Source organism: Brevundimonas sp. 01N35 (assembly GCF_056399785.1).
Genome location: NZ_JBFTRZ010000001.1, coordinates 111,076 through 332,775, shown reverse-complemented (window position 1 = coordinate 332,775; position 221,700 = coordinate 111,076). Strand labels below are relative to the sequence as shown.

The 221,700-nt window shown below is 68.8% G+C and carries 215 protein-coding genes and 1 other RNA gene (2 of these 216 cut by a window edge); 124 read left to right on the top strand and 92 right to left on the bottom strand.

The window, feature by feature from the left end; genetic code table 11:
* Positions 1–31 carry the final stretch of a Dps family protein gene (locus tag AC1DJ5_RS01615; RefSeq protein WP_441454109.1) on the top strand. Its footprint begins 449 nt before the window's first position, so 31 of the gene's 480 nt are visible here — the last part of the coding sequence; its start codon lies off the left edge, out of view; it ends in the stop codon at positions 29–31.
* A gap of 148 nt (positions 32–179) precedes the next feature.
* Positions 180–1,313: a cell wall hydrolase gene (locus AC1DJ5_RS01610; RefSeq protein WP_477019461.1), complete on the top strand. Its 1,134-nt coding sequence runs from the start codon at positions 180–182 to the stop codon at positions 1,311–1,313.
* A gap of 27 nt (positions 1,314–1,340) precedes the next feature.
* On the opposite strand, the gene AC1DJ5_RS01605 is transcribed toward AC1DJ5_RS01610, so the two are convergent.
* Positions 1,341–2,384 carry an AraC family transcriptional regulator gene (locus AC1DJ5_RS01605; RefSeq protein WP_477019460.1) on the bottom strand — a complete coding sequence of 348 codons (1,044 nt, stop codon included), beginning with the start codon at positions 2,382–2,384 and terminating at the stop codon, positions 1,341–1,343.
* A gap of 288 nt (positions 2,385–2,672) precedes the next feature.
* Here AC1DJ5_RS01605 and AC1DJ5_RS01600 point away from each other — a divergent pair, with 288 nt between their 5' ends.
* Positions 2,673–3,320: a hypothetical protein gene (locus AC1DJ5_RS01600; RefSeq protein WP_477019459.1), complete on the top strand. Its 648-nt coding sequence runs from the start codon at positions 2,673–2,675 to the stop codon at positions 3,318–3,320.
* A gap of 102 nt (positions 3,321–3,422) precedes the next feature.
* Here the strand turns inward: AC1DJ5_RS01600 and trxB are convergent, their stop codons facing one another.
* From trxB to AC1DJ5_RS01540, 12 genes are all read right to left on the bottom strand, one after another.
* Positions 3,423–4,430: a thioredoxin-disulfide reductase gene (trxB, locus tag AC1DJ5_RS01595; protein ID WP_477019458.1), complete on the bottom strand. Its 1,008-nt coding sequence runs from the start codon at positions 4,428–4,430 to the stop codon at positions 3,423–3,425.
* A 246-nt stretch (positions 4,431–4,676) separates the two neighbouring features.
* The gene (locus AC1DJ5_RS01590) at positions 4,677–5,021 is read right to left on the bottom strand and encodes a hypothetical protein (RefSeq protein ID WP_441454104.1); all 345 of its coding nucleotides are present in this window, start codon (positions 5,019–5,021) and stop codon (positions 4,677–4,679) included.
* Positions 5,022–5,238: 217 nt separating this feature from the next.
* On the bottom strand, positions 5,239–6,228 hold the full coding sequence (locus AC1DJ5_RS01585; RefSeq protein WP_477019457.1) for a mitochondrial fission ELM1 family protein: 990 nt from the start codon (positions 6,226–6,228) through the stop codon (positions 5,239–5,241).
* Positions 6,225–6,644 carry a VOC family protein gene (locus AC1DJ5_RS01580; RefSeq protein WP_441454101.1) on the bottom strand — a complete coding sequence of 140 codons (420 nt, stop codon included), beginning with the start codon at positions 6,642–6,644 and terminating at the stop codon, positions 6,225–6,227. Before AC1DJ5_RS01580 ends, AC1DJ5_RS01585 begins: the two co-directional genes overlap by 4 nt.
* Positions 6,645–6,648: 4 nt before the next feature.
* Positions 6,649–7,122, bottom strand: coding sequence for a transcription elongation factor GreA (greA, locus tag AC1DJ5_RS01575; RefSeq protein ID WP_441454099.1), 474 nt, complete (start codon positions 7,120–7,122; stop codon positions 6,649–6,651).
* A 162-nt stretch (positions 7,123–7,284) separates the two neighbouring features.
* Positions 7,285–7,497 carry a hypothetical protein gene (locus tag AC1DJ5_RS01570; RefSeq protein ID WP_441454097.1) on the bottom strand — a complete coding sequence of 71 codons (213 nt, stop codon included), beginning with the start codon at positions 7,495–7,497 and terminating at the stop codon, positions 7,285–7,287.
* Positions 7,498–7,565: 68 nt separating this feature from the next.
* On the bottom strand, positions 7,566–8,234 hold the full coding sequence (locus tag AC1DJ5_RS01565) for a glutathione S-transferase (protein ID WP_477019456.1): 669 nt from the start codon (positions 8,232–8,234) through the stop codon (positions 7,566–7,568).
* A gap of 22 nt (positions 8,235–8,256) precedes the next feature.
* On the bottom strand, positions 8,257–9,585 hold the full coding sequence (locus AC1DJ5_RS01560; RefSeq protein WP_477019455.1) for an amidohydrolase: 1,329 nt from the start codon (positions 9,583–9,585) through the stop codon (positions 8,257–8,259).
* A 69-nt stretch (positions 9,586–9,654) separates the two neighbouring features.
* Complete coding sequence (locus AC1DJ5_RS01555) at positions 9,655–9,939, bottom strand: DUF1294 domain-containing protein (RefSeq protein WP_477019454.1); 285 nt, start codon at positions 9,937–9,939, stop codon at positions 9,655–9,657.
* A 238-nt stretch (positions 9,940–10,177) separates the two neighbouring features.
* Positions 10,178–13,477, bottom strand: a complete 3,300-nt coding sequence (carB, locus tag AC1DJ5_RS01550; RefSeq protein ID WP_477019453.1) for a carbamoyl-phosphate synthase large subunit — start codon at positions 13,475–13,477, stop codon at positions 10,178–10,180.
* Positions 13,478–13,487: 10 nt separating this feature from the next.
* Complete coding sequence (locus tag AC1DJ5_RS01545) at positions 13,488–13,763, bottom strand: hypothetical protein (protein WP_477019452.1); 276 nt, start codon at positions 13,761–13,763, stop codon at positions 13,488–13,490.
* Between the two features lie 146 nt (positions 13,764–13,909).
* On the bottom strand, positions 13,910–14,614 hold the full coding sequence (locus tag AC1DJ5_RS01540) for an HAD family hydrolase (protein WP_441454087.1): 705 nt from the start codon (positions 14,612–14,614) through the stop codon (positions 13,910–13,912).
* Between the two features lie 233 nt (positions 14,615–14,847).
* Here AC1DJ5_RS01540 and AC1DJ5_RS01535 point away from each other — a divergent pair, with 233 nt between their 5' ends.
* Genes AC1DJ5_RS01535 through AC1DJ5_RS01525 form a run of 3 tightly spaced genes read left to right on the top strand, consistent with a single transcriptional unit; the run spans position 14,848 to position 18,337 of the window.
* The gene (locus tag AC1DJ5_RS01535) at positions 14,848–16,170 is read left to right on the top strand and encodes an amino acid permease (protein ID WP_477019451.1); all 1,323 of its coding nucleotides are present in this window, start codon (positions 14,848–14,850) and stop codon (positions 16,168–16,170) included.
* 47 nt (positions 16,171–16,217) lie between these two features.
* Positions 16,218–17,378, top strand: coding sequence for a glutamine-hydrolyzing carbamoyl-phosphate synthase small subunit (gene carA, locus AC1DJ5_RS01530; RefSeq protein ID WP_441454083.1), 1,161 nt, complete (start codon positions 16,218–16,220; stop codon positions 17,376–17,378).
* Positions 17,378–18,337, top strand: coding sequence for a hypothetical protein (locus tag AC1DJ5_RS01525; protein ID WP_477019450.1), 960 nt, complete (start codon positions 17,378–17,380; stop codon positions 18,335–18,337). The genes carA and AC1DJ5_RS01525 overlap by 1 nt, the downstream gene beginning before the upstream one ends.
* A 13-nt stretch (positions 18,338–18,350) precedes the next feature.
* Here the strand turns inward: AC1DJ5_RS01525 and AC1DJ5_RS01520 are convergent, their stop codons facing one another.
* The 3 genes from AC1DJ5_RS01520 to AC1DJ5_RS01510 all read right to left on the bottom strand — a co-directional run bounded on the left by AC1DJ5_RS01520 (position 18,351) and on the right by AC1DJ5_RS01510 (position 19,704).
* On the bottom strand, positions 18,351–18,617 hold the full coding sequence (locus AC1DJ5_RS01520) for a hypothetical protein (RefSeq protein ID WP_441454079.1): 267 nt from the start codon (positions 18,615–18,617) through the stop codon (positions 18,351–18,353).
* Between the two features lie 152 nt (positions 18,618–18,769).
* Positions 18,770–19,003 carry a transcriptional regulator gene (locus tag AC1DJ5_RS01515; protein ID WP_441454078.1) on the bottom strand — a complete coding sequence of 78 codons (234 nt, stop codon included), beginning with the start codon at positions 19,001–19,003 and terminating at the stop codon, positions 18,770–18,772.
* 59 nt (positions 19,004–19,062) lie between these two features.
* On the bottom strand, positions 19,063–19,704 hold the full coding sequence (locus tag AC1DJ5_RS01510) for a hypothetical protein (RefSeq protein WP_441454076.1): 642 nt from the start codon (positions 19,702–19,704) through the stop codon (positions 19,063–19,065).
* A 105-nt stretch (positions 19,705–19,809) separates the two neighbouring features.
* On the opposite strand from AC1DJ5_RS01510, the gene dnaG reads away from it, so the two are divergent.
* Together dnaG and rpoD are read left to right on the top strand one after the other, a co-directional pair.
* On the top strand, positions 19,810–21,693 hold the full coding sequence (dnaG, locus tag AC1DJ5_RS01505) for a DNA primase (RefSeq protein ID WP_477019449.1): 1,884 nt from the start codon (positions 19,810–19,812) through the stop codon (positions 21,691–21,693).
* Positions 21,694–21,764: 71 nt separating this feature from the next.
* Positions 21,765–23,699 carry an RNA polymerase sigma factor RpoD gene (gene rpoD / locus AC1DJ5_RS01500; protein ID WP_477019448.1) on the top strand — a complete coding sequence of 645 codons (1,935 nt, stop codon included), beginning with the start codon at positions 21,765–21,767 and terminating at the stop codon, positions 23,697–23,699.
* Between the two features lie 243 nt (positions 23,700–23,942).
* Here the strand turns inward: rpoD and AC1DJ5_RS01495 are convergent, their stop codons facing one another.
* The 5 genes from AC1DJ5_RS01495 to AC1DJ5_RS01475 all read right to left on the bottom strand — a co-directional run bounded on the left by AC1DJ5_RS01495 (position 23,943) and on the right by AC1DJ5_RS01475 (position 26,549).
* Positions 23,943–24,290, bottom strand: a complete 348-nt coding sequence (locus AC1DJ5_RS01495; RefSeq protein ID WP_441454072.1) for a DUF1428 domain-containing protein — start codon at positions 24,288–24,290, stop codon at positions 23,943–23,945.
* Between the two features lie 161 nt (positions 24,291–24,451).
* A complete protein-coding gene (locus AC1DJ5_RS01490; protein WP_477019447.1) occupies positions 24,452–24,955 on the bottom strand; it encodes a VOC family protein in 504 nt (167 codons plus the stop codon).
* Between the two features lie 3 nt (positions 24,956–24,958).
* Positions 24,959–25,399 carry a VOC family protein gene (locus AC1DJ5_RS01485; protein WP_441454069.1) on the bottom strand — a complete coding sequence of 147 codons (441 nt, stop codon included), beginning with the start codon at positions 25,397–25,399 and terminating at the stop codon, positions 24,959–24,961.
* A 105-nt stretch (positions 25,400–25,504) separates the two neighbouring features.
* Entirely contained in the window at positions 25,505–26,254 is a 750-nt protein-coding gene (locus AC1DJ5_RS01480; protein WP_477019446.1) for a YbhB/YbcL family Raf kinase inhibitor-like protein, read from the bottom strand.
* 79 nt (positions 26,255–26,333) lie between these two features.
* Positions 26,334–26,549, bottom strand: coding sequence for a flagellar hook protein FlgE (locus AC1DJ5_RS01475; protein WP_477019445.1), 216 nt, complete (start codon positions 26,547–26,549; stop codon positions 26,334–26,336).
* 234 nt (positions 26,550–26,783) lie between these two features.
* Here AC1DJ5_RS01475 and AC1DJ5_RS01470 point away from each other — a divergent pair, with 234 nt between their 5' ends.
* Both AC1DJ5_RS01470 and AC1DJ5_RS01465 read left to right on the top strand, forming a co-directional pair.
* Positions 26,784–28,739 carry a DEAD/DEAH box helicase gene (locus tag AC1DJ5_RS01470; RefSeq protein ID WP_477019444.1) on the top strand — a complete coding sequence of 652 codons (1,956 nt, stop codon included), beginning with the start codon at positions 26,784–26,786 and terminating at the stop codon, positions 28,737–28,739.
* A 50-nt stretch (positions 28,740–28,789) separates the two neighbouring features.
* Positions 28,790–29,143: an Mpo1-like protein gene (locus AC1DJ5_RS01465; protein ID WP_477019443.1), complete on the top strand. Its 354-nt coding sequence runs from the start codon at positions 28,790–28,792 to the stop codon at positions 29,141–29,143.
* Between the two features lie 193 nt (positions 29,144–29,336).
* Here the strand turns inward: AC1DJ5_RS01465 and AC1DJ5_RS01460 are convergent, their stop codons facing one another.
* Positions 29,337–29,891, bottom strand: a complete 555-nt coding sequence (locus tag AC1DJ5_RS01460; protein ID WP_477019442.1) for a 3D domain-containing protein — start codon at positions 29,889–29,891, stop codon at positions 29,337–29,339.
* Between the two features lie 408 nt (positions 29,892–30,299).
* Between AC1DJ5_RS01460 and AC1DJ5_RS01455 the strand changes: the two genes are divergently transcribed.
* From AC1DJ5_RS01455 to AC1DJ5_RS01445, 3 genes are all read left to right on the top strand, one after another.
* Positions 30,300–31,307: a phospholipase C/P1 nuclease family protein gene (locus AC1DJ5_RS01455; protein WP_477019441.1), complete on the top strand. Its 1,008-nt coding sequence runs from the start codon at positions 30,300–30,302 to the stop codon at positions 31,305–31,307.
* Positions 31,308–31,592: 285 nt separating this feature from the next.
* Positions 31,593–32,378, top strand: coding sequence for an RNA methyltransferase (locus tag AC1DJ5_RS01450; RefSeq protein WP_477019440.1), 786 nt, complete (start codon positions 31,593–31,595; stop codon positions 32,376–32,378).
* A 153-nt stretch (positions 32,379–32,531) separates the two neighbouring features.
* Positions 32,532–32,855 (top strand): YnfA family protein, encoded by a 324-nt coding sequence (locus tag AC1DJ5_RS01445; protein WP_477019439.1) that lies wholly within the window; start codon positions 32,532–32,534, stop codon positions 32,853–32,855.
* 63 nt (positions 32,856–32,918) lie between these two features.
* Here AC1DJ5_RS01445 and AC1DJ5_RS01440 read toward each other — a convergent pair whose 3' ends face one another.
* A complete protein-coding gene (locus AC1DJ5_RS01440; protein WP_477019438.1) occupies positions 32,919–33,629 on the bottom strand; it encodes an NAD-dependent deacylase in 711 nt (236 codons plus the stop codon).
* Between the two features lie 256 nt (positions 33,630–33,885).
* Here AC1DJ5_RS01440 and AC1DJ5_RS01435 point away from each other — a divergent pair, with 256 nt between their 5' ends.
* From AC1DJ5_RS01435 to AC1DJ5_RS01405, 7 genes are all read left to right on the top strand, one after another.
* Positions 33,886–34,992, top strand: coding sequence for an S-(hydroxymethyl)glutathione dehydrogenase/class III alcohol dehydrogenase (locus AC1DJ5_RS01435; protein WP_441454048.1), 1,107 nt, complete (start codon positions 33,886–33,888; stop codon positions 34,990–34,992).
* A gap of 81 nt (positions 34,993–35,073) precedes the next feature.
* Positions 35,074–35,454 carry a VOC family protein gene (locus AC1DJ5_RS01430; RefSeq protein WP_477019437.1) on the top strand — a complete coding sequence of 127 codons (381 nt, stop codon included), beginning with the start codon at positions 35,074–35,076 and terminating at the stop codon, positions 35,452–35,454.
* An 11-nt stretch (positions 35,455–35,465) separates the two neighbouring features.
* Positions 35,466–36,017, top strand: coding sequence for a hypothetical protein (locus AC1DJ5_RS01425; RefSeq protein ID WP_477019436.1), 552 nt, complete (start codon positions 35,466–35,468; stop codon positions 36,015–36,017).
* The gene (gene fghA / locus AC1DJ5_RS01420) at positions 36,017–36,850 is read left to right on the top strand and encodes an S-formylglutathione hydrolase (RefSeq protein ID WP_477019479.1); all 834 of its coding nucleotides are present in this window, start codon (positions 36,017–36,019) and stop codon (positions 36,848–36,850) included. The genes AC1DJ5_RS01425 and fghA overlap by 1 nt, the downstream gene beginning before the upstream one ends.
* A 6-nt stretch (positions 36,851–36,856) precedes the next feature.
* The gene (locus AC1DJ5_RS01415; RefSeq protein ID WP_477019435.1) at positions 36,857–37,102 is read left to right on the top strand and encodes a hypothetical protein; all 246 of its coding nucleotides are present in this window, start codon (positions 36,857–36,859) and stop codon (positions 37,100–37,102) included.
* Positions 37,103–37,215: 113 nt separating this feature from the next.
* Complete coding sequence (locus AC1DJ5_RS01410; protein ID WP_477019434.1) at positions 37,216–39,054, top strand: DUF885 domain-containing protein; 1,839 nt, start codon at positions 37,216–37,218, stop codon at positions 39,052–39,054.
* Positions 39,055–39,145: 91 nt separating this feature from the next.
* Entirely contained in the window at positions 39,146–40,936 is a 1,791-nt protein-coding gene (locus tag AC1DJ5_RS01405; protein WP_477019433.1) for a DUF885 domain-containing protein, read from the top strand.
* A 57-nt stretch (positions 40,937–40,993) separates the two neighbouring features.
* Here AC1DJ5_RS01405 and AC1DJ5_RS01400 read toward each other — a convergent pair whose 3' ends face one another.
* On the bottom strand, positions 40,994–42,085 hold the full coding sequence (locus AC1DJ5_RS01400; protein ID WP_477019432.1) for a DUF1176 domain-containing protein: 1,092 nt from the start codon (positions 42,083–42,085) through the stop codon (positions 40,994–40,996).
* Between the two features lie 185 nt (positions 42,086–42,270).
* On the opposite strand from AC1DJ5_RS01400, the gene AC1DJ5_RS01395 reads away from it, so the two are divergent.
* Both AC1DJ5_RS01395 and AC1DJ5_RS01390 read left to right on the top strand, forming a co-directional pair.
* Positions 42,271–43,491, top strand: coding sequence for an NADP-dependent isocitrate dehydrogenase (locus AC1DJ5_RS01395; RefSeq protein ID WP_477019431.1), 1,221 nt, complete (start codon positions 42,271–42,273; stop codon positions 43,489–43,491).
* A gap of 487 nt (positions 43,492–43,978) precedes the next feature.
* Positions 43,979–44,524: a DUF2939 domain-containing protein gene (locus AC1DJ5_RS01390; RefSeq protein WP_441454036.1), complete on the top strand. Its 546-nt coding sequence runs from the start codon at positions 43,979–43,981 to the stop codon at positions 44,522–44,524.
* A 186-nt stretch (positions 44,525–44,710) separates the two neighbouring features.
* Here the strand turns inward: AC1DJ5_RS01390 and alaS are convergent, their stop codons facing one another.
* From alaS to AC1DJ5_RS01370, 4 genes are all read right to left on the bottom strand, one after another.
* Positions 44,711–47,368, bottom strand: a complete 2,658-nt coding sequence (gene alaS / locus AC1DJ5_RS01385) for an alanine--tRNA ligase (protein ID WP_477019430.1) — start codon at positions 47,366–47,368, stop codon at positions 44,711–44,713.
* A gap of 261 nt (positions 47,369–47,629) precedes the next feature.
* Positions 47,630–48,112 carry a ribonuclease E activity regulator RraA gene (gene rraA, locus AC1DJ5_RS01380; RefSeq protein ID WP_477019429.1) on the bottom strand — a complete coding sequence of 161 codons (483 nt, stop codon included), beginning with the start codon at positions 48,110–48,112 and terminating at the stop codon, positions 47,630–47,632.
* A 478-nt stretch (positions 48,113–48,590) separates the two neighbouring features.
* Positions 48,591–49,670, bottom strand: a complete 1,080-nt coding sequence (gene recA / locus AC1DJ5_RS01375; protein WP_441454031.1) for a recombinase RecA — start codon at positions 49,668–49,670, stop codon at positions 48,591–48,593.
* A 145-nt stretch (positions 49,671–49,815) separates the two neighbouring features.
* Positions 49,816–51,327, bottom strand: a complete 1,512-nt coding sequence (locus AC1DJ5_RS01370) for a CYTH and CHAD domain-containing protein (protein WP_477019428.1) — start codon at positions 51,325–51,327, stop codon at positions 49,816–49,818.
* 134 nt (positions 51,328–51,461) lie between these two features.
* Here AC1DJ5_RS01370 and AC1DJ5_RS01365 point away from each other — a divergent pair, with 134 nt between their 5' ends.
* On the top strand, positions 51,462–53,018 hold the full coding sequence (locus AC1DJ5_RS01365; RefSeq protein ID WP_477019427.1) for a GNAT family N-acetyltransferase: 1,557 nt from the start codon (positions 51,462–51,464) through the stop codon (positions 53,016–53,018).
* A gap of 121 nt (positions 53,019–53,139) precedes the next feature.
* Here AC1DJ5_RS01365 and AC1DJ5_RS01360 read toward each other — a convergent pair whose 3' ends face one another.
* Together AC1DJ5_RS01360 and acs are read right to left on the bottom strand one after the other, a co-directional pair.
* The gene (locus AC1DJ5_RS01360; protein ID WP_477019426.1) at positions 53,140–54,198 is read right to left on the bottom strand and encodes a CaiB/BaiF CoA transferase family protein; all 1,059 of its coding nucleotides are present in this window, start codon (positions 54,196–54,198) and stop codon (positions 53,140–53,142) included.
* A 234-nt stretch (positions 54,199–54,432) separates the two neighbouring features.
* Positions 54,433–56,370, bottom strand: a complete 1,938-nt coding sequence (gene acs, locus AC1DJ5_RS01355; protein WP_477019425.1) for an acetate--CoA ligase — start codon at positions 56,368–56,370, stop codon at positions 54,433–54,435.
* A gap of 366 nt (positions 56,371–56,736) precedes the next feature.
* Here acs and AC1DJ5_RS01350 point away from each other — a divergent pair, with 366 nt between their 5' ends.
* Entirely contained in the window at positions 56,737–57,351 is a 615-nt protein-coding gene (locus AC1DJ5_RS01350; protein WP_477019424.1) for a response regulator, read from the top strand.
* 179 nt (positions 57,352–57,530) lie between these two features.
* On the opposite strand, the gene AC1DJ5_RS01345 is transcribed toward AC1DJ5_RS01350, so the two are convergent.
* From AC1DJ5_RS01345 to AC1DJ5_RS01330, 4 genes are all read right to left on the bottom strand, one after another.
* Positions 57,531–60,917 carry a hybrid sensor histidine kinase/response regulator gene (locus tag AC1DJ5_RS01345; protein ID WP_477019423.1) on the bottom strand — a complete coding sequence of 1,129 codons (3,387 nt, stop codon included), beginning with the start codon at positions 60,915–60,917 and terminating at the stop codon, positions 57,531–57,533.
* A gap of 255 nt (positions 60,918–61,172) precedes the next feature.
* A complete protein-coding gene (locus tag AC1DJ5_RS01340) occupies positions 61,173–62,846 on the bottom strand; it encodes an MFS transporter (protein WP_477019422.1) in 1,674 nt (557 codons plus the stop codon).
* 128 nt (positions 62,847–62,974) lie between these two features.
* Positions 62,975–63,367 (bottom strand): Cu(I)-responsive transcriptional regulator, encoded by a 393-nt coding sequence (gene cueR / locus AC1DJ5_RS01335; protein WP_477019421.1) that lies wholly within the window; start codon positions 63,365–63,367, stop codon positions 62,975–62,977.
* Entirely contained in the window at positions 63,364–65,859 is a 2,496-nt protein-coding gene (locus tag AC1DJ5_RS01330; RefSeq protein ID WP_477019420.1) for a heavy metal translocating P-type ATPase, read from the bottom strand. The genes cueR and AC1DJ5_RS01330 overlap by 4 nt, the downstream gene beginning before the upstream one ends.
* 173 nt (positions 65,860–66,032) lie before the next feature.
* Between AC1DJ5_RS01330 and AC1DJ5_RS01325 the strand changes: the two genes are divergently transcribed.
* Positions 66,033–66,194 carry a hypothetical protein gene (locus AC1DJ5_RS01325; protein ID WP_441454010.1) on the top strand — a complete coding sequence of 54 codons (162 nt, stop codon included), beginning with the start codon at positions 66,033–66,035 and terminating at the stop codon, positions 66,192–66,194.
* Positions 66,195–66,217: 23 nt separating this feature from the next.
* Here AC1DJ5_RS01325 and AC1DJ5_RS01320 read toward each other — a convergent pair whose 3' ends face one another.
* The 3 genes from AC1DJ5_RS01320 to AC1DJ5_RS01310 all read right to left on the bottom strand — a co-directional run bounded on the left by AC1DJ5_RS01320 (position 66,218) and on the right by AC1DJ5_RS01310 (position 69,819).
* Positions 66,218–67,669 carry an NAD-dependent succinate-semialdehyde dehydrogenase gene (locus AC1DJ5_RS01320; protein ID WP_477019419.1) on the bottom strand — a complete coding sequence of 484 codons (1,452 nt, stop codon included), beginning with the start codon at positions 67,667–67,669 and terminating at the stop codon, positions 66,218–66,220.
* A gap of 93 nt (positions 67,670–67,762) precedes the next feature.
* Positions 67,763–68,368 (bottom strand): response regulator transcription factor, encoded by a 606-nt coding sequence (locus AC1DJ5_RS01315; RefSeq protein ID WP_441454006.1) that lies wholly within the window; start codon positions 68,366–68,368, stop codon positions 67,763–67,765.
* A complete protein-coding gene (locus tag AC1DJ5_RS01310; protein ID WP_477019418.1) occupies positions 68,365–69,819 on the bottom strand; it encodes a two-component system sensor histidine kinase NtrB in 1,455 nt (484 codons plus the stop codon). The genes AC1DJ5_RS01315 and AC1DJ5_RS01310 overlap by 4 nt, the downstream gene beginning before the upstream one ends.
* A 375-nt stretch (positions 69,820–70,194) precedes the next feature.
* Here AC1DJ5_RS01310 and AC1DJ5_RS01305 point away from each other — a divergent pair, with 375 nt between their 5' ends.
* The 13 genes from AC1DJ5_RS01305 to AC1DJ5_RS01245 are packed head-to-tail and all read left to right on the top strand — an operon-like array spanning position 70,195 to position 80,548.
* Positions 70,195–70,905, top strand: coding sequence for a TorF family putative porin (locus AC1DJ5_RS01305; protein ID WP_441454002.1), 711 nt, complete (start codon positions 70,195–70,197; stop codon positions 70,903–70,905).
* 36 nt (positions 70,906–70,941) lie between these two features.
* Positions 70,942–72,891, top strand: coding sequence for a methyl-accepting chemotaxis protein (locus AC1DJ5_RS01300; RefSeq protein WP_477019417.1), 1,950 nt, complete (start codon positions 70,942–70,944; stop codon positions 72,889–72,891).
* The gene (locus AC1DJ5_RS01295) at positions 72,891–73,172 is read left to right on the top strand and encodes an STAS domain-containing protein (RefSeq protein ID WP_441453998.1); all 282 of its coding nucleotides are present in this window, start codon (positions 72,891–72,893) and stop codon (positions 73,170–73,172) included. The genes AC1DJ5_RS01300 and AC1DJ5_RS01295 overlap by 1 nt, the downstream gene beginning before the upstream one ends.
* A complete protein-coding gene (locus tag AC1DJ5_RS01290; RefSeq protein ID WP_477019416.1) occupies positions 73,169–73,534 on the top strand; it encodes a response regulator in 366 nt (121 codons plus the stop codon). The genes AC1DJ5_RS01295 and AC1DJ5_RS01290 overlap by 4 nt, the downstream gene beginning before the upstream one ends.
* 11 nt (positions 73,535–73,545) lie before the next feature.
* Entirely contained in the window at positions 73,546–75,795 is a 2,250-nt protein-coding gene (locus AC1DJ5_RS01285) for a chemotaxis protein CheA (protein WP_477019415.1), read from the top strand.
* A gap of 2 nt (positions 75,796–75,797) precedes the next feature.
* Complete coding sequence (locus tag AC1DJ5_RS01280; protein WP_441453992.1) at positions 75,798–76,271, top strand: chemotaxis protein CheW; 474 nt, start codon at positions 75,798–75,800, stop codon at positions 76,269–76,271.
* Entirely contained in the window at positions 76,268–77,149 is an 882-nt protein-coding gene (locus tag AC1DJ5_RS01275; protein WP_477019414.1) for a CheR family methyltransferase, read from the top strand. Before AC1DJ5_RS01280 ends, AC1DJ5_RS01275 begins: the two co-directional genes overlap by 4 nt.
* Positions 77,146–78,186, top strand: coding sequence for a protein-glutamate methylesterase/protein-glutamine glutaminase (locus AC1DJ5_RS01270; protein ID WP_477019413.1), 1,041 nt, complete (start codon positions 77,146–77,148; stop codon positions 78,184–78,186). The genes AC1DJ5_RS01275 and AC1DJ5_RS01270 overlap by 4 nt, the downstream gene beginning before the upstream one ends.
* A 9-nt stretch (positions 78,187–78,195) precedes the next feature.
* Complete coding sequence (locus AC1DJ5_RS01265) at positions 78,196–78,585, top strand: response regulator (RefSeq protein WP_441453986.1); 390 nt, start codon at positions 78,196–78,198, stop codon at positions 78,583–78,585.
* Entirely contained in the window at positions 78,582–79,124 is a 543-nt protein-coding gene (locus AC1DJ5_RS01260) for a chemotaxis protein CheD (RefSeq protein ID WP_477019412.1), read from the top strand. Before AC1DJ5_RS01265 ends, AC1DJ5_RS01260 begins: the two co-directional genes overlap by 4 nt.
* Positions 79,124–79,501: a hypothetical protein gene (locus tag AC1DJ5_RS01255; protein WP_441453982.1), complete on the top strand. Its 378-nt coding sequence runs from the start codon at positions 79,124–79,126 to the stop codon at positions 79,499–79,501. The genes AC1DJ5_RS01260 and AC1DJ5_RS01255 overlap by 1 nt, the downstream gene beginning before the upstream one ends.
* A gap of 1 nt (position 79,502) precedes the next feature.
* A complete protein-coding gene (locus tag AC1DJ5_RS01250; protein WP_477019411.1) occupies positions 79,503–80,093 on the top strand; it encodes a response regulator in 591 nt (196 codons plus the stop codon).
* Positions 80,090–80,548, top strand: a complete 459-nt coding sequence (locus AC1DJ5_RS01245) for a chemotaxis protein CheE (protein WP_441453979.1) — start codon at positions 80,090–80,092, stop codon at positions 80,546–80,548. The genes AC1DJ5_RS01250 and AC1DJ5_RS01245 overlap by 4 nt, the downstream gene beginning before the upstream one ends.
* 146 nt (positions 80,549–80,694) lie before the next feature.
* Here the strand turns inward: AC1DJ5_RS01245 and AC1DJ5_RS01240 are convergent, their stop codons facing one another.
* From AC1DJ5_RS01240 to AC1DJ5_RS01230, 3 genes are all read right to left on the bottom strand, one after another.
* Positions 80,695–81,948 (bottom strand): D-amino acid dehydrogenase, encoded by a 1,254-nt coding sequence (locus tag AC1DJ5_RS01240; RefSeq protein ID WP_477019410.1) that lies wholly within the window; start codon positions 81,946–81,948, stop codon positions 80,695–80,697.
* A 146-nt stretch (positions 81,949–82,094) separates the two neighbouring features.
* On the bottom strand, positions 82,095–83,717 hold the full coding sequence (locus AC1DJ5_RS01235) for an alpha-amylase family glycosyl hydrolase (RefSeq protein ID WP_477019409.1): 1,623 nt from the start codon (positions 83,715–83,717) through the stop codon (positions 82,095–82,097).
* A gap of 2 nt (positions 83,718–83,719) precedes the next feature.
* A complete protein-coding gene (locus AC1DJ5_RS01230) occupies positions 83,720–85,387 on the bottom strand; it encodes an MFS transporter (RefSeq protein ID WP_477019408.1) in 1,668 nt (555 codons plus the stop codon).
* Positions 85,388–85,606: 219 nt separating this feature from the next.
* On the opposite strand from AC1DJ5_RS01230, the gene trhO reads away from it, so the two are divergent.
* Both trhO and AC1DJ5_RS01220 read left to right on the top strand, forming a co-directional pair.
* Positions 85,607–86,560 (top strand): oxygen-dependent tRNA uridine(34) hydroxylase TrhO, encoded by a 954-nt coding sequence (trhO, locus tag AC1DJ5_RS01225; protein WP_441453972.1) that lies wholly within the window; start codon positions 85,607–85,609, stop codon positions 86,558–86,560.
* 103 nt (positions 86,561–86,663) lie between these two features.
* Positions 86,664–88,283, top strand: a complete 1,620-nt coding sequence (locus AC1DJ5_RS01220) for an acyl-CoA dehydrogenase family protein (protein WP_477019407.1) — start codon at positions 86,664–86,666, stop codon at positions 88,281–88,283.
* A gap of 42 nt (positions 88,284–88,325) precedes the next feature.
* Here the strand turns inward: AC1DJ5_RS01220 and AC1DJ5_RS01215 are convergent, their stop codons facing one another.
* On the bottom strand, positions 88,326–88,898 hold the full coding sequence (locus AC1DJ5_RS01215; protein ID WP_441453969.1) for an OmpA family protein: 573 nt from the start codon (positions 88,896–88,898) through the stop codon (positions 88,326–88,328).
* 299 nt (positions 88,899–89,197) lie between these two features.
* Between AC1DJ5_RS01215 and AC1DJ5_RS01210 the strand changes: the two genes are divergently transcribed.
* On the top strand, positions 89,198–90,067 hold the full coding sequence (locus AC1DJ5_RS01210) for a hypothetical protein (RefSeq protein ID WP_441453967.1): 870 nt from the start codon (positions 89,198–89,200) through the stop codon (positions 90,065–90,067).
* 13 nt (positions 90,068–90,080) lie between these two features.
* On the opposite strand, the gene AC1DJ5_RS01205 is transcribed toward AC1DJ5_RS01210, so the two are convergent.
* Positions 90,081–90,854, bottom strand: a complete 774-nt coding sequence (locus AC1DJ5_RS01205) for a prepilin peptidase (RefSeq protein ID WP_477019406.1) — start codon at positions 90,852–90,854, stop codon at positions 90,081–90,083.
* Between the two features lie 301 nt (positions 90,855–91,155).
* Between AC1DJ5_RS01205 and AC1DJ5_RS01200 the strand changes: the two genes are divergently transcribed.
* From AC1DJ5_RS01200 to AC1DJ5_RS01120, 17 genes are all read left to right on the top strand, one after another.
* Complete coding sequence (locus AC1DJ5_RS01200) at positions 91,156–92,646, top strand: hypothetical protein (protein WP_477019405.1); 1,491 nt, start codon at positions 91,156–91,158, stop codon at positions 92,644–92,646.
* Positions 92,647–92,745: 99 nt separating this feature from the next.
* A complete protein-coding gene (locus AC1DJ5_RS01195; RefSeq protein ID WP_477019404.1) occupies positions 92,746–95,424 on the top strand; it encodes a TonB-dependent receptor domain-containing protein in 2,679 nt (892 codons plus the stop codon).
* Positions 95,425–95,548: 124 nt separating this feature from the next.
* The gene (locus AC1DJ5_RS01190; RefSeq protein ID WP_441453959.1) at positions 95,549–96,418 is read left to right on the top strand and encodes a type II secretion system protein N; all 870 of its coding nucleotides are present in this window, start codon (positions 95,549–95,551) and stop codon (positions 96,416–96,418) included.
* On the top strand, positions 96,418–98,526 hold the full coding sequence (gene gspD / locus AC1DJ5_RS01185) for a type II secretion system secretin GspD (protein ID WP_477019403.1): 2,109 nt from the start codon (positions 96,418–96,420) through the stop codon (positions 98,524–98,526). Before AC1DJ5_RS01190 ends, gspD begins: the two co-directional genes overlap by 1 nt.
* A gap of 5 nt (positions 98,527–98,531) precedes the next feature.
* Positions 98,532–100,046: a type II secretion system ATPase GspE gene (gene gspE / locus AC1DJ5_RS01180; RefSeq protein ID WP_477019402.1), complete on the top strand. Its 1,515-nt coding sequence runs from the start codon at positions 98,532–98,534 to the stop codon at positions 100,044–100,046.
* The gene (gene gspF, locus AC1DJ5_RS01175) at positions 100,046–101,260 is read left to right on the top strand and encodes a type II secretion system inner membrane protein GspF (protein ID WP_477019401.1); all 1,215 of its coding nucleotides are present in this window, start codon (positions 100,046–100,048) and stop codon (positions 101,258–101,260) included. The genes gspE and gspF overlap by 1 nt, the downstream gene beginning before the upstream one ends.
* Positions 101,261–101,271: 11 nt before the next feature.
* Entirely contained in the window at positions 101,272–101,928 is a 657-nt protein-coding gene (gspG, locus tag AC1DJ5_RS01170) for a type II secretion system major pseudopilin GspG (RefSeq protein ID WP_477019400.1), read from the top strand.
* A gap of 160 nt (positions 101,929–102,088) precedes the next feature.
* Entirely contained in the window at positions 102,089–102,547 is a 459-nt protein-coding gene (locus AC1DJ5_RS01165; protein ID WP_441453949.1) for a GspH/FimT family pseudopilin, read from the top strand.
* A complete protein-coding gene (gspI, locus tag AC1DJ5_RS01160) occupies positions 102,540–102,899 on the top strand; it encodes a type II secretion system minor pseudopilin GspI (RefSeq protein WP_477019399.1) in 360 nt (119 codons plus the stop codon). Before AC1DJ5_RS01165 ends, gspI begins: the two co-directional genes overlap by 8 nt.
* Positions 102,896–103,486, top strand: coding sequence for a type II secretion system minor pseudopilin GspJ (gene gspJ, locus AC1DJ5_RS01155; RefSeq protein WP_477019398.1), 591 nt, complete (start codon positions 102,896–102,898; stop codon positions 103,484–103,486). The genes gspI and gspJ overlap by 4 nt, the downstream gene beginning before the upstream one ends.
* Before the next feature lie 26 nt (positions 103,487–103,512).
* On the top strand, positions 103,513–104,463 hold the full coding sequence (gspK, locus tag AC1DJ5_RS01150; RefSeq protein WP_477019397.1) for a type II secretion system minor pseudopilin GspK: 951 nt from the start codon (positions 103,513–103,515) through the stop codon (positions 104,461–104,463).
* Positions 104,460–105,560 (top strand): type II secretion system protein GspL, encoded by a 1,101-nt coding sequence (gene gspL / locus AC1DJ5_RS01145; RefSeq protein ID WP_477019396.1) that lies wholly within the window; start codon positions 104,460–104,462, stop codon positions 105,558–105,560. Before gspK ends, gspL begins: the two co-directional genes overlap by 4 nt.
* Entirely contained in the window at positions 105,560–106,045 is a 486-nt protein-coding gene (gspM, locus tag AC1DJ5_RS01140; protein WP_477019395.1) for a type II secretion system protein GspM, read from the top strand. Before gspL ends, gspM begins: the two co-directional genes overlap by 1 nt.
* A 138-nt stretch (positions 106,046–106,183) precedes the next feature.
* On the top strand, positions 106,184–106,597 hold the full coding sequence (locus AC1DJ5_RS01135) for a helix-turn-helix domain-containing protein (protein ID WP_477019394.1): 414 nt from the start codon (positions 106,184–106,186) through the stop codon (positions 106,595–106,597).
* A gap of 113 nt (positions 106,598–106,710) precedes the next feature.
* Positions 106,711–107,187, top strand: a complete 477-nt coding sequence (locus tag AC1DJ5_RS01130) for a hypothetical protein (RefSeq protein ID WP_477019393.1) — start codon at positions 106,711–106,713, stop codon at positions 107,185–107,187.
* Positions 107,132–107,458, top strand: a complete 327-nt coding sequence (locus AC1DJ5_RS01125) for a hypothetical protein (RefSeq protein ID WP_477019392.1) — start codon at positions 107,132–107,134, stop codon at positions 107,456–107,458. Before AC1DJ5_RS01130 ends, AC1DJ5_RS01125 begins: the two co-directional genes overlap by 56 nt.
* 165 nt (positions 107,459–107,623) lie before the next feature.
* A complete protein-coding gene (locus AC1DJ5_RS01120) occupies positions 107,624–109,966 on the top strand; it encodes a TonB-dependent receptor (RefSeq protein ID WP_477019478.1) in 2,343 nt (780 codons plus the stop codon).
* 166 nt (positions 109,967–110,132) lie between these two features.
* Here the strand turns inward: AC1DJ5_RS01120 and AC1DJ5_RS01115 are convergent, their stop codons facing one another.
* On the bottom strand, positions 110,133–110,585 hold the full coding sequence (locus tag AC1DJ5_RS01115; protein ID WP_441453931.1) for a DUF983 domain-containing protein: 453 nt from the start codon (positions 110,583–110,585) through the stop codon (positions 110,133–110,135).
* 171 nt (positions 110,586–110,756) lie between these two features.
* Between AC1DJ5_RS01115 and AC1DJ5_RS01110 the strand changes: the two genes are divergently transcribed.
* The gene (locus AC1DJ5_RS01110) at positions 110,757–113,654 is read left to right on the top strand and encodes a tetratricopeptide repeat protein (RefSeq protein ID WP_477019391.1); all 2,898 of its coding nucleotides are present in this window, start codon (positions 110,757–110,759) and stop codon (positions 113,652–113,654) included.
* Between the two features lie 133 nt (positions 113,655–113,787).
* Here the strand turns inward: AC1DJ5_RS01110 and AC1DJ5_RS01105 are convergent, their stop codons facing one another.
* The 3 genes from AC1DJ5_RS01105 to AC1DJ5_RS01095 all read right to left on the bottom strand — a co-directional run bounded on the left by AC1DJ5_RS01105 (position 113,788) and on the right by AC1DJ5_RS01095 (position 115,432).
* Positions 113,788–114,066 carry an HU family DNA-binding protein gene (locus AC1DJ5_RS01105; protein ID WP_441453928.1) on the bottom strand — a complete coding sequence of 93 codons (279 nt, stop codon included), beginning with the start codon at positions 114,064–114,066 and terminating at the stop codon, positions 113,788–113,790.
* A gap of 113 nt (positions 114,067–114,179) precedes the next feature.
* Positions 114,180–114,980 carry a flagellar type III secretion system pore protein FliP gene (gene fliP, locus AC1DJ5_RS01100; RefSeq protein ID WP_441453926.1) on the bottom strand — a complete coding sequence of 267 codons (801 nt, stop codon included), beginning with the start codon at positions 114,978–114,980 and terminating at the stop codon, positions 114,180–114,182.
* 164 nt (positions 114,981–115,144) lie between these two features.
* Positions 115,145–115,432 (bottom strand): FliO/MopB family protein, encoded by a 288-nt coding sequence (locus AC1DJ5_RS01095; RefSeq protein WP_441453924.1) that lies wholly within the window; start codon positions 115,430–115,432, stop codon positions 115,145–115,147.
* Positions 115,433–115,585: 153 nt separating this feature from the next.
* Here AC1DJ5_RS01095 and flgB point away from each other — a divergent pair, with 153 nt between their 5' ends.
* The 4 genes from flgB (at position 115,586) to AC1DJ5_RS01075 (ending at position 117,356) form a co-directional block, all read left to right on the top strand.
* Positions 115,586–115,990: a flagellar basal body rod protein FlgB gene (gene flgB / locus AC1DJ5_RS01090; protein ID WP_477019390.1), complete on the top strand. Its 405-nt coding sequence runs from the start codon at positions 115,586–115,588 to the stop codon at positions 115,988–115,990.
* Positions 115,991–116,006: 16 nt separating this feature from the next.
* Positions 116,007–116,441, top strand: coding sequence for a flagellar basal body rod protein FlgC (gene flgC, locus AC1DJ5_RS01085; protein WP_477019389.1), 435 nt, complete (start codon positions 116,007–116,009; stop codon positions 116,439–116,441).
* 13 nt (positions 116,442–116,454) lie between these two features.
* The gene (gene fliE, locus AC1DJ5_RS01080) at positions 116,455–116,760 is read left to right on the top strand and encodes a flagellar hook-basal body complex protein FliE (RefSeq protein ID WP_441453918.1); all 306 of its coding nucleotides are present in this window, start codon (positions 116,455–116,457) and stop codon (positions 116,758–116,760) included.
* Positions 116,761–116,978: 218 nt separating this feature from the next.
* Complete coding sequence (locus AC1DJ5_RS01075) at positions 116,979–117,356, top strand: VOC family protein (protein WP_441453916.1); 378 nt, start codon at positions 116,979–116,981, stop codon at positions 117,354–117,356.
* A gap of 63 nt (positions 117,357–117,419) precedes the next feature.
* On the opposite strand, the gene AC1DJ5_RS01070 is transcribed toward AC1DJ5_RS01075, so the two are convergent.
* Positions 117,420–118,523, bottom strand: coding sequence for an acyltransferase family protein (locus tag AC1DJ5_RS01070; RefSeq protein ID WP_477019388.1), 1,104 nt, complete (start codon positions 118,521–118,523; stop codon positions 117,420–117,422).
* A 188-nt stretch (positions 118,524–118,711) separates the two neighbouring features.
* Between AC1DJ5_RS01070 and AC1DJ5_RS01065 the strand changes: the two genes are divergently transcribed.
* Entirely contained in the window at positions 118,712–119,902 is a 1,191-nt protein-coding gene (locus AC1DJ5_RS01065) for a S41 family peptidase (RefSeq protein ID WP_477019387.1), read from the top strand.
* Between the two features lie 3 nt (positions 119,903–119,905).
* Here the strand turns inward: AC1DJ5_RS01065 and folE are convergent, their stop codons facing one another.
* Positions 119,906–120,493: a GTP cyclohydrolase I FolE gene (gene folE / locus AC1DJ5_RS01060; protein WP_441453912.1), complete on the bottom strand. Its 588-nt coding sequence runs from the start codon at positions 120,491–120,493 to the stop codon at positions 119,906–119,908.
* Between the two features lie 197 nt (positions 120,494–120,690).
* On the opposite strand from folE, the gene fliQ reads away from it, so the two are divergent.
* The 4 genes from fliQ (at position 120,691) to cckA (ending at position 125,112) form a co-directional block, all read left to right on the top strand.
* Positions 120,691–120,957, top strand: coding sequence for a flagellar biosynthesis protein FliQ (gene fliQ / locus AC1DJ5_RS01055; protein WP_441453911.1), 267 nt, complete (start codon positions 120,691–120,693; stop codon positions 120,955–120,957).
* A gap of 22 nt (positions 120,958–120,979) precedes the next feature.
* Positions 120,980–121,750 (top strand): flagellar biosynthetic protein FliR, encoded by a 771-nt coding sequence (gene fliR, locus AC1DJ5_RS01050; RefSeq protein ID WP_477019386.1) that lies wholly within the window; start codon positions 120,980–120,982, stop codon positions 121,748–121,750.
* Complete coding sequence (gene flhB / locus AC1DJ5_RS01045; RefSeq protein WP_477019385.1) at positions 121,743–122,819, top strand: flagellar biosynthesis protein FlhB; 1,077 nt, start codon at positions 121,743–121,745, stop codon at positions 122,817–122,819. The genes fliR and flhB overlap by 8 nt, the downstream gene beginning before the upstream one ends.
* A 199-nt stretch (positions 122,820–123,018) precedes the next feature.
* Positions 123,019–125,112: a cell cycle histidine kinase CckA gene (cckA, locus tag AC1DJ5_RS01040; protein ID WP_477019384.1), complete on the top strand. Its 2,094-nt coding sequence runs from the start codon at positions 123,019–123,021 to the stop codon at positions 125,110–125,112.
* A 145-nt stretch (positions 125,113–125,257) separates the two neighbouring features.
* On the opposite strand, the gene AC1DJ5_RS01035 is transcribed toward cckA, so the two are convergent.
* Positions 125,258–125,446, bottom strand: a complete 189-nt coding sequence (locus AC1DJ5_RS01035; RefSeq protein WP_477019383.1) for a hypothetical protein — start codon at positions 125,444–125,446, stop codon at positions 125,258–125,260.
* 164 nt (positions 125,447–125,610) lie between these two features.
* Here AC1DJ5_RS01035 and AC1DJ5_RS01030 point away from each other — a divergent pair, with 164 nt between their 5' ends.
* The 5 genes from AC1DJ5_RS01030 (at position 125,611) to AC1DJ5_RS01010 (ending at position 131,110) form a co-directional block, all read left to right on the top strand.
* Positions 125,611–126,222: a superoxide dismutase gene (locus tag AC1DJ5_RS01030; RefSeq protein ID WP_477019382.1), complete on the top strand. Its 612-nt coding sequence runs from the start codon at positions 125,611–125,613 to the stop codon at positions 126,220–126,222.
* A gap of 152 nt (positions 126,223–126,374) precedes the next feature.
* Entirely contained in the window at positions 126,375–127,301 is a 927-nt protein-coding gene (locus AC1DJ5_RS01025; protein WP_477019381.1) for an MBL fold metallo-hydrolase, read from the top strand.
* A gap of 161 nt (positions 127,302–127,462) precedes the next feature.
* A complete protein-coding gene (gene rpsD / locus AC1DJ5_RS01020) occupies positions 127,463–128,080 on the top strand; it encodes a 30S ribosomal protein S4 (protein ID WP_441453897.1) in 618 nt (205 codons plus the stop codon).
* 139 nt (positions 128,081–128,219) lie between these two features.
* The gene (locus AC1DJ5_RS01015) at positions 128,220–128,615 is read left to right on the top strand and encodes a hypothetical protein (protein WP_441453896.1); all 396 of its coding nucleotides are present in this window, start codon (positions 128,220–128,222) and stop codon (positions 128,613–128,615) included.
* Between the two features lie 110 nt (positions 128,616–128,725).
* Positions 128,726–131,110: a bifunctional diguanylate cyclase/phosphodiesterase gene (locus AC1DJ5_RS01010; protein ID WP_477019380.1), complete on the top strand. Its 2,385-nt coding sequence runs from the start codon at positions 128,726–128,728 to the stop codon at positions 131,108–131,110.
* Here AC1DJ5_RS01010 and AC1DJ5_RS01005 read toward each other — a convergent pair.
* Positions 131,080–132,195 (bottom strand): NADH:flavin oxidoreductase/NADH oxidase, encoded by a 1,116-nt coding sequence (locus AC1DJ5_RS01005; RefSeq protein WP_477019379.1) that lies wholly within the window; start codon positions 132,193–132,195, stop codon positions 131,080–131,082. The genes AC1DJ5_RS01010 and AC1DJ5_RS01005 overlap by 31 nt on opposite strands.
* Before the next feature lie 148 nt (positions 132,196–132,343).
* On the opposite strand from AC1DJ5_RS01005, the gene AC1DJ5_RS01000 reads away from it, so the two are divergent.
* Positions 132,344–132,475 carry a hypothetical protein gene (locus AC1DJ5_RS01000; protein WP_441453890.1) on the top strand — a complete coding sequence of 44 codons (132 nt, stop codon included), beginning with the start codon at positions 132,344–132,346 and terminating at the stop codon, positions 132,473–132,475.
* Positions 132,475–132,861 carry a hypothetical protein gene (locus tag AC1DJ5_RS00995; RefSeq protein WP_441453888.1) on the top strand — a complete coding sequence of 129 codons (387 nt, stop codon included), beginning with the start codon at positions 132,475–132,477 and terminating at the stop codon, positions 132,859–132,861. The genes AC1DJ5_RS01000 and AC1DJ5_RS00995 overlap by 1 nt, the downstream gene beginning before the upstream one ends.
* A gap of 68 nt (positions 132,862–132,929) precedes the next feature.
* Here the strand turns inward: AC1DJ5_RS00995 and AC1DJ5_RS00990 are convergent, their stop codons facing one another.
* From AC1DJ5_RS00990 to AC1DJ5_RS00965, 6 genes are all read right to left on the bottom strand, one after another.
* Positions 132,930–133,286 carry an endonuclease domain-containing protein gene (locus AC1DJ5_RS00990; protein ID WP_441453886.1) on the bottom strand — a complete coding sequence of 119 codons (357 nt, stop codon included), beginning with the start codon at positions 133,284–133,286 and terminating at the stop codon, positions 132,930–132,932.
* Positions 133,287–133,357: 71 nt separating this feature from the next.
* Complete coding sequence (locus tag AC1DJ5_RS00985; RefSeq protein WP_441453884.1) at positions 133,358–133,783, bottom strand: acyl-CoA thioesterase; 426 nt, start codon at positions 133,781–133,783, stop codon at positions 133,358–133,360.
* A gap of 6 nt (positions 133,784–133,789) precedes the next feature.
* Positions 133,790–134,149, bottom strand: coding sequence for a Grx4 family monothiol glutaredoxin (gene grxD, locus AC1DJ5_RS00980; protein ID WP_477019378.1), 360 nt, complete (start codon positions 134,147–134,149; stop codon positions 133,790–133,792).
* A gap of 92 nt (positions 134,150–134,241) precedes the next feature.
* Complete coding sequence (locus tag AC1DJ5_RS00975) at positions 134,242–135,492, bottom strand: hypothetical protein (protein WP_477019377.1); 1,251 nt, start codon at positions 135,490–135,492, stop codon at positions 134,242–134,244.
* Between the two features lie 282 nt (positions 135,493–135,774).
* The gene (locus tag AC1DJ5_RS00970) at positions 135,775–136,116 is read right to left on the bottom strand and encodes a hypothetical protein (RefSeq protein WP_441453879.1); all 342 of its coding nucleotides are present in this window, start codon (positions 136,114–136,116) and stop codon (positions 135,775–135,777) included.
* 96 nt (positions 136,117–136,212) lie between these two features.
* On the bottom strand, positions 136,213–137,115 hold the full coding sequence (locus AC1DJ5_RS00965; RefSeq protein ID WP_477019376.1) for a LysR family transcriptional regulator: 903 nt from the start codon (positions 137,113–137,115) through the stop codon (positions 136,213–136,215).
* A 53-nt stretch (positions 137,116–137,168) separates the two neighbouring features.
* On the opposite strand from AC1DJ5_RS00965, the gene AC1DJ5_RS00960 reads away from it, so the two are divergent.
* Positions 137,169–138,320: an MFS transporter gene (locus AC1DJ5_RS00960; RefSeq protein WP_441453875.1), complete on the top strand. Its 1,152-nt coding sequence runs from the start codon at positions 137,169–137,171 to the stop codon at positions 138,318–138,320.
* An 88-nt stretch (positions 138,321–138,408) separates the two neighbouring features.
* Positions 138,409–139,017: a membrane protein YczE gene (yczE, locus tag AC1DJ5_RS00955; RefSeq protein ID WP_477019375.1), complete on the top strand. Its 609-nt coding sequence runs from the start codon at positions 138,409–138,411 to the stop codon at positions 139,015–139,017.
* A 161-nt stretch (positions 139,018–139,178) separates the two neighbouring features.
* Here yczE and AC1DJ5_RS00950 read toward each other — a convergent pair whose 3' ends face one another.
* Entirely contained in the window at positions 139,179–140,825 is a 1,647-nt protein-coding gene (locus AC1DJ5_RS00950) for a peptide chain release factor 3 (RefSeq protein ID WP_441453871.1), read from the bottom strand.
* A 145-nt stretch (positions 140,826–140,970) separates the two neighbouring features.
* On the opposite strand from AC1DJ5_RS00950, the gene AC1DJ5_RS00945 reads away from it, so the two are divergent.
* Positions 140,971–141,108 (top strand): hypothetical protein, encoded by a 138-nt coding sequence (locus AC1DJ5_RS00945; RefSeq protein WP_441453869.1) that lies wholly within the window; start codon positions 140,971–140,973, stop codon positions 141,106–141,108.
* An 82-nt stretch (positions 141,109–141,190) separates the two neighbouring features.
* Here the strand turns inward: AC1DJ5_RS00945 and AC1DJ5_RS00940 are convergent, their stop codons facing one another.
* From AC1DJ5_RS00940 to AC1DJ5_RS00930, 3 genes are all read right to left on the bottom strand, one after another.
* Positions 141,191–142,753 carry a tetratricopeptide repeat protein gene (locus AC1DJ5_RS00940; RefSeq protein WP_477019374.1) on the bottom strand — a complete coding sequence of 521 codons (1,563 nt, stop codon included), beginning with the start codon at positions 142,751–142,753 and terminating at the stop codon, positions 141,191–141,193.
* A 69-nt stretch (positions 142,754–142,822) separates the two neighbouring features.
* A complete protein-coding gene (locus AC1DJ5_RS00935) occupies positions 142,823–143,203 on the bottom strand; it encodes a hypothetical protein (RefSeq protein ID WP_477019373.1) in 381 nt (126 codons plus the stop codon).
* Positions 143,204–143,574: 371 nt separating this feature from the next.
* Entirely contained in the window at positions 143,575–143,907 is a 333-nt protein-coding gene (locus tag AC1DJ5_RS00930; protein WP_441453863.1) for a DUF1491 family protein, read from the bottom strand.
* A 92-nt stretch (positions 143,908–143,999) separates the two neighbouring features.
* Here AC1DJ5_RS00930 and AC1DJ5_RS00925 point away from each other — a divergent pair, with 92 nt between their 5' ends.
* Positions 144,000–144,839, top strand: coding sequence for a hypothetical protein (locus AC1DJ5_RS00925; protein ID WP_477019477.1), 840 nt, complete (start codon positions 144,000–144,002; stop codon positions 144,837–144,839).
* Between the two features lie 58 nt (positions 144,840–144,897).
* Positions 144,898–145,149: a hypothetical protein gene (locus AC1DJ5_RS00920; RefSeq protein ID WP_477019372.1), complete on the top strand. Its 252-nt coding sequence runs from the start codon at positions 144,898–144,900 to the stop codon at positions 145,147–145,149.
* 17 nt (positions 145,150–145,166) lie between these two features.
* On the opposite strand, the gene AC1DJ5_RS00915 is transcribed toward AC1DJ5_RS00920, so the two are convergent.
* The gene (locus tag AC1DJ5_RS00915) at positions 145,167–145,751 is read right to left on the bottom strand and encodes a methyltransferase domain-containing protein (RefSeq protein ID WP_441453859.1); all 585 of its coding nucleotides are present in this window, start codon (positions 145,749–145,751) and stop codon (positions 145,167–145,169) included.
* Between the two features lie 199 nt (positions 145,752–145,950).
* Between AC1DJ5_RS00915 and AC1DJ5_RS00910 the strand changes: the two genes are divergently transcribed.
* The 3 genes from AC1DJ5_RS00910 (at position 145,951) to AC1DJ5_RS00900 (ending at position 150,056) form a co-directional block, all read left to right on the top strand.
* Entirely contained in the window at positions 145,951–146,133 is a 183-nt protein-coding gene (locus AC1DJ5_RS00910) for a DUF5808 domain-containing protein (protein ID WP_477019371.1), read from the top strand.
* A 465-nt stretch (positions 146,134–146,598) separates the two neighbouring features.
* Positions 146,599–148,830 carry a choline BCCT transporter BetT gene (betT, locus tag AC1DJ5_RS00905; RefSeq protein WP_441453855.1) on the top strand — a complete coding sequence of 744 codons (2,232 nt, stop codon included), beginning with the start codon at positions 146,599–146,601 and terminating at the stop codon, positions 148,828–148,830.
* A gap of 176 nt (positions 148,831–149,006) precedes the next feature.
* A complete protein-coding gene (locus AC1DJ5_RS00900; protein WP_477019370.1) occupies positions 149,007–150,056 on the top strand; it encodes a proline iminopeptidase-family hydrolase in 1,050 nt (349 codons plus the stop codon).
* Positions 150,057–150,224: 168 nt separating this feature from the next.
* Here AC1DJ5_RS00900 and AC1DJ5_RS00895 read toward each other — a convergent pair whose 3' ends face one another.
* Positions 150,225–151,937, bottom strand: a complete 1,713-nt coding sequence (locus AC1DJ5_RS00895) for a sensor histidine kinase (RefSeq protein WP_477019369.1) — start codon at positions 151,935–151,937, stop codon at positions 150,225–150,227.
* Between the two features lie 166 nt (positions 151,938–152,103).
* Here AC1DJ5_RS00895 and AC1DJ5_RS00890 point away from each other — a divergent pair, with 166 nt between their 5' ends.
* Positions 152,104–152,550: a SufE family protein gene (locus AC1DJ5_RS00890; protein WP_477019368.1), complete on the top strand. Its 447-nt coding sequence runs from the start codon at positions 152,104–152,106 to the stop codon at positions 152,548–152,550.
* A gap of 10 nt (positions 152,551–152,560) precedes the next feature.
* On the opposite strand, the gene AC1DJ5_RS00885 is transcribed toward AC1DJ5_RS00890, so the two are convergent.
* From AC1DJ5_RS00885 to AC1DJ5_RS00875, 3 genes are all read right to left on the bottom strand, one after another.
* Positions 152,561–154,558: a serine hydrolase domain-containing protein gene (locus AC1DJ5_RS00885; protein ID WP_477019367.1), complete on the bottom strand. Its 1,998-nt coding sequence runs from the start codon at positions 154,556–154,558 to the stop codon at positions 152,561–152,563.
* A gap of 105 nt (positions 154,559–154,663) precedes the next feature.
* Complete coding sequence (locus AC1DJ5_RS00880) at positions 154,664–155,386, bottom strand: DUF6456 domain-containing protein (RefSeq protein ID WP_477019366.1); 723 nt, start codon at positions 155,384–155,386, stop codon at positions 154,664–154,666.
* Positions 155,383–155,784 carry a chromosomal replication initiator DnaA gene (locus tag AC1DJ5_RS00875; RefSeq protein WP_477019365.1) on the bottom strand — a complete coding sequence of 134 codons (402 nt, stop codon included), beginning with the start codon at positions 155,782–155,784 and terminating at the stop codon, positions 155,383–155,385. The genes AC1DJ5_RS00880 and AC1DJ5_RS00875 overlap by 4 nt, the downstream gene beginning before the upstream one ends.
* A 372-nt stretch (positions 155,785–156,156) precedes the next feature.
* On the opposite strand from AC1DJ5_RS00875, the gene ctrA reads away from it, so the two are divergent.
* On the top strand, positions 156,157–156,858 hold the full coding sequence (gene ctrA, locus AC1DJ5_RS00870) for a response regulator transcription factor CtrA (protein WP_422676790.1): 702 nt from the start codon (positions 156,157–156,159) through the stop codon (positions 156,856–156,858).
* Positions 156,859–157,096: 238 nt separating this feature from the next.
* On the opposite strand, the gene AC1DJ5_RS00865 is transcribed toward ctrA, so the two are convergent.
* From AC1DJ5_RS00865 to AC1DJ5_RS00850, 4 genes are all read right to left on the bottom strand, one after another.
* Positions 157,097–158,167, bottom strand: coding sequence for an endo-1,4-beta-xylanase (locus AC1DJ5_RS00865; RefSeq protein WP_477019364.1), 1,071 nt, complete (start codon positions 158,165–158,167; stop codon positions 157,097–157,099).
* A 172-nt stretch (positions 158,168–158,339) separates the two neighbouring features.
* Positions 158,340–158,753, bottom strand: coding sequence for a flagellar export protein FliJ (locus tag AC1DJ5_RS00860; protein ID WP_477019363.1), 414 nt, complete (start codon positions 158,751–158,753; stop codon positions 158,340–158,342).
* A 19-nt stretch (positions 158,754–158,772) separates the two neighbouring features.
* A complete protein-coding gene (fliI, locus tag AC1DJ5_RS00855) occupies positions 158,773–160,110 on the bottom strand; it encodes a flagellar protein export ATPase FliI (protein ID WP_477019362.1) in 1,338 nt (445 codons plus the stop codon).
* 303 nt (positions 160,111–160,413) lie between these two features.
* Positions 160,414–161,325, bottom strand: a complete 912-nt coding sequence (locus tag AC1DJ5_RS00850) for an EamA family transporter (protein WP_477019361.1) — start codon at positions 161,323–161,325, stop codon at positions 160,414–160,416.
* 194 nt (positions 161,326–161,519) lie between these two features.
* Between AC1DJ5_RS00850 and cysK the strand changes: the two genes are divergently transcribed.
* From cysK to AC1DJ5_RS00835, 3 genes are all read left to right on the top strand, one after another.
* Positions 161,520–162,500 carry a cysteine synthase A gene (gene cysK, locus AC1DJ5_RS00845; RefSeq protein ID WP_441453831.1) on the top strand — a complete coding sequence of 327 codons (981 nt, stop codon included), beginning with the start codon at positions 161,520–161,522 and terminating at the stop codon, positions 162,498–162,500.
* Positions 162,501–162,686: 186 nt separating this feature from the next.
* Positions 162,687–163,901, top strand: a complete 1,215-nt coding sequence (locus AC1DJ5_RS00840) for a DUF2336 domain-containing protein (RefSeq protein WP_477019360.1) — start codon at positions 162,687–162,689, stop codon at positions 163,899–163,901.
* 165 nt (positions 163,902–164,066) lie between these two features.
* Positions 164,067–164,504 (top strand): Ros/MucR family transcriptional regulator, encoded by a 438-nt coding sequence (locus tag AC1DJ5_RS00835; RefSeq protein WP_477019359.1) that lies wholly within the window; start codon positions 164,067–164,069, stop codon positions 164,502–164,504.
* A 449-nt stretch (positions 164,505–164,953) separates the two neighbouring features.
* Here the strand turns inward: AC1DJ5_RS00835 and AC1DJ5_RS00830 are convergent, their stop codons facing one another.
* The 3 genes from AC1DJ5_RS00830 to AC1DJ5_RS00820 form a co-directional block, all read right to left on the bottom strand.
* Positions 164,954–166,084, bottom strand: a complete 1,131-nt coding sequence (locus tag AC1DJ5_RS00830; protein ID WP_477019358.1) for a DUF2336 domain-containing protein — start codon at positions 166,082–166,084, stop codon at positions 164,954–164,956.
* On the bottom strand, positions 166,081–167,019 hold the full coding sequence (locus AC1DJ5_RS00825; RefSeq protein WP_477019357.1) for a hypothetical protein: 939 nt from the start codon (positions 167,017–167,019) through the stop codon (positions 166,081–166,083). The genes AC1DJ5_RS00830 and AC1DJ5_RS00825 overlap by 4 nt, the downstream gene beginning before the upstream one ends.
* Before the next feature lie 81 nt (positions 167,020–167,100).
* Positions 167,101–168,093: an ABC transporter substrate-binding protein gene (locus AC1DJ5_RS00820; RefSeq protein WP_477019356.1), complete on the bottom strand. Its 993-nt coding sequence runs from the start codon at positions 168,091–168,093 to the stop codon at positions 167,101–167,103.
* 1,123 nt (positions 168,094–169,216) lie between these two features.
* Here AC1DJ5_RS00820 and AC1DJ5_RS00815 point away from each other — a divergent pair.
* Positions 169,217–169,786, top strand: coding sequence for a hypothetical protein (locus AC1DJ5_RS00815; protein WP_441455857.1), 570 nt, complete (start codon positions 169,217–169,219; stop codon positions 169,784–169,786).
* A 194-nt stretch (positions 169,787–169,980) separates the two neighbouring features.
* On the opposite strand, the gene AC1DJ5_RS00810 is transcribed toward AC1DJ5_RS00815, so the two are convergent.
* Entirely contained in the window at positions 169,981–171,801 is a 1,821-nt protein-coding gene (locus AC1DJ5_RS00810) for an ABC-F family ATP-binding cassette domain-containing protein (protein ID WP_477019355.1), read from the bottom strand.
* Positions 171,802–171,909: 108 nt separating this feature from the next.
* On the opposite strand from AC1DJ5_RS00810, the gene AC1DJ5_RS00805 reads away from it, so the two are divergent.
* From AC1DJ5_RS00805 to AC1DJ5_RS00765, 9 genes are all read left to right on the top strand, one after another.
* Positions 171,910–172,497, top strand: coding sequence for a TetR/AcrR family transcriptional regulator (locus tag AC1DJ5_RS00805; protein ID WP_441455854.1), 588 nt, complete (start codon positions 171,910–171,912; stop codon positions 172,495–172,497).
* The gene (locus AC1DJ5_RS00800; protein WP_441455853.1) at positions 172,494–172,832 is read left to right on the top strand and encodes a DMT family transporter; all 339 of its coding nucleotides are present in this window, start codon (positions 172,494–172,496) and stop codon (positions 172,830–172,832) included. The genes AC1DJ5_RS00805 and AC1DJ5_RS00800 overlap by 4 nt, the downstream gene beginning before the upstream one ends.
* 43 nt (positions 172,833–172,875) lie before the next feature.
* Positions 172,876–173,361 carry a YcgN family cysteine cluster protein gene (locus AC1DJ5_RS00795; RefSeq protein ID WP_441455852.1) on the top strand — a complete coding sequence of 162 codons (486 nt, stop codon included), beginning with the start codon at positions 172,876–172,878 and terminating at the stop codon, positions 173,359–173,361.
* 43 nt (positions 173,362–173,404) lie between these two features.
* A complete protein-coding gene (locus AC1DJ5_RS00790) occupies positions 173,405–175,819 on the top strand; it encodes an ATP-binding protein (RefSeq protein WP_477019354.1) in 2,415 nt (804 codons plus the stop codon).
* A 257-nt stretch (positions 175,820–176,076) separates the two neighbouring features.
* Complete coding sequence (locus AC1DJ5_RS00785; protein ID WP_477019353.1) at positions 176,077–176,526, top strand: hypothetical protein; 450 nt, start codon at positions 176,077–176,079, stop codon at positions 176,524–176,526.
* Complete coding sequence (locus AC1DJ5_RS00780) at positions 176,480–177,670, top strand: DNA-packaging protein (RefSeq protein WP_477019352.1); 1,191 nt, start codon at positions 176,480–176,482, stop codon at positions 177,668–177,670. Before AC1DJ5_RS00785 ends, AC1DJ5_RS00780 begins: the two co-directional genes overlap by 47 nt.
* Positions 177,671–177,838: 168 nt before the next feature.
* Positions 177,839–179,005 (top strand): phage portal protein, encoded by a 1,167-nt coding sequence (locus tag AC1DJ5_RS00775; protein ID WP_477019351.1) that lies wholly within the window; start codon positions 177,839–177,841, stop codon positions 179,003–179,005.
* 141 nt (positions 179,006–179,146) lie between these two features.
* Positions 179,147–179,371 (top strand): hypothetical protein, encoded by a 225-nt coding sequence (locus tag AC1DJ5_RS00770; RefSeq protein ID WP_441455846.1) that lies wholly within the window; start codon positions 179,147–179,149, stop codon positions 179,369–179,371.
* 170 nt (positions 179,372–179,541) lie between these two features.
* Positions 179,542–179,946, top strand: a complete 405-nt coding sequence (locus tag AC1DJ5_RS00765; RefSeq protein ID WP_441455844.1) for an HK97 family phage prohead protease — start codon at positions 179,542–179,544, stop codon at positions 179,944–179,946.
* Here the strand turns inward: AC1DJ5_RS00765 and AC1DJ5_RS00760 are convergent.
* Together AC1DJ5_RS00760 and AC1DJ5_RS00755 are read right to left on the bottom strand one after the other, a co-directional pair.
* The gene (locus AC1DJ5_RS00760; protein WP_441455843.1) at positions 179,928–180,407 is read right to left on the bottom strand and encodes a hypothetical protein; all 480 of its coding nucleotides are present in this window, start codon (positions 180,405–180,407) and stop codon (positions 179,928–179,930) included. The genes AC1DJ5_RS00765 and AC1DJ5_RS00760 overlap by 19 nt on opposite strands.
* A 40-nt stretch (positions 180,408–180,447) precedes the next feature.
* Positions 180,448–181,254: a hypothetical protein gene (locus AC1DJ5_RS00755; RefSeq protein WP_441455841.1), complete on the bottom strand. Its 807-nt coding sequence runs from the start codon at positions 181,252–181,254 to the stop codon at positions 180,448–180,450.
* A gap of 107 nt (positions 181,255–181,361) precedes the next feature.
* Here AC1DJ5_RS00755 and AC1DJ5_RS00750 point away from each other — a divergent pair, with 107 nt between their 5' ends.
* The 8 genes from AC1DJ5_RS00750 (at position 181,362) to AC1DJ5_RS00715 (ending at position 185,461) form a co-directional block, all read left to right on the top strand.
* Positions 181,362–182,588 carry a phage major capsid protein gene (locus tag AC1DJ5_RS00750; protein WP_477019350.1) on the top strand — a complete coding sequence of 409 codons (1,227 nt, stop codon included), beginning with the start codon at positions 181,362–181,364 and terminating at the stop codon, positions 182,586–182,588.
* A gap of 160 nt (positions 182,589–182,748) precedes the next feature.
* Entirely contained in the window at positions 182,749–183,015 is a 267-nt protein-coding gene (locus AC1DJ5_RS00745) for a head-tail connector protein (protein ID WP_441455838.1), read from the top strand.
* Complete coding sequence (locus tag AC1DJ5_RS00740; protein ID WP_477019349.1) at positions 183,012–183,359, top strand: phage head completion protein; 348 nt, start codon at positions 183,012–183,014, stop codon at positions 183,357–183,359. The genes AC1DJ5_RS00745 and AC1DJ5_RS00740 overlap by 4 nt, the downstream gene beginning before the upstream one ends.
* Positions 183,356–183,763 carry a DUF3168 domain-containing protein gene (locus tag AC1DJ5_RS00735; RefSeq protein WP_441455836.1) on the top strand — a complete coding sequence of 136 codons (408 nt, stop codon included), beginning with the start codon at positions 183,356–183,358 and terminating at the stop codon, positions 183,761–183,763. Before AC1DJ5_RS00740 ends, AC1DJ5_RS00735 begins: the two co-directional genes overlap by 4 nt.
* A gap of 156 nt (positions 183,764–183,919) precedes the next feature.
* Positions 183,920–184,330, top strand: a complete 411-nt coding sequence (locus AC1DJ5_RS00730; protein WP_441455834.1) for a phage major tail protein, TP901-1 family — start codon at positions 183,920–183,922, stop codon at positions 184,328–184,330.
* On the top strand, positions 184,330–184,620 hold the full coding sequence (locus AC1DJ5_RS00725; protein ID WP_477019348.1) for a GTA-gp10 family protein: 291 nt from the start codon (positions 184,330–184,332) through the stop codon (positions 184,618–184,620). The genes AC1DJ5_RS00730 and AC1DJ5_RS00725 overlap by 1 nt, the downstream gene beginning before the upstream one ends.
* Positions 184,617–184,787: a phage tail assembly chaperone gene (locus tag AC1DJ5_RS00720; protein WP_441455832.1), complete on the top strand. Its 171-nt coding sequence runs from the start codon at positions 184,617–184,619 to the stop codon at positions 184,785–184,787. The genes AC1DJ5_RS00725 and AC1DJ5_RS00720 overlap by 4 nt, the downstream gene beginning before the upstream one ends.
* Positions 184,788–184,930: 143 nt before the next feature.
* On the top strand, positions 184,931–185,461 hold the full coding sequence (locus AC1DJ5_RS00715) for a phage tail tape measure protein (protein ID WP_477019347.1): 531 nt from the start codon (positions 184,931–184,933) through the stop codon (positions 185,459–185,461).
* Between the two features lie 213 nt (positions 185,462–185,674).
* Here the strand turns inward: AC1DJ5_RS00715 and AC1DJ5_RS00710 are convergent, their stop codons facing one another.
* The gene (locus AC1DJ5_RS00710) at positions 185,675–186,376 is read right to left on the bottom strand and encodes a DUF805 domain-containing protein (RefSeq protein ID WP_477019346.1); all 702 of its coding nucleotides are present in this window, start codon (positions 186,374–186,376) and stop codon (positions 185,675–185,677) included.
* A gap of 161 nt (positions 186,377–186,537) precedes the next feature.
* On the opposite strand from AC1DJ5_RS00710, the gene AC1DJ5_RS00705 reads away from it, so the two are divergent.
* The 10 genes from AC1DJ5_RS00705 (at position 186,538) to AC1DJ5_RS00660 (ending at position 197,550) form a co-directional block, all read left to right on the top strand.
* Positions 186,538–187,149, top strand: a complete 612-nt coding sequence (locus AC1DJ5_RS00705; protein WP_441455826.1) for a phage distal tail protein, Rcc01695 family — start codon at positions 186,538–186,540, stop codon at positions 187,147–187,149.
* Between the two features lie 2 nt (positions 187,150–187,151).
* Positions 187,152–187,805, top strand: coding sequence for a baseplate hub domain-containing protein (locus AC1DJ5_RS00700; protein WP_477019345.1), 654 nt, complete (start codon positions 187,152–187,154; stop codon positions 187,803–187,805).
* The gene (locus AC1DJ5_RS00695; protein WP_477019344.1) at positions 187,802–188,245 is read left to right on the top strand and encodes a C40 family peptidase; all 444 of its coding nucleotides are present in this window, start codon (positions 187,802–187,804) and stop codon (positions 188,243–188,245) included. The genes AC1DJ5_RS00700 and AC1DJ5_RS00695 overlap by 4 nt, the downstream gene beginning before the upstream one ends.
* On the top strand, positions 188,246–191,971 hold the full coding sequence (locus AC1DJ5_RS00690; protein ID WP_477019343.1) for a baseplate multidomain protein megatron: 3,726 nt from the start codon (positions 188,246–188,248) through the stop codon (positions 191,969–191,971).
* Positions 191,972–192,222: 251 nt separating this feature from the next.
* Positions 192,223–193,125, top strand: coding sequence for a DnaJ C-terminal domain-containing protein (locus tag AC1DJ5_RS00685; protein WP_477019342.1), 903 nt, complete (start codon positions 192,223–192,225; stop codon positions 193,123–193,125).
* Between the two features lie 43 nt (positions 193,126–193,168).
* Positions 193,169–194,326 (top strand): phosphoserine transaminase, encoded by a 1,158-nt coding sequence (locus tag AC1DJ5_RS00680; RefSeq protein ID WP_477019341.1) that lies wholly within the window; start codon positions 193,169–193,171, stop codon positions 194,324–194,326.
* A gap of 125 nt (positions 194,327–194,451) precedes the next feature.
* A complete protein-coding gene (locus tag AC1DJ5_RS00675; RefSeq protein WP_477019340.1) occupies positions 194,452–194,643 on the top strand; it encodes a hypothetical protein in 192 nt (63 codons plus the stop codon).
* A 12-nt stretch (positions 194,644–194,655) separates the two neighbouring features.
* Positions 194,656–195,267, top strand: coding sequence for a Fic family protein (locus AC1DJ5_RS00670; RefSeq protein ID WP_477019339.1), 612 nt, complete (start codon positions 194,656–194,658; stop codon positions 195,265–195,267).
* A 66-nt stretch (positions 195,268–195,333) separates the two neighbouring features.
* A complete protein-coding gene (locus tag AC1DJ5_RS00665; protein ID WP_477019338.1) occupies positions 195,334–196,629 on the top strand; it encodes an adenylosuccinate synthase in 1,296 nt (431 codons plus the stop codon).
* A gap of 114 nt (positions 196,630–196,743) precedes the next feature.
* Positions 196,744–197,550, top strand: a complete 807-nt coding sequence (locus tag AC1DJ5_RS00660) for a response regulator (protein WP_477019337.1) — start codon at positions 196,744–196,746, stop codon at positions 197,548–197,550.
* Positions 197,551–197,729: 179 nt separating this feature from the next.
* Here the strand turns inward: AC1DJ5_RS00660 and rpoH are convergent, their stop codons facing one another.
* Together rpoH and AC1DJ5_RS00650 are read right to left on the bottom strand one after the other, a co-directional pair.
* On the bottom strand, positions 197,730–198,614 hold the full coding sequence (gene rpoH / locus AC1DJ5_RS00655) for an RNA polymerase sigma factor RpoH (RefSeq protein ID WP_477019336.1): 885 nt from the start codon (positions 198,612–198,614) through the stop codon (positions 197,730–197,732).
* A 228-nt stretch (positions 198,615–198,842) separates the two neighbouring features.
* On the bottom strand, positions 198,843–199,844 hold the full coding sequence (locus AC1DJ5_RS00650) for an RluA family pseudouridine synthase (RefSeq protein WP_441455812.1): 1,002 nt from the start codon (positions 199,842–199,844) through the stop codon (positions 198,843–198,845).
* Between the two features lie 75 nt (positions 199,845–199,919).
* Between AC1DJ5_RS00650 and AC1DJ5_RS00645 the strand changes: the two genes are divergently transcribed.
* Positions 199,920–200,558: a DUF2799 domain-containing protein gene (locus tag AC1DJ5_RS00645; protein WP_441455811.1), complete on the top strand. Its 639-nt coding sequence runs from the start codon at positions 199,920–199,922 to the stop codon at positions 200,556–200,558.
* 188 nt (positions 200,559–200,746) lie between these two features.
* Here the strand turns inward: AC1DJ5_RS00645 and fba are convergent, their stop codons facing one another.
* The 8 genes from fba to tkt all read right to left on the bottom strand — a co-directional run bounded on the left by fba (position 200,747) and on the right by tkt (position 210,964).
* Positions 200,747–201,832 (bottom strand): class II fructose-bisphosphate aldolase, encoded by a 1,086-nt coding sequence (gene fba / locus AC1DJ5_RS00640; RefSeq protein ID WP_477019335.1) that lies wholly within the window; start codon positions 201,830–201,832, stop codon positions 200,747–200,749.
* 250 nt (positions 201,833–202,082) lie between these two features.
* Complete coding sequence (locus AC1DJ5_RS00635; RefSeq protein WP_477019334.1) at positions 202,083–203,276, bottom strand: phosphoglycerate kinase; 1,194 nt, start codon at positions 203,274–203,276, stop codon at positions 202,083–202,085.
* 92 nt (positions 203,277–203,368) lie between these two features.
* Positions 203,369–203,629: an endonuclease domain-containing protein gene (locus tag AC1DJ5_RS00630; RefSeq protein ID WP_441455867.1), complete on the bottom strand. Its 261-nt coding sequence runs from the start codon at positions 203,627–203,629 to the stop codon at positions 203,369–203,371.
* Between the two features lie 188 nt (positions 203,630–203,817).
* Entirely contained in the window at positions 203,818–204,825 is a 1,008-nt protein-coding gene (gene gap / locus AC1DJ5_RS00625) for a type I glyceraldehyde-3-phosphate dehydrogenase (protein ID WP_477019333.1), read from the bottom strand.
* 125 nt (positions 204,826–204,950) lie between these two features.
* On the bottom strand, positions 204,951–205,196 hold the full coding sequence (locus AC1DJ5_RS00620) for a YbdD/YjiX family protein (protein WP_477019332.1): 246 nt from the start codon (positions 205,194–205,196) through the stop codon (positions 204,951–204,953).
* Positions 205,189–207,276, bottom strand: coding sequence for a carbon starvation CstA family protein (locus AC1DJ5_RS00615; protein WP_477019331.1), 2,088 nt, complete (start codon positions 207,274–207,276; stop codon positions 205,189–205,191). Before AC1DJ5_RS00615 ends, AC1DJ5_RS00620 begins: the two co-directional genes overlap by 8 nt.
* 247 nt (positions 207,277–207,523) lie before the next feature.
* Positions 207,524–208,720, bottom strand: a complete 1,197-nt coding sequence (gene purT / locus AC1DJ5_RS00610; protein ID WP_477019330.1) for a formate-dependent phosphoribosylglycinamide formyltransferase — start codon at positions 208,718–208,720, stop codon at positions 207,524–207,526.
* Positions 208,721–208,969: 249 nt separating this feature from the next.
* Positions 208,970–210,964, bottom strand: a complete 1,995-nt coding sequence (gene tkt / locus AC1DJ5_RS00605; protein ID WP_477019329.1) for a transketolase — start codon at positions 210,962–210,964, stop codon at positions 208,970–208,972.
* A gap of 99 nt (positions 210,965–211,063) precedes the next feature.
* Here tkt and AC1DJ5_RS00600 point away from each other — a divergent pair, with 99 nt between their 5' ends.
* From AC1DJ5_RS00600 to AC1DJ5_RS00580, 5 genes are all read left to right on the top strand, one after another.
* A complete protein-coding gene (locus tag AC1DJ5_RS00600) occupies positions 211,064–211,321 on the top strand; it encodes a hypothetical protein (protein WP_477019328.1) in 258 nt (85 codons plus the stop codon).
* Positions 211,321–211,659 (top strand): cell division protein ZapA, encoded by a 339-nt coding sequence (locus tag AC1DJ5_RS00595; RefSeq protein WP_441455796.1) that lies wholly within the window; start codon positions 211,321–211,323, stop codon positions 211,657–211,659. Before AC1DJ5_RS00600 ends, AC1DJ5_RS00595 begins: the two co-directional genes overlap by 1 nt.
* A gap of 164 nt (positions 211,660–211,823) precedes the next feature.
* Positions 211,824–211,984: non-coding RNA, 6S RNA (ssrS, locus tag AC1DJ5_RS00590), on the top strand.
* Between the two features lie 205 nt (positions 211,985–212,189).
* Positions 212,190–212,735: a 5-formyltetrahydrofolate cyclo-ligase gene (locus tag AC1DJ5_RS00585; RefSeq protein WP_477019476.1), complete on the top strand. Its 546-nt coding sequence runs from the start codon at positions 212,190–212,192 to the stop codon at positions 212,733–212,735.
* Complete coding sequence (locus AC1DJ5_RS00580) at positions 212,732–213,553, top strand: TIGR00282 family metallophosphoesterase (RefSeq protein WP_477019327.1); 822 nt, start codon at positions 212,732–212,734, stop codon at positions 213,551–213,553. The genes AC1DJ5_RS00585 and AC1DJ5_RS00580 overlap by 4 nt, the downstream gene beginning before the upstream one ends.
* Before the next feature lie 127 nt (positions 213,554–213,680).
* Here the strand turns inward: AC1DJ5_RS00580 and AC1DJ5_RS00575 are convergent, their stop codons facing one another.
* From AC1DJ5_RS00575 to AC1DJ5_RS00560, 4 genes are all read right to left on the bottom strand, one after another.
* Positions 213,681–215,066, bottom strand: a complete 1,386-nt coding sequence (locus AC1DJ5_RS00575; RefSeq protein WP_477019326.1) for a cytochrome P450 — start codon at positions 215,064–215,066, stop codon at positions 213,681–213,683.
* 66 nt (positions 215,067–215,132) lie between these two features.
* Entirely contained in the window at positions 215,133–215,507 is a 375-nt protein-coding gene (locus AC1DJ5_RS00570) for an indole-3-glycerol-phosphate synthase (protein WP_477019325.1), read from the bottom strand.
* Entirely contained in the window at positions 215,507–217,717 is a 2,211-nt protein-coding gene (gene purL / locus AC1DJ5_RS00565; RefSeq protein ID WP_477019324.1) for a phosphoribosylformylglycinamidine synthase subunit PurL, read from the bottom strand. Before purL ends, AC1DJ5_RS00570 begins: the two co-directional genes overlap by 1 nt.
* Before the next feature lie 57 nt (positions 217,718–217,774).
* Positions 217,775–218,572 carry a hypothetical protein gene (locus tag AC1DJ5_RS00560; protein WP_477019323.1) on the bottom strand — a complete coding sequence of 266 codons (798 nt, stop codon included), beginning with the start codon at positions 218,570–218,572 and terminating at the stop codon, positions 217,775–217,777.
* A gap of 121 nt (positions 218,573–218,693) precedes the next feature.
* Here AC1DJ5_RS00560 and AC1DJ5_RS00555 point away from each other — a divergent pair, with 121 nt between their 5' ends.
* Together AC1DJ5_RS00555 and AC1DJ5_RS00550 are read left to right on the top strand one after the other, a co-directional pair.
* On the top strand, positions 218,694–218,981 hold the full coding sequence (locus tag AC1DJ5_RS00555; protein ID WP_477019322.1) for a hypothetical protein: 288 nt from the start codon (positions 218,694–218,696) through the stop codon (positions 218,979–218,981).
* Between the two features lie 60 nt (positions 218,982–219,041).
* Entirely contained in the window at positions 219,042–220,115 is a 1,074-nt protein-coding gene (locus tag AC1DJ5_RS00550; RefSeq protein WP_477019321.1) for an aspartyl/asparaginyl beta-hydroxylase domain-containing protein, read from the top strand.
* Here AC1DJ5_RS00550 and purQ read toward each other — a convergent pair.
* Both purQ and AC1DJ5_RS00540 read right to left on the bottom strand, forming a co-directional pair.
* Complete coding sequence (purQ, locus tag AC1DJ5_RS00545) at positions 220,112–220,774, bottom strand: phosphoribosylformylglycinamidine synthase subunit PurQ (RefSeq protein WP_477019320.1); 663 nt, start codon at positions 220,772–220,774, stop codon at positions 220,112–220,114. The genes AC1DJ5_RS00550 and purQ overlap by 4 nt on opposite strands.
* A 33-nt stretch (positions 220,775–220,807) precedes the next feature.
* A protein-coding gene (locus AC1DJ5_RS00540; RefSeq protein ID WP_477019319.1) for an MFS transporter crosses the window boundary here: on the bottom strand, positions 220,808–221,700 show its 3' portion. Its footprint extends 355 nt past the window's final position; 893 of the gene's 1,248 nt are visible here — the last part of the coding sequence; the start codon falls outside the window, past its right edge; it ends in the stop codon at positions 220,808–220,810.

The window sequence follows — 221,700 nt, the reverse complement described above, 5'->3', positions numbered from 1 at the left end:
GATGCTGCGCTCCAGCCTGGGCGACCGTTAGGTCCTCACGGAACAGTAATCTGCGGGCCTGAAAAGCGCCGGATTGGTGGATCACTCAGATCGCCGTGCGGCGCTCGACGGCGCCGGCTGAAGGACACTGGATGCTGAAAGGCCGACTGCCACAGCTCAAAGCGACCGGACGCCGGGCCATGGCCGCGGCGCCCATGGCTGTGGCTGCGACCCTGGCGGTCATGGGCGTGGCCATGTCGGCCAGCTCCAGTCCCCGGCCCGACATCGACCGCACCGCCGAGGCCGTGGCCCGCGCCACCGGGGGCGATCTGACCCCGCGCGGCCTGCAGGCCGTCCTGGCGCGCCTGGACGCCGCGCAGTTGTTCGTGGCGCGTCGCCATGATCCGGCGCTGAACCTGCCCGAGCTTTATGATCTGACGCCGGGGTGGGAGAGCCTGACCCTGGGCGGCAAGCCGTCGCTGGATCAGGGGATGTCGGGCATCGCCGCCCAGCAGTTGAACGCGGCCACGCCCGTCGCTTTCGGGGCGCTTCAGCCCGCCGTCCCCTTCGACCTGCGTCCCGCCACCGAGGCCGACCGCCGGCGCGCCCTGCGCTGCCTGACCCAGGCGGTCTATTACGAGGCCGCGCTGGAGCCGACCGACGGACAGGAGGGCGTGGCCCAGGTGGTGCTGAACCGGGTGCGCGATCCCAACTATCCCCGCACGGTCTGCGGCGTCGTCTATCAGGGTGCGGAGCGGACTACGGGTTGCCAGTTCAGCTTCACCTGCGACGGGTCGCTGAGCCGCGCGCCGATCGGCTGGGCCTGGGACCGCGCCGCGCGGGTGGCCGAGCGGGCTCTGTCCGGCCAGGTGGCCAAGCGCGTGGGCACGGCGACGCACTATCACGCCGACTACGTCCACCCCTGGTGGTCGCCGACCCTGGCCAAGATCACCCAGGTCGGGGCGCACATCTTCTATCGCTGGAAGGGCTCTCCGGGAGAAAGCGCCGCCTTCACCGACAGGTCCTCGGGCCGCGAGCCGGTCATCGACGAGGCCCGCTTCGCCCAGCCGCGCGTGCTGCTGGCCGCCGTCGACAGCGTCGAGGCGGCCATGGCCACCGGCGCGACGGGGATGAAGACGGTCGAGATCGACGGCCACACCCGCGTCGTCGGCGTCGCCAGCCTGGGCGGCCGCCGCCAGGCCAGCCGCGAAGAGATCGCCGCCATCAACGAACGTCTGAAGGCCTATGAAGCGGCCCCGGCCGCCGCCGCCGGGCCGACCCCGCCGGGCGTCACGGCCATGGCCGTCGAGGAAGTCGGCAAGCCGGCGGCCTGATTGGAGGCGACGAGGCGGCTGACCGGGCTAGATCGGGCGCCGGTCCCCGATTTCGGTCAGCCAGGCGCTGAGGAGATCGTGCCGGATCGGGCCGTCCGACATCACGATGTCACGCTCCACCTCGGGGGCGCAGACGTCCGAGGGCGGATACCCGTAGCGTTCGCGAAACAGGCGGTTGAAATGGCTCTGTGACATGAAGCCGTAGGTCCAGGCGATGTCGGCGATCGTCGGCTTCAGGCCCTGGCGGCGTCGCAGCGCGGCTCTGGCATGATGCAGGCGCCGGTCCTGGATATAGCGCTTCACCCCGCCTGCGCCGTCGAACGACCTGTAGAGGGTCGCTCGCGATACGCCCGCCGCGGCGGCGACAGCGTCGACGTCGATGCCGATTTCCGGGGTGGTCAGGCGAAATTCAATATAGTCGACGGCGGCGCGGCGCACCGTGCCTTGAAGGGCCGCCAGTTCTGGCCCGCCGATGGGCGTCTCTATGCCGGCGATCCGCCCCGCGATCAGGAGCAGGGCCTGGATGGCCGTATCCAGCGCCGCGTCCGGCAGGTGTTCGGCCTCGTCGGCCAGGACGCGCATGTGGCGGCCTACCAGCCGGACCCCAGGCGAATTCGGCGGCAGGGCCAGGCCGTGCAGGTCCGGCGCCAGCAGCGGCGGCGGGGCCAGGTTGCGCGGAATCATGAGGGTAATCACATCAACTGAATCGAGCCGCGAGGACGAGACCCGACCCATGTCGCGAAACTGCAAGGCGCCGGGTTCGGCCCTGACGCTGCGGCCGTCACAGTCGCCGACGGTGGCCGAGCGGTTGAGGAGCAGGTTCAGGCCGTCAAGATTTGAGCGCCTCAGCATGGCGCCGCTGCGGCTCAGGGTCTGACGCACCGAGCGTCCCTCGCCGATCCCGCCTACGGCGCTCAGCGTGGTTCGGGTGCGGTTGAAGAAATGGGCGCGGTCGTGCGCGCTGATCCCCGAGACCTCATAGAGGTCGGCCATCCCGATCAGATAGCGCTCCAGGGCGTCGGGCAGTGTCGACGTTGAAACGTCCCAGGCGATGGTGCGGGATTGGGTCAACAGAACTCCTGAAGGCGGCGGCCCCCTTGTTCGGGCGATATCCTCATTGGCCGTCAAATCGTCGCTTGTGAACCGTCAGGCGCGGGCCAGTCCGGAGGGAAGTCGCCGTGCAACCAAGGGCGCGGCCAAGGTCTGTGCGTTAGCCTGTGCATCTCACACATTGAGATGGCCGGGCGTTCCGTGTCGAGCGACGGGCTGGCACCGGAAGGCGGGGCCTGTCGGGAGGTCCTGCCTGGGTGAGGCCAAATGCGAAACGTCTTTATTTCGGCGCTGGGATGGGCCGCCATCATGGGGTTGGCGCTGCCGGCGGCGGCTCAAAACCTTGTAACGAACCCGAGCTTCGAGAGTCCCGTCCTGTCGGCGGCTCAGATACAGCAGGACAGTATTCCTGCATGGACGGGCGCCGTCGCCGACGGCAATAATTACGGCGCGTTCAACAACCCCGCGCATATCGCCGCGAAAGACGGCGCCAATGTCGCTTTCGTCAACCTGGTCGCGGGCGCCACTGAAGGCCTTGTTCAGAGGGTGGCGACTGTAGCGGTCGGAGAGACCTATGACGCCAGCGCCTGGTTCGGCAGGCGCAATGGCAGCCCGCAGAGCGCCGTGGTCCTGGAATTATGGATTGGCGGCCTGGTCGTCGGGGGCAATGTCGTGGGCGGGACCAGGGTGGCTTCTGTCGCCCCCACGACGATAGAAGGCGGCTGGGTCCGGGGCGCGGTCAGCTATGCGGCCTTGCCGGGGGACGCCGGACAAGAACTGCGGGTCCGACTGGCCGCCACGAGCGCGCCCGGCGCACAGGCCAATTTCGATCATGTCAGCGTTACAAGACGGTTCGCAGCCCCGGTCCCCGCCTTGTCCCAGTCGACGATGCTCCTGTTGGGGGTGATGCTCGCAGCCGGGACCGCGCTGATCATCCATAGGCGCCGGGCAGGGTGATTAGCGGAACCTGAGCCCTGCCCGCACCGGGCGCAGGCAGGCCTCCGTCCGGGCAGGGGGATCATCTCCCTCCCCTTGGCGGGGAGGGAGTGTTCTAGAGGCCTACCAGGCGCCGATCTTCTCGGCTTCGGCGTGGCTGATGGGGTGGTGGGCGGCCTTGTGGTCTTCCTCGGCGAGGAAGCGGGCGGCTTCCAGCGCGGCCATGCAGCCCATGCCGGCGGCGGTGACGGCCTGGCGATAGACGTCGTCGGTGACGTCGCCGGCGGCGTAGACGCCTTCGATATGGGTCGAGGCCGTGCCCGGCTTGACCCGCAGGTAGCCGCCCGCGCTGATCTCCAGCTGACCGGCGAACAGTTCCGACGAGGGGGCGTGGCCGATGGCGATGAAGACGCCGTCGGCGGGGATTTCGCTCAGGTCGCCGGTCTTGACGTTCTTCAGGCGCACGCCCGTGACGTTGCGGGCCACGCCGTCGACGACGCCGAGGATTTCATCGACGGCCACGTCCCAGACGACCTCGATCTTGGGATGGGCGAACAGGCGGTCCTGCAGGATTTTCTCGGCGCGGAACTCGGCCTTGCGGTGGATGACCGTGACCTTGTCGGCGAAATTGGTCAGGAACAGCGCCTCCTCGACGGCGGTGTTGCCGCCGCCGACGACCACGACCTGCTTGCCGCGATAGAAGAAGCCGTCGCAGGTGGCGCAGGCCGAGACGCCGAAGCCCTGGTATTGGGCCTCACTGTCCAGACCCAGCCACTTGGCCTGGGCGCCGGTCGAGATGATGACGGTTTCGGCCAGAAGTTCCGCGCCTGAGTCCAGCGTCAGGCGGAAGGGCCTCTGCGACAGGTCGGCCTTGACCACGATGTCGTGGATGACCTCGGTGCCGACGTGTTCGGCCTGCTTCTGCATCTGCTCCATCAGCCAGGGACCCTGGATGACGTCGGCGAAGCCGGGATAGTTCTCGACATCGGTGGTGATGGTCAGCTGGCCGCCGGGCTGCAGACCGGCGATGACCACCGGATTCAGCGAGGCGCGGGCGGCATAGATGGCGGCGGTCCAGCCGGCGGGACCGGAACCGATGACGGCGAGGCGGACAGTACGGGGCGTGCTCATGCCCCTATCTAAGGGCTGATTCCCTCGAGCGCGATGCTCGCTTGCCGTTTCAGGCGAGGGATTTGACGGCGATAGCGGACAGCAGCGCGGTCCTGATGTCGATCGGCATCGGCGCAATCCCGCATCCGAGGCGGACGGCGACGACGGCGTCTAGCGCCGCGAAGCCGCCCGATGGTCTGCACGAACCGCGCAGCGGGCGGATGGCTGCGGTCTAGACGGCCGCGCCGGCGTGGGCGGAGGGCTCGATCAGGCAAGGGCCTTGTTGTCGGCCTCCGACGAACGCGTCGACCGCAGACGTTCCAGGGTATCAGCGACGTTCGCTAGAAAGGATCGACGACGCTCCGCCGCCTCGGCGGGGTCAGCGCCCTGGCGCACCACGCGGCCGTTGAACAGAGCGGCCTCCTCTCGAATACGCGCAACCAGGGCGGACAGATGTCCCTTGCCCTTGCGCTGGTCCATCACCTGAGCGTGCGCGCCAGCGTCGCGAACGCGCCGCGCCACCGCTTCATCCACATCCAGTCCCATCTCGGCTCGGCCAGCCATCTGGCTAAAGTCATGCGCGTAGAGACGAATGAAGTTTTCTTCGATCAAGTCGGATGTCCTCTAATGGCGGCGGCCGAGCCGGGGGAGAATCAAGGCGCAGCCGATCAGCCGGCGTCTCCGCCGACGGCATTCGGGCTGAAATCCTGTGTTCGAGCCCTTCATATGGGTACGACGACGCCTTGGCGCCACCTCGTCGCCCGAGGGGCGGGGCCTGTCGGCCATTCGAGCGCGACATGGTCCTGTGTTTCGGCCAGCGGGACGAAGACTAGCGCGTCTCCAAGGCCTCCAGCACGGCGCGCGCGGCCCGTTCGGTCTCATTCAACGCGGCATAGCTCCACGGCGTCAGCGTCCCGTCGAAGGGGCGGGCCGCGCCGTGGGCCTCCAGATCAGCGTGCAGGCGGGCGAACTTGCCGGGGGGCTTCAGCGCGACCATGGGCAGGACGTGGACCGGCTTGCCGGTCGAGGCGGCCTCGGCGGCCATGTTGGCGCTGTCTTCGGTGACCAGGATGTGGTCGGCGGCGTCCAGCATGGCGAACAGGGGATTGGCGCCGGTCCCGTCCCAGATCCAGCCGGGCAGGGCCGACAGTCGTTCCGTCATGACCGCTTTCGCCGCCTCGGGCGTGCGGCGCGAGAAGGTCAGCAGCAGGGAGCCGCCCGCCGCCTGAACCGAGGCCCTGATGCGGTCGGCCAGTGCGGCGGCGTGGGCTTCGGGCAGGTCGAAGGCCTTGGACTTGCCGCCGATCATGACTGTGACGCGCGGATGCGGCAGGGCGTCGATGCGCGCGGCGAAGGCGGGCGCGGCCTCGGCCAGAGTCTGTGCGATGATGCGGTGGGGACTGCCGACGATCTCGAAGACATTGTCGCCCGACAGGCCGTCATGGGCCGGGGCGACGATCAGGTCATAGGCCTTGTTGCGCCAGCGCGGGTCCTGGGTCTGGACCACGAAGGTCTTGCCGCCGCTCCAGTCGCGGGCCTTGGCCGACAGGGGCAGGGTGGCGCGGCCGGCGGCGATCCACAGGTCGGGCCAGTCGGTCACGGCGCGCGGATCGAACGACCCCGGCGCCAGCATGGCGGGGCTCTTCAGCCCGGAGGGCCAGCGGTCGAAGGCGGGGCGCCAGCGGACGTGCTGGATGGCGATGTCGGCGGGCGTCAGCCGCCGGACGGCCTCGGCCAAGCCCAGGGCCTGGTTCTCGATCCCGGCGCGGCCGTCGGAGACGACCCAGATGGCCAGCGGCGAAGAAGGGGGAGGGGTCAAGGCGTCTCGGTCGGGCGGACCCAGCACAGGGCCTCGATCTTGTTGCCGTCCGGATCGCGCAGGAAGGCGGCGTAATAGCCGGGGGCGTATTCGGGGCGGAAGCCCGGCGCGCCGTCGTTGAAGCCGCCGACGGCGAGGCCTGCGGCGTGGAAGCGTTCGACCGCTTCGGGGCTGTCGGCGTTCAGGCAGATGTGGACGCCGTTGCCGCTGACGGCGTCATGGCCGTCGTGCGGGTGGGTGGCCCAGAATTCAGGAAAGGCGCGGCCCCAGGCCACGCCCGCCCTGTGTTCCATGACCCGACGCGCCCCCAGCGGCTGCATCACCGCGTCATAGAAGCGCGCGGCGCGGCTCAGGTCCGACACGCCGACCGAGACGTGCGACACCAAAGGCGAACGCGTCTCGGTCGGATCGGTCATCGGCTTATTTCCACTCGACCTTGAGGATTTCATAGGCCTTCACGCCGCCGGGCGTGTTGACCTCGACCACGTCGCCGATCTCTTTCGAAATCAGGGCGCGGGCGATCGGCGAGGCGATGGAGATCTTGCCCAGTTTCACGTCGGCTTCGTGTTCGCCGACGATCTGATAGACGCCTTCTTCCTCGGTGTCCTCGTCCACGAAGGTGACCGTGGCGCCGAACTTGACCTGGTTGCCCGACAGCTTGGACACGTCGATCACCTGGGCGCGCGACAGCTTGTCCTCGATGTCGGCGATCGAACCTTCGATCCAGCCCTGGCGTTCCTTGGCGGCGTGATACTCGGCGTTTTCAGACAGGTCGCCGTGTTCGCGCGCCTCCGAGATGGCCGCAATCACGCTCGGCCGTTCGACCTGCTTCAATTGCTTCAACTGCTCGTCGAGGACACGGTAGCCCTCGGCCGTCATCGGCACTTTTTCCATTGTGTCGTGAGTTTCTTGTTTCGCCCTGAGACTAATGAGAGACGTTAATCGGCACAGACGCGATCACGGGGCGCGCGTGATCGGGGCCGAGAGACTAGGGCGCCCTTGGGCTAAACTCAAGAGCTGTGCGGGAGCGGCGGTCGTGCCTCCTGTGGATCGGCCTCACGGACCGGGCTGGATCGAGCCGGCTTGCCGGCGTCCGATGTTGCGATCGCGGGCTCGACGCAGGGCCGTCCAGGCGATGAAGACCAGGGCGGCCACGGCCAGCAGCATGAACAGGTCGGAGAGCAGGTCCAGGCCCGCCGCCATGAAGGCGATGACCAGACAGACGGCGGCGGCCAGGGCGGCGACCAAGGGGATGAGGGACAGGCGCATGGGGGGCTAAACGCCGTCGCCGGGTCGGGGTTGCGGGCTCGCGAAGCCGTGATCGAGGAACGCCGAGATCAGGCGTAGGCATACTCTCCGCCCCGCTCCAGCGCGCGTTTCCAGGCCGGGCGGGCGTGGATCGCCTTCAGGAACAGGGCGATGTTGGGATAGGCCGACAGGTCGATGGCCCGGCTGGCGGCGGCCTCCAGCGGGAAGCTCATCATGATGTCGGCGGCGCTGAAATGCAGGCCGGCGAACCAGCCGGTGGCGGCCAGTTCGGCCTCCTGCCAATCGGCATGGGCCTTGAGCTGAGGGTCGATGAAGCCGGCCTGAGCCTTGGACGCTATGCCGTTGACGAGGGGGCGGACCAAGGCGGGCGCGCGCTTGGGCAGTTGCGCGAAGACCAGCTTCAGCAGCAAGGGCGGCATGGCCGAGCCCTCGGCGTAATGCAGCCAGTAGGTGAAGCGCCGCCCGTCCGCCGTGCCGCGCGCCGGACGCAGCCGCCCCTCGGGATCATGGACGTCCAGCAGATATTCGACGATGGCCCCCGTCTCGGCCACGCGGATGTCGCCGTCGTCCAGCACCGGCGACTTGCCCAGGGGATGAACCGCCTTCAGTTCGGGCGGGGCCAGCATGGTGGCCGGGTCTCGCTCATAGCGCTTGATCTCATAGGGCAGGCCCAACTCCTCCAGCAGCCAGAGGACGCGCTGCGAGCGAGAGTTGTTCAGGTGATGGACGACGATCATGGCGGTCCCTCGGGTCCTGGATTCAGGTTTTCGGCATCAGGGCTTCGGCGGCCAGGACCGAGCCCTCGACGCCCAGGGTGACGGCCGGTTCGGGCGTGATGCGGAACAGAGGCGAGTGGTGGCCGGGGGCGCTGTCCACCTGAGCGGCGGGGGTGCCGCCGACCTGGAAATAGACGCCCTTCACCCCGCTGTCGGGGGTGACGAAATAGGCGAAGTCCTCGGCGCCCATGCTGGTGCGCGGTTTGTCGATCAGGATGTCCTCGCCCAGACCGGCGACGAAGGCGGCCCGTACGCGGGCGGCGGTGGCGGCGTCGTTGACGGTCGGCGGGGTGTTCTCCAGCGCCGAACGGGTCACGGTCGGCAGCTTGTCCTCGGGCACGCCGAGCGCAAGCGCCGTGTTCTTCGTGATCCGGTCGATGCCGTCCAGCAGCTGCGTCCGCACCTCGGGGCTGTCGGCGCGCACCGTCAGTTGCATGTCCACCCGGTCGGAGATGATGTTGTGCTTGATGCCGCCGTGGATGGCGCCGACGGTGACGACAGCCCCTTCCAGCGGGCTGGTCTCGCGGCTGCGCAGGGTTTGCAGCGACACCACGATCTGCGAGGCCACCAGCACCGGATCGACGCCCAGATGCGGCGAGGCGCCGTGGGTTCCCACGCCGTGCACGGTGATGTCCACGCTGTCCGAACTGGACGAAGAGATGCCCAGCGGCGCCTCGATCTTGCCGGTCGGCGTGTCGGCCGAGACGTGGAAGGCCAGGGCGTAGTCCGGCTTGGGGAAGCGGGAATAGAGGCCGTCGCTGACCATGGCCCGGGCGCCGAAGATGCGCTCCTCCGCCGGCTGGGCGATCAGGACCAGGGTGCCGGACCAGTTGGCCTTGCGCGCCGCCAGCTGGCGGGCGGTGCCGACCAGGGCGGTGATGTGCACGTCGTGACCGCAGGCGTGCATGACCGGCTTCTCGACCCCGTCCGAGTCGACCTGACGCACGGTCGAGGCGTTGGCGAGGCCGGAGTTCTCGGCCAGAGGCAGGCCGTCCATGTCGGCGCGGATCATGACCGTGGGGCCAGCGCCGTTCTTCAGCACCGCGACCACGCCCGTGCCGCCGACGCCGGTGGTGACCTCATAGCCCAGCGCGCGCAGCTCCTGCGCCATGCGGGCCGAGGTCTGGACCTCCAGGCCCGACAGTTCGGGGTTGCGGTGGAAATGGTCGAACAGGGCGGCGAGGTTGGCGTCGTAGTCCGCCTTGACCGCCGCCTTCAGCCCGGCGTCCTGCGCCGCCACCGGTGCGGCGCCCGCCGCCAGAACCGCCGCCAGCACGGCCGAACGGGCAGCCGTCATCATCAGTCGTTTCATGTCATCCCCCATAATCCCGGCGACGACCTTATGCCTTTCGCGGGGGGCGGCAAGCGCCGAGGTTGCGACCTAGGCGCGCCAGACGACGACAGCGACTGCCAGCAGGGCGAAGGCGTGGAGCGTCAGGATCAGGCCCAGCCAGGCGGCGAAGGGCTGTTTGCGCGTCTTGTGACGTAGCAGTCGCTGGCCCAGCCATGCGCCGAGGCCACCGAACAGGGCGGCGAGCAGCAAGGTGCGTTCCGGGATGCGGCGTCTGCCCGCCCGCGCCCGCGCCTTGTCGATCGCGAACAGGCTGAAGGCGACGAGGCCGGCGAGTGAGAGGAGCAGCAGGGGCAAGAGGAGTGCGTCGATCATGGCGCTTCCATTTTCTGCTCCCTTCCCCCTCGAGGGGGGAAGGGCGGGGTTGGGGGTGTGAGCACGACGCCTCTGGATTGGCGCATGAGGCGTTGGCGTCTCCCCGTTCCTTGATCAGAACGCTCGCCTCCACCCCCACCCAACCCTCCCCCCTCGAGGGGGAGGGCTTTGGCTAGGCACCCACGAAAAAGCCCCCGGCGTCGGAACGCCGGGGGCCGTGTCAGACCTGGGCCGGGGCTCAGTTGTAGGACTGCACCGGGCGGACATCCAGTTCCCCGGCGCGGATGGCGGCGATGCCTTGCGCCGCGGCCAGCGAACCGGCGGCGGTGGTGTAGTAGGGGATCTTCATCATCAGGGCCGTGCGGCGGATGGAGAAGCTGTCGGCCAGGGCCTGCTTGCCGTCGGTGGTGTTGAAGACCAGCTGGATCTCGCCGTTCTTCATGGCGTCGACGATGTTGGGACGGCCTTCCAGCACCTTCTTGACCAGACCGACCTCGACGCCTTCCGACTTGAGATAGTCGTGGGTGCCGGAGGTGGCGACGACCGAGAAGCCCTGGGCCAGCAGCGATTTCACCGCTTCCAGGATGAAGGGCTTGTCGGCGTCCTTGACCGAGACGAAGGCGCAGCCTTCGGTCGGCAGGACGGTGCCGCCGCCGATCTGCGACTTGGCAAAGGCGCGGGCGAAGGCGGGGGCCAGGTCGGCCTCGCCTTCACGCTTCCAGTCCAGGCCCATGACCTCGCCGGTCGAACGCATTTCCGGGCCGAGAATGGTGTCAACCCCGGCGAAGCGGGCGAAGGGGAAGACGGCTTCCTTGACCGCGATATGCTGCAGTTCGCGATCCACCAGGCCAAAGGAGGCCAGCTTCTCGCCAGCCATGATCTTGGCGGCGATGGCGGCGATCGGCTGACCGATGGTCTTGGCCACGAAGGGGGCCGTGCGGCTGGCGCGCGGGTTCACTTCCAGGACGAAGATGCGCGGTTCGGCGCTGTGCGGCTCCTCGATGGCGAACTGCACGTTCATCAGGCCGCGCACCTTCAGGGCCTTGGCCATGGCGGTGGTCTGGCGCTTCAGCTCGGCGACGATCTCGGGACGCAGCGAGAAGGGGGGCATGGAGCAGGCGCTGTCGCCCGAGTGGACGCCGGCTTCCTCGATGTGTTCCAGCACGCCAGCGACGAAGACGTCTTCGTCGTCGCAAAGGGCGTCGACGTCCACCTCGGTGGCGCGGTTCAGATAGTGGTCGATCAGCACCGGGTCGCTGCCCGAGACGCGCATGGCCTCATGGACGTAGCGGTCCAGCTGCTCGCGGTCGTGGACGATCATCATGCCGCGGCCGCCCAGGACGTAGGAGGGGCGCAGGACGACGGGATAGCCGACCTCCTCGGCCTTCTGCGCGGCTTCCTCGGCCGAGCGGGCCAGGCCGTTCGGCGGCTGCATCAGGCCGATGGCCTGCAGCATCTGCTGGAAGCGTTCGCGGTCTTCGGCCAGGTCGATGGAGTCGACGCTGGTGCCCAGGATCGGCACGCCGTCTTCCTGCAGGGCGTGGGCCAGCTTCAGCGGGGTCTGGCCGCCGAACTGCACGACCACGCCGATCAGATCGCCCTTGGAGCGTTCGACGTCGATCAGCTCCAGCACGTCCTCTTCGGTCAGAGGCTCGAAATAGAGGCGGTCCGAGGTGTCGTAGTCGGTCGAGACGGTCTCGGGGTTGCAGTTGACCATGATCGACTCGACGCCGATGTCGGCGAAGGCGAACGCCGCGTGGCAGCAGCAGTAGTCGAACTCGATGCCCTGACCGATCCGGTTGGGACCGCCGCCGAGAATGATGGCCTTCTTCTTGTCCGACGGATCGGCTTCGCACTCGGGGACCTGGCCCAGGGCGCCGGTCTCATAGGTCGAATACATATAGGCCGTGGCCGAGGCGAATTCGGCGGCGCAGGTGTCGATGCGCTTGAACACCGGGCGGACCTTCAGGCCGCGACGGGCGGCGCGCACGGCGACTTCGGTCGTGCCGGTCAGGTCCGCCAGACGGGCGTCGGAGAAGCCCTTGGCCTTGAGCTTGCGGAAGTCGATCTCGGTCGTGGGCAGGCCCTGGACGCGGACATGGCCCTCGGTGCGGATGAGGTCGGCGATCTGGCGCAGGAACCAGGGTTCGTAGGAACAGGCCGCGTTGACCTCTTCCACCGTCAGGCCGTGGCGGAAGGCCTGGGCGATGACACGGATGCGGTCGGGGGTCGGCTTGCCCAGGGCGCGGATGACGGCGGCGCGGGCGCCGGCGTCGTCGTCAGCGTCGGTCACGCCCTCGATCTCGATGTCGTCAAAGCCGTTCAGGCCGGTTTCCAGACCGCGCAGAGCCTTCTGCATGGATTCCTGGAAGGTGCGGCCGATGGCCATGACCTCGCCGACCGACTTCATGGCCGTGGTCAGGTGCGGCTCCGAGCCCGGATACTTCTCGAAGGCGAAGCGCGGGATCTTGGTGACCACATAGTCGATCGACGGCTCGAAGCTGGCCGGCGTCACCATGGTGATGTCGTTGGTCAGTTCGTCCAGCGTATAGCCGACGGCCAGTTTGGCGGCGATCTTGGCGATGGGGAAGCCGGTGGCCTTGGAGGCCAGGGCCGAGGAGCGCGACACGCGCGGGTTCATCTCGATGACGACCATGCGGCCGTCGGCCGGGTTGATCGCCCACTGGACGTTGGAGCCGCCGGTCTCGACGCCGATCTCGCGCAGGACGTTGATCGAACCCGTCCGCATCAGCTGGTATTCTTTGTCGGTCAGCGTCAGGGCCGGGGCCACGGTGATCGAGTCGCCCGTGTGGACGCCCATCGGGTCGATGTTCTCGATCGAGCAGATGATGATGCAGTTGTCCGCCGTGTCGCGGACGACCTCCATCTCGTATTCCTTCCAGCCCAGGACCGACTCTTCGATCAGGACCTCGGTGGTCGGCGACAGGTCGAGGCCGCGCTCCACGATCTCGTGGAACTCCTCGATGTTGTAGGCGATGCCGCCGCCGGTGCCGGCCAGGGTGAAGGACGGGCGGATGATGGCCGGCAGGCCGACGAAGGCCAGGGCGTCGTCGGCTTCTTCAATGTGGTGGACGGCGCGCGAGCGGGGGCTTTCCAGACCCAGCTTGTCCATGGCGTCGCGGAACTTCTGACGGTCCTCGGCCTTGTCGATGACCTCGGCCTTGGCGCCGATCATCTCGACGCCGTATTTCGCCAGCGCGCCCGAGGCGTTCAGGGCCAGGGCCGTGTTCAGCGCGGTCTGGCCGCCCATGGTGGGCAGCAGGGCGTCGGGCCGCTCCTTGGCGATGATCTTCTCGACGATCTCGGGCGTGATCGGCTCGATGTAGGTGGCGTCGGCCACCTCAGGATCGGTCATGATGGTGGCGGGGTTCGAGTTGACCAGGATGACCCGGTAGCCCTCGGCCTTCAGCGCCTTGCAGGCCTGAACGCCGGAATAGTCGAACTCACACGCCTGGCCGATGACGATCGGGCCGGCGCCGATGATCAGGATGGACTGGATGTCTGTGCGCTTGGGCATCGGCTGCTACTCAGTTCGTCACGACCGCACACTCCCAGCCGTCGTAGTCGAGCTGGAAGGCCGCGGCCCAGGATTGCATTATGGCCGACACCGGCGAAAACGACGCCTCGTCGACCGCTATGGTCGTCTCCAGGACGGTCATGTCGTCCTGGCCCCGTGTCAGAAACCCGGCGCGGCGGGCCACCTCGTTGAGGTCGCCGTGGTCGCCTTCGCCATAGAAGTAGAACAGCGTATGGCGCGGGGTGATCCCGCTGTCGCCCTGCTCGGCCAGAGCAGCGCGCACCATAGCATCCTTTTCCTCATGACTGGTCAGCGGCGGGCTCCACGCGCGCGAAGAAACCGGACGCAGGGCGAGGCCCGCGACCGATCCGTTCTGGTTGTCGGTTAAGCGGCCCGTTTAGAGATGCGGGGGCGGGGGGGCAAGGCCTAGATTCAGTCCGCGCGGTCGATCGCGGCGATCCAGTCTGGCAGTTCGCCGATGCGGCTGAGCGAGACGTAGCGGGGGTGGTTTTCCGGCGCGTCGGCCAGTTCGTGGGCCCAGGTGATCTCGTAGGGGATGTGGCAGGCGAAGGCCCCGGCCTCCAGCGCGGGTAGGACGTCGGACTTCATCGAGTTGCCGGCCATGACGGCCTCGGCGGCGCCGGTGCCATGGCGCGCGAAGACGCGCTCATAGGTCGAGCGGTCCTTTTCCGAGACGATCTCGACGGCGGCGAACAGGTCGCCCAGGCCCGAGGCGGCCAGCTTGCGCTCCTGATCCATCAGGTCGCCCTTGGTGATCAGCACCAGGCGGTAGGTCTCGGACAGTTCGGCCAGGACCTCGTCGACGCCGGGCAGGGTCTCGACCGGATGGGACAGCATCTCGCGGCCGGCGGCCAGAATCTCGCGGATGACGTGGGGCGGGGCGGCGCCGTCGCACAGCTCCATCGCCGTCTCCAGCATCGACAGGGTGAAGCCCTTCACGCCGTAGCCATAGAGACGCAGGTTGCGGCGCTCGACCTCGGCCAGACGCCCCATCATCACCGGTTCGTCGGCGTGGTCGGCCAGCAGGTCCACGAACCGCTTCTGGCTGAGGCGGAAGATGGTCTCGTTGTGCCAGAGGGTGTCGTCGGCATCGAGGCCGACCGTGGTGATGGTCATGGGGGCTCCAGAATCTTCGGCGGCCCTTTAGCACGGCTCCTCAAAATCCGCTCATCCCGGCGGACGCCGGGATCCAGTGAGAGCCTCGTCCTCGACAGCGGGATAGAGCGCCGTGAAGTCCGCGCGCCGTGCCTGCAGCCAAAGGACTGGATCCCGGCGTCCGCCGGGATGAGCGGGAGAGGGTTTGGAATCTTGAGGGCGACGGGTGCGACATTTCAGTCTATGCGGCGAACATGACCCAGACGGAAATCCTGCCCGACCCGCCGCACCGCATCGGATGGGCGCTCGCCGCCCTGGTGGTGGCCGGGAACATGATCGGGTCGGGGGTCTATCTGTTGCCGGCGACCCTGGCGCCGACGGGCAGTTCGAGCATCATCGGCTGGCTGATCTGCGGCGTGGGGGCGGTGACCCTGGCGCTGGTGTTCGGCGGTCTGGGCCGGATGCAGCCGGACGCCGACGGCCTGTCGGACTTCACCCGGCGCGGCATGGGCCGGTTCATCGGCTACCAGACGGGCGTGGCCTACTGGGCCGCCTGCCTGGCCGGGAACGTGGCGCTGGCCGTGGCGGGGACCGGCTATCTGGCCTTCTTCATTCCGGCGCTGAAAGAGCCGCTGTGGGCGGCGGTCAGCAATCTGGCGCTGATCTGGCTGACGACGGCGGCCTATGCCTCGGGGGCCAAGACCGCCGCGCGGTTCGGCGCGATCACGCTCGGCCTGGGCCTGATCCCCATCATCCTGGCCATCATCGCCGGGGCCATGGCCTTCAGCGGCGACACCTTCGCGGCCTCGTGGAGCCCGGGCGACCAGCCGCTGCTGAAGACGGTGCCGGCCTCGCTGGCCATCATCTTCTGGGCCTTCCTGGGCGTCGAAAGCGCCGCCGCCCTGTCCAGCCTGGTCAAGAACCCGGCCGTCGACGTGGGCCGCGCCTCGCTGGGCGGCGTGGCGCTCGCCTTCATCGTCTATGTCGCCGCCAGCATCGCTGTGTTCGGCGTCATTCCGGCCGACGTCCTGATCCATTCGACCAGCCCCTATGCCGATCTGGTGGCGCGGGTGATGGGCTCGTCCGTGGCGGGACTGGTCGCGGCCTGCGCCGTCATCAAGGTGCTGGGCACCATCGCCGGCTGGACCATGCTGGCCGGCGAGACGTCGCGCGGCGCCGCCGAGGCCGGCTGGATGCCGCGCTGGTTCGGCGGCGCGCAGAAGGGCAAGACGCCCCTCAGCAATCCGATCCTGAACTGCGTCATCATGAGCGTCATGGTCATCGCCAGCACCCAGCCGACCCTGGGCGAGCAGTTCGGCGTTCTGATCGGCGCCACCTCGGTGCTGACGCTCTGCCTCTACGCCCTGTGCTCGATCACGCTGTGGAAGCTGACCAGGGCGCCCGGCTGGCGCGCCATGGCCGTGATCGGCGTAGTCTTCTCGGTCTTTGCGGTCGCGGCGGCGGCGGGCGGCTACATCCTGCCCAGCGTCGGATTCTTCGCCCTGACCAGCCTGGCGTGGCTCCGGGTGCGAAAAGGGCGCGGGGGACGTGTTGACCCGGCCCCTGCATCTCTTTAGTCACGCCGCCGTTTGCCCGCCCGTATTCACTGTTAGGAGCCTGCGCCATGACGACCCAGATTCTGTCCGGCGCCACTGGCGTCCTCGCGCTCGCTGACGGCACCATCCTGCAGGGGATCGGCGTCGGCGCCGTCGGCACGGCGCTCGGCGAGGTGGTCTTCAACACCGCCATGACGGGCTATCAGGAAATCCTGACCGACCCCTCCTACATGAGCCAGATCCTGGCCTTCACCTTCCCCCACGTCGGCAACGTCGGCGTGAACGTCGAGGACGTGGAGCAGATCGGCGACGGCGCGGGGACCTCGGCGCGCGGCGCGATCTTCCGCGACGCCCCGACCGATCCGGCCAACTGGCGCTCGGGAGGCGATCTCGACAGCTGGATGAAGCGCCGCGGCGTGGTCGGCCTGTCGGGCGTCGACACCCGCGCCCTGACCAAGCTGATCCGCGACAAGGGCGCGCCCCACGCAGTCATCGCCCACCACCCGGACGGCCAGTTCGACCTCGACGCCCTGGTGGCTCAGGCCAAGGCCTGGACCGGCCTGGTCGGTCTGGACCTGGCGAAAGAAGCCTCGACGACGCAGGCCTTCGACTGGAACGAGGGCGTCTGGGAATGGCCCGCCGGCTATCCCAAGGTGGACGCGACCGACAAGTCGGTGGTGGTCATGGACTTCGGCGTGAAGCGCAACATCCTGCGCGCCCTGGCCTCGACCGGCGTCAAGATCACCGTAGTGCCGGCGACGACCTCGGCCGAGGCCATCCTGGCCCGCAATCCCGACGGCGTGGTCCTGTCGAACGGTCCGGGCGATCCGGCCGCGACCGGCGTCTATGCCGTGCCGGAAATCAAGAAGCTGGTCGCCAGCGGCAAGCCCCTGATGGGCATCTGCCTGGGCCACCAGATGCTGGCCATCGCCCTGGGCGCCAAGACCCTGAAGATGGATCAGGGGCACCACGGCGCCAACCACCCGGTCAAGGACCTGACCACGGGCAAGGTCGAGATCGTGTCGATGAACCACGAGTTCTCGGTGGACCGCGACAGCCTGCCGGACGCCGTGGAGGAAACCCACGTCTCCCTGTTCGACGGCACCAACTGCGGCATTGCGCTGAAGGGCAAGCCGGTCTTCAGTGTCCAGCACCATCCTGAAGCTTCTCCCGGGCCGACGGACAGCCTGTATCTGTTCAACCGCTTCGCGGACTTCATGAGGTCGTAATGTCGGCACCTGCGGCGAAGTCGGCGTATCTGGGCTGGCTCGCCGCGGCGATGCTGGACGGGCGAGGGAAATCTGCGCCTGCGGCGGCGACGGACGACCTGATCCTGGGCTACGCCACCGGCTATGACGCCGCCGACGTGGCGCCGTTCGTGCGGTCGCTGCGCGCGGTGTTCCATGGGCCGGTGGTTCTGGTCGTGGATCAGGACCCGGCGCTGCTGGCCTTCCTGGCCGAGAACCGCATCGAGGCCGTGGCCCCGGCGACGGTCGAGACCTGGTCGCCGCACCCGGTGGTGGCGCGCTTCGCCGCCTTTGACCGGCTGATGAGCGAGCGGCCCGAGGCGCGCAACGTCCTGCTGACCGACGTGCGCGACGTGGTGTTCCAGGCCGCGCCGTTCGAGCCGCAGCCCAAGGGCCTGGAGTTCTTCAACGAGTACGCCGACGGCGTCCTGGCCGACCACGCCTTCAACATGAAATATCTGCGCGGGGTCGGCGGCGAGGCGATCGCCCGGGCCCTGGCCGACAAGCCCTGCGTCTGCGTCGGGACGGTGATGGGGCCGCGCGACGCCATGATGCGCTTCTGCCGGACCCTGCTGATGCTGGTTGCCGTGCCGCGCTCGGAGATCGGCGGCGCGTTCGGGGCCGATCAGGCCGCCTGCAACATCGCCGTGCATCTGGGCCTGATCGAGGGCGAGATCGCGTCCAACTACGGTCGCGTGGCGACGCTGGGTCTGACGCAGAGCGAGAATCTGCGCGTGACGGACGGCCGCATCGTCAACCCCGACGGCAGCGTCAGCCCCGTCGTCCATCAGCACGACCGGCATCCTATCCTGGCGGCGGCCATGCACGAACGTTGGGGCGGGGGGATGGAGCATCGCGAGCGCCGCCGCCCGAAATCCTCGGCCGAGCGTCGGCGCAAGCTGCGCGATTCGCTGATGCGGCGTCTGCCGGAACTGCGCTAGGTCCCCGACCTCGTCAGGGCAGGACGGCCAGGGCGGCCTCGTGGCGCAGGTCCGCCGCCTTCCTGACCGCCATCGGCGCGGCGGAGATCCAGTAGGCGGCGTCCTCGGATCGACGGGCCAGCTTGCGCTCCAGGCCGCGACGACGACGCGCGGCGGCGTTGTCGAGCAGGCGCGCGTGCAGGGCGCGGGGCGTCAGGAACGGAATGGCGGGGGAGCCGGGGACGGCGACGGCGTCGGGGTCTTGGGGCTCCACCGCCGGACGGGCGATGGCGATGAACATCAAGAGCTTCCTTGAAGCGAATCAACCCACAGGCTGTGGATAATCATGGTGTCGCGCGTGAATTCGTCCGCATTCAGTCGAGCGCGCGTCCGAACCGGCCTTTTTGGTTAACCAAAACCTAACGCGGAAGAGCTGCCCGGCGTGGAAGTAGGTCAGCGCGGAAAGCCTGCTTCGAGTTGCTCCAGGTGCGAAGCCCAGGCCGCTCGTCCGGTTGCGGTCAGGCGGACGCGGGTCCGGGGGCGACGACCGAGAAAACCCTTCTCCAGCCGCACATAGTCGGCGGCCTCCAGTCGATACAGCTGGGAGGACAGGGCGTTGTTCGGAATGTCGAGCGCCTGGGCCAGTTCGGTGAAGTCGCCGTCTCCATCGGCGGACAGATAGGCCATGACGCCCGCCCTTGTCCGATGCGCCAGTAGAGGATCGACGTGGGGACTTCCCATTGTCGTCATCGCTTGCGGATCAGCAGAACGGCGGGAACGAAGGCCAGGCCGATCAGGCAGGCGCACATGATCGGCAGGGCGAGGATAGACTGGCCGACCCCGGCCAGGGCGACGGCTGCGCTGAAACTGCCGACCGCGATCAGCAGCAGCCAGCGTCTGTCACTGGTTATCGCCGTGACCCACCAGGCGCTGCCCCACAGCACGAGAAGGATCGGGCCGATAAATTGCGCGGTGTGCACCGCGTCGGTGGAGGGTTCGCCGCGGGTAAACAATCTCAAGGCTGCGATGATCGCGACCAGAGCGATGAAGCTGGCCGACCACGTCGCCGAAGCAGCGCGGTTGAGGCGCGCGCGGTTCGGGCCGATCATCCGCCAGGCCGTCCAGACCAGAGCGGTCAGAAAGGCGAGGTGGGCCGCGATGAAAACCCATGAGCCGAGGAAATCGGAAATGGGACCCAAAGTCTTTCCGGGTTGCGGCGCGCCTTCGATCAGGAAGGCGAGGAGGACTGCAAGAAGTCCGAAGCCATAGGCCCCGCCGAACACGGCCATCAACAGCAGGAAGGGCGCCGGCTCGCCGCGACCGGCGACGGCGAGGCGTTTCAGATAGGCCAGGTCTGCGGCGGCGCTGGCGGGCGGCGTATCGGACATGAGCAGGTCTCTCGGTTGCCGAATAGGTGTATGACTACTTTTAATTATAAAGTAGTCGAGTCAAGCCCCCTCGCGTCATGCCTCGGCTGAGGCTAAGGATGGGGCGTGCGTTTCGATGACCGTTTCCTTGAAGAACTGAAGGCGCGCCTTCGGCCGTCCGACGTGATCGGGCGGACGGTGAAGCTCAAGCGTCAGGGACGCGAGTATGTGGGTCTCAGCCCCTTCTCGAAGGAGCGGTCGCCCTCGTTTTTCGTCAATGACGACAAGGGCTTCTTCCACGACTTCTCATCGGGCAAGCACGGCGACATCATCAGCTTCCTGCAGGAGACCGAGCGGCTCAGCTTCGTCGAGGCGGTGCAGCGGCTGGCGGGCGAGGCGGGGATGCAGTTGCCCGCCGAGGACCCGCAGTCGGCCGAGCGCGAGGCGAAGAAGCAGGGCCTGACCGACTGGATGGACCTGGCCCAGAAATGGTTCGCGGCCAATCTGCGCCGCTCGGTCGGCAAGGCGGCGCGCGAATATCTGGAAAAGCGCGGCCTGCCCGAGGATCAGTGGGAGCGCTTCGGCCTGGGCTATGCCCCCAACGACCGCGAGGGGCTGAAGGCGGCTCTGGTCCAGCGCGGCGCGCGGCCGGGCGATCTGGTCGAGGCCGGGATGCTGATCTCGCCGGAAAGCGGCGGCCAGCCCTATGACCGGTTCCGCGACCGGCTGATGTTCCCCATCCTGGACGCGCGCGGGCGGATCGTCAGCTTCGGCGGCCGGGCCATGAACCCCGACGACCGGGCCAAGTATCTGAACGGGCCGGAAAGCCCGCTGTTTCACAAGGGCGCCACCCTCTACGGCCTGCCTGAGGCGCGGCGGATACTGGGGGCCGAGAGCCGCGGCGAGCAGGGCGTCATCGTCGTCGAAGGCTATATGGACGTCATCGCCTGCCAGCGCGCGGGCCTGCCGGCCGTGGCGCCCATGGGCACGGCCCTGACCGAGGAACAGATGGAGCGGCTGTGGCGGGTCTCGGCCGAGCCGGTGCTGTGCTTTGACGGGGACGCGGCGGGGCTGCGGGCGGCCTACCGCTCGATCGAGCGGTCGCTGCCCTTGCTGAAGTCGGGGCGGTCCTTCCGCTTCGCCCTGCTGGACGCGGGCCAGGACCCGGACGACATCCTGCGCGACAAGGGGGCGCCGGCGCTGCGCCACGCCTTGAGCGAAACCCGGCCCTTTGTCGAGGTCCTGTTCCGCCGCGAGGCCGAGGCCGAGCCGCTGGACACCCCCGAGCGCAAGGCGGGGCTGAAGGGGCGGCTGCGTCAGGCGGCCGGCGCCATTCAGGACAAGGACCTGGCCGAACAATACCGCCGCGATCTGTTCGACCGCTTCGACGCCCTCTTCCCCCGTCAGCAGCAACAACAACAGCAGGCTCAGCAGGGCGGACGCCCGGGTCCCGGGGGGCGCTGGCGGGGTCCGCCGCCCAAGCTGGGCCAGACGAGCGAGGGCGCTCAGGCCATGCAGGCCCTGTTCCGCTCCATCGAGCCGGTGGCGGCCGCCCTGGCCCACGGCGCGGTCGAGGATCCCGAGCGGATGGACGACCATCTGGAGGCCCTCGCCCGGCACGGATTCGGCGATCCGGCGCTGGACGGACTGGCGCAGGAACTGGTTCGGTTGCGGTTTTCGGGCCAGAGCCTTGACTCTGCTGCGATCCGACGCCATCTGGCCCACTCGGGTCATGATGCCTTGATGCACGAGGTCGAGAAGGCGGCGGCAAAGTCCGGCGCGCCATTCCTGGCTGCAGACAAGCCCCTCGGCGAGGCGAGGGCCCGGTGGTCGCAGGCGTTCGACGCTCTGACCCGCGTAGCGGCGTTGGAGCAGGCGCTGGCGTCAGCAAAGTCGGAGGCCCACAAGGCGTTCGACAACTCGGCCTTCACCCTGGTGAAAGCCGAGCGCGATGCTTTGCGACGGGCCATCAAGACCGGAACGATTTGGGAAGACGCCGAAGGTTCGTAACCAACGAACTTGTCGGGCGTTGTATTTTTGCCAGGGGGCCTGATCACCCCTGCTGGCCGGAGACAGACTGAATGAGCGCGCAGACCGAGACGCAGGATACCGAAGCCAATTCCGACGGGCCCCTGCTCGATCTGACGGACGCCGGCGTCAAGAAATTCATCAAGCAGGCCAAGGCGCGCGGCTATGTCACGATGGAGGAGCTGAACAAGGTCCTCCCCAGCGAAGAAGTGACGCCGGACGCCATCGAAGACACCCTGGCCATGCTGTCGGAGATGGGCGTCAACGTCGTCGAGGCCGAGGAAGACGCCGCCGACGCGCAGGGCACCGAAGTGGCCGCCGCCGCCGAGACCTCGGTCGCCGAGGCCCCGGCCAAGGCCGCCTATGACCGCACCGACGACCCCGTGCGCATGTATCTGCGCGAAATGGGTTCGGTCGAACTGCTGAGCCGCGAGGGCGAAATCGCCATCGCCAAGCGGATCGAAGCCGGCCGCGACGCCATGATCTCGGGTCTGTGCGAAAGCGCCCTGACCTTCGAGGCCATCATGGTCTGGCGCGAGGAACTGGCCAACAACCGCATCCTGCTGCGCGAAGTGATCGACCTGGACGCCACCTACGGCATCCTCAATCCCTCGTCCCTGCCGCACAACCAGCCCCCGGCCGGCGAGGCCCCCGCGCCCGGCGCCGAGAAGCCCGAGGGCGAAGGCGAGGATGACGACGAGGATGACTTCGACGACGGCGGCGGCATGTCGATCTCGGCGCTGGAAGCCGAGCTGCGCGACGGCGTCATGGAAGTGCTGGACGCGATCGCGGCCGACTTCGGCGGCTTCCGCAAGCTGCAGGACAAGCTGGTCGAGGCCCGTCTGAAGGGCGAGGTGCTCAGCGCCAAGGACCACAAGTCCTATGAGACCTTGACGCGGACGATCTCGGATCGTCTGAAGACGATGAAGCTGAACAACAACCGCATCGAGGCCCTGGTCGAGCAGCTTTACGCCATCAACAAGCGCCTGATCGGCCTGGAAGGCCGTCTGCTGCGCCTGGCCGACAGCTACGGCATTTCGCGTCCCGAATTCCTCAAGGCCTACTTCGGCTCGGAGTTGGACCCGAACTGGTCGGAACGCGTCAAGGAAATGGGCGTGCGCTGGACCAAGTTCAGCGACAATGAAGCGACCCAGATCGCCCAGATCCGCGGCGACGTCGCCGCCGTGGCGACCGAAGCCGGCCTGCCGATCGACGACTATCGCCGCATCGTCCAGACGGTCCAGAAGGGCGAGCGCGAAGCCCGTCAGGCCAAGAAGGAAATGGTCGAGGCCAACCTGCGCCTGGTCATCTCCATCGCCAAGAAATACACCAACCGCGGCCTGCAGTTCCTGGACCTGATCCAGGAGGGCAACATCGGTCTGATGAAGGCGGTCGACAAGTTCGAGTACCGCCGCGGCTACAAGTTCTCGACCTACGCCACCTGGTGGATTCGTCAGGCCATCACCCGCTCGATCGCCGACCAGGCGCGGACCATCCGCATCCCGGTGCACATGATCGAGACGATCAACAAGATCGTCCGCACCAGCCGTCAGATGCTGCACGAGATCGGCCGCGAGCCGACCCCGGAAGAGCTGGCCGAAAAGCTGGCCATGCCGCTGGAGAAGGTGCGCAAGGTCCTGAAGATCGCCAAGGAGCCGATCTCGCTGGAAACCCCCATCGGCGACGAGGAAGACTCGCACCTGGGCGACTTCATCGAGGACAAGAACGCCATCCTGCCGATCGACGCCGCCATCCAGAGCAATCTTCGGGAAACAACGACGCGGGTGCTCGCGTCGTTGACCCCGCGCGAGGAGCGGGTCCTGCGGATGCGTTTCGGCATCGGCATGAACACCGACCACACCCTGGAAGAAGTCGGCCAGCAGTTCAGCGTGACCCGCGAACGCATCCGTCAGATCGAGGCCAAGGCGCTGCGCAAGCTGAAGCACCCGAGCCGGTCGCGGAAGCTGCGGAGCTTCCTGGACAGCTGATCCACGAACAACAAAGGGCGGCTCGCAAGAGCCGCCCTTTTTCTTTGGCGCCTTTCCTCCCCATGCAATGGGCAGGTGGATCGGCGGCGCAGTCGACGAGACGGAGGGGGCGGCGCAGGCCTGTCCGTCTCAGGCGCTTGAGCATCAAACGTCGCGCCGCCCCCTCCACCGCTTGGCTGCTACGCGCCGCCCTTCGGGTCGCGGTCCCCCTCCCCACAAGTGGGGAGGAGAAGGCTTTGCGCCTCAGTTCTGGAACACCGTCTCGAAGCCGCCCCACATCATGCGCTTGCCGTCGAAGGGCATGTCCATGTCGGCGAAGGCGGGGTCCTTCTCCATCTTGGCCCAGGCGTCGTCGGCGGTCTTCTTGTCCGGCCAGGTCAGCCAGGAGAAGACGACGACCTCGCCGTCCTCGCGCTTCACTGCCATGGGGAAGCTGGTGACCTTGCCCTCCGGCACGTCGACGCCCCAGTTTTCGACATGGGACAGGGCGCCGTAGCCCTTGAACAGCGGCCAGGCCTTACGGGCGGACTCGATATAGCGCTCCTTGTTTTCGGTCTTCACCGGGGTCAGGAAGCCAGTGACATAGCTCATCTTGGTTTCTCCTTCGGAGGTTGGCCCCTATCGCTCGCCGCGGGCGGCTCGCTGCTTGAGGGGCGGAGGATAGTCGGGGCAGGCGGTGGACGTGTCTTGGTCGAAAGCGACAATTCAGGCTGCGTCGGGTCGAGAAGGCGGAGCCTTCTGACCGCGGCCCACTAAGAAGAAGCCTTGGGCGCCGCGTCAGCGGCGGCGTCCAAGGCCGCGATGTCGATCTTCTTCATCGTCATCATGGCCTCGAAGGCGGCCTTGGCGCGGGCGGGGTTGGGATCGTCGTAGAAGGCCATCAGGCGGCGCGGGGTGATCTGCCAGTTGACCCCCCAGCGATCCTTGCACCAGCCACACTGGCTTTCCTGACCGCCATTGCCGACGATGGCGTCCCACAGGCGGTCGGTCTCGGCCTGATCATCGGTCATGATCATGAAGGAGACGGCTTCGGTCTGCGGGAAGATCGGCCCGCCGTTCAGGCCCACATAGCGCCTTCCCGCCAAGGTGAAGTCGACCACCAGTTCGGCCCCCGCAGGGGATGAGGGGTTGTCCGAGGGGCTGGCGACGACGCGGTCGATGTGGCTGTCGGGCAGGCCGAGCGAGACGTAGAATTCGGCCGCCTTCTTCGCCTGACCCAGGTCGTACCAGATGCAGGGAATGATCTTGTCGGCCATGGCTCAACCGCCTCCCATCTGGGCGCTAAAGGCCTCGGGACCCTGGGCCGCGGCCTCCGGGTCCATCCACATGACCTCCCAGATGTGGCCGTCCGGGTCGGCGTAGCTGCGGCCGTACATGAAACCGTAGTCCTGAGTGGCGTTGGGATCGGCCTGACCGCCCGCTTTGGCGGCGCGTTCGACCACGGCGTCCACCGCCTCGCGGCTGTCCTCGGACACGCAGATCAGCACCTGGGCGGTCTTGTGCGCGTCGGGAATGGCGCGGTCGGTGAAGCTGGAGAACTTCTCGTGGGTCAGCAGCATGGCGTGGATGGTGTCCGAGAACACCAGGCAGGCGGCGGTCTCGTCCGAGAACAGGGGGTTCTTCGTCGCGCCGACGGCCTCATAGAAGGCGACGGAGCGTGGCAGGTCGGCGACAGGCAGGTTGATGAAAATCATCTTCATGGCGGTCCTCCCGGGATTGGCGTAACGCGGTCCTGTCGTTGTGTGGCGGGCCGCCGGCCAAGGCAAGCCTCCTGGGGCGACCGCACACAGGGCTGACGCCGGGATCTAGAGCCGGAACGGGCGTTTGGGATCGGGCGGTCCGCCGCCGCGCGGGCGCGTCACGCCCTCGGCGTCGTGCGGGGCGTGGCGGTCGATGTCGCCGGGATCCAGAGGGCCGCGTCCCGCCGCGATCTCAGCCCGCGAGGCGTGGTCCGTGGCCGGATCGACGCCGTAGGAGCCGGTGCGGGCGGGCGAGGGGGCGTCGCCGACGCCGCCGCTGGCCTGGTAGCGGCCCACCAGTTCGCCCTTGGCGATGGCGCAGCCCTTCAGCACGTTGACCAGCGTGGAAAGCGGCGTCTCGGGCGGCAGGTCGAGGCGGCGGTCCAGGGCGAACAGCTGGAAATGATAGTGGTGCGGTCCGTGTCCCGGCGGCGGGGCCATGCCCAGCCAATCGTGCTCGCCCCGCAGGTTGCGGCCCTGGACGGCGCCCGGCACGGACGACGGATGCGGCCCGGGCTCGACATGGGCGGGCAGGGCGTTGAGCTCGCCGGGGATGTTCCACACCATCCAGTGCACCGCCGGGTCTTCGCGCGGGGCGTCGGGGTCCTCGACGATCAGGGCGTAGGTCTCGGCCTCCAGCATTCCGCTCCAGGCCAGGGGCGGCGAGGTCGCGTCGCCCGCCGCGCTGTATTCAGCGCTGAGCCAGCCGTCGATGTCGACGGCGTCCGAGGTCAGCACCAAGGCGCCGCCCTGATAGGGCTGGACCTTCATGAAGGTGATCGAGTGACCCGAAGGGCCGGGATGCGACTGGGCCATGTGCGATCTCCATGCGAGGCGGCATGGAGGAAACGCGCCCGGGCGGCGATTGTTCTCCGCCGCCGTCAGGTCGGTTCGGTCAGACCAGCACGTCCAGCAGGGCTCCCATCATGTCGTCCGCGGTGCGGGCGACGGCGGCGTTGGCCGAGAAGTCGTGTTTGTCGCGGATCTGTTCGACGGCTTCGACCGCCAGATTGTCCAGCGAGCCCGAGGCCGTGCGGCGGGCGCTGGCCTCGAAGCGAGCGGCGGCGTTCTGCATTCCGGCGGCGGCGATGCTCAGGGGCGGGATCGTCATGAGAGTCTCCGGGGCGGCCTCCGGGCGCGAATGGGGCCTTGGCGACGGTCAGGATCGTGGCTTTGAGGTCAACGGCGCCTGAACAAGCGTGGTGAACGGCGGTCTTTTTCCGGAAACACGCCCCATCGGGGCCAATATTGGTGTATAAGTCGGGCCTCCTCATCGCCCGGCCGGCTGTTTGCCTTGGCCGGGCGCGGTCGTTTTGCGGCCGCCTTGCTCTTTTTCAGGTCGTATATGCCCTTTCCCGCGATCCACCCCGCGCTAGACCGCGCTCTCGTCAACAAGGGCTATGCTGAGCCCACGCCGGTCCAGGCGGCGGTTCTGGATGGGCACGGCGAGGCCGACATGCTGGTCTCGGCCCAGACCGGATCGGGCAAGACGGTGGCCTTCGGCCTGGCTGCCGCCACGACCCTGCTGGGCGAAAACGAAAGCTTCGGTCCCGCTGACGCGCCGCTGATGCTGGCCATCGCGCCGACGCGCGAACTGGCGCTGCAGGTCTCGGCCGAGCTGGAATGGCTGTACGGCCAGTCGGGCGCCAAGATCACCACCTGCGTCGGCGGCATGGACGCCCGCAAGGAAGCTCGCGCGCTGAACTTCGGCATCCACATCGTCGTCGGCACGCCCGGCCGCCTGAAGGACCACATCGATCGCGGCAACCTCGACCTGTCGGCGCTGAAGGTGCTGGTGCTCGACGAGGCCGACGAGATGCTCGACATGGGCTTCCGCGAGGACCTGGAATACATCCTGGAGCAGTCGCCGCCCGAGCGCCGCACCCTGCTGTTTTCGGCCACCATCGCCCGCGACATCGCCATGCTGGCCAAGCGTTATCAGCGCGACGCCGTGCGCATCGACACCGTCGACCGCAGCGCCCCGCACAGCGACATCGAATACCGCGCCCTGCGCATCGCCCCGAACGAGATCGAGCACGCCGTCGTCAACGTGTTGCGCTTCTACGAGGCGCCCGGCGCCCTGGTCTTCTGCTCGACCCGCGACAGCGTGCGTCACCTGCAGTCGTCGCTGCTGGAGCGCGGCTTCTCGACCGTGTCCCTGTCCGGCGAAATGGGCCAGCGCGAGCGCACCGACGCCCTGCAGGCCCTGCGTGACGGCCGCGCCCGCGTCTGCGTCGCCACCGACGTGGCCGCGCGCGGTCTGGACCTGCCCGACCTGGGTCTGGTCATCCACGCCGAACTGCCGATCAACAAGGCGACCATGCTGCACCGCTCGGGCCGTACCGGCCGCGCGGGCAAGAAGGGCGTCTCGATCCTGCTGGTGCCGCACACGCGCCGCCGCAAGGCTGAAATGCTGCTGAACTCGGCCGGGGTCGATGCGACCTGGGCCGGCGCTCCGACCGCCGACGAGATCCTGGCCAAGGATGAGACCCGCCTGCTGGGCGGCGACATCTTCGAACAGGACGTGAGCGAAGAGGACATGGTCCTGGCGCGCCGCCTGATGAGCGAGCGCACCGCCGACGAAATCGCCGCCGCCCTGATCCGCGTGATCAAGAAGGACCTGCCGGCGCCGGAGGAACTGCTCGATCCGGGCGCGATCCATCAGCCGCGCGCCCGCGAGCGCGGCGCGGCCGGTCAGGGCGAGGACTTCGCCGCGACGCCGTGGCCGGGCGACCGCCTGCAGGCCGACGAAGTCGTCTGGTTCCGCATGGATGTGGGCCGCAACAAGAACGCCGACCCGAAATGGCTGATCCCGCTGATCTGCCGCGTCGGTCACATCACCAAGAAGGAAATCGGCGCCATCCGGACCTTCCCGGACGAGACCCGCTTCGAGATCGCCAAGACCCACGAAGGCCTGTTCCGCGACGCCCTGAAGAACAGCCCGCGCGATGACGTCACCATCACCCCGTCGGAAGCCCCGACGCCGGGCGGCGGCGGCGGCTTCAAGAAGCCCTTCAAGAAGCGCGATGACGAGCGGGGCGGCGATCGCCCGGCCCGTCCGCCCTTCGCCAAGAAGCCCTTCAACCGCGACGAGCGCACCGGCGACGGCCCGCGCCCGGACTTCAAGAAGAAGCCCTACGCCCCGCGCACCGACGCTGAGCGCAGCGCCCCGCGCGCTGACGGCGACAAGCCCTATGCCAAGAAGCCCTTCGCTTCGAAGCCGGGCTTCAAGCCTGCTGGCAAGCCGGCCGGCGCCAAGCCGTTCCACAAGGCCGGCAAGCCCGGCAAGCGCTTCGACTGATCGCTGATCGCTGACTTGCCCCCGGCGCCGTCCGGGGGCAGGCTGCGGCAATGACCGCACGCGAACCCCAGGCTGGACGCCCAAAGGCTGACCGCGACACCGGGGGGCGATACGCCTCCTTTTCCGCGTTTTACCCTTACTACATCCACGAACATTCGAACCGCACCTGCCGCCGCATCCATGTGGTCGGGACCGGGCTGGTGATCACCGCCTTCCTGGCCTTCTGCGTCACGCGCAACGCCTGGTGGCTGCTGGCCATGCCGCTGGTCGGCTACGGCTTCGCCTGGGTGGGGCATTTCTTCTTCGAGAAGAACCGGCCGGCGACCTTCAGATATCCGCTGTGGAGCCTGATGGGCGACTTCCGTCTGTTCTTCGAGACGGTCAGCGGCAAGCGGCGGTTCTGAATCCTTTTTCCTCCCCACGGAGTGGGGAGGGGGACCGCGTAGCGGTGGAGGGGCTCGGTCGCGCCATGCGCCGGAAGCCCCTCGGTCTCGACGGCTGCGCCTCCGATCCACCTCCCCATGGAATGGGGGGGAGAAAACAAAAAGGCGACCGGATCGCTCCGGTCGCCTTTTTTGTCGGTGGGGCGAGGGGCCCTTAGTTCGAGGCCGTTTCCCAGGCCGGGGGGCAGCCGTCGAAGTCGCCGGCGTCGGCGATGGTCAGGGTCTTCATGTTCAGGCGCTGGGCCTGCTGCATCGAGCCTTTTCCGTTGCCGGTGAAGAGGTCGATCTTGGAGCCCTTGATCGCGCCGCCGGTGTCCGAGGCGTACCAGTAGCCGTCGTGGACTTCGCCGTTGGCCAGGCGCATGCCGACCGTTTCGCGGATGAACAGCTTGGTGCGACGAGGAATGACGCGGGGGTCGACGGCGACCGTGCGCATCGGCACTGGACGGCAGCCGAGCGAGTCGTTGCCCGAGGCGCCGCCGCCGCCGGCGTGATAGAGGCGGGCCGAGGCGCGCCAGTCGGGATCGCCCGCCATCAGCTCGGCCTGTTCGGCGGAGAGGGCGGTCGCATCGATGGAACTTTCAGCCGTCGCGGCGGTTTCCATTGCAGCCGTGTCGACAGCGACGACGGCCTCATAAGACGTAGGCTCTCCGGAACCGGAGAAGGCCATAGCCCAGAACATGGCAAGCGCGGCGGCTGTGTTCAGCATCGAACAAACTCAGGAAGCACCGGTCCCGACACGATCCGGCGCGGGGTTTTTGGCCGTAAATTGTGGCAAAAACGTGGCAAATGAGATCAGGCGCGACCCCACGTCACGATCATCGTTCGATTATCCCCCATGTTGATGAGCATATCGTACAAATGTCACAGCATATGTGGCAGCAACGAAATCAATATTCAGGCGATATAACTTCTATACTGCTGGGATGATCTGTTCGGTTAACACCTTAATCGGCTCGCGTAACACTTTATTTCCAAGAAATGCTCGCTCGGGTCCGCAGAAACCAGCTTGGCGACGACGGAAGAGATGAAGTTCGCCTTGACTGGAGGAGGCGGCGCAGATGGGCTAAGGCGTCGTTTCCCTTTCCTTTTTCGCCGGTGTCCCATGAAGCGCCTGATGATCGCCGCCGCCGCCCTGTTGCTGGTTTCGGCCCCCGCCATGAACGTCGGCGCCTGGGGCAACACGGGCCACCGTCTGATCGGCGTCGCCGCCATGCGCGGGCTGAGCGACGATCTGCCGGCCTTCCTCAAGACCCCGGCCGCCATCGCCGACATCGGCGAACTGGCGCGCGAGCCCGACCGCTGGAAGGGCGCCGGCCAGCCGCACGACCGCGAGCGCGACACCGCCCACTTCATCGATCTGGACGACAACGGCTTCACCATGAACGCCAAGGGGCCGTCCATCGACACCCTGCCGCGTCTCAAGTCCGAATTCGACGCCGCGCTGACGACGGCGGGCCTCAGCGTCAACGACGCCGGCTACCTGCCCTACGCCGTGATGGACGCCTATCAGAACCTGGGCCGCGACTTCGCCTACTGGCGCGTGCTGAACGCGGCCGAGGCGCGCGAGACGGATCCCGGCAAGAAGGCCTGGTACCGCGCCGACCGCGAACGCCGCGAAGCCCTGATCCTGCGCGACATCGGCGTTCTGGCCCACTATGTCGGCGACGGCTCGCAGCCGCACCACCTGTCGATCCACTTCAACGGCTGGGGCGATTATCCGAACCCGGAAGGCTTCACCAATTCGCGTCGCACCCACGGCCTGTTCGAGGGCGAGTTCGCCTCGCGCGTCGCGCGTCTGGACATGATCGAGGCGGCGATGACCCAGCCGCAGCTCGCCGGCCTCGACCTGCGCGCCCGCACGACCGGCTATCTGAAGACGACGCTGGGCACGGTCATTCCCTTCTATCGTCTGGAGAAGGCGGGCGGGTTCAACGGCGCCGATCCGCGCGGCGCGGCCTTCGTGACCGAGCGTCTGGCGGCGGGCGCCTCGGAACTGCGCGACCTGATTATCCTGAGCTGGCGCGAAAGCGGCTCGGCTTCCGTCGGCTGGCCCGCCGTCAAGGTGGCGGAGGTCGAGGCCGGCACGGCCGACCCGTGGATCTCGATGATCGGCGAGGACTAAATCTTCCCTTCTCCCCTTGCGGGAGAAGCGGGGCCCGAAGGGCTCGGATGAGGGGGTTCTCGACGCTCGAAAGGGATGAGGCGGTTTGCGGCGACGCGACCCCTCATCCGTCTGGCTTCGCCAGCCACCTTCTCCCGCAGGGGGAGAAGGATTCGTAGGGCGCTAACGCCCTTCGGGCTGCTTGAGCGCCTTCTCCCGCAAGGGGAGAAGGATTCTTGGAGCGCTAACGCCTGCGGCTGCTTGAGCGCCTTCTCCCGCAAGAGGAGAAGGACTATGCAGCGCCCCATGACTGAACTCACGCCCCCCGTCGTCATCCTCGACAAGTCCCAGATGGCCGAGAACATCGGCGCGGTCGCCCGCGTCATGGCCAATTTCGGCCTGTCGGAACTGCGGCTGGTCACGCCGCGCGACGGCTGGCCCCAGGAACGCGCCTGGGCCACGGCCTCGGGCGCCGACTGGGTGCTGGAGGGCGTGAAGGTCTTCGACAGCGTGGCCGAGGCCGTGCACGACCTGAACACCGTATTCGCCACCACCGCCCGCCCGCGTGAGACGCGCCAGCCGGTGCGCACCCCGCGCGAGAGCGCCCGCATCCTCTATGACGACACGGCCTCGGGGTTGAAGACCGGCCTGCTGTTCGGCGGCGAGCGCGCCGGGCTGGAGACCACCGACATCGCCCTGTGCGCCGGGATCACCACCATCCCCATCGACCCCCGGCACCATTCGCTGAACCTGGCCCAGGCCGTGGCCATCAACGCCTATGAGTGGCGCACCCTGATCCTCGACGCCCCGCCGCCGCGCTTCCGCGAGGGCGAGCCGCCCGCGTCGAACGAACTGCTGGTCGGCATGTACGAACATTTCGAGGCGGAACTGGACGCCGGCGGCTTCTTCCACCCGCCCGAGAAGAAGCCGTCGATGAGCCAGAACCTGCGCGTCATGCTGGGCCGCGCCGCCTTCACCGAGCAGGAAGTCGCCACCATGCGCGGCGCCATCCACGCCCTGGCCAAGGGCCGGGGTCGGGTGCTGGCCAAGCTGGCGGAAAAGCGCGCGGCGGAAGCGAAGAAGGACGAGTAGAGCGCTCCTCCATTGCCGTCATCCCGGGGCGCGCAGCGAACCCGGGATCCAGGCGCTGGAAGCATCACCGCCTTGTCCTGTCGCCGCCCCGCGTGTTGAACAGCCTGGGTTCCGGGTTCGGCTGCGCCGCCCCGGAATGACGGCGGAGGTTTTATGAAGACGGTTCTGGTCTACCCCCTGGCCGCGCTGGCCGAGATCGGCGGCTGCTTCGCCTTCTGGGCCTGGCTGAAGCTGGATCGGTCGCCGTGGTGGCTGGTCCCGGGCGTGGTCAGCCTGATCGTCTTCGCCTGGCTGCTGACCCTGGCGCCTAGCGAGGCGGCGGGGCGGGCGTTCGCGGCCTATGGCGGGGTCTATATCTGCGCCTCGCTGGCGTGGATGGCGTTGGTCGAGAAGACGACGCCGGACCGCTGGGACCTGATCGGCGGGACGGTCTGCCTGATCGGGGCGGGGGTCATCCTGTTCGGGCCGCGCGGCTAGAGCGCCCGTTTTCCTCATCCGTCATCCTCGGCACAAGGCCGAGGATGACGCTGATGGGTGCGGCTAGAGGCTGGCGAAGAAGGCGGGCACGGCCTCGGTGGCGGGGCCATAGACGCCCTCGTCGAACAGGCGGGCGCCTTGCGTCGGCTCCAGATTGATCTCGACCGTCCGCGCCCCGGCCATCCGCGCCGACTGCACGAAGCCCGCCGCCGGATAGACGGCGCCCGAGGTGCCGATGGAGACGAACAGGTCGCACCGCTCCAGCGCCGCCTCGATCCGCTCCATCGCCAGCGGAATCTCCCCGAACCAGACGATGTGCGGGCGCAACACGCCTTGCGGGTGATGCGGCGAGGGGTGCTCGGCCTCCAGTTCACCCGTCCACTCGCACACGGCGCCCGACGCGGTGCAGCGCGCCTTCAGCAGCTCGCCGTGCATATGGATCAGCTCGAACCCGGAGGCGGGCGGCGTCTTGACGTGCGCCCGGTCGTGCAGATCGTCGACGTTCTGCGTCACCAGCAGCAGGTCGCCGTCCCAGCGCGCCGCCAGATCGGCCAGGGCCCGGTGCGCGGCGTTGGGCCGGACCTCGGCCAACTGACGGCGACGCAGGTTGTAGAAGTCCTGCACCAGGGCTGGGTCAGCCGCGAACCCCTCGGGCGTCGCCACCGCCTCGATGCGATGGCCGCACCACAGGCCGTCAGAGGCGCGGAAGGTCGGCACGCCGCTCTCGGCCGAAACGCCGGCGCCGGTCAGGATGACAAGGTTCTTGTGGGTCATGGCCGCAGTTAAGCCCTTCTCCCCCTGCGGGAGAAGGCGCTCAAGCAGCCGAAGGCGTTAGCGCGCTAAATCCTTCTCCCCTTGCGGGAGAAGGTGGCCCGCGCAGCGGGTCGGATGAGGGGTCTTGCGGGCCGTGGCCGTTTGCGGGGTTGAAACTGGTCGCCGCCGGTGCGACCCCTCATCCGTCGGCCTGCGGCCGCCACCTTCTCCCGCAAGGGGAGAAGGGAAGAGACTGAAGAGACCAAGGACTGCTCCCATGAAGACCCGCGCCGCCGTCGCGTTCGAAGCCAAACGTCCGCTCGAGATCGTCGAGGTTGACCTGGAGGGGCCGCGCGCCGGCGAGGTGCTGATCGAGATCAAGGCGACGGGGGTCTGCCACACCGACGCCTATACGCTGGACGGCCTGGACTCGGAGGGCATCTTTCCCTCGATCCTGGGCCACGAGGGCGCGGGCGTGGTGGTCGAGGTCGGGCCGGGCGTGACCAGCTTGGCCGTCGGCGACCACGTCATCCCGCTGTACACGCCGGAATGCCGCCAGTGTAAGTCGTGCCTGAGCCGCAAGACCAACCTCTGCACCTCGATCCGCGCCACCCAGGGCAAGGGCCTGATGCCCGACGGCACCTCGCGCTTTTCCTACAAGGGCCAGGCCATCGCCCACTACATGGGCTGCTCGACCTTCTCGAACTACACGGTCCTGCCCGAGATTGCGGTGGCCAAGATCCGCAAGGACGCTCCCTTCGACAAGGCCTGCTACATCGGCTGCGGCGTGACGACGGGCGTGGGCGCCGTGGTCAACACGGCCAAGGTCGAGCCGGGCGCCAACGCCGTGGTCTTCGGCCTGGGCGGCATCGGCCTGAACGTCATCCAGGGGCTGAAGCTGGTCGGGGCCGACATGATCGTCGGCGTCGACATCAACGGCGACAAGGAAGAATGGGGCCGTCGCTTCGGCATGACCCACTTCGTCAATCCCAAGGACACGCCCGATGTGGTGGCGCGTCTGGTCGAGCTGACCGACGGCGGCGCCGACTACACCTTTGACTGCACCGGCAACACCGTGGTCATGCGTCAGGCGCTGGAAGCCTGCCACCGCGGCTGGGGCGAGAGCATCGTCATCGGCGTGGCCGAGGCGGGCAAGGAGATCTCGACCCGTCCGTTCCAGCTGGTCACCGGCCGCGTCTGGAAGGGCTCGGCCTTCGGCGGCGCGCGCGGCCGCACCGACACGCCCAAGATCGTCGACTGGTACATGGACGGCAAGATCGAGATCGACCCGATGATCACCCACACCCTGCCGCTGGAACGCATCAACGAGGCCTTCGACCTGATGCACGCGGGCGAAAGCATCCGTTCGGTCATCGTCTTCTAAACAGCGTTGCCAAAAGAAACTTAGTCGGCATAGGTTGCGGCGCCCGGCGAACCGGCCGGGCGCATCTTCGGGAGGAAGTTCATGTTCACGCACATCACGCTCGGCGCCAACGACGTCGAGGCGTCGCGTAAATTCTATGACGCCGTGTTCGGCGTTCTGGGTCTGGAGCCGGGCGCGGCCGATCCCAAGGGCCGCTACTGGTGGCGCACGGCGCGCGGCGCCTTCGCGGTCGGCAAGCCGATCGACGGTGAGGCGGCCTGTCACGCCAACGGCGGCACCGTCGGCTTTGCGGCGGCCAGCCCCGAGGCGGTCGTCGCCTTCGCCCAGGCGGGGGTCGAGGCCGGCGGCACGGCCATCGAGGACCCGGCGGGTCCGCGCGACACCCCCTTCGGCAAGATGCACCTGGCCTATCTGCGCGATCCGTCGGGCAACAAGATCTGCGCCGTTCACCGGCCGGGCTGAGGACTGAAACGATGAAGAAGGCGGCGACCGCGTCGATCATGGCCGTTCTGGCCGTCATGGCGCTCGCCGCCTGCAACCGGGGCGAGCCTGCGCCTGCTCGGGTCGAGGTCCCGGCAGAGCCCTGGGTCCAGAAGGAGGTGGTGCTCTACCTCCCTGACCGGATACTGAAGCAGCGGACCGAGGTTTCCGATCTTGCGCCCTATTTGCGCGGGGCGGGGGCCGCAGCTGCGGCCGCCGCTAAGACCCAACCGATGCAGCCCGGCGCCTCGGGCATGTTGCTGCTGATGGTCAAGCCGGGCGGCCGGTCGAAAGCTTGGATTGTCACTGGCGAACCTGCCCTGAAGCCCGAGGTGGCCGACGCCGTCATCCGCCGGGTTGAGGCGGTCCCGGCGCCGACCGTGCGCGAGGGGCCGATCCTGATCGGGCTGGAATTCGACGCCTGGGGCGGCGGCGCGGCGCCGGCCAGCGGGTGGCCGCCGATCCCGCGCGATTGGTATGCGCACTTCCCTAAGGACGGGGGCGCTCTGGACGACGCCCTGCTCGCGAAAGTCTGGCCCGAATGATGGAAACCACCAAGACCCACGTCGTCCACGGCGGCACGCTGCGCTATCTGAAGCACGACAGCGCGACCACCGGCACGCCCATGACCCTGTCGGTCTTCGTTCCGGCGGGCGAGGGGCCGTTTCCCGTCCTGATCTGGCTGTCCGGCCTGACCTGCACCGAGGACAATTTCACCACCAAGGCCGGGGCCTACAAGGCCGCCGCCGAGCACGGCGTCATCATCGTGGCGCCGGACACTTCGCCGCGCGGCGAAGGCGTGGCCGACGATCCCGCCTATGATCTGGGTCAGGGCGCGGGCTTCTACGTCGATGCGACGCAGGCGCCCTGGGCGCCGCATTTCCGCATGGAAAGCTACGTCACCGGCGAACTGATCGCCCTGATCGACGCCGCGTTCCCGACGACCAGGACGCGTTCGATCTTTGGCCACTCGATGGGCGGGCACGGGGCGCTGACCCTGGCCCTGCGCCACCCCGACCTGTTCAAGTCGGTTTCGGCCTTCGCGCCGATTGCGTCGCCGACGCGCTGCGCCTGGGGCGAGAAGGCGTTCAGCGCCTACCTGGGCGAGGATCGCGGCCAGTGGGATCGTCACGATGCGGCCAAGCTGATCGAGAGCGGCGCGGCGGCAGGCGTGTTCGACGACATCCTGGTCGATCAGGGCGACGCCGATCCCTTCCTGACCGACCAGTTGAAGCCCGAACTTCTGGTCGCGGCGGCCAAGGCGGCGGGACAGGCGCTTACCCTGCGGATGCAGCCGGGCTATGATCACTCATACTTCTTCATGGCCAGCTTCGTGGACGACCACGTGGCCTTCCATGCCTCCCGCCTGAAAGCCTGAGACTTCATGACCGACGCCGCCCCCAATTTCGACCACGTGGACTTCGACGCCCTGTTCGCCGCCCTGTGCAGCGAGGTGGGCTTCTGCCTGCATGAGAAGGGTCAGAAGAAGGTGGTCGAGGCCCTGCCCAAGGGTCTGGACGCGGCGGTGAAGGCGGTGCTGGCCGCCGACGGCGTGGACGAACCCAATGCGCCAGGCGACCTGAAGAAGGCCGTGCGCGACTGCCTCAAGGCCCACGTCCAGCCCGGCTGACCCCATCGAGGGCGGCGGACAGCCGAAACTTCATCCGTATCGGAACGGTGACGCCTTGCGGGGCGGCGTCGCTTCGATAGTGTCCCCTCCCATCGCTTTTGGGAGGAAGCCCGATGCTGGATCGCCGCCGCCTGTTGATGACCGCCGCCATGGGGGGCGCCTTCGCCGCCTCGGGCGCCGCCCGCGCCCTGGCGCAGACCGCCGCGCCCGCTGCCCAGGCGGCCGGCCCCGCCTCGGCCCAGTTCCTGGCCCTGCTGGACAAGATCGCGCAGGAGATGATCCTGTCCGACCCCGAGACCCTGACCATGCTGGGCATGGACCGGGGGCCGATGGCGGCCGCCCGCTTCAAGCTGAGCGACCGGTCCCAGGCCAAGATCGACGCCGACAAGGCCAAGTTCTTCGACGGCATGAAGGCGATGAAGGCCGTCGACCGGTCGCAACTGACCGCCGACGAGCAGACCTATTACGACTCGCTGGAGTTCTTCGGCGACACCACGCTCGAGGGGGACCGCTTCCCCTATGGCGGCGGCCTGTTCCCCTCGCCCTATACGGTCAGCCAGTTGGGCGGCGCCTATCAGGGCGTGCCGGACTTCATGGACAGTCAGCACCGGATCGAGACCGCCGACGACGCCGAGGCCTATCTGTCGCGCCTGTCGGACTTCGCCAGGGGGCTGGACGCCGAGCGGGCGCGGATGCAGGCCGACTTCGCCGCCGGGGCCGTGCCGCCGGACTTCGTCATCGACCGCACCCTGGCCCAGATGGCGTCGCTGACCGGAACCGCCGTGGCGGATTCGGTCATGAGCCAGTCGCTGGCCCGCCGCACGGCCGAGAAGAACATCCCCGGCGACTGGGCCGCGCGGGCCCAGGCCATCCTGACGGCGGAAGTCTATCCGGCGGTTCAGCGTCAGGCCGACGCCTTCAAGGCGGTGCGGCCCGGCGCGACCCATGACGGCGGCGCCTGGCGTCTGCCCGACGGCGAGGCCTACTACCGCTTCGGCCTGCAGTTCTACACCACCTCCTCGATGACGCCGGACGAGGTGCATCAGATGGGGCTGGAGCAGGTGGCCGAGATTTCGGCCCGCGCCGACGCCCTGCTGAAGGCGCAAGGCATGACGCAGGGGTCGGTCGGCGCCCGTATCGCCGCCTTGGGCAAGGAGCCGCGCTTCGTCTATCCGAACACGGACGAAGCCAAGGCGGAACTGCTGAAGGCGCTGAACGCCCAGATGGCGGACATGCAGGCGCGCCTGCCGGACTACTTCGGCCGCCTGCCGAAATCGCCGGTCGAGATCCGCCGCGTGCCGGTCGCCATCGAGGCTGGAGCGCCGGGCGGCTATTACCAGTCGCCCGCCTTGGACGGCTCGCGTCCGGGCGCCTACTACATCAACCTGCGCGACACGGCGGAATGGCCCAAGTGGACCCTGCCGACCCTGACCTATCACGAGGCGGTTCCGGGCCATCACCATCAGATCGCTCTGCAGCAGGAGAAGCCGGACACCCCGCTGCTGATGAAGGTCATGGGCTTCTCGGCCTATTCCGAGGGTTGGGGCCTGTATTCCGAACAACTGGCCGACGAGATGGGGGTCTATGAAAACGACCCCTTCGGCAAGATCGGCTATCTGCAGTCGCTGATGTTCCGCGCCGCGCGTCTGGTGGTTGACTCCGGTCTGCACCACAAGCGCTGGAGCCGGGAGCAAGGCATCCGCTACATGGTCGACACTCTGGGCGATCAGGAAACCAGCATCGCCACCGAGGTCGAACGTTATTGTGTCTGGCCGGGTCAGGCCGCTAGCTACAAGGTCGGCCACACCACCTGGGTCAAGCTGCGTGAAGACGCCAAGGCGCGTCTGGGAAGCCGCTTCGACATCAAGGGCTTCCATGACACGGGCCTGAATCTGGGCGGCGTGCCGCTGACGGTGCTGGAGCGGACCATGACCGCCTGGACGCCCGTCTAGGCTTTTGAACCACGGGCGCGCCGGCCCGACAATTTGTCTGAGTGTGAGGGGGCGCGCGGCGTCGCGCCGTCCTCGTCGGGGAGTAAAGACCATGATCGACCGCCGCCGCCTTCTGCTGACCGCCGCCGCCACGGCCGCGGTCGCGCCCTCTCTCGCCCATGCGGCCGCCAAGGACGCGGACGGGCGGCTAAACGCCCTGCTGGACGGCTGGTTCGAGGCCGACATCGACGAGGCGCCCGAGCGCGCCACCAACCTGGGCCTCGACCGCGGCGCCCGCGCCGGTCTGTCGTCCAGGCTGAGCGAGGCCGGTCCGGACGCCATTCGCAAGGACCGCGACAAGGCGATCAGCCGCTGGGCCAGCTTGCGCGCCTTCGATCAGACGGGTCTCTCAGAGGCGGGCGCCCTGAACTACGCCATCTCCGCCTTCGGGCGCGAGACCTCGGCCGAGACGTCGCGCTTCGCCTATGGCGCCGGGCCGGGCCGTCCGTCGCCCTATGTCGTGACCCAGCTGTCGGGCGGCTATTTCGAGACGCCGGACTTCATGGACAACCAGCACCGGGTCGAGGAGGCGGCCGGCGCCGACGCCTTCCTGTCGCGCCTGTCGGCCTTCGCCGGGGTGCTGGACGGCGAGACGGAGAAGGTGCGCGAGGACGCCGGCCTGGGCGTCATCCCGCCGGACTTCATCCTGGACCGCGCCCTGCCGCAGATCCGCACCCTGCGCGATACGACCGCCGCCGACATGGCCATGATCAAGTCGCTGGCCCGGAAGACCGCCGCCCTGAACCTGTCCGGCTATGACGCGCGCGCCGCCGCCATCGTCGATCAGCAGGTCAAGCCGGCCCTGGCCCGTCAGGTCGCGGCGCTGGAGGCCATCCGCCCGCAGGCCACCCACGACGCCGGGGTCTGGCGCCTGCCCGACGGCGAGGCCTTCTACGCCAACGGCCTGAAGTCGAACACGACCACCACCCTGAGCGCCGCCGAAATCCACAGGATGGGCAAGGCGCAGGTGGCCGAGATCAGCGCCGAGATCGACGTCATCCTGAAGGCGCAGGGCTATACCCACGGCACGGTCGGCGAGCGGATTCAGGCCCTGAACAAGGACCCGGCGCAGCTCTTCCCCAACACCGATGCGGGCAAGGAGGAACTGCTGGTCTGGCTGAACCAACTGGTCGCCGATCTGGAGCCCAAGCTGCCGACCGTCTTCGGCCGTCTGCCGAAATCCCACGTCGAGATCCGTCGCGTGCCGCCCTCGATCCAGTCGGGCGCGCCGGGCGGCTATTATCAGGGGCCGCCGCTGGATGGCTCGCGTCCGGGCGCCTACTACATCAACCTGCGCGACAGCGGGAACTGGCCGCGCTTCGCCCTGCCGACCCTGACCTATCACGAGGCCTCGCCGGGCCACCACCTGCAGGTCGCCCTGCAGCGCGAGTCGGGCGAACTGCCGCAGTGGCGCCGGGCGGGCGGCTTCTCGGCCTATAACGAGGGCTGGGCCCTGTATACGGAGGCGGTCGCCGCCAACGATCTGAACGCCTACGCCGACAATCCGCTGGGCCGCGTCGGCTTCCTGATGTCCTACCTGTTCCGGGCGGTGCGTCTGGTGGTCGACACCGGTCTGCACTCCGAACGCTGGAGCCGCGAACAGGCGGTCGAATACATGGCGGCCTCGGGCGCCAAGCCGCTGGACGCCTCGAACAGCGAGATCAACCGCTACACCGTCTGGCCGGGCCAGGCCTGTTCCTACAAGGTCGGCCACACGGTCATCGCCCGTCTGAGGAAGGATGCCGAGGCCAAGCCCGGCTTCGACCTGCGCGCCTTCCACGACAAGGTGCTGATGAACGGCTCCCTGCCGCTGGCGGTGCTGGAAGCCCAGATGCGCGGCTGACGGCCGCCATCGACTGAAGAACGGCCCGGGCGTTCGCACGCCCGGGCCGTTTTCATGTCAGCGGCTGCGCCAGGTGGTCGGCCACAGGTCGGCGGGCACGCCCCAGCATTCGCGCATCTCGCGCTCGGCCTTCAGCACGAAGGCGCGGCCGGCCCAGACCCAGGTCGAGGCCACGCCGCAGTCGCCGAGGCCGCGCCCCTTGTCGAAGGCGGTCAGGGTGCGGCTGGCCGGATCGTAGCGGCTGTTGACGACCTCGGCGGTCGGCTTGCGTGAGGTGGGGAAGATCACGGGGGCGGGATCGACGCCGCCCCGGCCGGTGATGAAATAGCGGAAGCTGAAATTATAGGACCCCGCGAAACAGGGCAGGCCCCACAACTCGCGGTCCTCCGACAGGCGGTCGATGGTGACGCCGCTCTGGAAGGCGGCGCTGAACGCGGTGTCGGATCGGCACTGTTTGACGTCGGCGCGGGCCTCGAAGGCGGCGGGCAGGACCGGCCGGGGCAGGCCGGTCTGGGCGATGGCGGGGGCGGGCGTGACGCTCGGCAAGGCCGGGGCGGCGGCGGCTGCGGCGGGCCTGCGGCCGCGCCGGACCAGGGCGGCGGTCGTGCCCAACCGGCCCTGGCGGTCATCGATCCACGACAGGGCCGCGGAGGCGCCGGACAGGGAGACCGGCACGCGCTCCCCGCCGTCGGTCAGGGTCAGGCGGCGCCCCGAGGTCAGGGCCTTCACGGCGGGCAGGGGCTGTCGACGGATCACGCCGAAAGAACCCTTCGCGTCGGTCGGCGCCGAGGCCGTGTCGGTGACGAAGCGCCGACCGTCGACCTCCAGCGCCAGCGCGCCGGGCGCTGCGCCGTCGCCGGGGAAACCGGCGGCGATCTCGGGTCGGGCGCCGGGGCCGGGGGCCAGGCTGACCCGAACCCAGCCGCTCTGTCCTTCCGGCGCGGATCCCAGGGCGAAACAGGCGTTGCCGTTGTCACAGACCGCCAGCCAGTCGCGGAATTTGCGGGTTTCGGTGTGGGACCTCGCCGTCTGGGCCGGGGTCGCCGCCGCCACGGGCGCCGCGCCGTCCTTTTCGCCTTCCTGACAGGCGGCCAGCGCGACGGCCGTCAAGGCGAGGGCGGCGACGAGCGGAGGCTGGAGGGACGACATGGATCGCGTCTCGCGAAACGGAGCGGGTCCGCCATGAACGGTCGGGCCCGCCGCCGGTTCAGGCCCCGGGGGCAGTTTTCGGACGGGGCAGGGGGTTCCAGCCGCTCAACCTTTGCGCCCGCGCGCGCGCCTCGCTATACCGCCCGCACGTATTCCTTACCCAGATTGAGAGACAGAGGCAGAGCATGGCCAAGATCAAGGTCGCCAACCCCATCGTGGACATCGACGGCGACGAAATGACCCGGATCATCTGGCAGATGATCAAGGACAAACTGGTCTTCCCCTATCTGGACCTGGACCTCGACTACTACGACCTCGGCATGGAAAACCGCGACGCCACCGACGACCAGGTGACGATCGACGCGGCCCACGCGATCCAGAAGCACGGCGTCGGCGTCAAGTGCGCCACCATCACGCCGGACGAAGCCCGCGTCGCCGAGTTCGGCCTGAAGAAGATGTGGAAGTCGCCGAACGGCACCATCCGCAACATCCTGGGCGGCGTCGTCTTCCGCGAGCCGATCATCTGCGACAACGTTCCGCGTCTGGTCCCCGGCTGGACCCAGCCCATCGTCGTCGGCCGTCACGCCTTCGGCGACCAGTACAAGGCCACGGACTTCCTGGTCCCCGGCCCGGGCAAGCTGACCATGAAGTGGGTCGGCGCCAACGGCGAGGAACAGAACTACGAAGTCTTCGACTTCCCCTCGGCCGGCGTGGCCATGGGCATGTACAACCTCGACGACTCGATCACCGAGTTCGCTCGCGCCAGTTTCTCGTTCGGCCTGCAGCGTAACTACCCGGTCTATCTGTCGACCAAGAACACCATCCTGAAAGCCTACGACGGCCGCTTCAAGGACATCTTCCAGAAGGTGTTCGACGAAGAATTCGCCGCCGAGTTCAAGGCCAAGGGCCTGACCTATGAGCACCGCCTGATCGACGACATGGTGGCCGCGGCCATCAAGTGGTCGGGCGGCTTCGTCTGGGCGTGCAAGAACTACGACGGCGACGTTCAGTCGGACATTGTGGCCCAGGGCTTCGGCTCGCTGGGCCTGATGACCTCGGTGCTGATGACGCCGGACGGCAAGGTGCTGGAATCGGAAGCCGCCCACGGCACCGTGACCCGTCACTACCGCCAGCATCAGAAGGGCGAGGCCACCTCGACCAACTCGATCGCCTCGATCTACGCCTGGACGCGCGGCTTCTCGCACCGCGCCAAGCTGGACGACAACGCCGAGCTGGCCCAGTTCGCCGCCACCCTGGAACGTGTCGTGGTCGAGACCGTCGAGTCGGGCTTCATGACCAAGGACTTGGCCCTGCTGGTCGGCGACCAACAGTCGTGGCTGACCACCGAGGGCTTCCTCGACAAGGTCTCCGACAACCTGCGCGCCGCCCTGCCGCACATCGGCTAAGGGCGCTACCGCGCTTCGCGCTGCTTGAGCGCGTGGGCGTGATCATCGAGGCCCGCTGGAGAAATCCGGCGGGCCTTTTTGTTGTCCGCTCTTCCACTCGCCGCGTCTCTCCCAACCGCCGTCATCCTCGGACTTGATCCGAGGATCCAGCGCAGGGGCGCGTTCCTCCTCGCTGAGGTCGCGCAGGCGGACGACCCGATCCTCGGGTCCAGCCCGAGGATGACGGCAGCGCGTGTGTGTCGATCTTCTCTTCCGTCACCCCGGACGACCCGAAGGGGCGATCCGGGACCCAGGCGCTGGACTGGGCAGGGGCGCGGCAGGCCAGACGCCTGGGGTCCGGGTTCGCTTCGCGCCCCGGAATGACGGCGGAGTGAAACGCTGAGCTTGAGCCCCTCCACGAACCATGCCCTTAATGTCCTTGGGGGTTTTCGAGGTCGTGTCGTCACATGTCGCTTACCCGTCGCGTTCGTAAGGCAGGGGAGGGCCGATGAACCAGAAACTGATCCTTCGACTGGGGGGCGCCGCCGTGGCGGTGTTCGTCCTGGCCTACGCCGCATCGCCGCTGCTGGCGGCGCGGTCGCTCGTTCAGGCCGCCAAGACCGGCGACGAGAAGGCGCTGGAACGCCAGGTCGATTTTCCCGCCTTCCGCGCCAGCCTGAAGGACGAACTGAGCGCCCGCATGGTGAGCGAGATGCGCAAGGACGGCCGCCTGGGCGGCCTGTCGGGTCTGGGCATGCTGTTGGCCCCGACCCTGGTCGGCGGGGCGGTCGACGCCTTGGTCACGCCCCAGGCCATTTCCATAATGGTGCGCGAGGGCGAGGCGCCCAAGCCTGACCTCGTGAAGTCGGCGCCGACCGAACCCAAGGCCGCCAAGACCCGGGTGCGCCAGTCCTGGGGGTACCGCGACCTCGACACCTTCGCCGTCACCCTGACCCGCGACGACCAGCCGGACGAGCAGGTCTCCCTGCTGATGAAGCGCCGCAACCTGTTCGGCTGGAAGCTGGCGGGGATTGATCTGAGCGAGCCCACTTAATTCCGCTCATCCCCGCGGAGGCGGGGACCCAGACCTTTGGCTGCGAGCGCAAACAGCCAACGATGTCGCGTGAGGCTCTTACTGGGTCCCCGCCTCCGCGGGGATGAGCGGATGATTGGTGATCAGCCAAGAAAAAGGGCGGCGCATCCGATGCGCCGCCCTTTCCTGTTTCAGCTCTGAGCGCAATCAGCCCTTCAGAGCAGCCCGGATGGCGTCCAGACCGGCTTCGGCCTTGGCACCGTCCGGGGCGCCGCCCTGGGCGAAGTCGGGCTTGCCGCCCGCGCCCTTGCCGCCCATGGCGATGACGGCGTCGCGGGCCAGATCAGCCGCGTTGACCTTCCCTGATTCTGGGCCCGCCATGTCAGGGGTCACGGCCACCGTGATGGCCGCCTTGCCGTCGGTGACGCCGACCAGGGCGACGACGCCGGAGCCGATCTGCTTCTTGAAGTCCTCGGCCACGCCGCGCAGGCCCTTGCCGTCCACGCCGTCCAGGACGCGGGCGATCAGGGTGACGCCGTTGATGGTTTCCGGGGCCGCATTGGCGCCCGCGCCGCCGCCGAGGGCCAGTTGCTTCTTCAGGTCGGCGACCTGCTTCTCCAGCGCCTTGCGTTCAGCGCTCAGGGCCTCGACCCGGGCCGGAACGTCGGCGGTCTGGATCTTGAAGCCCTGGGCCAGCGAACGGGCGACATTGGCCTGGGCCAGCAGGAACTGACGCGCGGCCTCGCCGGTCAGAGCCTCGATGCGGCGGACGCCGGCGGCGACGCCGCCTTCCGACACGATCTTGAACAGGGCGATGTCGCCGGTGCGGGCGACGTGGGTGCCGCCGCACAGTTCAACCGAATAGGCGCCCTCGCCTGACAGGGCGTGGCCCAGGGTCAGGACGCGGACCTCGTCGCCGTACTTCTCGCCGAACAGGGCGACGGCGCCGGCCTCGATGGCGGCTTCGGGGTGCATCAACTGGGTCGTGGTCGGCAGGTTCTGGCGGATGACCGCGTTCACCTCGTCCTCGATCCGGGCCAGTTCGTCCTCTGTCACCGGGGCGTTGTGGCTGAAGTCGAAGCGCATGCGCTCAGAATCGACCATCTGGCCCTTCTGGGCGACGTGTGGGCCGAGCACGTTCTTCAGCGCCGCATGCAGCAGGTGGGCGGCCGAGTGGTTGGCGCGGGTCGTCGGGCGCGAGCCCGGCTCGACCGTAGCCGTCACCGTGGCGCCGACCGTCAGGGCCGCGCCCTGGGCCACCTGGACCGCGTGGACGAACAGGTCGGCGTGCTTCTTGGTGTCCAGCACGCGGCCTTCGCCGTTGGTCCAGACGAAGACGCCCTTGTCGCCGGCCTGACCGCCGCCTTCGGCGTAGAAGGGGGTCTGGTTCAGCACGACCTCGACCACCTCGCCGGCCTCGGCGGCGTCCACCGCGACGCCGTCCTTCAGGATGGCGACGACCTGGCCCTCGCCGGTTTCCGACTCATAGCCGGTGAACTGGGTCACGCCGTGCTGGTCGCGCAAGCTCAGCCAGGCGCCGGCCGAAGCCGTCTGGCCCGAGCCGGTCCAGTGTTCGCGCGAGCGGGCGCGCTGCTCGTCCATGGCGGCTTCAAACCCGGCGACGTTGACCGAGAAGCCGCGACGACGGGCCTCGTCCTGCGTCAGGTCCAGCGGGAAGCCGTAGGTGTCGTAGAGGGCGAAGGCCGTCTGGCCGTCCAGCATATCGCCGGGCTTGAAGCCGGTCGTCGCCTGGTCGAACAGGTTCATGCCGCGACCCAGCGTGGTGCGGAAGCGAATCTCTTCCTGCTTCAGCGTGTCCTCGATGAAGGCCTGGGCGCGGCGCAGTTCGGGATAGGCCTCGCCCATCTCCTCGACCAGGGTCGGCACCAGACGGTGCATCAGCGGGTCCGACGACCCCAGCAGGTGAGCATGGCGCATGGCGCGGCGCATGATGCGGCGCAGGACATAGCCGCGACCCTCGTTCGAGGGGGTGACGCCGTCGGCGATCAGGAAGGAGGACGAGCGCAGGTGGTCGGCGATGACGCGGTGGCTGGGGGCGCGCTCGCCCTCGGCCTTGGTCGAGGTCAGTTCTTCCGAGGCGCCGATCAGGCTGCGGAACAGGTCGACGTCGTAGTTGGAGTGGACGCCCTGCAGCACGGCGGCGATGCGCTCCAGGCCCATGCCGGTGTCGACGCTGGGCTTGGGAAGGTCGCGAACGATCTTATCGTTCTCCTTCTCGTACTGCATGAAGACGTTGTTCCAGATCTCCACGAAGCGGTCGCCGTCTTCGTCAGGCGAGCCCGGAGGGCCGCCGAAGATGTGGTCGCCGTGGTCGTAGAAGATTTCCGTGCACGGACCGCACGGGCCGCTGTCGCCCATGGCCCAGAAGTTGTCGGCCGTCGGGATGCGGATGATCTTGTCGTCCGAGAAGCCGGTGACCTTCTTCCAGATGTCAAAGGCTTCGTCGTCGGTGTGATAGACGGTGACCAGCAGGCGGTTGGCGTCGAGGCCGAATTCCTTGGTCAGCAGGCCCCAGGCGCTCTCGATGGCGTGGTCCTTGAAGTAGTCGCCGAACGAGAAGTTGCCGAGCATTTCAAAGAAGGTGTGGTGACGCGCGGTGTAGCCGACGTTGTCCAGGTCGTTGTGCTTGCCGCCGGCGCGCACGCACTTCTGCGACGAGGTGGCGCGCTTGTAGGGAGGGGTGGCGGCGCCGGTGAAATAGTCCTTGAACGGCACCATGCCCGCGTTGACGAACAGCAGGGTCGGGTCGTTCTGCGGCACCAGCGGAGCCGACTGCACCTTCTCGTGGCCGTCCGCGGCGAAGTAGTCGAGGAAGGTGGAGCGGATCTGTTTCAGGCTGGTCATGGGCGTATCGCTCTAAGGAATTCGGACGCGCGGGGAGAATGTCGGAACGGGCGTCATATAGGGGTTTTGCCCCGAACGCATCACCCGCACGTGATCGCGCGGGGGCGCTGGGCTTTTTCCTCCCCATTCCATGGGGAGGGGGACCGCGTAGCGGTGGAGGGGGCGGCACAGAGGTCAGCCCGTTGAGACGCCCCCTCCGTCTCGCCGGCTTCGCCGCCGATCCACCTCCCCATCGCTCCGCGACAGGGAGGAAAGCTGTTGTCAGTCGTGCAGCCGTTCGGCCGAAACAATGACCCCGTCGCCATCGGCATAGAGCCAGTCGCCGGGGGTGAAGATGACCCCGCCAAAGCTGATGGCGATGTCGATTTCGCCGATGCCGTCGCGGTCGGCGCGCAGGGGGACTGTGCCCAGGGCCTTGACGCCCACCTCCATGGTGTTCAGCACGCTGGTGTCGCGGACGGCGCCGTGGACGATGATCCCGGCCCAGCCGTTGTCGATGGCCAGCCCAGCCAGGTTGTCGCCGACCAGGGCGCGCTTCAGCGACCCGCCGCCATTGACCACCAGAACCGCGCCCTGACCGGGGCGCTCCAGCGCCTGGCGGACCAGGGCGTTGTCGTCGAGCACGCTGAGGGTGCGGATCGGTCCGTGAAAGGCCGCGACCTTGCCGAAGCTTCGGAACGGGGTCTGGCAGACCTTCACCGCGTCGGGGTGGGCGTCGCACAGGTCGGCGGTGGCGATGGTCATGGGAGGCTCCGGTTTTTCGCGGCTCAGCTTGCCCGGAGGGCCGCGCCTCGAACAGTCGGCGCGGCGACAAAAAAAGCCGGTTGGATGCGGATCGGAGAGCGTTCCGTCTTTCTTGACCGTCATTCCGGGGCGCGAAGCGAACCCGGAACCCAGGCGTCTGACATTTCTCCGTCCATGCCATTGGGGCCGACGCCTGGACCCCGGATCGTCCCTTCGGGCCGTCCGGGGTGACGGCCGAGGGACTGCTCGAACAGGGGCGCAAGGCACCCCCGATGCGGATCGGGGCGGCCATTGCCCCAAACAAAAAGAGGCCCGCCCGATGCGGATCGGGCGGCCATCCCCCAGACAAAAAGAGGCCCGCCCGATGCGGATCGGGCGGGCCGGCTCCGTCCGGCCCGAGCCCCGCGGGGTCGTTCGGCGGGTCGCGGGGGACGGCGGACGGAGTAGCTGGCGGAGGGGCTGGATCAGCCCTCCGGATTCACCCTTCCAGATCTTGGCCTTCATCGGGCTCGGGCGTGCCCAGCAACTCGTCGGCGATCTTGTTGGTGGAGGCGCGCACCGCCGCCTCGATGGAGGCGGCCATGTCGGGGTTCTGTTTCAGGAACTCGCGCACGTTCTCGCGGCCCTGGCCGATGCGGATCGAGTCATAGCTGAACCAGCTGCCGGCCTTGTCGATGACCCCGGCCTTGACCCCCAGGTCGATGATCTCGCCCAGTTTGGAGATGCCTTCGCCGTACATGATGTCGAAGATGACCTCGCGGAACGGCGGGGCGACCTTGTTCTTGACCACCTTGACGCGGGTGGTGTTGCCGACGACCTCGTCGCGGTTCTTGATCGCGCCGGTGCGGCGGATGTCGAGGCGGACCGAGGCGTAGAATTTCAGCGCATTGCCGCCGGTCGTCGTTTCCGGCGAACCGTACATGACCCCGATCTTGTGGCGGATCTGGTTGATGAACAGGACAATGCAGTTCGACTTGGAGATCGAGGCGGTCAGCTTGCGCAGCGCCTGGCTCATCAGGCGGGCCTGCAGGCCGGGCAGGCTGTCGCCCATCTCGCCTTCGATTTCGGCGCGCGGCGTCAGAGCGGCGACCGAGTCAACCACGACGATGTCCACGGCGCCCGAGCGCACCAGGGTGTCGACGATCTCCAGCGCCTGCTCGCCCGTGTCGGGCTGCGACACCAGCAGGTCGTCCAGATTGACGCCCAGCTTCTGGGCGTAGCCGGGATCCAGCGCGTGTTCGGCGTCGACGAAGGCGGCGGTGCCGCCGGCCTTCTGGATTTCGGCCACGGTGTGCAGGGCCAGGGTGGTCTTGCCCGAGGATTCAGGGCCGAACACCTCGATGACGCGTCCGCGCGGCAGACCGCCGATGCCGAGCGCCATGTCGAGGCCGAGCGAGCCGGTCGAGACGCTGGCGATTTCCACCGCCACGCCGCCCTTGCCCAGTTTCATCACCGAGCCCTTGCCGAAGGCGCGATCGATCTGCGCGATCGCCGCCTCCAGAGCGCGTTGCTTTTCGCCGTCTTCTTTACCCACGAGCTTCAATGCCGCCTGTGCCATTGGTTTTCTCTCCCTTGCCATGATTCCATTCTGGGCTTTGGGAGAGACCCGCCAAGGACCCGCTCCCTCTGTGAGACGGACTATGTGCATGGTTTGTTCTGGTTCACAAGATGTTCTCATTTACAGCGGTGAGAACGGTTGTGGCCTACGACCGTTTCTGACGTTTCCTGTGTCGGTTCCAGAAGGGCGCGGCGTCGTGGAAACGCCGGGTGGCCTTGACGGCGTCGGCCAGCAGGGCGGCTTCGGCGCGCTCGCGACGGCCGATGACGCGCCCGGCGGCGAAGGCGACGGGGGGGTCGTCCAGATGGGCCTCGCCGGGGATTCGGTCGCGCGCCACGGCCAGATCGTTGAGGGTGCCGAGCGTGTCCTGCATCCGTTCCAGCGCCTTCAGATAGCCGGCGCGGCGGCGCCGGGCGGGGAAGAGGTCGGCGAAGAATTCGGCGGCGTAGCGCAGACGTTTGGCGCGGATGCGCAGGTGGTGGCGGCTGTCGGCGTCCTGCCCGGCCAGGTCCCGGCCGCGGCGCTCGACCTGACGGTGCAGCCGGTCCAGGGCCGTCCGGGCGAACCGCTCGACCGGGGCGTCGGGCAGGGCGGCCGTCTCGATCCAGGCGGTCGTCTCCAGCATCATCAGGCCGTAGCGCGACGACCCTATGGCCGCGAGGGCGCGGTCGTAGGCCTGGCCCCGGGCGGCCAGCAGGCGGCGACCCAGCGGGACGAGATCCGGCGAGGGCGCGTCCACAACGGTCGGGTGGAAGACGTCGCGGATGAAGACGTCCAGATCGCGCGCGGCGTCGGTCTCGCGCGCGAGCCATTTCAGCTCGGTCTCGATCCGCTCGCGGTCCGCCTCGGCCAGCAGGGGCTGGAAGACGGCGACGACGGCGCGCAGTCGGCGCAGGCCGACGCGCAACTGATGCACCGCCTCGGGACGGCGCACGACGCGCAGCAGTTCGGCGTTGGCTGAAACCTGGGCCAGACAGGCCATGGCCAGGCGGCGAAAGGCCGGCGCCGCGGTCATCTCGGGCGTCAGGGGCGCGGGCGTGGGCGGACGCGGCTTCCGGCTCGCGCCGTCGGCCAGCCGCCAGCCGCGCTCGGCCTTGCTTTCGAACACCGGGACGATGGCCAGGTCGCGCGCCAGCCGCCGGGCCAGGGCGAACAGGGCGGAGGGCTCGCCCGCCTTCAGCTCCAGCTCCAGCTCGTAGATCGGCTCGCGCCGCTCGCCTACCGACAGGTCGCCCGCGTCGAAGGCGACCTCGATCAGGGCGCCGTCCAGGCGGACCATGTGCACCCGGCGCACGACGGTCGTGGCGAAGCGGGGCGACAGGTCGCGCCGGCGGCCCTTCAGCAGTCTGTGTGCGGGCGTGGCCTTGAGCGCGGCGAGGTCCAGGGCTTCGGAGGCGACGGGGGCCTCCCACTCGTCGCGCGCGGTCTGGCCGGGGGCGGTCTGGCGCTTCAGCGTCTGGACGAAGCCGTCGCCGGTCGCGCGTACCCGCAGGCCGAAGCCGGCGGCGCGCAGCAGGCCGTCGGGGGTGTCGAAATAGACCGAGCGCAGGTGGTCCGTCCGCTGCTCGCCCTGCAGCGCCGGATGGCCCGACAGGCGCACGACCGCGCCGGGGCCGAGCCGGAACTTCAGTTCGGTTTCGATCGCGGGAGCCGTCATGCGCCGCCCTGTCCTGTCCGAAGCTCCATTATGAAGCGGCGGCGGTCTCTAGCCTAATCCCAGGCCCCGGGGCGGGGTTGCAACGGAATTCGCCCGTCCGGTGATCCACGGCCAAGGTGGCGCGTTAGGTCGGGATGACCGAGATCACGCCGCCCGCCAAACCCGCCGTCCTGATCATTCGCAATGCGCGCATGGCCGACGTCACCGCCATCAACGCCCTGGTGGCGCGCGTCTACAAGGACATGCCGCCCTATACGCCCGGCATGCTGCGGGGACAGATCGCCACCTATCCCGACGGCCAGTTCGTGGTCGAGTTCGAGGGCGAGATCGTCGGCTACGCCGCCAGCTTCCGCATCGACGAGAAGACGGCGATGGGGCCGCACACCTGGGTCGAGATTACCGGCGGCGGCTATGGCGCGCGGCACGATCCGCAGGGCGAATGGCTCTACGGGATGGAGGTCTGCGTCGACCCCGCCCGGCGGCGCCTGCGCATCGGCCAGCGCCTCTACGACGCGCGGCGCGACCTGTGCGAGGCGCAGAACCTGAAGGGGATCGTCTTTGGCGGGCGGATGCCGGGCCTGTCGCGGCGCAAGACCGCCTATCCCGATCCGCGCGACTATCTGGACGCGGTGGCGGCGCGCAAGCTGAACGACCCGGTGATCGGATTTCACCTGCGCTCGGGATTCGAGCCGATCGGGGTGCTGAAGAACTATCTGACCTCCGACACGGCCTCGATGGGCCACGCCGCCCACATGATCTGGCGCAACCCCTATTATCTGCCGGCGACCGGCAAGGGGGCGGCCTTCGCCGTCAAGGAGACGGTGCGGGTGGCCACCGTCCAGCTGCAGATGCGCAAGGTCGCCAGCTTCGAGGAGTTCATCGACAACGTTGAATATTTCGTCGACGTGGTGTCGGACTATCGCGCCGACTTCGTGGTGTTTCCCGAGCTGTTCACCCTGCAGCTTCTGTCGCTGGCGCAGAAGAAGCTGACCCCGGCGGAGTCCATCGAGGCCCTGACGCGTTACACGCCCCGCTTCGTCGAGGAGATGCGCAAGCTGGCGGTCGGCTACAATGTCAACATCATCGGCGGCTCGCACCCGACGCGGGCCGAGGACGGCGACATCCACAACGTCGCCTATGTCTTCCTGCGCGATGGCTCGGTGCACGAGCAGGAGAAGCTGCACCCGACCCCGAACGAGCGTCACTGGTGGAACATCAAGGGCGGCGACCGCGTCCACGCCATCTCCACCGACTGCGGCCCGATCGGAGTGATGATCTGCTATGATTCCGAGTTCCCGGAATTGGCGCGGCGCCTGGCCGACGAGGGCGCGCGCATCCTGTTCGTGCCCTTCTGCACCGACAATCGCCAGGGCTATCTGCGGGTGCGCTACTGCTCGCAGGCGCGGGCGGTCGAGAACCAGTGCTACGTCGTGCTGTCGGGCAATGTCGGCAACCTGCCCAATGTCGAGAACATGGACATCCAGTACGCCCAGTCCTGCATCCTGACGCCGTGCGACTTCCCCTTCGCGCGCGACGGGGTGGCGGCCGAGGCCTCGGAGAACGTCGAGACGGTGACGGTGGCGGATCTGGACCTGTCGGACCTGGCCTGGGCCAAGGCGCAGGGGACGGTGCGCAACCTGCGCGACCGTCGCTTCGACCTCTACAAGACGGTGTGGGCCGACGGGGGGTGATCCTCACCACGCCGGGATCCAGCCCTTTGGCCAAGGGCGGGACGTTTGAAACGCAGCCAATTCAGTAGCCAAAGGACTGGCCCCCGGCGTCCGCCGGGGGGAGCGGAGGTTAGTGGGGCCGCTACTCTGGCTTCCGCGCCGGACTGTCGCGGAAGCGCGGGGCAGGGGCGGGCTGAACGACGCCCTGGGCGGTGACGAAGGCGCCTCGAGCCCGATTGTGCGGATGCGCCGGCGCCTCGGCCATCGACAGGACGGGGGCGACGCAGGCCTGCAGCGCCTCGGGATCAGCGCACCAATCGTCGCGCGTGCGGGTGCGGAAGACGTCGGCCAGTCGCTCCTTCAGCGCGGGCCAGGCGGCGGGGTCGAAGGGGGCGGCGAAGGCGGGGTCGCCGGTCAGCCCCGTCAGGCGAAGGAGCGCGGCGTAGAAGGGCGGCTCGATGGCCCCGACCGCCAGATGTTTGCCGTCGGCGGTCTCATAGGTCTCGTAGAAATGGGCCCCGGTGTCGAGCAGGTTGACCCCGCGTTCGTCGCGCCAGGTCAGGGAACTGGGCAGCGGGGCGGGCAGGGTCTGGCGAAAGCCCCAGATCATGCTCATCAGCAGGGCCGAACCCTCGCTCATGGCGCAGTCGATGACGTCGCCGCGCCCGCTGCGCTGGGCCTTGAGCAGACCGGCGACCATGCCGAAGGCCAGCAGCATCCCGCCGCCGCCGAAATCCCCGACCATGTTGATCGGCGGCGTCGGCTTCTCGCCCGCCCGACCGAAGGCGTGCAGCGCGCCGGACAGGGCGATGTAGTCGATGTCGTGGCCGGGCGCCGGGGCCAGCGGCCCGTCCTGGCCCCAGCCGGTCATGCGGCCGTAAACCAGGCGCGGATTGTCGGCCAGCAGCACCTCGGGGCCGAGGCCCAGCCGCTCCATGACGCCGGGGCGGAAGCCCTCGATCAGGCCGTCGGCGGTGCGCGCCAGATCGCGGACGCGGGCGGCGCCCTGGGGCGTCTTCAGGTCCGCCTCGACCAGACGGGCGCGGTTGCGGTTCAATGGGTCGCGCGGATCGGGCGCGACGCCGGGGCGGTGCACCAGGATCACCTCCGCCCCGTGGTCGGCCAGCATCATGCCGCCGAAGGGAGCCGGGCCAACGCCCGCCAGTTCGATGATGGTCAGGCCGTCGAGGGTTCTGCTCATGCCCCCACTCAAGCCGAGGCGGGCGGCCCCGTCCAGACCAGCCGGGACCGCCTTTCGGAGGGAGGCTTGACCTGAAGCCCTCCCCCGAGGGGGGAGGGTTGGGTGGGGGTGTCGGCAGGTCGTTTCCGATGAGGCTGCGGAGACGCCGCGTCTCCCGCGCCTGATCGGCGCCGTCGCGCCCTCACCCCCATCCCCGACCCTTCCCCCCTCGAGGGGGAAGGGGGCGATAAGGGCCTAAGCCGCCCGGTTCTTCACCAGGTCGTCGACGACCGAAGGGTCGGCCAGGGTCGAGGTGTCGCCCAGGGCGCCCAGTTCGTTCTCGGCGATCTTGCGCAGGATGCGCCGCATGATCTTGCCCGAGCGGGTCTTGGGCAGGCCCGGCGCCCACTGGATGACGTCGGGGGCGGCGATGGGGCTGATCTCCTCGCGCACCTGGGCGATCAGTTCCTTGCGCAGCGCCTCGGTCGGCTCGACCCCCTTGTTCAGGGTGACATAGGCGTAGATGCCCTGCCCCTTGATGTCGTGGGGGAAGCCGACCACGGCGGCCTCGGCCACCGCTTCGTGCAGGACCAGGGCGCTCTCGACCTCGGCGGTGCCCATGCGGTGGCCCGAGACGTTGATCACGTCATCGACCCGGCCGGTGATCCAGTAGTAGCCGTCGGCGTCGCGGCGGCAGCCGTCGCCGGTGAAATACTTGCCCGGATAGGTCGAGAAATAGGTCTCGAAGAAACGCTGGTGGTCGCCATAGACGCTGCGCATCTGGCCCGGCCAGCTGTCGGTGATGACGAGGTTGCCCTCGGTCGCGCCCTCCAGCACCTCGCCGTCGGCATCGACGATCTGCAGCTCGACGCCGGGCAGGGGCTTGGTGGCCGAGCCGGGCTTCAGGTCCGTCGCGCCCGGCAGGGGCGAGATCAGGACGCCGCCGGTCTCCGTCTGCCACCAGGTGTCGACGATGGGCAGGCGGCCCTCGCCGACGACCTCATGATACCAGCGCCAGGCCTCGGGATTGATCGGCTCGCCGACCGAACCCAGCAGGCGAAGCGACTTGCGGCTGGTGGCTTTCACCGGGGCGTCGCCCTCGCGCATCAGCGAGCGCAGGGCGGTGGGGGCGGTGTAGAAGATCTCGACCTGATGCTTGTCGATGACCTCCCAGAAACGGCTGACGGTCGGATAGTTGGGCACGCCCTCGAACAGCAGGGTCGTGGCGCCGTTGGCCAGCGGGCCATAGACTCCATAGGAGTGACCCGTCACCCAGCCCACGTCGGCGGTGCACCAGAAGACCTCTCCGGGCCGATAATCAAAGACCAGTTCGTGGGTGTAGCTGGCCCAGAACAGATAGCCGCCCGTGGTGTGCAGCACGCCCTTGGGCTTTCCGGTCGAGCCCGAGGTGTAGAGGATGAACAGCGGGTCCTCGGCGTGCATCGGCTCGGGGTGGCAGTGGGCCGTGACCGCCCTCGTTTCGGTCTCGTAATCCAGATCGCGGCCCGCGACGAAGCCCACGTCCGCGCCGGTGTGGCGGATCAGCAGGACGCCGTCGACGCCCGACACCTTTTCCAGCGCCGTGTCGACATGGGCCTTGAGCGGCACCTTCTTGCCGCCGCGGCAGCCCTCGTCGGCGGTGATGACGAAGGTGGAGCCGCAGTCCTCGATGCGGCCGGCGATGCTGTCGGGCGAGAAGCCGCCGAAGACGACCGAATGGACCGCGCCGATGCGGGCGCAGGCCAGCATGGCGTAGGCCGCCTCGGGGATCATCGGCAGATAGATGGTGACGCGGTCGCCCTTCTGGACGCCGTTGGCCTTGAGCACATTGGCCATGCGGCAGACGCGTTCGTGCAGTTGGCCGTAGGTGACGCGCTCGCTGTCGCTCGGCTCGTCGCCTTCCCAGATGATGGCGACATCGTTCGCGCGATGGGGCAGGTGGCGGTCGATGCACTCGGCCGAGACGTTCAGCACCCCGTCTTCGAACCAGCGGATGCGGAAGTCTTCCTTGTCGAAGCTGACGTCCTTGATCTTGGTCGGGAAGGTCATCCAGTCGAGGCGCCTGGCCTGTTCGCCCCAATAGGCGTCGGGGGTTTCGCGCGCCGCGATCCGGGCCGCCTCATAGGCGTCGCGGTCCATGTGGGCGCGGGCGGCCAGGTCGGCGGGGACGGGATAGAGTTCCGGATCAGACACGCGCGCATTCCTCCAGTTTCTTGTTTTTCAGAAGCCGTATTCGGCGAACAGGATCAGAGGGGACATGTCGCCGTCCAGTCCCGATTCCAGCTTGCGGTCAGCGAACATCAGTTCGGCCCCGACATCAAACGCCGATAGGGCGCGAACAGGCGCGCAGCCGCGCCGCCGGGCAGGCGGAATAGTCTCATGCCGTCATCCTCCCGGGTCCGTCTGATGCGAACCTCGAAAGCGCAGCATTCCGCGCGAGGGCGGTTTGCGGCCATTAGCCATTGGTCTAGTTTCGACCAAAGTCGGGGCGCGGCATGGTAGTGCCGTCACAGCGCGGCCTCGACCCGAATTAGAGAATCGCGCGCGGGAAGGACCTTCATGGATCGCATCGTCGTCGCCGACGACCACCCTCTGTTTCGGGCGGCGTTGAGATCGGCTGTCGAAAAGGCCGCGCCGGGCGCCGTGATCGCCGAATGCGCCAGTCTGGCCGAGGTGCAGACGATGCTGGCGGGCGATCCCGTCGACCTGCTGCTGCTGGACCTGAAACTGTCGGACAGCGAGGGGATGGCGGGCCTGACCCGCATCCGTACTGATCATCCCGCCGTGCCCGTCGCCGTGGTCTCGGCCAGCGAGGAGCCGCCTACGGTGAGGCGGGCGCTCGTGCTGGGCGCCGCCGGCTTCATTCCCAAGTCCGCCGCCCTGCCGGTCATGGTCGAGGCCATCGCCGCCATCCTGTCCGGCGACCACTGGGCCCCCGACGTGGGCGAGCCCGGACCCGAGGAAGGCGATCTGGAAGCCCGCATCGCCAGCCTGACGCCGTCGCAGCTGCGCATCCTCGAAGGCCTGAAGGCCGGGCGGCTGAACAAGCAGATCGCCTTCGACCTCGGCGTCACCGAGGCCACCATCAAGGCGCATCTGACCAGCGTCTTCCGCAAGCTGGGGGTGCACAACCGGACCCAGGCGGTGATCCTGGCCCAGTCGATCGACCTGTAAAATCTTCCTTCTCCCCTTGTGGGAGAAGGTGGCAGGCGAAGCCTGACGGATGAGGGGTGTCAGCGCCTCATCTGGAGGTGATCGCCGCCCGCCTGTCACGCTGTCTGACGTCGCGCCGGCACGCCTCATCCGAGCGCCTCCGGCGCCCACCTTCTCCCGCAAGGGGAGAAGGATATGAGCTAACTCGACAGGAAGGCCTTCAGCGCCGCCGGCTTGACCGGTTTGGGCAGCAGGGTCGCGCCGGCCGCCGCGGCCGTTTCCTTCAGACCCTCGCGGGTGTCGGCGGTGACGAGGGCGATGCGGCGCAACCCGCGCGCTTGCAGGGCGTCCACGACCGTCAGCCCGTCCGCCCCGTCGCCCAGATGCAGGTCGATCAGGGCGGCGTCGAACGGCCCCTTGGCCGCCACGCCCTCCGCCGCCGTCAGCGCCGTGGTCGCCTGCGCGCCCCAGCGGGTCAGCAGCGCCGTCAGGGCGTCGAGGATGGCGGGCTCGTTGTCCACGCACAGCACCCGCAGGCCCGCCAGCGGCAGGCGGACGTCGCTCTCGGCTGGTGCGGCGACCACGACCCGCGCGGCGGCGCGCGGCGCGCTGACGCGGAAGGTCGTGCCGCGTCCGACCCGCGAGGCCATCGACAGCGGATGGCGCAGCAGGTCCGACAGCTTCTGCACGATGGCCAGACCCAGACCCGCGCCGGGTTCGTCCACCGGGGCGCCGGGCAGGCGCACGAACTCGCCGAAAACGCTTTCGCGATCGGCATCGGGGATGCCGCGTCCGGTGTCGCAGACCAGCATCTGCACCGTCTCGCCGTCGCGCCGCGCGCCGACCAGAACCCGGCCCCGGTCGGTGTAGCGGATGGCGTTGCCGACCAGGTTCTGAAGCATGGAGCGCAGCAGGTCGTGGTCTGACGAAACCCACAGACCCGATGGCGCCACCGTCAGCCGCAGCCACTTGGCCCGGGCCATGGGCGCGAACTCGCGGCTCAGCTCGGCGAACAGGGCGTCCAGCGACAGGGGGGCCACGGCGGGCTGAACCCCGCCCGCCTCCAGCTTGGACAGGTTGAGCAGCGCCGTCAGCAGGCGGTGGGCGCTGTCGATGGAGCGGTCGGCGTTCGCAGCCAGCCCGCGCGCGGCGGACCTGGGCGCCAGGGCCGGCTCCTCCTTCAACGCGGCGATGAACAGGCGGGCGGCGTGCAGCGGCTGCAACAGGTCGTGGCTGGCGGCGGCGAGGAAGCGGGTCTTGGAGGCCGTGGCGTCCTCGGCCAGACGGCGGGCCTCCTCCAGCCGCTCGGTGCGGTCGGCGACGCGGGCCTCCAGCCGCTCGTTGGCCTCCTCCAGATCGCGGGCGGCGCGGCGCAGGGCGGTGATGTCGGTATAGCTGGTGGCGTAGCCGCCGCCGGGGATGGGCGCGCCAGATGACCGCAGAATCCGGCCGTCGGGCTGTTCGCGCTCGTGGTCGTGCGGGATGCGGCGAGCCAGGGCCTCCAGCCGCCGCTCGACCCAGGCCTCGATGTCGCCGGCGCCGGCGCCGGCGTCGCTTTCGCCGCGCTCGGCGTTCAGGCGATAGACGGCGGCGATGGGCAGGCCGACGTGGATGAAGCCCGGGGGCAGGCCGAACATCTCGACATAGCGCCGGTTCCAGGCGGTCAGGCGCAGGTCCTCGTCCACGACGCTGACGCCCTGATCGATGTTGTCCAGCGTGGTCTGCAGCAGGTCGCGGTTGAACTGGACCGCCTGCGAGGCCTCGTCGAGCATCCGCACCACGTCCTCGGGCGCGCGGCCCCCGGCGGCCAGGGCGGCGGCGATGACGCGCCGGGCCGAGGCGGCGCCGACCGCCCCCGCCAGCATGCGTTCGGCGGCACGGGCCAGGCCGGCGTCGGCGGGGTCGGCGTCGCGCAGCTTGATCTCGGTCTCGCGCGCCCAGGCGGCGAAGGCGCGCTCGGCCCGTTCGTCGCCGATGAAGCGGGCGACGAGAGCCTTCAGGTCGCCGACCGAGGCCCCGGCCAAGCCGCCGCGTCCCTCCATCCAGTCGGGCCCCAGACGGTCGACGAAGGCGCGGGCCTGAACCCGGTCGATCAGGCGCGGCGTGCCCAGCTTCGACACCAGAACAAAGACGCCGAGGTTCAGCGCCAGACTGAGGAAGACCCCCGCGGCGAACGGATCGCTCAACCCGATCATGGCCGGGACGTTCAGGCCGAAGCCGGGCGCCAACTGCGGCGCCGCCAGCATGACCAGCCAGACCGCCATGCCGACGCTTAAGCCCGCCAGCGCCCCCCGCGCCCGCCCGCCGCGCCACAGCACCGCGCCGAACAGGGCGGGGGCCAGTTGGGCCAGGGCGGCGAAGGACACCAGCCCCATGGCCGCCAGACCGCTGGATTGGTCCATGGCCTGATAATAGACCCAGGCCATCAGCAGCAGGGCCACGATGGCCACGCGGCGGATGTTGAGGATGGTGCGCGCCATGTCTCCCGAGCGCTCGCCGCGTTTGCGGCGTTCGGCGGCCAGCAACGGCAGGATCAGGTTGTTGGACACCATGGCCGACAGGGCCACGGCCTCGACGATGACCATGGCGGTCGCCGCCGAAAAGCCGCCGACGAAGACGATCGCCGTCAGGGCTGGCTGGCCGGCGTTCAGCGGCAGGGCCAGCACCAGCAGGTCGGGATTGACGTGGGGCGCGAACAGGCCACCCGCCGCCACCAGAGGCAGGACCGCCAGACTGGTCAGCAGCAGATAGAGGGGAAAGATCCAGCGCGCGCGCCGCACCTGGGCCGGGTCGCCGCCCTCGACAAAGGCGACGTGGAACTGACGCGGCAGGCAGAAGATGGCCAGGGTCGCCACCAGGACGATGGCCCAGAACCGGCTGTCCAGATCGGGTCCGCGCGCCAGATCGCCGAGGCTGGCGGTCACGGCGGCCGAGGCCGGGGCGTGGCGCAGCAGCATCAGGGCGAAGACGGCGACGGCCAGCAGGGCCGCCAGCTTGACGATGGACTCGATGCCGATGGCCTGGATCAGGCCGCGGTTGTGCTCGGTCAGGTCGGGACGACGCGCCCCGAACAGGATGGCGAACCCGGCCAGAACCCCGGCCATCACCAGAACCGTCAGGCTCTCGGAGCCTGCGACGGGCGTCCCGGCGGTGATCATCTCGCCCGCCATCGACAGGGATTTCAGCTGTAGCGCGATGTAGGGCAGGGAGCCCAGGATGGCGACGACGGCCACCGCCGCGCCCAGGGCCGGGCTCTTGCCGTAGCGCGATGAGATGAAGTCGGCCATCGAGCCGACGTTCTCGCGCCGGGCCGCCGCCGCGATCCGCTTCCACAGCGGGAACAGCACCGTCACGCCCAGCGCCGGGCCCACATAGATGGGCAGGTATTCCCAGGCCGACCGCGCCGCCGTCCCCACCGCCCCGTAATAGGTCCAGGAGGTGCAGTAGATGGCCAGCGACAGGGCATAGAGCGACGGCCCCAGCGCCCCGCCGCGCGTCTTGATCGACGGGCGCTCGTACCACCAGGCGACCGCGAACAGGGTCGCCATATAGGCGGCCACCAGGGCCAGGGTCGCGAGGCTGAACATGACCGGCATCTGGGACGGAGCGGGGCCTTGGGACAAGGATGAAATGGGGACTGACACCAGTATTCCCGCTCATCCCGGCGGACGCCGGGATCCAGTAAGAGCCGTAGTCGCCACGGGAGAAATGGCGCTCTATGCAGCCAAAGCACTGGATCCCGGCGTCCGCCGGGATGAGCGGTTGGGAGTAGCTCTTGAGGGAAAAGACAAAGGGCGGCCCGGTGAACCGGACCGCCCCCGCAGCTTGGCGAAGGTTGCGGCTTACGCGTTCAGATCGACGTCCTTGCCTTCCTTGACCAGCAGGAAGCCCAGCACGACCGTCGCGAGCGCCACCACGATCGGATACCAGAGGCCGTAGTAGATATTGCCCGTGGCCGCGACCATGGCGAAGGCGGTGGTCGGCAGGAAGCCGCCGAACCAGCCGTTGCCGATGTGATAGGGCAGGGACATCGAGGTGTAGCGGATCCGGGTCGGGAACATCTCGACCAAGGCCGCCGCGATCGGCCCGTAGACCATGGTCACGTAGAAGCCGAGGATGAAGAGGATCAGCACCACCATCGGCTTGTTGACCAGGGCGCTGTCGGCCTTGGCGGGATAGCCGGCGGTGGTCAGGGCCTCGCCCAGGCCCGCTTCCCAGGTCTTCTTCCGGGCGGCGAAGTCGGCCGTCGTCATGGCGTCGCCGCGGAAGCTGGTGACGACCGCCTGATCGCCGATGCGGACCTCGGCCACCGTCCCGGCGGGCGCGGCGACATTGGTGTAGGTCACGCCGGCCTTGGCCAGATAGGACTTGGCCAGGTCGCAGGAGTGGTTGAACACCGTCTTGCCCACGGGGTCGAACTGCAGGTGGCAGTCGGCGGGATCGGCATAGACCGTGACCGGGGCCGAGGCCGCCGCCGCCGCCAGACGCGGGTTGGCCGCTTCGGTCAGCGCGTTGAACAGCGGGAAGTAGGTGGCGGCGGCCAGCAGGCAGCCGGCCAGGATGATCGGCTTGCGCCCCACCTTGTCCGACAGCCAGCCCCAGAAGATGAAGAAGGGCGAGGCCAGCAGCAGGGCGACGGCCAGCATGACGTAGACCAGAGAGGCGTCGACCCGCAGCACTCGCTCCAGGAAGAACAGGGCGTAGAACTGACCCGTGTACCAGATGACCGCCTGGCCGGCGGTCAGACCGACCAACGCGATCAGCACCAGCTTCAGGTTCGGCCACTTGGCGAAGCTGTCCTTCAGCGGGGTGGTCGAGCCCTTGCCTTCGGCCTTCATCTTCTTGAACGAGGGGCTCTCGGCCAGCTTCAGGCGAATCCACAGCGACACGCCCAGCAGCAGGATCGAGACCAGGAAGGGAATGCGCCAGCCCCACTGGATGAAGGCGTCCTCGCCGACGGCGAAGCGCACGCCCAGGATGACGGCCAGGCTGAGCACCAGGCCCGCCGTCGCCGTGATCTGGATGAAGGAGGTGTAGAAGCCGCGCTTGCCGTGCGGGGCGTGCTCGGCGACGTAGGTGGCGGCGCCGCCGTATTCACCGCCGAGCGCCAGACCCTGGATCAGGCGCATGACGACGAGGATGATCGGCGCGGCGATGCCGATGGCCGCATAGGGCGGCAAGAGGCCGACCACGAAGGTCGACAGGCCCATCAGCAGCATGGTGACGAGGAAGGTGTTCTTGCGCCCCCACAGGTCGCCCAGCCGCCCGAAGACGATGGCCCCGAAGGGCCGGACGGCAAAACCTGCGGCGAAGGCCATCAGGGCGAAGATGTAGCCGGTGGTCTCGTTCACGCCCGAGAAGAACTGGGTGGTGATGATCGCGGCCAGCGAGCCGTAGAGATAGAAGTCGTACCATTCGATGACGGTGCCGACGGACGACGCCAGAATCACCAGTCGATCATTGCGATCGACGGTGTGTTCCACGCCCTCCGCCGCATCCATGGTGCGGTCGGTCATGGGCAGTCCCTTCCTGTCTGGCCGCGTTTCGCGACCGTTCCCCGCGATCCTGTGCCGGATCGTCGGAGGGGAGAGTGACAGCCGGGCGGAGGATTTGAAGAGGCGACTTTGGTCGAACGCCGCAACGCTTAACGGCCGGCGGCGAGGTCCGTCAGAATGGGGCAGTCCGGGCGTTCGTCGCCGGCGCAGGCGCGGGCCAGATCGCGCAAGGCGTCGGCCATGGCCTGCATTTCAGCGATGCGCGCGTCCAGCGCCGCGACATGCTGGTCGGCCAGCGCCTTGACCTCGCGGCTGGGCCGCTGGCCGTCGCGCCACAGCGACAGCAGCCGGGTGATCTCCTCGACAGAGAAACCCAGCCCCCGGGCGCGGCGGATGAAGCGCAGGTCGTTGACGTCGCGCTCCGAGAAGTCGCGATAATTGCTGTCGGTCCGCGCCGCCGGCCGGATCAGGCCGACGGACTCGTAATAGCGGATCATCTTGGCCGAGACGCCGGTGGCGCTGGAGGCCTGACCGATGTTCATGACTTGGCTCCGTCGATCGGGGCGGCGATCAGGGATTTGAAGCCGCGCAGGCGCAGGGCGTTGGTCAGGACGCTGACGCTGGACAGGGCCATGGCCCCCGCCGCCAGCATGGGCGACAGCAGCAGGCCGAAGGCCGGATACAGCACCCCCGCCGCCACCGGGATCAGCACGACATTGTAGCCGAAGGCCCAGATCAGGTTCTCGGTGATGTTGCGCATGGTCGCGCGCGACAGGCCCACCGCGTTGACCACGCCGCGCAGGTCGCCGCCGGTCAGCACCACGTCGGCGCTTTCGATGGCCACGTCGGCGCCGTGGCCGACGGCCAGGCCCACGTCCGCCGCCGCCAGGGCCGGGGCGTCGTTGACCCCGTCGCCGACGAAGGCGACGCGGCGGCCGCCCTGACGCAGCCCCTCGATCACCGCGACCTTGCCGTCCGGCAGGACCTCGGCGCGCACCTCGTCGATGCCCAGGCGGCGGGCGACGGCCTCGGCGGTGCGGCGGTTGTCGCCGCTGATCATCGCCGTCTTCAGGCCCAGGGCGTGCAGGGCCTGGATGGCGGCGGCGCTGGTCGGCTTGATCGGGTCGGCCACGGCGATGATGGCTGCCAGCCGCCCGTCGACGGCGGCGTAGAGCGGCGTCTTGCCCTCGTCGCCCAGCCGCGCGGCGGTTTCGGCGAACAGGGCCGGATCGAGGCCGAGATCGCGCATGTAGCGGTCGGCGCCGACCTGAACCGTGCGGCCGCCGACGACGCCTTCCGCGCCCATGCCGGGGGCCGAGCCGAAGCGGTCGGGCGCGATGACGGCCAGGCCGCGCGCCTCGGCCGCCTTGATCAGGGCCTGGCCGATGGGGTGCTCCGACCGGGTCTCGACGGCGGCGACCAGGGCCAGGACCTCGGCCTCGTCGAAGCCCTCGGCGGTCTCCAAATCGGTCAGTTCGGGACGGCCCAGGGTCAGGGTGCCGGTCTTGTCGAAGGCGATCACTTGGACCCCCTTCAGGGCCTGCAGCGCCTCGCCCTTGCGGAACAGGACGCCCAGTTCGGCGGCGCGGCCGGTGCCGACCATGATCGAGGTCGGCGTGGCCAGGCCCATGGCGCAGGGGCAGGCGATGATCAGCACGGCCACCGCATTGACCAGGGCCATGCCCAGCGCCGGCTGCGGCCCGAAGACCAGCCAGACGACGAAGGTCAGGACGGCGGCGGCGATCACGGCGGGGACGAACCAGCCGGTGATCTGATCGACCCGCGCCTGGATCGGCAGCTTGGCGCCCTGCGCCGCCTCGACCATGCGCACGATCTGGGCCAGCACCGTGTCGGCCCCGACCTTCTCGGCGCGGAAGCGAAAGGCGCCCGTGGTGTTGATCGAGCCGCCGACCACATCTGCCCCGATGGTCTTTTCCACCGGGATCGGCTCGCCCGTCAGCAGGGATTCGTCGATAAAGGAGGCACCGTCCACTACCACGCCGTCGACCGGCACGCGCTCGCCGGGACGCACGGAGACGACATCGCCGGGGCGGACCTCGGCGATGGGCAGTTCGACTTCCACGCCGTCGCGTTCGACGCGGGCGGTCTTGGCCTGCAGGGCCATCAGCCGGCGAATGGCCTGGCTGGTGCGGCCCTTGGCCCTGGCCTCGAACCAGCGGCCGATCAGGATCAGGGTGACGATCACCGCCGCCGCCTCGAAATAGACGTTGGCCGTGCCGGCGGGCAGGACCTGCGGCGCGAAGGTCGCCACGGTCGAGAAGGCCCAGGCCGCCGTGGCACCCAGCACCACCAGGGCGTTCATCTCCGGCGTCAGTCGGATCAGATTGGGCACGCCGCTGCGGAAGAAGCGCAGGCCCGGCCCGAACAGGACGAGGCTGGCCAGGACGAAGCTGATGATGCGCCACGGCGTCTGGCCGATGGCGCTGTTCAGCCAGTGGTGCATGCCGGGGACGACATGCGACCCCATCTCGATGACAAACAGCGGAAGGGTGGCGACGGCGGCGACGGCGACAGCCCGGCCCAGGCCGCGCAGTTCAGCGGCGCGGGCGGCCTGTTCGCGGTCCTGGGCGTCGGCGTCGGGCGCGCCGACCGGCTCGGCGGCGTAGCCGGCGGCCTTAACGGCGGCGATGAGGGCGGCCTGATCGGTCGCGCCGTCGATCATGCGGATCGCGGCCCGCTCCGTCGCCAGGTTGACGGTCGCGTCCAGCACGCCGGGCGCGGCCTTCAGCGCGCGTTCGACCCGACCGACGCAGCTGGCGCAGGTCATGCCGGCGATCTTCAATTCGACGCTGTGTTCGGCGGGCTCATAGCCCGAGGCGCGGATGGCCTCGGCCGCCGCGGTCGCCGCGCCGTCGCCCGTCAGCGTCACCCGGGCGCGGCCCGAGGCCAGGTTGACCGAGGCGTCGCTGACGCCCGGCGCCGCCTTCAGGGCGCGCTCGACGCGGCCGACGCAACTGGCGCAGCTCATGCCGCGCACAGGGATTTCAACGATACGGTCGGACGGGGCGGTCATGGCCGAAACTCCTCAACTCACCAAGATCCTGTCCCTTATGAAGGTTCCTATGATGGGAAGGTCAAGGCGTTGAATTCGGGGCCGCGCGCCGTTTCAGTGTTGTCGCAGCGGGCGACAGGGATCAAATGGAGGTCTGACGTCGCCATCCGGCGGCCTGGCGCGAGAGGACATCAATGGCCCGTAAGCCCAACTACAGTTTCGAACGGCAAGAGCGCGAGCGCGCCGACGCCAAGAAGGCCGAGGCCAAGGCGGCCGCGAAGGCCGCCAAGCGCGCCGAGGCCGCAGCGGCCAAGGCTGGCGAGACCGGCGCCTCGGGGGACCAGTTCGAGGACTGACGGCTCTGTCGTGACTGCGGGCTCTACAGGCCCATGCAGATATATTTCAGCTCGAGGTAGTCCTCGATGCCGTGGCTTGAGCCTTCGCGACCCAGGCCGGATTGCTTGATCCCGCCGAAGGGCGCGACCGCGGTGGAGATCAGGCCGGTGTTGACGCCGATCATGCCGGTCTCCATCGCCTCGGCCACGCGCCAGACCCGGCCCATGTCGCGCGCGTAGAAATAGCCGGCCAGCCCGAACTCGGTGGCGTTGGCCAGTTTCAGCGCCTCGTCTTCCGTCTCGAAGCGGACGACGGGCGCGACGGGGCCGAAGGTCTCCTCCTGGCAGATCAGCATGTCGGACGTGACGCCTGACAGCACGGTCGGCTGGAAGAAGGTGCCGCCCAGGGCGTGGCGTTTCCCGCCGGTCACGACCGTCGCCCCCTTGGCTGTGGCGTCGGCCATATGCTCCTCGACCTTCTTCACCGCCTTGGCGTCGATCAGCGGGCCGATCTGGACGCCGTCCTCCAGCCCGTTGCCGACCTTCAGCGCCTCGGTCGCCTGGGCCAGCTTGGCGACGAATTCGTCGTGGACCGACGACTGGACATAGAAGCGGTTGGTGCAGACGCAGGTCTGGCCGCTGTTCCTGAACTTGGACGCCACGGCGCCGGCCACCGCCGCGTCGATGTCGGCGTCGTCGAAGACCAGGAAGGGGGCGTTGCCGCCCAGCTCCAGGCTCAGTTTCTTGATGGTATCGGCCGACTGCCGCATCAGGGTGCGGCCGATTTCCGTCGACCCCGTGAAGCTGATCTTGCGCACCGTCGGATTGGAGGTCAGTTCGCCGCCGATCTCCGAGGCCGAGCCGGTCAGGACGTTGAACAGCCCCTTGGGCAGGCCCGCCTCCTCGGCCAGGACCGCGAGCGCCAGCGCCGACAGCGGCGTCTGGCTGGCCGGTTTCAGCACCACGGCGCAGCCAGCGGCCAGGGCCGGGCCGACCTTGCGGGTGATCATGGCGGCGGGGAAGTTCCACGGCGTGATGGCCCCGACCACCCCGACCGGCTGGCGGATGGCGACCAGCCGCTTGCCCGCGTCATGGGTCGGGATGACCTCGCCATAGGTGCGCTTTCCCTCCTCGGCGAACCACTCGATGAAGCTGGCGGCGTAGGCGATCTCGCCCTTCGCCTCGGTCAGGCTCTTGCCCTGTTCGCGGGTCAGCAGACGGCCCAGCCCCTCCTGCTCCTGCATCATCAGATCGAACCAGCGGCGCAGGATTCGGGCGCGCTCGCCCGCGGTCTTCGCAGCCCAGGGTTTTCTGGCGGTTTCGGCGGCGGCGATGGCGCGGCGGGTCTCGGCGGCGCCCATGCGCGGCACGACGCCCAGGGTCTCGCCGGTCGCCGGGTCCGTCACCGCGAAGGTCGCCCCGTCGTCCGCCCCGACCCAGGCCCCGTCCACATAGGCCAAGCTGCGGATCAGGCGGTCGTCGGCGGAAACGGTCATCGGGCGAGGCTCCAGGCGGATCGAGCCTTCATAACGTCCCCGAACCCGCGCGGCTGCAAGCCCCTTGCTCAGGGCACGGGATCGGCCTCGGGATCAGGCCAGCATCAGTCCCATGCGGACCAGGGCGGACAGACTGTCGGCCTCCATCTTGGTCATGACCTTGGCGCGGAAGACCTCGACGGTGCGCGGACTGATGTCCAGCGCCAGGGCGATCTCCTTGTTGGAGGCTCCCTGGATCAGGGCGTCGAACACCTGACGCTCGCGCGGGGTCAGTCGCGCCAGGCGGACCAGGGTCGCGGCTCTGGCGTCGTGGCTCTGGCGGAGATCCGAAAGCCGGGCCAGGCAGCCGCGCACGGTCTCGATCAGTCGCTGCGGGTCGAACGGCTTTTCGATGAAGTCGACGATGCCCGCCTTCATCATCTGCACCACCATGGGCACGTCGGCGTGGCCGGTGATGACGATGACCGGCCAGGCTGTTCCGCGCTCCCGGGTGATGCGTCGCACCACTTCGACGCCGTCCATGTCGGGCATGCGCATGTCGGTGATGACGCAGGCGGTGGCGTCGTCGGGCAAGGCGGCGAAGAAGTCGGCGCCGCTGGCGAAGCCGCGCGCACGGATGTTCTCGCTGCGCAACAGGACCAGCAGGGAGTCTCGGACGGCCGCGTCGTCGTCGATGATGAATACGGAGTGCTGGATCATAGGGAGTCGCTCGCCGCTTCGCGGAGCAGGTTGAAGGAGAAGGCGGCGCCTCCCATCGGGCTTCGGGCGACGGACAGACGCCCCCCGTGGCTTTCGACGATGGTGCGGGTCACGCACAGGCCCAGGCCCATGCCGCCCGTCTTGGTGGTGGTCATCGGCTGGAAGATGCGATCCACCTGATCGGCGTCGATGCCGGGGCCGTTGTCCTCGACGCTGATCGCATACTGGGTCTCGGACAGTTTACGACCGACGATGACGACCGTGGGGTCTTTGCAGGCGTTCACCGCCTCGACCGCGTTGCGGACCAGATTGACCATGGCCTGCTGGAACTGGATGCGTTCGGCGCGGACGAGGTCGTCGTCGGCCTGCAGGTCCATGCGGATGGTCACGCCCTCGCTGGCGCCGATCATGGCGAGGATGGGACCCAGGTCTTCGACCATGGAGGAGGCGCGCTCCTGGCCCAGGCTGCGGGCCTCGAGCGACAGCAGTTCGCGCATCCGGCGGATAATCTTGCCGGCGCGCAGCAACTGTCCCTTGGCCAGTTCCACCGTCCGGCCCGCGCTGTCGCCCAGGGGGCCGGCCCGCTCCATGTCGATCTGGCTGGCGTGCAGATAGGTGGCGGCGGCGCTCAGCGGCTGGTTCAGTTCGTGCGCCAGGGTCGCCGCCATCTCGCCGAGCGAGTTGAGACGCCAGACCTTGTTGAGTTGCGTATGCAGTTCGCGCGCCTGGGCGTCGGCGGCGTGCCAGCGACTGAGATCGGTCAGGCACAGGGCGATATGCTCCGGTCCCGCCACGCCGGGAATCCAGCCGTACTGGATGCTCAGGGGAAAGGCGGAACCATCGGCGCGAACCCCCTGCCAGTGGTCCTCCATGGACCCCGGGGCCGCATCGGCGCGCTCGGGGCGCGACAGGGCGGTCACGTCGAACGTCGGCACCAGGTCCGTGACGGGCCGTCCCATCATCGCCGGCTCGGTCACGCCGAACAGGCGTGCGGCGGCGGGATTGAGCCAGCACACCTGGCCGTCAGTCTCCAGCGTCATGACCGGCACGGTGGCCAGCACCGTATTCAGAAGGGCGTCCTGGGCGGCCAATTTGTGAGACAGATGCCGGGCGCGCCGCCGCAGCGCCCTTAGTCCCCAGCAGATTTCTGCTACCGTCCAGGCGACCGCAGCAAACAACACGGCGTTGCTGATCGTGTCGGTGAGGCCGTCGCGCGGCTTGAGTACGATACTGAGGGCGATGGACAGGGCGATCGCCAGGGCGACAGCAGGCCGCCGCGTCAGCAGGGCCGTAACGATGACCGCCGGCAACATCGGCAAGTAATAGAAGCTGCCGAGACCATCGAGCAGGACACGTAACGCGAGCGATCCCCCGACCGCCGCCACGGCCAGCGCCAGTCCTCCAAGTCCGCGACGCGAAATCGCATGGGCGAGACGCCGAATGTATTTCACGACCGGGTGAATACGGGTGATTCCTGACGCTGTGAGAGGGGGCAGCGAGAATTAGGCGGCGCTTCTACAGTCATGGGCCGCGCGCGGCCTTCTATACTGGAGCGACCGTTAATGCAATTTGCCGCTGAACTTGATGTTGTGGGGGCGTCGTTACTACCCGGATTGCGTGAATAAAGTCAGAAAAATGTCGGTTACTGCACGTTAACATATCGAATACCGACGTTTTGTGAACGGACTCGGCGGTTGCTCGCATGACGACGGTATGTCGGGGCGGCCTCGGGAGCAGATCTCCGGGTGCGGGTTTTTACGTAGAGGCGGATTCACAAAAATCTACGTTTGTTTAGGCAGGAAGGCCTCAGGATCACTGAGGTAGATATGCTCGTCGACCAGAGTAGCGTGGGACGCCAGAACGGCGTCGGCATCATTTTCGTCCTGGCGGCATTCGCCGGCGTCATGACGGCTGGAACCGCACAGGCGCAGACCTTTGACGCCCAGGTCGGCGTCGCCAGCGAATATATGGGCAAGGGTCTGGGCAAGAGCGCCGGCGATCCGAGCGTCAACGGCACGGTCGAAGTGTCGGGCGGCGGTTTCTACGCCAACGTCTTCGCCTCCACCGCCAAGCTGTCGCAAGGCTCGGACGCCGAGATCATCAGCGCTGTCGGCTGGCGCCCCGAGGCGGCCGGCTACAAGTTCGATTTCTCGGTCATGAACCGCGACCTGCCGGGCACGCGCGCCGGCGTCGACGCCAACTACTGGGAATATCAGGCCGACGCCTCGCGCAAGCTGGGCCCGGTCAGCACCCGCCTGCGCGTCAACTACACCCCCGACGGTTTCGCCGCGACGCGCGAAGCCTGGTGGGTCGAGCTGCAGGGCACGGTTTCGGTCGGGCCGAAGACCAGGGCCTCGGCCGCCATCGCCGACCGCACGGCCGACGGCGGCGCCGAATACGCCGCCTGGAACCTCGGCCTGAAGCACAGGCTGACCGACAAGCTGGTGCTGGATGTGCGCTGGTACGACACCGACAGCCACGCTCTGGGCGAAAACTACGACGGCCGCCTGGTGGGCGCGCTGACGTTCGCGCTCTGAGCAGACTGAACAGAAGATATTGGGGGCAAGAAGATAATGAGCATGCTGAGCGATCTGAAGATCGAGAAAAAGCTGATGGCGGCCTTCGCCGTCGTCGTCCTGGCGATCATCGCCATGGGCGTGACGGTCTTCATGCAGATCAACGCGATGGAGAGCGCGCGCATGGACCGAGCGCGAGCCTCGGCGGTGCAGCGCGAGGCCGAGACGGCGCAATACTATTTGGCGCGTCAGGAAAGCAGCTATCGCGGCTTCCTGCTGTCGAATGACGCCTACTACCTGGAGCGCCTGGCCTCGCACCGCGAGAATTTCAACAAGAGTCTGGACCGGATGAGCCAGCTGGACCGGACCAGCGCGGACGAGGTGCGCACCGTGCGCGTCGCCGCCGACGACTGGGTCAAGAACGTCGTCGAAGTCGGCCGCGGCCTGGCCGCCGAACCCGCCGGTCACGCTCAGGCTGTGGCCATGGTCGGCCGTCAGGGCGTGGCCGACAAATATATCAGCGCCGCCGAGGACGCCCTGGGCGGCTACATTGACGAGAAGGCGCAGCAGAGCCGGGTCTTCGGCGCTGCTCAGGACTCGCTCGCCACATCGGCCCGGAGCGTGTTGATCGGGGGGCTCGTTCTCGCCCTGGCCATCGCCATCGCCATGGCCGTCCTCCTGACGAACCTGCTGGGCAAGCCGCTCCTGGCCATGACCTCGGCCATGCGCCGCCTGGCTGGCGGCGACACGACGATCATCGTGCCCGCCATGGGACGCAAGGATGAAGTCGGGGCGATGGCCGCCGCCGTGACGGCCTTCAAGGACGCCGCCATCGCCAACGCGCGTCTGGAGGCCGAGGCCGCCGCCCAGCGTCAGGCGGCCGAGGAAGAGCGCGCCCGCGTCGAGGCCGAGAAGGCCAGGTCGGCCGAGGAAGACCGCGTCGCCATCACCGCCCTGGGCCAGGGCCTGACCGCCATGGCCAACGGCGACCTGACGCACCGGATGACGGTCGAGGTCGCGCCCAAGGCCGAACAGCTGAAATCCGACTTCAACACCGCCATCGCCCAGCTGGAACAGGCTGTGGCCGTGGTCGTGTCCAACGTCGCCGCCATCCGTTCGGGCGCCGGCGAGATTTCGCAGGCCTCGGACGACCTGTCGCGCCGCACCGAGCAACAGGCCGCCTCGCTGGAGGAAACCGCCGCCGCCCTGGACGAGATCACCGCCACGGTGAACCGCACCGCTGACGGCGCCCGTCAGGCATCTAGCGTGGTGCAGTCCGCCCGTGGCGACGCTGAGAAGAGCGGCGTGGTCGTCCGTGACGCTGTCGCCGCCATGAACGCCATCGAGCAGTCCTCGACCCAGATCGGCGACATCATCGGCGTGATCGACGAGATCGCCTTCCAGACCAACTTGCTGGCCCTGAACGCCGGGGTCGAGGCGGCGCGCGCGGGCGACGCCGGTCGCGGCTTCGCCGTGGTGGCCTCGGAAGTCCGGGCCCTGGCCCAGCGCTCGGCCGAAGCCGCCAAGGAGATCAAGACCCTGATCTCGGCCTCGGGCCGGCAAGTTGGCGCGGGCGTCGCCCTGGTCGGCCAGACGGGCGAGGCGCTGCAGCGCATCGTCAGCCGCGTGGCCGAGATCGACGGCCTGGTGTCGGAAATCTCCGCCTCGGCCCAGGAACAGGCCACCGGCCTGCAACAGGTCAACACCGCCGTGAACCAGATGGATCAGGTCACTCAGCAAAATGCGGCGATGGTCGAGCAATCGACCGCCGCCAGCCACTCGCTGGCCCAGGAGGCCGATTCCCTGGCCGCCTCGGTCGCCCAGTTCCGCACCACTCAGGCCGCCGCACCCGTCGTCCGCAGGCCCGCGCCGGCGGCGGCGCCCGCCCCGGTCCGCACGGCCCAGCCGGTGGCCCAGACCGTCGCCGCGCTGAAGACCGTCGGTTATGGCGGCGCGGCCCTCAAGTCAGCGCCTGTCGCCGTCGAAGACGGCTGGGAAGAGTTCTGATGTCGGTCGCCATCGCCCTTTCGACCGTGCTTGACCTGCGCGCCGCCGAGCCCCTGAAGGCGCAACTCCTGGCGGCGCGCGGCCAGGAGGTCGTTCTCGACGGCTCGGCGGTCGAGCGTCTGGGCGGCCTGTGTCTTCAGGTTCTGCTGTCGGCGATCCAGACCTGGCGCGCCGACGGCCAGGCTTTGACCTTCATCAATGTTTCCGAGGCCTTCGCCTCGCAATGGAGCGCCTTCGGCGCCTCCGCCTCCGCTCTCGCTACGCAAGGCGAACCCGCATGATCAAAACCGTTCTGACCGTCGACGATTCGCGCACCATGCGCGACATGCTGATGCTGGCGTTGAAGGACGCCGGCTACCGCGTGGTGCAGGCCGAGGACGGCGTCCACGGTCTGGAGGTGCTGCAGGCCGAACGCCCCGACATCGTCATCACCGACATCAACATGCCCCGCATGGACGGCTTCGGCTTCATCGAGGGCATGCGCGCGAACCCCGATCACAAGGCCACCCCGGTTCTGGTCCTGACCACCGAGAGCGACGCCGCCAAGAAGCAGCGCGCCCGCGAGGCCGGGGCCACCGGCTGGATCGTCAAACCCTTCGATCCGATCAAGCTGGTCGACGCCGTCCGTCGCGTCGCGGCCTGAGGACGGCAGCCATGAGCGACGATCCGTTCGAGGCCATCAAGGTCACCTTCTTCCAGGAGTGCAGCGAACTGCTGGGCGATCTGGAAGCCAATCTGCTGGCGCTCGAAACCGGCGAGGCGGACGGGGAGACGATCAACGCCGTCTTCCGCGCCGTCCACTCGGTCAAGGGCGGGGCGGGGGCCTTCGGCCTCGACGATCTGGTGCGTTTCGCCCATGTCTTCGAGACCCTGATGGACGAGCTGCGCTCGGGCCGTAAGGCCTGCGACGACGTCACGGTGAAGACCCTGCTGCGCGCCTCCGACGTCTTGGCCGACCACATCGGGGCGGCGCAAGGCACGGCTGCGCCGGTGGACGCCGCGCGCTCGGCCGGTCTGGTGGCCGAACTGGAGGTCCTGACCCACGGCTCCGCTGTCTCGGCCGCCGCGCCGGTCGCGGCCGCCGCCGACGAAGACGATTTCGGCTTCACGCCCCTGACCCTCGATCTGGCCGATTTCGGCGCGCCGGCCGAGTTGCCGTCGCTGGACCTGCCCCCGCTCGATCTTCCGCCCCTGGCGCCGCTCCCGACGGCGTCGGCGGGTTGGCGCATCGTCTTCCGCCCGCATCCGCGCCTCTACGCCAGCGCCAACGACGTCAGTCTGCTGCTGCGCGAGCTGGCGCGGCTGGGCTCGACCTCGGTGCAGCTGGACGACAGCGGCCTGCCGTCGCTCGACGCGCTGGACGCCGAGGACGCCCATCTGATCTGGACCATCGACCTGACGGGCGACGTGGCCGAGGCCGACGTGCGCGACGTTTTCGACTTCGTCGAGATGGACTGCGACCTGAGCATCACCGCTCTGGCGGACGAGGCCGCGCCGCTCGCCTCGCTGCCGGAGTTGCCCGTTCTGGACCTCGCGCCCGCCGAACCCGAGTTCGACTTCGCCGCTCTTCTGGCCCAGGCGACCGCCCCGGTGGTCGAGGCCGCGCCCGTCCCGGCCCCCGCTCCGGTCGCCACCGCGCCCAAGCCGGTCGCGCCCGCCGCTCCGGCGCCTGCCGCGGCCCCGACCGCCCCGGCGGCCGCTGCGCCGGTGACCATCCGCGTCGATCTGGATCGGGTGGACCGCTTGATTAACGTCGTCGGCGAACTGGTCATCCAGCAGGCCATGCTGGCCCAGCGGGTGACGGAGAGCGGCCTGGCCCGCTCGTCCGACATTGCCCTGGGCCTGGAAGACCTGGAGCTGTTGACGCGCGAGATCCAGGACAGCGTCATGGCCATCCGCGCCCAGCCGGTGAAGTCGGTGTTCCAGCGGATGCCGCGTCTGGTGCGTGAAGTCGCCGAAATGACCGGCAAGCGCGTCCGCCTGGTCACGGCTGGCGAGGACACCGAGGTCGACAAGACCGTGGTCGAACGCCTGGCCGAGCCCATCACTCACATGCTGCGCAACGCCATCGACCACGGCCTGGAAAGCCCGGAGGAGCGCGAGGCGGCGGGCAAGCCCGCCGAGGGGACCGTCCGTCTGGCCGCCCTGCACCGCTCGGGCCGGATCGTCATCGAGATCGCCGACGACGGCAAGGGCATCAACCGCCCCCGCGTGCGCGGCATCGCCGTTGATCGCGGCCTGATCGCCGAGGACGCGGTCCTGACCGACGACGAGGTCGACAATCTGATCTTCTTGCCGGGCTTCTCGACGGCTGAGACCGTCACCGACGTCTCGGGCCGGGGCGTGGGCATGGACGTGGTGCGTCGCTCCATCCAGGCGCTGGGCGGTCGGATCTCGATCAGCTCGGTTCCGGGCAAGGGCTCGACCTTCACCCTCAGCCTGCCGCTGACCCTGGCGGTGCTGGACGGGATGGTGGTCAGCGCCGCCGAACAGACCCTGGTCGCCCCCCTGTCGGCCATCGTCGAAAGCCTGACCCCGCGCGTCGAGGACATTCACCACGTCGGCGGCCATGACGCGGTGATCCAGTTCCGCGAGGAATTCGTGCCCCTGGTGGACGTGGCCCTCGTCATGGGCTTCCGCGACGAGGCCACGGCCCTGATGGGCGGGGTGGTCATGATCGTGGAGACCGAGAGCGGCCAGCGCGCCGCCCTGCTGGTCGACGGCATCAACGGCCAGCGCCAGGTGGTGATCAAGAGCCTGGAGACCAACTACCGCCACGTCGACGGCGTCTCCGCCGCGACCATTCTGGGCGACGGCCGCGTCGCCCTGATCCTCGATATCGACGCCCTGGTCACCGCCGGGCGCCGCAAACCCAATCGTCCTGAACTGAAGATGGCGAGCTGAGCATGACCGAAGTCACTTCCAACGTCGCCGGCGCCGACCGCGAACTGATCGCCTTCCGCATCGGCGAGCAGGAGTTCTGCGTCGACATCATGAGCGTGCGCGAGATCCGCGGCTGGACCCCGGCGACGCCGCTGCCGCGCTCGCCTTCCTATATGAAGGGCGTCATCAACCTGCGCGGCATCGTCCTGCCGATCATCGACCTGGGCGATCGCTTCGGCCTGAAGACCGCCGAGCCGACCGCGCGCCACGTCATCATGGTGGCCCATATCGGTTCGCGCATGGTCGGCCTGCTGGTCGATGCGGTGTCGGACATCGTGCAGCTGACGGACTCGACCATCCAGCCGACGCCCGACGTCGCCAGCGATCATGTGAAGACCTTCGTGAAGGGCATCTTCGCCGTCGAGGGCGGCCGCATGATCAGCCTGATCGACCTCGACCACGTCCTGCCGGCCGAAAGCGAAGCCGAAGCCGCATGACGACCGCCGCCGGGCGCGGATCCCTGGTCGAAGGCGAGTTCGTCTTCACCGCCGAGGATTTCCGCCACATCGCCGAGACCCTGCACGCCCACGCCGGCATCGCCCTGAGCGAGGGCAAGGCCGCCCTGGTCTATTCGCGCCTGGCCAAGCGCCTGCGCGTCCTGGGGCTGCGCAGCTTCCGCGACTACTGCGCCCTGATCGAGGGCGTGGAAGGCGTGGACGAGCGTCAGGCCATGACCGCGGCCCTGACCACCAACGTCACCCGCTTCTATCGCGAGCCGCACCATTTCGATCACCTGCGCGATCAGGTCATGCCGGAACTGGCGGCGCGCGCGCGCGCGGGCGGCCGGGTGCGGCTGTGGTCGGCGGCCTGTTCCAACGGACAGGAGCCCTATTCCATGGCCCTAACCGTGCTGGACGTCCTGCCGGAAGCCGCTGATCTGGACGTGCGCATCCTGGCCACCGACATCGACCCCAACATGGTCGCCGAGGGCGCGGCGGGCGTCTATTCCGACGAACTGCTGTCGCCGGTTCCGTCTTCGGGCCGCAAGCGTTTCACCCCGGTTTCGGGCAGCCCCGGACAGTTCAGCGCCGACGCGACCCTGCGCCGTCTGGTCGCCTTCCGCGAGCTGAACCTGATCGGCGCCTGGCCGATGAAGGGCAATTTCGACGTCATCTTCTGCCGCAACGTCGTCATCTATTTCGATGACGCCACCCAGGAACGGGTGTGGAGCCGCTTCACCCCGACGATGGCGCCCGGCGCCACCCTCTACATCGGCCACTCGGAGCGGGTGACCGGCCCGGCGTCGGCCCAGCTGCAGACCTGCGGCCTGACGGCTTACCGCCTCCAGTCCGGCCATTCGGGAGGCCGGGCATGAGCGCGCTCGTCAAAGTTCTGATCGTCGATGACAGCGCCACCATGCGCAGCCTGATCAGCGCCGTCCTGCGCCGCGACCCCGAGATCTCGGTCGTCGGCACGGCGGCCGATCCGCTGGAAGCACGGGCCAGGATCAAGGAGCTGAACCCCGACGTCATCACCCTGGACGTCGAGATGCCCAATATGAACGGGCTGGAATTCCTCGAGAAGATCATGCGGCTGCGGCCCATGCCCGTGGTCATGGTCTCCACCCTGACCCAGGCGGGGACCGACGTCACCCTGGCCGCGCTGGAGATCGGCGCCGTGGACGCCGTGGCCAAGCCCGCGCCCGGCGTCTCGGCCCAGGAAGCCTTCGGCGACCTGGCCGAGAAGGTGAAGATCGCCGCCCGTTCGCGCGTCCGGCCGCTGGAAACGCGTGAGGCTCGGGCGGTGGACGGGACCTATCGCGCCGATCCGAACCATATCCTCGCCATCGGCGCTTCGACCGGCGGGGTCGAGGCCCTGCTGAACATCCTGTCGGCCTTCCCGGCCAACTGCCCGGCGACGGTGGTGACCCAGCACATGCCCGCCACCTTCACCAAGAGCTTCGCCGCCCGTCTGGACAAGGCGTCCGGCGCGACCGTCACTCAAGCCGTGGACGGCGCGCCGCTGATCCCGGGCCAGGTCTATATCGCCCCCGGCGGCGAGACCCATCTGGAGGTGTCGGGCGGCCGCTGTCGCCTGGTCGCCTCCGATCCGGTCAACGGCCACCGCCCCTCGGTGGACGTCCTGTTCGACTCGGTCGCTCGCCAGGGTCGTCCCATGACCGGCGTCATCCTGACCGGCATGGGCAAGGACGGGGCCAAGGGCCTGCTGACCATGCGTCAGGCCGGCGCCCGCACCCTGGGTCAGGACGAGTCCTCCTGCGTCGTCTACGGCATGCCGCGCGCCGCCTTCGAACTGGGCGCCGTCGAGCGCCAGCTGTCTCTGCCCCGTCTCGCCCCCGCCATTCTTGACCTGTGCGCCGCCGCTGCGCCCGCCTCAAAGCCTGTTGCGTAAGGACTGCCTATGCCCGCCGCTTCCGCCCTCAATGTTCTGGTCGTCGACGATCAGCTGACCATGCGGTCCCTGATCCGCAACAGCCTGCAGCAGATCGGCGTCCGCGAGATCAGCGAAGCCGCCGATGGCGAGCTTGGCCTGCGCGCCGCCATCACCAAGCCGGTCCACCTGATCATCTCCGACTTCAACATGCCCAACCTGGACGGCCTGGGCCTGCTGCGCGCCATCCGCGCTCACCCGCCGACATCCAAGACCGCCTTCATCATGCTGACTGGCCGCGCCGACCGCGAACTGGTGCAGCGCGCGGTCCAGTTCGGCGTGAACAACTATGTGGTGAAGCCCTTCACCACCGCCCAGCTGAAAGAGAAGCTGGAAGCGGTCTTCGGCCCGCTGACGTGATCGGCGCGGGCGACCAGCAGCCGGTCGAGCGGCGCGTGCATGTCGGACAGGGCGATCACCATGTGACGTCCGATGCCTCTGTCGTGCTCTCGACCGTGCTCGGCAGCTGCGTCGCCATGTGCCTGCGCGATCCGGTCGCCGGGGTCGGCGGCATGAACCACTTCCTGCTGCCCGAAGGGGCGGGGGCGGGGACCGACGCGGGGCGCCGCTACGGCGCCTATGCGATGGAGCTGCTGATCAACGACGTGCTCAAGGCCGGCGGTCGTCGCGACCGTCTGGAGGCCAAGCTGTTCGGCGGCGGCCGCATGTTCGACGCGCTCAAGGACGTGGGCGCCTCCAACGCCGATTTCGCCGAGCGTTTTCTGGCCGACGAGGGGATTCCCGTCGTCGGCTCCAGCCTCAGGGGCGCCGGGGGGCGTCGACTGCATTACTGGCCGGTCAGCGGTCGGGCGCTGCAACGCGCGGTCACGGATGCGGTCGCCCCGCGTCCGTCGCCGCCGTCGCCGCCCGTCGACGCCGGTTCGCTGGAGCTTTTCTGATGAGCGATTACGATACCCGAGGCCTGCTGACGGCGGTCTCTGCCGAACTGGCCGACATCCGCGCCGGCATCGACGAGGCCGGCGACCTGGTGTCCGAGCTGCTGATGGATGCGCCGCCCGAGCGGCGTCTGGCCTATCTGACGCGCATGCAGGCCTTCGACGTGCTGAGCCAGAGGGTCGACGCCCTGTCTGGTCTGGCGGCCGCCCTGGCCGCGGACCAGCCGATGGATACGGCCCTGGCCGCCCTGCCGTTGGCCGAGATGGCGGATCGCCTGCGCGAAACCTCGCTGCGGGGCAAACCGATGCGCGCCGCCGAACCCGCCAAGGGTCAGGACGTCAAGACCGGGGCAGGCGGCGACCTGCTGCTGTTCGACTGACATGAGCGCGAACGATCGGGTCAATCTGGAGCAATCGACGGTCCTGCTGATTGACGATAATCCGCAGGCGCTGGGCATGATCAGCTCTGTGTTCCACGGCTTCGGCGTGCGGGAGCAGATCAAGTGCGCCTCGGCCATCAAAGCCGTGGACGTAATCCAGCAGCGTCCCGTCGACCTGATCGTCATCGACTGCGCCGATCCGGCGATGGACAGCTACGCCTTCATCCGCTGGCTGCGGCGCGAGACGCCAGCTCCCTTACGCTTCATCCCGGTGATCCTGCTGACCGGCCACGCCTCCCAGTCCAAGGTGCGCGAGGGCCGCGACTGCGGCGTCAGCTTCGTGATCGCCAAGCCTCTGACCCCGGCGGTGCTGCTCAAGCGCCTGCTGTGGCTGGCGGGCGACGAGCGCGAGTTCGTCGAGAGCGCGACCTACGTCGGACCTGATCGTCGCGTGCGCAATTTCGGCCCGCCGCTGGGCATGCCGGGACGGCGCCGCGGCGACCTGTCGACCCACGTCGGCGCCGCGGTCGAGGCCAATATGGATCAATCCGACATCGACATGCTGATGAAGCCGCAAAGGGTTGCCCTATGACCGAAGCCCGCACCCTGAAGGTCAAGACCACGCTGGCGCGTCAGATGGCACAGCCGGGCGGCCGCACTATCGCCGATGTCGAGCGCCGCGCCAACGAACGGCTGGAGCGTCACCGCGAGGACGTGATGACGACCATCGCCGGAACCATCACCGAACTGGAACTGATCGTCGCCGTCGCCGCCTCGGGAACGGAGCCGCAGGTTTACAAGCTGGCGTCGTCGCTGCTCGATACGGCGGGCTTCTTCGACACCGGGCCGCTGTATGACGCGGGCTACAGCCTCTGCGACGTGGCCGACCGGATGCAGACGAACGACGCCTGGAGCTGGCCGTCGGTACAGGTCCACGTGCAGGCCTTGCGGCTGATCCTGACGAGCGGCTGCCAGGCCGACGCCACCAGCGACGCCCTGCTGATCGGGCTGCGCTCGGTCGCCGCCAAGACGCGGCAGGAGACCTAAATCCTTCTCCCCTTGCGGGAGAAGGTGGACGGCGAAGCCGGACGGATGAGGGGTTGCGCGACGTTAGACGTCGCAGCCTTCATCCTATGTCGAGCGACCCCTCATCCGGCCCTGACGGGCCACCTTCTCCCACAAGGGGAGAAGGGTCAGCCGTATCTCGCGATGCCCAGGTCCGCGGTCTCGATGTCCGGGGTCTTGCCGCTGACGATGTCGGCGATGACCTGGGCCGAGCCGCAGGCCATGGTCCAGCCCAGGGTGCCGTGGCCGGTGTTCAGGAACAGGTTGTCGAACTTGGTCTTGCCGATGACCGGCGTGCCGTCCGGCGTCATGGGGCGCAGGCCGGACCAGTAGCTCGCCGCCTTCAGGTCGCCCGCGCCGGGGAAGAGCGAGCCCACCGAATGCTCCAGCGTATTGCGGCGCTGCGCGGGCAGGACGTTGTTATAGCCCGAGATCTCGGCCATGCCGCCGACGCGGATGCGGTCGCCCAGGCGGGTGATGGCCACCTTGTAGCTCTCGTCCATGATGGTCGAGACGGGGGCGGCGGGCTCGTTCACGATGGGGGCGGTGATCGAATAGCCCTTCACCGGATAGACCGGCAGGGTCATGCCCAGCGGCTTGAGCATCTGCGGCGAATAGGAGCCCAAGGCCAGGACATAGGCGTCGGCGGTGATCACGCCCTTGTCGGTCTGGACGCCGCTGATCCGGCCCTTGTCGGTGGTCAGGGCGGTGATGGCGGTGTCGTAGAGGAAGGTCACGCCCTCAGCGGCGGCCACATCCCCCAGCGCATTGGTGAATTTGAAGCAGTCGCCGGTCTCGTCCTTGGGCAGGCGCAGGCCGCCGACGAACAGATCGCGCGTGGCCTTCAGCCCCGGCTCGGCGGCGATGCAGCCGTCCTGATCCAGCACCTCGAACGGCACCCCGCCCTCGCGCAGGACCTCGGTGTCCTTGTAGATGCCGTCCAACTGCTTCTGGGTGCGGAACAGTTGCAGCGTGCCTTGGGTGCGGTGATCGTAGTCCAGACCCAGCTCGACGTTCAGGGCGGTCTGAACCTCCTGGCTATAGTCCGCCAGACGCACCATCCGCGCCTTGTTCAGCGCATAGCGGGTCGAGGTGCAGTTCCTCAGCAGGGCCAGCAGCCAGCGCACGGTGGCGACGTTCATATGGGGCTGCAGGATCAGCGGGGCGTGGCGCATGAACAGCCACTTGACCGCCTTGGCCGGGATGCCCGGCGCGGCCCAGGGCGAGGAATAGCCGGGCGAAATCTCGCCGGCGTTGGCGAAGCTGGTCTCCAGCGCCGGGCCGCTCTGGCGGTCGATCACCGTGACCTCGTGGCCCGCCTTGGCCAGATAGTGAGCCGTTGTCACCCCGATGACGCCGGCGCCCAGGACTGCGATCTTCATTGGTCTCGACCTTACGAATTCCCCGCGCCCGTTCCCTAGACCAGTTTTTGCGTTTGTCGAGCGGTTGCGGGATGTGTTCGCTGCAACATGGCGCAAGCTCCCGCTCATCCCGCCGGGATGAGCGGTGAAGGGGAAACCAGGGTGATTCAGGTGGTCGCCCGGCGCAGCAGCACGCCGCCCAGCGGGGGCAGGTTTCCGGCCTTGCCCATATTCACCGCGTCGATCACGGCGTAGCCCTCGGGCGCCGCCCACGCGTGCGCTTCATGACCCAGATTGAACACCGCCAGCAGTCGTTCGTCGCCGCCGTCGCGGCTGAAGACCAGCAGAGGTTCGGTCGCCTGCATGGTCATGTCGCCCAGCCTGAGCGCCGGATGGGCGCGGCGCAGGGCCAGGAGGCGGCGTGTGGCGTGCAGCATGGATTTCGCGTTGGCCTCCTGCGTCTCCACCGCCAAGGCTGGGTGGCGGGCGTCGATCGGCAACCAGGGCTCGACGGTCGAGAAGCCGGCGAAGGGCGCATCCGCCTTCCACGGCATCGGCGTGCGGGCGCCGTCGCGGGCCAGGGTCTGGGGCCAGTTGGCGATGGCCTCGGGGTCGACCAGCCGCTCGAACGGCACCTGGCCTTGCGGCAAGCCCAACTCCTCGCCGTAATAGACGAAGACATTGCCGCGCAAGGACACCAGCAGCAGCATCAGCATTTCCGCCAGGGCCCGCTCGTCACGGCCCTCGGCCCAGCGCGAGACGGCGCGCGGCGCGTCGTGGTTGGAGAAGGTCCAGGACGGCCAGCCCTCTCCGGGCGCACCCGGCCACATGGCGGCGCCCGTCTTCACCCGGTCGGCCGTCAGCTTGTCGGCGTAGAGGTAGAGGAAGCCGTAGGCGCTGTTCAGATGGCGGTCGCCGGCGGTGTAGGCCTTCATTTCGCGCGCCGCGTGGTCGCCGCCGACCTCGGCCACGGTGAAGCGGTCGCCGGGGTAGGCGTCCGTCAGCGCCCGCACCCGCGTCAGGAAGGCGAGGATGTCGGGGTGCGACTGGTTGTAGAGCTTGTCCTGAAAGTCGAACGGACGGGTGCGCTTGCCGCCGGGCGGCAGGGGCGGATTGTCCCGCAGCGACGGGTCGTTGATCATGAAGTTGACGGCGTCGAGGCGGAAGCCGTCGACCCCGCGATCCAGCCAGAACCGACCGATGGCCAGCAACGCCTCCTGCACCGCCGGGTTGCGGCCGTTCAACTGCGGCTGCTCGGGCAGGAAGTTGTGCTGGTAATACTGGCCGCGTCGCGCGTCCCAGGTCCAGCCCGGCCCGCCGAAGACCGACTGCCAGTTGTTCGGCGGCGAACCGTCGGCCTTGGCGTCGGCCCAGACGTACCAGTCGGCGTAGGGGTTGGTCCGGTCCTGTCGGCTGGCCTTGAACCAGGCGTGCTGGTCCGAGGTGTGCGACCAGACCTGATCGACGATGATCTTCAACCCCAGGCCGTGGGCCTTTTCCACCAGGCGGTCGAAGTCGGCCAAGGTCCCGAACACCGGATCGACGTCGCAGTAGTCGGCCACGTCATAGCCGAAGTCCTTCATCGGCGAGGGGTAGAAGGGCGAGATCCACACCGCGTCCACGCCCAGCGAGGCGACGTGGTTCAGATGGGCGATGATCCCGTTGAGGTCGCCGATCCCGTCGCCGGTCGTGTCGGCGAAGCTGCGCGGATAGATCTGATAGATCACCGCCCCGCGCCACCATTTCCGATGCGGTTCAGAACCGGACGAAGGGGCGGGGCTCATGATCATCGTCAGGACGAGCGCGTCGGGTCGGTCAGCGGCTCGCCGTAGTCGCGGTCGCCGTGCAGATTGGCCGCCAGCGGCGCCGTGGTCCGCTCGATCATGCGGTGGACGAGCGGCTTGGCCGGGCCCTGATGCAGTGCGCCGAGACGCTCGGAGATGCCGGCGTCGGCCTGGGTGATGCGCAGGTTGTGGCGCACATAGTCCAGCCAGGTCGGGGTCTGGTATTTCTCGACCCAGACCTCGGGTTCGGCCAGGTCGCGCATCAGCCGCCACTGGCGCGCCCCGTCGCGGCGGCGGATGCGGCGGCGTTCGTCCATCACGGCCAGGAAGGCGTCGATGTCCTCCTCGCGGATGCGATAGGCGATGGTGACCACAACCGGGCCGCTGCGCGGTTCAATGGGCAGTTCGGTCGCCGGCTCGGTCCATCGCCGGAGCAGGTCCATGTTCAGATTGGCAGTCGAGGGCAGGGGCACCCGCAGGCCGATCAGGACGCACAGCACCAGCACCCCCGCCGACAGGCCCAGCGCCATGTCCAGGCCCTGCGTCTGGGCCAGCGCCCCCCACAGCCAACTGCCCCCCGCCATGCCGCCGAAGGCCGCCATCTGATACAGCGCCAGCGCCCGCGCCACGACCCAGCGCGGCACCGACATCTGCACCGTGACGTTGAAGGTCGACAGCACCAGCACCCAGCCTGCGCCCGCGATCATCAGGGCCGGCAGGGTCAGGGCCAGCCAGGGGCTGAAACCGACGACGGCGGCGGCGGCGGCGAAGGCCAGGGTGGCGACGCGGACCACGGTTTCGCTCTCGTAGCTGGCCCTCAGCTTGCCGATGAACAGAGCGCCGCCCACCGCGCCGACGCCGAAGGCGCCCAGCAGCAGGCCGAAGGCCAGAGGCCCGCCGCCGCCCTCGCGCGCCACCAGCGGCATCAGGGCCTGAACCGCGCTGGCGCCGACGCCGAACACCACGGCGCGCAGCAGGACCGCCGTCACGTGCGGCGACAGGAAGGCGTAGCGAACTCCGCCGCCCATGGCCGCCAGCAGGCCTTCGCGCGGCAGGGTCTGTTTCGGCCGATCGGGCTTCCACCGGAACAGGACGATCAGCAGGCCGACATAGCTGCAGGCGTTGACCGCAAAGGCCGCCGCCGCGCCGGCCGCCGCCACGATCAGGCCGCCGATGGCCGGGCCGACGCTGCGGGCCATGTTGAAGCCCATGGAGTTCAGGGTCACGGCCCCGGCCAGGTCCTGGCGCGGGACCATGTCGCCGACCGACGCCTGCCAGGCCGGGCCGTTGAAGGCGACGCCGCAGCCGATCAGGAAGGTGAAGGTCAGCAGCACCCAGGGCGTGATCAGCCCCATCCAGGTCATGATCGACAGGCCCGTCGAGACCAGCAGCATGAAGGTCTGGGCCGCCAGCATGATGCGGCGACGGTCCACCGTGTCGGCCAGGGCCCCCGCCGCCAGCGACAGCAGCATGATAGGCAGGGTCACCGAGGCCTGGACCAGGGCCACCATCTGGGCCGAGGCGATGGAGGACATCATCCAGGCGGCGCCGACCGACTGGATCAGGCCGCCGAAATTGGTCACCAGGCTGGTGACCCAGACGGCGCGGAAGACCGGATGGTTCAGCGGGGCCAGGGCTCCGGCGCGGAGGCGCGGGGAGATGTCTGGGCTGGTCATGACGCGGACCGGCTGAGGCTGAACATGAAGATGGCGGCGCCCGAACGGTGACTGCGGAACGAAGCGCTACTGCACCCCTTTGCCGCCGGCTTGGCAAGCCAACGCCCCGACTTTCGGTCGGTTCATCATGACTTTGCCGAAAAGGCCGACGATGACGCGCCCGACCGCAGCCCCTATAGAGGCCGCTACCCCTTCGTCGCCTTCGCCGGAATCCCTTCCTTGACGTCTGAAACCGCCTCGCCCGTCTGCGTCGCCGCCCTCTATCGCTTTGCGCCGATTGCCGATCGCGAGGCGGTGCAGGCGCGGCTGCTGGATCTGTGCGGGGACGAAGTGAGGGGCACCCTGCTGGTGGCGCATGAGGGGCTGAACGGCACCATCGCCGGACCGGACGCGGCGGTTGCGCGCGTGGTGGACGGCGTGCGGGCCATGCCTGGTTTCGACCGGCTGGAACTGAAATACTCGACCGCCGAGGTCATGCCGTTTCACCGCATGAAGGTGCGGCTCAAGGCCGAGATCGTCACCATGGGCGTGACCGGCATCGATCCGGTCGAGGGCGTCGGCGCCTATGTCTCGCCGCAGGACTGGAACGCCCTGATCGCCGATCCGGACACCATCGTGATCGACACCCGCAACGACTACGAGGTAGAGGTCGGCACCTTCGCGGGCGCCATCCAGCCCAACACCCGGACGTTTCGCGAGTTTCCCGATTGGTTCCGCAGCGAGGGCCGCGCCCTGCTGGACCGGCCCAATCCGCCCAAGATCGCCATGTACTGCACCGGCGGCATCCGCTGCGAAAAGGCCACCGCCTTCCTCAAGGCCGAGGGCGTCGAGCAGGTCTTCCATCTGGAAGGCGGCATCCTGAAATACCTCGAGACCATCCCCGAGGCCGAGAGCCTGTGGCGCGGCGACTGCTTCGTCTTCGACGAGCGGGTCGCGGTCGGCCATGGCCTGAAGGAAGGCGACCACAGCCTGTGCCGCGGCTGTCGCATGCCGGTCAGTCCCGAGGCGCGCCTGTCGCCCCTCTATGTCGAGGGCGTCTGCTGCGAGCGGTGCCATGATGAGCGCACCGACGAACAGCGCGAGGGCTACGCCGAGCGCCAGAAGCAGATGGAGATCGCCGCCCGGCTGGGCATCGAACACGTCGGGGCGGGGCCGAAGCGGGCGGAGTCCTGATCTCGTCGCTGCGTCTCCTTCCCTCTCGAGGGGGAAGGGCCTGATGAGGCGTTGTCTGACGGACTGTGTTTAGGTGTCGGTTCTCTGAGACCGGAGCCCGCCGATGTCGTCCTTCCGTCCCGTCGCCCGCCTCGACACCCACGAGGTGACGAACCAGCCGCCGCCGCTGGAGGACGTCAACCTGTTCACCGGCGACCGGGCGCTGGCCGACGCCGTGCGGCGCGCTGGCGGAAGCCAGCACGAGGCCCAGCTGACCGCGCTGGGCGCCCGCTGCGGCTCGGCGGAGGTTATCGACTGGGGCGTTCAGGCCAACCGCGTGCCGCCGGTGCTGGACACCCACGACCGCTATGGCCGCCGCATCGACGAGGTGACGTTTCATCCCGCCTACCATCAGCTGATGACCTTGGGGATGGAGACGGGCCTCGCCTCGGTCGCCTGGGACGGCACGCCGAACGGCCACGTCGCCCACGCCGCCATCCTGTTTCTGACGGGGCAGGCGGATTCCGGGACCAGCTGTCCCATGACCATGACCTATGCCTCGGTCCCGGCCCTGGCGGTCGATCCGGCGGTCGGCACGCCGTGGATCGAGAAGATCAGAGGCGGTCGCTACGATCCCGCCGTCCGTCCCGCGCCCGATAAGGCGGGCGTGACCGTCGGCATGGCCATGACCGAGAAGCAGGGCGGCTCGGACGTGCGCGCCAACACCACCCGCGCCGAGGCGGTCGGCGAGGACGGCTGGTATCGCCTGACGGGCCACAAGTGGTTCTGCTCGGCGCCCATGTCGGACGCCTTCCTGACCCTGGCCTATGCGCCGGGCGGCCTGACCTGTTTCCTGCTGCCGCGCTGGACGCCCGACGGCGAGCGCAACGCGGGCTTCCGCGTCGTGCGGCTGAAGGACAAGCTGGGCGACCGCTCCAACGCCTCGTCTGAGGTCGAGTATCACGGCGCCCTGGCTCAGCGGCTGGGCGAGGAAGGGCGGGGCACAGCCACCATCATCCGCATGGTGCAGCATACGCGGCTGGACTGCGTCGTCGGCTCGGCCCAGCAGATGCGCGGGGCGCTGGCCCAGGCCATCTGGCACGCGCAGCACCGCACCGCCTTCCAGAAGCGGCTGATCGACCAGCCGATGATGGCGGCGGTCCTGGCCGATCTGGCGGTCGAGAGCGAGGCGGCGACGGCGCTGTCGATGCATCTGGCCGGGGTCTTTGACCGGGACGACCCGGTCGGGCGGCTGCTGACGCCCATCGCCAAATACTGGGTCTGCAAGCGCGCGCCGGGCATGATTTACGAAGCGATGGAGAGCCTGGGCGGGGCCGGCTACGTCGAGACCGGGCCGATGCCGCGCCTGTTCCGTCAGTCGCCGTTGAACGCCATCTGGGAAGGGTCGGGCAACGTCATCGCTCTGGACGTCCTGCGGGCCTTCGGACGCGAGCCGGAAGCGGTCGAGGCCCTGCGCGGCTTTCTGGAGGCGGCGCGCGGGCGGGACGGCGTCTATGACCGCTGGCTGGACGCGCTGGACTTCGCCCCGTCGTTCGAGGCGGCGGCTCGCCTGTCGATCGAGCGGCTGGCGCTCGCCGCGCAGGCGGCGGTGCTGTTGTCGAATGAGAGTCCCGTCGCCGACGCCTTCTGCCGTCTGCGGCTGGCGCCGCGCGGCGCGGCCTACGGCGCCTTCGACGCCGTGATCGACGCGCCGGGAATCCTCAAGCGGGCTTCGCCCGCCTGAAACATCAGGCGGCGGCTCGTGGAGGCGAGCCGCCGCCGTTGCTTAGCTCAGGACGATGATCGCCACGCGGCGATTCTGCGCCCGGCCTTCGCGGGTGTCGTTCGGCGCGACCGGCTTGGTCTCGCCATAGGAGATGGTCGCCATGCGGTTCAGGGCGATGCCCTGGCTGCTCAGATAGCGACGGACGGCTTCCGCGCGGGCCTGACCCAGTTGCTGGTTGTGCATTTCGCTGCCAGCCGAGTCGGTGTGGCCCTGGATTTCCAGATAGACGTTGCGGTTCTCGCTCTTGAGACGCTGCACCAGTTCGGACAGGCGCTGTTCGGCTTCCGGCGAGAGGGCGTCGCGGTTGACCGGGAATTTCACCGAGTCGTCCGACAGCACCACCTCATAGAGGAACTTGCCTTCGGCCAGCTTGTGCGCGGCGTTGGCCCGCGCCAAGGCTTCACCGGCGGTTCCTTCGACCTGCGTCAGGTGCGCGTCGACCTGGGTGACGCGCTCGTCCACCACGGCAACGTTGTCGCGCACGAAACGATGGCTCGCACACCCGCTTGCGGCCAAGCCTGCCAGCACCACCACTGCACTGGCCGCGACCGCTTTAGATGTAAGTTTGATCAAGTTGAGTCTCCTTCGTGCCGGGGCGCTACTCCGGGGATTGCGCGATGCAGCGCCCGCAGGGATGCAGGGAACGGCGCTGCAAAGACGCGCCACAACCGACAAGGTTTCAGCTTAACCATAGAAAAATATGAGAAATCACTGGTTTTAATCAGTTTGGCGTATTCAAGGCGCGGCGCCATGATGCTGACGCGGGGCGATGATTTCGAACGATCCGCCTCTCTATCCTGAGGTCGACGCGTTGGGATATTCATGTTCCTTGACCAGATCTTGAATGGGGCGCTCCCGATGGAGCCGGCTGCTTGAGCGGCCAGGGGCCTAAGGAGGGGCGAAAGACGCGGCGGCGGGCGCTGACCGCGATCGCCAGCGTCGCCGCGCATCTGCTGGTGCTGGCCGCCATCCTGCTGGCGCCGACCAGGACCCCGGTCTATGCGCCCGAGGCCGAACCGATCGAGGTGACCCTGGTCGAGCCGCCGCCGCCGTCGCCGACGCCCGCGCCCGATGAAGGGGGCGGCGGTTCGCCGGCCCCGGCGCCGACGCCTGCCCCAGCGCCGACCCCGTCTCCGGCCAAGACGCCCGCCAAGGCCGAACGCGCCGCGCCGACGCGGCCTTCGCCCCGGCCCAGCCGCCCGGCGCCCCCGTCGCCCAAGGTCGCGCCCGTGCCGATCACCGCGCCCGCGCCCAGCGTCTCCTACGTCTTCATGGGCGACGCCGCCCTGGCCGGCGCCCTGACGGCGGGCGGCGGGGCGGGGGCCGGCGCGGGTTCGGGAACGGGCAGCGGGACCGGCGCCGGCAGCGGATCGGGCAGCGGTTCGGGTTCAGGCTCGGGCTCGGGCGGGTCCTGCGACATGGTCCGGCGTCTGCAGGACGCCTTGCGCAACGCGCCGGGCGTGAGCGCCGCCCTGACCGAGGCCTATCGCACCTCGGGCGCCAACGGGCGGGCCATTCTGATCTGGAACGGCGACTGGGTGCTGAGCCCGGGCCAGGAGGGCAAGGGGCTGGCGGGGGTGCGTCAGGCCGTGGCCGTCACGGTCGGCTTCTCGCCGCGCGCCTGCAAGACCGAGACGGTGCACGGCTATGTCGTGCTGACGCTCGGTGACGGCCCCGGCGCGGCGCGTCTGGCCCTGGGGACCGGTCAGTGGCGCTGGGCCGATCTGCTGTCGCTGAACTAGGCTCGGTCGAGGATCAGCTGAGGCCCAGCGGGCCGTAGAGCCAGGTCAGCCAGATGCCGATCGCTAGAAACACCCCGAACGGCAGGCGGTCGGTCGCCGACATCTGACGCCGCACGATCAGCATGGCCAGCACCACGCTGAGGCCGGCAGCGGAGGCCCACAGCAGCACGCTGGGCAGGCCCGTCCAGCCGACCCAGGCGCCGCCCGCGCCCATCAGGAAGGGATCGCCGCCGCCCAGGCCCTCGCGCCCGCGCACGCGACGATAGAGGAAGGCCAGAAGCCACAGCGCGCCGAAGCCGACCGCCGCCCCGATCAGCGGCGGGATCAGGGCTGAAGGCAGGGCGGCGGGCAGGCCTGCCGGATGCAGCAGCACCGCCGCCACCAGGCCGCTGACGAACAGCGGCAGGGTCAGCTGGTCGGGCAGCCAGAAATGCTCGGCGTCGACCAGGGCCAGGATCAGCAGGTTCCATCCCAGCACCCCGGTCATCAGGGCGGTGGCGAAGTCGGCGGAGTGCAGCCCGGCCCAGACCCCGATCAGGCCCGACCCCAGCTCGATCAGCGGATAGCGGATAGGGATGGTCGAGCCGCAATCGGCGCAGCGTCCTCGCGACAGGGCCCAGCTGAGCACCGGGATCATCCGCCACGGCTTCAGCGTCCGGCCGCAGCCGCCGCAGCGCGAGCGGTCGAACACCACGTCCTCGCCGCGCGGCAGGCGCAGGCTGAGCAGACCCAGGAAGCTGCCGACGATCAGGCCGACGCCGCCCAGGAAGGCTGCGAATATCATCATCTGGCGCCTCCCCGATCCATGGCCGCTCTCTGCACTAGCGGGCGCGGGCGGTTTGGGGGAGGCGGAATCGGCGCTGCGCATCGACGAGGCATGAATTGCCGACCGTGCCGGGACGGTTTTTCACGTAAGCGCCGCCACAGCTTCACGGAACGGCGCCTGAACCGTCGCGGTTCGGCGGCGGCCCTGTCACATCCAGCTTCTAGGGAAGGGACCGGGCAGGCGGGCGCCGATCATCCAGTCTCGGACAATCCGTCCGGACGTCCTCCTGCATGTCTCATTTGCTCAGACACGGTGGAGAACGATGACCGCTCTCAAGACGAAAACCCTGCTCGCGGTCGCCGCCAGCGCCCTGGCCCTCGCCGCCTGCGGCGGAGACGGCACCTCTGAACTTCAAAACCCCGGCAACACCGGCGGCAACCCGGGAACGGGCGGCGGCGGCGGCGGCAACGGCGGCGGCGGAAGCGGCTCGACCGGCGCCTGCCCGGCCCACCCCAACGTGACCAAGGTCACCGTCGGCACCGAAGAGCACTGCCGCATCTCGGGCGAGATCCTGACCAATCTGACCCTGACGGCCGGCCCGGCCTATCAGCTGAACGGCACGGTCAAGGTCGGCAAGGACGTCGGCTTCGACGGCCAGAAGGCCGGCGGCGTCACCGCCGTCCTGTCGATCGATCCGGGCGTCAAGATCTACGCCGGCACCCGCACCTCGCAGCTGGCCATCCAGCGCGGCTCGCGCATCAACGCCCAGGGCACCGCGGCCCAGCCGATCGTCCTGACCAGCGCCGACGCCCTGGGCTACGCCACCACCCTGGGTCTGGCCAACGCCCGTTCGCCGCTCGCCGCCGGCGTCCGCGACGACCCCTATTCGGGCGAGTGGGGCGGCCTGTCGCTGCTGGGCCGCGGCGTGATCAACAACTGTCCGGCCGCGCCGGCCGTGTGTGAAGCCGAAGCCGAAGGCGGCTCGGGCCTGTACGGCGGCAACGTGCCGAACGACACCTCGGGCACGCTGAAGTACGTTCGCGTCGAGTATGCCGGCGTGCGCTTCACCGAGACCAACGAACTGAACGCCATCGCCTTCTGGGGCGTCGGCTCGGGCACGACCGTCGACTATATCCAGGCTCACAACGGCGGCGACGACACGGTCGAGTTCTTCGGCGGTTCGGTCAACGTCAAGCACCTGGTGCTGACGGGCGCCGACGACGACAGCTTCGACTGGACCTTCGGCTGGAACGGCAAGGCCCAGCATATCGTCATCGCCCAGAACCCGCTGCAGCCGGCTGGCGACGCGGGCTATGAGGCCGACAACAACGAGCTGGCCTTCGACATCCTGCCGCGCTCGGCCCCGACCATCGCCAACGCGACCCTGGTCGGCAACACCACCGTGGGCGCCGGTCTGCGCCTGCGTCGCGGCACCGCGGGCAAGCTGTACAACCACGTCGTGGCCAACCGCTTCGTCCACGGTCTGCGCATCGACGACGCCCCGACCTACGCCCAGGCGGACGCCGGCGCCCTGTCGCTGCGCTCCTTCTACATCTCGACGGCCACGCCGTTCCACAGCGCCACGGCCCAGGCCGTCTTCGCCAAGGACGCCAACAGCCGCACGGGAACCTCGACCCTGTCGTCCTACACCTCGGGCGGCCGCGCCTACATCAACGGCGTCAACGAGAACGGCGTGGTCGCGGTCGATCCGCGCACGATCGACGGCTTCTTCGATGCGGCCCCCTACGTCGGCGCCGTCCGCGACTCCGCGTCCAACTGGACGCTGAACTGGACCCGCTGGCTGAACGACTAAGGGTCGGTTCGATCCTGAAACGGCGGACGGCTGACCAGCCGTCCGCCGTCTCGCCTTTCCTCCTTCTTTCCGGCGCTCGCACCGAAGGACCTTCTTGAGATGACGCCCACCCGCACGTTCGGCCTCGCCGGCCTGCTCGCCAGCACCATTCTGACCGCGCCCGCCCTGGCCTGGGCCCATGACGGCGTCGCTTCGACGGCCCCGGAGGCAGCGCCTGAGCCCTCGCTCTCGGAGCCCGCGGCTGATCCCGACGCCGTCTCGGCGGTCGCGGACATCGTCGTGCGCGGCCGCTTCGTGCCGGACGTGAAGCGCGAGACCTCGGCGGTCGCCAACATCCTGACCGAGGAAGACATCAAGCGCTCGGGCGACTCGGAAATCGGCGAAGCCCTGGCCCGCGTCACCGGCCTGTCCATCGTCGGCGACGGCTATGTCTATGTGCGCGGCCTCGGCGACCGTTATTCGAGCATCATCCTGGACGGCTCGACCCTGCCCAGTCCCGAGCCGCTGAAGCGGGTGGTGCCGCTGGACCTGTTCCCGACCTCTCTGGTGTCCAGCGCCCAGATCCAGAAGACCTATTCGGCCCAGTATCCGGGCGAGTTCGGCGGTGGTCTGATCGCCCTGTCGACGCGCGCCATCCCCAACGAACGCTTCCTGTCCTTCGGCGCCTCGATCGCCGCCGAGACGGAAACGACCGGCAAGGAAGGCCTCTACTGGGATGCGGGCGGCAAGCTGTCGAACATCGGCATCGCCGACAACAGCCTGAACCTGCCCGGCTTCATCAAGATCGACCCCTCGCTGAAGTCCTTCGCCAACAACCCGGCCATGCTGCAGGCGGCGGGTCGGTCGCTGCGCAACATCTGGTCGATCGACGGCGACAAGAACCTGCCGGACTTCGGCTTCAACCTGTCGGGCGCCGAAATCGTCGACCTGTCGAACGGCGTGCGCCTGGGCGGCTTCGTCGCCCTCGACTACGGCTATCAGGTCCGCAACCGCGAGGGCGTGCGCAACTCGTTCGAGGTCAACGGCGGCGTCAACGATCAGATCAGCCCCGAGGCCTGCGCCGGCGCCGGCGGCCTGTCGAACGCGACCGGCTGCGGCTTCCACCGCACGGAACAGGAATACGCCCTGAACGCCCTGGGCGCCTTCGGCATCGAGTTCAATGAGAACCATGAGCTGAAGCTGACCACCCTGCTGCTGCGCAAGACGCGCCAGCAGGCCCTGATCGAACGCGGCCTGTTCTCGGCCGACCCCGGCCTGATCCGCAGTTTCCAGCGGCTCAACTGGATCGAGCAGCAGATGAACTCGAACCAGTTGTCGGGTCGTCACGTCTTCGACCTGCCGATGGCGCTGGACCGGTTGCAGATCGACTGGCGCGCGGCCTATTCGACCGCCTCGCGCGACACGCCCTATCGCCGTGAATACTCCTATCGTCTGGAGCCGGACAACGTCTTCCGCATGACGCCGGGGTCGGATTCCAACCGCACCTTCTTCAGCGCCCTGGAAGACCAGAACATCGAGTTCGGTCTCGACTTCACCCTGAACGGCACGGTCGCCGACCGCGAGATCGTCCTGAAGGCCGGCGGCCTGCATCAGGAGCGCGAGCGTGACTTCGCCAGCCGCCGCTATTCGTTCCAGCCGGCGGCGGGGGTGATCATCACGCCCGAGCTGCGCAGTTATGTGCCGGAAATCATCTTCAGCCCTGACAACATCGGCGGCAACGCGGGCTACACCCTGCGCGACATCACCGATCCGTCGGACTTCTTTGACGCGACGATGGAGATCAACGCGGCCTACGCCTCGGCCGAGGTCGAGCTGATCCCGGACCTGCGCGTCACGGCGGGCGTTCGTTACGAAGATTCCGAGCAGCGGGTGAACAGCTTCATCCCGCTGGGCGAGACCGGCGCGGGCGATCCCATCGCCGCCAACCTGGCCCAGGACTTCTGGCTGCCGACGGCGGCGGCGACCTGGGAGTTCGCCGACAACATGCAGTTGCGCTTCGGCTATTCGAAGACGATCAACCGTCCCGACCTGCGCGAACTGTCGAACGCCCTGTTCCTGGACGACGACTCCAACACCCTGGAGCGCGGCAATCCGAACCTGAAGATCGCCGAGATCCAGAACTACGACCTGCGCTGGGAATGGTATTTCGGCCAGCGCCAGTCGGCCACCATCGGCCTGTTCTACAAGGCCTTCGACAACCCGATCGAGCGCACCTATCAGCCCATCGGCGAAGGCTTTGGCCGCTCGTTCCAGAACGCGCAGGAAGCCACCCTGAAGGGCGTCGAGGCCGAGGTCGACTACACCCTGCCGATGGACGTCTGGGCCCCGAACCTGGGCTGGTTCCACGACAACGAAGTCTTCGTCGTCGCCAACGTCACCTGGTCGGACTCCGAAGTGACCGACGCTTCCTACACCCGCGCCCTGCAGGGTCAGTCGGAATGGCTGGGCAACCTGCAGATCGGCTTCGAGAACACGACCGCCCGCCGCCGAGCCACCCTGCTGGTCAACTATCAGGGCGAGCGGATTTCGGACGCGGGCATCATCACCGGCTCGACCCGTCTGCCGGACGTGGTCGAGACCCCGCCGATCATGCTGGACCTGGTCGCCAGCCAGACCTTCACCGTCGGCGGTCGCGACTATGACCTCGGCGCCAAGGTCGAGAACCTCCTGGGCGAAGAGTATGAGCGCAGCCAGTCGTTCGCCAACGGCGGCACGGGCGTGGTCGAGGGCTACAAGCTGGGTCGGACCATCTCGCTCAGCCTGTCGACGACCTTCTGATCCGCATACGGCGACGTTGTCACAACAACGTCTCGCCGCCGTCATCGCGGCGTGAGGCTCTGACCCCGGCTGCTGCGCTAAGCAGCCGGGGTTCCCGTTTTCGGGGGTGTTCGGAGCATCGGGCGTGATCGCACGGGTTGGGGAATGGGGGCGTCAGGCGCAGGCGGCCATGGCCGCGCGACCGGGGCGGATCCGCGCCGGCGCCGAGATCGCCCTGGTCGCTCTGCTGGCGGTGCAGGCGGGGCGTGTGGCGTGGATTTTCGTTGCGCCTGAGGCTGAACCGGCGGTCGCCGCCCGCGCCGAGGCTGCGCCCGTGGACGCCTCCATCTTCCAGCGTTTCGACGCCTTCTTCCGCACCGGCGACAAGAGCAGCCTGGCCGAGGCGGCGGGCGCCGACAGCGACGCCCTGCGCCTGTTCGGGGTGCGCGCGGGCGGGCCCGACGGCGGCTCGGCCATCATCGGCCTGCCCGACGGTCGTCAGGTCTCGGTCGGCGTGGGCGAGACCATTTCCGAAGGCCTGACCCTGGCCTCGGTCGGTGAGGATTTCGTCACCGTGTCGCGCGGGGGATCGGTCAGCCGACTGGTCTTCACCGAGACGCCCGCGGGCGCGGCGACCCCGCCTCCGCCGCCCACGACCGCCCAGGTCATGACGCCGACCGGCGCGCCAGCCCCGGTATCGGCTGCGGCCCCTGCCGCCGCGCCGACCGGGCCGGTCGTCGATCCGCAAAGGCTGATGGCTCAGGCGTCCCTGCGTCCGCGCATGGAGGGCTTGCGCATCAAAGGCTTCACCCTGGCCGCGCGCGGCGACGGGGCGGCGCTGAGGGCGGCGGGGCTTCAATCCGGCGACGTCATCCTGGCCGTCAACGGGGCCGAACTGAACAGCCTGGAACGCCTGTCCGACCTGGGCGGCGAGCTTTCCGGCAGCAGCGCCGCCGAAATCCGCTTCGAGCGGAACGGCCGCGTGCAGACCACCACCATAAGGACCGGCCCGTGATGCGCCTTCACCGCTCTTTCGCCGCCGTCGCCCTGTCGGCCCTGATCGCCGCGCAGGGGCCCTTGTCGGCCTCGCCGGTCATGGCTCAAGAGGGCGCGCGCCAGACCCTGAACGTCCAGGGCGCCGACATCCGCGCCTTCATTCAGGACGTGGCCCGGACCACGGGCCGCACCTTCATCGTCGACCCCGCCGTGACCGGAAACGTCACCGTCACCAGCCAGCGCGCCTTGACCAAGACTGAGCTGTTCGAGGTCTTCCTCTCCACCCTGCGCGCCAATGGTCTGGTGGTGACGCCGACGTCCTCTGGCGCCTATCGGATCAGCCCGGCCCAGGGCGCGGCGCAGGGACCGTCCACGGTCGGGTCGGAACGCTTCTCGACCCAGGTCTTCCAGCTGCGCAACATCGACGCCGCCTCGGCCGCCGAGACCATCCGGCCGCTGGTCGGCGCACAAGGTCAGGTGCTGGCCAACCCCAGCGGCAACAGCGTCGTGGTCGCCGACTTCGCCGACAACCTGAGCCGCATCCGCAGCCTGATCCAGCGCATTGACGTGGACCGGGCCTCCTTCGACGTGGTGACGCTGGAGAACTCTTCCGCCGCCGAGATCGCGGGCGTCTTGGCCCAGGTTCTGGCCCCGCCCGGCGGCCAGCCGGGGCAGGGCATGGTCTCGGTGACGCCGGTGGCCAGCTCCAACTCCGTCATCCTGCGCGGCGATCCCGCCGCCGTGGCGCGGGTGCGGCCCCTGATCGAGGACCTGGACCGCCGCGCCCGCTCGGCCGATGACGTCAAGGTCGTCTTCCTGCAGCACGCCAACGCCGAGCAGTTGCTGCCCGTGCTGCAACAGATCGTCGGCCAGCCGGTGACGGCGGCCAGCGCGACCGCCGCCCCTGCCGCGCGCGGAGCCGGCGAAGCCGCGCCGCCCCAGGCTGTCTCCGCTCCGGCCGCGCCGGTCGCGGGCCAGAAGGCCAGCATCGCCCGCTTCCCCGGCGCCAACGCCCTGGTCATCTCGGCCTCGTCGGAGACGCAGCGGATGCTGGCCGAGGTCATCCGCCAGCTCGACAGCCGGCGCCAGCAGGTGCTGATCGAGGCCATCGTCGTCGAACTGGGCGACACCGCCGTGCGCGAGCTGGGCGTCCAGTGGCTGCTGGCCGGATCGGACGGCAACCCCGTCGGTCTGACCAACTACTCCGACCGCGCCGCGCCTCTGGTCCCGATCGCGGGCGGGGCGGCGGCGGGCCAGTTGGACAAGGACAACCCCTTGCGCGAGCAACTTCAGAACCTGGCCCTGAACAGCCTGGTCGGCGCCAACGGCTTCATCGGTGGCGGCGGCGGCCGGATCGGCTCGGACGGCCTGTTCGGCTTCATCATCAATGCGGCCAAGTCGGACGAAGGCTCCAACCTGCTGCAGACCCCGTCGCTGATGACGCTGGACAACGAGGAGGCCACCATCCTGGTCGGGCAGGAGGTGCCGATCACGACCGGCGAGACCCTGCTGGACGGCAACTCCAACCCCTTCCGCACGACCCAGCGCCAGGACATCGGCGTCAAGCTGATCGTCAAGCCGCAGATCAACGCCGGCGGCTCCATCACCCTGTTCCTGCGCCAGGAGGTGTCCAGCATCAACGGCGTCCTGACCAAGGGCGCGTCCGATCTGGTGCTGAACAAGCGCGAGCTGGAGACGACCTTGGTCGTGGACGACGGCGAGATCGCGGTCGCCGGCGGCCTGCTGGATCAGAACGATCGCCTGTCGGTCGACAAGGTGCCGGGCCTCGGCGACATCCCCGTAGTCGGCAACCTGTTCAAGTCGACCAGCCGCCAGCGCGGGCGGACCAACCTGATGATCTTCATCCGCCCGACCATCATCCGCACCCCGGGCGACGCCCAGCAACTGAGCGCTGACCGCTGGGGCTATATGCGCGGCGAGCAGATGCGCGCCCAGCCGGGCGTCGAACCCAGCCTGGACGAGATGCTGCGCGACTATATGCGCACCCAAGCCCCGGTCGCGCCCTCGGCGCTGGACAATCCCCGACCGGGCGTGGCGGTGCCGACAGGTGAGGTGACGATCTCGTCGCTTGCGCCCGCCCAGATCACGACCTCCCCGCAGGGCTGAGGACCATGATCACCCTGGTCAATCCGACGCTGCCCTACGGCTTCGCCAAGCGGAACGGCGTCATCCTGCTGGACGCAGGCGACATCGCCGTGGTCGGCCTGCGCGAGGGCGCCGACCCTCTGGCCCTGATCGAGACGCGCCGGGCGCTGGGGCGGCCGCTGCAGGTTCAGGTCCTGGATCAGGCCGAGTTCGACCGCCGCCTGTCCGACGTCTATGCGGGCGACCTGAACGCGGCGGGCGATCAGCAGATGGACATGCCGTCGGGGCTGGACGGCCTGATCGAGGACCTGCCCGCCGCCGCCGACCTGCTGGACTCGGCCGACGACGCGCCGGTCATCCGCATGATCAACGGCATCATCGCCGAGGCCGTGCGCGCCGGCGCCTCCGACATCCACCTGGAGCCCTATGAAAGCGCCTTGGTCGTGCGGATGCGCGTCGACGGCGTCCTGCGCGAAAGCCTCAGCCTGAACCCGCGCATCACGCCCCTGCTGGTGTCGCGGATCAAGGTCATGGCGCGGTTAGATATCGCCGAGAAGCGCGTGCCGCAGGACGGGCGCATTCCGCTGGCGCTGGGCGGCAAGACGCTGGACGTGCGCGTCTCGACCCTGCCGTCGCGGGCGGGCGAGCGGGTGGTGCTGCGCATCCTCGACAAGGATCAGGCCGATCTGCGGCTGGAGGACCTGGGCATGGACCCGGTCGCGCTGGACGCCTTCCGCGCCGCCCTGCGCGAGCCGAACGGCATCATCCTCGTCACCGGGCCGACCGGCTCGGGCAAGACGACCAGCCTCTATGCCGGCCTGTCGCTGCTGAACGACGCCACGCGCAACATCCTGACGGTCGAGGACCCGGTCGAATACGCCATCGACGGCGTCGGCCAGACCCAGGTCAATCCCAAGGTCGGCATGACCTTCGCGGCGGGCCTGCGCGCCATTCTGCGTCAGGACCCGGACGTGGTCATGGTCGGCGAAATCCGCGACGTGGAGACGGCCAGCGTCGCGGTTCAGGCCTCGCTGACCGGGCATCTGGTCCTGTCCACCGTCCATACCAACGACGCCGCCGGGGCCGTGACCCGTCTGCGCGACATGGGGGTGGAGCCCTTCCTGCTGGCCTCGACCCTGAGGCTGATCGTGGCCCAACGGCTGGTGCGCCGCCTGTGCGGCCAGTGCCGTCAGTCGGAACCCGCCGACGCCGCCACGGCCCGTCTGTGCGGCGTGGCCGAGGGCGCGACGGTCTGGCGGGCGCAGGGCTGCGGCGCGTGCAACCACACCGGCTATGTCGGCCGCGTCGGCGTCTATGAGACGCTGAAGATCGACGACAAGGTGCGGCGCCTGATCGCCGCCGAGGCGGACGAGGAAGCCCTGATCGCCGCCGCCTTCCCCAAGGGCGGGACCCTGACGGACCGCGCGCGCGCCCTGGTGCTGGCGGGCGTGACCTCGGTCGAGGAGGCCGTGCGCGTCACCCGTCAGGAAACGCCCGAGGCGCATCCCTTGCCTGAGCCAGCATTGGGAAGCGCCGCCTGATGCCCGCCTTCGACTACAGCGCTGTGGACGTCTCGGGCCGCACCGTCGCGGGCGTGCTGACCGCGCCGGACGAGGCGGCTGCGAAGAAGGCGCTGGACCGCCGCCGCTTGATGACCCTGTCGCTCAGCCGCCCCTCTGGGGCTTCGACCCCGACGGACAAGACCCCGCGCCTGCGTCAGAAGCTGTCGTCGCGCACCCTGGCCCTGACCACGCGCCAGTTGGCCACCCTGATCACCGTCGCCCCGGTGGACGAGGCCCTGCGCACCCTGATGCTGCAGGCCGAACGGCCCGACGTGCGCCGCATCCTGTCGGGCGTCCATGCGGGCGTGGTCGAGGGCCAGCGCCTGTCGGAGGCCATGGCCCGTCAGGGCGCGGCCTTCCCGCCGCTCTATCGCGCCACCGTCGCGGCGGGCGAGGCTTCGGGCGCGCTCGGCGCCATTCTGGAGCGTCTGGCCGAGGGGCTGGAGCGCGACCAGCAGGTGCGCGGCAAGGTCATCACCGCCCTGGTCTATCCCGCGGTGCTGGCCCTGGTGGCGCTGGGGGTGGTGACGGCCCTGATGGTCTTCGTCGTGCCCAAGGTGGTCGATCAGTTCGACAGCATGAACCAGACCCTGCCCCTGCTGACGCGGGCGGTGATCGGCGTGTCCGACCTGATGCGCCACTGGGGCTGGCTGTTCCTGCTGCTGCTGGTTGGCGGCGGCGCGGGCTTCGTCGCGGGCCTGAGGAATCCCGGCTTCCGGCTGGCGGTGGACCGGCGTGTGCTGCGCCTGCCCGTCGTCGGCCGGCTGACGCGCGACCTGCACGGGGCGCGGATGGCGCGGACCCTGTCGACCATGATCGCGGCGGGCCTGCCGGTGCTGGAGGGGCTGACCATCACCGCCCGCACCGTGTCCAACCGGGCGCTGCGGGCCTCGACCGAGATGATGGCCGACGCTGTGCGCGAGGGCGGGGGCCTGTCCGCCGCCATGCGCCGCGCCGACGTCTTCCCGCCGATCCTGGTGCACATGACCGCGTCCGGCGAGGCCAGCGGCCGGCTGGAGCCGATGATGGAGCGCGCCGCCGACTATCTGGAGCGCGAGTTCAGCGCCTTCACCGCCGTCATGCTCAGCTTCCTCGAGCCGGCGATCATCGTCGTCATGGGCGGCGTGGTCGCCCTGATCGTCCTGTCGATCCTTCTGCCCATCCTTCAGATCAACACCCTGGCGATGGGGTGAAAGAGGCCGTGATGATCCTTCCGAACCTGAACCCTGGCTCTCCCTTCCCGTCATCCTCGGCCTCGTGCCGAGGATCCAGACGCTCGACGTCTGCTGGTGAAAACGTGACGCGCGCTGCGGGATCCGTCGCGTTTCTGGATCCTCGGCACGAGGCCGAGGATGACGATGGTAGAAGCAGGGCCAGCGCTTCTCCTCGCGCTCAAGCAGCGACGCGCCGCGCGCGTCGCGTTAGCGCCCCTCAGCGCAAAGCCCGGCAGGGCTTTACGCTGGTCGAACTCATGGTCGTCATCGTCATCATCGGCCTGCTGGCGACGGTGGTGGCGATCAACGTCCTGCCAACCCAGGACAAGGCCATGATCGGCAAGGCGCGGGCCGACATCTCGACGCTGGAGCAGGCGATCGAGACCTATCGCCTCGACAATCTCGTCTTCCCGGATGCGCAGAGCGGCCTGCAGGCCCTGATTGCGCCGCCCGCCGGTCTGGCGCGGCCGGAACGCTACCGCGAGGGCGGCTATATCCGCCGTCTGCCGCAAGACCCGTGGGGCGCGCCCTACCAGTACCGCCGCCCGTCCGCCCACGGCGGTCAGTTCGACGTCTTCTCCTTCGGCGCCGACGGCAAGGAAGGGGGCGAGGGCAATGACGCCGACATCGGCAACTGGCAGAACTAGGGACCGTGTTCGCGGTGAGTGCCGGCGGTTGATTTCAACATCCGCTCATCCCGGCGGACGCCGGGATCCAGTGAGAGCGCCAACTGGCGGCTTTCCAGTGGGTCGAATTGCTATGGAGCCAAAGCACTGGATCCCGGCGTCCGCCGGAATGAGCGGGATCATGGGGCGCCGCGGGCGGCGTTCCGGCTTCACCCTGGTCGAGTTGCTGATGGTTGTCGCCATTATCGGCCTCGCCGCCGGGGCCGTGGTGCTGGCCGTGCCCGATCCGCGCCCGCCCGTGGGCGACGAGGCCGAGCGCTTCGCCGCGCGGCTGGTCCGCGCGCGCGAAGAGGCTCTGCTGACCAACCGCGCCGTGGCGGTCGAGGCCACGGCCGAGGGCTACGCCTTCTCCCGCTTCGACGGCGTCCAGTGGTCGCCCCTGGCAGACGGCCCCTTCGGCGACGAATCCTGGGCCGAGGACACCATCGCCCGGCCTGAGGGTCAGCCTGCGGATGCGCCCTTGCGCGTCGTCTTCGACCCGACCGGCGTGGCCGACGCCGCCTCCCTGACCCTGTCGCGCGGCCCGCGCGCTGTGACCGTCGCCGTCGATGCGGCGGGCGAGGTGCGGGTCGATGGCTGACCGGCCCGGCTTCACCCTGATCGAGCTGCTGGTGGCGCTGGCGGTGTTCAGTCTGGCCGCGCTGGCCCTGCTGAACCTCGGCGGCGAGAACACCCGCTCGGCCGCGCGCGCCGAGACGCGGATGCTGGGCGGCATCGTGGCCGAGAACCTGGCGGTCGAGGCCATGACGGCGCGTCCCGCCCCGGCGCCCGGCGACAGCGACGGAAGCCAGCCTCTGGCCGGCCGCGACTGGCGCTGGACCCGCGCGGTGACCGCCACCGACGACCCCGACATCCTGCGCATCGACATCCGCATCTCCGACGACGAGGGGCAGGCGGCCGAGCGCGTCCTGTTCCGGGCGACGGCTCAATGAAATCGCGCTCTGGCTTCACCCTGATCGAGGTGATGATCGCCCTGCTGATCTTCGCCCTGCTGGCGGCGGCGGGGGTGCTGGTGCTGAGCCAGAGCATCGACAACCGCTTCGCGGTCAAGGCCTCGACCGACCGCACCGCCGAGCTGCAACGCCTGCGCGCGACCCTGCGCGCCGACCTGGGCCAGGCCGCGCCGCGCCGGGTCCGCGCCGCCAACGGCCAGCCCGCGACCTCGCCCATCCTGGCGGCCGAGGCACCGGGGGATCCGCTGCTGGTGCTGGTTCGTGCGGGGTGGAGCAACCCCGACGGCCGCTCGCGCGCGGCGCTGCAAAGGGTCGAATACCGGCTGGTTGAGGACCGGCTGGAACGCAGGGTCTACCCCTATCTGGACGGCGCCCGGCCCGGCCCGCCGCAGATCCTGTATCAAGGCGTCAGCGCGCCGGCGCTCGCCTTCATCAGCGAGGGCGCCGAGACGACGCGCTTCCTGCCCTCGCCGGACCGGCCGCTGCCGGACGCGGTCCGTCTGGACCTGACGCTGGAGGGCTACGGGCCCGTACGCCAGCTGTTCGTCGTCGGGGGCGGCCGGTGAAGGCGCGTCTGAAACAGCGTGAGGGCATGGCCCTGCTGACTGTCCTGCTGCTGGTGGCGGTGATGGCGGCGGTGGCGGTGCTGGTGGTGGACGACATCCGCTTCTCGGTTCGCCGCACCATGAATGCGGAAACGCAGAGCCAGGCCCAGTGGTATGCGGCGGGGGCTGAATCCCTGGCGCGGCGCCAGATCAACCGCCTGCGCGACCTTGATCCCGTCAAGACGCCGATCCAGCCCGACTGGAACGGCCGCGTGCTCAGCTTCCCGGTCGAGGACGGCAGCATCACCGCCCGCCTGAGCGACGGTCAGGCCTGCTTCAACCTGAACAGCGTGGTCGAGGGCCAACTGGAGGTCTATGTCGCCCGGCCGCTGGGCATCCAGCAGTTCGTCGCCCTGGGCCGCGCGCTGAATCTGCCCGAGGGGCGGATGCGGGCCGTCGCCGACGCCCTGACCGACTGGATCGACACCGACACGACCCCGCGCGCGCAAGGCGGCGAGGACGCCGCCTACGCCGGCCAAGCCTATCGCACCGCCGGGACCCTGCTGGCCGAGGTCAGCGAGCTGCGCGCCGTGCGAGGCGTCGACGCCGAAATCTATGCACGGCTGCGGCCCTACCTCTGCGCCCTGCCGACCACGGACCTGTCGCCGATCAACCCCAACACCCTGACGCCGGAGCAGGCGCCGCTTCTGGTCATGCTGGCGGACGGCAAGCTGAGCCTGGCCTCGGCCAGGGCCGCGATCGCCGCGCGGCCGGCGAGCGGCTGGAGCAACGCCAACGCCTTCCTGATGCAGGGGGCCATGAGGGGCGTCGAACTGCCGATCCCGGTGCAGGACCAGCTGACGGTCCTGACCCGCTTCTTCAACCTGCGCGTGGACGTGGAGTTCGGCGGCAGCCGCGCCGTCCGCACCGCCCTGATCGAACTGCCTCAGGCCGGTCCCGCGCGCACCGTCATCCAACGCTGGACCCTGGACGAATGAGCCGCATCCGACTGATCCTGATCCCGCCCTCGGCGGCCCTTCCGGCGACCTGCCTGACGCTGGACGCGCACGGCGCCGTCCTGACGCGCGGCGTGCTGGAGCTGGGCTCCGGCTTTGCGCCTGAGCCGATGCGCACCGTCGCCGTGGTTCCCGGCGCCGACGTTCTGGTCCGCTGGCTGGACCTGCCGCCGGGCAGCCCGGCTCAGGTGGCGGCGACGGCGCTGCACCTGCTGCGCGACGACCTGGCCGCGCCCGCCGACCGGCTGAGCGCCGCCCTGGGGCCGGTCGCCGCGCCGGGCGGGCGGCGGCTGGTCGCCGTGGCAGGGCGGCCGCTGCTGCAGACCTGGGGCGACTATCTGGCCAGCCTCGGCCTGCGCGCCGACGTCATGATCCCCGACAGTCTGATCCTGCCGGAACCGGCGGAGGAGGGGAGGCTGACCGCCGCCGTCTTCGGCGCCGACCTGGCCCTGCGCGGGCGCGAATTGGCGCTCAGCCTTCAGCCCGACCTGGCCGAGGCCGTCGCCGCCGGCCGGGCGGTGGCGCGCATCGACCGGGCCGAGGAGATCGAACGCCTGCTGGCCGGCGCCGCCCTCAACCCGCCGATCAACCTGCTGGCCGGGGCCGGACGGCGCATCGAGGCCGACCGGCGCGGCTGGAAACGGGCGGCGGCGCTGGCGGCGGCCCTGGTCGTTTCGCCGCTGCTCCTGACCCTGGCCGCCGCCGGTCACGACGAATGGGGCGCTCGCGATGCCGAAAGACGGGCGGAAGCCGCCGCACGCCGCGCCTTCCCCGACGTGGCGCCCAATGCCGACGCCGTGGCCGAGGCGACGCGTCGCCTGACCGCCGCCCCGCCGCCGGGCGGACCGACCGCCGCCGCCGCCGCCCTGTTCGCCGCCGTCGAAAGCGTCGAGGGCGCGGAACTGGACAGTCTGACCGCCGACGAGGGCGGGGTGCGGGCCACCGTCACCTACGCCGCCTATCAGGACCTCGACGCCCTGCAGCGGGCCATGGCGGCCAAGGGCATGTCCCTGACCGACGAAAGCACCGTCGACGACCAGGGCAAGGTCGTCTCGGAAGTCCGCGTGGGAGGCGCCTGATGAACCGGATGATCCCCTCGATGGGCCTGTGGTGGGACGGACGCTCGGTGCGCGAGCAGCGGATGCTGGCGGCCATGGGGCTGCTGGTCGCCGCCGTCCTGGTCTGGCTGCTGGTGCTGCGCCCCGCCTGTGCCTGGCGCGAGGCGGCGGCCGAACGTCGGGTGGAGGCGACGGCGGGCCTCGCCCGGATCGAGGCCGGTCTGGTCGGTCGGACGCCGCCCCGGACCGCGGGGGCGAAGGCGGCGATGGCCCTGGCTGACGTTGAACAGGCGGCCCGAACCGCGGCCGAGGCGGGGGGGCTGACGGTCACTCTGTCGGTCGACGGCGAGGGGGGGCTGGCCTTCGACGCGCCCGGCGCGACCTCGGCGGCCCTGTTTGGTTGGCTGGCGGCGCTGAAGTCCGAGTACGGCGTTGAAACGCGCGCCGTCACGGTCGTCGAGAACGCCGATGCGACGCTGGATGCGACGGGAAGCCTGGCCGGTTAAGTCCCGCAGCGGACCTCACGCGTGCGTGTTCGCGTTTTTACTATCTGGACGCTAGGGTCCGGAACTCGCTAACGCTATGGCGTGGCAAAGGAATATCCTATCCCAAAGTTGACGCAGCGTGAACTGGAAGTCGTCCAGTTGGCGGGGCTGCGCCTGGGCGACAAGGAGATCGCGCAGCGGCTCGGCCTGTCGCCGCGCACCGTCCAGAACCACCTGCACCGCGCCTATGAAAAACTGGGCGTCTCCGATCGCCTGCGCGCCGCGCGCCGCCTGAGTGAAAACTACTCAGGGGAAACGCTCACCCTATCCGACACGGCTGCGGTTGAGCCAACTGCGGCTGTCTCCGCGGCGCCTTTGACGTCGGTTGGGGGCGGGATGCGGCGTTCGCTCTATGATCGATACGTCGCGTTGGGCGGCTGGCGCCGACCCAGGAAGCTGGGGGGCTCCCTGCTGTGGCTGATCCTCGGCTGGTCTCTGGCCTGGCTGATCATCGCTGCGGTCGGCGCCACCCTCGTCAATCCCGTCCTCGAACTGATCGAACGCCTGCGGTGAGTTTCGAATCCGCAGGGGTGGTCGATGATGACAGATCAATGAGAGGACGCCCGGATCGGGCCGCCCGAACCGCCTTGGGCGGGAGCGGTCGGCGCGCGGGCTGATTTCGAATCATGCATCCCGTTCAGATCATCCTCATCCTCGCCAATCTGATCGCCTTCATCCTGCTGCTATGGCGGGGCGAGACGGTCGAACGGCTGGCCGTGGCCGCCCTCACGGCGGCCCAGGTTTTGTCGGTGATGGTGTTGCCGTGGGACATCCACGGCTTCCGGATCGGTGTGATGCTGGTGGATGTGGCCCTGTTCGGCTCGCTTTGGGCGCTGGCGGAACACGGTCGTCGCTGGTGGCTGGTCGCCTGTGCCGGATTTCAGCTGATTATCGTTTTCAGCCATCTGGCGCCCTTTTTCGCTCACGAGCGGTTGGGGTGGGCGGCGGTCACTTTGCAATGGGGCGCCTGGTCTTTCGTCAGCCTGACGGCCTTCGTCGGGATCTGGGAAGCCTCGGCCGCCCGACGCTTCGCCCGGGAGGGGCGTGATGGCGCAACAATGGACCATCGGGGCGGCGCGCGCGCTGCTGCATCAATGGAATAGGCGCACGGTCGACGCTGCGGTCTGCGTCGGCGCGCTGGCGGCGGATCTGGACGTGCTGGAAGCCTGGCTGCTGGATCAGAAGCCGACCTCGCTGGCTGAGGCGGAGCGGCTGCTGGACCTGATTGCGGCGCATGAAATGGGCGCCGCCGGCGACCTCGGCGTCTTGTGCAAGGTCGGCGGCGCGGTCCGCAACGACATCGACCGCCACCGCAGCCGGGTTGAGCTCAGTTTCGCGCCCTGCGCGTCCGGCCCTATGGCGGGCCGGGCCTGAAAGTCAACGAAGGTTGACGTTAGGTAAGGCTTTTAACGGCGTAGCCGGACTGCTAGAGCGCGATCCTGTCCGCGACAAGGCCTTGCGCCGTCGCTCCGCCAAGCGGTTTTTCCTTCCATGTTGTCCACTGTCCGCGCCGCGTGTCTCGCGTCCGCCGCCTTGCCCGTGCTCGCTTTCGCCATGCCCGTCTTCGCCGAAGGGGGCTTTGTCGAGGATCGGGCGACCGAGGGGCCGGTTCAGGTGTCCGAGATCGTGGTGACGGCCCAGCGGCGTGAAGCGCCGTTGGCGGCGACCCCCCTGTCGTTGACGGTAGCAAGCCAGCCGCTGCTGAACGACGTGGGCGTGCGCGACATCAAGGATCTGCAGGTCCTGACGCCGGGCCTGATCGTGGCCTCGACCTCGAACCAGACCTTCACCACGGCTCGCATCCGCGGCGTCGGCACGGTGGGCGACAATCCGGGGCTGGAGAGCTCGGTCGGCGTCATGATCGACGGCGTCTATCGCCCCCGCAACGGCGTGGCCCTGGGCGACCTCGGCGAGGTCGAGCGCATCGAGGTGCTGAAAGGCCCGCAGAGCACCCTGTTCGGCAAGAACACCTCGGCCGGCGTCATCAACGTCGTCACCGCCGCGCCTTCCTTCACCCCGCGCATCGCGGGCGAGGCCACCTTCGGCGACTATGAAACCCAGGGCGGCTCGGTCTCCCTGACCGGCCCCATCGTGGACGAGGTCCTGGCCGGGCGGCTCTATGTCGCCGCGCGCCGCCGCGACGGCCTCTATGACGTCAAGACCGGCGACGGCCCGCGCACGGCGACCGACGATCAGAACGAGCATTACGACACCGTGCGCGGCCAACTGCTGTGGCGCGCCACGCCCGACCTGACCGCCCGCCTGACCGCCGACTGGACCGAGCGGGACGAGCGCTGCTGCGTCGGCGTGCAACTGGTCACCGGCGGCACGGCGCCCTTGCTGGCGACCTTCGCCCCAGACGGCGGGGTGGCGGCGACGCCGAACCCCTGGGCGCGCACGGCCTGGTCGAACCGCGACACCAACACCCGCATCCGCGACAAGGGCCTGGCCCTGCACCTGACCGCCGACCTCGGCTGGGCCACGCTGGAGAGCACCTCGGCGGTGCGCGACTGGCGCGGCGTCATCAGCCAGGACTGGGACTTCACCTCGGCCGACCTGGCCTATCGTCCCGACGACGGCAGCTGGTCCAACCGCTTCCGCACCCTGACGCAGGAGGTCCGCCTGTCGGGCCAGCGCGGGCGTCTGGACTGGTCGGCGGGTCTGTTCCTGGCCGACGAGAAGCTGACCCGTCGCGACAGCCTCTTCTACGGCGCCGACTACGAAGCCTATGTCAGCCGTCTGCTGTCGCGCTCGGGCGCCAATCCGCTGGGCGATCCGACCTATGTCTCGACCCTGACCGGTCTGCCGGCAGGCCGGAGCTTCGTCGAGGGCGAGGGCCAGTTGGACCGCTACTGGCAGACGACGCAGAGCGCCGCCCTGTTCGGCCAGGTTTCGTATGCCGTGACCGACCGTTTGACCCTGACCGGGGGCCTGCGCCGCACGCATGAGACCAAGGACATGAGCGCGGCCTACGCCAACACCGACGGCGGCCGCGCCTGCGCCGCCGCCCTGGCCAACGGCGTCAGCAACGCCACCCTGTGCCTGCCCTGGTCCAACCCGGCCTTCAACGGTCTGAAGTCGTCGGAGACGGTCAAGGACGAGGCCTGGACCGGCCTGGCCCGCGCCGAGTTCAAGGCGGCCGAAGGCACGCGCCTCTACGCCGGCTGGTCGCGCGGCCGCAAGAACGGCGGCTTCAACCTGGACCGGGGCCAGACCAACCTCGTCCCCGACGCCTCGCGCGCCTTCGGGGCCGAGACGGCCGACGCCTGGGAAGCCGGGGTCAAGAGCGTGATGCTGGACCGCCGTCTACTGGTCTCGGCCGCCGCCTTCCGCCAGACCTATGAGGACTTCCAGCTCAACACCTTCCTCGGCACCACCTTCCTAGTGCGCTCGATCCCGCAGGTCCGGGCCAAGGGCGTCGAGGCGGACTTCATGTTCCTGCCGGTCGAAGGCCTGTCGCTGCAGGGCGGCGTCACCTATGCCCAGACGGAATACGGCCATGACCCCATCGCCGGTCTGCCGCTGCTGGCCGGTCGCCGTCTGAACTTCGCTCCCCTGTGGAGCGGATCCCTGGCCGGAACCTATGAGCGTCCGGTGGTGGCTGGGCTGACCGGCCGCGTCACGCTCGCGGCCAAGTATTCGTCGGAATACAACACCGGCTCGGACCTTGATCCCGCCAAGAGCCAGCCGGGCTTCTGGCTGGTGGACGGCCGCGTGGCCCTGGCCAAGGACGAGGCTTGGAGCGTCGAGTTGTGGGGCAAGAACCTGTTCGATCAGGACTATCGCCAGGTGGCCTTCGGCGCGCCCTTCCAGTCGGGCACGCTGGGCGCCTTCCTCGGCGCGCCGCGCACCGTGGGCGTGACGCTGAGGGTGGTGCGCTAATCGACGTCGCCCCTTCTCCCCTTGCGGGAGAAGGTGGCCCGTCAGGGCCGGATGAGGGGTCTCTCGACGCCAGAAAAAAGGGCTGCAAGACCCGCGGTCCTGCAACCCCTCATCCGTCCGGCTCCGCCGTCCACCTTCTCCCGCAAGGGGAGAAGGGCAGGGCGGCTCACCCTTCGTCGTGCGCCTTTTTGCGGGCGGCGCGCTCGGCCTGGCCGCGCCAGCCGTAGCCCTCGCCATGCTTGCCGACGCTGACGAAGGTGGCTTCCTCGGCCTTGTGGAAATACTGTTCGGCCACCATCCAGCCCTTGAACGGCCGCAGCACGCCCAGGCACATCAGCGCCAGGACCGGCAGGGTGACGACGAAATGCACCCAGACCGGGGGGTGGACGTTGAACTCGAAGATCATGAAGGCGATCATGCCGACGATGCCGACCGCCGACATGACGAAAAAGGCCGGGCCGTCCGCCGGGTCGGCGAAACCGTAGTCCAGACCGCAGTTCGAACATTCCTTGCGGATGGTCAGATAACCTTGGAACAGCGGGCCCACGCCGCAGCGCGGGCAGCGGCAGCGGAGGCCGGTCTTCAGCGGGCTGATGGGCGGATAGGCGGGGTCGGACACGGAAAGCACCTGGGAAACGGCGTGACATGACGTCGATACCGCCGATGTCGGCCTTTCGCGCGCGCGCCGCAAGCGGGTGTTTTGTCCTATCTGCGTGGGGAGGTTGTGCAAGCGGCGCCGTTTAATCGGCGTTAACCGCGATTAAAGCCCTTCACGCGAGGGTGCGCGCGTATGTCCGGGGCAACCGTCAGCAAGCGCGTTCTGAAATCGACCGTGGCCGCCGCCGCGGCGGGCGTCGTCGTGTTCGCGCCCCTGGCCCCGCACGCCGAGGGCTCCAACGTCAGCAGCGGCCCGGTCGAGATCCGCGTCGGCGCCAACACTGGCTTCACCAAGATCGAATTCGCCGGGGCCGTCGGTTCGCGCGCCCGGGTGCGTCAGGACGGTCGCGCCGTCATCGTCCGCATCGGCACGACCGCCGCGCCGGACGTCAGCCGCCTGAAAGTCGATCCGCCCAAGGGTGTCGAGAAGGTCGAGACCCGCGCCGCCTCGGGCGGCACCGAACTGGTCCTGACCCTGGCTGAGGGGGCCGCCGCCCGCTCCGGCTCGGCCGACGGCTCGGTCTGGCTGAACCTCTATGCGCCGGGCGCCGGCCCCGACGGCGGCAAGCGCCCCGTCGTGCCTGCCGGCGGCGCCGTGGCTGTGACCGCTGAGGTCAAGGACGAGACGACCCGCCTGACCTTCGCCTGGGCCGCGCCGGTCGGAGCCGCCGTCTTCCGTCGCGGCGACGCGGTCTGGGTGGTGTTCGACGCCGCCGCCCGCATGAACATGCCGGCTGCAGCCAAGGCCGGCGGCGCGGCCAAGGCGCGCTGGGCCGCCGGGCCTGATTTCACCGCCATCCGCATTCCCGCAGGCGAAGGGCAGACGGTTTCGGCTCGCGCCGACGGCGCCGCCTGGATCGTCACCCTGGGCGGCGTCGCCCCGACCGTGACCGGGGTCGAGATCGACCGCGACGACAGCGCCCAGACCGCTCTGACCGCCCGCATGGCCGGGGCCACCAAGACCGTCTGGCTGACCGATCCCCTGGTCGGCGATCGTTTCGCCGCCGTCACGGCCCTGGCCCCTGGCAAGGGACTGAGGACCGGTCGCCGCACCGTCGAACTGAATCTGCTGCCCACCGCTCACGGCTTGGCGGTCGAGACGCCGGCCGACGACCTGATGGTCAAGGCCGAGGGCGACCTCGTCACCCTGTCGCGCCCGCGCGGCCTCAGCCTGTCGCCGCCCACGGTGGGGCTGGAAGCCGCCGCCCGCGAGACCCATGCGCCGCGCGCCGCCGCGCGCCCGGCGCTTATCCTTGCGGGCTGGTCCGAAACGGGCGCCGACGGCTTCAGCGCCCGCCATCGCGCCCTTCAGGAAGCCGCCGAACTGGAAAGCGGCCGCGCCGCCAGCGATCCGCGCGCCCCGATCGAGGCGCGCATGGCCCTGGCCCGCTTCCTGGTCGGATCGGGGCTGGGCTATGAGGCGATCGGCGTGCTGAACGCCCTGGTCAAGCAGACCCCGGCCATGCAGGGCGTGGCCGAGGTGCGCGGTCTGCGCGGCGCGGCCCGGGCCTCCATCGGTCGTCTGGCCGAGGCCGAGGCCGACTTTTCGTCCGGCGCTCTGGCGGGCGATCCGTCCACGCGGGTCTGGCAGGGCTATATCGCCGCCCAGCGGGGCGACTGGACCACCGCGCGTCAGGGCTTCGCCGCCGGGGCCGGGGTGGTCGACGGCTTCGCCCCTGAATGGCGCGCCCGTTTCGGCACGGCCCACGCCCTGGCTGCGGTCGAGACCGGCGATCTGGACGCCGCGCGCGAGCTGCTGGCCTATGTCTTCAGCCAGCCCGGCATCTCCGCCCCGGATCAACTGGCCGCCCGTCTGGTCCAGGCCAAGCTGTTCGAACTGGACCAGACGCCCGAGCGCGCCCTGGCCCTCTACAAGGCCGTGGCCCGCGCCCCGCTGGATGGGATCGCCACCCCCGCCCGCCTGGGCGTCATCCGGCTGGAGATGGCCAAGGGGGCGTTGAAGCCCGATGCGGCGGCGGGCCAGCTGGAGGCGTTGAAGTGGCGCTGGCGCGGCGACGCGACCGAACTGGCCGTGATCCGCAGCCTGGGCGGGCTCTACCTGTCGCAGGGGCGCTACCGCGAGGCTCTGACCACCCTGAAGGCGGCGGGCCGCAAGATCGTGGTTCTGCCCGGCGGCAGCCAGCTTCAGGCCGATCTCGACAACGCCTTCCGCGCCCTGTTCCTCGACGGCGCCGCCGACGGCCTGCAGCCGGTTCAAGCCCTGGCCCTGTTCTTCGACTTCCGCGAACTGACCCCGGTCGGCGCCGACGGCGACGAGATGGTGCGGCGCCTGGCCCGGCGTCTGATCGACGTGGACCTGCTGGATCAGGCCGCCGAGCTGCTGAAATACCAGGCCGACAACCGCCTCGATGGCGTGGCCAAGGCTCAGGTCGCGACCAATCTGGCCGCCGTCTATCTGATGAACCGCCAGCCGGAACAGGCGCTGCAGGCCCTGTGGAGCTCGCGCACCACGCTTCTGCCCACGGCCATGAACGTCGAGCGCCGGGCGCTGGAGGCGCGGGCGCTGATGGAGCTGGGCCGCTACGACCACGCCCTGGAGATCCTGGGCAAGGACGCCTCGCCCGCCGGTCGCGACGTGCGCGCCGAAATCCTGTGGAAGCAGCAGCAGTGGGGCGCGGCCGCCGCCCTCTACGAGCAGCGTCTGGGCGACCGGTTCAAGGACGGCGTCATCCCCCTGACGGCGGACGAGGAGAACCGGCTGATCCGCGCCGGCGTCGGCTATTCGCTGGCCGGCGACGCGGGCGGGGTGAACCGGCTGTCGCGCAACTATTCGGGCTTTGCCGACAAGGCGCGTTCGGCGGGGGCGATCCGCATCGCCCTGGCCGGGCTGGACGGAGCCGACGGCTCGGGCCGGCCGCAGGACTTCGCGGCGCTCAGCGCCGGGGCCGACACCTACGCCGGCTGGATCGCGGCCACGAAGGCCGAGTTCCGTGAAAAGACAGGAGGGCAGAAAACGGGCGGAGACCGCACTGCGACCCCCGCCCGTCCCCAGGCGGCCGGAGCCGCCTGACATTTCTCTTTTTAAGAGAGGCCCCTAACGCCTCGCACGCGGTGCTCGGCTGCTTGAGGGGCCGGCGCTCTGACGTTCGTCACGCGGTGCGCGAGTAGGGCAGAGCGCCATGGACCCAGACGGGTCCGAAGGCTTAGCCGTTGACGGCGTCCTTCAGGGGCTTGGACACGCGGAAGCGCACAGCCTTGGAAGCGGCGATCTTGATGGTCGCGCCCGTGGCCGGGTTGCGGCCTTCACGCTCGGCGCGCTCGGCGGTGTCGAACACGCCCAGGTTCGAGATGCGGACGTCCGAACCCGAAACCAGGCTCTTGTGGATGTTCTTGACGATCGCGTCGAGGACGCGGCTGGCGTCGGCCTGCGAAACGCCTGCGTCTTTGGCGACGGCGGCGATCAGTTCGGCTTGAGTGGTCATGAGGGTTTCCCAAAGGTGGTCGCCCGATTCCCGGACGAAGACTGGAGGATCAACACGCGTTTGCTGCAGCTTGGCAAGCCCGGCTGAGCTTGAAAGCCCCTGAGGCTGGGGATTTATCCCCCGCCGGACGCTCTCTGGAAGCTCTCGACCAGGCTTCCGGCGACCAGCCGCCAGCCATCCACCAGCACGAAGAAGATCAGCTTGAACGGCAGGCTGACCACCACCGGCGGCAGCATCATCATGCCCATGGACATCAGCACGCTGGCCACCACCAGATCGATCACAAGGAACGGAACGAAAAGAAGAAATCCGATCGTGAAGGCCTTCTTCAATTCACTGATCATGAAGGCCGGCGTGACCACCCGCAGGGGCAGTTCCTGCAGCTCCTTGGGGGGCTCGATTTTCGACAGTCGGGTGAACAGGGCGAGGTCGTTGCGGTCGACCTGGGCCAGCATGAAAGTCTTCACCGGTTCGGAGGCCGCATCGAAGGCCTGAGGCAGTTCCATCTGCTGATCCAGCAGGGGGCGGACCCCCGAATCATAGGCGTCCTGCCAGGTCGGGGCCATGACGATGGCGCTCAGGAACAGGGCCAGGGACACCAGGACGGCGTTCGGCGGCGACTGCTGCATGCCCAGGGCGGTCCGCAGCAAGCTCAGCACCACGATGATGCGCACGAAGCTGGTGGTCATGATGACGATGGACGGCGCCAGCGACAGCACGGTCATCAGCCCGACCAACTGCACCACCCTCTGGGTCAAGCCGGCGCCGGTCCCCAGGTCGATGTTGATGGCCGAACCGGAGCGGGCGACCTCCTGAGCCAGGGCGCCGAGCGGCCAGGCCAGGCAGAGCAGGGTGGTGATCAGCGACAGCAGGGCCGCGCGTTTCAGCTCGGCGCGGGTCGGCAGGCCGAACACCTTCTCCCTTCCCCCTCGAGGGGGGAAGGGGCGGGGATGGGGGTGTGTACGCCGCGCTTGAAGGCGGCGCGCATGAGGCGTGACCGTTGGCGTCTCCGGCGTACCACCCAACCCTCCCCCCTCGAGGGGGAGGGCTTCATCTTGCTGAGAGGCGTTGGACCGGCTCATTTCACCTCTCCCGAGGGGATCGCAGGGCCGCGCGGCTCGATCAGTTCGCGGCCCTCGCCCAGCAGGATCAGTCGCTCCTCGGCGTCCACCCGCACCAGGACCAGACGCCGCGCGGGGTCCAGCACCAGGGTCTCGATCACCTGCAGCCGCCGCGCGCCGCGCTCGGCCTGGAACTTCGCCAGAACCTTGGGCGCATAGCGGCGCGTCGCCCAGGCGGCCAGGCCGATCAGGCCCAGGGTGATGGCCAGGCCGAACACCGCCCGGAACAGGTCGAGAAAATTCATGCGAGAGGGCCCCAGACGAAGGGAAGCCGGCGCCTACAGGTGCGCCCCTTCGCCCGCACGTTTCGCGCCTCGTGGTTAACGGCGCGTTTAGGGATACTGAATATTAACCATGAGGGCGGCATTTTCTGCCGATCAACCGTTCGAGGGCCTTTCGTGTCCGTCACTGACATTCCGCTGCTGAACCAGATCAAGGGCCGTCTCGGATGGCTCGACGATCGTCAGCGCGTGATCGCCCAGAACGTCGCCAACTCCGACACGCCGGGTTTTGTCGCCCGCGATCTGAAGACGCCGACCGACTTCGCCGAGGCTCTGCGCACGGGCGGGGGGCTAAAGATGGTCGCCACCAACGCCCGCCATATCGCGCCGCCGGGTCACGCCGCGCGCTTCGAGGCCGTCAGCACGCCGGATTCCGAGACCACGCTGGACGGCAATTCGGTCGTGGTCGAAGAGCAGATGCTCAAGATGGCCGAGAGCCGGATGGCCTATGACGCCGCCATCGGCTTCTACCAGAAGTCCATGCAGATGATCCGCATGGCCGCCAAGAAGCCCGGCGCCTGAACGAGGAGACTGAGCCATGCCCGATCCCGTCAACGGCCGTCCCGTCACGCCGCGCAACACCGCCATGGCTGTCGCCTCCGGCGCGCTGAAGGCGCAGCAGTCGCGCATGCGCGTCATCGCCGAGAACATCGCCAACGCGGAATCCACCGCCAATGTCGCCGGCGGCCAGCCCTATCGCCGCCAGACCCCGGTCTTCCAGGCCCGCAAGGTCGACGGCGCGACCGGCGTGGTCCTGGCCGAGGTCCGCCCGGATCAGAGCGACTTTCGTCTGGAATACGACCCCACCCACCCGGCGGCCAACGCCGAGGGCTATGTGCAGCGGCCCAACGTCGACACCCTGATCGAGGCCATGGACATGCGCGAGGCGCAGCGCGCCTACGAAGCCAACCTCAACGTCATCGAGACGGCGCGGAACATGGAAGCCCGCACCCTCGACATCATCAAGAAATAAGAGAGCCTAGGCCATGAATCCCATGATGGCGGCCAAGGCCTATGCAGCGGTTCAGGGCGGGGCCATGCCTGCCGCCCCGAGCGCGGCCGCGGCGACGCAAGGCCCCGGCTTCTCCGAACTGCTGCAAGGCGTCATGAATCAGGCGACGCAGCAGACGCGCGGCGCCGAAACCCAGATGAGCCAGATGGTCCAGGGCCAGGGCAACCTGATCGACGTCGTCACCGCCGTCTCCTCCGCCGAGGCCTCGCTGGAAACCGTCATGGCGGTCCGCGACCAGGTCATCTCGGCCTATCAGGAAATCCTGCGGATGCCGATCTGACGGCGACGCCTCCTCTTTCCTCCCCATGAAATGGGGAGGGGGACCACGAAGTGGTGGAGGGAGGGCGCAAACGGCTGACGTGGAGTCGCCCCCTCCGCCACGTCGCCTACGGCGCCGCGCCACCTCCCCATCGCTTCGCGACAGGGAGGAAAGGCGGGCGGCCTCGAATGGATCGAACCCCCGCCTCGACGGTTCTCTCCTGATCACGGAGAGACGTCATGCTCAAGAACAAGAACTCCTCGGCCATCGTGGCGGTCAAGGATCTGGATCGCGCCAAAGCCTTCTATTCCGACGTGCTGGAGCTGAACCTGGCCGACACCTCGATGGAAGGGATGCTGGGCTACCGCACCGGCAACACCTGGCTGACGGTCTATAAATCCGACTTCGCCGGCACCAATCAGGCCAACGCCGTCAGCTGGTACGTCGGCGTCGAGCTGGACGACATCGTCGGCTGGCTGAAGGGCAAGGGCATCGTCTTCGAACAGTATGACGCCCTGCCGCACGAGGGCGACATCCACATTTGCGGGACGATGCGTCTGGCCTGGTTCAAGGACCCCGACGGCAATGTGCTGCATCTGATCGGTTCGGCGGGGTGAGGTCACTCTCTCCATGCCGTCATCCCCGGGCCGCGTAGCGGAACCCGGGACCCAGGCCGTCGCCTACCCCTCCAGCGAGATCACCGGCTCGCTGACCGTCGCCTGGACCTGGCCGCGCCGTTTCAGCCCGGCGCGGATGCGTTTCTGGATCGGGTTGTCGACGGCGTAGTGGAACAGGAAGGCGAAGACGAAGGCCGCGCCGACGCCCATGGCCCACAGGCCCCAGCGCCAGGCCTCGCCCAGGCTCAGCTTGTTGGCCATCGCCTCGGCCAGACCGAACCAGCCGATGCGCACCACTTCGTTGGAGATGAACATGGCGAAGGAGACCATCGCCGCCTGCTCGATCAGTTTCGACGGCCTGGTCACCGGCACGGCGCCCGCCGCCAGGATGATGATGGAGATGAAGGCCAGCGAGATCAGGGCGTTCTTGTCGAAATACTGCACCACCGCCAGGGCGACCGCCGCCAGCAGCAGGGCCCAGCCGGCCAGACGCGGGTTGATCCAGACGCCTTGCGCGAACCAGGCCAGACCCATGCCCAGGACGAACAGGGGCAGGGCGCGCCAGATGCCGAGGCCCAGCGGCATCTGATAGACGGGGTAGTTCAGGATGGCCCAGCTCAGTTCGTTGGCGGCCAGATAGCCGACCACGACCAGCCCCAGCGCCAGCCACGGCCCGACCCGCGTCAGGCCGCGCAGCACCCAGGGGAAGGCGAGGTAGCAGCCCAGCAGGGCTGAGATCGACCAGCTGGGCGCGTTCCAGCCCAGACCGCCATGCACGCCGAACGACTGCAGCAGGGCCAGCTGCGCCGGCAACTGATCCCAGGCGAACCACTCGGGATGGCTGGGCGGCAGGCCGATGGCTGTGCCCAGCAGCACCATGGCGACCAGCAGCCCGCCCATGATCAGATGGGCCGGAAACACCCGCAGCGACCGCTTGAGAAAGAAGTCCGTCTTGGACATCCAACCGCCGCCGACCGCAGCGCCATAGACGCGCATCAGCACATAGCCGCTGTCGATCAGGAAGAAGTTGGTCAGCAGGAAGCCGCCCCGCTCGAACACCGGGTGGACGCTCTCAGCCAGGGGAATGGGCGCCGACGCCTGGAAATGATGCAGGATGATCAGCGACGCCACGATGAAGCGCAGCGCGTCCAGCCACCCGCCGCGCATGATCGGCGGTGGCTCATTCCGAGACGAAAACGCGCTCCAGCCCATGACGAAGGCTCCTTCGGGGGAGCGCGATGCAAGGGCGGGGCCGGTCTGACCTGGGCTTGAGACGGTTGTCGCCATGCGCCACAGTCTAACGGGGTTGAGGGGCCAACATGGGTATCGGAGGTGTGGCGCGGACAGCGGGCGCGGTGGCGCTCGCATTTGTTCTGGCGGTTGTCGGGCGTCTTTCCGACCCCTTGCCTATTCGCGAGCCGCGCACGGCCGCCGAGCGCGGCACGCTGAATCTGGTCGTCTTCGATCAGGTCTGGACGACGCTGGATCAGCGGCATTTCGACAGCGTCTCGCGTCGCGAGGCATGGCGCGCGGCGCTGAAACGTTACCGGCCGCTGGCGCGTGAGGCACCGGACTCGGCGGGCCTCTATTATCAGGTTCTAACCCCCATGCTGAACGAACTGGGCCATTCCCACGTGGGGGTCACAGCGCCGCGACGCACTGAGCTGCGATGGCGCGCACGGCCGAATGGGCGGTTCCCAAGACCGCGCGTGTTCGTGGGCGCGACGAAAAGCGTGAACGGCGACGTTCTGCATGAGGCGGGCATCCAGTTGTCCGGCAACGAGGTGATCGACCTGATCAAGGGCGGTGCGGCCGAGCAGGCCGGGGTGGAGCCGGGTTGGCGGGTCGGGGGGATCATGTCGACCGCCGGCGTCAGGGAGCGTCGCTATACCTTCCTGACGCCGGCAGGCGCCCGGCAGTTGACGCTCAGTCATCAGCGTCCTCCGCCGCCGCGTATGCCCTATGGGAAGCAAGTGCTGCCAAGCGGCACCCTTCTTCTTCGCTTCGATGGTTTCAAGCGGGAGCAGATCGACTGGGTGCTGGCGCAGTTTAAAAGCGCGCCGCCTCAAGGCGTCATCCTCGACCTGCGCACCAATGACGGCGGGCGGGTGGTTGAAGAAGAGCGGTTGCTGGGAGCGCTGCTACCCGATCATTCCTTGATCGGTGCGCGTGTGACCAATGGCAGTCGCCAACCTCTGCATACGCGGGCGGCGGACCTGCGGTACGATGGACCCTTGGCTGTCTTGATCAGTCCTCGGTCCGCAAGCGCCGCCGAAGTGACGGCACGCGCCATTGGTTACCACGAACGCGGCGTCCTTGTCGGACGCCGAACCGCGGGAAACCTGCTGACCTCCACGAACTTCAAACTGCGGGATGGGGGGCGGCTGCAGGCGCCGATCCATGATTTTCTTGACCCGTCAGGGCGACGGATCGAGGGCACCGGGGTCGAGCCTCACATTAGGGCAGCGCCAACGCTCGCGACGGTTCGCGCGGGCCGGGATCCCGTGGTGGAGGCGGCGGAAGCCGTCCTGGCGTCCGCGCGCTGACGCCTAACCCCGCACCAGCCGCAGGAACTCTTCACGCGTGCGGGGGTCTTCGCGGACGGAGCCCAGCAGGCAGCTGGTGGTCAGGCTGGCGCCGGGGACGTCGACGCCGCGCATGGTCATGCAGCTGTGCTCGGCCTCGATGACCACGCCGACGCCGTGGGGACGCAGGACTTCCTGGATCGAGGTGGCGATCTCGGAGGTCATCTTCTCCTGGATCTGCAGGCGCCGAGCGAAGCCGCGCACCACGCGGGCCAGCTTGGAGATGCCGACGACCCGGTCGGTCGGCAGATAGCCGACGTGGGCCACGCCGACGACCGGCAGCATGTGATGTTCGCAGAAGCTGACGAAGCGGATGTTCTTCAGCACGACCAGTTCGTCGTAACCGCCGACCTCCTCGAAAGTCTTCTCCAGATACTCGCGCGGCTCGACCTCATAGCCCTGGAACAGCTCGCGATAGGACTTGGCCACCCGCTTGGGCGTTTCCAGCAGGCCCTCGCGGTCGGGGTTGTCGCCCGCCCACTGAATCAGGGTGCGGACGGCGGCTTCGGCTTCGGCCTGCGAGACGGAGGGTTTGTGCGCGTGGTCGGTCATGGCGTGTCCATATAGCCCGACAGGGCGATCAATCCAGCCGTCAGATGGCCATGAAGTGAAACGGCCCGTACGCAGGTGTGAACGGCGGGTTGTTCTTGCCCTTCTCCCGCAAGGGGAGAAGGATTTGTCACGCGAGGCTTTCCTAAACGGCCTGTTAACCATCCTGTCGGCATTTTCTGCCGAGTTCCCGGGAGTGGTTGATGAACGGCGCGGAAGTTCTGGATGTGGGCCGTGACGCCATCTGGCTGACGATTCAGCTGTGCGCGCCCGTGCTCGTGGTGGGTCTGGTGGTCGGCGTGAGCATAGGCCTGTTTCAGGCCCTGACGCAGATCCAGGAGCAGACCCTGGTCTATGCGCCCAAGATCATCGCCATCTTCGTCAGCCTGCTGCTGTTCCTGCCGCTGATGGGGGCGCTGCTGGGGGCCTTCATGCGCCAGATCGCCGCCCGCATCGCCGGGATGTAGGTCCGACGTGGAGCCCACATAGATGGAAGGTTGGGCCACCGCCGATCAGGTCTGGGCCGGCGGGCTGATCTTCGCGCGGGTCGGCGCGATCCTGATGACCATTCCTGGCATCGGCGAAAACTATGTGCCGCCGCGCGTGCGCCTGTCGCTGGCGCTGCTGCTGTCGCTGGTGCTGTGGCCGCTGGTGGCGGGGACGCTGTCGGGCCTGCCCGCGACCCTGGGCGGCATGGCGGGCTGGATCATCCGCGAAGTGGTGACGGGCCTGGCCATCGGCATGATCCTGCGCAGCTTCATGACGGCGCTGACGACGGCGGGCGAGATCGTCTCGATGCAGACGACGCTGGGGTTTTCCCAGACCGCCAACCCGCTGCAGGCCCAGCCCGGTTCGACCCTGTCGGCCTTTCTGATGTTGCTGGGCGTGACGCTGATCTTCGCCACCAACACCCATCACCTGTTCATCGCCGGCATCCTGGGGTCGTATGAGGCCATCGCCCCGGCCAAGCCGCTGATCGCCGCCGACTTCGCCGCCCTGGCGGTCAAGACCCTGGGGCAGAGCTTCATGCTGGGGGTGCAGTTGGCGGCGCCGGTGCTGGTTTTCGCCCTGATCTTCAACCTGGCCTCGGGACTGGTGGCGCGGGTCATGCCCAGTTTCCAGGTCTATTTCGCCGCCGCGCCGCTCAGCGTGCTGCTGGGCCTGTCGGTCTTCGCCCTCAGCCTGGGGGTGATGGGGACCATCTTCATCGACCGCTATCAGGCGATGGCGAGGGTGTTCACGGGAGGCAGCCTTGGCTGAAGGCGCCGACCCCGAGTCCAAAACCGAAGAGGCCTCCCCGCGAAAGCTTGAGGAGGCCCGAAAGAAGGGCGACGTCGCCAAGTCGCCGGACGTGGCGGCGGCCATGTCCCTGGCGGGAGCGGTGGCGGTGCTGCTGATCGGCGGCGGCTATTTCTCGCAGCAGATGGCGGAAGACCTGCTGCCCTTTCTGGCGTCGCCTCACGCCATGATCGGCGGCCTGGAGGCCGGGGCGGGGATCGAGATCGGCGTCCGCGCTCTCTGGGCCGTCGCGCCGTTTTTGGCGGCGCTGATGCTGGCGGTCGTCATCGGCGGGGTGGGCGGCAACCTGGCCCAGTCGGGTTTTCTGTTCACCGCCGAGAAGATCAAGCCCAAGTGGTCGGCGCTCAGCCCGATGCAGGGGTTCAAGCGCATCTACGGCCCGGACGGGATCGTCCAGTTCATCAAGACCTTCCTCAAGCTGGTCTCCATCGGCGCCGTCTGCTGGTGGGTGCTGAAGCCGCACGCCCGCGAGCTGGAAAACCTGGCCGCCATGAGCCCGGCGATGATCCTGCCCTTCGCGCGCGATCTGGCGGGGGCGCTGATGATCTCGGCCCTGATCTTCCTGGCCTTCACCGCCGGCGCCGACTTCATCTGGCAGAAGTTCCGCTTCGCCAAGCGGATGCGGATGACCAAGGAAGAGACCAAGGAAGACTACAAGCAGTCCGAAGGCGACCCGCACATCAAGGCCAAGCTGCGCCAGATCCGCATGCAGCGCAGCCGTCAGCGCATGATGCAGGCCGTGCCGAACGCCACCGTCATCGTCACCAACCCGACCCACTATTCCGTGGCCCTGCGCTATGAGCCGGATCAGGGCGACGCCGCGCCGATCTGCGTCGCCAAGGGCGTCGACGCCCTGGCCCTGCGCATCCGGGAAGTGGCCAAAGAACACGACGTGCCGATCATCGAGAACGTGCCCCTGGCCCGCGCCCTCTATGCGGCGGTCGAGGTGGACGACACCATTCCGCGCGAACATTTCGAGGCGGCGGCGCGTGTGATCGGCTTCGTCATGCAGGACCGGAAACGGCGGTGATCGGCTCCTCGTCATCCCGGAAGCGGCGCAGCCGCTGTCCGGGACCGCAAGAAACGCTGCCGCCGATGTCGCGCCTTGGGCGGTCCCGGTTCTCCGCATCGCTGCGCGACGCTCGGGCCGGGATGACGATCTTTCCCCCCTGCCATCTGCGGGTCGGGATGATGAACGCCCCCGTTAGGGCGGACGACCGAGCTTCGATATGCTGACGACCACTGATTCGCGCGGGCAGGACGCCATGACGATTTCCCGGCCGAAAGCGGCGGCGACGCGCCGTCCGACCTTTGATCCGCTGCTGGTGCTGATGGCGCTGGGCTTCGCCCTGGCGGTCGCGGCCATGGTCTATCCGGCGTTTCGTACCAACGCCCTGACGGCGCCCGGCCTGATCCTGATCTTCGCGGCGGGGGCCACGGCCCTGATCTGGCTGTTCGCCTTCGGTCGCGCCGAAGTGCGCCGCGCCAGCGGCGACACGGCGGTCGAGATGCTGGACGCCATGGCCGAGCCCGCCGCCCTGGTGTGGCCGTCCGGTCAGGTGCTGGCCTACAACGGCGCCTGGGCCGAAGAAAACGGCGCCGTCACGGCGCTGCCGCGCGGCAAGTCGGCGCAAGCCCTCTACATGGCCTTCGCCCAGGCTCGCGAAGGTCATCAGGGCCGCGCCATCGTCCAGATCGGCGCCCGCGAGATCGAGGTCCTGATCGGTCAGGCGGGGCAGGGGCGTTTCCTGGTCCGCGCCGCGCCCGACGCCGTCCTGCCGGTGCCGCACCACGCCGCCCCTGCCGCGCCCGCCAAGGTCAGCGGCGAGGCCCGGACCATGGCCGCCGGCGCGCCTTTCGGTTCGACGGTGATCGCGGGCGACGACCTGTTCGCGGGCAAGGCCGAGGATTCCAACGCGGCCCTGGCTCTGCTGACCGGCCCCGCCGCCTCGGGCGACGCCGCCTTCGGCCACCTGTTCGATCCGGCCGGCGTGATCGAGGCCAAGACCAAGCTGGCCGCCGGGTCTTCCGGTCCGATCGAACTGGTCGCGCGCGCCTATCCCGACCGCAGCCTGCACCTCTATGTCGCGCCCGAGGGCGATCGCCGCCGCGTCTGGCTGTTCGACGTGACGACGCAGAAGTCGATGGAGCTGCAGCTGTCGCAGGCCCAGAAGATGCAGGCCGTGGGCCAACTGGCCGGCGGCGTGGCGCACGATTTCAACAACCTGCTGACGGCCATCCAGCTGCAACTGTCCGGCCTGCTGGAACGGCACCCGGTCGGCGATCCCTCCTACGAAGGGCTGAACGAGATCCGCCAGACGGCCATCCGCGCCGCCGATCTGGTGCGCAAGCTGCTGGCCTTCTCGCGCAAGTCGACGGTGCGGCGCGAGCGGCTGGATCTGGGCGAACTGGTCGGCGAATTCGCCGTCCTGCTGCGCCGCCTGCTGCGCGAGGACGTGCGGCTGGAGACCGACTACGGCCGCGACATGCCGCTGGTGCTGGCCGACAAGAGCCAGCTGGAAACCGCCGTCATGAACCTGGCGGTCAACGCCCGCGACGCCATGCGCGGCGTGGTCGAGCCGGGCGCGGGGGTGGTCACGATCAAGACCCGCCGTCTGACCGAAGCCCAGGCCCGCGACATGGGCTGGCGCGAGGCGTCCGGCGAGATCGCCCTGATCGAGGTGTCCGACACCGGGCCGGGCGTGCCCGCCGATCTGGTCGACAAGATCTTCGAGCCCTTCTTCACCACCAAGGCGGTCAACGAAGGCACCGGCATGGGGCTGGCCACCGTCTATGGCATCGTCCAGCAGGCGGGCGGCCATATCTGCGTGACCAACCTCGACGGCGCCGGCGCCGCCTTCCGCATCTTCCTGCCCGCCGCCTCGGCCGAGGAACTGGTCGCCGCGCCGCTGGTCGAGAAGGTGGTCAAGGCCGCGCCGCGCGACCTGTCGGGCGCCGGCCGCATCCTGTTCGTCGAGGACGAGGCCGCCGTGCGCGGCATCGCCGCCCGCCTGCTGCGCCAGCGCGGCTATGAGGTGATCGAGGCCGCCGACGGCGAGGAGGCCCTGATCCTGGCCGAGGAATGGGCCGGTCAGATCGACATGATGATCTCTGACGTCATCATGCCGGGGCTGGACGGTCCGTCCCTGTTGCGCAAGGCGCGGCCCTTCCTGGGCGACGCCCCGGTCATGTTCATCTCGGGCTATGCCGAGAGCGACTTCTCGGACCTGTTGCAGGACGAGACGGGCGTCTCCTTCCTGCCCAAGCCGCTGGACATCAAGACCCTGGCCGAACGGGTGAAGCAGGAACTGCACGCGGGCTGATCGACGCTCTGCAGTCATCCCGGCCGACCCTCGCGAAAGCGAGGGGAAGAGCCGGGACCCAGGCGTCAACTCTTGCCGGGGCGGCGCTTGTGATCCTCTGTCTGGGTCCCGGGTTCTGCTGCGCAGCCCCGGGATGACGGCGAAGTCAGACCCTCGCGTCGAACGGACGCGCCCCGGCCCAGCGCCGCTCGCGGGCGGCGTCGTGCAGGGTGTCGGCGAGATCCAGCAGGTGGCGGCGTTCCAGCCGGGGAACGATCTCGAGCAGGTGCAGACGCAGGGTCTCGGCTTCGGCGTCCGAGAGGAGCGTCAGGCGGCGGGATGAACGGACGGGCACGGCATCCTCCTTCACCACGAGGGGGCGCTTTTTGAAAAACGCCCATTCCTCGCGGGGGTTCCGACCTGAAAAACTGAACAAACTCCGCCGTAAAGGCTTGGGTCTTTCGTACGCGGCCCTAGATAGGGGCCAGACGATTCGAAACCCCGAAGAGGACGCTCCCCATGGCCTTCACCCTGCCCCCGCTGCCCTACGCCCACGACGCGCTGGAGCCCGCCATCGACAAGGAGACGATGGGCTTCCACTACGACAAGCACCATCAGACCTATGTCGACAACCTGAACAAGGCCGTCGCGGCCGCAGGCGTCGAAGGCCAGTCGTTCGACGAGCTGTTCGCCAAGATGTCGACCCTGCCGGTCGCCGTGCGCAACAACGCCGGCGGCGTGTGGAACCACACCTTCTTCTGGGACGGCCTGGCCCCCGTCGGCACGGGCGGCGCGCCCTCGGCTGAGCTGGCCGCCGCCATCGACGCCGACCTGGGCGGCATGGACGCCTTCAAGGAGGCCTTCAACGCGGCGGGTCTGGGCCGCTTCGGTTCGGGCTGGGCCTGGCTGATCGTGCAGAACGGCAAGCTGAAGATCATCTCGACGCCGAACCAGGACAACTCCCTGATGGACTTCGCCGAGGAAAAGGGCGCGCCCCTGCTGGTCGCCGACGTCTGGGAGCACGCTTATTATCTGAAGTACCAGAACCGCCGCGCCGAGTTCCTGGCCGCCTTCTGGTCCATCGTGAACTGGAACAAGGTCAACGACCTGTACGCCGCCGCCAAGGGCTGAGGCTCGGCGCGAACGCCGCCAAGGGCTGACGCGTGATTCAACGGCCGCCGCTCCGAAAGGGCGGCGGCCGTTTCGTTTTCGGTTCGTGCTTGCGTCTCGCGCTCGGCGTCCTAGCATCCGACCGTAAAGCCAAGCTTTCCCGGAAACCCGCCATGATCCGTCCCGCCTCCCTGACCGCCGTCGCCGCCGTCGCGGTTCTTATGGCCGCCTGCTCGCATGCGGGAGAAAAGCAGGCGGACAGGGGCGCGCTGGCGGCCCCGGCCGTCGCGGCCAGCGCCGACGTGCATCCCTTCACCATCGGCGCGCTTCAGGCCTACGCCCTGCGCGACGGCGTGCTCAGGGCGCCGAACGACAATACGATCTTCGGCGTCGGCCGCACCAAGGCCGAGGTCGCGGCCGTTCTGACCAGCGCCGGCCTGTCGACGGAGACGATTGACCTGTCGCTCCAGCCCCTGTTGCTGCGCGTCGGCGACCGCGTGGTCCTGCTCGACGCGGGGGCTGGCGGTCAACTGGGCACCGAGAACAAGCTGATCGCCTCGCTGCGCGCGGCGGGCGTCGCGCCGGCGCAGATCACCGATATCCTGATCTCGCACGGGCACCGCGACCATATCGGCGGGCTGGTGACGGCTTCGGGCGCCCTGGCCTTTCCCAACGCCGTCGTCCGCATGACGGCGGCGGAGTGGCAGGCGCTGAAGGCGAAGACCGACAAGGACGGTCTGATTGCGACGATCGCGCCCCAGGTTCAGCCCTTCCAGCCCGGGGCGCAGGTGACGCCCAACATCAGGGCCGTGCCGGTCGACGGCCACACCCCGGGCCACACCGCCTATGAGGTCGCGTCCGGCGATCAGCGCCTGCTCTATATCGGCGATACGGCCCACCATTCGGTGATCTCGGTCCAGCAGCCCGACTGGACCATCGCCTATGACGGCGACGCCCCGACGGCCCAGAACAGCCGCAGGGCCCTGTTGGAACGCGCGGCGGAACAGAAGACGCGGATTTACGCTGTCCACTTCCCCTGGCCGGGTGTGGGACATGTGACGAAGCAGGGCGAGGCCCTGGTCTGGACGCCGGAGTCCTGAGCCGGCCTTGACGAAAGGGGGGCGTGGCTCCATAAGCCCGCCTTTCTCGCATCGGGTCTCGGCCCGAGGTGCGAACTGACTACGGACGATGCGTGGACCGCCGTTGAGATCGCCGCTCCAATCGGGGAGGGGCCGGGCCGCATCAGCATGAAGAGTGACTTATGTCCAAGCGCCATAGCGCCAAGTACAAACTCGATCGGGTCATGGGTGAAAACCTGTGGGGCCGCGCCAAGTCGCCGGTCAACAAACGTTCGTACGGCCCCGGCCAGCACGGCCAGCGCCGCAAGTCGAAAGTCTCGGACTTCGGCCTGCAGCTGAAGGCCAAGCAGAAGCTCAAGGGCTACTACGGCAACATCACCGAGAAGCAATTCTCGGCCATCTATGATGAAGCCGGCCGCCGCAAGGGCAACACCTCGGAAAACCTGATCGGTCTGCTGGAATCGCGTCTGGACGCCATCGTCTACCGCGCCAAATTCGTCCCGACCGTCTGGGCCGCTCGCCAGTTCGTCAGCCACGGCCACGTGACCGTCGACGGCAAGAAGGTCGACATCGGTTCGTACCGCGTCAAGCCGGGCCAAGTCGTCGAGATCAAGGAAAAGTCGCGCAGCATGGCTCTGGTGCTTGAAGCCCAGCAGTCGTCGGAACGCGACATCCCCGATTACCTGGAACTGGGCGATCGCGGCTTCTCGGTCCGTTACGTCCGCGTGCCGGAGCTGTCCGACGTGCCGTACCCGGTCAAGATGGAACCGAACCTGGTCGTCGAATACTACTCGTCCTGATTTCAGGCGTTCGACGATAGAGTTGATGGAAGCCCCGGCGCGAGCCGGGGCTTCTTTCTTATTCAGGATCGCCTGTTCCCTTGGGGGAGGAAGCGGGGCATTCTGACCGGGTGGATACGATCCGCCCCGGAAGGCCGACATGAGACGAACCATCGCCCTCTGCGCCGTCGCCGCCCTCGCCGTCCTGGCGTCGGGCTGCGCCACAAGCGGCGAACCGGTCGTGCGCACCGCCGGCATGCCCGGCCAGTTGGAGCCGATCCACGCGGCGGCCTTCACGCGCGATCTGGCGGTCTTCTGGGTCAGTTCGAACGGCTGCACCAGCAAGGCCGACGTCAAACCCTTCATCACCCGCCTGCGCGACTCGGCGGTCATCACCCTGCGTCGGGTCGATGAGGACCGCTGCACCGACCCCAAGGCCGAGGGGGTGCAGTTGCAGTGGACGTTCGAGGAACTGGGCCTGCCGCCGGGCGCCGAGGTCTCGGTCAACAATCCCTATATGATGCGCCAGGACGGCAAGCCGAGCGGGGCCTCCTGACCGGCGTTCTCGGGGCAAGGCTTCGTTAGCCATTCCGGGCGACTGCGGATTAATAGTTAAGCCGGTAGAGACGCGGTCCTCCCCTTTGTAGCGTCCCCCTGCCGGTTTCCATGCGTATCGTAGATTGTCTGACCTCCGCCCATAATCCGGCGCTGGTCGCCCTGGCCGCCCTGATCTGCATTCTGGGCAGCTGGATCACCGTCAGCCTGCTGAAGCGGGTCCGCCATACGCAGTCTGGAACGCGTGCCGCCTGGGTCTTCCTGGGCGCCCTGGCGGGCGGGGCGACCGTCTGGTGCACCCATTTCGTCAGCATGCTCGCCTATGAGCCCGGCGTGCAGGTCGCCTATGAGCCGGACCTGACCGGCCTGTCGCTGCTGGTGGCCATCGTCGGATGCGGCGCGGCCCTGGTGACGGTGGCGCAACGCCCGCGCGCCGCCGCGGTTCTGGGCGGCCTGCTGTTCGGCCTGACCGTCGCGGGCATGCATTTCATCGGCATGGCCGCCTTCGCCGTCGACGCGGCGATCGAATGGTCGTGGGCCTATGTGGTCGCCGCCGTGGCGGGGTCTCTGCTGTTCGGGGCGCTGTCCTTCCATCTGGCCGTGCGGGCGACCGATACGTGGGAGCGCTGGCAGGCCATCGCCTGCATGGTTCTCGGCATCGTCGTCCTGCATTTCACGGCCATGGCGGCCCTGACGATCACCCCCTTCGCGCCGATAGAGGGCGCCCTGACCGGCAATGAAGCCCGACACATCATCGCCATCAGCGTCGCGGGAGTCGGCCTTCTGGTCCTCGGCGCCGGGGTGGCCAGCTATGCCCTGGACAGCCAGTCTCGCCATCAGGCCGAGGCCCGTCTGCAGCATCTGATCGAAGGCGGCGTGGACGGCATGGCGGTCGAGCGCGACGGCGTCATCATCGGCGCGAACACGGCCCTGCTGACGCTGGTGGGCGTGGAGCGCGAGGCGCTGATCGGCCAGAGCCTGGCGCGCTGGGCCGAGGACGTGGGACGCCTGGCCGACGGCGACATGGTGCAGTCGTCGCTGAAGACCGCCTCGGGCGAGATCCTGCCGGTCGAACTGTCGGCCAAGCGCGACCCCGCCAGCGAGGGCGCGGTCATGATCTACGCCGTGCGCGACCTGCGCGCCCGTCTGGCCCAGGAGCGCCGCATCGCCCATCTGGCGCGCAACGACAGCCTGACGGGCCTGCCCAACCGCGCTTCCTTCCTGGAACGGCTGAACCGCCAGACCGCCACGATCAAACCGGGCGAGACCCTGGCCCTGTTCGCCCTGGACCTGAACCGCTTCAAGGAGGTCAACGACCTCTACGGCCACGCCGTCGGCGACCAACTGCTGTGCCGTATCTCGGACCACCTGCGCGAGGCGCTGAAGGCCGGGGAGTTCGTGGCCCGACAAGGCGGCGACGAGTTCGTGGCCATGGCGTCCGTCGCCTCGCGCGCCGAAGCCCTGGCCGTGGCCGAGCGTCTCAGCGCCGCCATCATCCAGCCGGTGACCATCGAGCACGCCGACCTGTCGTGCGGGGCCAGCATCGGCATCTCCCTGTGGCCTGAGGACGCCGACGACCTGTCGACCCTGATCAACAACGCCGACCTGGCCATGTATCGCGCCAAGGGGTCGCTGACGGTCGACATCTGCTTCTACGAGGCGGACATGGATCAGGCCGTGCGGGCGCGTCGCCGCGTCACCCAGGCCCTGCGCGAGGCCCTGGATAACGAACAGTTCGAGCTTCACTATCAGGTCCAGGCCTCGGTCAAGACCGGCAAGGCGACGGGCTATGAAGTCCTGCTGCGCTGGAAGGACGAGGAGGGACGCAACATCCCGCCGTCCGATTTCATCCCCGTGGCCGAGGAGACCGGCCTGATCCTGCCCATCGGCGAATGGGTCCTGCGTCAGGCCTGCAAACAGGCCGCCGCCTGGGCCGAGCCGCACCGCATCGCCGTCAACCTGTCGCCGGTGCAACTGGGTCACGTCGACCTGCCGCGCCTGGTGCATCAGGTCCTGCTGGAGACGGGGCTGGCCGCCTCGCGCCTGGAGCTGGAGATCACCGAGACGGCCATGATCAGCGACATGGAGCGCACCACCCATGTGCTGCGCCAGCTGAAGGCTCTGGGCGTCACCATCGCTATGGACGACTTCGGCACCGGCTATTCCTCGCTGTCGACCCTGCGCGCCTTCCCCTTCGACAAGATCAAGCTGGACCGCTCCTTCATGACCGAACTGGACGGCGCCGCGCCGCAGTCGCGGGCCATCATCCGCGCCGTCCTGACCATCGGCGAAAGCCTGTCGATCCCGGTCCTGGCCGAGGGCGTGGAGACGCCCGAACAACTGGCCTTCCTGCGCGCCCAGGGCTGCAACGAGGTGCAGGGCTATCTGCTGGGGCGGCCCCAGCCGGAAGCCGACGCCCTGTCGAACGGCGCCGCCGTGGTCCCGGCGACGCCGCGAGAAGAGACTCAGGTCGAGGCGGCGCGCGCCGTCGCATAGCCGGGCCAGTGGGCGGCGTCGGCCCGTTCGTACTGCACGGGCAGGCCCTCCGCCTCGCCCAGGGCTGTGGCGGCATGGTGGCCCCAATTGGGGTCGTCCAACACCGCGCGGGCCAGGGCGATCAGGTCGGCCTTGCCCTTGGCCAGCAGGGTCTCGGCCTGCTGCGCCGTGACGATCATGCCGACGGCCATGACATTGGCCTCGGGCACCGCCGCCTTGACCGCCTCGGCGAAGGCGACCTGATAGTTCAGCTGGTCGCCGGGAATACGCGCCGTGGCGATGTTGCCGCCGCTGGACAGGTGCAGATAGTCGTAGCCCATGTCGTGCAAAGCCCGGCCGAAGACTTGCGCCTCTTCGACGGTGATGCCGCCCTCGGTCCAGTCCGAGCCGTTGTAGCGCGCGCCCAGCGCCTTGGTCCGGGGCCAGGCGTCGCGCAGGGCCTGGGCCACCCGCAACGGGAAGTGCATCCGGTTCTCCAGCGACCCGCCGTAGTCGTCGGTCCGTTCGTTCGACAGCGGCGACAGGAACTGGGTCAGCAGATAGCCGTGGGCGGCGTGCAGCTCGACCAGATCGAACCCGGCGCGATCCGCCCGTTTCGCCGAGTCCACGAAGGCGTCCACCACTCGGTCCATGCCCGCCTGATCCAGCGCGGTCGGCGTGCGCCAGTCGGGCTTGAAGGCCTGGGCCGAGGCGGAAAACGTCTCCCACGCCTTGTCGGCCGGGGCCGGGCCGCCGCGCTCGATCCACGGCGGATTGGTCGAAGCCTTGCGCCCCGCGTGGGCCAACTGGATGCCGATCGGCGTGTCCGAATAGGTGCGGAGGTCGCGGATGATCTTGGCGAAGGCGGCTTCCTGTTCGTCGGTATAGAGGCCGGTGTCGGCCCAGGAGATGCGGCCCGCCGCCTCGACCCCCGTGGCCTCGATCACCACCAGTCCGGCGCCCGACAGGGCCATCCGGCCTATGTGCTGGGCGTGCCAGGGCTGGGGCACGCCGTCCACGGCCGAATACTGGCACATGGGGGCGACGACGATGCGGTTCTTCAGCATCAGCGGCCCGACGGCGCGGGGGGCGAACAACAGGCTCATGGCGGAGGTCTCGTAAAGGTCAGGGGAGGCGACGGTCACAGTAGCTATGACTGTGGCGATTTCGTTCAACCCCGCCTTTCCGATTATTCACGTGATCCCGAACGGCGACGCTGGCAGTTTGGGCTCAGCAAACAAGGGGATTACATCCATGCGCCGTCTTATCATCGCTCTCGCCGTCGCCGCCGTCGCCGCGCCCATGCTGTCGGGCTGCATCATCATCGCCAGCGAAAAGCCGACCACCCGCGTCATCCACTCGGCCCCCGCCGAGAGCGGTCGCTGATGCGGCGCGCCGTCGCGGCCGCGGTCGCCCTGCTGCCGCTGCTGGGCGGCTGCGTCATCTATTCGAACGAGGGCGGGGAAAAGGTCACGGTTCGCGTCAGCGATCAGGTGGTCGCCGCCCCGGCCGAACCGCTTGAGGCCGTCCGCAAGGTCGACTTCGACGGTCAGCACCTGAACGTCGTGGTCGGCTCGAACGGTTGCACCGAGGCCGCCAGCTTCGAGGTCAAGATCAAGGACGGCGACCCGGCCGAACTGACCCTGATCCGCCGCGCGCCCGACCTGTGCCGCGCCCTGGTGCGCGAAGGCGTCGTCGTCAGCTGGACCTACGCCGAACTGGGCCTTCAGTCGGGCGACGCCGTCCGCGTGATGAACCCGATCAGTTTGTAGGCCTTGCTCTTTCCTCCCTGTTGCGCAGCAATGGGGAGGGGGACCGCGTAGCGGTGGAGGGGGCGGCGCTACGCTTTCCGTTTGAGCGCCACGTTCCTGATCGCGTTCAAGACGCCCTCGACATCGTTGCGCACGTCGCATGAGGCGACGCGCAGCATCGACACACCCTGTGCCGCGAGCCAAGCCGTGCGCCGTTCGTCATGGCGGACCTGATCGGCATCGTCGTGGATCATGCCGTCGACTTCGACGGCTAGCTCTCGCTCGGCGCAATAGAAGTCGAGGATGTAGGGGCCGATAGGGTGCTGTCGACGGAACTTCAGCCCTTCCAGCTTGCGCCCCTTCAACTGCGCCCAGAGTTGCGCTTCCGGCGGCGTGAGGGCGCGTCGCATGTTGCGCGCGCGTTCGTGACTCATGCTGTCAGCCATAGCGCCGCCCCCTCCACCACTTCGTGGTCCCCCTCCCCATTGCTGCGCAACAGGGAGGAAAGAGCAAGCCGTTACGCCGAAAACGGCCCCAGCATCTCCGCGGGGATGCGGGCGGGGCGCAGCGACTTGGCTTCGACCAAGCACCACTCCGATACGCCTTGGGCGCACAGGCGGCCTTCGCCGTCCTCGATGCGGACATAGCGGTTGAAGCGCGGCCCCTGCGGATCGCCTACCCAGGTGCGGGCGACGACGCCGGTCGCGCCGGGCACAATGGCGCGCAGATAGTCGATCTCGTGCCGCAGGGCGATCCAGGACCATTTGGCCCGCGTTTCCTCGTCGAAGCGCGCGTTCCAGTGGGCCGTGCCGACGTCCTGCAGCCAGCCGACATAGACGACGTTGTTGACGTGGTTGTTCTCGTCGATGTGCTCGGGCCGCACGTCCAGGGGGACGACGAAGACCTCGCGGTCCTCGCGCGGGATCAACTGCGGCCGAGCCATCCGGGCTTAGGCTTCGCCGAGGGCGACGCCCTTTTCGACCATCAGGGCCTGAAGCTCGCCCGCCTGGAACATCTCGCGCACGATGTCCGAACCGCCGACGAACTCGCCCTTCACATAGAGCTGGGGGATGGTCGGCCAGTCGGTGAAGCTCTTGATGCCGTCGCGCAGGGTTTCGTCTTGCAGCACGTCGACGCCGACGAAGGCCGCGCCCACGTGGTCGAGAATCTGCACCGCCAGCGAGGAGAAGCCGCAGCGCGGGGAGTCCGGCGTGCCCTTCATGAACAGCACCACGTCATGCTCGGCCACGGTGGCGGCGATGAAGGCGTGGACGGGGTCAGCAGCTTGGACGGTCGATTGATCGGTCACGATAAGGGCCTTTCAGAGAAGTCCGTCAGCTAGGCGCCCAATGGGGCTGGGTCAAGGCCGGGCCTTGCGCCAAGCGGCTGCGGCAAGTCGGCTCAGGCGGCCTGGGGGCGAGGGATCAGCCGCCGCGCGCGCTGGGCCAGGACCGGCGCGCCCTGTTCGTGGGCGGTCTCGGCGGCCTCGGTCAGCATCAGGCCCAGACCCTGCGGGGTCTGGCCGGTCCAGCGGGCGCGGGCCAGGGCGACCCCGGCCATGCCGATCTGGTCGGCGGCCCAGTCCAGCGGCGTAGCGGCCACGGACGGGCGACCCAGACGGCGACGCAGGCCGGACTCGATCTCCAGCAGGGCCGACAGGTCGCCGATCGACTCGGCCCGCTCCGTCTCCTGCGCCACGCGCCGCTCATGGGCCTGGGCGCCCAGGATCAGGCCGCCGCCCTCGGTCAAGGCCTCGGCCTGGACCAGCACCAGCAGGGGCAGGGTCTCGCGCTCGGCGCGCATCACCTGGATGGCGGCCCAGTCCAGCGGGCTGTGGTCGGGGGTGAACTGGTCGGCGGCGGCGTCGAACAGGGCGTGGGCCTGATCGCGGGCGGTCGCATCGTCGGCGACGGCGGCCAGGGCGGCCATGCCCGCCGCGCACAGGGCCAGGGCGCGGGCGCGGCTCAGAGGGCGCTGTTCGGGCGTGGCGCCCTCGACCAGATCCCGCAGGTCGCGGCCCGCCTGATCCAGCCGGCGCGGGTCGCGCGCCGCCAGACCGGCCTCCAGCGACAGGGCGGCGCGGTCCAGCCGCAGGTCGTCTTCCAGCGCCCGATGCGAGCCCTTCAGCCCGTGCAGGGCCGCGTCCAGCCGGGCGCAGGCGTCCAGCAGGGCCGGGGTTTCGCCCGCGACCAGCGCCCGCCGCGCGTGCAGCCGGGCCTCCAGCGCGCCGACCGCGCCCGCCGTGTCGCCGCGTCGCGCCGCCGGCAGGGTCTTCAGCAGGGCCAGGGCCGCCTCGATCCTGTCCGGGCCGCCGCACAGGTCGAAGGCCAGCATGGTGGTCTGGACCAGCTCCAGGGCGGCGCGGATGGCCTGATCGTCGTTCTGGGCGTGGCGGGCCGCGTCACGGGCGGCGGCCTCGGCCTTGTCCAGGCTCAGGGCGGCGCCGCAGCGGCGGGCGTGTTCGCGCCACAGGGCCGAGGCGCGCAGAGCGGCGTCGAAGGGGCGGGGGCAGGAGACGCGGCCGGCGTCGACCGTCTGCTGACGCGCCTCGACCTCGACCAGACCGACCCCGATCAGCTCCAGCCAGCCGAGATCGTCGCTGTCGCGCGCCTTCTCGAACAGCCGTCGCAGATCCCTGCCGAATTCGAACATCGCTGACCTTCGTCGTCCCGCTTCGGGATCGCGAGGGCGATCCTGCAGACGCACAAGCAAACGCAGCGCCGCCAGATGGGTTCGACTTGAGCGTAATTGTGAAAAAATCGGGGCTGACCTTTCCTCCCCATTCCATGGGGAGGGGGACCGCGGAGCGGTGGAGGGGGCGTCGCGACGCTATGTGATTAGCGCCTGTCCTGAAAACGTAGCGCCGCCCCCTCCGTCACGTCGCCTTCGGCGCCGCGCCACCTCCCCATGGAATGGGGAGGAAAGACGGCGCTCTTAACCCAGTCGCGGGGTCATCTGGCGACAGCGTTGCAGAACGGCGCGGGCCTCGGCCTCGCCCCCCGACAGTCGCTTCACCGAATCGAGTCGGGCGCGGGTCTGGTCGTTTTCGGCCGCCACCGGGTCGCGTCCGGCGGCGGTCGCCGCCTGCATGGCCGCCAGGGACCAGTAGAGGGCCGCGTCATAGAGGGTGCGGCCGTAACGGCTCTCGCCGCCCTCCAACTCCGACGCCGCCTGGGCCAGCCCGGCGCACCGCACCGCCTCGTCATAGGAGACGAGCCGGGTCGTCTGGGTCGGGCCCAGAACCGCGAGCGCGGTTGTGACGACGGCGATGAGCATCAAGGACTCCACGGCGCCCCGAGCGCCGCAAGATCCCTAGAGAACCACGGCCTTGTGTCTGATGAAAGACGTGTTCAGGAAAACTTCAGGTTGCAGTCAACTCGGCGCTGGGGCGGGCGGCATGGCGCGCCCCTGATCGACCAGCCAGCGGACGAAAGCCCGTTGGGCGCGCGACGCCTCGCCCGCGCCGGGGATGGCCGCGACGGCGCCGCCCTCGGGCGCAAAGCCAAAGGGCGCCAGCAGCCTTCCGTCCTGAACCGCCTCAGCCGCCAGGGCCCAGGGCAGGACGGCGGCGCCCCATCCCGAAAGGGCCGCGTCCAGGGCGAAATGCAGGTGGGCGACGGGTCGGTCGGACGCCGCCGTCGAACGCCGGCCGCCCAGCGCCGACCAGTCCTTCCAGCCGGTCATATGGGTGCGGGCTTCCAGCCGAGGGGCGTTCAGGGCCGCCGCCCTGGCATCCTCGCCCGCCAGCGAAGGGGCGATGACCGGACCGATGGCGTTGGCAATGATTCGCTCGCCGCCCAGGGCTTCGATCCGACCGGCGTCCAGCAGGCGCACCACCAGGTCGGCGCCCCGGCGGCTGATCGCGTGGGGCGCCAGTTCGACCAGATGCACCCGCACCTCGGGATGGAGCCGTGCGAAATCGGCCAGACGCGGGATCAGCCATTTGACCGCCAGGCTGGCGTTGACGGCGACATGCAGGTCCTGGCCCTCGCCCCGCGCCTGGGCCACGGATGCTGCGATGCCGTCAAAGGCGGCGGTCAGGCCCGGCAACAGGGCGCGGCCGGCCGGGGTCAGGCTCAGGGCGTGGCGCGGCCCCTCGAACAACCGCACCGCCAGCTGCGCCTCCAGCGCCTTGACCTGACGGCTGACGGCGCTGTGGGTCACGTTCAGCTCGGCCCCCGCCTGGGTGGCGCTGCCGGTCCGCGCCATGGCCTCGAAGGCGCGGAGCGCATTCAGCGAGGGCGCCGCGCCGGAAGCTGTGAGGTTTTCGAACATGCCCCTCCCGATAGGTCGCTTTCGTCGCGGCGGCAATGCGGCGACACCCAGCCATGTCGTCGTCCTCCGCTCACCGCCTGTTCGTTCCCGTCCTCGGCTTCGGCCTGATCGTCGCCTTCGCCTCCAGCTATTACCTTCTGGGCGTGCTGGCCGAGCCGCTGGCGGCGGGGACCGGGACGGCGCCGTCCCTGGTGTTCGCCGGCCTGTCGGGGGCTTTTCTGATTTCGGCGGGGCTCAGTCCCTTCGGCGGGCGCTGGGTCGACCGGCGCGGCGGCCGCGAGGTGCTGGCTGTCTCTTCGGTCGTCTTCGCCCTGGCCCTCGGCGGACTGGGCCTGGCCCAGGGGCCGGTCAGCATGGTCGCGTCGATCCTGATGCTGGGGGTCGGCATGGGCGTCGGTTTCTACGGGCCGGCCTTCGCCGTCCTGGTCGCCATTCACGGCGAGGACGCCAAGAAGCCGATCACGGCGGTGTCCCTGATCGGGGCCTTCGGCGGGGCTCTGGGCTGGCCCCTGACCCTGGCGATGATCGAGGCGGTGGGCTGGCGCGGGGCCTGTTTCGGCTGGGCGGCCCTGCATCTGCTGGTCTGCCTGCCGCTGTATCTGACCCTGCTGCCGGACGGGCGGGCCGGGCCGCGACCCTCGGCCGAGGCGGGGGGCGTGCGTTGGGACGGACGGATGATCCGGCTGGCGGTCCTGTTCGCCGGGGCCTGGTGGATCGCCACCGCCCTGAGCGCCCACCTGCCGCGCCTGCTGGGACGGCTGGGGCTGGACCCGGCCGAGGCGGCGCTGGCGGCCAGCCTGATGGCGGGTTCGGCCGTCGTGGTGCGGCTGCTGTCCTTTCTTGCGCCGGGCAAGGGCTCGCCGGTCTCCGTCCTGCGGCTGGCCACCCTGCTGCATCCGCTGGGCGCGGCGGTCGCCTGGTTCGGCGGCAAGGGTCTGGCCGGGGCGGTGGCCCTGGGACAGGGGGCGGGCAACGGCCTGCTGTCCGTGGCCTCGGGCGTCCTGCCGCTGCACCTGTTCGGCAAGGAGAACTACGCCACCCGTCAGGCCCTGATCCTGACCCCGGCGCGCTTTCTTCAGGCGGCGGCGCCCCTCAGCTACGGCGTCGTGCTGGACCACTCGGCGGGGCTGGCGTTGGCGGCCTCCAGCGCGGTCTGCGTCCTGATGTTCGCCATGACCTTCGGGCTGGAAAGGCGCGCGGATTAGAAAAGGCGGCATGTGGGCGGGCGGCCACATCCGCCCGTCGTCGTTAAAACGGCCTGTGAAACCAGGGCGATATGGCGTGTATGGCGTCATGTTCATACGCCGCTTCACCCAACTGCAAATCGGCCTGCTGCTTTACGGTGCGTCTCTGGGCTTGATGGTCCGCGCCGATCTGGGCCTGAATCCGTGGAGCGTGCTGCATCAGGGCCTGTCGGAACTGACCGGGCTGAGCCTGGGGCTGGTCGTCAATCTGGTCGGGTTGCTGGTGCTGCTGGTCTGGATCCCGCTGCGCCAGAAGCCGGGCGTCGGGACGATCTGCAACGTGCTGGTCATCGGCACGGCGGCGGACGTCGCCCTGTGGGCCCTGCCGCCCATCGAAGGGCTGGCGCTGAGGATCGCCTTCCTGGCGGCGGCGATCGTGCTGAACGGCGCGGCGACGGCGGCCTATATCGGCGCGGGGCTAGGCCCCGGTCCGCGCGACGGCCTGACCACCGGTCTGGTGCGGATCACCGGCTGGAAGGTCGGCTGGGCGCGGACGGCGATCGAGGTCGCGGTTCTGGGCGGCGGCTGGCTGCTGGGCGGCGTGGCCGGCGTCGGCACGCTGCTCTACGCCCTGGCCAACGGGCCGCTGATGCAGTTCTTCATGCGCTGGTTCGAGATCGCCCCAGAGCGAGAGGTCAGCCCGGCGACATCGAGCTGAGCGGTTGTCTTCCCCACCGTCGTCATTCCGGCCGAAGGCCTCGCGCCAGCGAGGGCGCAGAGCCGGGACCGCCCAGGGCGCGACGGTCCACCGGTTTCAGGGCGCGGCGTTTCCGGCGGTCCTGGATAGCGGCGGCGCCGCTTCCGGGATGACGGGGCGGCTCAGCCCCGTTCCTTGGTCTTGGTGAAGGCGATCTTCGGGAAGCGTTCGGCGACATAGCCGGTTTCCCAGCTGGACTTGGCCAGGAAGACCGGGGCCTGGTCGATGTCGACGGCCATCTGCGGGCGGTACTTGCCGGCGAAGTCGTCGAGGTCGGCCGTGGCGCCGGCGATCCAGCGGGCCTCGGCGTAGGGCGAGGGTTCGAAGATGACGTCGAGGTTGTATTCCTCGCCCAGACGGTCGGCCATGACTTCGAACTGCAGCTGACCGACGGCGCCGACGATGAAGTCCGAGCCGAGTTCGGGGCGGAACAGCTGGGTCACGCCTTCTTCGGCCAGACCTTCCAGCGCCTTCTTCAGGTGCTTGGCCTTCAGCGGGTCCTTGACGCGGACGCGCTGCAGGATTTCGGGGGCGAAGTTGGGCAGGCCGGCGAAGCGGATCATGCCGCTTTCCGACAGGCTGTCCCCCACACGAAGGACGCCATGGTTGGGGATGCCGATGACGTCGCCGGCATAGGCGTCCTCGGCCAGTTCACGGTCGCTGGCGAAGAACATGATAGGGGCGTTCACCGACAACTGCTTGCCGGTGTTCTGCACCTTCAGCTTCATGCCGCGCTTGAAGCTGCCCGAGGCCATGCGGAACATGGCGATACGGTCGCGGTGGTTGGGGTCCATGTTGGCCTGGACCTTGAAGACGAAGCCGGTGACTTCGGCGCCGCCCGGCTCGACCGCGATCTCGACGGGCGCGGGGGCGTTGCGGGTCTCGGGCGGGGCTTCCTTGCGGGCGGGCATGACCTTGGGCGGGGGCGCCCATTCGCCGATGGCGGCCAGCAGTTCGTCGATGCCGAAGTGGCGCAGGGCCGAGCCCCACAGCACGGGCGTCATATGGCCTTCCAGGAAGGACTGGCGGTTGAAGGTCGGATAGCCCGCCTCGACCAGTTCCTGGGCCTCCATCAGGGCCTCGTGTTCGCCGGGCTCGAAGTATTGCGCCGCGTCGGCCAGGGGCAGGGCTTCGGGGTGGCCGGGGTCCTCGGCGGCGCCGGCGGGCTTCTTGGTGTAGGGCTGGAACTTGCCGGTCGCGACCTCGACCATGCCGCGCAGGCGGTTGCCGCTCTCGGCCGGCCACCAGATCGGGGCGGGGTCCAGTTGCAGGCGGCTGGCGATTTCGTCCAGCAGGGCCATCGGGTCCTGAGCCTCGCGGTCCAGCTTGTTGATGAAGGTGATGATCGGAATGTCGCGCAGGCGGCAGACCTCGAACAGCTTCAGCGTCTGCGGCTCGATGCCCTTGGCGGCGTCCAGCACCATGATGGCGCAGTCGGCGGCGGTCAGGGTGCGATAAGTGTCTTCCGAGAAGTCTTCGTGGCCTGGCGTGTCCAGCAGGTTGAACATCTTGGCCACGCCGTCGGACGTGGTGTGCTCGAACGTCATGACCGAGGCCGAGACAGAAATGCCCCGTTCCTTCTCGATCTTCATCCAGTCGGACTGGGTGCGCCGGTTCTCGCCGCGCGCCCGCACGGCGCCCGCCGCGCGAATGGCCCCGCCAGCCAGCAGAATGTGTTCCGTCAGCGTCGTCTTGCCCGCATCCGGGTGAGCGATGATGGCGAAGGTCCGGCGGCGACCGGCCTCTTCGGCGAGCGTGAGTTTCGACATGGTCGCGCAACTAGCGCGAGGCGCGCCGAAAGTCGATTGTCACGATGCCGTGAAAGACCCTTCGCGAAGCGGGGCTTTTAGGGGCATCCTCGTTTCCGCGAGACGCCGGGTCATGAGTCCGTCGCCGCTAGGGAAAGGAAACGACATGGCTCCGGTTCATCCGGCCAAGGTCCCGCCCGTCCGCATGGAGCGGGACATTCACCCGGCCCTCTGCCTGGCGGCGGGTTTCGGCGTCATCGTTCTGGCGGCGACGGCGGTCCACCTCCTATTCGGTCTCTTCTAGCCTCACCGTTCGATCAGGTGGCCGTGCGGGTCGTCCGACCGCGTCCTCGCGGTCGCGTGGACGGGAAGAAAAACCGTCGGGGTCAGTTTCCGGTCGGCTGGTCCTCGCCCTCCGCCTCGCCCTTCTTCAGGGTCGCGGCCTCCTCGGCCTCGGCCTCGGCCTCGCTGACTCCTCTGGCGCGCAACAGCAGGGCGCGGGCGGCGGGGGACCGATCGTGCGGATCGTTGACCAGAGGCTCAAGCAGGGTGGCGGCCTCGGCGTTGCGGTCCTTGATCATCAGCACCTGGGCCAGGTTGAAGCGCGCCTCGGCCAGTTGCGGGGCGAGGGCGAAGGCCTGTTCCAGCACCGCCACGTCATTGTCGTTGGGATAGCCCTCGCCGCCGTTCCGGTTCTCGGCGATCAGAAGCAGGGTGACGTAGTCGGCGTCGTCGGCGCGATAGGCGCGGGCGAGGAAGCCGCGCGCTTCGGCGTGCAGGCGGTCGGCGTCTTCAGGGCTGTCGGCGTCGTCTGCGGCCTTCAATCGGGCGCGGGCCAGGTATTGCAGCGCCTCGATGTTGTTCGGCTCCAGCGCCAGCAGGCGTTGCAGCGGCGCTTCGGCGGCGGCGGGGTCGCCGAAATGCAGTTCGGCGTGGCCGAGGGCCAGCAGGGCCAGGGGATCGTCCGGATAGCGGGCGGCGGCGCGGCGCACCTCCTCGGCGGTGGCGGCCCGCTTGTCGTCGGCCACGCCGATCTTGAGCCGCTGGTTGAGCAGCAGCAGGTCGTCGGCCGAGCGGGGCAGCGCCGTCACCGTGATCGGCGCGGGCGGATAGGTCACGGTCATGCCCTGATAGGGAATTCGCCCGCTCATGTAGCGACGCAGGGTGCGGCGCAGTTCGAGGGGGGGCAGCCCGGTCGCCCGCTCCATCGCCTCGACCGGATCGCCGCCCGCGCCCACGTCGCGCAGATAGAGGTCCAGCGTCTTCTGCCGGTCGGCGTTGCCCAGGAACCAGTGGGTCAGCAGCCAGGCCAGCGGATAATAGGTCTCGCGGTTGCGGCTGGACTGCAGCGGCCGCTTGGACAGCAGTTCCGACATCGGCATCCACGACGCCGCCTGCAGCCAGTAGACGCGGTTCTCATTGTATTTGCCGACCAGGATGCGGGATTTTTCGACCTCGACCGTGGCGTAGTATTCGGCGAACCCCTCCACGAACCATCCCGGATAGGGATAGGAGAAGTTCTGCATCATGAAATGGTGCGCGTATTCGTGCTTCAGCGTGTCCACGTCCTGGTCGCGGATGGCGATGCCGAAGATGTCCTCGTCCGTGGCCATGTAGAAGCCGGCGACGCTCTCGGGCAGGTCGGGCCGGACCTTGGTCAGGCCGGTCCGCGAGCCGACCAGATAGATGGGCAGTTTGCGCGGCGGGGCCTCATCGACCTGGAGCCCCATGCGCGAGCGCATGAAGCGGTCGTAGGATTCCAGCTCCTGGACGAAGGCGCGCAGCTTGGCCTCGCCGCCGTCGCTGTAGACGATGAACCGTTCGCTTTCCGCCTTGAGCCAGCCGGCGTGGGCCGGGGCGATCCCCGCCGCGGTCGCGGTCAGGGCGGACAGGGCCGCGACGGCCGCGCCTCGGCGCAAGCTTTGCAGTAAGTGATTGAAACGGTTCACGTCGACGGTCCCTGTGGCGATGTCTCCCAGGGATAGCGAACGATGTTGTGTCAGGGAAGGGGGGCGGCGTCAGGCCGCCATGCGTCCCCAGACGGCCTTGTCGGCGGCGACGGGGCTCAGACGGCCGTGGGCGGCGCGGGCCTGGAGCTGGCGCATGATCATCTCGGGCAGGGCGCAGAAGCGCGGCTCGACCAGTTCGGGGGCGCATCCCGCGTCGGGGGCGGCGAACAGGGCGGCGTTCACCCCTTCGGTCTTGTGCGCGATCAGCCAGGCCAGACGCCGGGCGCGGGCCGGATCGTTCCGGTGCAGCATCGGGTCCTCGGCGAACAGGTCGCAGCCCATTTCCAGCACATAGTCGAAGTCCAGCTTCTCGAAGCGCCGCACGTCATGGCTCGGAGCCGGGCAGGCCTCGTCCAGGTCGAACACGACGTCGTTCAAGAGAAACAGCATGGGCCGTCCACCACTTCGCAGGCCGTTCTGGCCCGATGAAACCGGTTTACGGCCGACTCGCTTGCGGTCCCGTTCACGAACGCGGTGAACGCGCGGTTAGGCATTATTCCGGGGCCTACCGCGCTTCGCGCTACTTGAGGGCATTCCTTTTGAGCCTACCGCGCTTCGCGCTACTTGAGGCCCGTTAGATATGGAGGGACGCCTCTCTTTCCTCCCCATTTTGTGGGGAGGGGCCCCCGAAGTGGTGGAGGGGGCGACGCGACGGCGGCCGTCTGAAGCGCGAACTCGGGCAGGGCGCCGCCGCCCCCTCCGTCACGGCGCCTTCAGCGCCGCGTCACCTCCCCATGGAATGGGGGGAAGACGTGCGTTCGCTACCCCTCCTGCACCTTCTCCGTCAGGAAGTGTCTCCCCTGGCGGTCCTCGATCTCGACCACCCACAGGTCGGGGTCGTAGCGGCGCTGGCGCTCGATGAAGGCGTCCAGCTCGCTTTCGCTGTCGCTGACGACGGGCTGGATCCACAGGGGTTCGCCGTCCTGGCCGACGGCCTCGGTATAGAGACGCGCCGTGCGGTCAGCGGTGTTGTAGGCCTTGACGATCACGGCCCCGCCGCGCGCGTCGCCCTTCTTGACCACGGTGGCGTAGGCGCCTTCCAGTTCGGCGCGGCGGATCAGGGCGCCGGCCCAGACATCGGTGGAAAGAAGCAAATCGCTAACCCTGATTGGACACGGGACCGGAACCTTGCGGCCCTAAGGTCGAGCGCATGAGGATAGGCTTTTCCCCCCGATCCGCCAGCAGAATGCTGGGCGTGACGGTCCTGCTGGCGACGCTGGCCATGCCGGTCGGCGCGGCGCGCGCGGCCGTAACCGACGCCTTTTACGACCGCGTCTTCATGCTGGCGGCGCATCAGAAATGCGACCTGTTCGAGCCGCAGCTGATCGCGGCCCTGGACGCGGCGGCCCTGCAGGCGCGCGGCGCGGCCCTGCGCGCGGGAACCCAGGCGGCGGATCTGACGGCGGCGGCGGGGCGGGCCCAGTCCAAGGCGGCGCGAACCCGGTGCGACGACCATGATCTGAACCAGGTGCGGGCGCGGGTGCAGGCGGGCTTCGCCGGCTGGTCGCGCGCGGCCCGGATGAGCTTCCCCGGCGACCGATCCGCCTGGCGCGGCGACCGCTATGAAAGCCAGGCGGTCGGCTGGCGTCTGGTGCAGGACAGCGCGACGGGCGGCTCGCCCGTGCGCTTCGGTCTGGCGGGAACGGGGCCGACGGCGACGACGCCGATCGCGGTGGTCTCCTTTGTCGGCAGGCCCCGGCCCTATGCCGCGCGGCTGGTCATGCGCGACCGGGAACAGGCGCCGCGCGTCTGGCTGACCGGCGGCGGTCTGCCGCCTGAATCGGTGCGTAGCGTCTTCTTCGCCGCCGCCGCCCAGGCCGCCGAACCGACCCTGCTGGGCGAGGGCGTGCGTCAGGGCGAGACCTGGACCTTCTCGGTTGAGGCCGCCGACGCCATCGCCCAGCTGGACCCGCGCGAGAGCTTCGTCATCGAGTTTCTGTTCCGCGACGACAGCGTGGCCGAGGCCCGTTTCGAGGCGGGCGACTTCGCCGCCGGCCGCGCCTTCCTGGCCATGGGCGCCCTCTAGGATCGCGCCCTGATCAAAGACGGTTGACCCCGCCGGCGAACAGGCCCCTTGGGGACGGATGGCAAGCGAAACCGTCTACATCATCCAGGCCTATGTTCAGGGCAAGGGCTCCGGCCTTCGCGCCGAGCCGCAGGTCGGATGCAAGGACGCCGAAGAGGCTCGCCGCAAGGCCGAGCGCCTGGCGCCCCTGCGCCTCGGCGTCGTCGCCTTCTCCGTCTCGGCCGACACCGAGATGGGCGACTACGACGAGCATCCGACCATCCTCTTCAAGGCCGGGCGTCTGCCGCCGCCGTTCAGCGACGAGGGCTGAGGCCGACTGGCCGGGGATCAGGCCGCCCGCTTCAGACTGTCATAGACATGGGTCACGGCGTCGAACCGCACGCGCGTCGGCTGGCCGCCCAGGGGCGAGGCCGCAAAGTCTGACGCGGTCAGCCCGGCGGCCACGGGGTCGTCGATCTTGTCCGTGTTCCAGCCCAGAAGCAGCCGGCCGCCGGGTTTCAGGACCGCCGCCAGGGCGGCCAGGGCGCGTTGCTGCTGTTCGGGACTGTCGACGCCGTAGCCCAGCACCCCGTTGCAGACGACGGCGTCGAAGCTCAGGTCGGCGAACAGGCGGTCGGCCTCGCAGACGTCGCCGGTGCGGTGCCGGCCCGTCCGCCCCCAGCGTTCGACCGTCGGGTCGATGTCGCTGGTCCAGACCTCGCCGCCGCCCGCCTCCAGCGCGGGATAGTCGTCCAGGGTGTATTCGCGACAGCCTACCCACAGGATGCGCCCGCCCTCGACCGCCAGCGCCGGCACATAGGCCTCGGCCATCAGGCGCCGGTCCGGCAGGGCGCGGATGCGCGCGGCGCGCGGCGAACGCCGCCGACGCAGGCCCGCCTCGCCGAAGATCAGTCTGGTGAAAAAGCTACCCACGCCCAAAACGGCTCTCCCCGGCAGAGACGATGTCATCCTGTCATCGACGGAGACGTCGGGCGGCTAACTCAGGATGACGCAGCAATGTCCGCTTTCGAGCCCGTTGCGGACATTCAGATCGGCAACCGAGCCGCATTTGCGGCTCTTTTCCAAGTTGAAAAACGGCGTTAGGGTTCCTGTCATCAAGGAACCTGATGCCATGCAAGATAAGTATAATTGGGGACTTTATAACGACCCCAATGATCCCCGCCTTGTTGTTCCGAAGATGAATCCCGCCCTGGGGTGGACCGTTAATGTCGCCCATCCATCAGCGCGACTTGCCCTGATCCTGATGGCCGTCGTCCTCGCGGCCGGCATGGCAGGGTCAATCCTTCTCGGCTGACTTTCGTCAGGTCCGGTTTCGGCGGGCAGGGGCCAACGTCCGCTTTGCGGCCCGGCCGCCGCTTCGCCTAGCACGCCGTTTCCGCCGGACGAGAACCATGGGCCCGCTATCCACCCCCCAACTGACGTTTCCGACGCCTGCGGCTCCAGGCGTCCAGCCCAATGTCTGCAGTAGGGCGGCTAGGCGGAGTCTGCTCACTGGCCCGTCACCGAGCTGGCATTTGGACGAAATGGTCGGTCGGATCGGCGGGCGCCGTTGTAGAAGCTCTGCTGGCCGGCCGGAACCATCGAGCGTTGCGCTGGTTTCGGCCAGTCGGGCGTATTCTCTGACCTGCCGGCCCTGGCCCGGCTTTCGAGCGCCCAGGCCGCAAGGAGTACCTTGCGATTGGAAAAGGCTTGCCGTCTGATCCGCCGGCCCGTTGCGGATCGGACGGACTGACGCGTCGCGAGGCAGGAGGGACCAGTCGTGTCAGACGATGCAGCCGACGATGATCCCGGCTCGGCGCCTGGACCAAGCGATCAGGCGCCGGGCGCGACGGCGGCGAAGCCGCCTCCGCCGCTGGAGCGCAGCCGGTTCGGCGGCACAGGACGGCGCCATGAGGCCCACATCGACGACGACGCGCCGGTCTCGCGCAGCGATCTCAGCAAGGGGCCGGCCGAGTTGGTCGAGGACCGCCAGGCCCATGTGAACTGGCGCGTCGTGACGATCTCCTCCTTGGTGATCCTCGTCTTTTCGATCTGGGCGATCATCATGCCCGATCACGCGCGCCTGACGATGAAGACGGTCGTGGATTGGATCGCCACGAACCTGGGCTGGTACTATGTGCTGACGACCACCATCGTGATCGGCTTCGTTCTCTGGGTCGCCTTTTCCAAAGAGGGCGGGGTGCGGCTGGGTCCGGACCATTCGCGGCCGCAATACAAACTCGTGACCTGGGTGGCGATGCTGTTCGCCGCCGGCGTCGGCATTGACATGCTGTTCTATTCGGTCACCGGCCCGGTGGTGCAGTATTTGCACCCGCCTTCCGGCGAGGGCGGGACCGCCTTTGCAAGGCAGGACGCGGTCATCTGGACGATGTTCCACTACGGCATCGCCGGCTGGTCCATGTATGCGCTGCTCGGCATGGCGATGGGGTATTTCGCCTATCGGTGGGGGATGCCGCTGTCGATCCGCGCCGCCCTCTATCCGCTGTTCGGCAAGCGGGTGCGCGGCCCGCTGGGCGACGGCGTCAGCATCATCGCCCTGGTCGGCACCGTGTTCGGGGTGGCCACCTCCATGGGCATCGGCGTGGTGCTGCTGAGCGTCGGCTTCTCGCTGATCTTCGGCCTGCAGCACGGGCTGGCCCTGCAGATCGCCCTGGTCGCGGTCGCGGTGGCCCTGACCATCGCGGCTACGACGTCAGGCGTGGATCGAGGCATCCGCTGGATCTCCGAGCTGAACCTGTGGAGCGCCGCAGCGATGATGCTCTACATCCTCTTCACCGGACAGACGGCCTTCCTGCTGAACGCCCTCGTCGAGAATATCGGCCGGTTCTTCTTCACCCTTCCCGAGCGCACGCTACAGACCTTAGCCTATGAGCCGGACGGGGCCGAATGGATGGGCCGATGGACCTTGTTCTTCTGGGCTTTCTGGCTGGCGTGGGGGCCCTTCGTCGGGGTCTTCCTCGCCCGGATTTCTCGTGGGCGGACGCTGCGCGAGTTCGTGATCGCAGCGATCACGGCGCCCGTGCTGTGCGACTTCTTCATCGTCTCCCTGTTCGGCAATTCGGCCCTCTACGAGGTGCTGCACGGCAATGCGGCGTTCGCCAGACTGGCGGCCGAAAGCCCTGAGGAAGGCTGGTATGCTCTCCTGGCCATGTTCCCTTGGCCGATGTTCCTGATTGGCCTGGCGACCCTCTCGGGGCTGCTGTTCTATCTGACCAGCGCGAACTCCGGCGCCATGGTGTCGTCGAATTTTTCCGCCTCGATCCCTGATCCGTCGCACGACGGGCCGAAATGGCTGCGCATCTTCTGGGCCCTGCTCACCGCCCTGCTCGCCGTGGCGATGCTGCTGGCGGGCGGCGTGACGACGATGGAGTATGCAACGCTCATCTTCGCCCTGCCGGTGACGATCATCGCCTATCTGGTGATGGCCTCCTTCTACAAGGTGTTGCAGATGGAGCGCGCCGATCGGGAGGGGCAGGTGCTGCGGCGACGGACCATCGCCCCCTCGGGCGGCCACCTGCCCGAGCGCTCGTGGAAGCAGCGGCTCGAGCGGATGCGCGCCTTCCCGTCGCTGCGCCAGGTTGCTCAATTCCTGGATCGTACGGTGCGACCGGCCCTGGACGATGTCGCGGCGGAGTTCCGCAACCAGGGCTATGAAGTCGAACTGGCCTCCCTGGCGGGCGCCAGTGGCGTCGAGGAACCCGTGCTGCGGGTGTCGTTGGATCAGTTCCGCGCCTTCCAGTATCAGGTCGCCGTCGTTGAAGCCCCAGTCCCGATGTTCGGCGGCCGGATGACCCGAGAGACCGACGTTTATTACCGCCTCGAAGTGTTCACCCAAACGGGGTCGGGCGGCTATGACCTCATGGGGCTCACCAGGCAGCAAGTGATTGACGACGTGCTGGAGCGATACGAGGCCCACCTGGCCTTCCTCACCCTGTCGGCGGAAACCGACACCGCCTCTGTGCTCACGCCGCCTATGCCGCCCGCTGGATAGGACGGGGTCTGGGCGTCGAGGGGCCGTATTCGAGCTCAGGGGCAAGGACCGCTTTCGACCCTAATCCGACGTTCGGCGGGTGCAGTTGAACTGCTGACCCTTGGAGCTCAACTCGTGACAAGTTTGACCACGCGGACTGACTGAGCCAACTTCGCTAATGCGTAGGGGGCTCACGGATGGACGACTTAGCGACGCGGCACTTCCGCACGCGATCAGTCGCAGGGATGCTGGGGACAAACGAGATCACGCACGCGAGCCGTCGCACGCTCTTGGGGCTGGCGGGCGCGCTGGCTGTTGCGCCGCCAGCCTTCGCGCGATCCGCGCCCTATCTCGCCCCGGAACGGGAGCTGATGGTGCCAGTTCGTGGCGGTCAGATCTACGTGAGGACGAACGGACCTTTGAACGGTCCTCATCCGCCGCTAGTGGTGGCTCACGGCGGGCCGGGCAGCACTCACGGTTCCTACCTTGAACTGCTGCCTCTCATCAACGAGCGAGGACTGATCCTTTACGATCAGCTCGACAGCGGCCGGTCGGACCGGCCGAACGATCCGGCGAACTGGACCGTCGATCGGTTTGTCGATGAACTTGAACCCATCCGGGAGGCGCTGGGCGTGCCCCGCTGGCACATGATGGGTCATAGCTGGGGCGGCACCGTCGCGCTGGAGTATGGCGCGCGCCGGCCCCATGCGTTGGCGGGGTTGTGCCTCGCCAGCCCACTGATCTCGACGCGAAGCTGGCTAGGCGACACCAACGCGCTGCGCCGGACTCTGCCGGCTGAGATCCAGACCGAGCTCACAGCCTGCGAGACGCCGGTGCCGCCGCCGGTTGATCGCTGTAGCGCGGCTGAGATGGAGTTCAACGGGCGCTTTGGCAGGCGTCAACCAAGGCCCGAAGCGTTGGTCGCCTATCTTGGCCGTCCGGGGAACCTCGTCTTCAATACCGACGTCTACCAAGCGATGTGGGGCGCAACCGAGTTCACCGCCACGGGCACCCTAAAGACCTATGACGGCGAAGCGCTTCTGGCGAGGCTGGACGGACCGCGCACCCTGTTCCTCGTGGGCCAGTACGACGAGGCCCGGCCAATCACCGCCGCCCTGTTCGCCGAGCGCGTGCCCGACGCAGAGTTCGCTGTCGTTCCCGGGGCAGCCCACAATCTGCATATCGACCGACCCGAAGAGACCGTCGCAGTCTTGCGAGCCTGGCTCCGTCGCCAAGACCGGCCGTAACCAAGCCTGAGCCATAAACGCACCCGTCTTATCGCGTGCCCGGCGGTTACCGATCATAACTAATCTGAGCAGGGCGGTTGGCCGCCTTCGCGATCGTCCGCTACCCACCCGTAGCGGATGTCCGCCGAGTCCGGAGCCTGGTCTGGCCACGGCTGGCGGCCGCCCCGATCAGGCGCTGCGGTTCAGGGGGATGACTTGGGCCTCGCTCTCGACGGGCTCGCGGGCGGCGACGACAATGGGCAGGCGGACGGTGACGGCGGCGCCTTCGCCGAGGGTGCTGTCGATGCCCATGGCGCCGTGGTGCAGTTCGGCCAGGGACCGGACCAGCGACAGGCCGAGGCCGGTGCCTTGCGCCCTCTGCTCGGCGCCGCCGGCCTGCTCGAAGGGGCGGCCCAGGCGGGCCAGGTCCTCGGGCGCGACGCCGACGCCGGTGTCGGCCACGGTCAGCTCCAGGTCGGCGCCCGGATGCGTCCCAAGCGCCTCGGCGCTGACGGTCACTGACCCGCCGGCGGGGGTGAATTTCACGGCGTTGGACAGCAGGTTCAGCGTGATCTGCTTCAGGGCGCGGCGGTCGGCGGCGACGGTCAGGGCCTCTGGCGGCAGGACGGCGGCCAGATCGACGCCCTTGTCGTCGGCCTGCACCCGCACCAGGGCGACGGCGGCGGAGACCACCTCGCGCACGTCGAACCGTTCGATGCTCAGCTCGTACCGCGCCGCCTCGATGCGGCTGACGTCGAGCACGTCGTTGATCAGGTCCAGCAGGTGGCCGCCCGCTTCGTGGATCGACTGGGCGTAGTCGGCGTAGCGGTCGGGGATGGGGCCGAACAGGCGCTGGCGCATGATGTCGGAGAAGCCCAGCACGGCGTTCAGCGGGGTGCGCAGTTCGTGGCTCATATTGGCCAGGAAGCGGGACTTGCCGGCGTTCTGGGCCTCGGCCTCGGCGCGGGCGGCGTCCAGCCCGGCTTCGCGGGCGTGCGCCAAGGTGGCGTCCAGCGCCAGGGCGATCAGGCGCGGCGGCTCATCGCCGCTTGTCGCGGGGCTGAGCCGACGCAGCACCATCAGGATGCGGCGGTCCAGCGCCAGTCGCGGAGCGAAGCGCACCTGCGCCTCGCCGCCCGCGCGGGCCTTGGCCAGGGCGGCCAGCACGGCGGCGCGGTCGGGCGCATGGACGGCGGAGACCAAGCCGTCTTCGAACAGGGGATCGACCGGCAGGGCGGCCGGGGCCGCGCCATAGGCGGCCAGCGCCCCGCCAGCGGCGTCCAGCACCAGGGTCAGTCCCGGCTGGCCGGCCAGCACCGTCTCGACCTGGGCCACGGCGGCGACCGACGCGGCCAGGCGACGGGTCTGGCGGGCCGCGCTGAGGCGGAAGGCCAGGGCGGCGGCGGCGGTCGTCAGCAGGGCCGAGACGGCGGCCATGACGGGCGCGGCCTCGCGCGGGCCGGTCACTGCGGCCGCTGTCAGGCCCGACAGGACCGCCAGCCCTGTCGCCAGGGCGCCGAACGGGGCCAGTCGCGACGGTCCGAGGGCGATGGCGGCGGCCAGGGGCATGAAGACGAAGCCGCCTAGCGATCCCGTCAGTCCGCCCGACAGGCCCGCCGCCGCGATCGCCGCCAGCGACCAGGCCGCCAGCAGGGCCGCGCGCACCGCTTGCCCGTCGCGGCCCAGCAGCACCAGTCCCAGAAGGCCGGGCGTGGCGATGGTCAGGGCGGCGGGGGCGTCCAGCCCCTGAACGGGGGCGTCCGCGCCCAGCCAGGCGGCTCCCAGCGCGGTCAGGCCGACCGCCGTCGCCCAGCCGGCGTGCCAGGCGGCCAGCGCCGGTCCGCCCTGCGCGTCGTCGGCGAGGGGGGCGGTCGGGCGGGACGGGGCGGCGGGTGGCGTCAATCCGGGGCTTTGCGCGACTGATTCAGGGCCCGCAGTCTAGACTCGGACGGCGCCGCGCCCTAGGCCGCTCGCCTCGCGGGCGATTGTCCCGAACTGGCGCAGGGCGCGAAGCCGGGGATGAGGGCGGCGGTTGTCGTCAACGCCGGTCGAGCCTATGTCGCCCCTCATGAGCACGACCGACGCTATTCCCGCCCAGACCCTCGACGAGACCCTGGCCGAACTGGTCGAGGAATTCGACCTGCTGGGCGACTGGGAAGGGCGGATCGAATACGTCATCGACCTGGGCAAGGGCCTGGCCCCCCTGCCAGAACATGCGCGCGTCGAGGCCAACAAGGTGCCGGGCTGCGCCGCCCAGGTCTGGCTGTCGACGCGCCGCGCCGACGGGCGGCTGTTCTTCGACGCCGACAGCGACAGCGCCCTGTCCAAGGGCAATATCGCCCTGCTGCTGAAGCTCTATTCCGGCCGCACGCCGGCCGAGATCCTCGCCTTCGACGCCCGCGCCGCGCTGGACCGCCTGGGCCTGCCTTCGGCCCTGACCCGCCAGCGCGCCAACGGCCTGAACAGCATGGTGGGCCGCATCCGCGAGGCGGCGGCGGCCCAAACGGGGGTCTAGGTTCTGGCCGTCACTGCGTCGCCCCGACGGTTTCGCTGAAGACATATTCGTGCTGGCTGTCGCGCGTGATGAGGGCGCGCTGGCCGTCCTTGTCGGCCACCACGAATTCCAGGCCTTCGTTGGTCGGGTCGATGGTGATGAAGGAGACCGTGCCGTCGTCGTTGGCGCGGCTGGCCACGCGGGTGCTCAGGGTGACGAGTTGGAAGATCACGTCCGCCCCTTCACGACGCACCGTCAGCCTGCCCAGATCGGGGTTGAAGTAGGTCTCGGCCAAGGCCGCCGTAGGGGCGGCGGCGGGCGGCGTGGACAGTCGGCTGCGGAACTCGGCCATGGCGGTGCGGGTGCGCAGGGCGGCCCCGGCGACATCGGCGGCGGCTTCCGGCTTGCCGTCGTACAGCACCTCGACCAGGCGGCGCATGAAGGGCCGCAGCAGCATCTGGCCGTTGTCGGCGTTGGCCAGGATCACCGCCCCGACGCCCGCTTCGGGCAGCAGCATGATGTCGCTCTTGTAGCCGGCCAGGCTGCCGCCGTGATGCACGACGGGCACGCCCCAGGTCTGGGTGGTCTGAAGCCCCATGCCGTAGAAGGCGTCCTCGCCGGTCGGGACGCTGGGCGCCCGTCGCGCCAGCAGGTTTTCGGCCGAGACGATCCGCCCGCCATTGGCCAGGGCGCCCTGCCGCAGTTCGTTCTCGACATAGAGGATCATGTCGTGGGCCGACGACCAGGCGCCGCCCGCCGGGCGATCGGACCAGGCGGCGTAGTTGAGGTCCATCGTCGCGATCTGGGGTTTGTCTGACAGGCCGTCGCCGTGGGGGCGGGCGTGGTTCGTGCGCTCGGCGCGGGCGCTGTCGAAGGTCGTGTCCTTCATGCCCAGCGGATTGAAGATCTTGTCCTGCATGGCCGCGTCGAAGGCCGCGCCCAGTTCGAGGTCGGGGTGGACCAGATGGCCGCCGATATAGCCGGCGGCCGAGGCCATCAGGTTGTTGTACTGGAACACTTCGCCAAAGCCGCTGGTCGGCTCGGTGGCGGCCAGTTGCGTGAAGGTGGTGGAGGCCGACGTGCCGGGCGGCGTGTTGAACAGCCATTCCATATCCTTGCGGGGCAGGCCGGTGCAGGCGCAGACCAGATGCCGGACCAGAACGCTGCGCGTCGTCGCTTCGCTGCCCAGTTTGAAGGCCGGATAGATCTCGGTGACCGGCTGATCCCAGCGCAGTTTGCCCTCGTCGACCAGTTGCGCCAGCAGCAGGGTGACCATGCTCTTGGTGTTGGAGGCGACCATGAACAGGGTGTGGGCGTCGACCGGCTCTGGCTTGCCGACCTCACGGACGCCGACGCCGCCCTCATAGACAATCTTGCCCTGGTCATAGAGGGCGAAGGCGGCGCCGGGGATGCCGAGTTCGGCCATAGAGGTCTCGACGAAGGCCCGCATCTGCTCGATCCGCGCGGCGTCCAGCGGATGGGCCTGACGACCGGCGAAGGTTTCGCGGGAATAGCCGGCAGGGCGAAGGCTCTGGATGGCGAGGTTGGCGGCGGCGCCGCGCTTTTCGGCGGTGGCCTCGCTGAGCTCCATGAGCATGACTGTCCAGGCCGAACCGGCGCGCAGGGCCAGCGCCTGGATCGCCAGGCGCTCGTTCGGCGAGGTTTCGTAGTCGACCAGCGACCGCTCATCCCAGCCGTTACGCGCCGGGCGCGGGGTCGTCAGGCGCACCGGCCGGTTGAAGCCGGGTTGCAGGCCCTGCCAGGCCTTGGCGACGGCGTCGGCGGCGTCAGAGGCCTGGGGAATGTCGATGATGGCCAGGCGACCATCCGCTTCGGGCGGGGTGAGGATGATCTGGCCCGGCGCGCTGGTCACGCTCCAGGCCTGGGGTGCGGTGAAGCTGGCGCCGGAACTGGTTTTCTGGGGCGTGTCGGCGATCAGAGCTGCCGGCGTCGGGGCCGCCGGCGTCTGCGCCATGGCCAAGGCAGGAACGCAGACGCCGAGCATCAGCGCCAGAACCAATCCACGCATGTCAAACCCCTCCAGGCGATAATGTGACCTTAGCGGTAACAGGGTTCTTTACCTTTTGATAACCAAGTTTTCCGAACGCACGTTTTTGTTGCGGGCGCGTCCGGCTCACCCGATTCCATAGTGCTCCGCCAAAGCTTGCAGTCCCTGTTTCAGGGCCGTCTTGCCCTGACGGCGGCGCAAGAACAGCGATTCCTCAGCCAGTTGCAGCGAGGCGCCGTGGATGCAGACGCGCTCGACCATGGCGCGCAGGCGCGGGCCGCAGGCGGTCAGGGCCGCCTCGACCCGGGCGGCGGCGGACAGGGCGCGGTCGGTGGGCTCGCCGCGGGCTGAACTGCCGCCGCCGGTTCGGGGCAGGGCGTCCCAGCGCATGGTCAGGAACGGGCCGCTGAGGGCGATTTCGGCCTCGGCGCGCAGCCGTTCGCCGGCTGCGACCTCGGCAGGGGTCAGCCAGGGGCGGCCGGAGGCGTCCTTGCGCCGGGCCAGCCAGGCGACGGGGCTTTCGCCCAGATTGGCGCGGCGGGTCGTAACGCGGCCGTCAGGCTCCATGACGGCGCGCTCGCCCTCGATCACGCCGGGCCGGCCCGGCGACGGCGATGGCGACAGCGAAGTGTTGGTCGCGGGCCGGGGGCGGGGCAGCCAGCCGCCCCCGTCGCGCTGACGCAGGCCCGGCCGCTCGACCAGGGCGCGGAACGCCGTCTCGTCCAGGGTCAGCACCACCCGGCCGCGCCGGTCGCCGCCGAGCCGCAGGGGATAGGCGGCGCCCGACTGGTCCAGCCAGGCGCCGGGTCGGTCCAGCAGAGAGCGAGCGCGTTCCAGAACCCGGCTCATCGGCTGGCTCCATTGGTCGGCGCCAGATCGACGGCGGGCAACTCCATCACCGCGCGCAGGCAGGCCTCCAGCCCGTCCATCACCCGGTCGTACTTGTCCCGGTCGCGCTCGTCCTCGGCCCAGCGGCAGGCGGTCGAGGCGGTGGCCCGGTTCAGGCCGAAGGCGTGGGCCACCCGCTCCAGCGGCCAGCCGAACGAGACATGGGCCAGATACATGGCCGACCAGCGGGTGCGGCAGGCGCGCGGGCGCACCCGCTCGCGCCGCAGCATCTCGGCCACCGGCACGCCGAAGGCCAGGGCCGACAGATGCAGGGCCGCGTCGGCGCGGATGCGGTCGCCCTCGGTCACCGGCACGCGGTAGGGCTCGGCTCGATAAGGCTCCGCTGGAAAAGGAATCATGTCGTCAGTGGCTCCCGAACGCTCGTTTGTCTTTCCCCATCGTGCCCTGGGCCGAGGGGTGAGTTAGGAATGTTGTCCTAACGAACGTCAGAAGCGGTCGTCTCGCCTTGTCGGGCGCGGGATCGGCTGTGGAGCATTGGATGCGCGGCAGGGGATGGCTCGCGCGTCAAGGGGGCATGTCGCGCCGCATGGTTAATAAATTAACGAATCCTTGACTCGGGACTCTCGACGGCGATTCGCAAATCAGCCTAAGCGTTTCATATCGGGACCCGTTAACCCTTCTTAAGGTTTTGACCCGTTAACGTTGGAACAAGGTTACCCGGCTGTCGCTCCCTTGGCGGCCGAGCCAAAGCTTTGCCTGGAGGGGCATGAATGCGCGTCCTGCTGATTGAAGACGATCACGCCACGGCCCAGAGCATCGAACTGATGCTCAAGTCGGAAGGCTTTAACGTCTATACGACCGACCTGGGTGAAGAAGGCATCGATCTGGGCAAGATCTATGACTACGACCTCATTTTGCTGGACCTGAACCTGCCCGACATGAGCGGCCTCGAGGTTCTGCGTCAGCTGCGCGTCGGCAAGATCAATACGCCGGTCATGATCCTGTCGGGCACGCATGAGATCGAGACCAAGGTCAAGACCTTCGGCGGCGGCGCCGACGACTATCTGACCAAGCCCTTCCACAAGGACGAGCTGATCGCGCGCACCCACGCCGTGGTCCGTCGTTCCAAGGGTCACGCCCAGGCCATCATCCACACCGGCGAGATCGCCGTGAACTTGGACGCCAAGACGGTCGAGGTCGACGGTCACCGCGTGCACCTGACCGGCAAGGAATATCAGATGCTGGAGCTGCTTTCGCTCCGCAAGGGCACGACCCTGACCAAGGAAATGTTCCTGAACCACCTCTATGGCGGCATGGACGAGCCCGAGCTGAAGATCATCGACGTCTTCATCTGCAAGCTGCGCAAGAAGCTGGCGACGGCGGCGAACGGCAAACACTACATCGAAACCGTCTGGGGCCGGGGCTATGTCCTGCGCGACCCGTCGGAAGGCGCCGTCAGCGTCGCCGCCTGATTTACGACCTGGGGCCTCCACTCAGGATTAGAGCTTGAAACGCCCGCCGGGAAACCGGCGGGCGTTTTGCTGTGTGTCCTTCTCCCCTTGAGGGAGAAGGTGGGCGCCGGAGGCGCTCGGATGAGGGGTTTCTGGCGGCTGGATGAAGGGGGCGTCGGCAGGCGTCGCGCGACCCCTCATCCGTCAGCCCCCGGATCAAGTCCGAGGGCTGCCACCTTCTCCCGCAAGGGGAGAAGGATCAGGTTGCTAAAGCCCCCGCCACTGCGTGGAACATGGGGTTGGCCCTGCCCGCGGCGTCGAACAGCAGCGGGCTGTCCTTGCCGTCGTCCTCGGACCCGCGACGCAGCCAGCTGTCGCTGTCGCGCACGCCCCAGACGGTGAAGGCGAACTGCTGGGCGCGGGGCAGGGCCATGAAGGCCTCGGCCAGTTCGGCGACGCGGGCGGTCTGTTGCCTGATCCTGTCGCGACGCGGCTTCAGGTCGAACAGGCGGTCGCCGGTGCGCAGCGAGGCGTCCAGTTCCGCGACGTGGATCGGCAGGCCGAACCGGGCCAGTTCGCGGATGAAGGCGACGGCCTGGCCGGCGGGAATGTCGATGTCGAGGTGGCTCTGCGTGCCCAGACCGCTGACCGGGGCGCCGGCCTTCAGCAGCCGCTCGACTAGACGCAAATAGGTGGCGCCCTTCACCGGATTGTTCTCGAGGTCGTAGTCGTTGAGGAAGAGGACGGCGTCGGGCGCGGCCAGCTTCGCCTGTTCGAAGGCGCGGAGGATGTAGGCGTCGGTTCCGCCCAGACCCTGGCTCCAGACGCAGTCGCGCAAGCGCTCGCCGTCCTGGGTCACCGGCTCGTTGACCACGTCCCAGCCGACCACCTGACTGCGCCAGCGGCCGGCGACGGCGGCGATATAGCGGTCGTATTCGGCGGCGAAACGGGCGCGGTCGCCGGTCAGGGCCCTGAACCAGGGGTGGTCCTGCGCATACCAGATCAGGGCGTGGCCGAAGAGGCGCAGGTCCCGGTCGCGGGCGAAGGCGGCGATGCGGTCCGGCGCGTCGAAGCGCAGCGATCCGTCGGACTGGAGGATGTACTCCATCTTCATCTCCCACTCGGGCGTGAGCTGGGAGAAGTGCTCGGAGACCAGCCGCACCCAGACCGGGTCCGACAGATGGCCGGTCATGCAGGCCGCGCCGACCGGGAAGGGGGCGAGGGATTTCAGCGCGGGGACGGGGCCGTCGGCGACCGGCGGCGCCGCTTGGCCGGGAGGACCGCAGGCGGCCAGGGCGATGGGGGCGGCGAGGAAGGCGCGGCGCGACACGTTAAAGCCCTTCCCCTCGAGGGGGGAGGGTTGGGAGGGGGTGAAGGTAGTCGGTCGGCCGAGTGGGGCTAGGGCGACGTCACCCGCGTTCAACCCGGAAGCGTCGGCGGCTCCACCCCCATCCCCGACCCTTCCCCCCTCGAGGGGGAAGGGGGAGGCAGAGGTGCGGGGCCTACCCCTCCGCACGTCGGCGCAGGCCCATTTCGTCGAAGGCGGCGGTTTCGCGCTTGGCGGCGGCGATCAGCTTGTTCAGGCGGGTGGTTTCGGCGACGTGCTCGAACTTCTTCAGTTCCTCGAAGGCGCTGGTCAGGGCGTCGCGGGCGCCTTCCTCTTCGGCGGCGACGGCGGCGACCACGCCCTCGGCGTCGGCGCGTTTCAGCTTCCAGCCGTTGAGATAGGCCTGCAGCATCAGGCTGGAGGTCGGGTCCAGGCGGGCGTTCTGGCGCTCGATCTCGACCTCGGCGTCGAGGACGGCGACGCGCATTTCGGCCTCGGCCTTGCGGGCGGCGACCTCGGCCAGACGCTTCTGCAGCGTCTCGACTTCGTAGTTGGAGATGCGGATCAAGGATTGAGCCCAGGCGGTCATAAGGTGTTCCAGATCACGGTCAGACCATTCCTTGGTTCAGAATGGTTTCCAGACGGTCAAAGCTTTCGCTCAACGAGGTGTGGTCGTCCTTGTCCTGGCCGAGGAAGTCCTCGAGCGCGGGGTTCAGGGCGATGGCGCGGTCGACGATGGGGTCGGCCCCGGTGCGATAGGCGCCGATCTTGATCAGCTCTTCCATGTTGGCATAGGCCGACAGGCACTGACGGGCGCGGCGGTTCAGTTCGCGCTCGGGCGGGGTCTGACAGCCGGGCAGGGTGCGGCTGACTGACTTGAGCACGTCGATGGCGGGGAAGCGGCCGCGCTCGGCGATCTTGCGGTCCATGACGATGTGGCCGTCGAGGATGCCGCGCACGGCGTCGGCGATGGGCTCGTCATGGTCGCCGCCGTCCACCAGGACGGTGAATAGGGCGGTGATCGGTCCCGCCGTGGTGCCGTCGGCGCGGATCGGGCCGGGTCCGGCGCGCTCCAGCAGCTTGGGCAGTTCGGTGAAGACAGTCGGGGTATAGCCCTTGGTCGTCGGCGGTTCGCCCGCGGCCAGACCGATTTCGCGCTGGGCCATGGCGAAGCGGGTGACCGAGTCCATCAGGCACAGGACTTCCAGACCCTGATCGCGGAAGTACTCGGAGACGGCGAGCGTCATGTAGGCCGACTGGCGCCGCTTCAGCGCCGGCTCGTCCGAGGTGGCGACGACGACGATGGCGCGCTTCAGGCCTTCCTCGCCCAGGGTCTCCTCGATGAACTCGCGGACCTCGCGGCCCCGCTCGCCGATCAGCCCGACCACGACCACGTCGCAGGTGGCCTGCTTGGCCAGCATGGACAGCAGCACCGACTTGCCCACGCCCGAACCGGCGAAGATGCCGAGGCGCTGACCCCGGCAGGTGGTGGTGAAGACGTCCATCGAGCGCACGCCCAGATCCAGCCGCTCGCCCACCCGTCCCCGCGAATGGGCCGGGGGCGGCGCGGCGCGCAAGGGGTAGGGCACCGGCCCTTGCGGCAGCGGGCCGAGCCCGTCGATGGGCTGGCCGAAGGCGTCGATGACGCGGCCCAGCCAGGCCGTGGTCGGGCGCACGCTGGCGGCCTGGTCGATGATCTTGATGTCGGCGCCGGGGGCCACGCCCTCGACCGGGCCGAACGGCATCAGCAGGGCCTTGGCGTCGCGAAAGCCGACGACCTCGGCCGGCAGGGGGGGCTGGCCGCGCCGCTGAATCTCGGCCCGGGCGCCGACGGCGAGGCGCGACAGGCCGCCGCGCGATTCGATCAGCAGGCCGCTGACGCCCGCCACCTTGCCGGTGACGACCAGCGGGTCGATCGCTTCGACGGCGGCGACGAGATTACGCAAAGAAAGGGCCCCTCGGGCTGGGTCGGGGGCCTGACCGCAGCCGCTAGAATCTACCCGTTAACGCATGGGCCATCGTGGTTAACGAGCGGTGAAGCTGGGGCGCGGGATCGGCGTCTTTCCTCCCCATGAAATGGGGAGGGGGACCGCCCTCGGGTCTTGCCTCCGGCAAGCCCAAGGACAGGCTTTGCGGTGGAGGGGCTGGGGCAGCGCTCTGCCTTGAAGAGGCCCCTCCGTCACGGACGCTGCGCGTCCGCGCCACCTCCCCATGGAATGGGGAGGAAAAGCGCGCCCTCTCGCCAGGATTCAGGCCGGGGCGCCGGGTTCGCCCAGGGGCTGAGCCTCGCCCCGGGGCGCCGTCAGAACGGCGCCGATCGAGGCGGCGATGATGGCGGCGATGGCCAGCCATTGCAGGGGGCTGAGCTGTTCGTGCAGCAGCACCAGACCGGCCAGGGCTCCGACCGCCGGTTCGCCGCTGAGCAGGACGCCGAAGGTGCGCTTGGGGATGTGGCGCAGGGCGATCATCTCCAGCGAATAGGGCAGGGCGCTGGACACCAGGGCGACGCCGAGGCCCAGCAGCAGCACCGAGGGCGCCAGCAGCGCGACCCCCGCCGTCGCCACGCCGAAGGGGATGATGACCAGGGCGGCCGTGCTCATGCCCAGGGCCACCGACTGGCCCGCGTGCATGTGCGACAGGCGTTTGCCGAAGACGATGTAGAGGGCCCAGCACAGGCCGGCGGCGGCGGCGAAACCGACCCCGACCGGGTCCAATCCCTCGACCCCGCTCCAGATCGGCAGCAGCATGGCCAGGCCGCCGACGGCCAGGCCCACCAGGAGGAAATGCACCGGTCGCCGCGAATGGATCAGCGCCAGGCTCAGCGGCCCGGCGAACTCGATGGCGATGGCCAGGCCCAGCGGGATGGTGCGCAGCGACATGTAGAAGCTGAGGTTCATCAACCCCAGGACCAGGCCGTACAGCACCACCCGCCCGGCGTCGGCGCGGGTCAGGCGGAACCGCCACGGCCGCCAGAGCGCCAGCAGCACCAGGGCCGACAGGCCGACGCGCAGGGTCGAGGTCCCCTCGGCGCCGACGATGGGAAACAGCCCCTTGGCGAAGGAGGTGCCGACCGCCAGCGACACCATGCCGCCCAGCAGGGCGAGATAGGGCAGGGCGGCCGTCAGGCGGCTGGCGGGCAGGGCGGGCGGCGGGGAGGGCATGGGGGCTGTCTATCCCGAGCGGCGTTGCGATTCACGGCGTTTCCTCGGCTTGACGCGGAAATCCGTCGGCGCGGATCAGACTTCCCGGCCCGGCGTTTAGAAACGTCCGCGTTTAGAATTTGATTGCCGGCGCCTCTTGCGAGGAGGCTCTCAAGCTTATCTGTTAGGACGCCATCGCCAACGGAGACCGCCTCATGTCCGACGCCCCCTACGACGCCAGTCGCCACAAGAAAGCCGGGCGCGGCCGGGTCTATGACAGCATCATCGACACCATCGGCGACACGCCCCTGGTGCGGTTGCCTAACCTGACGGCGGAGTACCAGCCGAAGGCCACGGTGCTGGCCAAGCTGGAGTTCTTCAACCCCATCGGCTCGGTCAAGGATCGCATCGGCGTGGCCATGGTCGAGGCGCTGGAGCAGGCGGGCACGATCAAGCCGGGCGCCGTCCTGATCGAGCCGACATCCGGCAACACCGGCATCGCCCTGGCCTTTGTGGCCGCCTCCAAGGGCTACAAGCTGATCCTGGTCATGCCCGAAAGCATGTCGATCGAGCGCCGCAAGATGCTGGCCCTGATGGGCGCCGAACTGGTGCTGACGCCAGCGGAAAAGGGCATGAAGGGCGCCATCGCCATGGCCCAGGACCTGCTGGACCGCACGCCCGGCGCGGTCAGCCCCTCGCAGTTCGAGAACCCCGCCAACCCGGCCATCCATGAGGTTTCCACCGCCGAGGAGATCTGGAACGACACGGCGGGCGCCGTGGACATGGTCATTTCCGGCGTCGGCACCGGCGGCACCATCACCGGCGTCGGCCATGCGCTGAAGGCGAAGAAGCCGTCGGTGCAGATGATCGCCGTGGAACCGACGGCTTCGGCCGTGCTGTCCGGCGGTCAGCCCGGTCCGCACAAGATTCAGGGCATCGGCGCGGGCTTCATCCCGAGCATCGTTGACCGCGCCGTGATCGACGGCGTCGAACAGGTCTCGAACGAGGACGCCTTCGATATGGCCCGCCACGTCGCCCGCGCCGAGGGCATCCCCGTCGGCATCAGCTCGGGCGCGGCCCTGGTCGCCGGTTTCCGCCAGGCGGCGCTGGACGAGAACGCGGGCAAGACCATCGTCGTCATCATCCCCAGCTTCGCCGAACGCTACCTGTCCACGGCCCTGTTCGAGGGGCTGTAGGCTTCCGGCTTCTCTTCCCACTTCGTGGGGAGGTGGATCGGCGGCGAAGCCGACGAGACGGAGGGGCCGTTTCGTCAGGCGCAAGCCCCTCCACCGCTATGCGGTCCCCCTCCCCATTGCATGGGGAGGAAAGGCGCGGGCGCCCCTCACCCGCGGTTAACCGCCTCGCGCTAGGGTCGTACGGCCATGTCTCACCCGGCCGCCATTCCCGCCGACGCCGCCCAGATCGGGCCGTCGAAAGCCCGCCAGGTCCTGCTGCGGCGGCTGGCCGACGTCGTCTGCCTGCCCGCCAGCCGCATCAACGCCTTCGAGCGGGCGGTGACGGGCGATCTGCTGGTCGAGATGCTGCGCCTGGCCCCGGTCGAGGAACGCCGCCGGGTGGCTGCGCGGCTGGCCCCGCTGGCGGAACTGCCCAACAGCGTGGCGCGGCTGCTGCTGCGCGACGAGCCGTCGGTGGCGGCGCCCCTGATCGAACTGTGCGCCGCCCTGTCGGACGTCGACCTGATCGGCTGCGCCCGCGACGCCGACATCGAGCACCGCCTGCTGATCGCCGCCCGTCGCGGCCTGACGGAAGTCGTCACCGAGACCCTGCTGAGCTTCGGCGAGGACGCCGTCATCGACGCGGTGCTGAAGAACACCTCCGCGCGCCTGTCGCAGTCCGCGATCGAGGGCGTGGTGGCGCTGAGCCGCCAGAGCAAGGGCCTGTGCGCGCCCTTGCTGCGCCGCCCCGAACTGCGCCCGTCCGGGGCCTATGTCATGTTCTGGTGGTGCGAGGCCGAGGAGCGGCGCGCCGTGCTGCAACGCTTCGCCGTGTCGCGCGAGGTGCTGCAGGAAAGCGTCGAGGACGTCTTCGCCATGGCCGCCGCCGAGGGCTGGGCCGACCCGGTGGCGCGCAAGGCGCTGCAGTTCATCGAGCGCCGCCAGCGCAACCGCGCGGCCATCGACAAGAGCCCCTACAGCGGGCTGGAGGCTGCGGTCGCCGCCGCCGCCGAGGGGATGAGCCGCGAACTGGTCGGCGAGATCGGTTATCTGTCGGGGATCAAGCCGCTGACCGCCGCCAAGATCATGGGCGACGCGGGCGGCGAGGCGCTGGCGATCCTGTGCAAGGCGACCGGCCTGTCGCGGCGGGATCTGCTGGCCCTATGGCGGGCTATGCGACGGCCCGAGCTGACGGTCGACGGCGAGGTCCATTCCGACTGGGAACGGGTGCAGATCACCTATGAAATGCTGGCCGTCGACCGGGCTCAGACCGTGCTGCGTTACTGGAACTGGTCGCTGTCCTCGGCGCTGACGCCGGCGCTGCTTCGCGCCATCCGCGAAGGCGAGGAAGATCTGGTCGACGAATACTCCGCGCCGGAGCGGGCGGCCATGCTGGCGCTGGCGGAGAACTTTGGTCGGTGAAAGCGGGCGACTGAATTCAGCTCAGATAAGTAGAACAGTTCGCCTGACAGGCGATGTTCTATGCTTGCATTGCTTTCATCATCAAACATCCGTATGAAACCAACCACCGACGGGTCGGGTTAGATCAGTCGAACATGTTTGGCTCCTGAAACAGGCTATCCCCCCATGGAAGAAAAACCCGAGCTGCTCGAAATGACGGCGGACATCGTGTCGGCTTACGTCAGCAACAACACCGTCTCGGCCGACGCCGTGCCGGGTCTGATCGCCCAGATCCACGCCGCCCTGTCGGGCGTGTCTTCGGGTCCGGTGGAAATCGAGCCCGAGCCCAAGGAGCCGGCGGTTCCGGTGCGCAAGTCGATCACGCCTGACTTCCTGATCTGCCTGGAAGACGGCCGCAAGTTCAAGTCGCTGAAGCGCCACCTGCGCACCAAATACAACATGAGCCCCGAGGAATACCGGGCGAAGTGGGGCCTGGCCAAGGACTATCCCATGGTCGCGCCGAACTACGCCAAGGCCCGCTCGGACCTGGCCAAGCAGATGGGCCTGGGCCAGGGCGGCCGCAAACCCGCCCGCGCCACACCCGCCCGCGCCGCCAAGAAGTAAGACCGGCCTTTCAGGTCGGACGCAGCGCCCGTCTTCCGAGAGGAAGGCGGGCGTTTTTGCTTTATGGAGGGCGCTACCGCCCTTCGGGCTGCTTGAGCGCGTTTGGCGCTCGTTCTCCCTCCCCTTCATGGGGAGGGTGGTCGCGAAGCGACCGGGTGGGGGCGCTTTGGCAGATCAAGCGCTTCGTTTGGCTGACGGTGGCGTCGCCCCCTCCACCGCTACGCGGTCCCCCTCCCCATGGAATGGGGAGGAAAAAAGAGGGCGCTCTGGATTTCCTCCCTGTCGCGGAGCGATGGGGAGGTGGCGCGGCCGCGATAGCGGACGTGACGGAGGGGGCGGCGGGACGTTTGATCGTGTAGCGCTCACTCAGCCAAAGCGCCCCCACCCGTCTGACGCTGCGCGTCAGCCACCCTCCCCATGAAGGGGAGGGAGAGGCGTCGCGTTTCGGCTTACGCCGCGTGCATGGCCTTGCGCATGCGCCAGAAACGCAGGGTCCGCTGGGCGGCTTCGTTGGTCAGGTCGTTGTACATGCCGGCGTAGGCGCGGGCCTTGCCCATGGCGTCGCCGTCGGTGTTCAGCACCACCACGGCGTAGGTCAGGAACAGGGCGCGATCCAGGTCGGCGGCCTTGCAGACCACGGCCAGGGCGTCCAGCTCGCGCCGCTCGATGATCTGGCGGGCGGTGTGGAAGTCGATGTCGGCCAGCTGCGACAGGGCGATCAGGAAGGACGTGCGGCTGCCCGAGCGCAGGAAGCGGGCCAGCACCGGCGGCGTCAACTGGCCGGCGATGCGCAGTTCCTCGACGTAGGCCAGGCTCTCGGCGTAGTCGGGCGGCAGGGCACCGTCGTCGGTGGCGACGCGGGCGCGGCCGGCGGCCAGGGCGCTTTCCAGCAGGGCAGGGTCCAGACGCGCGTTCTGTTCCAGGATGCGCTGGCGCAGGCGGGCCTCGACGGCGAAATACATCTCGTTCAGCAGGTCCGGCGGCAGGCTGGCGCGCTCGACCGTGGCGGCGTGCAGGGCCGGATTGACGCGGGCGCGCTCGACGGCGGCCTCGGAGGCGGCGCGCGACAGACAGGCCCCCTCGTTGCCCAGCAGCACGCCCAGGGTCTCGTCGTCGCCGCGCTCGATGATGGCGTCGGACACGGCCTCGGACACTTCGGCGCGCTGGCTGACGGCGCGCATATGGCCCTGGCCGCGCGAGCGGATGACGTGGATCAGATCGGCCTCGGTCAGCACTGGCGAGGCGCGCAGCACCGGCTGGGCGACGTCCTCGGCCTCGTCGTTGGCGAGACGGCGGATCAGCTGATGCGGGGCGTCGGGCACGGCGGCGAAGCGTTGGGCCAGTTCGGCGCGGACGGCCAACTCCATGGCGTCGGTCAGGTCGCTGAGCACGGCGCCGTAGAGAGCGGCCTCGGCCTCGCTGCGTTCGGCGGCGCCGAAGAAGTGGTCGGTCAGTTCGCGCAGCAGGGCGCGGCGCTTCTCGCTGGACGGCTCCTGCGCCAGGGCGATCAGGTCGGGCAGACGCGACGAGGCGTCAGACTCCGAGAGGGGGACCGGGGGAGGGGCGGCGCCGTCGCTCATGGCAGGGTTGGGTCTTCGTTGGCGGGCAGGGCCTGGAGGCGGCCGTTCGCATTGCGGATCAGATTGGGGGCGGCGGGCGGGGCGGCCAGGTCGCTCGATGCGGGCATGCTGGCCAGATCCACCGGCAGGGCGTCCAGATAGATCGGCGCGGGCAGGGGCGTGGCGTCGGGTTGGCGGCCGTTCTGGCGATGCACCGAATAGTAGCGGGCGCCGCCCTGGGCGGCAGGCGCGCGGGCGTCCGCGGCCGGGGCGGGCTGGATCTGCGCCTGGACCTGAGGCGCGGCCTGAGGTGCGGCGTCAGGCGCGGGCGCCGGGCGCTGAAGGCGGAAGATCGGCGCGTCGCGGCGCGGGGCCATCGGGTCGGACGCGGGCGAGGCGAGGGCGGCGGCTTCGGGCGCCGGCGTCGAAACCGGCGCGCGGACAGGGTGCGGCGCGGGGGCGGCGACGGGCGGCGCGACGGGCATGGGCGGCGGCGCAGCCTCGGCGGTTGCGGCGAAATAGGCGGTCGGAGCCGGAGCCGCCGACGACGATGCGACGGCGCGTGCCGGGCTCCAGGGCGCGGCGGCCTCGACCGGCGCGGCGGGCTGCGGTTGATAGGCGGGCGTCTGCGAGCCGATCCAGGCGCTGGCGGGCGTCAGGCCCTGACGCGCCTCACGCGAGGGCGCGGGGGCGAGCGCGGCCTCGGGGGCGGGTTGGCCGCCGTGGGGGATGATCGGCGGTCGGCGCACGGCGGCGGTCGGCGCGGCCTCGACGGCGCGCGCGGCTTCGGCGACGGCGACCGGGCTGTAGGAGCGACCCGGCCAGGTCAGGTAACGCAGGCCCGCCGCGTTCGCGCTGGACGGCGCGGGGCTGGTCTGAGCCGCCGCGGGCGCGCCGAGGCCGAGGGCGCAGGCCCCGGCGGTCAGAATGGCGGCGGTGATCGGCGGGCGTCGCACGGACGGCTCCTGCTTGGCGGACGGGGATGAACGCGCAAGCTAGGCCGGGACGGCTTAATCCGCTGCTAACGCGGGGGGGCGTCAGCCCCGGCCGGGCAGGTATTGGGCGGTGAAGGCCTCGCGCCAGTCGGGCGGCGAGGGATAGGCGGCCTCGGTCTGGTCGGCGAAGGCCTGCCAGCGGTCGGCCGTCATGGCCCCCAGGCCGTAGAGGGCCGCGTCGCCGCCGTCGACCACGGCCTCGGTGCGCAGGCTGGCGCGGACGGCGTCCAGCAGACGCTGGTTCAGGGCGGGATTGGCGCGGCGGATCAGGGCGTCGCCCTTGGTCCCGTCGCCGTGGACATAGTCGCGCCAGCCCTCGACCGAGGCGGCGATGAAGTCGCGCAGCGCCCGGGCGTTGTCGCGGGCGAAGGCGTTGGGGGCCAGGACCAGGCCGGAATAGGAGGGGTAGCCGTCGTCGGCGGGGATCAGCACGCGCGGCTCGAACCCGGCCTGACGCGCGATCAGGGTCGGATCGCCCGCCGTCAGCCGCCCGACCAGGACCGCTTTCGGATCGGCCAGGAAGGCCTTGAGGTTGTCCTCCGGCGTTCCCGGCCGCGCCTGATCGGCGGTCAGGTCGAAGCGGGTGCGCAGCCAGTTCCAGAATCCCGCGTGGTCGGCCGGGGACATCAGGATGGGCCGCTCGCGCAGGGCCGACAGGGCCTCCAGCGACTGATCCGGGCGAGCCATCAGGACCACGGGATCCTTTTGCAGGAAGGCGGCGACGGCCTTGACCGGGGCGCGGTCGGCGACCAGCCGCATCGGCGCGAAGCTGTCGACGCCGAAGGCCAGTTCGACCGCGCTGGCGGCCAGCAGGGCGGGGACGTCGGCGCCGGCCGGCCCGGTCAGGATCTCGACGTTGAGGCCGCGCCGCTCATAGGCCCCGACAGCGATGGCCTGATAGAAGCCGCCGTGGGCGGCGGTGACCGGTCCCCCGGCGGCCAGACGCAGGCGCACCCGGCCGGATTCATCGACCGGCGCCTCGGTGCGGCCGCAGGCCGACAGGCCGAGCACCGATAGGCCGGCGGCCCCCAGCATCAGGCTGCGGCGGGAAGGCCCGCTACGGGAAGGATGGACACGTGTCATCACGCCTTGGTGTAGGGGGCGGCGGCGGACTTGGGAAGGTCGGGCGGCGTCATGACGTCCGCTGGAATTGAGCGAGGGGACGTGACCCCTGGCGCACCCGAATGGGCGAACCCTTGATCGCGTCCCCTCGCCAAGTCCGGGTTGGACCTGGCCGGCTGGGTCAGGGCCTTGCGTCACGCCTCGGGCGAACCCGGCGGCGGTCGGCTGGTCTCCTGGCGGCTCCTGGTCGCATCGGGCGCGTCGTCGGGACGCGTCGTCTTCGATCCCGGCCCGGTTCTCCACAACCCCCGCGCCGAGGCGCTTAAGGATCGGGAGCCTGGGCCCTGCGTCGGTGTTTCCGGGTCCTTCGAAAAGGCCTGGAACCCTGGGTCAGAGAGCCGGACCGACCCGCTTGAAACCCCTCTCCATTGCTGGTTCTGAGGTTCCCGCGCCGCCGTGTCCCTCGGCCTGATGAGGTTCCGACGAACGGAGATTTCTGGCAAGCCGGCGATTCCAGAGGGCTGTGGGCAACCCGTGGATCAGGCGTGGGCAAGCCTGTGGATAGCTGTGGACGGCCGGAATTCGTGGAGGCCGATCAGCGGGGTGAGACGTCCACAGGAAGCGTGAGGGGGCGCGGCGTTGCGCCTTAAAGGCGCGACAAGGATCACTGTGGGGGGAATGTCGGCTTTCGACCCGTTGCGGGCGTTAGATGATTATGCCGAACCCTGTGAATGTCAGGATGATTGTCGCGAAGAACTGCCCGAACAGAGCAAGGAATAGCAGCGCCAAGGTTATGGCAATTATCCAGACCAGAACCCTTGTGAGGCGCGCTGACATTGCTCTTCTCTAGCACGATATCGCGCACCGGCCTCTCAAAGCTTGCTAGCCGGTGTCCGCTAACGCCCCTAGTAGACGTTAAAGGCGTCCGCTTGCTGGCCTGGAACCGCACGCGACCCAAAGCGGACAATGAGAGGCGGGCATCGGCAGCCAACGGCTTCTTTGACCTGAGCCACGGGTGCGCGTTTTTGACGGGATCGTTGACTGAACATCGACCTAGGCTAGCGTGTCCGCCGAAGTATCGGTGGGGAGGCCCTTGATGAGTGCGTTCGAGTTCTTCTTCAGCCTATTCGGGCTGATCCTCGGCCTCGCAATTGCCGTCGTCATTGGCGGACTGAGCGATGTTCTGCGCGAACGCACGCGCATCAAGATCGGCTGGCTGACACCGATGCTGGCGGTGTTCATCCTGATCGATCTGTCCAGCGTCTGGGTCAATGCCTGGAGCGGGCTAGCAGACATCGAGGTCGCCTACGGGCCGTTCGTCGCCGCCCTCGTCGTGGCCGGCGTCTACTATTTCGCGGCAGGGATGGTGTTTCCAAAGGTCGCCACCGACTGGGCGTCGCTGGACGAGTATTATATGGGCCACTACCGCTGGGTGCTCGGCGGCGTCATGGCGGCGAACCTTGGTCTGATGCTGATCGAGACTGCGGCCACTCAGGCGTGGGCGGCACTACCGCTGCATTTCGTCGGATCGCCGGTCACAGCAGTGTGGTGGGCGACCTTGATCGGGCTCTGTTGCTTGCCCCGCCGACGGGCTCAGCTGATCGGACTGGGAGTCCTCCAGTTGATCTGGATTTACGTCCTTTTGACCTATTGGACCTCGCGATGAGCGAGGGTGCCGAGTGACTTCGGCAAGCTATTTCTCGCGCGAAGTTTCCAGGGGCGGGTCGATGTCCGCTTCCCGCCCTTGGCCGACATTCGTGGGCACGATCTGGGCGTCGCCCCTCGCGGTCCCCCCCTCCCCACAGGTGGGGGGGAAAGCGCCGGTGCACGTCATCCTCGGAGCGACGTGAAAGCGTCCGATCAGCCCGCCAGGGCCGCCCGCTTCTCTTCCAGCTCCAGCCATTCCAGTTCGGCGGCTTCGAGATCGGCTCTAGCCTTGTCGGCGGCCTTCATGGCGCGGTCGAAGGCGGCGGGGTCACGGGTGTAGAGGCTCTGGTCGGCCAGGGTCGCGTCGTGTTTGGCGATCTGGCCGGGCAGGGCTTCCAGCAGGGCTTCCAGTTCCTTGAGGCGGTGGGCGTCCTTGAAGGACAGCTTGCCGGGCTTCTTGGCGGCGACCGCTGCGGGCGCGGGGTTGGCCTCGGCGCGGGCGGCGGCCTCCTTGTCCTGCGGGCGGGGGTTGGAGCCGGGCTGGAGGAAGCCGGGGTTCTGGCGGATGAAGTCGGTCCAGCCGCCGGGGGTTTCGACGATGTCGCCGCGCCCGTTCATGGCGATGGTCGAGGTGGCCAGACGGTCGACGAAGTCGCGGTCGTGGCTGACCAGGATCAGGGTGCCGTCATAGGTCTCGAGCAGCTCTTCCAGCTTGTCCAGGGTGTCCATGTCGAGGTCGTTGGTTGGTTCGTCGAGGACCAGCATGTTGGCGGGCTTGGCCAGGGCGCGGGCCAGAAGCAGGCGGTTGCGCTCGCCGCCCGACAGGGTCGAGATCGGCTGGCGCAGCTGGGCCTCGGAGAAGAGGAAGTCCTTGGCGTAGGCGGCGACGTGCTTGGAGAAGCCGCGCACGATGATGCTGTCGCCGCCGCCCGGCGTCAGGGCGTCCCACAGGGTCATGTCCGACTTCAGTCCCTCGCGCGACTGATCCAGATAGACGGGTTCCAGATTGGAGCCGAGCTTGACCGTACCCTCGTCGGGGGTCAGTTCGCCCAGCAGCACCTTGACCAGGGTGGTCTTGCCCGCGCCGTTGGGGCCGACGATGGCGAGCCGGTCGCCGCGGATGATGCGGGTGGTGAAGGGCTTGAAGATGGTGCGCTCGCCGAAGACCTTGGACACGCCCTTGAGGTCGGCGACCAGCTTGCCCGAGGTCACGCCGGAATCGACGCCGAGATAAAGCTCGCGGGGCTGATCCTTGGCCCGTTCGGCGTGCTCGCTGCGCAGGGCCTGAAGCGAGCGGGCGCGGCCTTCGTTGCGGCTGCGCCGCGCGGTGATGGAGCTGTAGAAGGTCGCGGTCTCACGCTCGATGGTCTTGGACAGGCGGCGCAGGGACTCGGCCTCTTCCTCCATGACCTTGGTGGACCATTCGTCGAAGGAGTCGAAGCCCTTGTTCAGGGTGCGGACGCGGCGGTTTTCCAGCCAGTGGACGGTGTTGGTCACCTTGTTCAGGAAGGCGCGGTCGTGGCTGACGACGAGGACGGCGAAGCGGGCCTGGACCAGCTCGTTTTCCAGCAGTTCGATGGCCAGGATGTCGAGGTGGTTGGTCGGCTCGTCCAGCATCAGGACGTCGGGTTCTTCGGCGAACGCCTTGGCCAGGGCCGCACGACGGGTCTCGCCGCCCGACAGGCCGACGGCGGCCTTTTCCGGGTCGAGGCCGAAGGTGGTCAGCCAGCTTTCGGCGGTCCAGCGCTCGGCGCCGCCGGATGCGGCGTAGTCCAGCAGGGTGTCGCCTTTGACGTCCGGCTCTTGCGGCACATAGGCGAAGCGGGTGCCGGCCTGGACCGAGCGGTCGCCCGAGTCCTGCTCGATCAGGCCCATGACGACCTTCATCAGGGTCGACTTGCCGGCGCCGTTGCGCCCGACCAGGGCGGCGCGGCTGCGCGGTTCAACCGCCAGATCGACACCGTCGAACAAGGGGCGTTGACCGTCCTGGAGGCGGACGTCCTTGAGGGCGACGAGAGGGGGACGTGCAGCCATGAAGACAATGCGACCGATAAATGCGGGAGGAGGGTCGCCCCTATAGACCGAAGGGGGCGTCGCAGGCCATCGCTTGATAACATACCATCTGGACGGTAAGTCTTGCGCATGGAAGCTCAGACACGCCGCCGCGCGCCGGAAACCACCCGCGCCGAGATCATCGACATGGCGATCGAGGTCGCCGCCGAACAGGGGGCGACGGGGCTGACGCTGGATGGGGTCGTGGCGCGGCTGTCGTTCAGCAAGGGCGCCTTGCTGCATCACTTCCCCAACAAGCAGGCCCTGTTGGAAGGGGTGATGGACCAGCTGGCGGCGTCGATGACGGCGCAGGTGCTGGAGGAGGCGGCGCGGGATCCCAATCCCTATGGCCGCAATGCGCGGGCCTATCTGCGGGCCACGGTCAACGAACCGGTGACGGAGCGCGACGTCAGCATCGGCCGGGCCGCCCTGGCCGCCTGCGCCATCGAGCCGACCCTGATCGTGCGCTGGCGGGCGGCGATGCGGACCCTGGCGGTGGACGACCCCGTCGATCCGGCGGGTAAGGATGACGCCCTGATGCTGCGGTTGATCGCCGACGGGCTTTGGATAAGCGATCTGTTCGGCGTGCATGAGGTGTCGCCGGAGCAGCGCAAGGCCTTGCTGTCGCTGCTGACGCCGGGAACCCTGTTGACCGACGCTCAGGCGAGCGAAGGGTGAACCCGATCACCTGGGCGGCTCTTCTGGGCGCCATCGGCCTAGAAGTTCTGGGGACCACCTTGTTGCAGTCGTCGCAGCAGTTCACCCGGCCCTGGCCGACGGCCGGGCTGGCGCTCTGTTACGGCCTGGCCTTCTACCTGCTGACCATTGCACTGAAGCAGATGCCGGTGGGGCTGGCCTACGCCATCTGGAGCGGGCTGGGGGTGGTGCTGATCTCGGTGATCGGCCTGTTTCTGTTCAAGCAGAAGCTGGACCTGCCGGCTGTCATCGGCCTGATCATGATTGTGGGCGGAGTGGTGGTGATCAACGTCTTCTCGAAGAGCGTGACGCACTGATCGGCCGCGACAGCGCCGCATAGGCGGCGTATAGGCCCCGCGCATGAAACCCTTCTGGGAAACCAAGCCGCTGACGGAGATGTCTCCGACCGAGTGGGAGAGCCTGTGCGACGGGTGCGGCCTGTGCTGCGTCATTCGCTTCGAGGACGAGAACACCGGCGAGATCGTGCCGACGCGGGTTCACTGCAAGCTGTTCGACCCGGACAAATGCACCTGCTCGGACTACGCCAACCGGCAGGAGCACGTGCCGGACTGCATCAAGCTGACGCCGGGCAAGATCGGCAACCTGCGCTGGCTGCCGCCGTCGTGCGGCTATCGCCGGGTGCACGAGGGGCGGGGACTGGCCTGGTGGCATCCGCTGGTCTCGGGCGATCCCGAGACGGTGCATAAGGCGGGGGTGTCGATCCGACGCCAGACCATTTCGGAAGCGGCGCTGGCGACGGAAGAAGACGCCCTGGATTTCGAAGCGCCCGAATGGATGCTGGAACGCGGGGCGAAATCGCCGAAAGCGCCGACTGATAACGATTGATTCGGCGGTCCTGATGAAAGGTGGGTCCAGGAGGACCTAATCTTTGTCATTCACCACCAAGAGCATCGAGGCGCTCGACAATCCGGCTGGCCCGTTCCACCGGCTGGTCGATCTGGCGGCGACGCTGTTCGACTGCCGGGCGGCGGTGGTGACCCTGTTGACGCCGACCGAAGCCGTGGTGCGGTCCAATGCGGGCCTGTGTTCCCAGCGGACCTCGTTCGACAATAGTCTGGCGCCCATGATGGCGGCGATGGGGCGTGGGGCGGTGGTGGTTATCACTGACGCCGCCAAGGATCCCCGCACTAAGGATCATCAGCTGGTTCGCGGACCGGCGCACCTGAGGTTCTACGCCGCCGCGACCCTGTGCGGACCGGACGGCGCGCCGATCGGGGCGCTGAGCGTCCTGCACGACTGCAGCCTGCCTCCGCCGAGCGACAAGCAGCTGAATCAGCTGAAGATGCTGGCCGGCATGACCGAGGACATCATCGGCGGCATTGAGGCGGCGCGTATCCGCGACGAGCGTCTGGAGACGCTGAGGCTGGTCGAGCAGATGTCGGGCGTCGGCCACTGGCGGCTGGAACGCAACACCGGCGTCGTCGAGTGGTCGGACGAGGTCTATCGCATTCACGGCGTCGACCGCGAGACGTTCGATCCCAACCTGCACAGCGCGCTGGACTTCTATGTCGAAGAGGATCGCCAGACGATGGCCGGTCTGATCCAACGCGGGATCGAGCACGGCGAAGGCTACCTGGCCAAGCTGCGGATCGTCCGGCCCGACGGTGAGGAGCGTCAGGTTCTGACCCACGCCGAGACCGAGGTCGACGAAACCGGCCAGGTCGTCGCCATGTTCGGCGTTTTCCAGGACGTGACCGAGCAGGAGCGTGTGCTGGCCCGGGCGCGGCGCGACGAGGGGCGCTATCGCCTGCTGGCCGAGAACGTCGGCGACGTCATCACCCGCGTGAAGATGGACGGGTCGAGCAAGTATATCTCGCCGGCGATCCAGCAGTTGCTGGGCTGGACCTTCGAGGAGATGACGGGCCAGTCGACCGACTATGTCCACCCCGAGGACCGGCATCTGGTGCTGGGCGCCATTGGACAGGCGGTGAAGACTGGCCGGCCGACCCGTCTGGAGCACCGCGCCGTGCACAAGAACGGCGCGACCGTCTGGGTCGAATGCACCTTCAAGGCGCTGAGGGACAAGCACGGCCATGTCGACGACGTGGTGGTGGTGATCCGCGACATGAGCCAGCGCAAGGCGCTGGAGGCCGAGGTCATCGAGGCCAAGGAGCGGGCCGAGAAGGCCGCCCAGGCCAAGAGCGAATTCCTGGCCAACATGAGCCACGAGCTGCGCACGCCGCTGACCAGCGTGATCGGTTTTTCGGGCCTGTTGCAGGGCTCCGAGGCGCTGCCGGACGAGGAGCGGGTCTATGTCGAGCGGATCGCCACGGCCAGCGAGGCCTTGCTGGGGGTGATCAACGACATCCTCGACTATTCCAAGCTGGAAGCGAACGCGATCGAGATGGATCCCGAGCCGTTCCAGGTCGCGGCCCTGGTCGACGGGGCGGCGGCCATCGTCGAGGGGCAGTGCGTCGGCAAGGGGTTGAGTCTCAAGGTGGTGGTCGACGCCGCCATGCCCGAGGTGCTGACCGGCGACGCCGGGCGGCTGCGTCAGGTGATGCTGAACTTCCTGTCCAACGCCGTGAAATTCACCGGCAAGGGCGGGGTGACGCTGCGGGTCGGCGGGCGGCCGGAAGGCGACGGGCGCTGGCGTTTGCGGGTGGCGGTGACGGACACCGGCATCGGCATTCCGGCCGAGAAGATCGACCAGTTGTTCGAACGCTTCACCCAGGCCGACGCCTCGACCACGCGGGTCTATGGCGGCACCGGACTGGGGCTGGCCATTTCGCGGCGGCTGATCGAGATCATGGGCGGCGAGATCGGCGTCGACAGCCGACCGGGCGAGGGGGCGACCTTCTGGTTCGAGACGCCCCTGGCCCAGGGCGGCGCGATCGGGCGGCTGGCCAGGGGCGACGAGGCGATGGCTGCGCCCGGGACCATGGCCGCAGGACACATCCTGATGGCCGACGACGCGCCGGGGAACCGCGAACTGGTCAGCGCCATCCTGCGTGGCCTGGGGCTGGAGATCGACACGGTCTGCGACGGGGCCGAGGCGGTCCACGCCATGCAGAACGGCGCCTACGACCTGGTGCTGATGGACGTGCACATGCCGGTCATGGACGGGCTGACGGCGACGCGGGAGATCCGGCGGATGCAGGCGGGTACGACGCGGCGTACGCCGATCCTGGCGCTGACGGCCAACGTCCAGGCGGACCAGGTGGCGCGCTGCCTCGACGCCGGCATGGACGGGCATCTGGCCAAGCCGATCCAGATTCCCGAGCTGGCCGGGGCGCTGGCCCACTGGCTGGCGGGCGGGGACGCGGTGGCGCTGGCGGGGTAGGCTTCCTTCTCCTCCCCATGGAATGGGGAGGTGGCGCGGGCGCGAAGCGTTCGTGACGGAGGGGCTGCTCCTCTTCAGGCTGGGGCGCAGGCCCCTCCACCGCTACGCGGTCCCCCTCCCCACGAGTGGGGAGGAAAGAGAAGCCATCCGGCCTTGGCTATCGCAGCTGTGCCTCGCAAACCCTGAAAATTCCCGGGATTGATCCGTTCTCGCAGGCGTTGGCCAGCCTGAGGACGCTGGTCCTCTATGGTTCAGGCATGGCGGGAAATAGGGATGAGGCGGAGGCGGGGTGGCTGGACGCGGTGTTCGACCAGTTGAAGGCCCTGACCGATCAGGCGATCGCGGTGGTGGCCGCCGCCGAGGCGCCGGCCGATATGGCCGAGGCCGAGAAGCGGGCGCGGGCCGTCGGCGTCCTGGCGCGAACGGCCAGGGCGGTGGCGGCGCTGAAAGCGAGCCCCGTCCGCAAGAGCCGGAACCCCGAAGAGGATGAAATGAGCGAAGACGATCGTGACATCAGCGACGCCGAACTGGCCGGGCTTCAGGCCCAATTCTACGCCCGCGTCGATCATCTCGTCGCAGCGTTCGAGCGCAAGTCGCTTACTGCGGGACTGGGCCGAGAGCCTGCCGCGCGAACACCGGGCGGCGGCGTTGAGGGCGGCGATGAATGCGACGCCGAGGCTGAGCGACGACCAGGCCTGGCGGCCTGACGTCGACTGGCGCACCTGGGTGCTGCTGGGCGGGCGGGGGTCGGGAAAGACCTTCGCCGGGGCGTTTTGGCTGAGCGAACTGGCGCGGCGGGACAATCTGAATCTGGCCCTGATCGGACCGGCGCTGCACGACGTGCGCGAGGTCATGGTCGAAGGCGTGTCGGGGCTGAAGGCGCTGGGCGGCAAGGATCACCGGCCGCGCTGGGAGGCGGGACGGCGCAGGCTGATCTGGCCTTCGGGGTCGGCGGCCTATGCGTTTTCGGCGGAGGACCCGGACAGTTTGCGGGGGCCGCAGTTTCATGGAGCCTGGGCCGATGAGTTCTGTGCCTGGAGACACCCGGAGGCGACGTTGTCGAACCTGAGGTTTGGCTTGCGTCTGGGGGATGATCCCAAGCTGGCGATCACCACGACGCCGAGGCCGATCGCGGCGCTGCGGCGGTTGCTGGCCGAGCCGGGGGTGGTCAAGGCGCGGCTGGCGACGGCGGCCAATGCGGACAACCTGTCGCCGGGGTTTCTGGGCCATCTGAAGGCGCTCTACGCCGGGACGCGGCTGGAGGCGCAGGAGATGGAGGGGCTGATTGTCGAGGCCGACGGCGCCCTGTTCCGGGCCGAGGATCTGGCGCGGGCGCGGGGGGCTCGACCGGCGAAGTTCGAGCGGGTGGTGGTGGCGGTGGACCCGCCGGCCAGCGCGCACGGCGACGCCTGCGGCATCGTGGTGGCGGGGCGCAAGGACAAGGTCGGTTATGTGCTGGCGGACCGTTCGGCGCGGGGGTTATCGCCCGCCGGATGGGCGCAGCGGGTGGCGGAGACAGCGGTGGAATTCGGCGCCGACCTGGTGCTGGCCGAGGCCAATCAGGGCGGGGAGATGGTGCGGACCCTGCTGGCCCAGGCGGACTGCGAGGTGCTGATCAAGCTGGTCCACGCCAGCCGGTCCAAGAAGGCGCGGGCCGAGCCGGTGGCGGCGCTTTATGAGCAGGGGCGGGTGGTTCACTGCGGCGCGTTTCCGGCGCTGGAAGAAGAGATGATGGCGCTGGGCAGCGAGGCGGCGGGGGCGAAGAGCCCCGACCGGGCGGACGCCCTGGTGTGGGCGCTGACGCATCTGCTGCTGGCGGGGAAGAGCCTGCCGAGGTTGCGGGCGCTCTAACTTCCTTCTCCCCTTGAGGGAGAAGGTGGCCCGTCAGGGCCGGATGAGGGGTTTTGCGACGGCGACCATCGATGAGAGGGCAAGCGACAGCGAGACCCCTCATCCGTCAGGCTTCGCCTGCCACCTTCTCCCGCAAGGGGAGAAGGACAAACGAGAACGGAGAACCACATGGATTGGCGACGACCGTTCGGTCGGCGGCGCATGGCTGCGCCTGAGATCAAGGACAGTCGGGCGGGGCCGCTGATCGCCCTGACCGGCGTAGGCCGGGCGCGATGGACGCCGCGCGACTATGCCCATCTGGCCGAGGAGGGGTTCGCCAAGAACGCGGTGGCCTATCGCTGCGTGCGGATGATCGCGGAGGCGGCGGCCTCGACCCCCTTGATGGTCATGGTCGGCGGCGTGCGGACGACGGAGCATCCGCTGGCGCGGCTGCTGGCCAAGCCCAATCCCGAGCAGTCGGGCGGGGAGCTGATGGAGGCGGTCTATGGCGCGCTGCAGACGGCGGGGAACGCCTATGTCGAGGCGAGCGGAGACGCGGATGGGGACGGCGCGCCGGATGAACTATGGGCGTTGCGGCCGGACCGGGTGAAGGTGGTTCCGGGAAGCGCGGGCTGGCCCGAGGCCTATGAGTATGCGGTCGGCGGGCAGGCGGTGCGGATCGCACGGCACGGCGACGGCTGGTCGCCGGTCATGCACCTGAAGCTGTTTCACCCGACCGACGACCATTACGGGTTTTCACCGCTGGAGGCGGCGGCCTTCGCCATCGACGTGCACAACGCCTCGGGGGCCTGGAACAAGGCGCTGCTGGACAATGCGGCGCGGCCGTCGGGGGCGCTGGTCTATGGGGCCAAGGACGGCGAGCGGCTGACGGCGGATCAGTTCGAGGCGCTGAAATCGGAGCTAGGCGAGGCCCATGCGGGGGCGCGGAACGCCGGGCGGCCGCTGCTGCTGGAAGGCGGGCTGGACTGGAAGCCGATGAGCCTGACGCCGCACGACATGGACTTCATCGCCGGCAAACACGCGGCGGCGCGCGAGATCGCCCTGGCCTTCGGCGTGCCGCCGCAGCTGCTGGGGATACCCGGCGACGCGACCTACGCCAACTATCGCGAGGCCAACGCGGCCTTCTGGCGCGGGACGGTGATCCCGCTGGTGAGGAAGGCGGCGGGGGCGATGACGGGCTGGCTGGGCGGGCGGTTCACCGACTGCCGGATCGAGCCGGACCTGGATGCGGTGCCGGCCTTGCAGGTCGAGCGCGACGCGCTGTGGGCGCGGCTGAACGCGGCGAGCTTCCTGACGGACGAAGAGCGGCGACGGATGGCGGGGGTGGGGGATTAGGTTTTCCTCCCTGTCGCGCAGCGATGGGGAGGTGGCGCGGCGGCGAAGCCGACGTGACGGAGGGGGCGTCTCGACGGGAGAGGGCGGCGTCGCCCCCTCCACCGCTACGCGGTCCCCCTCCCCATGAAATGGGGAGGAAAGATGCCTGAGCTACGAAAAGTGCCCGTCGCCCTGATCGCGGCGCTGCTGGTGCAGAGCGTCGGCGGGCTGGTCTGGGCCGGCGGGGCGGCGGCGCGGATCGCGACGCTGGAGCAGCGGGTCGGCGAGCAGCGGCTGGTGGCGGAACGGCTGGCGCGCGTGGAAGCCCAGGGCGAGGCCGTGCGCGCGGCGGTCGAAAGGATCGAACGTCGGCTGGAGGAGCGATGATGGCGACGAATTTGCCCTTCTCCCCTTGCGGGAGAAGGTGGCCCAAAGGGCCGGATGAGGGGTTTCGCGACCTTGAGTTCAAGGGGCGGTGCGACCCCTCACCCGACCGCGCGAGGACGACGGCTGCGCCGTCGTGCGCGGTCTCCCTCTCCCGCAAGGGGAGAGGGGACGTGACCATCGAAGGCTACGCCTCGCTGTGGGGCGTCGCCGACCTGAACGGGGACGTCGTAGCGAAGGGCGCCTTCGCCGACAGCCTGGCCAAGACGGGCGCGGGCGGGGTGCGGATGCTGCATCAGCACGAGAGCCGGGCCGTGGTCGGCGTCTGGGACGAGATGGTCGAGGACGAGCGGGGCTTGCGGGTGTGCGGGCGCATCCACGACTGGTCGGCCGAGGCCCGCTACGCCCAGGCCCTGACGCGGGCGGGGGCGCTGGACGGGCTGTCGATCGGGTTTCGCGCGGCCAGGGCGCGACGCGACGGGCGACTGCGGGTGCTGAGCGCGGTGGAGCTGTGGGAGGTGTCGCTGGTGACGTTTCCGATGCTGCCGGGGGCGCGGTTTCAGTTGTCGCGGTCGTAGTGTTCGCGGCCCTCGCGACGAAGGTCTTCGAGGGTCTGGCCGTCCGGCGGCGTGATGTAGGCTGTCGCCGGAGCCGCGTCGGGCGTACATCTGGCTGTGATGCTCTCCTCACTGCGGAGGAGGTTGAAGCCGTCCTGGTCGTTGCGGCGCAGCTTCCAGCTGCGAGAGCCGAGATCGCGGCGGAAATCGGTATGCAGAATGGCGAGGATCGTTAGCCGTCCACGACGAACGTCCCCGGCGTGAATGCGGCGAACATCCAGATCGAGGATCCAGGGCCAACTGATGACGATGCAGTCATCGCCGCAATTCGGAACTACGGTCGGTGTCTGCGAAACGATGTGGGCCGTGACCTCGGCGTCGTAGCAGTCCGTATCCTGGGCAATGGCGCTGCTCGTGCTCAATGCGGACGCCGCAGCGATGGCCGAAAGTAAGAGAAAAGATTGGACGATTCTGGTGATCACCTGGCTGGGCCTTTGAGGAGATCGGGACGGGCATTGCGATCTAGCGCCTCTTCGACGTGTCGAATTCGCTGATCCCCGCCCCCTCGACAGTCCACATTTTTTCGCCCGTCACGACATAGATCCGCAGCTGGTGGAGCAGAGACAGGAAGACGTGAATCTCGAGCGGCTGAGGGGCGACGACGACGTTGGTGACGATCGCGAGAACCTGGCCGCCTTGGCCGACCTGACGACGATTCCCGTCAAGGCAGCCCGTGGATAGCTGCTCGCGTTTGTCGACAGTGCGGCCGTCGGCGCTGACGTGGAAACGGTAGTGGCCGCCCATCGGCACCTTGTCAGCGTCTGTGGTCGAGGCCAGGAGCCAGACTAGCCAGCCGTCGCCGTCGGGATCGTCCAGCACCACGGTGTTGTAGAGGGCGGCGCAACGCAGGGCGCCGATGCCCGCAGCGGCGGTGTTGCGAGCGAAATAGCGCGCGGCCTGATCGTCCGGCAGGGCGATGTCAGAGCTTTCGACCACCGCGCCGGCGCGGCCGTTCTTGCCGACCCGGATGTCGTAGCCGGGGCGTGGTGCGGCGGGATCGCCGACAAGGAAGCGGACCAGTTGGTCCTCGCCGTTCGGGACGACGATCCAGCCGATCAGGCCCTCGGGCGGCTTGCCGCGGAAGCGGGCGAGCAGGGCGTCGGTGGCGCGCGCGGCGGCGCGATCTTGCATGAAGATGGCCGTGCCGATCGCGCTGGTCTGAGCCAGAGGCCAGGCCTCGACCTGGGGCGGACGCGAGTCTTCGGCCTGGGCGGGGGAGGCAAGGCCCAGCGACAGGGCGGCGAACAGGGACAACATCAGCGGCCGCATGGGCGATCCTTTAGGGAGCGTCCTGCGCGCGGCAGGGACAGGGCGCGACCGCACGACGGCCACGCCCAAGCGTAACCGCGAAACGCGGTTCTTCAAGCGGAGAGAGCATGAAAGAGACCAAGACCGCCTCGGGCAATCCCGAGGCGCGCGCCGCCATGCATGAGATGATGGCGGCGTTCGAGGCGTTCAAAGGGGCCAACGACGCCCGGCTGGACGAGATCGAGAAGAAGGCTTCGGCCGACGTGCTGCTGGAGGAGAAGGTGGCGCGCATCGACCAGGCGGTGGCGGGGGCTCAGGCGCGTCTGGATCGGGCGCTGAGCGAGGGGCGCAGGCCGATGTTGGGCGCTGAGCCGGCCGTCGTGGCGGCGGCGCCGGAGGCCAAGGCGGCCTGGGACGGCTATATGAAGTCGGGCGCTTCGCATGGTCTGGAGCTGAAGGCGGGGCTGTCGTCGGCGTCGAACTCGGCCGGCTATGTCGTGCCGCCGGAGACGGAGCGCGCGATTGAGCGGCGCCTGATGGCGGGCTCGCCGATGCGCGAGATCGCCACGGTGCGCACGGTCGGCTCGGGCGTGTTCAGGAAGCCGGTGTCGACGGCGGGCGTGGCGGCGGGCTGGGTGGCCGAGACGGCGGCGCGGCCGGAGACGGACCCGGCGACGCTGTCCTTGCTCGAGTTCTCTTCGGCGGATCTTTACGCCTGTCCGGCGGCGACGCAGAGCCTGCTGGACGACGCCCTGATCGATCTGGACGAATGGCTGGCGGCCGAGGTCGAGGACGCCTTTGCGGCGCAGGAGACGGCGGCCTTTGTCAGCGGCGACGGGGTGAACAAGCCCAAGGGCTTCCTGGCCTATGCGACGGCGACCGAGGGCACGCAGACCTGGGGCCAGATCGGCACGGTGGCGTCGGGGGCGGCGGGGGCCTTCGCCTCGGCCAGTCCGGCGGACAAGCTGATCGACCTGATCTATGCGCCCAAGGCCCAGTATCGGCCGAATGGGCGTTTCGTGATGAACCGACGCACGGTCTCGGCGGTGCGCAAGTTCAAGGACGCGGACGGGAACTACATCTGGTCGCCGGCGACGCGGCCGGGCGAGACGGCGTCGCTGCTGGGCTATCCGGTCACCGAGATCGAGACCATGCCGGACGTGGCGGCCAACAGTCTGTCGATCGCGTTCGGCGACTTTGCGCGCGGCTATCTGATCGTCGATCGGGCGGGGGTGCGGGTGCTGCGCGATCCCTATTCGGCCAAGCCGTATGTGCTGTTCTACACGACCAAGCGCGTGGGCGGCGGGGTGCAGAACTTCGACGCGATCAAGCTGATGAAGTTCGCGGCGAGCTGAGCGGACTGACCCCTCTCCCCTTGCGGGAGAGGGAGGGACCCGCCGCGTGAGCGGTGGGAGGGTGAGGGGTTTCGCAGGCGGCAAGACCCCTCATCCGACCCCCTTTGGGGGCCACCTTCTCCCGCAGGGGGAGAAGGAAGAGGGAAACAGGAGATTTGAAATGAGCGCACCCGTGACCCTCACGGAGGCGAAGCTGTTCCTGCGCGTCGAGCATGAGGCGGAGGACGGGCTGATCCAGACGCTGATCGGCGCGGCCAGGGCGCGGGTGGAGGGAGAGGTGGGGCTGAGCCTGACGTCGACTTCGCCCGCGCCGCTGCGGCTGGCGGTGCTGATGCTGGTGCTGCGGGCCTATGAGCGCGGCGAGAGCGAGATGTCGGTCGCGTCGGTCGAGGGGTGGATCGCGCCCTATCGCGTGGTGCGGCTTTGACTGGGCGCTATCGGCCTTCGGCCTACTTGAGCGCCGGCGGGATGAAGGTCGTGGCGAGCCTGGTGCGGCCGGTGGAGGCGGAGACGCCCTATGGCGGGCGGGTCGTCAGCTATGAGCCGGTCGGGTCGCTGTGGCTGAGCCTTGGCGCACGGCGACGGCGCGAACGGACGGAAGGCGGCGTGACGCGGGGCGTGGAGACGCTGAGCGCCACGGTGCGCGCTGATCCGCGACTGGCCGAGGGGCTGGTGGTGCGTTTCGGCGGGGCGGACTGGGCCGTCGTCGAGATCGAGGCGGATCCCAAGGCCGCGGGGCGGGTGCGATTGAACCTGGAGCGGGCGCGATGAGGGATCATGAGGGGGCGCTGATCAAGGCGTTGATCGCCTGGTTGAAGGGCGACGGGGCGCTGGCGGCGCTGCTGGGCGATCCGGCAAGGGTCTGGGACCAGCCGCCGGAGGAGGCGGCGTTTCCGCATCTGCTGATCGGCAAGGGCGAGAGCCGGGCGGTGAACGCGGACGGCGGCGGGGTCGAGCATCGGCTGACCCTGACCTGCGCCAGTCGGTTTGCTGGGCTGGAGGAGGCGCGGGCGGTCGCGGCGGCGGTGCGGGCGCGGGTCGCGGATGCGCCGGTCGAGGCGGACGGGGTGAAGGCGGTCAGTCTGGGCGTGACCTTTACCGACGTGTTCCGCAGCGCGGATTTGAAACGGGCCTGGGCGGTGATGCGGCTGCGGGCGGTGACGGAAGAGGTTTGACGAACGCTTTCCTCCCTGTCGCGGAGCGATGGGGAGGTGGCGCGTCGCGATAGCGACGTGACGGAGGGGGCGGCTCGACGTCTGACGGCGGCGTCGCCCCCTCCACCACTACGTGGTCCCCCTCCCCAATCAGGGATGGGGAGGAAAGAGGAAAACATGACGGCGCAACGCGGCAAGGACATCTTGCTGAAGGTCGAGGGCGCGGCAGGCGTCTTCACCACGGTCGCGGGCCTGAGGGCGCGGACGATTTCGCTGAACGCCAGGACGGTGGACGCGACGGACGGCGACAGCGCCGGGCGGTGGCGCGAGCTGCTGGCGGGGGCCGGTGTGAAGTCGGCGGCGGTGTCGGGGCAGGGGATTTTCCGCGACGCGGCGTCCGACGCCCTGATCCGCGAGGCCTTCTTTGAACAGGCGGCCAGGACGTGGCGGCTGATCGTGCCGGACTTCGGCGTGCTGGAGGGGCCCTTCCTGGTGGCGGCGCTGGAATACGCCGGCGAGCACGAGGGCGAGGCGAGCTTTGCGATGAGCCTGGCCAGCGCGGGCGAGATCGGGTTCTCGGCGCTGTGATGACGAACGGCGTGCGGGGCGAGGCGGTGGCGGTGCTGGCGGGGGCGGAGCGGAGGCTGTGTCTTACGCTGGGGGCCCTGGCCGAGATCGAGACGGGGCTGGGCGTCGCCGGGATGGCGGCGCTGGCCGAGCGGATGCGGGCCTTGTCGGCGCGGGATCTGCTGGTGGTGCTGGCGGCCCTGCTGCGCGGCGGGGGCGAGGGCGTGTTGGCGGATGGTTTGGCGCGCGCCGCCGTTGATCCGCGCGAGGCGGCGGAGGCGGTGGCGAAGGCGTTTGCGGCTGCGGCATGACGCCTTGGAGCGAGATGATGCAGGCGGCGGCGCGGATGGGCGTGGGGCCGGAGGGGTTCTGGCGGCTGTCGCTGAAGGAATGGCGGATGCTGACGGCGGGACCGGTGCAGGCGGCGCCGCTGGGACGGGGCGAGCTGGAGCGGATGCAGGCGATGTGGCCGGATTGATGCGTGTTTTCCTCCCCATTTCATGGGGAGGTGGCGCGGGCGCGCAGCGTCCGTGACGGAGGGGGCGTCTCGACGGGAGAGGGCGGTGTCGCCCCCTCCACCGCTACGCGGTCCCCCTCCCCATGAAATGGGGAGGAAAGAAGATGACCGATAGTTTCAGGCCGGACGGGTTGGACGCTGTGCCGGTGAAGGCGGCCGAGGCGGCGGCGGCGCTGGAGGCCCTTAGGGAGCCGGCCGAGCGGGCAGCCTCCTCGATCGAGAAGGCCTTCGGGCGGGCGGGCGAGAGCCTGACGCGGTCGCTGGCGCGGGCGGCGGCGGACGGGGAGGTGACGCTGGCCGAACTGGCGCGGGCGGTGCTGAACGCGGTCAATGCGGCGGCGGGATCGAGCAGAGGTGGCGGCCTGTCGGACGCCATTGCAGCGGCGATGAGCGGTTTCGCCGGGGCGCGGGCCGAAGGCGGGCCGGTGCTGGGCGGCGGGGCCTATCTGGTCGGCGAGCGCGGGCCGGAGGTGTTTCGTCCTGGCGGCGCGGGCAGCATCGAGCCGATGGGCGGTGGTGCAGGTTTGACGGTCAATGTCAGCGTCGACGGCGGAGCGCAGGGCCTGTTGCGATCCGAAGCGCAGATCGCGCGGATGCTGGCGCGGGCCACGGCCCTGGGCGCCCGGCGGATGTAGCCGTGCTCAGGCCCCGAGGCCTCGGCCGATCGGAGCAGAGCCCTCTCCCTCGAGGGGGGAGGGTTGGGTGGGGGTGGAGGCAGGCCCTATCCCATAGGTCTCAGGAGACGCGGACCGCCTCATGCGCTTCATGGGCGATGGCGCGCCCTCACCCCCATCCCCGCCCCTTCCCCCCTTGAGGGGGAAGGGAGATGAGCGGCGGCATGGTCCGTCCTACTCGCCCTTGGGATTGGGGCCGTACTTGTTGTCGCCGCGCTGGCTGTCGCCGATGCCGAGCCAGAGCCAGAAGCCGAGGCTGACAATGGCCGAGAGGAAGACGAGGGCGAAGGAGGTCCCGCCGGTGGCGAGAAGGGTTTCGGGATCCATGGACTGCATGGCGTTGGGGTCGAAGAGGACGGCGAGGCCGAAAGACGCGACCATCAGGCCGAGCGCGGCGTACCAGAGCGCCCAGGGGATGACGACCAGCCAGCCCGGCTTGCCCATGTCGTGGAAGCGTTTGAAGCCGACCGCCAGATGGCCGACCAGCAGGATCAGGCCGAGGAAGAAGCTGATCTTCGGAATGAAGCTGGAGACGATGCCGAGGCCGAACAGGATGGCCCAGCTGATCCAGAAATGCTGGCGGCGCATGCGGCCCTTGAACGAGAAGAAGGCGCTCTTGATGTCGTAGCCGCCGCCGGTGTCGCGGGCGACGTAGGACGAAGCGGCGGCCTGGCCGAAGGCGGCGGCGGGCGAGCTGGCCAGGACCATGATCTGGGTCGCCTCGACGCCCTCGGGTACGAAGTCGACGCGAGCGCCGGAACGGATGACGCCGCCCGCCTGAATGGCGGCGCGGGCGAAGCCGTAGCGGATGCTGTCGTCGCCGCTGATCAGGCCGGTGCCCGAGACGTCGTCATAGCTGAGAATTTCACCGCGCATTCGGAAGTCTCCTGATCTGAACGGCCCCCTGCCGCCTGGACGCGAGCATGACCGAGCGTTGGTTTCCAGACAACCCGAAGCGTGGCCTTGGGACCGGATATCCGCGAGCGGATCGCCGCTTGTTCCCGGAATGGCGCAGTTCAAGACATGAGCGAGGATGCATGGCCTTTCATGAGGTGCGCCTGCCCGCGCGGCTGGCGTTCGGATCGACCGGCGGGGTCGAGCGGCGGACGGAGATCACGACCCTGGGGTCGGGGTTCGAACGGCGCTCGACCCCCTGGGCCGAGGGACGCAGGCGCTATCTGATCGGGGCGGGGCTGCGGTCGCTGGACGACATGGCGGCGCTGACCGCCTTCTTCGAGGCGCGACGCGGGCGGCTGTACGGGTTCCGGTTCCGCGACTTCGCCGACTTCAAGAGCTGCGCGCCGGGAGAGGCAGTCGCCGCCACGGATCAGAGGATCGGGACGGGCGACGGGACGCGGCGGATGTTCAGGTTGTGCAAGGCCTATGGCGATCATGAGCGGCGGATCAGGAAGCCGGTCGAGGGCTCGGTTCGGGTGGCGGTGAACGGCGTCGAGACGGGCGCCTTCGTGCTGGATCACCTGACGGGGGAGGCGACGCTGGCGACGCCGCCGGCGCCGGGGGCGGTGGTGACGGCGGGGTTTGTCTTTGACACGCCGGTGCGGTTCGACGCCGACCGGATCGAGATGACGCTGGAGAGTTTTGGCGCCGGGCGGATGGTCGCCATGCCGCTGATCGAGGTGCGGGTTTAGGCATGCGCGACATACCGAACGAACTGGCCGCCCGCATCGAAAGCGGGGCGGCGATGCTGTGCCATGCCTGGGTGCTGAGGCGGAGCGACGGCGAGGTGTTGGGCTTCACCGATCATGATCGGGATCTGGAGGTCGAGGGCGTGGTCTGTCGTGCCGGCAGCGGCTGGACGGCGGGCGCGGGCGAGGGCGCGGTCGGGCTGGAGGCCGGGGGACTGTCGGCGTCGGGCGGGCTGGACGACGCGGCGATTACCGAGGGCGACATCGCGGCGGGCCTCTATGACGGGGCGCGGGTGGAGCTGTGGCGGGTGGACTGGGCGCGGTCGGACCTGAGGGTGCGGTTGTGGGCCGGGAGGCTGGCGCGGATCCGGCGCGAGAACGGGGCCTTCGTCGCCGATCTGGACGGGCCGATGGCGGCGCTGGAGCGGGTGGTGGGGCGGACCTATGGCCGGACCTGCGGCGCGGTGCTGGGCGATGCGCGCTGTGGCTTGGATGAAGCCGCCATCGCGAGGCGGCGCTGCGACAAGCGCTGGGCGACTTGCACAGGGCGGTTCGGCAACGGCGTCAACTTCCAGGGCTTTCCCGATATTCCAGGCGATGACTTCATCGCCGCGCGCCCGGTCACGGCGGGGCGGCACGACGGCGGGAGTCGGCGATGAGGGGGGAGGTGGTGGCCGCTGCGCGCGGCTGGCTGGGGACGCCGTATCGGCATCAGGCCAGCGTGAAGGGCGAGGGCGCGGACTGTCTGGGTCTGCTGCGCGGGGTGTGGCGCGAGGTGGTGGGCGTGGAGCCGGAGGCACCGCCGCCTTACCGCGCCGACTGGGCCGAGGTCGGTGGCGAGGAGACGCTGCTGCACGCTGCAAGGCGGCGCCTGGTCGAGGTGGCGCTGGAGAGGGCGCGGCCGAGCGACGTGCTGCTGTTCCGCATGAGCGCGGGCTGTCCGGTCAAACACTGCGCCATCCTGAGCGCGGATGACGGGCCCGAGTGGAAGATGATCCACGCCTATTGGGGGCGGTCGGTGGTCGAGAGCTGGATGGGGCCGTGGTGGCGGCGAAGACTGGTCGCGGCTTTCCGCTGGCCGGCGACGAAGGAGAACTGAATGGCGCAGGTGGTTCTGACTGCGATCGGCGGCTCTATCGGCGGGCCGATCGGCGCCTTTGTCGGCGCGACCATTGGGCGGGCCATCGACAACCGAGTGATCGCCAGCCTGTCGCCCACGCGGCAAGTCGGGCCGAGGTTGGAGGCGCTGAACCTGCAGTCCTCGGCGGACGGGGCGCCCATGGGCTGCGTCTTCGGCCGGGCGCGGGTTGTGGGGCAGGTGATCTGGGCCGCGCGGTTTCTGGAGAACAGGAACAAGCGGTCGGGCGGCAAGGGCGGGCAGAAGACGGTCGAGTACGACTATTCGCTGAGCTTCGCCGTGGCCCTGGGCGAGGGACCGATCGACGGGGTGGGCCGGGTCTGGGCCGACGGCCAGCCGCTGGACATGACCGGGGTGACGATGCGGGTGCATCGCGGGACGCAGGATCAGACGCCGGACCCGTTGATCGAGGCGGTCGAGGGGGCGGCGCCGGCGTTCCGGGGTGTGGCCTATGCGGTGTTCGAGGACCTGCCGCTGGGGCCCTTCGGTAATCGCGCGCCGCAGTTGGCGTTCGAGGTGTTCCGCCGCGCGCCGGGCGAGGGACGGCTGGAGGACCTGCTCGAAGGAGTCTGCCTGATCCCCGGCGCGGGGGAGTTCTGTCTGGCGACCGAGGCGGTGATGCGCCGCGAAGGACTGACGCGGACCACGCCCGAGAACGTGCATCACGCCGAGGGACGGGCGGACCTCGCGGTATCGCTGGATCAGTTGATGGCCCAGGCGCCCAAGCTGAAGCGGGTCAGCCTGATCGTCGGCTGGTTCGGCGATGATGTGCAGGCGGGGATGTGCCGCATCCGGCCGGGGGTGGAGAACCGCGCCAAGACGACCGCGCCGCTGACGTGGAAGGTGGCGGGCCTGGGGCGGGCTGAGGCGCATCTGATTTCCGAAGTGGACGACGGCAAGGGCGGCAAGGGGCCGGCCTATGGCGGCACGCCGTCCGACGAGAGCGTGCGGCAGGCGATCCGGGCGCTGAAAGGCCGTGGGCTGGAGGTGACGCTCTATCCCTTCGTCTTCATGGATGCGGCTGGCTATCCGTGGCGTGGCCGTGTGGCGGGAACCGATGGAGCGGGGGCGACGGCCGAGGTCGCGGCCCTGTTCGGCGACGCCGACGGCTGGGGGCTGAGGCGGCTGGCGTTGCACTATGCGGCGATCGCGGCCGAGGAAGGGGCGGACGGCCTGCTGATCGGCTCGGAGATGCGGGGGCTGACCTGGACGCGCGACGCCGGGGGCGGCTTTCCGGCGGTGGCGCAGTTGCGGACGCTGGCGGCGGAGTGCCGGGCGGTGGTCGGGGCGGGGGTGAAGCTGTCCTACGCCGCCGACTGGTCGGAGTATTTCGGGCGGCAGGCGGGCGGGGAGGTGCGGTTTCATCTCGACCCGCTTTGGGCCGATCCCAACATCGATTACGTCGGCGTCGACTGGTATCCGCCGCTGGGCGACTGGCGCGAGGGGGAATGGCGCGACGGCGGCGGCGGTCTGGACGCCGAGGCGGGTTTCCGGGGACCGTCCGCGCCCGCCTATCTGGCCGAACAGGTGGCGGGCGGCGAGGGTTATGACTGGTATTACGCCTCCAGCGCCGACCGGGCGGCGCAGACGCGGACGCCCATTGCTGACACCGCTCACGGCGAGGACTGGGTCTTTCGGCCCAAGGACCTGAAGGGCTGGTGGTCGAACCCGCACCATGAGCGGGTCGCGGGCGTGCGCGCGCCGACGCCGACGGCCTGGGTTCCGAAGATGAAGCCGATCCGGCTGACCGAGTTCGGCTGTGCGGCGGTGGACCGGGGCGGCAATGCACCGAACCTGTTTCAGGACCCCAAGAGTTCGGAAAACGCCCTGCCGCCCTTCTCGACGGGCGCGCGCGATGACCGGATGCAGCGGCGGGCGCTGGAGGCGGTGCTGAAGCATTTCGCCAAGGCCGAAAACAATCCGACGTCGCCGGTCTATGGCAGGCCTATGCTGGAGGGGGCGGACGCCTGGTGCTGGGACGCGCGGCCCTATCCGGCGTTTCCGGCGCTGGATGAGGTCTGGGCCGACGCCGGGGCCTGGCGCGCCGGCCACTGGCTGAACGGGCGGATGAGCGGCGAGGCGGTCGATCTGATCGCCGCCGTGCTGAGGCGCGGGGGGCTGGAGGAAGACGATTTCGCCATCGGCGCGCTGGACGGCGAGGCGGCGGGCTATGTCATCGACCGGCCGATGCGGACGCGCGACGCGCTGGAGCCGCTGCTGGCCGCGTTCGGGGCGACGGCGGCGGAGCGCGACGGGCGGGTGGCGGTGCAGGGCGACGAGGCGGCGGTGCTGACGCTGACGGGCGAGGCGCTGGCCCTGCCCGACGAGGGCGCGAGCCTGGCGGCGGAGCGGTCGCTGGAGCCGAGGCCGAACGTGGCGCGGGTGCGCTTCATCGACGAGACGGCGGACTATCAGACCGGATCGGTGGTGGCGCGGGCCGAGCAGGGCGGCGACGGTGGCGGGCTGGATGCGGACCTGCCGGTGGTGTGCGACGCCGAACTGGCGACGAGCGTGGCGCGGCGCGCGCTGGCCGCCGGCGACGCGGGCGAGCGGCTGACCGCGCGCCTAGGACCGCTGGCGGCCTTGCGGCTGGAGCCCGGGGACGGGGTGGAGGTCGAGGGGCGGGCCGGCGAATGGCGCGTGGCGCGGCTGGACTGGGACGAGCGGCCGACGGCGACGCTGGAGCCGGTGGTGCGGATCGCGCGGGGCGAGGCGGGGGGCGAGGCGACGCCCGACTGGCGTCCCGGCGAGCGGTCGACGATCACGGGCGCGCCCTTTCTGCGGCTGCTGGACCTGCCGCTGCTTCCGGGCGCGGAGGACGACGGACGACCGGTGGCCGTGGTCGCCGCCGAGCCGTGGCGGTCGATGACGCTGCATGGCGGGCAGGACGCGGCGACGCTGACGCCGCGCGCGACGGTGGCGCAGCCGGCGACGGTCGGGGTTCTGACCGAGCCGCTGACGCGCGGCGTACTGGGGCGCTGGGATGAGACGAACGCGATCACGGTGCGGATCGAAGGGGCACCGCCGCAGAGTTTGTCGGGCGCGGCGGTGCTGGGCGGGGGCAACGCCCTGGCGGTCGAGACGGCGGCGGGCTGGGAGGTGGTGCAGTACCGGCGCGCGGACCTGGTTGCCGGCGAGGTCTGGCGGCTGACGGGCCTGTTGCGCGGGCAGCAGGGGACAGAGGCGGCGACGGCGGCGGGCGCGGCGGCAGGCGGGTTGGTCGTGGTGCTGGATCGGAACCTGCCGCGTGTGGAGATGAGCGCGGGCGAGCGAGGCTTGCCGCGCCTGTGGCGGGCGGGGCCGGCGGGCGCGCCGCCGGGCGGGGCGGGGTTCGCGGAGGTCGACTTTACCTGGACCGAGCGCTCGGCGCGGACTTGGCGGCCGGCGCATCTGCGGGCGGCGGTCGAGGGCGGCGGGCGGCGGCTGTCGTGGGTTCCGTGCGTGCGGATGGGCGGCGACCGCTGGGACCAGGAGCCCGTCGAGGTCGATCCGCGCCGGTTCCGGGTGCGCGTGCTGGACGGCGGGGTGGAGAAGCGCGTCTGGGAAGTCGAGGGGCTGGAGGCGGTCTATGCGGCGGCGCAGACGGCGGCGGATTTCCCCGGCGGCGTGAGCGAGGGCGCACGGGCGGCGGTGGCGCAGTGGGGCGAGGGTTATGGCTGGGGAGCGGAGGCGGTGACGAGGCTTTGAAGCCTGTCCTTCTCCCCTCCGGGGGAGAAGGTGGCTCGCGGAGCGGGACGGATGAGGGGGACATCGGCCCCACGTTCGTCGTCGCCGTCCAGCTTGCTGAACACGCCCCCTCATCCGAGCGCCTCGGCGCCCACCTTCTCCCCCGAGGGAGAAGGAAGCTTAGGCGGGTTTGTGCGGCTGCCCCTTTCAGCCGGGGGGCGCATGGCTTAACTGACGCTCTGGTCTTTTTCTGATGTCGGAGTGAAGCGAACGTGGCTGGCGATCCCTATAAGGAACTGGGCGTTGCCAAGGGCGCGAGCGCGGACGAGGTCAAGAAGGCGTTCCGCAAGCTGGCCAAGGAACTGCACCCGGACAAGAACCCCGGCGACAAGGCCTCCGAGGAGCGGTTCAAGCGCATCACCGCCGCCTTCGACCTGCTGGGCGACGCCGAGAAGCGGGCCAAGTACGATCGCGGCGAGATCGACGCCGACGGACGCGAGCAGTTTCGCGCGCCGCCGGGCGGCGGCGGGCGCTCGGGCGGCTTTGGCGGGTTCGGCGGTTCGGGCGGGCGCGGCGGGTTCGAGGACATCGACTTGGAGGAGCTGTTCGGCGCCTTCGGCGGCGGCGGGCGCACGGCCGGGCGCGGCGGTTTCGGCGGCAAGGGCCAGGACGTGCGCGCCACCCTGGACATCAGTCTGGAAGACTCCATCGCCGGCACCACGCGCCGCATCCAGTTCTCGGACGGGCGGATGCTGGACGTGGCCATTCCCAAGGGCGCGGCCGAGGGCCAGGTGATCCGGCTGAAGGGCCAGGGCGCGCCGGGACGCGGCGGCCAGGCGGGCGACGCCCTGATCGAACTGAGGATCGCGCCGCACCCGGTATTCAAGCGCGACGGGGCGGACCTGAGCATGGACCTGCCGGTGTCGGTCCCGGACGCGGTGCTGGGCGGCAAGATCCAGGTGCCGACGCCCGAGGGCGCGGTGATGATGACCATCCCCAAGGGTTCGAACAGCGGCAAGATGCTGCGGCTCAAGGGACGGGGCGCCTATGCCGGGGGCAAGCGCGGCGACCTGCTGGCCCGGCTGGGGGTGACCCTGCCGGAGACGCCGGATGACGAGCTGATCCGCTTTGCGACCGAATGGCGGGACAAGCGCCCCTACAAGCCCGGACGCTGACTCGACCTCCTACTCTTCTCTCCATGCTGGATACGCCGACGCCATGATCGCCAAGCCTGACGCCAAGCCCGCTCGCCCGTGGTTCTCCGCCGGTCCGACGGCCAAGCGTCCGGGGTGGTCGTTGGCGGGGCTGCCGACCAACCTGCTGGGGCGCGGCATCCGCGCACCGGAGGTGGTGGAGCGGTTCGCCTATGGGCTGAAGCTGACGCGCGAGATTCTGGCCCCGCCCGAAGACTACGTCATGCTCTATACGCCCGGTTCGGACACGGGCGCGGTCGAGGCGGCGCTGTGGGGGATGCTGGGCGAGCGGCCGGTGCAGGTCGTGACCTATGAGAATTTCGGCCAGGTCTGGGCGACCGACGTGCGCGATCACCTGAAGCTGGAGCCCGAGGTGCTGACAGCGCCCTGGGGCGAACTGCCGGACATGACGCGGGTCGATCCGAGCAAGGACGTGGTGTTTCCATGGAACGGCACGACCTCGGGCGTGCGGGTCGATCACGCCGACTGGATCGCCGACGACCGCGAGGGGCTGACCATCTGCGACGCGACCTCGGCGGCCTTCGCCATGGCCCTGCCGTGGGACAAGCTGGATGTCACCACCTTCAGCTTCCAGAAGGCCCTGGGCGGCGAGGCGGGCATCGGCGTCATGGTGCTGTCGCCGCGTGCTGTGGCGCGACTGGACAGCTATCGCCCCGAGCGGTCGATCCCCAAGGTGCTGCGCATCACCGACAAGAAGGGCTTCGACCGGACGCTGGCCGACGGGGTGGTGATCAACACCTTCTCCATCCTGACCATCGAGGACTGGATCGACGCCCTGGAGTGGGCCAAGGGCGCAGGCGGCTTGAATGAGCTGATCCGGCGCACGGACGCCAACTATGCGGCGCTGGCGGAATGGGTGGAGCGGACCGACTGGATCGCCTTCCTGCCCGACCGGCCGGAAATCCGCTCGACCACCTCGGTCTGCCTGAAGTTCGTCGATCCGCGCGTGACGGCGATGGACGAGGCGGGTCAGAAGGCTTTCGTGAAGCGCTTCAAGGCTCTGCTGGAGACTGAAGGCGCGGTCTATGACATGGAGCCGCACCGCTATGCGCCGCCGGGGCTGCGTCTGTGGTGCGGCTGCACGGTCGAGACGGCGGATGTCGTGGACGCTACGCCCTGGCTGGAATGGGCGTTCGAGACGGCGGTTGCCGAAATTTTGTAAATCACGGCGGTTTTTTGCCGTGATGTGCGGATAGCATGGCTGAAGTTTACACGGAACGATGTTATTGACATGCTCGTTGTGAGATTACAGTGTTCAGCTACCGAAGGGTGGGGGACGTGAGGGTCATGCAAACGCAGCTGAAAACGGATCAGGCTCTTTTGGAGCGGCTGAAAGCTGCGGCTAGCCATAAGATGTCGCGTGAAGAGGTGATGCGTCAGCGACTGTCTTTCGTGTACGGAAATATGCCCATCGATAGTGAAATGACGCGGCCCCAGGTGCGTGAGGCTTTGGCGCGGCTTGAAGGCGAACCGGCTTAACGTCCGCGTCGTATGTTTATCTATGATTTGGTTGGTACGGAAAACAACGAGCCGTATCAGAATCTGGCAGCAGAAAACCTCGCCCGCCAATATACCTTCCTGAGATCAGTCGTTGAGGCTTCCATCGATTTGAACCTGTGTGTTCTTTCGATCGAAGCGCTTAAGGCGCTGAACTATCATGCAATTGCATGCCTGCACTTCAGCGCCGGAGCTTTCCGGCCCTGCGAGGTGACGGTGGGTGCACATAAACCTCCGCCGCATTTTCAGGTGCCAGCGTTGATGCAGATGTTCACCAATCAGGTGAACAGAATTTGGGACGAGACCGATCCGGTTACGTTAGCGGCCTATGTTCTGTGGCGGCTGAACTACATCCACCCGTTCGTGAACGGCAACGGACGAACGGCCCGGGCGGCCTGTCACCTCATTCTGTGTATGAAGCTAGGAGGCTGGCTCCCTGGCGATACTATCTTGCCGGAATTGCTGAGGATCAACAGGCAGCAGTATGTTGCGGCGCTGAAACACGCTGACGCCTCTCTGGCGAAGGGTCCAGTGGATTTGAACCCCCTCCATACGCTGCTGAGCGAGTTGCTCGATCAGCAGCTCAAATCGGCGAACATCGCGTAGGTTGAGACAAATCCCAATTCAGGGGTTATAGGCTCCCACCGCATTCTGGATTGCGGAGAAACGATCTTGGCGAACGTCGCGGTAGTCGGCGCCCAATGGGGCGACGAGGGCAAGGGCAAGATTGTCGACTGGCTGTCGAACCGGGCCGACATGGTCGTCCGGTTCCAGGGCGGCCATAACGCGGGCCATACGCTGGTCGTCGACGGCAAGGTCTACAAGCTGGCACTGCTGCCTTCGGGCGTGGTGCAGGGCAAGCCCTCGATCATCGGCAACGGCGTGGTCGTCGATCCCTGGCATCTGGTCGGCGAGATCGAGAAGATCATCGCCCAGGGCGTGGCCATCAACCCCGACATCCTGACCATCGCCGACAACGCCTGCCTGATCCTGCCGATCCACCCGGCGCTGGACGTGGCGCGGGAAGCGGCCGCCAGCGCGCCGGGGGCCAAGATCGGCACGACCGGCCGCGGCATCGGCCCGGCCTATGAGGACAAGGTGGGCCGTCGCGCCATCCGCGTCTGCGACTTGGCCAATGAAGAAGACCTGAAGGTCAAGATCGACCGCCTGCGCTCGCACCACGATCCGCTGCGCGCGGGCCTGGGGCTGGAGCCGATCGACCCGGAGGCGCTGCTGGCGTCGCTGCTGGAGATCGCGCCGAAGATCCTGCCCTATGTGAAGCCGGCCTGGCGCGTGCTGGATCAGGCCCAGAAGGACGGCAAGCGCGTGCTGTTCGAGGGGGCGCAGGGCGCCTTCCTGGACGTGGATCACGGCACCTATCCTTACGTCACCAGTTCCAACACCGTGGCCGGTCAGGCGGCGGCGGGCTCGGGCGTCGGGCCGCGCGGCGTCGGCTACGTGCTGGGCATCGTCAAGGCCTATACGACCCGCGTCGGCGAGGGCCCCTTCGCCTGTGAACTGAACGACGAGGTCGGCGAGCATCTGGCGGTCGTCGGCCGCGAGGTCGGGGTGAACACCGGCCGCGCGCGTCGCTGCGGCTGGTTCGACGCGGTTCTGGTGCGCCAGTCGGTGGCGATCAATGGCATCGACGGCATCGCCCTGACCAAGCTGGACGTGCTGGACGGCTTGAAGACGCTGAAGATCTGCGTCGGCTATCGCATCAACGGCGAGGTGCTGGATTATCTGCCCTCGAGCCTGAAGGATCAGGCCTCGGCCGAGCCGGTGTTCGAGGAACTGGAAGGCTGGAGCGAGAGCACCGGCGGGGTGCGGACCTTCAAGGACCTGAACGCCCACGCCCTGAAATACGTGCGCCGCATCGAGGAACTGATCGGCGCGCCGGTGGCCCTGCTGTCGACCAGCCCCGAGCGGGACGACACCATTCTGATGCGCGACCCCTTCCAGGGCTAAGGGCCAGGGCTAAGGGCCAAGGCTAAGGCCAAAGGGAAGGGGCTGCGTCCCGTAACGGGAAACGGCCCCTTAACCCCCTGAGTTTACCGTCTTGGTTCCAGATGGAGCCAAGCCTTGTTCGCTTTAGACGCCAAGACGATGCAGAAGATCGCGCCGGTCGTGCGCCGGGTGGTTATTGTCGACCATAATCCGGCCGCCGCGCGCCTGTTGTCCGACCTGCTGAAGGGCTTCGGCTCGCGCGACATCGCGGTCGAGAGCGACGAGGCGCGGGTGATCGACCTGGCCCGCGAGATGGAGCCGGGGCTGATCCTGACCGAACGCTCGGGACCGCGCCTGGACGGCGAGGCGCTGACGCGGCGCATCCGGCGCTCCAGCCTGGCGTGCCGTCGCGTGCCGATCATCATGGTCACGGCCGAGGCCACCGCCAGCACCATCAAGGGCGCGCGGGATTCCGGCGTGCACGAGTTCCTGAGGAAGCCCTTCACCAGCGGCGACCTGTTCCGCCGGGTCGAGAACCTGGCCACCAAGCCGCGCGACTGGGTCGAGGCGGTGGGCTACATCGGGCCGGATCGCCGCCGCTTCAACTCCGACGACTACGCCGGGCCGTCCAAGCGCAAGGCGGACAAGCCGGCGTCGGGCGCCGAGGCGGTTCTGGCGGTGAAGGATCAGGCGATGCGCATCCTGGCCTCGGCCCTGGCCCAGTTCGACAATGATCCCATGCAGGCCGTCCGCGCGGTCAAGCAGCAGGCCGAGACGTTGAAGGCGCTGGCGATCAAGACCGGCGACGCATCGCTGGCCATTGCGGCGGCGGGGCTGGAGACGGCTCTGGCGGCCGGCGGGGCGAGCAAGGCGAGCCTCATGGCGCCGGTCAGCTCCGTGCTGGCGCTGGCCGCGCCCGAGAGCTTGGCCCGGGCGGGCTAGGGATCATCCCTTCTCCCCTTGTGGGAGAAGGTGGCAGGCGAAGCCTGACGGATGAGGGGTGCGAGCGCCTCCCATCCGATCAAGGCCGAAACGCGTGAGCCACGACATTTCAAGCGTCGCGCCGACACCCCTCATCCGGCCCTGACGGGCCACCTTCTCCCGCAAGGGGAGAAGGGAGCTTAGGCGTCGACCAGATTCCGTTCTTCGGCGGCGGCGCGCATGGCTTTTTGCAGCTTCTCGAAGGCGCGGACCTCGATCTGACGCACGCGTTCGCGCGACACGCCGTACTGGCCGGCGAGTTCTTCCAGCGTGACCGGGTCGTCCTTGAGGCGACGTTCCGTGAGGATGTGCTTCTCGCGGTCGGTCAGTTCCTGCATGGCTTCCTGAAGCAGGCCCATGCGCAGGGATTTTTCCTCGGAGTCGGCCAGAGCCGTTTCCTGAGACACCGCATTGTCGTCGGCCAGCCAGTCCTGCCACTCGCTTTCACCGTCGGCGCGCAGGGGCGCGTTGAGCGAGGCGTCGCCGCCGAGGCGGCGGTTCATGTTGGTGACCTCCTCTTCCGACACGCCCAGCTTGGTGGCGATGGCGGCGAGGTGTTCGGGGTGCAGGTCGCCTTCTTCGAACGCGGAAATCTGGCTCTTGGCCTTGCGCAGGTTGAAGAAGAGCTTCTTCTGCGCAGCGGTGGTGCCCATCTTCACGAGCGACCAGCTACGCAGGATGTATTCCTGGATCGAGGCGCGGATCCACCACATGGCGTAGGTGGCCAGGCGGAAGCCCTTGTCGGGATCGAATTTCTTGACGGCCTGCATCAGGCCGACATTGCCCTCGGAAATCACTTCGCCGATCGGCAGGCCGTAGCCGCGATAACCCATGGCGATCTTGGCCACGAGACGAAGGTGGGATGTGACGAGACGGTGGGCCGCTTCGGGGTCCTGATGCTCTGACCAGCGCTTGGCGAGCATGAACTCCTCGTCCTTGGTGAGCATCGGAAACTTACGGATTTCCGTGAGATAGCGCGACAGTCCCTGTTCAGGCGACATCACCGCGAGCGTCGAGTTAGCCATTAGACGTGGTCCCTCCGACCGATAAGCAAGAGCAGGCTCCGCGGCGCCGGCCACCCAATGTGCGCCATCGCCTCACCCCTCAACCGATCCAGATGGCCTCGGGTTGCTCCGTTTTACAGGGGCGGATCGTCACATGACAGCGTGACTGTGGCCCCAGAGCCACTCGCATCGGATGAGGGCTTATTAGCACAGTGTTAGTTACGGATCAAATCGCGCGCGGCGCGCGGTTCAAAGCGCGGCCAGCAGTTCCTCCAGCCGCCGCATATCCTCGGGCGGGGCGGTTTCGAAGCGCAGGGCCTGGCCGGTGACGGGGTGGACGAAGCCGAGGACGGCGGCGTGCAGAGCCTGTCGGGTCAGGCCGGCTTCGGTCACGGCGGCGCGGACGGAGGCGGCGGGGCTGCCGGAGCCATAGACGGGGTCGCCGAGCAGGGGCGAGCCCTTGGACGCCAGATGGACGCGGATCTGGTGGGTGCGGCCGGTGTGCAGAGTGCAGGCGACGCGGGCGGCCAGCGGGGCGGCGGAGGCCTTGGCGGGCTGGCCGAAGGTCTTTTGCACCACATAGTCGGTGATCGCCTCGCGGCCGCCGGAGCGCAGGACGGCCATCTTTTTGCGGTCGCTGCTGGAGCGGCCGATCTGGGTCTGGATGCGGCCCTTCTCGGGCGTGGGCGCGCCGCGCGTCAGGGCCACGTAGGTGCGCTCGATGTCGTGGGCGGCGAACAGGGCCGAGAGGCCGGCGTGGGCGCGGTCGGACTTGGCGGCGACCATGACGCCGGAGGTGTCCTTGTCCAGGCGGTGGACGATGCCGGGACGGGCCACGCCGCCGATGCCCGACAGGGTGTCGCCGCAGTGGGCCAGAAGGGCGTTGACCAGGGTGCCGGTCTCGCAGCCCGGCGCCGGGTGAGCAGCCATGCCGGCGGCCTTGTCGATGACGATCAGGTCGGCGTCCTCGAACAGGACGGTCAGGGGAATGGCTTCGGGCTGGGGCGTGGCGGCGACGACCGGCGGCATGATGACGGCGTAGAGGCCGGCCTGAGCCTTGGCAGAACCGCTGGTCACAGGTTGGCCGTCGCGGCGGACGGCGCCTTCGGCCAGCAGGGCCTGAAGGCGGGCGCGCGACAGCGCGGGGAAGGCGGCGGCCAGGGCCTTGTCCAGGCGGACGCCGGGGGCGTCGATGCGCGCCTCCAGAATTTCCGCGTCGTCGTCTTCCGTCAGCAAAGGTTCATCGGCCATAGGGCGATCTAGCATGGCTTGCCCGGCGGGTCGTCAATCGTCCAGTCTTGCGGCCAAGCTGTTGGGGAGATGGACATGAAGCTGATGATCGCCGCCGCTGCCGCTGCGACCGGCGTCGCCCTATTGGCCGGTTGCACCACCATGAGCAAGGACCAGTGTCTGGCGGGCGCCTGGGGCGAGAAGGGCTATCAGGACGGGCTGTCGGGCTATCGCACTAGCCGGCTGGACGATCATGCGCAGGCCTGCGCCAAATACGGGGCGGCGCCGAACCCCAGCGCCTATCTGTCGGCGCGCGAGGACGGATTGCGGACCTACTGCACCTGGGAGAGCGGCTTCCGGCAGGGGCGTCAGGGCAACAGCTATGGAGGGGTCTGTTCTCGGGCCGAGGAGGCTGGGTTCCTGCCGGCCTATGAGGACGGGCGTCGGATCTATGTCGTCGAACAGGCCGTGTCCTCGGCCGAGAGCGCGCTGAACGCGGCCGTCAGCCGTATCAGCGACCGCGAGGACAAGCTGGAGGCCAAGCAGCGAGAACTGCGTCAGTCGGGGCTGACGGACGAGCAGCGCCAGCGCATCCGTGACCGCATCCGCGAGGTGCGGGGCGAGATCATGGATGCTCGTCGTGATGCGCGCCGGGCCGAGGAGGAGCTGCGCTACGCCGAAATCGAGGCGCGGGCGGTGCGCGGCGCCCTGATGGGGCTTTACGGCAGTTGGTGAAGCTGCGGCCTCTTGATCCTCCCCCGAGCAGCGTAGCGGAACGGGGGAGGGGGACCATGCGCAGCATGGTGGAGGGGGCGAGGTCTGGCGTCGCCTCGTCCCATTGAACGCTGCGTCTGTTGCCGCCCCCTCCACCACTACGTGGTCCCCCTCCCCCGCAAGCGGGGGAGGATCAAGGGGGGCAGGCGTCAGGCTGCGTGGGTGGCCGACTTGCCGAAGTGCGGGTCCAGTTCGCCGGCGGCATAGCGCTTGGCCATCTGGGCGGTGGACAGGGGGCGGATCTTCGACGCCTGACCTTCGCAGCCGAACTGCTGGTAGCGCTCGATGCACAGCTTGCGCATGGCTTCCTTGGCGGGCTTGAGCCAGGCGCGCGGGTCGAACTCGCCCGGCTTTTCCATCAGCAGTTTGCGCACGGCGCCGGTCATGGCCATGCGGTTGTCGGTGTCGATGTTGATCTTGCGGACGCCGTGCTTGATGCCGCGCTGGATTTCCTCGACCGGCACGCCCCAGGTCTGGGGCATCTTGCCGCCATAGGCGTTGATGATGTCCTGCAGGTCCTGCGGCACCGAGGACGAGCCGTGCATCACCAGGTGGGTGTCGGGCAGGCGGCGGTGGATTTCCTCGATCACGTTCATGGCCAGGACTTCGCCGTCCGGCTTGCGGCTGAACTTGTAGGCGCCGTGGCTGGTGCCCATCGCAATCGCCAGGGCGTCGACCTTGGTGGCGCGGACGAAGTCGACGGCCTGATCTGGATCGGTCAGCAGGGCCGAGTGGTCCAGCTTGCCTTCGAAGCCGTGGCCGTCTTCGGCCTCGCCCATGCCGGTTTCCAGCGAGCCGAGCACGCCCAGTTCGCCCTCGACCGAGACGCCGCACGAGTGGGCCATTTCGGTGACGCGACGGGTCACGTCGACGTTGTATTCGTAGGAGGCGGGCGTCTTGGCGTCTTCTTCCAGCGAGCCGTCCATCATCACCGAGGTGAAGCCGTACTGAATGGCGGTGGCGCAGGTCGCGGGGCCGTTGCCGTGATCCTGGTGCATGCAGACCGGGATGTGCGGATAGAGCTCGGCCAGGGCGTCGATCAGCTTGGCCAGGACGATGTCGTTGGCGTAGCTGCGGGCGCCGCGCGAGGCCTGGATGATGACCGGGGCGTTGACGGCTTCCGCCGCCTCCATGATCGCCAGGCCCTGTTCCATGTTGTTGATGTTGTAGGCGGGCAGGCCGTAGTCGTTCTCCGCCGCGTGATCGAGCAACTGTCGCAGCGTGATGCGCGCCATGGGTATCTCCTGAGCCGGTATTATTTTGCTCAGGCTTTAGCCCGAAGGGGCGGGGAAGTCACGCCGGGTTACAGGTGGGGTCCGCAGGCAGACTCCTTCTCCCCTTGGGGGAGAAGGTGGGCGCCGGAGGCGCTCGGATGAGGGGGCGGGTTCAGCAAGCTGGACGGCGACGATGAGCGTGGCGCCGATGTCCCCCTCATCCGTCTCGCTCCGCGAGCCACCTTCTCCCCCGTATGGGAGAAGAAAAAAATCAGACGCGCAACGCCTCGACGCCCGGAAGCACCTTGCCCTCCATCCATTCCAGGAAGGCGCCGCCGGCGGTGGAGACGAAGGTCATGTCGTCAGCGGTCCCGGCGTGGTTGAGGGCCGCGACCGTGTCGCCGCCGCCGGCCACGGCGACCAGCTTGCCGGCCTTGGCCAGTTCGGCGGCGTGCTGGGCGGCGGCCACGGTGGCCTTGTCGAAGGGCGGGACCTCGAACACGCCGAGCGGGCCATTCCAGATCAGGGTCTTGGACAGGTCCATGGCGCGGTTGAGGCGCGCGACGGTTTCAGGACCGGCGTCCAGGATCAGGTCGTCGGGCGCGATGCGGTCCAGGGCGCGGACGCCGGATTCGACGCCCGGCTTGACCGTCTTGGCCACGACGACATCGACCGGTAGCAGCAGTTCGCAGCCCTTCTGACGGGCTTCCTCGATGATCTCGAGCGCGGTGTCGGCCAGGTCCTTCTCGCACAGCGAACCGCCGACATCGACGCCCTGGGCGTGCAGGAAGGTGTTGGCCATGCCGCCGCCGATGGCCAGGTAGTCCAGCTTGGCGACCAGGTTCTTCAGCAGGTCCAGCTTGGTCGAGACCTTGGCGCCGCCGACGATGCCGATCACCGGCTTCTGCGGATTGCCGAGGGCAGCGTCCAGCGCCGACAGCTCGCGCTTCATCGCCTCGCCGGCGTAGGCGGGCAGGAGGCGGGCCAGACCCTCGGTCGAGGCATGGGCGCGGTGCGCGGCCGAGAAGGCGTCGTTGACGTAGAGGTCGCCCAACTCCGCCAACTGGGCGGCGAAGGCGGGGTCGTTCTTTTCCTCGCCCTTGTGGAAGCGGACGTTTTCCAGCAGCAGCACGCCGCCCGCATCGAGGTCGGCGACGGCGGCCTTGGCCTCATCGCCCACGCAGTCGTCGGCGAAACGGACGGGGCCGTGCAGCAGCAGTTCCAGCGGCTCGACCACGGGGCGCAGGCTCATCGACGGGACGCGCTCGCCCTTGGGCCGGTCGAAGTGGGCCAGCAGCACCACCTTGGCGCCAGCTTCACGCAGCCGGTGAATGGTCGGCAGGGCGGCCTTCAGGCGGGTGTCGTCGGTGACCTTGCCGCCCTCCATCGGCACGTTGAAGTCCACGCGGACCAGAGCGGTCTGTCCGGACAGGTCAGCGGCGTCGTCGAGGGTGCGGAAGGTCATGGGAGCAGTTCCAGGTCTTCCTTCTCCCTGTGGGAGAAGGTGGCCCGCAGGGCCGGATGAGGGTCGGACGTTGCAGTCGGCGTAAGCCGTGGTCAGGGCGCAATCAAGCGCGCGTGTCCACGAACGGCGGTGACGGTAAGTTCGGGTTCGCTCAGCGCCTGAGGGTTGGTGAAGCGGAGAACCGTCCAGCCCAGGGCTTCCAGTTCGGTCTGTCGCAGGTGATCGCTGGTCGCGGCTTCGTCGCTATCGTGGACCCCGCCGTCGATCTCGATCAGCAGCTTCAATCGGTCGCAGGCGAAATCCGCGGCGTAACGACCGATCGGATGCTGGCGACGGAACTTGTGGCCGTCGATCTTGCCGCCTCGCAGCGAGATCCAGACGCGTTGTTAGGCGAGGCGGGATTTTTGCCGAAGCGTGCGGGCGAAGATGGTGCGTTCCACAGTCATGGCCGCCGACCCTCACCCTTTCGCGCGACCAATCGCCTTCGGCTCTTGGGCGCTCAAGCCCTCTCCCAGTGGGAGAGGGCCCAGCGTTTCGTCTTTTAGATCAGCTTCGCCATCACCAGGGCGGTGTCGGCCATGCGGGTCGCGAAGCCCCACTCGTTGTCGTACCAGGTCAGGACGCGGGCCAGCTTGCCGTCGACGACCTGCGTTTGCGGCAGGGCGGCGGTGGACGAAGCCGCGATGTGGTTCAGGTCGACCGAGACCAGCGGGTCGGTCGTCGTGGCCAGGACGCCCTTCATGGCGCCGTCGGCGGCGGCTTGCAGAGCGGCATTGATTTCCTCGACGGTGACTTCACGACCGGCGACGACCTTCAGGTCGACGACCGAGACGTTCGGGGTCGGGACGCGGATCGACGAGCCGTCCAGCTTGCCTTTCAGTTCCGGCAGGACCAGGCCCAGGGCCTTGGCGGCGCCGGTCGAGGTCGGGATCATGCTGAGGGCGGCGGCGCGGCCGCGGTACAGGTCCTTGTGCATCGTATCCAGCGTGGGCTGGTCGCCGGTGTAGGCGTGGATGGTGGTCATGTAGCCGCGCTCGATGCCGAACAGGTCGTTCAGCACCTTGGCCACCGGGGCCAGGGCGTTGGTGGTGCACGAACCGTTGGAGACGATGATGTCGTCGGCGGTCAGGGTCTCATGGTTGACCTTGAAGACGATGGTCTTGTCGGCATTGTCGGCGGGGGCCGAGACCAGGACGCGCTTGGCGCCGGCCTTCAGGTGGGCCGAGGCCTTTTCCTTCGAGGTGAAGATGCCGGTGCATTCGAAGGCGATGTCGACCTTCAGTTCGGCGTGCGGCAGGTTGGCCGGGTCGCGCTCGGCGGTGACCTTGATCTTGCCCGTGCCGACGTCGATCCAGTCGGCGCCCGAGGTCACGGTGCCGGGGAAGCGGCCGTGCACCGAGTCATAGCGCAGCAGGTGGGCGTTGGTTTCAACCGGGCCCAGGTCGTTGATCGCCACGACCTCGATGTCCGTGCGGCCATGCTCGATGATCGAGCGAAGCACAAGGCGGCCGATGCGGCCGAAGCCGTTAATGGCGACGCGAACGGTCATGGGGGAGGTCTCCTGAGCAGGGCATTTTGATTGGATGCCTTACTCGGACGATCGGCGTCGTGATTCAACCCCGCCGCGTTAACAAGGTGTGATCGGGTGTAACCGAAGCGGCGACCCCCGCCGCTTCAGCAGCAGCGGAAGCCGCCTGAGCCGCCGAACCGCCTTTGTTCGTGCAGGCGGAAGAAGGCGGTGCGGTCCAGCGGCGACTGGTCGGGGTGGGTGGCCTTCGCATGGGCGACATAGGCGTCATAGTCCGGCTGGCCGATCATCAGATTGGCGGTGCGGCGGGCGTCCTTGCCCCACCGCACCACGGCCTCGCGGCACAGGCAGACCAGATCGGCCGGGGCCGCGGGGGGCTGGAGCCTAGCCACGGGCCGCGTCCATGGCCTGATCTTCCAGCGTCAGTTCGTGCGCGGCCGGGGTTTCCTGCACGGTGGGCCGGTTGTTGCGATAGGCCTTGAGGCAGGCGGTGACGCCATAGACCACCATGGTCAGGACCACGAACAGGAAGCCCGCCGTGAGCACCGAGTTGACGTAGTCGTTCATGACGATCCGGCCCATGTCCGCAGCGGTCCTGGCCGGGGCCAGAAGCTCGCCGTTCGCCGCCGCCTCGCTGTATTTGCGAGCGTGGGCCAGGAAGCCGACCCGCACGTCGGGGTGGAACAGTTTCTGGAAGCCCGCCGTCAGGGTGCAGACCAGCAGCCAGAAGGCCGGAACCATTGTCACCCAGGCGAACCGCTCGCGTTTCATCTTGAACAGGACGACCGTGCCGAGGATCAGGGCCACGGCGGCCAGCATCTGATTGGCGATGCCGAACAGGGGCCACAGGGTGTTGATGCCGCCCAGCGGATCGACCACGCCCTGATAGAGGAAATAGCCCCAGGCCCCGACGGTCAGCGCCGTGGCGATGATGTTGGCGGTCCAGGAGTGGGTGTCGCGCATCTTGGGTACGGCCACGCCCATGAGGTCCTGGATCATGAAACGGCAGACGCGGGTGCCGGCGTCGACCGTGGTCAGGATGAACAGGGCCTCGAACAGGATGGCGAAGTGATACCAGAAGGCCATCATGGCCTCGCCGCCGATGACCTTGGACAGGATGTGGGCCATGCCGACCGCCAGCGTCGGGGCGCCGCCCGCGCGGGACAGGATGGTGTGCTCGCCGACCTGACGGGCGATGGTTTCCAGCTCGGCCGGGGTGATGTGGAAGCCCCACTGGGCCACGGCGGCGGCGGCCGAGGCGGCGTCCGTGCCGATGACGGCGGCGGGGCTGTTCATGGCGAAATAGACGGCCGGGTCCAGAACCGTGGCCGCGATCAGGGCCATGATGGCCACGAAGCTCTCGCACAGCATGGCGCCGTAGCCGATCAGCGGGATCTGGTTCTCATTCTCCAGCAACTTGGGCGTGGTGCCCGAGGAGATCAGAGCGTGGAAGCCCGAGACGGCCCCACAGGCGATGGTGATGAACAGGAAGGGGAAGAGGGCGCCCGAGAAGACCGGCCCCGAGCCGTCGATGAAGGGGGTGATGGCCGGCATCTGGATGTGCGGGCGCACGATCAGGATGCCGATGGCCAGGGCCAGGATGGCGCCGATCTTGAGGAAGGTGGACAGGTAGTCGCGCGGGGCCAGCAGCAGCCAGACCGGAATGACCGAGGCGATGAAGCCATAGGCCATCATGGCCAGGGCCAGCGTCGTGCCTGTCAGGGTGAAGGCCGGCCCCCAGAAGGGATCGGCCGCCACATGGCCGCCGCCGATGATGGCGAGGATCAGCAGGACCACGCCGACGACCGAGACCTCGCCCACGCGGCCGGGCCGCAGATAGCGGGTGTAGAGGCCCATGAAGATGGCGATGGGAATGGTGGCGGCGACGGTGAAGGTGCCCCACGGGCTCTCGGCCAGGGCCTTGACCACCACCAGGGCCAGAACGGCCAGAATGATGACCATGATCATCAGCACGCCGACCTGGGCGATGATGCCGGGGACAGGGCCCATTTCGGTACGGATCATGTCGCCCAGCGAACGGCCGTCGCGGCGGGTGGACATGAACAGGACCATCATGTCCTGCACCGCCCCCGCCAGAACCGCGCCGATCAGGATCCACAGCACGCCTGGGAGATAGCCCATCTGCGCCGCCAGCACCGGCCCGACCAGGGGACCGGCGCCCGCGATGGCCGCGAAATGGTGGCCGAACAGGACGTTTCTCGGCGTCGGCACATAGTCCATGCCGTCATTATGCCGCTGAGCCGGGGTGGGCCGGGCGGCGTTGAGCCCCATGACCTTGCCGGCCAGGTAGCGGGCGTAGAAGCGATAGGCGATGGCGTAGACGCAGACCGCCGCGATCACGATCCAGACCGCGCTGATGCTCTCGCCCTGATGCAGGGCGATGACCGCGAGGGCGACGGCCCCGAGTATGGCGATGGCGCCGAATATCAGCGCGGTCCTGAGCTTGCCCATGACGAACGGTCCTCCGGGCCGGCTTGAGTGCGACCTTTAGCCTTTTCTGGACCGGAACGACCATCGGCGCCAATCGACTAAAGTCGAAGACGAGTCTCGCCCTTCTCCCCTTGAGGGAGAAGGTGGCCCGTCAGGGCCGGATGAGGGGTCTCGCGACGGCGCGCGCCAAGGGCGACGGCCAGGGCGATGCGACCCCTCATCCGTCCGGCTTCGCCGTCCACCTTCTCCCGCAAGGGGAGAGGGGAATTTACGGTCTAACCACCCGCACCTTGCCCGCCGCTTCGGTCGCGCGTTGGCGGGCCTGATCGGTGTCGGCGCCGCGGGCCAGGGCCACGCCCATGCGGCGACGCTCGAACGCTTCGGGCTTGCCGAACAGCCGCAGGTCGGCGGTCGGAACGGACAGGGCCTCGGCCACGCCCTCGAACATGACGCCCTCGGCCTCCATGCCGCCGTAGATGACGGCGCTGGCGCCGGGTTCGCGCAGAGACACGTCCACCGGCAGGCCCAGGATGGCGCGGGCGTGCAGGGCGAACTCGCTCATGGTCTGCGTGGCCAGCGTCACCAGTCCGGTGTCGTGCGGGCGCGGCGAGACCTCGGAGAACCAGACCCGGTCGCCCGTCACGAACAGTTCGACGCCGAAGACGCCGAGACCGCCCAGAGCGTCGGTGACCTTGCCGGCGATGTCCTGCGCCGCCTTCAGCGCGGCCTCGCTCATGATCTGGGGCTGCCAGCTTTCGACGTAGTCGCCCTTCTGCTGGCGATGGCCGATGGGGGCGCAGAAGTCGGTTCTGGTTTCCCCGTCGGCGGTCGCCGACCGCACGGTCAGCAGGGTGATCTCATAGTCGAAGTCGATCCGGCCCTCGACGATGACCCGGCCGCCCGCGACCCGGCCCGAGGCCTCGGCGTAGGTCCAGGCGTCGGCCACAGCGTCGGCGCTCTCGACATAGGACTGACCCTTGCCCGAGGACGACATGACCGGCTTGACGAAGCAGGGGAAGCCGACGGCCTCGGCGCCCGCAGCCAGTTCCTCGGCCGAACCGGCGAAGGCGTAGGGGCTGGTCGGCAGGCCCAGCTCTTCGGCGGCCAAGCGGCGGATGCCCTCGCGGTTCATGGTCAACTGGGTCGCACGGGCGGTCGGGATGACCCGCGCCATGCCCGCCGCCTCGATGGCCGCCAGGACCTCGGTGGCGATGGCCTCGATTTCGGGGACGATGATGTGCGGGGCCTCGGCCATGATGAGGCCGTTCAGCACCTGCGGATCGGTCATCGGGATGACGTGGCTGCGGTGCGCCACCTGCATGGCCGGGGCGTTGGGATAGCGGTCGACCGCGATCACCTCGGCGCCCAGACGCTGAAGCTCGATCGCCACCTCCTTGCCCAGCTCGCCCGAGCCGAGCAGCATGACGCGGGTGGCGTTGTCGGTGAGAGGGGTGCCGATGCGCATGATCGTCTCCGCTTCCTTCTCCCCTTGAGGGAGAAGGTGGGTCGCAGCGCGACCCGGATGAGGGGGGACGGCGGCGCCCTTTCCAATGTCAGACCGCCGATTGGAAGAGTCTTATGAGGGGTGCGCCGACACCCCTCATCCGATCTGCTTCGCAGACCACCTTCTCCCGCAAGGGGAGAAGGATTTTTAGCGCGCTAACGCCTGAGGCTGCTTGAGGGCCTTCTCCCTCAAGGGGAGAAGGAAGTCGGGTTAAAGCCGCGCCTTGGCCGCTTCGACCACGGCCTCGGCGGTGATGCCGAACTCGCGGTAGAGGACTTCGGCCGGGGCCGAGGCGCCGAAGGACGACATGCCGACGAAGCCGCCGTCCTCGCCGATGAAGCGTTCCCAGCCCTGCTTGATCGCGGCTTCCACGGCGACGCGGACGGTGCCGCGACCGATGACGGCGTCCTGATAGGCCTTGGGCTGCTGCTCGAACAGTTCGAAGCAGGGGACCGAGACGACGCGGGTGGGCACGCCTTCGGCTTCCAGCGTTTCGGCGGCCTTCAGCGCCAGGGCGACTTCGGTGCCGGTGCCGAACAGGGTGACTTTCGCCTCGCCGTTGGCGGCCTTCAGCTCATAGGCGCCCTTGCGCGACAGATTTTCGCCCGCGTCGGTCAGACGGATCGCCGGGGTCTTCTGACGCGACAGGCACATGGCCGACGGCGTCTTCTTGTGCTGCAGGGCGACCTGCCAGCACTCCAGGGCCTCGACTGTGTCGGCGGGGCGGAAGACCATCAGGTTCGGGATGGCGCGAAGCGCCGCCAGGTGCTCGACCGGCTGGTGGGTCGGGCCGTCTTCGCCCAGACCGATGCTGTCGTGGGTCAGGACGTGGACCACGCGCACGCCCATCAGGGCGGCCAGGCGGATCGCCGGGCGGCTGTAGTCCGAGAAGACCATGAAGGTGCCGGCGTAGGGGATGACGCCGCCGTGCAGGGCCATGCCGTTCATGGCCGAGGCCATGCCGTGCTCGCGGACACCCCAGTTGACGTAACGACCGGCGTAGTCGGGCGCGTCCAGGATCTGGGTGTTCTTGACGAAGGTGTTGTTCGAACCGGTCAGGTCGGCCGAGCCGCCGATCAGTTCGGGGATGGCGGCGAACACCGTCTCCAGCGCCTCGCCCGACGACTGGCGCGTGGCCAGGGCGGGCTGGGTCGAGACCAGTTCCTTCAGCTTGGCGTCCAGAACCTCGAAGGCGCCGACCGGCAGGTCGCCGGCCATGGCGCGGGTGAAGTCGTCGCGCTGGGCGTGGTTCAGCAGGTGGGCTTCCCACGACTTGCGGGCCTTGGCGCCCTGCTTGCCGACCTTGGCCCAGGCCTTCTGGATGCCTTCAGGCAGTTCGAAGGGCGCGTGCGTCCACTTCAGGCCCAGACGGGTGGCGGCGATCTCGGCGGCGCCCAGGGCCGCGCCGTGGGTCTTGTGGCTGCCTTCCATGGTGGCGGCGCCTTTGCCGATCTTGGTCTTGCAGGCGATCAGGCTCGGCTTGGACTGCTTGGTGGCCCAGGCCAGGGCTTTCTTGATGGCGCCGTGGTCGTGGCCGTCGATGGCCTTCACCGCCCAGCCTGAGGCCTTGAAGCGGGCCAGCTGGTCGGTGGCGTCCGACAGCGACACCTTGCCGTCGATGGTGATTTCGTTGTCGTCCCACAGGACGGTGAGCTTGTTCAGCTTCAGGCGACCGGCCAGGGCGATGGCTTCCTGCGACACGCCTTCCATCAGGCAGCCGTCGCCGGCGATGACCCAGGTGCGGTGGTCGACCAGATCGTCGCCGAAGCGTGCGGCCAGATGGCGTTCCGCCAGGGCGAAGCCGACCGAGTTGGCGATGCCCTGACCCAGGGGGCCGGTGGTCGTCTCGATGCCGGTCATGTGACCGTATTCCGGGTGGCCGGCGGTCTTGGCGCCCCACTGACGGAAGTTTTCCAGCTGTTCCCTGGTCGCGTCCTTATAGCCCGTCAGGTGCAGCAGGCTGTAGATCAGCATCGAGCCGTGGCCGGCCGACAGGATGAAGCGGTCGCGGTCGGCCCAGTCGGGGCGGCTGGCGTCGAACTTGAGGAATTTCGAGTAGAGGACGGTGGCGACGTCGGCCATGCCCATCGGCATGCCGGGGTGGCCGCTCTTGGCCTTTTCAACCCCGTCCATGGCCAGGACGCGGATGGCGTCGGCCATCTGCTTGGGCGAAGGCTTTGCGAATGCGGCGAGAGCGTCGGTCATGGCGAGACCTTTCCTCAGGAAACAGGATATAGCGGGGCGGCGCCGCTTTACCCCGACGTGCGCACAGGTTCTATACGGAATCTGGATGAAAGGACCCCAATGGACGCCGTGACGGCCGCAAAGACACGCATCGACAAGGCCCTGGCCCTGCTGGAACGCAAGGTGCTGGAGCTGAAGGCGCGTCCGGCCACCGCCCCCGCCATCACCGACGACGACCTGTTTGCGCCGCGCCCGTCGAACATCGCCGACCTGGTGCGGATCGCCGAACTGGAGGCCGCGGGCCGTGACGCCGCCGAGGTCCTGGGCCGCGCCGCCGAGGCCGTGCGCGACGTTCTGGCCGAACAGGAGGCCCGCTGATGGCGACCGTCACAGTCGATGTTAACGGCCGTCCCTATGCCGTGGGTTGCGCCGACGGTCAGGAAGAGCGCGTCCGCATCCTGGCCAGACAGTTCGACAGCCATGTGCGCCAGATTTCCGGCGACGTGGGCCATGTCGGCGACCTGCGTCTGTTCCTCATGGCCGCGCTGATGCTGGCCGACGAACTGCACGAGGCGCGCCAAAGGCTCGAGAACGGCGAAGGCCCGGCGCCGCAGAACGGCCCGGTCAAGGCTCCGCCGCCGCCGGCCAGCGACGGCGTGGCCGAAGCCCTGAACGCCGTGGCGGCGCGGATCGAGAAGATCTGTCAGACGATCTGAACGTCCCTAACCGCCATCCCGGCCGCAGCCTAGCCAAGAGCCGGGACGGCCCAGGACGCCGCCTTTCTTGCGGTCCCGGATAAGCGCTGCGCGCTTTCCGGGATGACGGGCGGTGGTTCGCCATTGTTGAAACGCCCCGGACCCCCTATCTTGTCCAATGGCGGGTCCTGCTGCGGCTCACGTCGAAGACAACATTTCCTTCTGACCTTAATTCACTCAAAGGGATCTGTCCCTGACCGGGCTCGAGGGCTTGGTCACACGGAGCCCACCTGGCTACCCAGGTCGAGAGGATTTAAACGTTCTTCACGGCTCTTGCGGCGCCGCCACCCTCATTCTTTTTTGCGCTATCGTTCGCCCCGCGGGGGGCTTGTTGCTTGAGCGCACTTTCCTTCCTCGCCTCCTTTGCCGTCATCCTCGGGCTTGACCCGAGGATCGGGTTGCGCGACGCGCTCAACCTATCCGGCCTCAAGCGGGCCGTTGGGCTCGATCCTCGGGTCAAGCCCGAGGATGACGGGAGAAGGCAGAGCGTGATGACCTCCAAACACGAACTCCGTTCCTCCATGCGCGCGCTGCGCAAGCGGCTGGCCGAGGTCGACGGCGAAGCCGCCGAGCGTGCGGCGGGTCACGCCGAGGCCCTGCCGCCCGGCGCGACCGTCGCCCTCTATCGCGCCATGGGCTCGGAGCTGGATGCGGACGCCCTGGCTGTCGCCCTGCATCAGGCGGGCCGCCGCCTGTGCCTGCCGGTGGTGGTCGAGCGCGACGCCGCCATGATCTTTCGCGCCTGGACGCCGGGCGAGCCGCTGGAGTTGGACGCCGCAGGATGCCCCGCGCCTCTGCCGCTGAGCGAGATCGTCGTTCCCGACCTGATCCTGGCGCCGCTGCTGGCCTTCGACGCTCACGGCGGGCGGCTGGGGCAGGGGGGCGGCTATTACGACCGGACTTTTGCGAGCCTGCCGGACGCGGTCCGCGTCGGCCTCGCCTACGCCGGCCAGCAGGTCGAGCCGCTGACGCTGGAGCCGCATGACATGCGCCTGCATGGCGTTCTGACTGAGACCGGCTATAGAGCCTTCCAATGAGACTGGCATTTTTTGGTGACGTGGTCGGCAAGTCCGGGCGCGATGGACTTTCGGACCATCTTCCGGGGCTGAGGCGCGACCTCAAACTGGATTTCGTGGTGGTCAACGCCGAGAACGCCGCTGGCGGCTTCGGCATCACCGAGAACACGGCGCGCGAGATTTTCGCCGCCGGGGCCGACGTCCTGACCCTGGGCAACCACAGTTGGGACCAGCGCGAGGCCCTGACCTATATCGTGCGCGAGCCGCGCCTGATCCGTCCCGCCAACTATCCGCGCATGATGGACGCGCCGGGACGCGGCGCCGATGTCTTCATCACCGCCGACGGCCGCCGGGTGCTGGTCATCAACGTCCTGGGCCGCATCCACATGGACCCGATGGACGACCCGTTCGGCGCTGTGGAGCGCGAGCTGGAGGCCGCGCCTCTGGGCGTCGTCGCCGACGCCGTCATCGTCGACATGCACGCCGAGGCGACCAGCGAGAAGATGGGCATGGGCCACTTCTGCGACGGCCGCGCCAGCCTGGTGGTCGGCACCCACACCCACGTCCCGACCGCCGACTGCCAAATCCTGCCCCACGGCACGGCCTATCAGACCGACGCCGGCGGTTGCTGCGACTATGACTCGGTCATTGGCAACGACAAGGAAGAGCCGCTGCGCCGCTTCACCACTCGTCTGTCGGGTGGACGCTACGTCCCCGCCAGCGGCCCGGCCACCATCTGCGGCGTCTTCGTCGAGACCGACGACCGCACGGGTCTGGCCATCCGCGTCGAAGCCATCCGCGTCGGCGGCCGACTGAGCCAGGCCATCCCGCAGGTCTGAAACCCCGCGCCGTCATCCTCGGGCTTGACCCGGGGATCGGACCGTCCGTCTGCGCGACATCTGGAAGGGTGAGCGGGCCGCTGCGCTCGATCCTCGGGTCAAGCCCGAGGATGACGGAGGAGAGGGGCTAGCCCCGTCGCGCCCGCAGCCTCAGCCGCATCGGTTGGCGGCTGCGCAGGGTGATCTGGTGGGTGGGGCGCGGCTCGACGGGGGTGATGGCCTCGACCTCGGCGGCGTGCAGGATGGTCACGAGCGCGATCATCGCTTCCTGCAGGGCGAAGGCGGCGCCGATGCAGACGCGCGGCCCGGCGCTGAAGGGGATGTAGGCGTAACGGTCGATGGCCTTGCGGTTCTCGGGCAGGAAGCGTTCGGGGCGGAAGGCGTCGGGTTCCTCCCACAACGTCTCGTGGCGATGCAGGATCCACGGCGAGATGATGACGGCGGTGCCGGCCTCGATCGCCTGACCGCCGATCACGTCGGGCTTGAGCGCCAGCCGCATCAGGGTCGGAGCGGGCGGGAACAGGCGCATGGCCTCCTCGATCGCCGCCCGCGTCCAGGGCAGGCGCGCGGCCCAGTCGTCTTGGGCGGGGTCAAAGGCGTCGGCCTCGGTCTTCAGCCGCGCCGCGATCTCGGGGCTGCGGGAAATCAGATGCAGGGTCCAGCCCAGGGTCCGGGCCGTCGTCTCATGCCCCGCCAGGATGAAGGTCAGGATGTTGGCCGCCACCTCGCGGTCGGTCAGGGCGGCTCCATCGGTCTCGTCGCGCGCGGCCAGAAGCGCGGTCAGCAGATCGTCGGGGGCGGCCTGGCCGGCCTCCATCCGTTTGCGCCGGGCGGCGACCAGTGACGCCACCCTTTCCTCGAAGAAGCGCGCCGAGCCATAGCTGGCGGTGCGGCCCAGGCGCGGGATCCAGCCGGGGGCGTTGATCACGTCCAGCGGGTCGATGCGGGCGCCGATGCTGAGATAGCGGTTCAGCGCCTGCTCGAAGCCCTTGGCGTCGCCCGCCAACTCGTCCGAGAACAGGGCCGCCGACAGGATGTCGAAGGTCAGGCCCGACATCTCGCTGTCGATGTTCAGCACTCGCGCGCCGTAGTCCAGCTTCCATCCCGCGACCCGGGCGGCGCAGACCTGGGCCATGCGGCGGGCTGTCTTGGCCGTGCGGGCGGGGGTGAACAGGGGGGCCAGGATGCGCCGGGCGCGCCGCCAGACGTCGCCCTCGGTCAGCAGCAGCCCTTCGGCCAGCAGCGGGCCCAGAACCCGGCGCTGCAAGGCGCCCTTCTCATAATTGGAGGCGTTTTCGGTCAGGACGTGGCGCACGCCCTCGGGATGGCTGACCACCATCACCGTCCCCATTGGTCCCTTGCCGTAAAGCTGCGGTTCGGTGAAATGCCGCTCGGACCAGATCAGCAGGGGATCGCGCCAGCTCTGCCACAGGAAGGATAGGAAGGGCAGCGGCCGCGTCCGGCGCGGCGGCGTCCAGGGCCGGAATGGGGCGGTCGGCGCGGCGGCGGTCATGATCGCTCCTTCTCAGGATCGATCCATATGTGTTGACGATGGCGCCGAAAGGAAGGGCGTTCGGACCTATTGGGCCGCCTGCCGCGCCTCCAGCGCCCGCAACTGGCCTTCCTCGGCCTTCAGGTCGCCGGTCAGTTGGGCCTTGAGCGCGGGGTCGGTGGTGGCGGCGAGCAGGGCGCGGGTGTCCGCGACGGCCTGACGGCGCGCGGCGATCAGGCGCGAAAGCTCGTCGACGGGGGCTGTGGCCGGTTGAACGGAGGCGCGCCGCGCGGCGGCCGCCTGTTCTTCCTCAGTGGTCTTCAGCGCCGCCGCGTGCCGGGCGGCGGAGGCGTCGCGCAGGGCGTGCTGGACCGGGTCGCCGCCCTCGATGTCGCAGGCGGCCGTGAGGGCCGCGCTGGCGACGACGAGAGCGACGGCGCCAATCCGCGCCCTTGCGCGCATCAGCCCTCGATCCAGTTCGGCATCCAGCTTTCGTGGATCTCGCGCAGGTGGTCGACGGGGATGCGGTACAGCTCGCCCTTCGGCCCCGACGAGGCGAAGTCGCGACCCTTGGCCACGCCGACGACCGAGGCGTGCAGCCCGGCGTCCTTGGCTTGCGCCAGCAGGGGGGCGGCGTCGGCCACGGCGACCAGATAGCGGGCCTGGTCTTCGCCGAACAGGAAGGCGTGGGCGTGCGCAGCGCTGGAGGCGTTCAGTTCGATGCCGACGTCGGATGCCAGGGCCAGATCGGCGGCGGCGCCGACCAGTCCGCCGTCGGACAGGTCGTGGACCACGGTCAGTTCGCCAGCCTCGATCAGGCCGCGCACGAAGTCGCCGGTCTTGCGTTCCAGCTTCAGGTTGACCGGCGGCGGGGCGCCTTCTTCACGGCCCAGAACCTCGCGCAGATAGATGGACGAGCCCAGCTCGCCGACCGTCTCGCCGATCAGGACCAGGACATCGCCCTCGGCCATGCCGCTGAAGCTGGTCACGACGTCATAGTTGCTCAGCAGGCCGACCGCGCCGACCGTGGGGGTCGGCGGAATGGCGACGCCGTTGGTCTCGTTGTAGAGGCTGACGTTGCCGCTCACGACGGGGAAGTCCAGCTCGCGGCAGGCCTCGGCCATGCCGTCGGTGGCGCGCACGATCTGGCCCATGATCTCGGGGCGCTGCGGGTTGCCGAAGTTGAGGTTGTCGGTGATGGCGATGGGGCGCGAGCCCACGGCGGTCAGGTTGCGCCACGCTTCTGCAACCGCTTGCTTGCCGCCTTCATAGGGGTCGGCCTGGACATAGCGCGGGGTGCAGTCGCTGGTCACGGCCAGGCCCTTGTCCGTGCCGTGGACGCGGACCACGCCGGCGTCGGCGCCGGTCGAGGAGTCCTGCAGGGTGTCGGCCATGACGTGACGGTCGTACTGTTCCCAGATCCAGCGCTTGGACGCCATGTCGGGGCAGGCGATGACCTTGATCACCGCGTCGTTCCAGCTTTCCGGGGCCGGGACTTCCGCCGGGTCGAGGCGCGGCTGCAGCTCGGGCTGGACCCAGGGGCGGTCATACAGGGGGGCGTCGTCGAACAGCGGGGCCAGCGGCACGTCGCAGACGATTTCGCCGTGGTGACGCAGCACCAGATGGCCGGTGTCGGTGGTCTTGCCGATGACGGCGAAGTCCAGGCCCCACTTCTGGAAGATGCGATAGCCGACATCCTCGAAGCCCGGCTTCAGGACCGCCAGCATCCGCTCCTGGCTTTCCGACAGCATCATCTCATAGGCGGTCATGCCCTCTTCGCGCTGGGGCACCTTGTTGAGGTCCAGCTCGACGCCGACGCCGCCCTTGCCCGCCATCTCCACGGACGAAGACGTCAGACCCGCCGCGCCCATGTCCTGGATGGCGGCGACCGCGCCCGAGGCCATCAGCTCCAGCGTGGCCTCGATCAGCAGCTTCTCGGCGAAGGGGTCGCCGACCTGGACGGTGGGGCGCTTCGCTTCCGACTCGTCGTCGAACTCGGTCGAGGACATGGTGGCGCCGTGGATGCCGTCGCGGCCCGTCTTGGAGCCGAAGTAAACCACGTCGTGGCCCGCTTCCGGCGCGGCCGAATAGTAGATCTCATCGGCCTTGGCGATGCCCACGCACATGGCGTTGACCAGGATGTTGCCGTTGTAGCCCTTGTGGAAGTTGGTCTCGCCGGCGACCGTCGGCACGCCGACGCAGTTGCCATAGCCGCCGATGCCGGAGACCACGCCCTTGACCAGGCGCTTGGTCTTCTCGTGCGACGGTTCGCCAAAGCGCAGGGCGTTCAGCAGGGCCACCGGGCGGGCGCCCATGGTGAAGACGTCGCGCATGATGCCGCCCACGCCCGTCGCCGCGCCCTGATAGGGCTCGATATAGGAGGGGTGGTTGTGGCTCTCCATCTTGAAGATGCAGGCGTCGCCGTCGTCGATGTCGATGACCCCGGCGTTCTCGCCCGGGCCGCAGATGACGCGCGGTCCCGTGACCGGGAACTTCATCAACTGCTTCTTGGAGGATTTGTAGGAGCAGTGCTCGGACCACATCACCGAGAAGACGCCCAGCTCGACATGGTTGGGCTCTCGGCCCAGCCGGTCCAGCAGGACCTGATACTCGTTCGGAGCCAGACCGTATTCAGCGGCCAGTTCAGCGGTGGTCTTTTGCGGAGCGCTCATGGGCGGGGCTTCTAGCCGGGTCTGAGCCTCCTGTCAGCCCGGCGCGATCCCAACAGTTCAATGAGGACGCTCGATCCCGCGTTTCAGGCTGAAGACGAGGATGACGGCGACGACGACCAGGAGGAAGGCGGCGCCCAGGGCGGTGAAGGCCAGGACCGGATTCCGCGCCTGTTCCGCCACGAAGGCGCCTACCAGACCCCAGGCGATGGGCAGGGGATAGGCCAGGGTCCGCAGGCTCATCGTCACCGCCGCCCCGACCAGCACCACGACCACGACGGCGGCGATGGCCCAGCCGGTGGGCGACAGGACGGCGGGCAGGGCGTCGAAGGCCGTGGCCGTGGTGATCAGGTTCAGCGGCGAGGCGATGGTCAGCCATCCCGCCAGCGCCGCCAGCGGCCAGATCAGGAACCAGCGATCGCGGTCCATCGCGCCCGTCGTCCGAATGGTCTGAGCGACCGCCAGCAGGGGAACCAGCAGGGCCAGCAGCGACGCGAAGATGATGACGACGCTGGCCGCCTTAAGGTCAAGGGCGGCGGCCACGATCCACATGCCGATGCCGAACAGCGCTACGGCCGAGGGCCAGCCCATCCGATTGATCAGCGCGCTTTCGCCCGTCTGCGGCAGAGCCTGCCGCCCGGCGTAGATCAGCAGGCCCAGATAGATCAGGCCCCAGATCGAAAAGGCGTAGCCCGCCACCTGCAGCGTCTGATTGCCGTCCGCCGCGAACTCGGCCTGCGACAGGCCGAAACCGCCCAGGTTCTGCACAATGGGAATCACGACGGCGAAGACGGCGGCGGCCAGGACGACCAGTCGCCGGGTCCTCTGGGCGGGCGTGGGGCGTTCGATGGCGGACATGGACGGCGTCTCCGGCTCAGCTTCGCCCTACTTACGCGCCGGGCGCGGGTTTGGTTCACCGGAACCGCGAGGCGCGCGCCCCGCTTAGTTCAGGACAGACCCCTTGCAAAGGAGATGCGCCATGGCCGATCCGAAACGCCCCGAGGAGGAACCGCCGGTCACGAGCGACGACGGCGAGCCGAGCGAAGTCGAAACCAACCGAGCTCTGGAACAGGGGCTGGGCGTCGGCGCGCGCGAGTTGGCGGCGATCCACGAATCCGGCGCCGAGGGCACGCTGGAGCGCGCCGAAGACGCTGAACCCGGGTCTGAGGACGAGGAGCCCGAACTGGACGGCGACGCCCTGGGGCGCAGCGCCAGCGTTCTGGACGAAGACGACGAGGAGCAGTCGTCGAAAACCTCGGACGCCTGATCGTCACTGGCGCTTGACCACGCTGGCCGATCATCGTTCCATCAGCGGATGCAGAGCGATGTGCGTCCGGCCGATCCCCAGACCTTGCTGACGCAGGCCCGCGCCGCGCGCGACCGTTCCGACTTCTCCGCCCTTTCCGCCTGCGCCGAGGCCCTGCTGCGGGTGAACCCGCGCGATCCGTGCGCCCTGGTGCTGAAGGCGGACGCCTTGGCCGGTCAGGGCGACGCACGCTCGGCCATGACCTTCTACGGCGCCGCCCTGGCGCAGGGGCGGGTGATGACTGCGCCGCCGCCCGATATGCGAGCCGAGCTGGAGCGCGCGGTCCAGGCCCAGGCCGAGGGCGCGCGGCGGTTCGAACGGGGCCTGTGTGATGGACTGCAGGCGCGCGGGTTTGACCCGGCGACGTCCAGCGCGCGTTTCGCCGCCTCGCTGGACCTGATGACCGGCAAGCGTCGGCTCTACTATCAGCAGCCGAAATTCTACATGTTCCCGGGCCTGCCGCAGATCGAGTTCCAGCCGCGCGAGACGGTCGACTGGCTGGGCGGGGTCGAGGCGGCGGCGCCGGCGATCCGGGCCGAACTGGACGCCGTCCTGGCCGAACCGGCCCTGTTCGCCCCCTATGTCGAGGATCGCTCCAACCGGCCGAAAAGCGATCAGGCGGGGATGCTGGAGAACGCCGCGTGGAGCGCGGTCTTCCTGTGGAAGGACGGGGCAGAGGTCCCCGCGATCGCCGCCCGCTGTCCCGAGACGATGCGGGCTTTGGCGAAAGCGCCCCTGTGCCGCATCCCGGGCCGCTCGCCGTCGATCCTGTTTTCGAAGCTTCAGGCGGGCGCGAAGATCCCGCCGCACCACGGCCTGATCAACACGCGGCTGATCTGCCACCTGCCGCTGGTCGCGCCGCCCGGCTCGCAGTTCCGCGTCGGGGGCGAAACGCGGGAATGGAAAGAGGGGCAGGCCTGGGCCTTTGACGACACCATCGAGCACGAGGCGTGGAACGACAGCGGCCGCGACCGCACCATCCTGATCTTCGACGTGTGGAAACCCGAGATCACCGCCGAGGAGCAGGACCTGATCCGCGCCCTGTTCGCCGTCATCGACGCAGCCGGAGGCGGCGCGCCGAAGCTGGGGGTTTAGGCCGCGGCGTAGATGCTCTGGAACAGGGTCGCGCCGTCGGCGGAGCCCAGTTCGGCTTCAAAGGCGCGGTCGGGGTGGGGCATCATGCCCAGGACGTTGCCGCGCTCGTTCTGCAGGCCGGCGATGTCGGCGACCGAGCCGTTGGGGTTGTCGACGTAGCGGAAGACCACCTGGCCCTCGCCCTCGATCCGCTTCAGCGTCTCTTCGTCGGCGAAATAGTTACCGTCGCCGTTGCCCTGGGTCATGACGACTTCGCGCTGGCCTTGATAGCCCGAGGTGAAGCGGGTCTGGCCGTTGGCGACGGTCAGGCTGATCGGTTTGCAGACGTATTTCAGTCCGGCGTTCTTCAGCAGGGCGCCCGGCAGCATGCCGGCTTCGCACAGGACCTGGAAGCCGTTGCAGATGCCCAGGACGGCGACGCCGTCGTCGGCGGCCTTCTTGACCGCCTGCATGATCGGAGCCTGGGCCGCCATCGCGCCGCAGCGCAGATAGTCGCCGTAGGAGAAGCCGCCCGGCAGGACGATCAGGTCCAGGCCCGTGGGCAGTTCGGTCTCGGCGTGCCAGACCATTTGGACCTGTTCGCCAGTGGAACGTTCGATGGCGACCTTGCAGTCGCGATCACAGTTGGAACCGGGGAAGACGATGACGGCTGCGCTCATGGGCGGGGCTCCTAGCATCATTTGATGGGGATGTCAGGCGTGGCTTTGGACCGTCTTGCGTCCGGTCACCCAGGCGACGACCCAGACCGCGAAACCGCCCAGCGACAGGCCGACGCCGACCCAGCCGGTCGAGGTCCAGCCCCAGCCCGCCGCCACGGCCATGCCGCCCAGCAGGGGGCCGATGGCGTTGGCGGTGTTGAAGGCCGAGTGGTTCAGGGCGGCGGCCAGGGTCTGCGCATCGCCGGCCACGTCCATCAGCCGCGTCTGCAGCACCGAGCCCAGCCCGCCGCCGCCGCCGATCAGGAAGACCACGATCAGCATGGCCCACAGGTGCGGAGCCGCGAACGGATACAGGGCCAGCGCCGCCGCGCTCCACAGCAGCAGCCCGCCCGCCGCCTTCATGCCGTAACGGTCGGCGGCCCAGGCCCCCAGCAGGTTGCCGGTCAGCATGCCGAGGCCGAACACGGCGAAGACCCAGGGCAGGACCTCAGGCCCGACGCCGGTCACGGCGATCAGGGTCGAGGCCAGATAGGCATAGACCGCGAACATCCCTCCAAAGCCCACGGCGCCGACGCCCAGGGTCAGCCAGACATGGCCTCGCTTCAGGGCGCCCAGCTCGCGCATCGGGCTGGCGTCGGCGTGGGCCGGATCGCGCGGGGCGAACAGGGCGACCAGAGCCATGGTGACGATCGCCAGCACGCTGACGATGGCGAAGGTCCAGCGCCAGCCGAAACTATGGCTGACGGCGGTGGCGACCGGCACGCCGACCACGGTGGCCACGGTCAGGCCCAGCAGGATGGTCGAGACGGCGCGCGTTCTGAGCCTGAGCGGCACCAGCGACGCCGCCACCAGCGCCGCCACCCCGAAATAGGCCCCGTGCGGAATGCCGCTGAGGAAGCGGAAGGCCAGCATCCACTCATAGGTCG

Bases quoted from the DNA above. Each gene is read 5' to 3' on its own strand.
- AC1DJ5_RS01610 (WP_477019461.1), top strand. From the start codon at position 180: ATGGCCGCGGCGCCCATGGCTGTGGCTGCGACCCTGGCGGTCATGGGC.
- AC1DJ5_RS01600 (WP_477019459.1), top strand. From the start codon at position 2,673: ATGGGGTTGGCGCTGCCGGCGGCGGCTCAAAACCTTGTAACGAACCCG.
- trxB (WP_477019458.1), bottom strand. From the start codon at position 4,430: ATGAGCACGCCCCGTACTGTCCGCCTCGCCGTCATCGGTTCCGGTCCC.
- AC1DJ5_RS01580 (WP_441454101.1), bottom strand. From the start codon at position 6,644: ATGACCGATCCGACCGAGACGCGTTCGCCTTTGGTGTCGCACGTCTCG.
- greA (WP_441454099.1), bottom strand. From the start codon at position 7,122: ATGGAAAAAGTGCCGATGACGGCCGAGGGCTACCGTGTCCTCGACGAG.
- AC1DJ5_RS01570 (WP_441454097.1), bottom strand. From the start codon at position 7,497: ATGCGCCTGTCCCTCATCCCCTTGGTCGCCGCCCTGGCCGCCGCCGTC.
- AC1DJ5_RS01565 (WP_477019456.1), bottom strand. From the start codon at position 8,234: ATGATCGTCGTCCATCACCTGAACAACTCTCGCTCGCAGCGCGTCCTC.
- AC1DJ5_RS01560 (WP_477019455.1), bottom strand. From the start codon at position 9,585: ATGAAACGACTGATGATGACGGCTGCCCGTTCGGCCGTGCTGGCGGCG.
- AC1DJ5_RS01555 (WP_477019454.1), bottom strand. From the start codon at position 9,939: ATGATCGACGCACTCCTCTTGCCCCTGCTGCTCCTCTCACTCGCCGGC.
- carB (WP_477019453.1), bottom strand. From the start codon at position 13,477: ATGCCCAAGCGCACAGACATCCAGTCCATCCTGATCATCGGCGCCGGC.
- AC1DJ5_RS01545 (WP_477019452.1), bottom strand. From the start codon at position 13,763: ATGGTGCGCGCTGCTCTGGCCGAGCAGGGCGACAGCGGGATCACCCCG.
- AC1DJ5_RS01540 (WP_441454087.1), bottom strand. From the start codon at position 14,614: ATGACCATCACCACGGTCGGCCTCGATGCCGACGACACCCTCTGGCAC.
- AC1DJ5_RS01535 (WP_477019451.1), top strand. From the start codon at position 14,848: ATGACCCAGACGGAAATCCTGCCCGACCCGCCGCACCGCATCGGATGG.
- carA (WP_441454083.1), top strand. From the start codon at position 16,218: ATGACGACCCAGATTCTGTCCGGCGCCACTGGCGTCCTCGCGCTCGCT.
- AC1DJ5_RS01525 (WP_477019450.1), top strand. From the start codon at position 17,378: ATGTCGGCACCTGCGGCGAAGTCGGCGTATCTGGGCTGGCTCGCCGCG.
- AC1DJ5_RS01520 (WP_441454079.1), bottom strand. From the start codon at position 18,617: ATGTTCATCGCCATCGCCCGTCCGGCGGTGGAGCCCCAAGACCCCGAC.
- AC1DJ5_RS01515 (WP_441454078.1), bottom strand. From the start codon at position 19,003: ATGGCCTATCTGTCCGCCGATGGAGACGGCGACTTCACCGAACTGGCC.
- AC1DJ5_RS01510 (WP_441454076.1), bottom strand. From the start codon at position 19,704: ATGTCCGATACGCCGCCCGCCAGCGCCGCCGCAGACCTGGCCTATCTG.
- rpoD (WP_477019448.1), top strand. From the start codon at position 21,765: ATGAGCGCGCAGACCGAGACGCAGGATACCGAAGCCAATTCCGACGGG.
- AC1DJ5_RS01495 (WP_441454072.1), bottom strand. From the start codon at position 24,290: ATGAGCTATGTCACTGGCTTCCTGACCCCGGTGAAGACCGAAAACAAG.
- AC1DJ5_RS01490 (WP_477019447.1), bottom strand. From the start codon at position 24,955: ATGGCCGACAAGATCATTCCCTGCATCTGGTACGACCTGGGTCAGGCG.
- AC1DJ5_RS01485 (WP_441454069.1), bottom strand. From the start codon at position 25,399: ATGAAGATGATTTTCATCAACCTGCCTGTCGCCGACCTGCCACGCTCC.
- AC1DJ5_RS01480 (WP_477019446.1), bottom strand. From the start codon at position 26,254: ATGGCCCAGTCGCATCCCGGCCCTTCGGGTCACTCGATCACCTTCATG.
- AC1DJ5_RS01475 (WP_477019445.1), bottom strand. From the start codon at position 26,549: ATGACGATCCCGCCCCTGAGCATCGCCGCCGCCGGAATGCAGAACGCC.
- AC1DJ5_RS01470 (WP_477019444.1), top strand. From the start codon at position 26,784: ATGCCCTTTCCCGCGATCCACCCCGCGCTAGACCGCGCTCTCGTCAAC.
- AC1DJ5_RS01465 (WP_477019443.1), top strand. From the start codon at position 28,790: ATGACCGCACGCGAACCCCAGGCTGGACGCCCAAAGGCTGACCGCGAC.
- AC1DJ5_RS01460 (WP_477019442.1), bottom strand. From the start codon at position 29,891: ATGCTGAACACAGCCGCCGCGCTTGCCATGTTCTGGGCTATGGCCTTC.
- AC1DJ5_RS01455 (WP_477019441.1), top strand. From the start codon at position 30,300: ATGATCGCCGCCGCCGCCCTGTTGCTGGTTTCGGCCCCCGCCATGAAC.
- AC1DJ5_RS01450 (WP_477019440.1), top strand. From the start codon at position 31,593: ATGACTGAACTCACGCCCCCCGTCGTCATCCTCGACAAGTCCCAGATG.
- AC1DJ5_RS01445 (WP_477019439.1), top strand. From the start codon at position 32,532: ATGAAGACGGTTCTGGTCTACCCCCTGGCCGCGCTGGCCGAGATCGGC.
- AC1DJ5_RS01440 (WP_477019438.1), bottom strand. From the start codon at position 33,629: ATGACCCACAAGAACCTTGTCATCCTGACCGGCGCCGGCGTTTCGGCC.
- AC1DJ5_RS01435 (WP_441454048.1), top strand. From the start codon at position 33,886: ATGAAGACCCGCGCCGCCGTCGCGTTCGAAGCCAAACGTCCGCTCGAG.
- AC1DJ5_RS01430 (WP_477019437.1), top strand. From the start codon at position 35,074: ATGTTCACGCACATCACGCTCGGCGCCAACGACGTCGAGGCGTCGCGT.
- AC1DJ5_RS01425 (WP_477019436.1), top strand. From the start codon at position 35,466: ATGAAGAAGGCGGCGACCGCGTCGATCATGGCCGTTCTGGCCGTCATG.
- fghA (WP_477019479.1), top strand. From the start codon at position 36,017: ATGGAAACCACCAAGACCCACGTCGTCCACGGCGGCACGCTGCGCTAT.
- AC1DJ5_RS01415 (WP_477019435.1), top strand. From the start codon at position 36,857: ATGACCGACGCCGCCCCCAATTTCGACCACGTGGACTTCGACGCCCTG.
- AC1DJ5_RS01410 (WP_477019434.1), top strand. From the start codon at position 37,216: ATGCTGGATCGCCGCCGCCTGTTGATGACCGCCGCCATGGGGGGCGCC.
- AC1DJ5_RS01405 (WP_477019433.1), top strand. From the start codon at position 39,146: ATGATCGACCGCCGCCGCCTTCTGCTGACCGCCGCCGCCACGGCCGCG.
- AC1DJ5_RS01400 (WP_477019432.1), bottom strand. From the start codon at position 42,085: ATGTCGTCCCTCCAGCCTCCGCTCGTCGCCGCCCTCGCCTTGACGGCC.
- AC1DJ5_RS01395 (WP_477019431.1), top strand. From the start codon at position 42,271: ATGGCCAAGATCAAGGTCGCCAACCCCATCGTGGACATCGACGGCGAC.
- AC1DJ5_RS01390 (WP_441454036.1), top strand. From the start codon at position 43,979: ATGAACCAGAAACTGATCCTTCGACTGGGGGGCGCCGCCGTGGCGGTG.
- alaS (WP_477019430.1), bottom strand. From the start codon at position 47,368: ATGACCAGCCTGAAACAGATCCGCTCCACCTTCCTCGACTACTTCGCC.
- rraA (WP_477019429.1), bottom strand. From the start codon at position 48,112: ATGACCATCGCCACCGCCGACCTGTGCGACGCCCACCCCGACGCGGTG.
- recA (WP_441454031.1), bottom strand. From the start codon at position 49,670: ATGGCACAGGCGGCATTGAAGCTCGTGGGTAAAGAAGACGGCGAAAAG.
- AC1DJ5_RS01370 (WP_477019428.1), bottom strand. From the start codon at position 51,327: ATGACGGCTCCCGCGATCGAAACCGAACTGAAGTTCCGGCTCGGCCCC.
- AC1DJ5_RS01365 (WP_477019427.1), top strand. From the start codon at position 51,462: ATGACCGAGATCACGCCGCCCGCCAAACCCGCCGTCCTGATCATTCGC.
- AC1DJ5_RS01360 (WP_477019426.1), bottom strand. From the start codon at position 54,198: ATGAGCAGAACCCTCGACGGCCTGACCATCATCGAACTGGCGGGCGTT.
- AC1DJ5_RS01350 (WP_477019424.1), top strand. From the start codon at position 56,737: ATGGATCGCATCGTCGTCGCCGACGACCACCCTCTGTTTCGGGCGGCG.
- AC1DJ5_RS01345 (WP_477019423.1), bottom strand. From the start codon at position 60,917: ATGTTCAGCCTCGCGACCCTGGCCCTGGTGGCCGCCTATATGGCGACC.
- AC1DJ5_RS01340 (WP_477019422.1), bottom strand. From the start codon at position 62,846: ATGACCGACCGCACCATGGATGCGGCGGAGGGCGTGGAACACACCGTC.
- cueR (WP_477019421.1), bottom strand. From the start codon at position 63,367: ATGAACATCGGTCAGGCCTCCAGCGCCACCGGCGTCTCGGCCAAGATG.
- AC1DJ5_RS01330 (WP_477019420.1), bottom strand. From the start codon at position 65,859: ATGACCGCCCCGTCCGACCGTATCGTTGAAATCCCTGTGCGCGGCATG.
- AC1DJ5_RS01325 (WP_441454010.1), top strand. From the start codon at position 66,033: ATGGCCCGTAAGCCCAACTACAGTTTCGAACGGCAAGAGCGCGAGCGC.
- AC1DJ5_RS01320 (WP_477019419.1), bottom strand. From the start codon at position 67,669: ATGACCGTTTCCGCCGACGACCGCCTGATCCGCAGCTTGGCCTATGTG.
- AC1DJ5_RS01315 (WP_441454006.1), bottom strand. From the start codon at position 68,368: ATGATCCAGCACTCCGTATTCATCATCGACGACGACGCGGCCGTCCGA.
- AC1DJ5_RS01305 (WP_441454002.1), top strand. From the start codon at position 70,195: ATGCTCGTCGACCAGAGTAGCGTGGGACGCCAGAACGGCGTCGGCATC.
- AC1DJ5_RS01300 (WP_477019417.1), top strand. From the start codon at position 70,942: ATGAGCATGCTGAGCGATCTGAAGATCGAGAAAAAGCTGATGGCGGCC.
- AC1DJ5_RS01295 (WP_441453998.1), top strand. From the start codon at position 72,891: ATGTCGGTCGCCATCGCCCTTTCGACCGTGCTTGACCTGCGCGCCGCC.
- AC1DJ5_RS01290 (WP_477019416.1), top strand. From the start codon at position 73,169: ATGATCAAAACCGTTCTGACCGTCGACGATTCGCGCACCATGCGCGAC.
- AC1DJ5_RS01285 (WP_477019415.1), top strand. From the start codon at position 73,546: ATGAGCGACGATCCGTTCGAGGCCATCAAGGTCACCTTCTTCCAGGAG.
- AC1DJ5_RS01280 (WP_441453992.1), top strand. From the start codon at position 75,798: ATGACCGAAGTCACTTCCAACGTCGCCGGCGCCGACCGCGAACTGATC.
- AC1DJ5_RS01275 (WP_477019414.1), top strand. From the start codon at position 76,268: ATGACGACCGCCGCCGGGCGCGGATCCCTGGTCGAAGGCGAGTTCGTC.
- AC1DJ5_RS01270 (WP_477019413.1), top strand. From the start codon at position 77,146: ATGAGCGCGCTCGTCAAAGTTCTGATCGTCGATGACAGCGCCACCATG.
- AC1DJ5_RS01265 (WP_441453986.1), top strand. From the start codon at position 78,196: ATGCCCGCCGCTTCCGCCCTCAATGTTCTGGTCGTCGACGATCAGCTG.
- AC1DJ5_RS01255 (WP_441453982.1), top strand. From the start codon at position 79,124: ATGAGCGATTACGATACCCGAGGCCTGCTGACGGCGGTCTCTGCCGAA.
- AC1DJ5_RS01250 (WP_477019411.1), top strand. From the start codon at position 79,503: ATGAGCGCGAACGATCGGGTCAATCTGGAGCAATCGACGGTCCTGCTG.
- AC1DJ5_RS01245 (WP_441453979.1), top strand. From the start codon at position 80,090: ATGACCGAAGCCCGCACCCTGAAGGTCAAGACCACGCTGGCGCGTCAG.
- AC1DJ5_RS01240 (WP_477019410.1), bottom strand. From the start codon at position 81,948: ATGAAGATCGCAGTCCTGGGCGCCGGCGTCATCGGGGTGACAACGGCT.
- AC1DJ5_RS01235 (WP_477019409.1), bottom strand. From the start codon at position 83,717: ATGATCATGAGCCCCGCCCCTTCGTCCGGTTCTGAACCGCATCGGAAA.
- AC1DJ5_RS01230 (WP_477019408.1), bottom strand. From the start codon at position 85,387: ATGACCAGCCCAGACATCTCCCCGCGCCTCCGCGCCGGAGCCCTGGCC.
- AC1DJ5_RS01220 (WP_477019407.1), top strand. From the start codon at position 86,664: ATGTCGTCCTTCCGTCCCGTCGCCCGCCTCGACACCCACGAGGTGACG.
- AC1DJ5_RS01205 (WP_477019406.1), bottom strand. From the start codon at position 90,854: ATGATGATATTCGCAGCCTTCCTGGGCGGCGTCGGCCTGATCGTCGGC.
- AC1DJ5_RS01200 (WP_477019405.1), top strand. From the start codon at position 91,156: ATGACCGCTCTCAAGACGAAAACCCTGCTCGCGGTCGCCGCCAGCGCC.
- AC1DJ5_RS01195 (WP_477019404.1), top strand. From the start codon at position 92,746: ATGACGCCCACCCGCACGTTCGGCCTCGCCGGCCTGCTCGCCAGCACC.
- gspD (WP_477019403.1), top strand. From the start codon at position 96,418: ATGCGCCTTCACCGCTCTTTCGCCGCCGTCGCCCTGTCGGCCCTGATC.
- gspE (WP_477019402.1), top strand. From the start codon at position 98,532: ATGATCACCCTGGTCAATCCGACGCTGCCCTACGGCTTCGCCAAGCGG.
- gspF (WP_477019401.1), top strand. From the start codon at position 100,046: ATGCCCGCCTTCGACTACAGCGCTGTGGACGTCTCGGGCCGCACCGTC.
- gspG (WP_477019400.1), top strand. From the start codon at position 101,272: ATGATCCTTCCGAACCTGAACCCTGGCTCTCCCTTCCCGTCATCCTCG.
- AC1DJ5_RS01165 (WP_441453949.1), top strand. From the start codon at position 102,089: ATGGGGCGCCGCGGGCGGCGTTCCGGCTTCACCCTGGTCGAGTTGCTG.
- gspI (WP_477019399.1), top strand. From the start codon at position 102,540: ATGGCTGACCGGCCCGGCTTCACCCTGATCGAGCTGCTGGTGGCGCTG.
- gspJ (WP_477019398.1), top strand. From the start codon at position 102,896: ATGAAATCGCGCTCTGGCTTCACCCTGATCGAGGTGATGATCGCCCTG.
- gspK (WP_477019397.1), top strand. From the start codon at position 103,513: ATGGCCCTGCTGACTGTCCTGCTGCTGGTGGCGGTGATGGCGGCGGTG.
- gspL (WP_477019396.1), top strand. From the start codon at position 104,460: ATGAGCCGCATCCGACTGATCCTGATCCCGCCCTCGGCGGCCCTTCCG.
- gspM (WP_477019395.1), top strand. From the start codon at position 105,560: ATGAACCGGATGATCCCCTCGATGGGCCTGTGGTGGGACGGACGCTCG.
- AC1DJ5_RS01130 (WP_477019393.1), top strand. From the start codon at position 106,711: ATGCATCCCGTTCAGATCATCCTCATCCTCGCCAATCTGATCGCCTTC.
- AC1DJ5_RS01125 (WP_477019392.1), top strand. From the start codon at position 107,132: ATGGCGCAACAATGGACCATCGGGGCGGCGCGCGCGCTGCTGCATCAA.
- AC1DJ5_RS01110 (WP_477019391.1), top strand. From the start codon at position 110,757: ATGTCCGGGGCAACCGTCAGCAAGCGCGTTCTGAAATCGACCGTGGCC.
- AC1DJ5_RS01105 (WP_441453928.1), bottom strand. From the start codon at position 114,066: ATGACCACTCAAGCCGAACTGATCGCCGCCGTCGCCAAAGACGCAGGC.
- AC1DJ5_RS01095 (WP_441453924.1), bottom strand. From the start codon at position 115,432: ATGAATTTTCTCGACCTGTTCCGGGCGGTGTTCGGCCTGGCCATCACC.
- flgC (WP_477019389.1), top strand. From the start codon at position 116,007: ATGCCCGATCCCGTCAACGGCCGTCCCGTCACGCCGCGCAACACCGCC.
- fliE (WP_441453918.1), top strand. From the start codon at position 116,455: ATGAATCCCATGATGGCGGCCAAGGCCTATGCAGCGGTTCAGGGCGGG.
- AC1DJ5_RS01075 (WP_441453916.1), top strand. From the start codon at position 116,979: ATGCTCAAGAACAAGAACTCCTCGGCCATCGTGGCGGTCAAGGATCTG.
- AC1DJ5_RS01070 (WP_477019388.1), bottom strand. From the start codon at position 118,523: ATGCGCGGCGGGTGGCTGGACGCGCTGCGCTTCATCGTGGCGTCGCTG.
- folE (WP_441453912.1), bottom strand. From the start codon at position 120,493: ATGACCGACCACGCGCACAAACCCTCCGTCTCGCAGGCCGAAGCCGAA.
- fliR (WP_477019386.1), top strand. From the start codon at position 120,980: ATGGAAGGTTGGGCCACCGCCGATCAGGTCTGGGCCGGCGGGCTGATC.
- cckA (WP_477019384.1), top strand. From the start codon at position 123,019: ATGCTGACGACCACTGATTCGCGCGGGCAGGACGCCATGACGATTTCC.
- AC1DJ5_RS01030 (WP_477019382.1), top strand. From the start codon at position 125,611: ATGGCCTTCACCCTGCCCCCGCTGCCCTACGCCCACGACGCGCTGGAG.
- AC1DJ5_RS01025 (WP_477019381.1), top strand. From the start codon at position 126,375: ATGATCCGTCCCGCCTCCCTGACCGCCGTCGCCGCCGTCGCGGTTCTT.
- rpsD (WP_441453897.1), top strand. From the start codon at position 127,463: ATGTCCAAGCGCCATAGCGCCAAGTACAAACTCGATCGGGTCATGGGT.
- AC1DJ5_RS01015 (WP_441453896.1), top strand. From the start codon at position 128,220: ATGAGACGAACCATCGCCCTCTGCGCCGTCGCCGCCCTCGCCGTCCTG.
- AC1DJ5_RS01010 (WP_477019380.1), top strand. From the start codon at position 128,726: ATGCGTATCGTAGATTGTCTGACCTCCGCCCATAATCCGGCGCTGGTC.
- AC1DJ5_RS01005 (WP_477019379.1), bottom strand. From the start codon at position 132,195: ATGAGCCTGTTGTTCGCCCCCCGCGCCGTCGGGCCGCTGATGCTGAAG.
- AC1DJ5_RS01000 (WP_441453890.1), top strand. From the start codon at position 132,344: ATGCGCCGTCTTATCATCGCTCTCGCCGTCGCCGCCGTCGCCGCGCCC.
- AC1DJ5_RS00995 (WP_441453888.1), top strand. From the start codon at position 132,475: ATGCGGCGCGCCGTCGCGGCCGCGGTCGCCCTGCTGCCGCTGCTGGGC.
- AC1DJ5_RS00990 (WP_441453886.1), bottom strand. From the start codon at position 133,286: ATGGCTGACAGCATGAGTCACGAACGCGCGCGCAACATGCGACGCGCC.
- AC1DJ5_RS00985 (WP_441453884.1), bottom strand. From the start codon at position 133,783: ATGGCTCGGCCGCAGTTGATCCCGCGCGAGGACCGCGAGGTCTTCGTC.
- AC1DJ5_RS00975 (WP_477019377.1), bottom strand. From the start codon at position 135,492: ATGTTCGAATTCGGCAGGGATCTGCGACGGCTGTTCGAGAAGGCGCGC.
- AC1DJ5_RS00970 (WP_441453879.1), bottom strand. From the start codon at position 136,116: ATGCTCATCGCCGTCGTCACAACCGCGCTCGCGGTTCTGGGCCCGACC.
- AC1DJ5_RS00965 (WP_477019376.1), bottom strand. From the start codon at position 137,115: ATGTTCGAAAACCTCACAGCTTCCGGCGCGGCGCCCTCGCTGAATGCG.
- AC1DJ5_RS00960 (WP_441453875.1), top strand. From the start codon at position 137,169: ATGTCGTCGTCCTCCGCTCACCGCCTGTTCGTTCCCGTCCTCGGCTTC.
- yczE (WP_477019375.1), top strand. From the start codon at position 138,409: ATGTTCATACGCCGCTTCACCCAACTGCAAATCGGCCTGCTGCTTTAC.
- AC1DJ5_RS00950 (WP_441453871.1), bottom strand. From the start codon at position 140,825: ATGTCGAAACTCACGCTCGCCGAAGAGGCCGGTCGCCGCCGGACCTTC.
- AC1DJ5_RS00945 (WP_441453869.1), top strand. From the start codon at position 140,971: ATGGCTCCGGTTCATCCGGCCAAGGTCCCGCCCGTCCGCATGGAGCGG.
- AC1DJ5_RS00935 (WP_477019373.1), bottom strand. From the start codon at position 143,203: ATGCTGTTTCTCTTGAACGACGTCGTGTTCGACCTGGACGAGGCCTGC.
- AC1DJ5_RS00925 (WP_477019477.1), top strand. From the start codon at position 144,000: ATGCTGGGCGTGACGGTCCTGCTGGCGACGCTGGCCATGCCGGTCGGC.
- AC1DJ5_RS00920 (WP_477019372.1), top strand. From the start codon at position 144,898: ATGGCAAGCGAAACCGTCTACATCATCCAGGCCTATGTTCAGGGCAAG.
- AC1DJ5_RS00910 (WP_477019371.1), top strand. From the start codon at position 145,951: ATGCAAGATAAGTATAATTGGGGACTTTATAACGACCCCAATGATCCC.
- AC1DJ5_RS00900 (WP_477019370.1), top strand. From the start codon at position 149,007: ATGGACGACTTAGCGACGCGGCACTTCCGCACGCGATCAGTCGCAGGG.
- AC1DJ5_RS00890 (WP_477019368.1), top strand. From the start codon at position 152,104: ATGAGCACGACCGACGCTATTCCCGCCCAGACCCTCGACGAGACCCTG.
- AC1DJ5_RS00885 (WP_477019367.1), bottom strand. From the start codon at position 154,558: ATGCGTGGATTGGTTCTGGCGCTGATGCTCGGCGTCTGCGTTCCTGCC.
- AC1DJ5_RS00880 (WP_477019366.1), bottom strand. From the start codon at position 155,386: ATGAGCCGGGTTCTGGAACGCGCTCGCTCTCTGCTGGACCGACCCGGC.
- AC1DJ5_RS00875 (WP_477019365.1), bottom strand. From the start codon at position 155,784: ATGATTCCTTTTCCAGCGGAGCCTTATCGAGCCGAGCCCTACCGCGTG.
- ctrA (WP_422676790.1), top strand. From the start codon at position 156,157: ATGCGCGTCCTGCTGATTGAAGACGATCACGCCACGGCCCAGAGCATC.
- AC1DJ5_RS00860 (WP_477019363.1), bottom strand. From the start codon at position 158,753: ATGACCGCCTGGGCTCAATCCTTGATCCGCATCTCCAACTACGAAGTC.
- AC1DJ5_RS00850 (WP_477019361.1), bottom strand. From the start codon at position 161,325: ATGCCCTCCCCGCCGCCCGCCCTGCCCGCCAGCCGCCTGACGGCCGCC.
- cysK (WP_441453831.1), top strand. From the start codon at position 161,520: ATGTCCGACGCCCCCTACGACGCCAGTCGCCACAAGAAAGCCGGGCGC.
- AC1DJ5_RS00840 (WP_477019360.1), top strand. From the start codon at position 162,687: ATGTCTCACCCGGCCGCCATTCCCGCCGACGCCGCCCAGATCGGGCCG.
- AC1DJ5_RS00835 (WP_477019359.1), top strand. From the start codon at position 164,067: ATGGAAGAAAAACCCGAGCTGCTCGAAATGACGGCGGACATCGTGTCG.
- AC1DJ5_RS00830 (WP_477019358.1), bottom strand. From the start codon at position 166,084: ATGAGCGACGGCGCCGCCCCTCCCCCGGTCCCCCTCTCGGAGTCTGAC.
- AC1DJ5_RS00820 (WP_477019356.1), bottom strand. From the start codon at position 168,093: ATGCTGGGGGCCGCCGGCCTATCGGTGCTCGGCCTGTCGGCCTGCGGC.
- AC1DJ5_RS00815 (WP_441455857.1), top strand. From the start codon at position 169,217: ATGAGTGCGTTCGAGTTCTTCTTCAGCCTATTCGGGCTGATCCTCGGC.
- AC1DJ5_RS00810 (WP_477019355.1), bottom strand. From the start codon at position 171,801: ATGGCTGCACGTCCCCCTCTCGTCGCCCTCAAGGACGTCCGCCTCCAG.
- AC1DJ5_RS00805 (WP_441455854.1), top strand. From the start codon at position 171,910: ATGGAAGCTCAGACACGCCGCCGCGCGCCGGAAACCACCCGCGCCGAG.
- AC1DJ5_RS00795 (WP_441455852.1), top strand. From the start codon at position 172,876: ATGAAACCCTTCTGGGAAACCAAGCCGCTGACGGAGATGTCTCCGACC.
- AC1DJ5_RS00785 (WP_477019353.1), top strand. From the start codon at position 176,077: ATGGCGGGAAATAGGGATGAGGCGGAGGCGGGGTGGCTGGACGCGGTG.
- AC1DJ5_RS00780 (WP_477019352.1), top strand. From the start codon at position 176,480: ATGAATGCGACGCCGAGGCTGAGCGACGACCAGGCCTGGCGGCCTGAC.
- AC1DJ5_RS00775 (WP_477019351.1), top strand. From the start codon at position 177,839: ATGGATTGGCGACGACCGTTCGGTCGGCGGCGCATGGCTGCGCCTGAG.
- AC1DJ5_RS00770 (WP_441455846.1), top strand. From the start codon at position 179,147: ATGCCTGAGCTACGAAAAGTGCCCGTCGCCCTGATCGCGGCGCTGCTG.
- AC1DJ5_RS00755 (WP_441455841.1), bottom strand. From the start codon at position 181,254: ATGCGGCCGCTGATGTTGTCCCTGTTCGCCGCCCTGTCGCTGGGCCTT.
- AC1DJ5_RS00750 (WP_477019350.1), top strand. From the start codon at position 181,362: ATGAAAGAGACCAAGACCGCCTCGGGCAATCCCGAGGCGCGCGCCGCC.
- AC1DJ5_RS00745 (WP_441455838.1), top strand. From the start codon at position 182,749: ATGAGCGCACCCGTGACCCTCACGGAGGCGAAGCTGTTCCTGCGCGTC.
- AC1DJ5_RS00735 (WP_441455836.1), top strand. From the start codon at position 183,356: ATGAGGGATCATGAGGGGGCGCTGATCAAGGCGTTGATCGCCTGGTTG.
- AC1DJ5_RS00730 (WP_441455834.1), top strand. From the start codon at position 183,920: ATGACGGCGCAACGCGGCAAGGACATCTTGCTGAAGGTCGAGGGCGCG.
- AC1DJ5_RS00725 (WP_477019348.1), top strand. From the start codon at position 184,330: ATGACGAACGGCGTGCGGGGCGAGGCGGTGGCGGTGCTGGCGGGGGCG.
- AC1DJ5_RS00720 (WP_441455832.1), top strand. From the start codon at position 184,617: ATGACGCCTTGGAGCGAGATGATGCAGGCGGCGGCGCGGATGGGCGTG.
- AC1DJ5_RS00715 (WP_477019347.1), top strand. From the start codon at position 184,931: ATGACCGATAGTTTCAGGCCGGACGGGTTGGACGCTGTGCCGGTGAAG.
- AC1DJ5_RS00710 (WP_477019346.1), bottom strand. From the start codon at position 186,376: ATGCGCGGTGAAATTCTCAGCTATGACGACGTCTCGGGCACCGGCCTG.
- AC1DJ5_RS00705 (WP_441455826.1), top strand. From the start codon at position 186,538: ATGGCCTTTCATGAGGTGCGCCTGCCCGCGCGGCTGGCGTTCGGATCG.
- AC1DJ5_RS00700 (WP_477019345.1), top strand. From the start codon at position 187,152: ATGCGCGACATACCGAACGAACTGGCCGCCCGCATCGAAAGCGGGGCG.
- AC1DJ5_RS00695 (WP_477019344.1), top strand. From the start codon at position 187,802: ATGAGGGGGGAGGTGGTGGCCGCTGCGCGCGGCTGGCTGGGGACGCCG.
- AC1DJ5_RS00690 (WP_477019343.1), top strand. From the start codon at position 188,246: ATGGCGCAGGTGGTTCTGACTGCGATCGGCGGCTCTATCGGCGGGCCG.
- AC1DJ5_RS00680 (WP_477019341.1), top strand. From the start codon at position 193,169: ATGATCGCCAAGCCTGACGCCAAGCCCGCTCGCCCGTGGTTCTCCGCC.
- AC1DJ5_RS00675 (WP_477019340.1), top strand. From the start codon at position 194,452: ATGCAAACGCAGCTGAAAACGGATCAGGCTCTTTTGGAGCGGCTGAAA.
- AC1DJ5_RS00670 (WP_477019339.1), top strand. From the start codon at position 194,656: ATGTTTATCTATGATTTGGTTGGTACGGAAAACAACGAGCCGTATCAG.
- rpoH (WP_477019336.1), bottom strand. From the start codon at position 198,614: ATGGCTAACTCGACGCTCGCGGTGATGTCGCCTGAACAGGGACTGTCG.
- AC1DJ5_RS00650 (WP_441455812.1), bottom strand. From the start codon at position 199,844: ATGGCCGATGAACCTTTGCTGACGGAAGACGACGACGCGGAAATTCTG.
- AC1DJ5_RS00645 (WP_441455811.1), top strand. From the start codon at position 199,920: ATGAAGCTGATGATCGCCGCCGCTGCCGCTGCGACCGGCGTCGCCCTA.
- fba (WP_477019335.1), bottom strand. From the start codon at position 201,832: ATGGCGCGCATCACGCTGCGACAGTTGCTCGATCACGCGGCGGAGAAC.
- AC1DJ5_RS00635 (WP_477019334.1), bottom strand. From the start codon at position 203,276: ATGACCTTCCGCACCCTCGACGACGCCGCTGACCTGTCCGGACAGACC.
- gap (WP_477019333.1), bottom strand. From the start codon at position 204,825: ATGACCGTTCGCGTCGCCATTAACGGCTTCGGCCGCATCGGCCGCCTT.
- AC1DJ5_RS00615 (WP_477019331.1), bottom strand. From the start codon at position 207,276: ATGGGCAAGCTCAGGACCGCGCTGATATTCGGCGCCATCGCCATACTC.
- purT (WP_477019330.1), bottom strand. From the start codon at position 208,720: ATGCGCATCGGCACCCCTCTCACCGACAACGCCACCCGCGTCATGCTG.
- tkt (WP_477019329.1), bottom strand. From the start codon at position 210,964: ATGACCGACGCTCTCGCCGCATTCGCAAAGCCTTCGCCCAAGCAGATG.
- AC1DJ5_RS00600 (WP_477019328.1), top strand. From the start codon at position 211,064: ATGGACGCCGTGACGGCCGCAAAGACACGCATCGACAAGGCCCTGGCC.
- AC1DJ5_RS00595 (WP_441455796.1), top strand. From the start codon at position 211,321: ATGGCGACCGTCACAGTCGATGTTAACGGCCGTCCCTATGCCGTGGGT.
- AC1DJ5_RS00585 (WP_477019476.1), top strand. From the start codon at position 212,190: ATGACCTCCAAACACGAACTCCGTTCCTCCATGCGCGCGCTGCGCAAG.
- AC1DJ5_RS00580 (WP_477019327.1), top strand. From the start codon at position 212,732: ATGAGACTGGCATTTTTTGGTGACGTGGTCGGCAAGTCCGGGCGCGAT.
- AC1DJ5_RS00575 (WP_477019326.1), bottom strand. From the start codon at position 215,066: ATGACCGCCGCCGCGCCGACCGCCCCATTCCGGCCCTGGACGCCGCCG.
- AC1DJ5_RS00570 (WP_477019325.1), bottom strand. From the start codon at position 215,507: ATGCGCGCAAGGGCGCGGATTGGCGCCGTCGCTCTCGTCGTCGCCAGC.
- purL (WP_477019324.1), bottom strand. From the start codon at position 217,717: ATGAGCGCTCCGCAAAAGACCACCGCTGAACTGGCCGCTGAATACGGT.
- AC1DJ5_RS00560 (WP_477019323.1), bottom strand. From the start codon at position 218,572: ATGTCCGCCATCGAACGCCCCACGCCCGCCCAGAGGACCCGGCGACTG.
- AC1DJ5_RS00555 (WP_477019322.1), top strand. From the start codon at position 218,694: ATGGCCGATCCGAAACGCCCCGAGGAGGAACCGCCGGTCACGAGCGAC.
- purQ (WP_477019320.1), bottom strand. From the start codon at position 220,774: ATGAGCGCAGCCGTCATCGTCTTCCCCGGTTCCAACTGTGATCGCGAC.